Genomic DNA, 226,026 nt, shown 5'->3' with positions numbered 1-226,026 from the left:
GCTCTACGACGAGCTTGACGCCCGGTACAAGAGCGACGACTGAGCACGGGAGCCATCATGAGAACCGCCTTGCTCGTGCTCGACCTGATCAATGACATTGTGGATGCCCAAGGCAAGCTTGCCGGCGGCGGCACCGCAGCCCATGCGCGTTCGCAAGACCTGCTGCGCAACGTCGGTGGAGTCCACCGCGCGCGACGCGCATGACCGGGACTATCAGGTCATCGTCATCCAGGACGCCTGCGGGGCGCGCAGCGACGAAGACCACGGCCACGGGCTGAAGAACCTCGCGGCCATCGCCACGGTGACTTCGGTGGATGGGCTGCGCCACGGGCAGGCCGTGGCGCCGTGAAATCGAAAGACAAGGAGACAGACGATGCGTGTCATGGTGTTGGTGAAAGCGACCGAAGACAGCGAAAGGGGCGACCTGCCCAAAACCGAGATGTTCGAGGCGATGCACAGGTTCAACGAGGAGCTGGCAAAGGCCGGCATCCTGCGCGCGGCCGATGGCCTCAAGCCCTCGTCGCAGGGCAGGCGTGTGGCGTTCGATGGTGCCGGTCGTACGGTCATCGACGGACCGTTCGCCCAGACCCGTGAACTGGTGGCCGGCTTCTGGCTCTGGGAAGTCAAGGACATGGACGAAGCCGTCGCCTGGGTGAAACGCTGCCCCAACCCCATGCCAGGGCCGAGCGAGATCGAAATCCGGCCGCTGTACGAGATGTCGGATTTCGAATGAGGGGCTGAGTGCGGCTGCCTACCAGGCCTGGACGCCCAGCTTCACGCCCAGGCCAACCAGCAACACGCCAACGATCCAGCGCTGGGCGGTGAGCAGGCCCGGACGGCCGGCCATCGCCGTGGCCGCACTTCCCGAAGCAATCGCCACGCAGGCATTCACCGAGGCAAAGGCGGCCGTGAGCGCCAATCCCAGCGTGAGCGATTGCCTCAGCACGTCGCCGGCCTGGTAGTCGATGAATTGCGGCAGCACGGAGATGAAGACCAGGGCGAGCTTGGGGTTGAGCAGGCTGGTCACGGCCCCCATCGCCAGCAGCCTGCGTGTCGGCTGCGCATCCGCCTGCGCCACCTGGAGCGGGGAACGGCCGCCGGGGCGCAGGATCCGCCACGCCATGTAGAGCAAATAGCCGCTGCCGAACAGCGTCAGCAGGCGCGCGGCGCCGGGTATCGCCAGGAACAGCGCGCTGATGCCAAAGGCCGCGCCGAACATGTACGAGAGATAACCGAGCATGACGCCCGCCAGCGAGATCAGGCCCGCCCGGGTGCCTTGCGAAACCGAGCGCGCCATCACATAGACCATGTTCGGCCCCGGGGTCACGGCGAGCAGCCCGCCCACCACCAGGAAATCCACCATTGCTTTCATGTCTGCCACCGTCCGAGAGATGAAGACAGTGTCGGGGGGACCGATCCCTAAGTAAAACGGAATATACTGAAGCGATTCATCAGATTATCTGAATCGCATGCGCAAGCTCGACCTCGATGTGCTGGAAATGATCGTTGCCGTGGCGGATGCGGGCTCCTTCGCTCGCGCGGCGGAGGCGCTGCACCGCTCGCCCTCGGCCGTCAGCATGCAGATCAAGGCGATCGAGGATGTCCTGGGCAAGCCGCTGTTCGTGCGGAATACCCGCAACGTCGCGCTGACCGACGACGGCCGGATGCTCACCGACTACGGCCGGCAGATGCTGGCCCTGCGCGAGGAGGCCTGGTCGGCGGTGGTGCGGCCGGAGATTCGCGGCCGCGTGACGATTGGCGTGCCGGACGACTACGCGTCGTCCCTGCTGCCTTCCGTCCTGCGCAAGTTCGCAGCCGCCCATCCGCGCGTGGAGATCCGCGTCATCGGCATGCCCAGCCACGCGTTGGTTCCCCTCCTGAAGGACAACACGCTCGACCTCGCCTGCATGACCAGGTCGCGTGGCGTGAGCGGCGAGTTCCTCCGATATGAGCCGATGGACTGGGTGGCCGCGCGAGGGGCAACCCAGATCTGGAAGGAGCGGCCATTGCCGATCGCCGTCTTTCCGCAGGGCAGCGCGGGGCGCGCCAGCGCCATCCACGCGCTGCAGCAGGCCGGCATCCCGTTTCGCATGTCCTACGAGAGCCCGAGCCTGCTTGGCCTGATCAGCATGGTCGACGCCGGCCTGGCCGTCGCCCCGCTCGCCCGTTGCAGCATCCCGGCGCAGCTAGATGCCCTCGGGGCGGCGGAAGGGCTGCCGGAACTGCCGCCGCTCGAAGTGATCCTCGCCCGAAGCGCCGGCTCCGCCCGCCCGCCATGCGATTTCCTGGCCGAACAGTTGCTGGCTAATTTGAAGGGGTGAGGGCTCTTGAACGCGTACTCACTCAGCTAAAAGCTATCTATAAGACACGTCGCGTTGACTGTCCGGTTGTCATAAGCGCCGTTTCCGGGTCACATGTTTTCGCTGCATAGCGGGCGTGCCGCCGCGCGGAAACTGTTATGAATCTGCCATGAAGCGCACCACCTCGATTCCGCAACCGGCCGATGCCGGACTCCTGTCCGGCGACGCGGCCCATCCCGCTGACGGCGAGGACCGCAATTTCGTGACGGCGCTGGCGCGCGGGCTGGAGCTGCTGCGCGCGTTCGGCCCGAATGACGATTTCCTCGGCAATGCGGAGCTGTCGCGCCGGACCGGCATTCCGCGCCCCACGGTGTCGCGGCTGACCTACACGCTGGCGAGTCTCGGCTATCTGGTCTATGTGGAGGGACAGGAGAAGTACCGCATCGGGCAGGGCGCGATGCTGCCCGGGCAGCGTTACCTTTCCGGCGCAGGCATCCGTGACATTGCCCAGCCGCTGATGCAGTCGCTGGCCTTCGCGACCGACTGCACCGTGGCGCTGGCGGCCCCGGACCGCCACGACATGCTGTACCTGGAAGTCTGCCAGCCGCGCGGCGCGCTGGTTATGCGCCTGACGCCGGGCTCGCGGCTGCCCATGGCCACGTCCGCCATCGGGCGTGCGTGGCTGGCCGGGCTGGCCCCGGCACGCCGCACGGCGGTGCTGGCGGAACTGGAGCGGCACCACGGCCCGCGCTGGCCGGGTCTGCGCGCCAAGCTGGATCGCGCCTTGCGCGACCACGCGCGGCGCGGCTTCTGCCTGGCCCATGCGGAGTGGGACCGCACGGTCAGCGGCGTGGCCGCGCCGGTGCGCCTGCAGGATGGCGCGGAGGTACTGTCGATCAATATCGGCGGGGCGTCCACGCGTCTTTCGCCCGAAATTCTCGAAACCAATCTCGGCCCGCGCATCCGCGAACTGGCCGATACGCTGGCCGCACGGCTCTGGCAGGCGGCCTGACGACCGAACACGCGAACGCTCGAACATTCGAACACCAAGAGGAGACAAGCATGGAGATTCGTAACAAGACCGTCATCGTGACGGGCGGCGGCACGGGCATCGGCCGGGCGCTGGTGCTGGCGTTCGCACAGGCCGGCGCGCGCGGCGTGGCCGTGGCGGACATCGACCACGCCGGCGCTGCCCAGGTGGCCGCCGAGGCCGCGGCGGCGGCGCCCGACTGCCAGATCTTCGCCCAGCGCGTGGATGTTGCCGATGCGGCCGCCGTGCAGGGGCTTGTCGATACGGCCACGGAGCGCTTTGGTCAGGTAGACATCTTCTGCTCGAACGCCGGCATCATCCTGCGCAAGGGGCTGGACGCCACTGACGCCGAATGGCAGCGCATCTGGGAGATCAACGTCATGGCCCATATCCACGCGGCCAAGGCGGTACTGCCGCAGATGCTCGAGCGCGGCGAGGGCTACTTCGTCAACACGGTGTCGGCGGCGGGTTTGCTGTCGCAGATCGGCTCGGCGCCCTATGCGGTGACCAAGCACGCGGCCATCGGCTTTGCGGAATGGCTGTCGATTACCTATGGAGAGCAGGGCATCCGGGTCAGCTGCATCTGCCCGCAGGGCGTGCAGACCAAAATGCTGTTTGGCGAGGGCGGCGAGCGCAAGGGCTTCCTGCAGGCAGGTTCCGTCACGCCGGAGCATGTTGCCGAGAAGACGCTCGAAGGCGTGGCCAATGAGAGTTTCCTGATTTTGCCGCACCCGGAGGTGCTCGAGTACTACCGCCGCAAGGGCCAGGATTACGACCGCTGGCTGCGCGGCATGCGCCGCCTGCACGACCAGGTGTCTAAGGAATTCGGAAATATCGCCGTATAAGATGACAGGCGGCAGAAGATCGCCGCCCATCCCAAAAAAAGACAAGACAATCAGGAGACAACTTCATGCGAGTACGTGTATACCCGCGCCGCCGCTTTATGGCCGCCATGGCCACGATGGCGGGCGTGGCAGTGACGGCGGCGCTCTCCGCGGTGCCGGGGGCGGCCCAGGCCCAGAACTATCCGAACAAGCCGATCCGCATGGTGGTGGGATTTCCGAGCGGTGGCGCGCCGGACATCCTCGCGCGGATTTTTTCCGAGAAGATCTCCCCGTCGTGGGGCCAGCCCGTGGTGGTGGACAACAAGCCCGGCGCGGGCGGCAACATCGGCGGCGAGGCCGTGGCCCACGCGGCGCCGGACGGCTACACGCTGGCGCTCGGCACTGTCGGCACCCACTCGATCAACGGCGCGCTGTACAGCAAGATGCCGTACGACATGGTCAAGGACTTCGCGCCGGTGATCCTGCTGGCGTCCACGCCCAATGTGCTGGTGGTCAATCCGTCCGTGCCGGCCAAGAACGTGCAGGAGCTGATTGCGCTGGCCAAGTCCAAGCCCGGCGCGCTGCAGTTCGGCACGCCCGGTGTCGGCACGTCACTGCACGTGGCCGGGGAACTGTTCAACACGATGGCGCAAGTCAAGATCACCCACGTGCCGTACAAGGGCCGGGCGATGGCCATCCCGGACCTGCTGGGCGGACACATTCCCATGATGTTTGACAACCTGCCCTCGGCGCTGCCGGTGGTGAAGGAGGGCAAGCTGCGCGCGCTCGGCGTGACCAGCGCCAAGCGCTCGCCGTCCGCGCCGGACATCCCCACCATTGCCGAGCAGGGCCTGCCCGGCTACGAGGCCGAGTCCTGGTTCGCCGTCTTCGCGCCAGCCAACACGCCCAAGGACGTGGTGGCCAAGCTCAACACCGAGCTGAACCGCATCTTCAAGCTGCCCGACGTGCAGGCCAAGCTGAAGACGCTGGGGCTCGATCCCGTGCTCGGAACGCCCGAGGCGCTGGCCACGTACCAGCGTAGCGAAATCGCCAAATGGGCCAAGGTGGTGAAGGACTCGGGCGCCAAGGCGGAGTAAGGCGCGGCGCTACATGGCGGGCGGGCGCGCCCCGCCATACCCCTGCTGGCGGAAGCGGTAGCCCACCTTGGGCACCGCCGCCACGCAGTTGTCGAGGCCGAGCGGGTGCAACGCCCGCCGCAACCGCGACACCAGCTGCGTGAGGCAATTCTCATCGACCATCGCCTCGGCGCCCCACACCGCCTCGATAATCTGCTGCCGCGACATCACGGTGTCGCGGTGCTCGATCAAGGCGGCCAGCAGGCGTAACTCAAAGCGCGTGACCTTGGCGACCACCCCGCCGTAGGAAATGACGCCCTGTGTCTCATCGACATGGAGGTCGTCCTCCGTGGCCGGCAAGGGCTGGGTGGCGGGCGGCATGCCCAGCCGGGCCAGCACATGCGCCAGGCCGCGCGCCTGTTCGAGTTCCGCACGGGCCTGGCCGGCGGGATCGGGCGCCAGCACGGTGTTCGGCACCGGGATGAAACGGTAGCCCTCGCGCGGCACGGTCACGATGTGCCCGTCCAGACCGACGGCGCTCAGTGCCTTGCGCAGCCGGTAGACCAGTTGCACGAGGTAAAGCTCGTCCACCAGTTCGGCACGCTTGCCCCAGACGCCATTCAGTAAATAATCCTTCGGCTTAACCGCTGGTTTTTCCTCTACCAATAACCGCAGCAATCGCTTTTGCTGGCCGGTTATCGTTGTCTCCACGCCGCCGCGAATCACGCGGTCATTGTCCCAGTCAAAAAATACCGAATCGCCATTACGGATCATTTCGCAACCCTCATGTCGTCTGCGATGGACGACAAGCGTACGGGCGCGATTCACCGGCTCCCATGGAAGATATTTTCGCGGCGATGTGCCCCGAGCGGGTGACGCCATCGCACCGGGCACGCGCAATATCACACGGGGTTGAAACAATGCGGCCGGACGCGCAATGGTTGTCGTCATTCTTTTCAGGAATTCACGTTGTCCACGCGGCGTAACCCAGCGCCGCGCGCGAACTCTCTAACATCGCGCGTTCCCGCTTATGGCGGCGATCATAACCCATTCGGGTCCGGCATCCTTGTGCGTCCGCACACTCAAAACTGCCAGTGCATAACCGGATGGATTCCCGGAAATCCACGTCATCCATTTTTTTGGCGTAGAAACATGATTCTTCGCATCGATTTTTTTTATAGCCTGCGATTAATCCTGACACAGAATATTCCATCCCCATTCCATGTCATTAAGTCTGGCCCGAGAGAAAGATGGCATGGCCGCCTGGCGAGGGTTTTGTCAACGCGAAGGGAACCGGCGGCATTCATCCAATTCTGCAAGGACAGATAGTCATGGCAAAAGTATCGGACAACAGCACCCCGGGCCAGCAAGGGCGGACAGGATTCGCATCCACGGGATATCGGAATGGGGCTCCCGATGAGCAGGCGCCGCCGAAAACGCCGCTGTCGCGCTTCAAGGGCCGCAGGCAAGCATTAAAGGGCGGGCGCGCCGGCAGTGCGCTGGTGTACAACGGCGACCCTGGCGATCCCGCCAAGCCGCAATCGGTAGGTGCCACGGAGCGCACTTACCAGCAAAACAAGTTCGATCCGGCCACGGAGACCGAGGACTATTCGTACACGGCGACGCGCGTGGTCAAGCGTGTCTACAACACCTACGGGGCCGTGCCCCAAGGCAGGAAGGTGTTTGGGTATTTCACGGATTGGTCGCAGTACGACGGTCGCCTCGAGGGCAACTTCAACAATGCATCGGCCGGGCGCGGCCTGGACATGATGCTGGTGAACGCGGCCGCCTACGACAAGATCATCATCGGCTTCGCCGGCATCGTCGGCGACAAGGGCGAGAAGCAGTACGTGATCGACAACGCCGCTGTGGACTTCGGCAAGAAGCTGCACGAAGCCACCTTCGTTGATCCCTGGGGCGATGTGGCGTCGTTCCTGAACGTGGGGTTCACCAGCTGGGTCAGCAATGACTACCAGGATCTCTTCATCCAGAGCAAGGCCCAGGGCGTGCTCGGCGGCCTGAAAAAGCTGAAGGACAAGAACCCCAACCTGAAGTTGTCGCTCAGTCTGGGCGGCTGGACGATGAGCGAGGCGTTCCACGCAGTGGCGGCGAATCCGAGCCAGCGCAAGACGCTGATCGACAGCCTGGCGTTCATCGTCCAGCGTTTTCCGATGTTCACCGAGATCGACCTGGACTGGGAGTATCCGGGCAACGCGGGCGCCGGCAATCCGCACGGCCCCGAGGACGCTGGCAACTTCCAGACGCTGGTGCGCGAACTCAAGCAGCGCCTGCCAAGCATCCGGGTCAGCATTGCCGCGGGCGCGTCCATGTCGACGCTGCTGACGTCCGATATCAAGGGGATGATCGCGTCGGGCGTGGAAGGCATCAACCTGATGACCTACGATTACTTCGGCACGCCGTGGGCGCCCAAGCTCGCCCATCATTCGAACTTGTTCGATGTCGATCCGGCGGACCCCGAAGGCCACAGCATTGACCGTGCCGTGAAGTACCTGCTCGGACAGGGCGTGCCGTCGACCAATATCAACATTGGCTTCGCCGCCTACAGCCGTAGCGGGCGCAACGCCGTGATCGACAGCTGGTCGCCGCTGCAGGGTACGTACAACCCGGGCTCCGGCACCACCACCGGCACGTTCGAGTCGGGCACCACGGAATTCTTCGACCTGCTCTACAACTACCTCGACCTGGAGCACCAGACCGGCATCAACGGCTTCAACGTCTATACGGACGAGGTGGCCGACGCGGACTATCTGTACAGCCCGGAGAGCGGCCTGTTCCTCTCCGTCGATACCCCGCGCTCGGTGTACGCCAAGGGCGAGTACGTGCGCAAGCACAACCTCGGCGGCCTGTTCACGTGGACCATCGACATGGACAGCGGCGTGCTGGTCAACGCCGCGCGTGAGGGGTTGGGCGCACCCGTGCAGACGCGCGTCGTCGACATGGACCCGTTCTACTTCTCCGGTATCAACGTGCAGGACGGCGGCAGGGCGCCGGTAGCGGTGATCGACGGCCCCACGGAGGCGTTCGAGGGCGACGACGTGGAATTCACGGCGCTGCGTTCGGTGGGCTCTGACCTGACGTACAGCTGGAGCGCGCCGGGCCTGACCTTCATCGACGACAAGACCACGTCGACGGTGGGTGGCCTGCTGCCCACCGTGGCCCGTTCGTACACCATCACGCTGACCGTGCGTGACGGGAGCAACCGCACCAGCACGGCGACACAGACGCTGAAGGTCAAGGCGCGCACCGCAGCGCCGCCCACGTCGCGCATTTCGGTGGTGCTGGAGGCCGGCACGCCCTTCGCGCTCTCCGGGGAAGCGTCGTTCGATCCCGACAACGATCCGCTGACCTACCTCTGGGACGCGCCGGGCCTGCCGTTCTCCGGGAGTACCGAGGAGCTGGTGGAGGGTACGGCACCGTCGGTGGACGAGCAGACCGACTACTGGGTCAAGCTGACCGTGAACGATGGCACGCAGACCGACCAGAGCGCGATCTTCCTCTCCGTGGTGCCTGGCGAGACGCCGTCCGGCGGGGTGGTGGCCAAGATCACGGGTCGCTTGCAGGTGGAGGCGGGCGCGCCGATTTCGCTGTCGGCCGTCGACTCGACCGGCCCCGCGCCGCTGCTGTATGCGTGGGACGCGAACGGCCTGTCGTTCGATGGCGCCGACACGATCTCCGTGACCGGGAACGCGCCGATCGTCGACCGCGACACCACCATCCAGGTGACGGTGACGGTGACTGGCGCGGGCGGCAGCGGCGACCGGGACTCGGATACCGTGGAACTCCTGGTGCTGGCCGGCGGCAGTAGCGGCGACGAGGGCACGTGGCGTCCCGAGGGCTATCCGGGCGATGCCATCGTGACCAACAACTACCAGGGCCAGGGGCTGCATCAGTACAAGGCCAAGTGGTGGGCGGGCGCCGATCAGGAGCCGGGCGATCCTGACGTGACGACCACCCATGCGGAGGGCGACGCCAAGGTCTGGTACGACATGGGACCGGTCTGACAAACCGGGAAGACGGCCGGGTGAAGACCCGGTAGCGGTTCCGGGTGGCGGGTCATCGGCAGGATGACGCCCACCCGGCTTTTTTGTTTCGGGCTACCTGATGTGGGGCGAGGCGCCATGGCCAGACTGCGGCGGCGGCGGAGGTGGTGGGTGGGATGGAGCCGGTGGGCGTGCGCGGCATGCCTCCTGGCGCTCTCCGGCTGCACGATGATCTGCATCCGTGGCGACCACAACCGCGTGCAGGATGCCGGCGGGCACGGCAAGATCATGCTGCCCGACCTTCGGCACGATGACAGCCCGACCCGCCATCAACCTGACGGTCAGGCGCGCCATCGTGAGGGCGGCCGGGGGCCCTAGGCTATCGCCTACGCGTCGGGTTCCGGCGGTTCCGGGCGGGCAACCGCGGGTCGCGCGTCGTCCTGGCTGCGCAGGCGGCTCAGGCTGATGGCGGCGCCGATGGCGGCGACTGCCGCGGCCACGCACAGCGCGCCGCGCGCGGCGCCGGTCGGATCGAGCCCGAACAGCAGCGCCACCACGGCCGTGCCGGTGGTCTGTCCCAGCAGTCGCGTTGTAGCTTGCGCGCCGCTCGCGCCGCCGCTGCGCTCGGGCGGCGTGGCGGTGATCATCGCGCGATTGTTCGGCGACTGGAAGAACCCGAAGCCGATGCCGCAGAGCGCCGTGCGCCAGGCGATGTCGAGGCTGGAGGCATCCTTGCCGAGCAGGGCCAGTCCGATCAGGCCGCCGGACAGGCAGATCAGGCCGGCACCGGCCAGGATCGACGCCGGATACCGCTCGGAGAGGCGTCCCGATACCAGCGCCATCGCGGCCACCATCAGCGGCCAGGGCGTGATCAGCAGTCCGGTCTCCTGGAGACTGCGTGCAAGCTGGTATTCCAGATAGAACGGCAGCGACACAAACGCCAGCATCTGGGTCATGAACGAGCAGAACGACGTGCCCACCGCCAGCGTGAAGGCCCGGCTGGCGAACAGGTCCACCGGCACGAGCGGCGCGAGGCGCCCGCGCTGGCGCCGCACCAGCAGCCAGCCGAGCCCGATCGCCGCGACCAGGCCCGCCGCGCCGGCCAGCCGCAGCGGGGCATGCCCGAGCGCGTCCACGCCCAGCACAAACATCCCGAACACGATGGCTGACAGCACGGCGCTGGGGTAGTCGAATTCGCGCGGCTGGGCGGGCGTCTCCGGCAGCGCGGTACGCGAGATCGCCAGCGCGGCGAACGCCACGGGAATATTCACGGCGAACAGCCATGGCCAGCTGCCCACGGCGAGGATCAGCGCGCCGAGCGACGGGCCCACCGCAATCGTCACCCCCACGACCAGCGCGTTGAGCCCGATACCGCGCCCGAGCTTGGTCGGCGGGTAGATGAACCGTACCAGCGCGGTGTTCACACTCATGATGCCGGCGCCGCCAATGCCCTGCAGCACCCGCGCCGCCACCAGCATCGGCAGGTTGGTGGCCAGTGCGCAGAGCACCGAGCCGACCAGGAAGGTGGCCAGCCCGACCCGGTACACGCGCTTGTAGCCGAGGATGTCGCCCAGCGACGACAGCGGCAGCAGGCAGACGGTGACCGTGAGCTGGTAGGCGTTGACGACCCAGATGGTCCGGGCGGGATCGGAATCGAGCGCCCGCGAGATGGACGGCAGCGCGATATTGGCGATGGAGCCGTCCAGCACGGCCATGATCAGGCCGCAGAAAACCGTGAGGATGGCCCAGGTGCGCTGGGGCTGGGGAAGACCTTGATCGGGCGGCATGAAAGGGGGGCGACTGGCGTATTCGTGCCGCGCCCCGGCCCCGGGGGAACCGGACCGGCGCGGCCGCGCCATTATCGTCCGGTGCCGCCGTCCCCGCAAATCGCGCTTTTGTGGTAGGCGCGGGTGGCCTCAGACCTGCGGCGCGGTGTCGCCCTCGGCATAGTGCTGCACCACGGTATGGAGCTGGTCGGCGAGGCCAGCCACCTCGGGCGTCCACGTGGCAGCGGCCTCGCACAGGTGTTCGACGTTTCGGCACACGCCCACGATATCGTGGGCCTGGACGATCTGGAACGCGCCCGCCGACCGGTGCGCCCAGTGCCGCAACCCGGCGGGGTCGTGCGCGGCGATGATCCGGGTGAGGTCGGGCAGATCGGTCTGCAGGTGTTCGCGCAGCAGCGACTGGTAGCGCGAGATGTCGGCGGGCGGCAGCACGGGCGGGGCCGGTGGCGCGGCCGGTGCCGAGGGGAGCGGCATCGCGAACGTCCGCAGCACCTGTTCCATCTCCCGCAGCGAGGCAGGTTTGCCGATATGGCCAGCGAAGCCCAGCGTATCCCAATCCACGGCCTGTCCGGTCTGGGTCACGGCGCTGAAGGCGAGCACGGGCAGGGCGGGCCGCGTGCGCCGCAGGGACTCGAGCAGCGCGTAGCCATCCATCACCGGCATGTGGATGTCTGTCAGCACGAGGTCGGGCTCGGCGGACATCTGCTCCAGCATCGCCAGCGCCTGACGCCCGTCGCCCACCACCACCGGATGCCAGCCCAGCGTCTGCAACTGTTCGGCGACCAGCGTCTGGTTCAGCGCGTTGTCCTCCACGACCAGGATCGTCCGGCCCGGGGCGGGGTTGTCATCGTTGGCGAGGGCTGCCGAGGCTTCGTCCTCTGCATTGTCGGCGTCGCCCTCATCCTCGCCGGAATCGCCCAGCGCCGCCTCGATGGCTGCAAAGATCGCGCTGTGGCTGTAAACCATCGCCTCAAGCACGCCCGGTGCACGGCGCGCGGGACGATCAGGACCGTTGCGCGTGAGCCACGCCACGCCGGCAGGGCGGATCTCGCGCAGGGCCGCGAGCTCCGGCAGGCCGTAGTCCCCGGTTGCGACCAGTACATGGGGCCGGTTCCCGCGCAGGTATGCCAGCGCGCCGCCCAGGGTGTACGCGACATGGGTTTGCCATCCGGCCGATTGCAGCCAGGCGTCGATGGCCTCGCCGGACTCGGCTTCCTGGCACAGGACCATGGCGCGGCCGCCCGGCGCGGGCGGGGGCTGGGCGGCCCAGCCGGCGGCCCGTTCGAGCGGAATCGCCACGGTGAACGCCGTGCCGACGCCCTCCACGCTCTCCACGGCGATGCGGCCGTCCATCAGTTCGCAAAGCCGGGCGCAGATGGACAGCCCGAGGCCCGTCCCGCCATGGCGGCTGGTCGCTCCGGCGTCCCCTTGCACGAATGGCTGGAACACCCGCGCGACCAGTTCGGGCGGCATGCCGACGCCGGAATCCAGCACGCGGCACACCAGCGTCGTCCTGCCCCGGGGATCGGTGCCGACCTCGGCGGCCAGCGTGATCTTGCCGCAGGACGTGAACTTGAACGCGTTGCTGAGCAGGTTGTTGGCGATCTGCGCCAGCCGGGTCCGATCGCCCACGAGCACGGTATCGAGCGACGGCATCAGGTTGGCATGGAAGCGGATCGGCCGGTCCGCCGCCAGCGGGGCGAAGGCCAGCGCCACGCTTTCCAGTTCGTCGATGGGCCGGAACGGCGCTGCGGCCAGCGTCATCTCGCCGGCGTCGATCTTGGAGAAATCGAGGATGTCGTTGACGATGCGCCGCAAGCCCTCCGACGCCGCGTTCAGCGCGCGCAGGCGCGGCGCGTGGGCTTCCAGGCCCTCGTCGCGCGCCAGCAGTTCGAGGTTGCCGAGCAGTGCATTCAGCGGCGTGCGGATCTCGTGGCTCATCGACGCGAAGAAGTTCGAGCGGGCCCGCATCATCGCCTCGGAGGTCTGCTGTGCCGCGCGCAGTTCGTGCTCGATCTGCTGTTGCGCCGTCACGTCCTGGATCGCACAGAACAGCACGTCCTCCTCCTGATACCGGGCGCGCGCGTGCGTGATCTGGAGGAACTGCTGTGCTTCGTCGTGCGGCTTGGGGGCGTCGTCCGGCTCCCGGGCGGGTACCACCACCTGCGCGACCGACACGATATCGCCCGGCGTGTCACGGCGTGCGCCATGCCGCAGCGCCTGCACCACGTGCGCGGGCAGCCGGCCGCCCTTGTTCAGGCTCAACAGCGAATCGGCGACCTGATTCGACGTCAGCACCACGTCGTCCTGGAGCCGGACGATGCACAGCCCGATCGGCGTGGCGCTGACCAGGATATGGTTGATCGTCTCGCTCTCCAGCGCACGGGCGGCTTCCGCGTGGCTGCGGCGCAGCAGGTGAACATCCCAATATCGCGCCGTCACGACAATGGCAGCGATCAGCAGCGCCCCGATCAGACCGATCAGCCCCAGCGCCTGCGCCACGGCGCTGAACAGGAGGCCGTACGAGAGCAGATAGACCAGCGCGCCGAAGCCGTGACCCAGCGGCTGGATCAGCACCATACCGGCGCGGGTGAAGGCAAAGGCGTCGGACGAGCGATCGCGCGCGTCAGTCAAGATGCGCCGAACCACCGCCGGCGGGGCGGGCGGGGACGGCGGTGACACGTCGATCTGCGCCTGCGCGTGGTTCACCAGCATCAAGGTGGCGGGGTCGCTGGGCCGCTGCAACTGGGCAAGGAAAGCGCCCACCGGGACGCTCGCGGCGACGAAGGCGACGGGTCGTTCCCCGTCGCTAACGGACATGAGGGCCGTCATCGCTGGCAACTGGAGCATGGGGTCGACGGTCGGGCCGATCCAGCGGGGCTCCCCTCGCGTGCCCGGCGCCGGGCCGGCGGGCAAAGCCCGCAGCGCCTCGGCGAAGCTGTCGCGCAACGTCGTCACAAGCCCCGGTTGCAGCGCAAGGGCCGTGGCCGAGGTACTGCCCGGCGACAGGACGATCGCGTAGGCCGCGTCGGCATCGACGATATAGGCCGGGTGATGGAGATCGAGCGCCTGTTGGGTGGTCAGCGCGGCATTGGCTACCTGCTGCAGTTGCCAGAGTCGATCAGGCAGCGCCGCACCCCAGGCGGCGCGCGTCTCGGGGGGAATCAGCAGGGTGTAGCGGCCGTCGGGCGGCGAGGCAATCCCGCTGGCGTGGACCTGCTGGAGCAGCGCCCGGGGCAGGTCGGCATCGGCGTGCGCCGGGTTGGGGGCCGGCCGGTACCGCTGCACATTCACCACGGTCAGGGCGGTGCGCCGCAGGAAGGTCGCCTCGCCCTGCAATTGCAGCGAGATTGCGCTGACATACTGGGCGACATGCCCGCGACGGTAGTCGATCTCCCGCGCCGCCGCCAGCACGGCAAGCAGCACCGCGGAGACGACGACAATGGCGATCAGCAGGCCGATGGTGGTGTAGTAGAGGTGCTGCTGCCGCCGGGCATTGCGCGCGAGCGAGGCGAAGGCCTGGGCGAGCGACTCTTGCGTGCGGTCGAGAATCTGCTGCATGAAGGATCAGATCAACCCGTGCTCGTAGGCATACCGGATGAGGTCCGTGTTGGTCTGGATGCTGAGCTTGCGCATGGCCACGGTCTTCTGGCTCGAGACCGTGCTGACCGAGCGGCCGAGCTTGCTGGCAATCTCGTTGAGCTGCAGCCCCTGCGCGTAGAGCCGCACGATCTCCAGTTCGCGCACGGTCAGTTCGGTGGATGGCGCGGCGGTGCTCGCGGCCTCCAGCACGGCGCGGATGGAGGGGGAAAAGAAATCGCCGCTGGTGGACGTGACCTGGATGCACGCGCGGATCACCTCGTGCGGATCGTCCTCCTTGCTCACGAAGGCGCGCGCGCCGAGTTTCATCGAGCGATGAATGACACCGGTATTGGTCTGGGCGCTGATCACGACGACCGGCGTCTTCGGATGCAGCCGCACCAGCCGGCGCAGCAGGTTGAAGCCGTCCAGCGAGCGGTCGCCGTGGCCCATGCTGAAATCGGTCACGGCGACGTCCGCCGGGGTGTGGCTCAGGGCGCTGGTCAGCTCGCTGCCATTCGTGCATTCGCACGCAATGACAAAGCCAGGCGTGCGCTGGAAGCAGTCTCGCAGGGCTGCCACCACGAGTGGGTGATCATCGGCCAGTGCAACTCGAATGATTCTTCCGGACATGCCTCGATTTCCTCTCGCTGACTGGCAGCGCATTCGGTATAAAACAGTGAAATGACAGCGCGTTGCGTGAAGTGTAGTGCTTTCGCAATGCTTAGGAAAATGCCTGCTGGATATCGATGATGTCTATCTTGAATTTCCGATGAATTAGGACCAGTCCGATATCGATGACGTATCTGCGAAGTCCATGACAATTGCAACAGTGTTGTTGCAATGCCGCGGCGTGGAACGCGATGATCGACCCTTTGCAGATTGTTGACGCCGGCGATTTCAGATTCGGAAAGATAAGATATTTTCGCAATAAATTCGATACGAAGAGAATCGTAATTTGGCGAAAAATTGATTGCATCATCGATTTCTACTCGACGCTGTTCGCAGTCTGGCGTGGGGCTGGAAAGGGGCTGGGATGGTGCTGGCGAAGGGGGCGGTGCCGGGCGGCGCCCGCCAGGGCCCGCCGGGAATACATCTACCGCCATTGGGGTCATTGGCCCGCCATCACGTGCCGGGCAGATTGGTGGCATGCTGTGGCGGCGCTCGCGCAATCCTGGCGCGACGCTCTTCCACGGTGAGGTGTGCCATGGCAAACCGCCCATTCTCCGAGTTTCCCGCCCATGAACGGCAAGACGTCGAGGCCGTGTTCCGGCAAGTCGGTCTTGCGTCACAAGAGTTCGAGATCTCAGACGTCAATGGCACGTCGGCCCGGCAGGTCACCGTGCGAAGGCAGCGCACCGGGGCCGAAAGCGTCTACGACGCCAGCCCCGGCAACGTATGGGTCGAGGAGTTCGAGAGCGATCTCGAGTGCGGCCTGTTCGGCCAGGTCTCGGTCTGACGGCGCTGGCGGTGCATGATCAGGCACCCAGGAGTGCCAGCCTGCCAGCGTCCTGACCGACGCTAGGACGTGTGCCGCCCGCGTTCCGGCGCGCGGCCGACAATGGCGGCGCCCGCGATCAACTCCTTCAGCAGCGCCAGCGACGACGCGCCGGGCATCCGGCACGGGTCCAGCTCGCCCTGGGCGGAGTAGCGCAGCAGCGTGGCGGCGTTGATCTTGCTCGCGTTGACGCGGCCCATCGACCAGCCCGCGAAGGCCCGCTCGGCGATTTCCTCGTAGTGCAGCAGCACCACGTCGTGGTGGCGCTTGTCCCGGCCAATGCTGAGGTACAGGCGCGAAACCGCCTCGCGGTCGCCTTCGAGCGCCTGCAGGAACACCCCGTTGCCGTGGCAGAGCACCCCGGTAATGCCATGGAGCAGGTTCTGCGCGAGGCTGGTTTCGAGAATATCGTCCAGCATGGCCGGTTCCATCGGCGCGCTGGCGCGGCTGGCGTAGATCAGGCGGACTAGCATCGGCAAATCCTCAGCGGCGATTCAGGTTGAGCAGCGTCAGGAACTCACGGCGCAGCTTGTCGTCCTTGAGGAACGAGCCGCGCATGACGCTGTTGGTCATCTTGGCGTCGGTGTCGCGCACGCCGCGCCAGTGCATGCAGAAATGCTCGGCCTCCATGACGATGGCCAGGCCATCGGGGTTCATCTTCTCCTGGAGCAGATCGGCGATCTGCGCCACCGCTTCCTCCTGGATCTGCGGACGGCACATGATCCATTCGGCCATGCGCGCGTACTTGGACAGGCCGATCAGGTTGGAATGGCGGTTCGGCATCACGCCGACCCAGAGACTGCCGATGATCGGGCACAGGTGGTGCGAGCACGCGCTGCGCACGCGGATCGGGCCCACGATCATCAGTTCGTTGAGCTGCTCGACGTTCGGAAACTCGGTGACCTCCGGCGCCTTGGCGTAGCGGCCCGCGAAAATCTCCTTCAGGTACATCTTGGCCACGCGGCGCGCGGTCTCGCGCGTGTTGTGATCCTGGTCCACGTCGATGACGAGCGTGCGCAGCACCTCTTCCATGCGCGCCTCGACTTCGGCCTGCAACGCGTCCAGCTCGCCGTGCTCGATAAAGCGGGCGATGTTGTCGTTGGCGTGGAAACGCTCGCCGGCGGCTTGCAGGCGGCCCCGGATGCGTTCCGAGACTGGTGTGGAGGCGGGCGCGGGGAGGGAATCCCCGGAATGATCCTTGTGTGGCATGAGCGGGTGCTGGGGCAGTGGTGCGCGGTGCTTCACTATATGGCAGATGGCAGGGCGCCACAACCGGCCCCATCCGCGTGGGCAAACCGGCTAGCGCAGCACGGCCAGTGCCGGCAGCAGCGCCAGCGGCATGACAAGGGCGCCAGTCTTCAGGAATGTGCCGGCGCCCACGGCATGGCCCTCACGCCGTAGGGCGGTCAGCCACAGCAGCGTGGCCAGCGAGCCGGTAACGGAGAGGTTCGGGCCCAGATCCACGCCGATCAGCACCGCTGCCGTCACGGTGTCCGAGGCGTGGCCGGCCGCCAGCGCCGAGGCCGACAGCAGCCCCGCCGGCAGGTTGTTCACGATATTGCTGATTACGCCCACCATCACGCCGGCCAGCCCGGCACCGAGCAGGCCGGCCGGGCCACCCTGCGCGGACATCGTGGAAAGATCGCGCACCCAGTGCGCCAGCGTATCGACCAGCCCGGTGCGTTCCAGGCCCGCCACCAGCACGAACAGCCCCGCCACCAGCGGCAGCACGCCCCAGGAAACCTCTTTCAGCGCCGGCACCAGCAGGCGGGGCCGCGTGGCGCAGACGGCGGCCAGCGTGGCCAGCCCGCCGAGGCAACTCGGCCAACCCAGGTCCTGGCCGCGCAGCGAGGCCACCAGCAGCGCCAGCCCGGTACCGACGATGCCGAGCGTGGTCAGCCATGCCTGCGGCGTCAGCGGCGGCACGGGTACGTCTGAATCGATGCGTTCCGCCAGCGCATGGCGCTGCGTCCAGTACAGGACGACGAAGGTCATGACGATGGCGACCACGGACGGCAGTGTGAAGCGTGCGAGCCAGCCCGCCAGCGGCGGCATCCGCTCGCCGAACAGCACGAGATTGGCCGGATTCGAGATCGGCAGCACGAAGCTCGCCGCGTTGGCGATGAATGCGCAGGCGTAGAGGTAGGGCAGCGGATGCTTGACCCGCGCGGCGCGCGTGGCCGCCAGCACCGCCGGCGTCAGCACCACGGCGGTGGCGTCGTTCGACATGAACACCGTGACCGCCGTGCCGAAGCCGTAGACCAGCAGGAACAGCCGGCGCGCCGAGCCCCTCGCGCCGCGCACGGCCAGCGCGGCCACATGGTCGAACAGGCCGGTCTTGCGGGCCAGTTCCGAGATCAGCATCATCCCGGCCAGGAACAGGTAGACGTCGTTGCCGCGCGCCACGGCGGCCAGCGCCTCGCGCCAGGGCAGCAGGCCCGCCACGCAGAGCAGCAGCGCGCCGGCCATGGCCCAGAAGGCTTCGGGCAGACGGAACGGACGCAGCAGCACGCCGGCGGTGGCCGCCGCGGCCACCGTCCAGATCATCGAGGCATGTTCACCGGGCATGGGAGGGAGCGTGTCGTCGGTTCAGAGCGGCGCGGCGGGGCTGGCCAGGGCAGCGGGCGGCAAACTGGTCGCGGCGGGCGTGGGGCCGGCCGGGCCCGGCGTCACCGGCACGCCGGCATCGGCAGGCAGGTCCGCCACCGCTGGCGGGGGCGGGAAGCCCAGCGCCGCGATGCCGTGCGCGCCGTCCGCGTTCTCGGCATAGGCCCAGTCGCCGTTGAACTTGGCGAGGTCCGCAGGCGGGGGGAAGGGGGCTTCCGGCACGCCGGCCAGCCGGCCTTCCATATAGGCGGCCCAGATCGGCAGCGCCGTGGTGGCGCCGAACTCGTGCCGGCCCAGGCTGTGGTTGTCGTCGAAGCCCATCCACGTCACCGTGACCACGTCGGCCGCATAGCCGGCGAACCAGCCGTCCACGGCATCGTTGGTCGTACCGGTCTTGCCGGCGATGTCGCCGCGCCGCAGGTAGCGCCGCACGCCGTTGCCGGTGCCGGCATCGACCACGCTCTGCAACAGGCTGTCCATCACGAAAGCGTTGCGCGCGGAAATCACTTGCGGCGGTTCCGCACCTGCATCGCCCGTGCCGGCGGTAAACAGCACGTTGCCTTCGCCATCGGTGATCTTGTCGATCAGGTACGGCTCCACGCGATGGCCGTGGTTGGCAAACACGCCATAGGCGGCCGCCAGCCGCAGCGGGGAGGTGCTGCCGGTACCCAGCGCCAGCGGCAGGTAGGGCGGCAGCCGCTTGGTGGCGAAACCGAACTTGCCGGCATGCTCGATGGCGTACGGCACGCCCACGGCCTGCAAGGTGCGGATGGCCGGCAGGTTGCGCGACTCGGCCAGCGCCTGGCGCACCGTGATCGGGCCCACGAAGCGGTTGTCGTCGTTCGACGGCTGCCAGCGCGGATTGTCCAGCGGCGCGTCGTTGATCAGCGTGGCCGGCGAGATGCCGCGCTCCAGCGCCGCGGAATAGATAAAGGGCTTGAAGGTCGAGCCGGGCTGGCGCTGGGCCTGCGTGGCGTGGTTGAAGCGATTGGTGGCGAAGTCCGCGCCGCCGATCATGGCCTCGATGGCGCCGGTGCGGCTGTCCAGCGAGACCAGCGCGGCCTGGGGCAGGGCGGCGTTAGGGGCATCGGCAGGCTTGGCGCCGTGGCGCTTGCCATAGCGCTCCAGGCCGGCCTGCACGGCGTCGTAGGCCAGCGTCTGGCGCATCGACGACACCGTGGTGTAGACATTCAGCCCGCGTGTATAGGCGTCGTCGCCAAAGCGGTCGTGCGCCAGTTGCCGGGCGAGTTCGGCCACGTACTCGGCATGGCCCGCGAAGCGGCCATTGCCGGCGTTGCTGACCACCAGCCGGGCCGCGCGCGCCTCGCGGTATTCATCCTGGTTGATCATGCCGAGCGCCAGCATGCGCCCCAGCACGTACTCCTGCCGCCGCTTGGCGCGCGGGAAGTTGACCACCGGATTCATCGTGGAGGGCGCCTTGGGCAGCCCGGCCAGCATCGCGGACTCCGCCAGCGACAACGCCGCGAGCGGCTTGCCGAAGTAGGTCTGCGCGGCACTGCCAAAGCCGTAGGCGTGCTCGCCCAGGTAGACCTGGTTCATGTACAGCTCGAGGATGCGCGCCTTGGGCAGCGTGCGGTCGATCTGCCAGGCCAGCAGGATCTCGTACCACTTGCGGGACAGCGTTTTCTCGCGCGAGAGGTAGAAATTGCGCGCCACCTGCATGGTGATGGTGGAGGCGCCCTGCGCGTAGCCTTCGCCCAGATTGGCCAGCGCGGCGCGGAACAGGCCCGGCACGTCCACGCCCACATGATGGAAGAACTGGTCGTCCTCGGCGGCGAGCAGTGCATTGGACATGCGCTGCGGCACGTGCTCGATCGGGATGAACTCGCGGTGCTCGGTGCCGAACTCGCCGATCAGCACGTCGTCGCTGGTGTAGACACGCAGCGGCACGTCGGGGCGGTAGTCGCGCAAGGCATCGACATTGGGGAGCTGCCGCAGGCTGATGACCGCGGCAAAACCGGCGAGCAACACGCCGCTCGCTGCCAGCGCCGCGGTGACGGCGGCAGCCTTGACTGCAAATCTTTTCATGGCGCGCATTCTACCGTGCTGCAGGTAGCGGCAACGCCACTCCGGTATCTGAATGATCGGTGGGTGGCACCTTATCCACACGGACGGTCGGTCGTTCGTGTGGATGATGAGGCACTTGTTGCGCGAATTCGCAGAGGGCCTGCCACGTCTCGGGCCGTTCGACGATGGTGAAGTGGTCCACGCCGGGAATGGTCTGGAGCGAAACCGGCCCCGGCCAGGCCGCCATCAGCCGTTCCGAGCACTCGTGCGGGACCACGTCGTCCGTCTCGGCCAGCAGCACCTTGGTGCTCTGCACGACCTTCTTGCAGTGCGAAATCGAGTCGAAATGGTGACGCATGAGCTGGCGCAGCGGCACCAGCGGAAAGCGCTTGCGGACGATTTCCAGCAGCGAGTCGTAGGGGGTGATCAGCTGCAGGCTTTCGAAATCCTGCAGATCGGCGAGCTGGATGGCCACCCCGGTCCCGAGCGAGCGGCCCACCACGTGCACGCGCACGCCGGGAAAGGCGCGGCGGATATGGAGCAGGAACTGGCTGGCATCGGCCACGGCGGCGGCCTCTGAAGGCATGCCGTCAGAATGGCCCAGGCCGCGATAGTCGAATGTGGCGAAGCCCATGCCCGGCGCCAGCCACTTCACGTATTGCAGGGTTTCCAGCACGTCCTCGCCACGGCCCGGCAGGTAGAACAGCAGGTCCCGCACGCCTTCGTGGTCCGCGTGGTAGACGTAGCCCCGGAACAGGCCGCCCGGCACGGTGTGCGAATAGGCGACGATGCCTTCGGGCAGGTCGCGCGGCGGGCGCCGGCGGGCATCGAACAGCAGCTTTTCCTGGTTCACGGCCAGGTAGGTCCAGTAGCAGACAAAGCCGCCGGCGGTCAGCAGCGTGGCGGCGACCGAGCGGCGGAGCAGCGTGGTGAGGCGGGGGGCGTCAAGGTCAGACATGGGGCGATGGGGCAGGCGCGGCGGCAGGTGGCGACGAAGCTACCTGATTTTGAGGGATGAGGGCGTTCGACCGCCAGAGGCGCCGCCGAGTTCTTGTACGATACGCCTCACAAACATGGAAGGAACCTTGGCATGAACGACGAACAGAAGCGCGCGGAAGAAAACGAGGCGATGGAACGCGTGGTCAACGCCACGCGCCAGGTACAGGTGGCGTTTGCCGCGCTGCAGAGCCAGTATCCGCCGCAGGGCAGCGGCAAGCCGTCGAAGATGGCGCTCCAGACCTTCGACGCCGCGCTCCAGGCGCTCGAAGACGCACAGGCCGGCTTCGACGATCTGCTGACCGAACTGCTCGACGGCAACCGCTGACTCCCTGTCACGCGTCATCTACGGTTGCAGCGTGAACCGCTGCTGCCGCACCGAGGCCGAATCCAGGCCGACCTGCACGTTGAAATCGCCCGGCTCGGCCACGTACTCCAGCTTGCCGTTGTAGAAGCGCAGCTTGTCCTCGCCGATCGGGAAGCTCACCACGCGGGACTCGCCCGGCTTGAGCATCACCTTGCGGAAGTCCTTCAGCTCCTTCACCGGCCGCACCACCGAGGCGGTCACGTCCTGAATGTAGAGCTGCACCACGGTCTCGCCTTCGCGCGTGCCGGTGTTCTTCACCGTCACGCTGGCGGTGATCTGGCCGTTGCGCGGCAGCGCCTGGCCCGAGAGCGCCACGTCGGAGAGACTGAACGTGGTGTAGCTCAGGCCATAGCCGAACGGATACAGCGGGCCGGATTCCTCCTCGAAGTACTGGGAGGTGTAGTTCGGCGGCTTGCCCGGCGTGAACGGCCGTCCAATGCGCAGGTGGTTGTAGTACGTGGGAATCTGGCCGAGCGAGCGCGGGAACGAGATCGGCAGCTTGCCGGACGGGTTTTCGTCGCCAAACAGCACATCGGCGATGGCGTGGCCGCCCTCGGTGCCCGGATACCAGGCTTCCAGCAGCGCGTCGGCGTTGTCGCGCTCCCAGTTGATGGTCAGCGGGCGGCCGTTCATCAGCACCACCACCAGCGGCTTGCCGGTGGTGCGCAGCGCCCGCAGCAGCGTCTGCTGGCTGCCCGGCAGGGACAGCGTGGTGCGGCTGGAAGCCTCGTGCGACATCCCGCGCGACTCGCCCACGGCCACCACGATGGTATCGGCCTGCCGCGCCATCTCCACGGCCTCGGCAATCATCTCGCCCGGGGAGCGCTTGTCCTGCACCACCTCGGGGTTATCCCAGTTCAGGAAGTTCAGGTAGCCGACCACGCGTTCGTCGTCGGTCATGTTGGCGCCGCGCGCGTACCTCACCTGGCCGCTTCCGGCCAGCGCGTCGCGCATGCCCTGCAGCAGCGTCACGGACTGGGTGGCCTTGCCTGCCGCCGACCAGCTACCCATGATGTCGATGGGCGCGTCAGCCAGCGGGCCGATCACGGCCACCGTGCCGCCCTTCTTCAGCGGCAGCGTCTGGTTGCGGTTTTCCAGCAGCACGAGCGACTTGCGCGCCGCGGTGCGGGCCTCCGCGCGGTGCAGGCGGCTCTCGGCGTTCACGTCGGCCGGGTCCTGTGCCGCCGTGCCGATGCGGCGATACGGGTCCTGGAACAGGCCCATGTCGTACTTGGCGCCCAGCACCTCGCGCACGGCCTCGTCGATCAGCCGCACCGGCACCTCGCCTGTCTTCACGAGGTCGGGCAACTGCTCCAGGTAGCGCGAATCCGCCATGCTCATGTCCACGCCGGCCTCGATGGCGAGGCGGGCGGCCTGGCGGCCGTTGTCGGCCACGCCGTGGCGCAGCAACTCGTCGATGGCGCCGTGGTCGCTCACGGTCACGCCCTTGAAGCCCCATTCCTTGCGGAGCAGGTCGCGCAGCAGCCATTTGTTCGACGTGGCCGGCACGCCGTTCACCGAGTTCAGCGCGATCATCACCCCGCCGGCACCCGCGTCCAGCCCGGCGCGATAAGGCGGCAGGTAGTCCTGGTACATACGCTGCGGGCTCATGTCCACGGTGTTGTAGTCGCGCCCGCCCTCCACGGCGCCGTACAGCGCGAAGTGCTTGACGAAGGCCATCACGCTGTCCGGGTTGGCCGGCGTGGCGCCCTGGAAGCCGCGCACGCTGGCGCGCGCGCACTGGGAGACCAGATAGGGGTCTTCGCCAAAGCCCTCGGAGGTGCGCCCCCAGCGCGGATCGCGCGAGATATCGACCATCGGCGCGAAGGTGGCATCCAGGCCGTCGGCGCTGGCTTCCTTGCCCGAGATGCGCGCGGCCTGCTCGACCACGGCCATGTCCCAGCTCGACGCCAGGCCGAGGCTGATCGGGAACACCGTGCGATGGCCGTGCACCACGTCATAGGCGAAGAAAATGGGAATCTTCAGGCGGCTCTGCTGCGCGGCGGCGTCCTGGAGCGGGCGGTTGTCGGCGCGGGTCACCGAGTTGAAGGTGCCCCCCACGCGGCCGGCGGCGATTTCCTTGATCAACTGCGGCTGCGGCATGTCCTGGCCGATGCTGATGAGCCGCAGCTGGCCGATCTTCTCCTCCAGGGTCATCTTGCCGATCAGGTCGGCGATGAACGCGTTCTTGTCGCCGGCGGCGACCGGTGCGGCGCCGGCCAGCGCCGGCGTACAAACCAGGCTGGCCGCAAGGGCCAGCGTCGAAAGCAATCGCATGTGGTGAGTCTTCCCCAATGAGCCAGGCCCGCAATCATGCCCCGAAGTGCCCTGAAAGTGTGCACAAGGGTGCAGGAAGCGGCGCCGGCCGGCTGTCGTCCAACGTCTGATCGGCACGTCGGGCGAAATCGGTTATTTTTGTGGACTGCGCCGGCAGTTTACCCAAATAGGACGGCAACTTTGCCTCCCGGGCGCTGTCAGCCTGTTTTCGATTCGATTTTTCTGGAGGGATTCGTGGTTCTTGCCGTCTTTGCCGCGTCATTACGTAACAAGATGCAACTTGCCTTGCCGGCCATCGCGCTCGCGGGCGCGTTCGTGGCCAGCACGCCAGCCGCCGCCTTCTCGCTCGACGACGTGACCACCCGCGCCAGATCGATGGCGGACCAGCCCTATGTGGCCCCGGTCAGCAACCTGCCGCCGGCCTTCTCGAAGATGCAGTTTGCCGACTACATCAAGATCCAGCCGAAGATGGATGCGGTGGAGTGGAAGGACCAGCCCACGCCGTACCGGCTGGGCTTCTACCATCAGGGCATGCACTTCAGCACGCCGGTCAAGATCAACGAGATCGTCGGCAGGAACGTGCAGGAGATCCGCTACTCGCCCACCCGTTTCGATTTCGGCGACCTCAAGCTCGACAAGGCCGCGACCAACAACCTCGGCTACGCAGGCTTCCGCGTGCTCTACCCGCTGAACCGGCCAGACAAGCTCGATGAAGTGATGAGCATCCTGGGCGCGAGCTACTTCCGCGTGATCGGCAAGGGCCAGGTCTACGGGCTCTCCGCGCGCGGGCTGGCGATCGATACCGGCCTGCCCGTGGCCGAGGAGTTCCCGGCCTTCCGCGAATTCTGGATCGAGCGGCCTACGGCGCCGGGCAAGCCGCTGGTGTTCTTCGCGCTGATGGATTCCCAGCGCGCCACGGGCGCCTACCGCTTCGAGCTGATGCCGGGCACGGACGCAACGCTGAAGGTCCAGGCGCGCGTGTTCATGCGCGGCGCGGTGACCAAGCTCGGCATTGCGCCGCTGACCAGCATGTTCCTGTTCGGCCCGAACCAGCAGCGCGACGCCAACAACTTCCGCCCGGCGCTGCATGACTCGAACGGGCTCTCCATCCACACCGGCGACGGCGAATGGCTGTGGCGCCCGCTGAACAACCCCAAGCATCTGGCGATCAGCACCTTCCAGGTGAACAACCCGCGTGGGTTCGGCCTGATGCAGCGCGGCCGCGAGTTCTCGGCCTACGAGGACCTCAAGGACCGCTACGACCTGCGCCCGAGCGCGTGGATCGAGCCGCAGGGCGACTGGGGCCGCGGCAAGGTCGAGCTGGTGGAGATTCCCACGCCGGACGAGACCAACGACAACATCGTCGCGTTCTGGACGCCTGACCAGCTGCCGCCGAAGGGCCAGCCGATCAGGGCCGACTACACCATGCACTGGACCATGGACGAGCGCGCGATGGTCGACAAGGACCTCGCCTGGGTCAAGCAGACGCTGCGCAGCGCGGGCGAGATCATGCAGGCCAACCTGATCCGCCATCTGGATGGCAGTCTGGGCTTCGTGGTCGACTTCGAGGGCGGCGCACTGGCCAAGCTGCCGCCGAACGCGCCGGTGCGCGCGTCGTTCAGCGTCAGCGACAACGCCGAGGTCATCGAGAACATCCTGCAGCCGAACCCGGTGACCAAGGGCTACCGGGTGACGCTGCGGATCAAGGTCAAGGACCCGAAGAAGGTGGTGGAGATGCGCGAGGCGCTGGTTTCCGGCGACAAGGTGCTCAGCGAGACGTGGAGCTACCAACTGCCGCCGGATTCGATGCCGGCCAACTGATCACGGATCGCCGTACGGCGATGCACCCGAGCGGGCCGCCTTAGCGCGGCCCGTTTTTCTTGGGGAGGGGGATGCGCCCGGCGCCTTCCCGCAGCGGCTTGAGCAGGTCCGACAGCCCGTTGTGGTCGAGTTCGTGCATCAGCGCCAGCAGGCGGCCAATCTCGCCGGGCGGGAAGCCCTCGCGCGCGAACCAGTTCAGGTAGTTGCCGGGCAGGTCGGCAATCAGCGTGCCCTTGTGCTTGCCAAACGGCATGGTGCGCGTGACGAGCAGGCGCAGGGCTTCGGCGTCGGGAAGCATGGGCGGCTATCGGTTGGGTCGGGAAAGCGGGCATTGTAGCGCCGCCGCCGGTCACTCGGCGTCGTGGAAGATGATGCCGAGCGTGTGGCGCATGCCCGAGCGCAGGCGGCTCACGCCGTGACGCATGTTCACCCTGTAGGGCCCGCGCGTGCCCTGCACGGGCCGCTGGCTGACCGCGAAGACCACCGCGTCGCCCTGCGCCAGCGCCACCACTTCCGCGCGCGACTGCATGCGCGGGCGCTGCTCCGTCATCACGAACTCGCCGCCGGTGAAGCCGGTGCCGGGCGCCGACAGCAGGATCGCCACCTGGAGCGGGAACACCTGTGCGCCGTACAGGTCCTGGTGCAGGCAGTTGTAGTCCCCCTCGCCATAGGCCAGCAGCAGCGGCGTGGGCCGGCGCTGGCCGGCGCGGTGGCACGCGTCGAGAAAGACGGCGTGCTCGGGCGGAAATTGCCGTTCGATGCCCATGGCCGCGTGCCAGCGGTTGGCCACGGGCACCAGATGCGGATAGAGCGCCGTGCGCAGCCCTTCGACCAGCGGCGGCAGCGGGTAGCGGAAGTACTTGTACTCGCCCCGCCCGAAGCCGTGCCGGCCCATGACGATGTGCGACCGGTACAGGGCGTCTTCGTCGTAGCGCGCCGCCAGGGCGTCGCATTCGGCGGTCGAGAGCAGGCCCGGGATGGTTGCGCAGCCCTGCGCGTCGAGGTCTTGCGTGATGGCGTCCCAGTCGAGCGCGCTCACGCGCTGCGCCGGATCGTGCTGGTAGGAAGATGTCCGCATCCGCATACCTTAAGCCACCGGCGGGCGCCGCGCTCGCCGGATTCGGACCCCCGTTCCAAACTGTTGTTCCAAATGTCACCGATGGTGCGGCCCCGCACGGAGCGTGGGTGTCACGCTGGCTTATCTTTCGTCGGTCAGCAACCTCAAACAGGAATGATTGCCGATGAAAGACGAGCATATGGCGGCCCACGGAGCTGACCAGGCACCTGCATCCATTCGCGAAACCGGGGCCTTCAGCAAGGCCAGTGCCCTCCCGATGAAGCCCTGCGAGATCCAGCCCGGCTGGGTGCGCAGCGGCCAACCCGTGACGCACTACAGCGAGCATTCGACCGCGGCGGATGAACTTGCCTGGACCTCTGTGTGGGACTGCACACAAGGCGCCTTCGAGTGGCACTACGCGCTCGACGAGATCGTCTACATCCTCGAAGGCGAGACCCGCGTGACGGATGCCCACGGGCGCACCCACACGCTGCGGGCTGGCTCGATTGGCTACTTTCCGGCGCATACCACGTGGTACTGGGAGGTAGACCAGTACGTACGCAAGGTGGCGATCTGCCGGCGCGAGGTGCCTGTCGGCCTGCGCCTGGCCACGCGCTTGCTGGCGCGGATCAACCTCGATGGGCGGCTGCTGCGCCGCCTGCGCGCCAGGGGCCAGGTCACCGGCGCCATCACGCGCAAGCGCGCGGCGGCGTTGATGCTGATGCTGGCGGCGGCTGTCGGGGCCATCGCGGCCACGTAAGACGGCTAGGGTTCGCCCGGCGCCAGCTTGTCCAGCAGGCGCAGCAGCGTCTGCCGCTCTGCCTCGGAGAGCTGCGCGCCGATGCGGGCGTCGTGGTCGCAGACCGCCTCGGTCACGGCGGCCAGCGTCTGGCGGCCCGTGGCCGTCAGCGCCAGCGCGTACGCACGCCGGTCCGTGGGCGAAGGCTCGCGCGCGACCAGCTGCATGGCTTCGAGCGCATCGAACAGCATCACCGCCCCGGAGCGGGCGATGCCGAGGATGCGCGCGAGGTCCGTCAGCCGCACGCCGGGATTCCGCGCGATGATCTGCAACGCCGAGAAACGCGGCGGCGTGATCTGCCACGCCGCGAGCGAACGGACGAAATCCTCGTAGATGCGGATCTGCGCGCGGCGGATGGCGTAGCCGGTCAGCGTGTCCAGCACGCCGTAGTCCACGTCGGGCAGATGGGGGTTGAAGTGCCCCTCGCCGTCTGCGCCCTCGCCGAGGGCCGGATCCGGCGCCAGCGGCTCGCGCGTCTTGCGCGTGCTAGACCCCTTACCTGTTGCCGTCATCGTCAGCGCACGACGAAATAGCGCAGCACCACGCGGTCCGGGTAGCGCGCGCCAGTGGCCACGAAGGTGTGGCGCATCAGCCAGAGGTAGGCGGGCGTGGCGGTCTCGAAGCGTGGTGCGGTGCGGAAATAGAGGCGGGACGGGTCCACCGTGCCGCCCGCGTTGAGCTGGGCGATATCGGCCTCCGTGCCGCTGCGCACGCCGGCGTTGACGATATAGATGCGCGCGCCGTCGTCGGTTTCCAGCACATAGCGCGCTTCGATGTCGGCCGTGGTCCAGCCGTCGCCGCTGCCGGGGCGGATCAGCTGGAAGTCCGCGCCGCCGGGCAGGATGCGGCCATTGAGCAACGGCCCGGACGCCGTGCCGGACAGGATCGGGATCACGCGGCGCTGGCCGAGCGGCCCGGCGCCGAGATCCGTGGCGGGTGCCACCGCGATCTCAAAGTCCGCCACCAGTTCCAGCGCCGGCGTGGGCAGGGCGAGCGTCATTTCAGCAGCTTCCAGTTGCCGTTGTCGATGGTCAGCATCACCCGGCCGCGATTGTCGAAGCCGAAATGGTCCTGCGCCGTGTAGTTCAGTACGCCGTGGGAGACGACGATGTCGCGCTCGCTTTCCAGGGCGTCGCGCAGCGCCTTGCGGAACTCGGGCGTGCCCGGCTTGGCGTGCTTGAGCGCCACTGGCACGATGCGCTGCAGCACCAGCCCCGCGTCATACGGATGGGCGCCGAACTGTGTGCGGGTTTCCGGCCCGTACTGCTTCTCGTAGCGCGTGACGTAGTCGAGGCCCGGTTTGCGCGGCGCGCTGTCCGCCGGCAGCTGCTCGGCCACGATCACCGGCCCCGCCGGCAGGATCGCCCCGTTGACAGCCTTGCCGCCAATGCGGATCAGGTCGCGCGTGGCCGCGCCGTGCGTCTGGTAGACCGGGCCGGTGTAGCCGCGCTCGCGCAGCGTGGTGTGCGGCAGCGCCGCGCCGGTGCCGGCGCCGGCAATCAGCATCGCGTCAGGCTTGGCAGCCATCATCTTGAGCACCTGGGCGGTCACGCTGGTGTCGGAGCGCGCGTAGCGCTCGGTGGCCAGGATGCGGATGCCCTTCGCCGACGCGGCGCTGGTGAACTCCTTGAGCCACGTTTCGCCGTAGGCGTCGGCAAAGCCGATAAAGGCGACGCTCTTGACGCCATTGGCCTGCGCCCGGGCGGCCACTGCGTCGGCCATCAGCTTCACTGGCTGGGCCAGCCGGTAGGTCCACGCGCCGCGCCCGGGCTTCAGTTCGATGGGCGAGAAGGCGAGCTGTACGGTCTGGCTCTCGTCCGCGACTTCCGAGATGGCGATGGACGGCGCCACCGACGACGAGCCGAGGATGATGTCGACCTTGTCCTCGGTCACAAAGCGCCGCGCCACCTTGGTGCCCTGCGTGGGGTCCGAGGCGTCGTCCATGAGGATGTAGCGGATCTTCTCGCCGCCGATGGTCTCGGGCAGGAACGGCATGGTGTTCTTCTGCGGAATGCCGAGCGAGGCGGACGGGCCGGTCGAGGAAATGCTGACGCCGACGGTGACCTCGGCATGGGCGAGGCCGGCGGCCAGCAGCAGGGCCGGCAGGGCATTCAGGCTGAGGCGGATGGGGTGCGGCTTCATGTTGTCTCCCTGTTTTGTTGTGATGTCAGGCGCGCGGGGCGTCGGCCTGGAGTTGCTGCTGGCCGAAGCCGGCCAGGTTCTTGTAGCGCTGGGCGATGGCCTCCAGCTCGGCGCGCGGAATCACCGCATCGATCTGGGAAAACCCCTGCGGCGCGCGCTCCTCGGCCATCTGCATGACCTGCTCGGGGCCGTTCATCCGGTTGCGCAGCACGATGCCGGCGGTGCGCGGCAGCCGTTCCGCCTCGTACTCGCGCAGCGCGTAGTCCAGGTCGGCGTGGCCGAGCAGGCAGTCGGTCAGGTAGCGGGCATCGACAATCGCCTGGGCGCTGCCGTTGGAGCCGATCGGGTACATCGGATGCGCCGCATCACCCAGCAGCGTCACGCGGCCGAAGGTCCAGCGCGGCAGGCAGTCCTTGTCCACCATCGGGAACTCGTAGATGGCCGGCGCGCCGTCGATCAGCGCGGGAATGTCGATCCAGTCCCAGCGCCAGTCGGCAAAGGCGTCGCGGAACACGGATTTGTCCACCTCACGGTTCCAGTCGCTGCGCGGCGGCTCGTCCGGGTAGCTGTCCGGCACGCGCAGCTCGGCAATCCAGTTGATCAGCGAGCGGCCCTGCCGGTGCAGCGGTGCGGAGATCGGATAGGCGACGAACTTCTGGTCCTGATGGCCGGCCATGAACATCGAACGCCCATCGAGGTAGGGCGCGGCCTCCGTGGTGGCGCGCCAGAGCAGGCGGCGGGAGAAGCGCGGTGCGTCGCCGGTCGGATAGAAGTGCCGGCGCACGGCCGAGTGGATGCCGTCGGCGCCCACCAGCACGTCGGCGTCGGCCTCGACGGTGGCGCCGTCGCTGCGGCGCCGCAGCACGAAGCGCGCGCGCTCGCCCGCCTTGCCGCCGCCCACCGAGGCGATGGATTCGATCGCATGGCCGGTATGCACCCGGTCCGCGCCCAGCCGCTGCACCGCCGTCTCGTACAGCAACATCTGGAACTGCCCGCGATGCACCGAGAACTGCGGCCAGGCATAGCCAGCGGCCATGCCGCGCGGCTCGTGCCAGATCTGCTGCCCGAGCTTGTTGTAGTAGGAAAGGGAGGATGTCTCGATGGCGATCTCGGCCAGCGCGTCCTGCAGCCCCAGCGCGGCGAGTTCCCGCACCGCATGCGGCAGCAGGTTGATGCCGACGCCAAGCGGGCGGATCTGCTCGCTGGCTTCCCAGACTTCCACATCCATGCCGTGCCGATGGCAGAGCAAGGCGAGCGTCAGCCCGCCAATGCCGCCGCCGGCGATGGCGATCTTCGGGGTCTTCATGGTCTCCTCCGCGGCCTTTTGTCCGGGCGTGGCGCGCCGGTGGCCGTTATCTGCGATGCCGAAATTGTTATGGAGTATAACTAAATGGCTCGCAAGTCCGGGGTGCCAGATCGCCCGTGTTTACCCGGGTGGCGGCGTGGCGGAGGGGTGCGCCTCGGCCTGCGCCCAGCGGCTGCGTTCGAGCCAGTAAACCATCCCCCACGCATACAGCGTGATGCCGATGAACAGCGCCATCCGCACGGCAAAGGCCGTGTAGACGTCCTTGCCGGCGGCGCTGTCCTGGATCGACTGGCCCAGCAGGATGATCAGCGTCACGAGGGTGTTGAGCCAGAACCCGGGCGTCAGCCGCGTGGGGCTGAGCCGGTAGAGTTTGCGCGCCAGCAGCAGCGCGAACAGCAGCATCCACAGGAAGAGCATCCACAGGTGCACGAACAGGCTCAGCGCGCACCAGAACAGGATGGCCAGCACGCCGCCGAGCAGCGTGGAGCCGAGCAGTTCGCGCCCGGCGTCGCGCGCGGTGGTCGTGCAGGTCTGCCGGCCCAGGCTCACGGCCTTCATCAACACCGGGGTATAGCCAGACGGGTCGGTCAGCGCCAGCAGGAACGCGGGCATCACCACCAGCGCGGCGCGCAGGGCAATCCACGTGGCCTGTAGTTCGGGCAGCGCAGCGGGCTTGGGCGCCGCCGCGCCGCCGGCCTCCGGAAACAGCCAGTGGCAGAGCGCCAGCACCGCCACCGCCATCAGCATGCCCTTGGCCAGCGCGCTGACCACCTCCAGCGCCAGGCTGAACTCGAATACGCCGGCGGAGGGAATCAAGGTGAGGCCGACGGCGAGGAAGGTCCCCACGAGGTTGCTCCCGCCGCGCAGGCCATAGCGGAAGGTGACGAACAGCCCCAGCGCGACCACCAGCACGCCGCTGAACGGCGCGTACTGCAACAGGGGAATCAGCAGCAGGCCCACGCCGGTGGTCAGCATGACCAGTAGCGTCAGCGCCACGCCGGCCTTCCAGGACAGCGGCTGGTTGACCATCGCCAGCAGGAAGGCGCACAGCACGGGCGCGAGCATCGGCACGGGCAGCGCCAGCCCGAAGCTGATCGCCATGCACAGCGCCGTGCCGAACGCCAGCCGGATGGGACGTTGCTGCCGGGGTGGGCGGGCGAGAGGCATGGCGGCGCGTGGGCGATCAATAGATATAGGACAGCCAGCTCATCACGTAGAGGAACGCGCGGCCCAGCGGATTGAGCGGATTGCCCTGCGTGGGGAAGGCCATGACTTCGGCCTGGCCGCCGATGCGGATGCCGGTCAGTCCACGCAGCTCCGCCGTATCCAGTTCGATGACCACCGGGAAGCGCTGCGCCGGACGCAGCCAGTCGCGGCTGTTCTGCACCGTGGGCAGGGTGCCGGGCGGGGCGGGCTGCCCGACACTGACGCCATAGCCGACGCTGCGCACGCGGCCTTCGAAGATGCGCCCCGGCAGGGCGTCGAGCACCACCGACACCGGCGTGCCCGGCTGCACATGGCCGAGGTTGTTCTCGGTCATCTCGGCCGTGACCCAGATGTCGTGGATCGTGATCAGCGTCATCACCGGGTTGCCGGCGGCGGCGAACTGGCCGGTATCGGTGCGCAGGTCCGTCACCAGCCCGGCGGAACGCGCGCGCACCTGGGTGTTCGACAGGTCGAGTTCGGCCTTCTCCACCGCGCCCGCCGCGCTGCGCAGCTTGGCGTTGTCTTCCGCGCTGCCGCCTTCCTGCTCGATGGCGCGCTGCACCTCGGCGCGGGACGCCGCCACCTTGCTGGTGGCCTGTTCCAGATCGGCACGGGCGATTTCGAGCCGGCGCAGCGAGATGGTGCCGGCGTCCTCCCGATAGAGCCGTTCGAGCCGGTCGCTGTCCTGCCGCGCCTTGACCTCCAGCGCCTGCGCGGCGCGCAGCGAGGCGCGTGCCGATTCGATGCCGGCCGTGCTGGCCCCGATCTGCCGGCGCGTGGCCTCCAGGTCCGCACGGGCGCGGTCCACGGCAATCCGATATTGCCCCGGGTCCACCTCGAACAGCATGGCGCCGGCCTGCACGTCCTGGTTGTTGCGCACATGCACGCGCGTGACGCGGCCGGACACCTCCGAGGCCACCGGCACGATGAACGCCTGGATCCGCGCCTGCTGGGTGTAGGGAGTGAGCCGGTCGGCGAGCAGGTACCAGACCAGGCTGATCACGATCAGCACGACGACCCAGCGGATGCCCTTGCGCGCCGGATCGGCGGGCGGAGGCGGAGCGGTTGGCGAGGTCGGCGGGGGTGGGGCCTGCGTGGTGTCTGTCATGGGGCGGCACCGGTGGGTACGCGGCGCGGTTCGTCGAGCAGCACGCCCCAGTCGGTGCGCTGCTGCATCTGGGTGCGCGTGGCGGCGTCCACGAGCATCTGGTCCGTGTGCCAGCCGCCGCCGAGCGCCTTGTACAGCGCGATCAGGTTCGACACGGCGCTGCCGCGGTTGACCAGATAGGTGTCCTGCTGGGCCGACAGCGCGCGCTGCGCGTCGAGCACGCGCTGGAAATCGGAATAGCCCTCGCGGTACAGCGCATTGGCCAGCGTCAGCGAGCGCCGCGCCGAAATGGCCGCATCGCGCAGGATCACGTCCCGCTCGAACGCCTTGATCAGCCCGCTCGCCGCGTCGTCGGCCTCGCGCGCGGCCTGCCGCACGCTCTCCTGGTAGGCCACGATCAGCTGCTGGAGCCGCGCGTCCTGCATCCGCACGTTGTTGCGGATGCGTCCGTAGTCGAATACGTTCCAGCGCAGGCTGGGGCCACCCAGCAGCGTGAAGTTGTTGGGCGTGCCGCCGAGCGTGCTGGCGGACCAGCCGATGCTGCCGATCAGCGTCAGCGACGGATAGAGGTCCGCCAGCGCCACGCCAATCAGCGCCGACTGCGCGGCGATCTGCCATTCGGCGGCGCGCACGTCGGGCCGGCGCAGCAGCAGGTTGGCGGGCACGTCCTGCAGCACGGCGCGGCCGATCAGCGGCAGCTCGCCCTCGTGCGCGGCCAGCTCCGGCAGGTTCGGCAGCGTGCCGGGCGGGCGGCCGATCAGCACGGCCAGCGCGTTGCGCGTGCGCAGGATCTGGCCTTCGAATTCGGGGATGGTGCTCAGGGTGCCGAGGTACTGGGTGCGCGCCTGCTGCAGGTCCAGTTCGTCGGTCTGGCCGCTGCGGAACAGCTTCTCGGTGATTTCGAAGCTGCGATGCTGCAGCGCCGCGTTGTCCCGCGCGATGCGCAGGCGCGCTTCGGCCGTGCGCAGCGCGTAGTAGGTCTCGGCCATCTGCGCGTGGAGCAGGACCAGCACATCGTCACGATTGGCCTGCGCGGCGAAGTAGGCGGCATCGGCGGACTCGATGGCGCGCGCGAAGCGTCCCCAGAAGTCCAGTTCCCAGCCGATATCGAAGTTGGCGCTGTACTGCCAGAAGCGGCTGTTGGCGGGATTTCGGCCGCCGGACTGGCGGCGGTCCGTGTACAGCACGTCGGCGCCCACCTGCTGCACCTGCGGAAAGCGGCCAGCCTGCGCGATGCCAAGCTGGGCGCGCGCCTCCAGCACGCGCAGGCCGGCAATCTGAAGCCCGGCATTGTGGGCATCGGCCTCGGCCATAAGCCGTTCGAGCGCCGGGTCGGCAAAGACCTGCCACCACTCGCGGAGGTCAGGCTGCGCGCCGGCTTCCGTGACCGTGTCGATGGCCTCGCTGCGCCAAGTCGCGGTCCAGTCCTCGCGCTGCGGCGTCATGTCGGGGCCCAGCCGCGCGCAGCCGTGCAGGCAACAGACGCCAAGCAGCACCAGATGCCTTGTGCGGAGCGGGCCGGGCATGGACGCGCACGTCCGCGTCAGGCCCGCGGGATCTCTACGGGGGCAACGGTGGGTGTGCCAGGTGCGCCGGGCAGGGGCGCGCCGGACACCACCTCGATGGCCACGGGCTCGCTGGCCACGGGCGGCTCTTCTACCCACAGCCAGAACAGTCGATAGCCCACGGACAGCATCACGGGGCCGATGAACAGGCCGATGACGCCTCCGGTGACCATGCCGCCCAGGGCGCCGATCAGCACCACGGGCATCGGCACATCCACGCCACGCCCGAGCATCAGTGGCTTGAGCACGTTGTCGGCCAGCCCGGCGATGAACTCGTAGATCGCGAAGGTAATGGTCGCCACGTTCGGCCCTTCCTTGTAGAGCACGTAGGCGATCACGGGCAGGGTGATCAGCGTGGCCGGCAGCTGCATGATGCCCAGGAGCAGCACCACCAGCGCCAGCACCCCGGCGCCCGGCACGCCCTTCATGATGAAGCCGATGCCGATCAGCAGCATCTGGATGAAGGCGATGCCCACCACGCCCTGCGCCACGGCGCGGATGGTGGCGGTGCACAGCGCGGCGATGCGCGGCCCACGGTCCAGCCCGAAGATGCGCGAGGCGATCTGCTCCGAGCTGCGGTGTCCTGTCTCGCCATAGGCCATGATCACGCCGGCAATGATCAGCGCGAAGATGAACACCAGCATGGCCACACCCAGCCCGGCCAGCTTGCCCAGCAGCAGCAGGCTCGTGTCGCGCAACTCGGGCAGGAACTTCTGCACCAGGCTGGTCATGTCGGTGGCGGCCTGCATCCAGACATCGTGCAGGCGCTGACCGATCAGCGGCCAGCCGGCCACGAAGTCCGGCGGCTGCGGAATGCGCATGTTGCCGCCGCGCACGGCGTTCATGGCCTCCTCCGCTGACTGGAGCAGCGCGATCCCGAGCAGGTAGGCCGGCACCATGATCAACGCCAGCGAGAGCAGGACGATGAGCGTGGCCGCACGGCCGCTGCGGTTGCCCATGCGGGCGCGTAGCCGGACGTGTAGCGGATAGATCGTGATGGCGAGGATGACCGACCACAGGACGAGGTCGAGGAAGGGGTAGAAGATCCGGAAGCAGAACACCGAGAGCACGGCGATCAGGCCGGCCCGTATCAGCACGTCGAGCATGCCGCGGGAGAGCATCCGTTCCGAGAGGGGCGTAGGCAGCATCGTTGGTCTCCTGACAGGCCGCCGAGTGCAGTCTAGACCAGCGATCCGGCAGGTACAACCAGTGCGTCACCCTCCGCGAAAACAGTCACATCGGCCCGCCAAAGTATTCATTGGCTTTTTACTGCACTTTGGCCGGGACCAGGCTACGGAACCCCGCCCAAGGGGGGCGGGGCCCGCATGCCGCTACCACTGTGGCTGCTATTTGCTACCGCTCTTGCACATCAGAATGTGTGCTTGACCCCCACCATTGCCCCGAGCTGGTTGCCGCCCGCCACCGGGTTGGCCCCGGTAGACGCGCTGTCGACGGACAGCGACAGCGAACCATGATTGTCGATATAGCCGCCGGTGGCATAGACGGACGTGCGCTTGGAGAACGCGTAACTGGCGCGCAGCGCGCCCAGCCAGGCCTTGTCGTTGCTGTGGCGGTACTGGAGATAGTAGCCCTCCGCCGCCAGCGTGACGGCCGGTGCGATGTCGTACGCCACGCCCGCGTAGAACAGGTTGCTGCGCGGGGCGGCCAGCGCCTCGTTGCGGCGGCCGATCCAGCCGAGGCCGGCCTTGGCCTTGCCGACCAGCATGTAGCCGCCCAGCGAGAGGCGGTCGTCCTTGAGGCCGCTCGAGGTCAGCCCGGCAAAGGCGCCGGGGCCGCCGCGCAGGGAATCGTATGCGGCGTGCACCGACCACCAGTTGGTCTCGTACATCAGCAGCGCCGACCATTCGCGGCACGCCTTGCTGTCCGCCGCGTTCTCGCCGGCGCAGTTGGCGCCGGAGGGGCTCGGGCCGGCGTTCACCGTATCGCGCCCGAAACTGTAGGTGGCGCCCACCGTGAAGCCGCCGAACTTGCCCTTGTAGGCGATCGAATTATCGGCGCGCGTATTGGGGAGATAGTTGTCGAGCGAGCTGGAGCCGTAGGCGTTCGGCCCGAGGATGTCCGAGTCCAGCGTGGCCCAGAACAGCATGGTGTACTGGCGGCCGAAGCTGACCTGCCCCCAGTTGCTGGAGAGACCCACCCACGCCTGCCGGCCGAACAGGCGGCCGCCCTGGTTGGAGGTGCCGCTGTCCGGCGCGAAGCCGGACTCCAGCACGAAGTTGGCCTTCATGCCGCTGCCGAGGTCCTCCGTGCCGCGCAGGCCCCAGCGGGACGGCACCGTGCCGCTCAGGTTGGCCATCTTGACGACGGAGTTGCCGGCCGCGCCGACGTGGTTGACGTACTCGACCCCGGTGTCGACCACCCCGTACAAGGTGACGGATTGTGCACTCGTCACCGCCGGCACGCCGGCCGCCAGCGCAAGCGCCGCTGCCGCCGTTCTTCGTTTTCCCAGTTTTCCCAGTTTCATGCTTCTCCTCCTTATGTTTTTTTTAAGGCTCGTGTGAAAGATCGTTCTAGCTGGCCGTGCGCTGCTCCCTGGCCTGCTCTTTGGCCTTGAGTTGGGCATCCAGCCGCCCGTAGACCCGCCGCGCGTTGCCTTCGTAGATCAGCTGGCGCTCGGCGTCGGTCAGCGCGGCCTGGTCGATGTAGCGGCGCGTGTCGTCGTAGTAGTGGCCGGTCTCCGGATCGATGCCGCGCACGGCGCCGATCATCTCGGAGGCAAACAGCACGTTCTCGACCGGCATCACCCGCGTCAGCAGGTCGATGCCGGGCTGGTGGTAGACGCAGGTATCGAAGAACACGTTGTTGAGCAGGTGCTCGCGCAGCGGTGGCAGCTTCATCTCCTGCGCCAGCCCCCGGAAGCGCCCCCAGTGGTAGGGCACCGCGCCGCCGCCGTGCGGAATCACGAACTTCAGGGTCGGGAAGCGCCGGAACAGGTCGCTGGTCAGCACCTGCATGAAGGCCGTGGTGTCGGCGTTGAGGTAGTGCGCGCCGGTGGTGTGGAAGCAGGCGTTGCAGCTCGTGCTGACGTGGATCATCGCCGGCAGGTCGTACTCGACCAGCTTCTCGTAGATCGGGAACCAGTACGGGTCCGACAGCGGCGGCGAGGTCCAGTGGCCGCCCGAGGGATCCGGGTTCAGGTTCACGCCGACGAAGTTGAAGTCGCGCACGCAGCGTTCCAGCTCGGGAATGCAGGTGGCGATGTCCACGCCCGGCGACTGCGGCAGCATGGCCGCGCCGACGAAGTGATCGGGAAACAGCTGGCTGACCCGGTAACAGAGCGTGTTGCAGATGGCCGCCCAGGTGGCGCTGGTCTCGAAGGTGCCGATGTGGTGCGCCATGAACGAGGCGCGCGGGGAGAAGATCGTCAGGTCCAAGCCGCGCTCGCGCATCAGCCGCAGCTGGTTCTGGGCGATGGCCTCGGCCAGTTCGTCGTCGCTGATGTGCAGGGCGTCCGGCGAGGGCGCCAGCGCCGGCGCGGTCAGGCTGGCGATCTGGCGCTGGCGCCAGGCTTCGAGGGCTTTGGGTGCCGTGGTGAAATGGCCGTGGCAGTCGATGATCATGCGTTACAGGTCCAGTCAGGGGAGGGGCCACGCGCTGGCGGGAATCAGCACCTCGCCGCGCATGATGGGACGCGCGGTACGCACCAGCGCGCTTCTGACGATCGACCCCGGGCGTGCCGGGTCGGTCTCGAGTTCTACGGTGAATTCGCCGGTCGGGTGCGCCACGCTGATGGTGTGGACCGGCCCGGCGCCGCGCAGCACGGCTACGCCCGCCGCGACGGTGCCCGGCAGCACGCATGCGGTGCCGACAGTGATCGCGGCCAGCACGCCAATCGCCTCGTGGCAGACGCGGGGGATAAAGCAGCGCGTGGCGATGCTCGCGGCGGCGTCGCGCGGTGGCGCGATCAGGCACATCTTCGGATAGCTCTTGGCCGACACGTCCCCCAGGCCCATCATCTCGCCGGCCACCAGCCGCAGCGCTTCGATCACCGCCTTGAGCGCGCTGTCGGCGTTCAGTTCGGCAACGGACTGGTAGGCGGTGCGCTGGAGATCGGCGGCGCGCAGCAGCACCATCGGCATGCCGTTGTCGATCAGCGTGGCGGCCACGCGAAGCGGCTCGCCGGTCTGCGGGTCGCGGATGGCGAGGGTGTCGATGGCGTTGCCGGTGGGCAGCAGCGCGCTGCACACCGAGCCGGCCGTGTCGAGGAAGTCGATCACGATGGGCGCGGCGGTGCCCGGCACACCATCGAGATGGGCGTCGCCGGCATAGTGCGGCCTGCGGCCGGGCGTCTGCATGGTGATGTCGCACAGCATGCCGGTGTTGCGCGTCAGCACACGCGCGCGGGTCACGTCGCCTTCGGCGACCAGCAGGCCGCTCTCCAGCGCGAACGGGAGCACCGCCGCGAGCATGTTGCCGCAGTTCGGCGTGGTGTCCACGGTGTCGTTGGCCGGCTGCAACTGGGCGAACGTGAAATCGAGGTCGGCCTGGCCGGGCTTGCCGCGCGTGACGATGCCGGCCTTGCTGGTCAGCGGATGTGCGCCGCCCAGGCCGTCGATCTGGCGCGGGTCGGGGCTGCCCATGGCGGCCAGCAGGGCGCGGTTGCGCGCGGCGATGTCGGCCGGCAGGTCGCTGGCGAGGAAGAACGGGCCGCGCGAGGTGCCGCCCCGCATCAGCATGCAGGGCACGGCGCGCAGATCCGAATCCAGGGTGAAAGCGTGCGTCATGGGCGGCGGGTTTCCGGGTACGACAAGGTGCAGCGAGTATCGGCGCGCACCCGGCGGGCTTGGTTGCGATGTCGCATGACAACTGTTCTAATCTGCTTATCGCGCCGGGTGCCAACCGGCCAACCGCCCCAGCCCTCCGCCCCGATCCGCCCCCATGCTCTCCACCGATACCGTCAGCCTGCATCACCTCCACGTCTTCGCCGGAGTCGCGGCGGCAGGGGGCGTGCGCCGTTCGTCGGAATCGCTGCACCGGGCCTCATCGGCCATCGCCCGCTCCGTGGCCGCGCTGGAATCGGCGTTGGGCGTGGCGCTGTTCGAGCGCAAGGGGCGCGGCATGCTGCTGACGCGGGCGGGGGAGATCGTGCTGGTGCGGGCGCAGCATATCGAGGCCGCGCTGCGCGAGGTGCGCGACGACGCCATGCGCATGCGGGGCCGGCAGGGCGCCCCCGTGGCCAGCCTGGAAGCGCTGCACAATGAACGGCGCCTGGAGGTGGCCGCGCTGCTGGCGGAGGTGCATCACATGCCCAGCGTGGCGGCGGCCATCGGGGTGTCGCAGTCGGCGGTGAGCCAGGCGATTGCCCGGCTTGAGGACGCGCTGGGCCAGCAGATCTTCACGCGCACGGCGCGCGGCATGGTGCCGACCGACCACGGCGCGCGCTGGGTGGTGCGCTTCGAGCGCGCGCTGGCCGATCTGCGCCATATCCGCGCGGACATGGCGGCGCTGCAGGGCGTGCTGGAAGGCGCGGTGACCATCGGCGCGCTGCCGCTGGGGCGGACCCAGCTGCTGCCGATGGCGATTGCCGAGGTCCACGGGCGGCATCCGAAGCTGCGCTTCCAGTCGCTGGAAAGCCCCTATGAGGAGTTGACGGCCGGCCTGCTCAGCGGCCGCATCGATTTCATCCTCGGCGCGCTGCGTCCGGACCCGTCGCAGGGGCTGGCCACGGAAGTGCTGTTCGAGGATCGCATCTCGCTGATCGCGCGCGCCGCGCATCCGCTGGCCAGCCGCAAGCGGCTTTCGCTCGACGATCTGGCGCCGTACCCGTGGGTGGTCTCGCGCGGCGGCTCGCCCTCGCGCCAGGCGCTGGACGACGTCTTCGCCGCCCACGGCCACCCCCTGCCGCAGCCGCTGGTGGAAACCGGCGACCTCGCCCTGGTGCGCGGCCTGCTGCTGCGTGGCGACATGGTCACCGCGCTGTCCGCGCTCCAGTTGCACTACGAGATCGAGGCCGGCTGGCTGCGCGTGCTGGACCTGCCGATGCCGGGCACCTCCCGGAACATCGGCATCACCACGCGGATGGGGGCGCGGCTCTCGCCTGGCGCCGACGCGCTGATCGCCCAGCTGCGGGCGTCCAGCGCCGTCTGGCGCTGAGGCGCCCGGCACACCCCTGGCACCTCGCCCGCCAACATCAGGGTTTCCCACACCCCCGTTTTCCCGTCCCGATAAGCAAACGGCAACGCGGCCCAAGTCAGAAAGCAATACTGCCCGGCCGCCCCAAACGTAGACTGCCGTTGCCGTGAGCCGCTGCGTCACGGCGGGCCGCGCCCGCGGCGATTAGACATCTCGATAACAAGAACCGCTGAGCGGTTTGCTGCAGGAGACGGCATGACAACCAGACAACGGCTCGATATCCGGGCCCATATCAACGAGCGAAAAATGTCGGGGTACCAGTGGCTGTTGCTGGTGCTGTGCTTCATGATCGTGGCCACCGATGGCATGGACGTGGCCATCATGGGCTTCCTGGCCCCGGACATCACCCGGGAGTGGGGCATCTCCAAGGCCGCCTTCGGCATGGTGATGAGCGCCGCCCCGATCGGCCTGGCCATCGGCGCGCTGCTGGTGGGGCCGATGTCGGACCGCTTCGGCCGCAAGAAGCTGCTGATTGGCTCCATCGCGCTGTTCGGCACCTTCAACCTGCTGAGCGGCTTTGCCGACAGCGTGGCGATGCTGTCCTTCCTGCGCTTCCTGACCGGCCTGGGCCTGGGTGCTGCCATGCCGAGCACCACCACGCTGCTCTCCGAGTATGTGCCGGAGCGCTCGCGCAGCATGCTGCTGGCCACCATGTTCACGGGCTTCAACCTCGGCTCGGCGCTGGTGGGCTTCGGCGCCGCCGCGCTGCTGCCGCACTACGGCTGGCGCACGGTGCTGATGGTGGGCGGCGCGATTCCGCTGGCCTGCCTGCCGATCTACCTGCTGCTGATTCCGGAGTCGGCGCGCTTCATGGTCGTGAAGAACATGTCGCCGGAGCGGATTGCGCGCACGCTGCGCCGTGTCTGCGGCAGCACCATCGCCCCGGACACGACGTTCACCATCAGCGAGGTCCAGGTCTCGGGCAAGCAGCCGGTGCGCACGCTGCTCTCCAACGCGTTCCGTGGCATGACGCTGTCGCTGTGGATCACCTACTTCATGGGCCTGCTGGTGATCTACCTGCTGAGCGGCTGGCTGCCCACGCTGATCAAGGACGCCGGCCTGCCGATCGACCGTGCCGCCAACCTCACCGCGCTGTTCCAGCTCGGCGGCACCGTTGGCGCGCTGGTGGTGGGCTTCCTGATGGACCGTATCACGCCGAGCCGCGTGATCGGCACCGCCTACGTGCTGGGCGCCGTGTTCATCCTGATGCTGGCCTCCGGCTCTGTGACCTCGGCCATGTTCGCGTTCTACGTGCTGATGGCCGGCTTCTGCATGAGCGGCGCGCAGACCGGCCTGAACGCCTTCGCCCCGTCCTGCTACCCGACCCCGGTGCGGGCAACCGGCGTAAGCTGGATGCTCGGTATCGGCCGCTTCGGCAGCATCACCGGCTCCATGGCGGGCGGCGTGCTGCTGTCCATGGGCTGGGGCTTCAGCGCGGTGATCGCCATCCTGGCGATTCCCGCCACCATGGCGGCGATCTCCATTGTTTCCACCAAGGCGCAGCCTCGCGCCGTGACTGCCTGACAGCTTGATATGGCCACCATCATCGGCGCGATTGCGTCCTCCCATACACCGACCATCGGCTTCGCCCTGGATGCAGGCAAGCAACAGGACCCCGCCTGGGCGCCCATTTTCGCGGCGTACGCGCCGGTGAGCACGTGGCTGGCCGAAGCCAGGCCCGACGTCCTGCTGGTCATCTACAACGACCACGTCACGTCGTTCTTCTTCGATCACTACTCGGCGTTCGCGCTGGGCGTGGGGGAGTCGTGGTCGCCGGCCGACGAGGGCGGCGGGCCGCGCGCGCTGCCGCCGGTCAGCGGGCATCCGGCGCTGGCGCGGCACGTTGGCGCGTCGCTGATGGCGGACGAGTTCGACATGTCGTTCTTCCAGCACAAGGCGCTGGATCACGGCTGCTTCTCGCCGCTGTCCGTGATGGTGCCGCACGACGCGGAGGCCGGCTGGCCGGTCAGCGTGATTCCGCTGCAGGTGGGCGTGCTGCAGGCCCCGGCGCCGTCCGCGCGCCGCTGCTACAAGCTTGGTCAGGCCATCCGCCGGGCGGTGGAGAGCTATCCGGAAGACCTGCGCGTGGCCGTGGTGGCCACCGGCGGGCTGTCGCACCAGGTGCATGGCGAGCGCTGCGGCTTTAACAACACCGCGTGGGACCACAAGTTCCTGGACCTGTTCGAGTCCGACCCGGAGGCGCTGCTTGAGCTGACCCATGCCGACTACGCGCGCCTGGGCGGTTTCGAGAGCGCCGAGGTGGTGATGTGGATGGTGATGCGCGGCGCGATGGCGGCCCGCATCGAATGCAAGCATCGCGACTACTACCTGCCGTCGATGACTGGCATCGCCGTAGCCGTCTACGAAAACCATGCCGCCGACGACCGCGCGATGCAGGAAGCCCGGGCCGAGCGCCAGCGCGAACGCATCGGCCACCAGCTACGCGGCATCGAGCAGCTGGAAGGCACCTACCCGTTCTCGCTGGAAACCAGCGTGCGCGCCTACCGCATCAACCGCTACCTGCACCAGCTGGTGCTGCCGGCGTTCCGCGAGCGTTTCCGGGCCGATCCGGCGGCCACGTTCGACGAAGCCGACCTCACCGCCGAGGAGCGCGACCTCATCACCCGGCGCGACTGGCGCGGCATGATCCACTACGGCGTGATCTTCTTCCTGCTGGAGAAGCTCGGCGCCGTCAGCGGGGTCTCGAACCTCCACATCTACGCGGCGATGCGCGGGCAATCGCTCGAAGACTTTCAGAAGACCCGCAACGCGCCCGGCGCGCTCTACTCGGTGAGCGGCGGGGCAGGCCAGGGCGCCGACTGGGCCGGGCAGGCTGCCGGCGGCCCGACGCCCAGGTAGATCGCCACCTAGCCGGCCCGCCGCGTCGCCCACGACGCGTGCGCGGCCCGTCATCCCTCTTCACGGTTTCCACTGCACTGTGCGCCCCGCGCGCACGGTGTGGCCTGTTGTCGTCCAAAAAGAGATGAGAAGGAGACTTGAGCATGGCGTATTCCCGAAAGGTTTTCTCGGTCGGCGCGTTCTCGCTGGCCACGGCAGTCGCGGCGTCGCTGGCCGCATGTGGCGGCGATGACGCCGCCACCCCCTCCCAGAGCACGACGACCACCGTCCCCAGTACACCCGCCAACGCCAGCGCCGCCGAGAAGTGCAACGCCTTGGCGACGATGAGGATTGGTGCGCCGGACATCGGCCTGAGCACCAGCGGCGCGGTGGTCCAGTCGGCGCAATGGATCGCGGCCGACGCCGCGGGCAACGTCAATGGCGAGTACTGCAAGGTGCTCGGCGCGATCCGCCCCGTCGACGTGACGGCGCCCGACATCAACTTCCAGGTCAACCTGCCCACCAGTTGGAACAGCAAGACGCTGCAGATGGGCGGTGGCGGGCTCGACGGCACTGTCGTCACCGGCGACGGTGCGTTCACGGCGCAGCCGGCCAGCGTGGCCAATGCCATCCGGCAGGGCTACGTCACCTACGGCAGCGACAGCGGCCACGATGCTTCGGGCGGTGGCGCATTTGCGCTCAACGACGAGGCGCTCGCCAACTTCGGGCGCCTGCAGATCAAGAAGACGCACGACGCCGTGGCGGCCATCGTCAAGGCGCGCTATGGCGCTGCCCCTGCACGCAGCTACTTCGTCGGCGGCTCGCAGGGCGGGCATGAGGCGCTGATTGCGGCGCAGTTCTACCCCGAGGACTACGACGGCGTGGTGGCCGGCTATCCCGCCTACAACGTGACGATGATGCACGTGGCCAGCAACGACTTCGCCAAGGCGCTGTATCTCAATGGCGGTGCCGGCTGGATCAGTGCGGCGAAGATGAAGACGCTGTTCACGGCGGCGATGAATGCCTGCGACACGCTGGACGGCGTGGCCGACGGCGTCGTGAGCAACCCCAACGGCGCGGCCTGCACCGCACTCACCAGCAAGTTCGTCCTGACCGATGTCAGCAACCCGCTGCGCTGCGCCGGCGGCACCGACACCGGGGACACCTGCCTCTCCGACGCGCAGATCGCCACGGTGGCGCACCTGAACTCGCGCTTCAACCTCGGCTTCACGCTGCCTGGCGGCATCAGCAGTTACGGCAAGTGGCCGATCCTGGACGGCACGACGTTCACCGAGCAAGGCTTCGGCAGCAAGCCGGCCTATAGCACCCCGCCCAGCGGCGACGCGTTCCAGTACACCATCTCGGACACGACGGTGCGGTACATCATCACCAGGAATCTGTCGATCGATTCGATCCAGGGCTTCGATCCGGCCGACTGGAAGAATCGCATCACACAGGTCAGCGACATGCTGGACGCGAGCTACGTGGACCTCGACGCGTTCCGCGCCAAGGGCGGCAAGGTGCTGATGTTCCACGGCACCAACGATTCGTCGATCACGCCGTATAACTCGATCGACTACTACACGCGGCTCGTGCAGCGCTACACGCAAGCCACGGCGGACACGTTCTCGCGCTTCTACCTGATTCCGGGCTTTGGGCACGGCAGCGGGCAGTTCCAGAGCACGGTGGACTGGCTCGCGGCGCTGGACGGATGGGTGGTCAACGGCGCGGCGCCGGCGGGCCTGGTGGCGACGGACGGCAACAAGGGCGCCAGCACCACGGCGACCAACGGTCGCACGCGGCCGGTGTGCGTCTACGGCAGCTATCCGAAGTACACGGGGCCGGCCAATCCGACGCAGGCGCAGCAGAACGACGCGGCAAACTTCAGCTGTACCGCCACGACGAGCTGAGCGCCGAGGGCCAGCCCGTGCCGCCGCGCGTCGCTCCGCCAATCCTTAGCAGATCGACCCCGGCACGGGCTTGCCCGAGCTGGTCATGCCCTGGCAGGCCTCGCCGGCCGCGAGGCCGTTGTCGGTGCCGGGGGCCAGCTTGAGCTTGCCGGCGACGGTGCAGCACAGGCGCGGGGCAGCGGCGGGCGCGGGGGCAGGGGTGGCGCGGGCGGCGGGCGCGGCGGGTGGTTTGGGCGCGGGCTCGGCGGCCTCCTCGGCATCGGGGGAGACGCACTGCCCCATCTGGCAGATCCGTTCCCCTTTGCACTGCATGTCGTACTGGCATCCGGCGGCCGGGGCGGGCGATGCCCAGGCGAGTCCGATGGAGGCGATGAACAACAGGCTACGCAGCGTCATGACCGCTCCCGCATTCGATGAATCCGGGCTGCCGCCGCTTGGTGCCGCATGGTGCCGCATGGTGCCGGGGGCGCCCGTGAGTTCAGGATAGGTCGCTGCCGTGGGGGGGGGAAGCTCGCGCCGGACACGCGCGCGAGGGGTCTGTGAGCTACCCAACACGGGCGTGCGGCGACGCCCTTGCAGTCATCGGAAACCGGCAGTCGTCAGGGCTGCACGGCGAACTTGTCGGTGGCGGCGATCAGTTGGTCCATGATGGCCGGCTCGGTCCAGGCATGCCCGGCACCCTCGATCAGATGGAACTCCGCCTCGGGCCACGCGGCGTGCAGCGCGAACGCGTAGCGCGCCGGGCACGGCATGTCGTAGCGGCCATGCACGATCACGCCGGGGATGCCGGCCAGCCGATGCGCATCGCGCAACAGTTGGCCGTCCTCGAACCAGCAGCGGTGCGTGAAGTAATGATTCTCGAGCCGGGCGAAGGCCAGCGCGAAATGCGCGTCGGCATGCTTGGCGCTGTTGTCCGGGCTGGGCAGCAGCGTGATGGTTTCTCCTTCCCAGACGCTCCACGCCTGCGCGGCCTCAAGCTGCTTCGCCTCGTCGGCGCCGGTCAGCAGCTTGCGGTAGGCGGCCATCATGTTGCCGCGCTCGGCTTCCGGCACAGGCGCCTGAAAGCGCGCCCACTTGTCCGGGAACATCTCGGAGACCCCGTACTGGTAATACCAGTCCAGCTCCGCCTGCGAGACCGTGTACACGCCGCGCAGCACCAGCGCGCTGGTCCGTTCGGGATGCGTCTCGGCATAGGCCAGCGCCAGCGAGGACCCCCACGAGCCACCAAACACGAGCCAGCGCTCCACGCCGGCCAGTTCGCGCAGCCGTTCGATGTCGTCCACGAGGTGCCAGGTGGTGTTGGCTTCCAGCCCGGCATGCGGGGTGGAGCGCCCGCAGCCGCGCTGGTCGAACAGCAGCACGTCGTAGCGCGCCGGGTCGAACAGGCGGCGATGGTCGGGCGAGATCCCGCCGCCGGGGCCGCCATGGAGGAACACGGCCGGCTTGGCGCCGGGCGTGCCCACGCGTTCGTAATACACCACGTGCCCGTCGCCCACATCCAGCATGCCAGTGGCGTAGGGTTCGATCGGGGGATAGAGCAGGCGCTGTTCGGACATGAGGGGCTCGCGAAGGTGGGCGGTGGCGCCAGTGTAGCGCCACCTTCCTCCGCCCTCAGACCTGCGACGAGTCGTCCAGGTAGTCGTCCAGCCCGGCATCGAGGTTGCCGCTGTCGGCCGTGCCGCTGCCGAAGCCCTGCCCATCGTCGAAGTAATTGTTGACGACGGTTTCCGACGGCTGGCCTCCGAGGAAGCCGTTGCCACTGTTACCGGCGCCGCTGCCACTGCCGTTAAACAGGTGTTCGATCCCCTGGAACAGGAACGCGCCGCCGGCCACGCCGGCCGCGGTGGTGGCGATGCTGCCCAGCGCGCTGCCGAACCCGCCACTGAGGAAACCGCCGCGCGCGGGCGGGGCCGGCTGCATCGGAGCTGCGGGGGCGACGGAAACCGGCTGGACCGGAGCGGCCGGCGCCACGCCGCGCCCGACGCTGTTGCCCCAGGCCACGTCGCCATCGGCAAAGCCGCGCGCGCCGTAGCCCTGCGCGGCCTGCGCCTGCTGGACTTGCTGTTGCAGCCCGGCGATCTGCGCGCGGGCGTCGGCCAGCGCGTGGTCGAGCAGCATGGCGCGCTGTACCAGCAGGTAGGCGGCGTCTGGCTGGCGCGCCACGGCGTCGGCGATCATCGCGGCGGCCTGCGGGTCCTTGGCCTGCAGGCGGGCCTGCGTCAGCTGGGTCAGGAAGTTGTCGAGTGCCTGGGTATCTTGAGGGGTCATCGCGTCACCTGTGTGGTGGTGGGTGGGATGGCCCCACTGTAGGTACGGAAGCTTAAGACAGACTTAAAAGCCGGCCAGGTCGCAATCAGGTCGCAGCCGGATAGCTGGCCACCTCGACCAGATTCCCATCCGGGTCGCGGCAGTAGACCGAGGTCATCGGCCCGAGCGCGCCCGAGCGCTGCACCGGCCCCACCTCCACCGGCACCCGGTGGGCCAGGAAGTGGGCCATGACCTCGGCCGGCGGCATATGCGTGATGAAGCAGAGGTCGTCGCTGCCGGCGGTGGGGTGCACGCCGGTGAACCACGCCACGGTGTCTTCGCCCACCGGGCGCAGGTTGATCTTCTGCTGGCCGAACTTCACCGCCACCCGCGTGCCCGTGCGCGACGCGAAATCCTCGCGCTGCATGCCGAGCACCTGCTCGTACCAGGCGGCGCTGGCTTCCACGTCTTTCACGTTGAGGACGAGATGGTCGAGGCGGTCGATTTGCAGCGTCATGTCCGGTTCCTTGTCGAAGGGGGGGGAGGGGAGGGCAGCCGGCTGGCGGCCTCCCGCACTCTACACCGTGTCCGACCCGGACCGCAGGCTAGGTGCCCAGCGCGGCGGCGGTGTTCTCCAGCCGCAGCGTCTGCGGCACCGACAGGGCGATATCGGCCGCGCGCAGCCGCTTGAGGATCTCGAACAGCAGGTCGCTCTTGGTGTTGGCGGCGATGCGCGGGCTGTTCACGTAGCCCGTCACGCTCAGGGTGATGCCGTTCGGCGCGAGCTGGCTGAACGTGACCGAGGGGGCGGGAATGTCGAGGATGGCCTCGTTCCCGCGGTAGGCGTCCAGCAGCAGGTCGCGTACCTCCTCGGGGTCGATGTTCAGCGGGAAGGTCAGCTGGAGCGTGGCCACCCCCTGCGTGCTGTTGCTCATCGTCACGTTGCGCAGGTTCTGGGAGATCAGCTGCGAGTTGGGCACGATCACCGTCGAGCGGTCGCCCAGCTGGATCTCGGTGGCGCGCACGTTGATGCGGCGGATATCGCCCTCCACGCCGGCCAGGCTGACCATGTCGCCCACCTTTACCGGCCGCTCGGTCAGCAGGATCAGGCCCGAGACGAAGTTCTTCACGATCTCCTGCAGGCCGAAACCGATACCCACCGACAGCGCGCTGACGATCCAGGCCAGGTTCTCCCACTTCACCCCCAGCAGCGACAGCATGAGCAGCACCAGCAGCACGTAGCCGACGTTGCTGAACAGCGTGATCAGGGAGGCGCGCAGGCCCGGCTCGCCACATACCTTGGGCAGCAGTTCCTGGTCCAGCCAGCGGCGCACGGCGCGCATCAGCCAGATCCCCACCACGAGCGCGATCACCGCGTTCAGGATGCGGTCCGGCATGATGTTCAGGCTGCGCAGCTTCTCGCCGCCGAGCACGGTCAGCAGCGTGTTGAGCAGATCCGCCGGTGTGGTGCCAAAGCCACCTGTGAGCAGCGCCAGCACGGCCACCAGCAACAGCAGGCTGGCGCCGATGCCGGAGAGCACCGTCGATACCTGGTCCAGATGGCTGTCATCCACCCCGAACAGCTGCTTGATCACGCGCCCGCTGCGGTGCGCCGACGAGAACATCGTCTCGCAGACATCGCGCGTCAGTTGGGTGAGCAGGTAGAGCGTGCACAGGACGATGTCGAACCAGACCAGTTCGTAGGTCAGGAAGCGGGCCACGCTGATATAGCCGATCAGCAGCGCCACCATCGACACAATCACCACCACGGTCACGGCGGCGTGGATCAGGCCGGCCAGCGTGGCGCGCGCCTCGGGGCGCTCCCCGGCGGCGGCCAGTTCGGTCCGCACGCGGTTGGCGCGCAGCAGCGCGGCGCCGATGGTCAGCACCACCACCAGCGAGACCAGCCCCCGGCCCAGCAGCGTGACCTGCACGCTGGTATCGGCCATGCGGCTCAGCAGTTCGAGCGTGCCCGAGACCAGCAACAGCCCGGCCAGCACGGTCGGGAAGGGCTTCATGGCCAGCGCGACGGGGTCGGCCAGCGCCGGCAGGCGCCAGGACGGATGCTTGGTGCACAGCAGCGCCCGGCCCAGGCCGGCGATCAGCGCGCTGGTCATCATCAGCTTGCCCAGTTGGGCGATCAGTTCCTGGAATTCCGGCGTCAGTTCGTAGCCGCGCGTGAAGGTAGAGAAGACGATCTGCGCCGCGAGCGCCGTCGTCAGCACCGTGGTCAGGGCCGTGGCCAGCGCCAGCGCGCTGCGCCGCAGCCGGGTCTCGGGCAACTGGGTGAGGCAGAACCACGCCGCGCCGCGCTCCAAAAGCCGGCGACCGAGCGACCACACCGCCAGCGCGAACACCAGCCACAGCACCGTGCCCACGCGCTGTGCGGGCTCCCACGCCAGCGCCAGCAGCGGCACCACATCGTCCCGCAGCGCGCCCAGCCGCTCGCGGTCTTCGGCGGAGCGCTTGACCAGCGGCGCCCAGAACTGCGGATTGAGGATGCTGTCCGAGCGCAGCGCGAGCTGGTCGCGCAACTGACTGCGGTGCAGCTTGGCCACCTGATCCTTCAGGTTGGCGATGTTTTCCTGGCTGTCGGCGGTCTGCTTGCGTTCCTCGTCGAGCTGCGCCTTGCGCGCGTTCAGCTCGGCACGCTGCCGCGCCACGGCGGGCGCTTCCTTGGCTGTGCCCACGTCGGGTGGCGGACCGAGCACATCGAGCTGGGCCTGGAGCGCGGCGCGCTGGGCGGTCAGCGTGGCGGTCAGTTTGTCCACATCGGCGGCCAGCTGGCGCAGGGCGTCGTCCAGCCCGTCGAGCTTGGGGTTGTTCGAATTGCCGGAGGCCTGCTGCTTGATCTCGTCCTGCGCAATCTGCAGGCGCTTCAGTTCGGCCATCGCCTCGACGTGGGTCAGGGTGACGGCTGCGGGGGCCTCGGCGGCCGACGCCGATTCGGCGGCGAAGGCTGACGAGTACGAGAACGGGAGTAGCTGGATCAGAGCAACCAGCACAAGGCTGAGGGCGAGCCTGGGAAGTTTGCGCATGTCGGGGGCACGAAGGGGAGCAACAAGGGGAACAACAAGAAGTGACGGCCGCCGGGGGGGCTGATGCACTTCCGCGAAGGTGGGCGGCGCTGCGCGCCGACCGGTATTGAAATGGCCCGGGGCCGGTCCGTGGCGCGTTGGCCACGGAAGCCCGGATTATACGCAAGCGAATGGATCACACGGCTTTTTCGGTCATCTTGCGTCGATCATGCCGCTCCGGCATGGCTCTTGCGATATGCTGACCCGGGGCCGGGTCCGACTGGCCAACACTCTCTGACCATGAAGACATTCCACTGCAATCGCTGCGGCAACCTCGTCTTTTTTGAAAACGTTACCTGCGAGCGCTGCAACGCCACGCTCGGTTTCCTGCCGGATATTTCCCAGATCGCCGCGTTCGAGGGCGATGACGACGCCGGCTGGCGCAGCCTGCAACCGGACACGGCCGGCACGATCTACCGGCGTTGCCATAACTATCGCGTGGAGGCGGTCTGCAACTGGATGGTGCCGGCGAACAACGAGGAGACCCTGTGCCAGTCCTGCGTGCTGACCGATACCATCCCCAACCTCGATGTGCCGGACAACCGGCTCTACTGGTACCGGCTGGAGGTGGCCAAGCGGCGCCTGCTCTATACCCTGCTGGCCCTGAACCTGCCGATCGACTCGCGCGACGATGACCCCGATGGCGGCCTGCAGTTCGACTTCCTCCAGGACGCCGACGACCACAGCAGGGTCCTGACTGGCCACGACAACGGCCGCATCACGATCAACATCGCCGAGGCCGATGACGCCCATCGCGAGCAGACCCGCACCGCCATGCACGAGCCTTATCGCACGCTGCTGGGCCATTTCCGGCACGAGGTGGGGCACTACTACTTCACGCGGCTGGTGGTGGGCACGCGCTGGGTTGAGCCGTTCCGCGCGCGCTTCGGCGACGAGCGGGTGGACTACAACACGGCCCTGCAGCACTACTACGAGGGCAACCTGCCGCCAGACTGGCAGGACGCCTTCATCAGCGCTTACGCCACCATGCATCCGTGGGAGGACTGGGCCGAAACCTGGGCCCACTACCTCCATATCGTCGATACGCTCGATACCGCCGTGTCCTGCGGGCTGGTGCTGCGGCCCGAGGGGGCGCAGGAGCCGACGCTGACCGATCAGACGCCGGTGGAGGATTCGTCCTTCCGCAGCCTGATGAACCGCTGGTTTCCGCTCACCTACGCGCTGAACAGCCTGAACCGGAGCCTGGGCGTGCCGGACAGCTACCCGTTCACGCTGTCCCCGCAGGTGGTGGCCAAGCTGGAATTCGTCCACCGCGTGGTGGAGGACGCCGCTATGCAGCGGCAGTGATGCCCCGGCGGGACGTGCTGCGCAGCGACCACCCGAAGACCAGCAGCCCGCCCAGTGCCAGCAGCAGGCCCACCCAGCCGGTGGAAGTCCAGCCGTAGCCGGCGGCAATCGTCACACCGCCGAGCCATGCGCCCAGCGCGTTGGCCAGGTTGAAGGCAGAGTGATTGAGCGCGGCGGCCAGGGTTTGTGCATCCCCCGCCACATCCATCAGCCGGATCTGCAAGGCCGGTCCCAGCGCGACGCCCGTGCCGATCAGCAGCACGTTGATCGACGCCAGCCACGGATGCGGCGCGGTGAAGACAAAGGCCGCCAGCACCAGCGCCGACCAGACCAGCACGCCGCCGATGGTCGGCATCAGCGCCTTGTCCGCCAGCTTGGCGCCGGCGAGGTTGCCCGCCACCATGCCCACGCCGAACAGCGCCAGTACCACGGGGATGCCGCCGGCGGGCAGGTGGGCGACTTCGAGCATGGTCGGTTTGATATAGCTGAACACGGCGAACAGGCCGCCGAAGCCGATGGCGCCGATGCCGAGCGTCAGCCAGACCTGCTTGCGCGCCAGCGCGCCCAGCTCCCGCAGCGGGCTGGCGTGGCGGTCAGCCGGCACGAAGGGCACCCAGGCCAGCACCAGCAGCACCGTCAGCACGCCGATGGCGCCCACGATCACAAAAGCCGCGCGCCAGCCGAGCCATGTGCCGATGGCGGCGGCAATCGGCACCCCGATCAGTGTGGCGATGGTCAGCCCGAGCATGACCAGCCCCACGGCCTGCGCGCGTTTCTCGCGCGGGACCAGGCCGGCGGCCACTAGCGCGGCCACCCCGAAGTAGGTGCCATGCGGGAAACCGGTCACCAGCCGCGCGACGATCATCGACGCATAGGTCGGCGCCAGCGCGCTGGCGAAGTTGCCGACGGCGAAGAACGCCATCAGCGCGATCAGCAGGTTGCGGCGCGGCCAGCGCGCGCCGAGCACGGCCAGCAGCGGGGCGCCGACGACCACGCCCAGCGCGTAGGCGCTGATCAGGTGGCCGGCTTCGGGAATGGAGATGGCCAGGTCGCGGGCGGCATCGGGCAGCAGGCCCATGATGACGAATTCGCCGGTGCCGATGGCGAAGCTGCCCACGCCCAATGCCAGCAGCGCGCGGCGGTCGGCCGAGCGGTTGCGGGGGGTGGAGGCGTCGGAGTCGGAGGAGAGGTCGGGTAGGGTGTCGAAGTTTCCGGAGGGCGCGGACATAAGGAGAGAGATCGCAAGCATTTATGGATCACCACGCACTGGCGGGCGGGATCTGTGTCCTGCCTCGGGGCTGCCAGCGTGCTCCGGTGTGGCGTCAGGGCGCTATTGTGAAGGAAGTTCGCCCGGCTTGCTGGCGGTGGCTTATCCGCCCTGTTTTGCTCGCTTTGCCGCTTCTCTTGCTGCAATCTCCCGTGCCAGGGCCACGATCCCCTCGGGGGACAGGTCGTCCGCCGTGATCACGGTGCGCGCATCCCACGCATAGAAGTGCTTGCGCTGGGAGCGCGCGTAGGCCGGGTCGTAGTGCCGCGTCGCCAGTTCGGCGAACAACTGGGGCAGGTTGCCGGCGTGGGCCATGGCCTGCCAGGCGGTGATGGTGTCCTTGCCATGCAGCGGCTTGAGATGCGCGAGCTGGTCGGCCAGCCATTGGGGCCGCTCGCCGAGGTAGGCGTAGTCCCGCAGCAGGAAGTCCAGCCGCGCCGGCAGCGCCGCCTGGATCTCCACGCACGGGGCGGCGCGCATCCGGGCCACCAGCGGCACCGGCAGGTTCAGCTGGCCGATCCGCGGGCCTTCGCCCTCTATATATAGAGGGCGCGAAAAATCCAGCCCTTCGACCCCCGCCGCGAGGGCGGTTTCGAAGGCGGTCTGCGAGGGCTGGGGGTGATCCGGCAGGGCGCCCAGCAGCGATCCCTTGTGCCGCGCCATCCCCTCCAGGTCCAGGGTTTGCTCGCCCTGCGCGGCCAGCGCGTGCAGCAGCCGCGTCTTGGCACTGCCCGTGGCGCCGCACACCACCACCAGCGGCAGCAGCGGGGCCTGCACGGCGAGGGTGTCGATGACATGCCGGCGCCAGGACTTGTAGCCGCCGGCCAGTTGCTGGGCATCCCAGCCGACCAGGCGCAGCCACGTCGTCATCGACCCGCTGCGCAGCCCGCCGCGCCAGCAGTAGATCAGCGGCTTCCAGTTCGCCGGGCGATCCGCGAAGGCTTCACGCAGATGGCGGGCGAGGTTGGCCGCCACCATCGCGCCGCCTACCCGCCGGGCCTCGAAGGCGCCGGCCTGCTTGTAGAGCGTGCCGACGATGCGGCGCTCCTCGTTGTCCAGCACCGGGTAGTTCACGGCCCCGGGAATGTGATCGATGGCGAACTCGGCGGGCGAGCGGGCATCGATCAGCGTATCGAAGGCGTGCCGATCTTCCACACGGACGACGGGCTTCATGCGCGGACCGTCAGGCCGGGGGCGCCGGCCTCCATGCGGCCGACCACGGCGGCCTCGCCGAAACCCTGTTCCCGGAAGATGCGCAGCACGGCATCCACCGCCTGCGGCGCGCAACTGACCAGCAGGCCGCCGCTGGTCTGCGGGTCGGTCAGCAGAGCCTGGGCGATGGCAGGCAGGCCGGCATCGAGTTGCACCTCGGCGCCATAGCCCTCCCAGTTCCGGCGCGACGCCCCGGTGACATGGCCTTGCCCGGCCAGCGCCGCCACCTCGGGCAGCAGGGGCAGGGCGGACCAGTCCAGCACCGCGCGCAGCCCGGCGCCGCGCGCCAGCTCCAGCGTGTGGCCGGCGATGCCGAAGCCGGTGACGTCGGTCAGCGCATGCACGCCGTCCAACGCCGCGAGGGCCATGCCGGGGGTGTTCAGGCGCGTGGTGGTGTCGATCAGCCGCGCGTAGCCGTCATCGGCAAGCTGGCCTTTCTTCAGCGCGGCGGACAGCACGCCCACGCCGAGCGGCTTGCCGAGCACGAGCACGTCGCCGGCGCGGGCGTCGCGGTTGCGGCGGATCTTCGACGGATGCGCGAGACCCATCACCACCAGCCCGTAGATCGGCTCGACCGAGTCGATGGTGTGTCCGCCGGCAATCGGAATGCCGGCCGCCCGGCACACCGCCTGCCCACCTTCCATCACCCGGCCGATCACCTCCAACGGCAACTGGTTCACCGGCATCGCCACCAGCGCCAGCGCCATGATCGGCCGCCCGCCCATGGCGTAGACGTCGCTGATGGCATTGGTGGCGGCAATGCGGCCGAAGTCGAACGGGTCGTCGACAATCGGCATGAAGAAATCGGTGGTCGCGATCAGCGCCTGGTCGTCGTTCAACTGGTAGACCGCCGCGTCATCGGCGGTCTCGATGCCGACCAGCAACTCCGGCGGCATCGGCAACCCGCCACTACTCCGCAGGATCTCCGACAGCACCCCCGGCGCGATCTTGCACCCGCACCCGCCCCCATGGGAAAAGCTGGTCAGGCGGATATCGGGGGGCGTGGCGGGCGTGGGGGTGGTCATGGTGGCTGGGGTAGGTGCGGAAGGGACACGCAAGGATACCCCAGCCCCGGGGAGCCGCCGCCCGCGTTACCGCGTGCGAACCCGCAGCGTCTCCACGCCGCGCAGGTTGTTGCGGCGGTGCCAGGACAGTTGATCGAGGTCAACCGGCTGGAGGGCTGGGAAGCGGGCGAGCACGCCGGCAATCGCCGATTCGAGTTCGAGCGTGGCCAGCCGGGTGCCGAGGCAGTAGTGAATGCCGCCGCCGAAGGCGAGCGAGGGCGTGGCGTCGCGGGCGAGGTCGAGGCGGTCGGGGTCGGTGTACACGGCCGGATCGCGGTTGGCGGCGCCGATCAGCATAAAGACGATGCTGCCGCGCGGTACGGTCACGTCTTCGACCGTGACGTCCTCGAACGCCGTGCGCACCACCATCTGCACCGCACCGTCGTAGCGCAGGCATTCCGCCACGGCTTGCGAGACCGCCGTGGCGTCAGACAACTGCGACTTCAGGCGCGCCAGCTCGGCGGGCGCCCGGAACAGCGCAATCATGCTGTTGCCGATCATGTTCGAGGTGGTTTCATGGCCGGCCACGAACAGCAGGATCACGTTCGAGATGATCTCGGCCTCGCTCAGGGTGGCGCCGTCGTCCTCCGCGCCGAGCAGGCTGGAGATCAGATCCTCCCCGGGATGCGCGCGCCGCTGCGCCACCACGGTCTGGAAGTAGGCCTCCAGCTCGAGCGCGGCTTGGTTCGCCGCCGCGAGCTGGGTGGCGTTGAGCGGCGCGAGGTCGAGCGCGGAGGCCAGCCGGCTGGCGGCCGTGCCGAGTGCGACGCCATCGGCGGCAGGGATATTCAGCAGCCGGCAGATGATCTCCACCGGCAGCGGCAAGGCGAAATCCGCAATCAGGTCGAATTCGGGGTTGTCGCCGGGGTTGTCGCCGAGTTTGTCGCCGAGTTTGTCGCCGATACGGTCGAGCAGCGCCTGCGTGGTGGTTTCGACAATCTCTCGCAGCCCCTCCACCTGCTTGCGGTTGAACGCCTGCATGAGCAGCGCGCGCAGCCGGGTATGCGCCGGCGGATTCATCATCAGGAAGGTGCGGCTCAGCGCCTGGAACACCGGGTCCTGCGTGGCGGCTTCGCCGTAGCGCGCCTCCACGCTCTGGAGGTAGGTCTTGCCCATGCGGCGGTCGCGCAGCAGGGCATCGATGACCGCGAAGTGGCCGGTGACAAAGATGTTGCGCCCGAGCGGCAGCAGGGCGCCCGCGCTGCGGATCTGGTCGTACAGCGGATACGGATTCGTGAAAAAGGCGGGGGAGGCGAATGATTCGAAGTTCATCACTTTTTTCTTGGTCTTGAGGAGGGGGACGAAGGGAATACCGGTGCCGAATTTCGGGCCATTTATATCAGCCGGCCGGCGCGCCATCCATCCGACTCTGTATCGCAATGTATCTGGCCGCGTGAGGATACATGGCGAGCCAAAACCGTGCATTGGCGACACGTTGGGCGGGCACTTGGCGGTCACACTGCGTGGGTTCGTACAAGCCCCCTACAAGCCCACTTCTTTGCATTGGGCGAATCAACCAGGAGAAATCTTTATGTCCCGTGCAGTGACCCCATCCGTTTGGCAATTCGCATTGGCCCGCCGGGCCATTTCTGGCGCGGCAGTGCTCGCGGCCTTTGGCTTTGCCGGCGCCATGCAGCCGGCATTTGCCGCGGATTCGGCGCCGAAGGCTGCCGCCGCGCAGCGCGCCAGCACCGACGAGAGTATTCGTCCGTTCAAGGTGCATGTGCCCCAGCGCCAGCTCGACGATTTGCGCAAGCGGATTGCGGCCACGCGCTGGCCCGACAAGGAAATCGTCAGCGATCAATCCCAGGGCATCCAGACGGCGCAGGTTCAGGAACTCGTCAAATATTGGGGATCCCAATATGACTGGCGCAAGGCCGAGAAGGAACTGAATGCGCTGCCCCAATTCGTCACGACGATCGACGGGGTGGATATTCATTTCATCCACGTCCGCTCGCGCAACCCCAAGGCCCTGCCGGTCATCCTGACGCACGGCTGGCCGGGCTCGATTTTCGAGTTCACCAAGACGATTGGCCCGCTGACCGACCCCACCGCCTTTGGCGGCTCGGCGGATGACGCGTTCGATGTCGTGATTCCGTCGATTCCCGGCTACGGCTTTTCGGGCAAGCCCACCGAACTGGGCTGGGGGCCGGACCGCACCGCGCGCGCGTGGGATGTCCTGATGAAGCGGCTTGGTTATACGCACTATGTTTCACAGGGTGGCGACCATGGCTCGGTCATTTCCGATGCCCTCGCGCGGCAGGCGCCGAAAGGCTTGCTGGCCATCCATCTGAATATGCCCGCCACCGTGCCGGGTCCGCTGATGAAGTCGATTCTCAGCGGCGATGCGCCGCCGTCGGAACTGACCGCTCCGGAGCGCGATGCCTACCAGTCGCTGAGCACCTTCTTCGGCCGCAATGCCGCCTACGGCGGAATGATGGTGACCCGGCCGCAGACCATTGGCTACGCGTTGTCTGATTCGCCACTGGGCCTGGCCGCCTGGACCTACGAGAAAATCGTGCAATGGAGCGACAGCGACGGCGTGCCCGAGCGCGTGGTGTCCCGGGACGCGATCCTGAATGACATCACCCTCTATTGGCTGACGAATACGGGCGCCTCGTCCTCGCGTTTCTATTGGGAAAACAATAACAACAACTTCAGCGCCGACGCGCAGAAGACGCGCGAGATCAAGGTGCCGGTGGCGATCAGCGTATTCCCGCACGAGATTTACCGCGCGCCGGAAAGCTGGAGCAAGCAGGCCTACCCCTCGCTGATGTACTACCACCAGGCTGCCAAGGGCGGGCATTTCGCCGCCTGGGAGCAGCCGCAACTGTTTGCCGAGGAACTCCGCGCGGCATTCAAGTCCGTGCGCCAACCCGTGCGCTAACGCTTTCGCCGACCTTCCCGTGGAAGCGATTTCCCGTCCGGCCGCAAGGCTGGGCGGGTTTTTTACGTCCATTCCGCTACACCCCCATTACCCGCAGCCCCAGCAAGACCACCACCGCCACCCCCAGCAGTGCCGCCAGCGCTTGCCAGAACCGCAGCGGGTTTCGCTCCAGCAGCGGGGGCGTGGCGCGTTGCCAGAGCGGCTCGGTGGGCGCCCGCAATGCCTGGACGAATTCCGACAGGGCTTCGTGCCGCTTCAGCGCGTTGGAGTGCAGGGCGCGCCGCAGGGTGTTGTCGACCCAGGCCGGGAGTTCGGGGCGCTGCTCGCGCAGGCTGGTGTAGCGCAGGCGGCGGACGTCGGCGCGGTCGCGGATGCGCGTGACTTGCAGGCCGTAGGGCAGCTTGCCGGTCAGCATCTGGTAGGCGAGGGTGGCCAGCGAGAACAGGTCGGAGGCCGCCGTGCCGTCATCGCCGACGAAGTACTCCGGCGCGGTGTATTGCAGCGTGCCGACCGGCATGGCGGCGTGGGGCGGCCGCGTGGCCTCGGCCAGCCCTGCCACGTGGACCGAGCCGAAATCGATGATCTTGACGGTGCCCGAGCGGTCGATCATGACGTTCTCGGGGCGGAGGTCCTGGTGCAGCATCTCGCGCCGGTGGAACGCCTGCAGGCCGGTGGCCAGTTGGGCGATGATGCCGCGCACGGCGTCCAGGTCGGGCTGGGGATGATCGATCATCCATTGCGCCAGCGTCTGGCCTTCGAGGTACTCCATCGCCACGAACAGGTGCTTGCGGGGCCGGTCCGCCGCGTGGGGGCGCAGCACGTGCTGGTTGTCGATGCGTCGGGCGACCCATTCCTCGAGCAGGAAGCCCTCCAGATGGGCCGCATCGTCGCGTTGATCGACGGCAGGCGTTTTCAGCGCCACGTGTTGTCCGCTGTGGTCGTCCGTCGCCAGATAGACGTGGCTGCGCGCGCTGCCATGCAGCGCCCGGACGATGGTGTAGCCCTCGAACTGCATGCGGGGCGTGAGCGGCGGCGGCAGGGTCAGGTGCCCGGTCTGCGCCATCGCGTTGCGGGCGCCGGGTTCGGGCAGGGCGTCGACACGGGCCAGCAGCAGCGTGACGTTGTCCTCGCTGCCGCGCGTCAGGGCCAGCGCCGTCAGCGTCTGCGCGGCGCGGTCCAGGTCGTCGCCGCTGGCGGTCAGGGCCTGGTGGACATCGGCGGCTTCCAGGTATTCGTAGGCGCCGTCGGTGGCCAGCAGGTAGATCTCGCCGGGCTCCACGCCCCACGTCCGATAGTCGATTTCGACAGACGGGCTCGCACCCAGCGCTCGGCCCAGATAGGCCTCAGAGGCCGACACGCAGACCCGATGATCGACGGTGAGCTGCTCCAGCGTGTGCCGATGCAGCCGATAGACGCGCGCGTCGCCCACGTGCAGCAGGTGGGCCTCCCGCGCCTTGAAGATCAGCGCGCTGAATGTGCAGACGTAGCCGCGGTCGCGGTCGAAGCGGGCTTCGCTGTGACGGCTCTGCGCGTGGAGCCAGGAGTTGACGGCGGCCAGCACGCACTGCGCCGCCCGCCGCACGGTCCAGGCTTCGGAGGTGCAGTAGTAGTCCTCGAGGAAGGTGCGGACGGCGGCGGCGCTGGCGATCTGGCTGACCGCGCTGCTGCTGATGCCGTCCGCCAGCGCCAGCGCGACCCCCTTGGTCACGCGGTGGTGGCCGGCGGGGTGGGTCACGCCATGAAAGTCCTGGTTGACCGCCTTCCGGCCAGCGTCCGAGTGTTGGCCAACGCTGACCTGGAGCCCGCCGGACATGGCGCGGTCGCCTCGATACCGGGTAGTGATCCGATCAGCCCAGCGCGCGCTTGCTGGCCGACTTGTAGTGCGTGCTGTAGAGCGTGATGCCCACGAAGGTCAGGCCACCCACCAGGTTGCCCAGCACAGTCGGGATTTCATTCCAGATCAGGTAGTCCATGAGGGTGAAGTTGCCGCCCAGCATCAGGCCCGACGGGAACAGGAACATGTTCACGATGGAGTGCTCGAAGCCCATGTAGAAGAACACGAGCACGGGCATCCACATGCCGATGACCTTGCCGGACACCGAGGTCGACATCATGGCCGCCACCACGCCGGTGGAGACCATCCAGTTGCACATCACGGCGCGGATGAACAGCGTCAGCATGCCGGCGGCGCCATGCGCGGCGTAGCCCACGGTGCGGCCTTCGCCGATGTGGCCGATCTTCTGGCCGATGGCGTTCGGGGCTTCGGAGAAGCCGAAGGTGAAGATGATGGCCATGAAGAACGCCACGGTGACGGCGCCGGCGAGGTTGCCACAGAACACCAGGCCCCAGTTGCGCAGCACGCCGCTCCAGGTGGCGCCCGGGCGGCGGTCCAGCACGGCCAGCGGCGCGAGCGTGAAGACGCCGGTCAGCAGGTCGAAGCCCATCAGGTACAGCATGCAGAAGCCAACCGGGAACAGCAGCGCGCCAACCAGCGCGTTGCCGGTGTTGACAGTGATGGACACCGCGAAGGCTGCCGCCAGCGCCAGGATGGCGCCGGCCATATAGGACCGGATCAGCGTGTCACGCGTGGACATCAGCAGCTTGGACTCTCCGGCATCGACCATCTTGGTGACGAACTCGGTGGGGGCGAGATAGGCCATGGGGTATTCCTCTCCGTTTCCTTCGTTTGGCTCAGAAAAGACAAACGGCGTCCGTCCGCCCGGCCTATGGCCGGCACGTGACAGGACGCCGTCATCCTTGATGCTTTACAGGGTGATGCACTGCCGGGCCGTCATCAGCCCGATGTCAGTGCTGACGCACGTTCCATGCCCGCCGCCGGGTGGGGCCGGGTTGGGCCGGGTTGGGGCAAGTGACGATCTAGGGGGCGTTGGTAGTGCATGGGCTGCCCGCTTTTGGTGCGCGCGGCCGGGCGGGTTCAATCCTGGTGCTGATCGTCGTCCTGTGGGGGCAGGGCGAGGCCGGTGAGCGAGAGGGTGGCTTCGGCAATGTCCGCCAGCCGGCGGTTGTTGTCCATCGACGCCTTCTGCAAGGCCCGGAACGCGGCGTCCTCGCTGAGCCCCATGCGGGCCATCAGCGCGTTCTTGGCGCGCTCGATCACCTTGCGCTCCTTGAGCGCGCGCCGGGCGGCATCGAGTTCCACTTCGGTCTGGGCCAGTCGCGCCGACTGCTGGCGCAGCAGGCGCTCCAGCGACGTGACGGTGGTGGCGTGCACCTCGGCGGGTCCGTTTCCGGCATCGGGCATGCCCGGCAGCACAGGGGCGGCGGCGGGTTGCTCGGCCACATCGAAAAAGCGCTCGACGGCATGGGTATGGGGCGGTGGGTTGTCCAGTAGCTGGCGCAGCAGCCCGGCCGAATCCTGGAGATCGGCCTGGGAACGCTGGATCTGCGCCTCGCAGGCCTTGCGCAGGTCCTGCACCACCTGCATCTCCAGCGTCCACATGCCCGTGATGACCTCGCTGCAGACTTCGAACCACTTCTCGCTGTCGTCGTGCACCAGCGCCGTGCCCGGCGGCGTGGTCAGCAGCGTGCGGCGCATGCCGTCCTGCGCGGCGACCGCGGCGCTGGCCTGCCGTTGCCGCCATGCGGCGAGCAGCGACGGGTCGGCGAAGCGCTCGAACATCTGGAAGCTGCGCTGCTGGGCTTCCACCAACTGCTGCACGCGCTGCGGCGCGGTGCCCGCACAGGTGCCGGAGGCGAACATCTGCGCCCCGACGGCCCGCTCCTGCCCGGCGGCTTCCTTGCCCTGCACGAGGTAGACGAAGGCCACCAGCGGCCGGGCGATGCCCGGATACATCGCCACATCGGCCAGATGGAAGATCAACTCCAGCAGCGCGGCAATCAGGCGGCTGAACGCCGCCACGGCGTCGTGCGCGGTGGTCTGGCATTGATCGATGGACTGGCGCAGCGCCGGCAGCGTGGCCAGATCGAGCTGGACCCAGGCCATCAACGACACCATCGACGCCGTACCCGTATGGCCCGCTTCCAGCTGGCTGGCGAAGCGCTCGCCCAGCCGGGAGGCGATGTGGACCGCCTCGCCCATCGCCGTCTGGCGCTCCTGCGCCAGCCGTTGCCCACCGGAGGCCAGGAAGATGCTGCTGGCCCCCCGTTCACGCTGCAAGGCGTGGATCAGCTGGCCGATCAGGTCGGCCAACTCCACGCGACTTGCCATCAGGCGGACGGCCTCGATTTCGAGCTGCTTGGCCCGAAGGACGAGGGTTGAGGCGGAAAGGGGCATTGTTCTGGGAATGTGGGCGCGGCCGGGATGGGTACTACGCATTTGCCAGGTACTACGCAAATGTCGTGCCATTTGTATCATCCGCCGTACCTTCCCGGCCCCCCGGACCGGCTACAGCGCCTGCACCTGCACAGGCGCGCCGGGTTTGCCGTTCTCGGACGGGGCGATCACGAGATAGCGGCGCGCGCCGGCCCCCGTATCGTCGCGCACCACCTGCCGGATCGGGCCAATCGCGTTGACGATGGCCGAGCCCGCCGGATTCGACATGAAGGCGGCGAGCGGCTCCAGCGGGCCGCTGCCGTCCGCGCGGGTGGCGAGCGCCAGCACGTAGGCGCGCTTCGGCTGCAACCCGGTCGCCGAAGCCTGCAGGACCTGGAGCAGTCCCTGATCGAACAGCGTGACGCTGGTCGGCGCATGGTCGGTGGCCACAGGCTTGCCGTTCACGACGCCATGCAGCTTCAGCTGCGTGGTCTGCCCGGCCACCCCCAGCGGCTGGAGTCCCTGCGTGCCGTCGCCCTCGGGCACGGCGTTCGGCACATAGGCGATGGCCTGCGGCGCCTGCCCGACCGGCACGTTGGCGACTACCCGATTGGTGGCGGTGTCGATGGCGGCCAGCTGGTCGGCGTTCTCCAGCCCCACGTAGATGCGCGTGCCGTCGCCCGAAGGCCAGATGCCGTGCGGCAGGCTGCCCACCGGAATCGTGGCCACCTGGGAGAAGTCATCGGTCCGGAACACCTTGACCTGATTCAGCCCGCCGACCGTGATGTAGGCGAAGTCGCCCGCCGCCGTGTGGGCGAAGTTCACGTGGTTGGTGATCGGGCCGGTCTCCAGCGTCTTGATCAGGCGGAAGGGCGGGCGGGCCTCGAACACCTGGGCCTTGCCGACGTCCTTGAGCGTGAACCAGACCTGCTTGCCGTCAGGCGTGGCGGCGATGTTCGGGCAGAACGGGCTCTCCTGCTTCACGCGCCCCACGATCTGATGGTCGGCCACGCTGACCACGGCCGTTTCCGGATTGAACGACGAGCAGATGTAGCCGTACTTGCCATCGGGGGAGAAGATCTGCATGCCCGGGCCGTCGGCCACGGTGATGCGGGTCTTTTCCTGGAACGTGGCGGCGTCGATCACCGAGATGTAGTTCTCCCCGCGCACGGTGACCCAGACCTCCTTGCCGTCCGGCGTGTAGAACGCCTCGTGCGGCGACCGTCCCACGTAGGTGACGTGCTTGACGGCGTTGGTAGCCGTGTCGATGAACGATACCGAGTTCGACCCAATCGACACGATGGCAAGCGTGCGGTGATCCGGCGAGAAGCCCATCCCGTGGACCAGCACCTGACCGCGATACAGCGGGCTGAAGTTGCCCGGCGCGGGGTCGCCCAGGCGGATGACGCCCAGCAGCCGGTTGTCCGCCGGGTCCGTCACGGAAACCGTGTTGGAGAACTGCTCGGCGGCATAGAGGCGGTCGCGGTGGCTGATGGGGACGTCCGGGGCCGTCGACGGTCCCGGCGCCTGCCCGGCCAGAACCGCGCTGGCCGCGCCGAGCAGCAGCATGAGGGAGAGGGTGTTCCTGAGGGAATGTCTTGTCATGGTCGTGGGCGCATCAGTGCGCGTGAGCGGAATGGCTGGGGGTGGTGGGTTGGCTGGCCGATTGGGCCGGATCGGGGCGGGTGGGCGCCGGCGCGGATGGGGGCAGGGGCTGTCCGAGCGCGAGCCGCATCGCGGCAATCTCCTGCAACTGGTCGACGATGATTTCCTGCGCGATGCGTCGGAGTTGCTCGTTCTTGCCGTGGCGCAGCTCGGCCATGGCCATGTCGATGGCGCCCTGATGGTGGGGAATCATCATCGCGACGAAGTCCTCGTCGACGTTGCCGCCGGGCTTGACCGCCATGTCGTCCATCATTTTTGTCATGGCGGTATCGCTTTCCGACAGGAACGCAGCGCTGTCAGGGCTGGCGGGCGGGGCGGCGACGGCGGGCAGCGCAAGGGCGGCCAATAACGGCAGGAGGAGCCTAAGCGGTGGTGATGGGGATCGGTGATGACTGGGCACGGGGCTCCTCGTGAAGGGTGGCGGCCTGGTTGCGGCCGCATGCCCCGTAAACGCAGGACACCCTGCTGTTATTCCCTCGCCACCTCAGCGTAAATTTATACCCGGGTAATATTGACTTTAATTTTATCCGGGTATAAATTGTGGACGTCATCACGGGGAGCCACCATGAGCCCAATCGATCATCTTCCGTCCCATACCGCCTTCGAAGGCCATCGTCGCCTCGCCTCCGGCCCGCTCGGCGTGGTTGCGCTCGCGGTCAGGCGGGCGATGGAGGGGGGCACCAGCGACCCGGTGCTGGTGTTCGACAACGCCACCGGGCGCACCATCGACATCGACACACGCGGCAGCGATGCGGACATCGTCGCCCGTTTTAGCCCGGAGGGTGGGCGTGCCGATGCCGCCGATCAGGAAGACGCCCCGGACGCGCCGCGCGGCAGGGGCCGCCCCAAACTAGGCGTCGTGGCGCGCGAGGTCACGCTACTGCCGCGCCACTGGGACTGGCTCGCCCAGCAGCCGGGCGGGGCCTCCGTGGCGCTGCGCAAGCTCGTGGAAGAGGCACGCCGCGCCAATGCCCATGGCGATAACCGCCGCGTAGCGCGGGAGCGCGCGTATCACTTCATGTCCGCCATCGCCGGGGATCTTCCGGGCTTCGAGGAAGCGTCCCGCGCGCTGTTCGCGGATGACCGGCAACGCATGGACGAAATGATCGCCGGCTGGCCGGAGGACGTGCGCGGGCATGTGGTGTGGCTGGGGTTTGGGGGTGGTGCGGAAGCCAGGAGGCAGCCATGAAACCATTGCTCGCTGGCGGATGCCTGTGCGGTGCGGTCCGTTACTCGGTAAATGACGAATTCGCCTACGCGTTGAACTGCCACTGTTCAAATTGTCGGCGCTCGACAGGCTCCGCGTTCAAGCCCTTCGCAGGGATCGAGCGCGAAAAATTGCAGATCACGCAAGGCGAGGACGAGGTATTGATTTTCGGTGACGCAAAGGCGTCTCACGATGTCCGTTGCAAGCGATGCGGAAGCCTGATGTTCTCGGTGGTTCGTGATGGCGCCTTCGTCCACGTCACCTTGGGCACGCTCGCCGACACGCCCAGCATTCGTCCCAGTGCGCATATCTTCGTGGGCTCCAAGGCGCCGTGGTATTCGATTACTGACCAACTGCCACAGTACGATGAATTCGATTAGACGGCCGGCGTCATCTCAGACAAACGCAGCGCAATCGATTACGCTTTACCCTTTCGACAGCGTTGGTGAAGGTGCTCATGACAAGAGACGACAAGCTGCGGCAGATCGCGGCGGAATTCGGATTTGATCCGGACGAGGAAATCAAGATCGGTGGAAAGTACACGCCTGTTTTGGTGGATGGGAACGTAGCCTACGTTGCTGGCCAAATCCCGCGAGTTGGGGAAACGGTGCGCTTCGTTGGCGTAGTGGGCGACTCCATTTCGCTCGACGAAGCGCGTCGTGCAGCAGGGACTTCGACGCTGCGTGCCCTGTCTCTAATCAAGAAAAGCTGCGGAACGCTCGACGCGATACAGGCGGTGCCGCGCATCACCGTATTTGTGCGAAGCGCGCCAGACTTCACGATGCAAAGCGAAGTCGCCGACGGCGCCTCTGACGTCTTGTATGCGGTGCTTGGCGACGTCGGCATACACACTCGCTCGTCTGTTGGTGTATTGCAATTGCCAAAAGGCGCGTCGATAGAAGTGGATTTTATTTTTACGGTGCGGCCTGTGTAGTGGGGCTCTATAGCACCTGCCCCGGCGCAAGCACCCCCGAGGCCGATAGCGCAGAGGCAAGCCAGGCGGGGCTTGTCTCCGCGCCGGATTGGATATTGGCAATCCGTTTGCGTTCTGCTTCCAGCTTATCCGCCGCAAGTTCAAGTATGGTGGCGACTTTCTCGCGTTCGATCACGACCACGCCGTCGGCATCTCCCACAATCAGATCGCCCGGGCGTACGGTCACGCCGCCGCATTGGACCGGGTGATTGATCAGGCCGGGGACAAGCTTGGTCGGGCCATTGGCATTCGTCCCGACGGCGTACATCGGGAAACCCAGTTCGCCAATCTCGTCGCGATCCCGCGCGGCCGCGTCCAGAACGACCCCTGCCACGCCCTTGGCCCGGCACTGGTTCGCCATGATCGCGCCCATCAGGGCGCACGTCTGATCCGCCTTGCCATCGACAACGATGACATCGCCGGGTCTGGCCATCGCAATTGCGGCATGAATCATGAGGTTGTCTCCGGGGCGAACCTCGACGGTCAGCGCCGTCCCGCACAAGCGGGATCGAGGATCCAGCGGCGCCACGCGGCCGTGCATGCCGCCGCGGCGGCCATTGACATCCGCCAGCAGCGAGGAGGCGAATTGCGAAGCACGTGCTACGAGGTCCGGTGATACACGCGCGATATCGGTCACGATGGCGCGGAAGTCCTGGCTGTCTTTCATCGGGATTCTCAGTTTGCGGTAACGTTGGCGGCCTTGATCACGCCCGCCCACTTCTGTCTGTCGGCCTTCAGGAATTCTCGGAACTTCTCCGACGAGTTACCCACGACCTCCATGCCATCCTGTTGCAGTCGCTGCGCGATATCGGGCTGCCGCAGCACCTGCTGCACCTCTTTTTGCAGCCGTGCGACCACCGGAGCCGGCGTCCCCTTCGGCGCACACAGGCCGGTCCAGGCCACGGGCTCGAAGTCCTTCACGCCCGCTTCGGCAAACGTCGGCACATCGGGCAACCCGTCCAGCCGATGGGAGGCGGCGACGCCGAGTACCCGCAACTTGCCCGACTTCGCGTACTGCAAGGAGCTGATCGGCTGGTCAAATATGAGGGATACCTGGCCACCGAGCAGGTCGGCCATGGCCTGGCCGGTGCCCTTGTAAGGCACATGCACGATATCAATCCCGGTACGCAGCTTGAGCATCTCGCCCGCGAGGTGGCCCGCCGTGCCATTGCCAGAAGAGGCGTAGTTGAGCTTGCCGGGGCTCGCCTTGGCATAGGCGATCAGCTCCTTGACGTTGTGGATGTTCAGCGACGCGTTGACCAGGGCCACGTATGGCGTATTGGCAATCAGCGACACCGGCACGATGTCCGCCTGGGCGTCATAGCTCATCTTTTGCAGGCTTGGCTGGATCGACAACATGCCTGTGGTGCAGATCATGAGCGTATGGCCATCGGCGGGGGCCTTGAGCATGGTGTCGGCGGCGATGTTGCCACCCGCTCCCGGCCGGTTGTCGATCAGCACTTGCTTCCCCAGCGCATCGGCAAGTTTCGGCGCGATCAAGCGGGCGACGATATCGTTCGAGCCCCCCGGCGAGAAGCCGATAAGAATGCGGATCGGCCGGGTTGGCCAGGCTTCCTCCGCCGTCGCAACGCTTGTGGCGGCAAGCGAGACACAGACGGCAAGGAGCTTCAGAAAAGCTGGGCGAATCAGGGGGCTGGGCAGGCTGCGCATGATGTTTCGTTTCGTCGTTGTAGAGGAAGTGTTGCGCTGGCGGAACTGTCGGCGGATCTCTGCGGATCTCTGCATGTTTGTAAGGTGTCTTCGTGGCGGCGCTACGCAAGCAGGGTTTCGGCCGCGTGCGCAATGCGCCGGGTGCCTTCTGCCAGCACTTCCATGCTGGTGGCGAACGAGAGCCGGAAATGGGTATCGACCCCATAGGCAGAGCCAGGCAGGAAGGCGATGTTGGCCGCGTCAAGCGACCAGGCTGCCCATTGGTCACTGTTCCGGATGGCGAGGCCTTCGCTGGTCCGGCGTCCGAAAAGGCCGGCACATGACGCGAAGAGATAGAAGGCACCGGCTGGCGGTTTGCACGCGATGCCCTCGATACGGTTCAGCGCTTCCACCACGAAGTCGCGGCGTTGCCGATAGACGTCGCGGTTCGCCGCGATAAAGTCTTGCGGCCCTTCCAGCGCGGCGAGCGCAGCGGCCTGCGCCACGGCATTGGCGCACGAAGTGCTTTGCGATTGCAGCTTGGTCATGGCCTTGATCAACGCTGCCGGCCCGCCGGCATAGCCAATTCGCCAGCCGGTCATGGCATAGGCTTTCGATACGCCATTGATCGTCAGCGTCCGGTCGGCCAGTTGCGGGCACACCTGCGCGATGGTGAAAAACCCCGTGCCGTCGTACATCAGGTGCTCGTAGATGTCGTCGGTCATGATCCACACATGGGGGTGGCGGCTCAGGACTTCGCCGAGCGCGACCAGTTCGTCACGGCTATAGGCCGCGCCGCTCGGATTGTTCGGCGCGTTCAGCATGAGCCAGCGGGTACGCGGCGTGATGGCGCCCTCCAGCGACTGTGGCGTTAGCTTGAAGCCCATTTCCGGCGAGCCGGGAACGAATACGGGCGTACCGCCCGCGAACAGCGTGATGTCAGGATAGGACACCCAGTACGGCGCGGGAATGATGACTTCATCGCCGGCCTGCACCGTGCATAGCATCGCGTTGAAAATCACTTGCTTTGCGCCAGTGCTGACGATGATCTCGCTGGGCCTGTAGTTCAGCGCGTTTTCGCGTGAGAACTTGCGCGCAACCGCCTCTCGCAGTTCGGACGTTCCGCCCACATCGGTGTAACCGGTTTTGCCCGACTGCATCGCCGCCAGGGCGGCCTCGCAGATGTGCGCGGGCGTGGCAAAGTCCGGCTCTCCGGCCGTCAGGCCGATGACATCACGGCCGGCGGCCCGCAGCTCGCGGACGCGCTGCCCTGCCATGGAACTGGGGGATGGTTTGATGCGGTTGAGTCTGTCGGCAAGCTTCAGCATGGGCGGTTCACTGGTGGATCGATGGACACCAGTATGTGAGCCCTCTCCGCATGCCACAAACGAGTAATAAGATTGCTTTGCTATTCTTTAAATTCCTGGATTGCTTCATAGTGGTGCCTAATCCGTCATTCAATGGGTGAAAAAACCGTGAATGTGACATTAAAGCAACTTGAAGCCTTCTATTTCAGCGTCACGAGCGCGTCATTCACCGTCGCGGCCGCCAAGCTGTTTACGACGCAATCAGCCGTCTCGAAGCGCGTGATCGAACTCGAACAGGCACTGGGCGTGCAACTGGTGCACCGCATGCCCAAGGGTCTCGTCCCTACGCAGGCTGGCGCGCGGCTCATGCCGATTGCCGAAGAGTCGATGGTGCTCAAGGACCGAATTGCGCGAGAGGTCGGCCTGGACAACGAAGTGCGCGGCACGTTCCGCATCGGCGTGACCGAACTCGTGGCGCTGACATGGCTGACACGCCTGTTGCGCGAATTGAAGTTGACGCACCCCGCACTCGAGATCGAGCCCGTGGTCGATGCTGGCCTAAGCCTGTTCGCCGCGCTGGAAGCCAATACGATTGATCTGACCATTTTGCCCGGGACGTACTGGGGCGATGCCTACCGGTGTGTCGAAGTTGGCCGGGTGGAGGATCTCTGGATGGCCAGCCCAAAGCTGGACATCCCCGATCGCCCACTCAAGCCCAATGAGCTTGCCGAATATCCGGTGTTGCAACAGGCGGCCGGCTCTGCAAAGAATGCGTTCTATGGTTCCTGGAACCGTGAACACGGATTCCAGTTCAAGAAGGTCTTTTCCACCAACAGCCTCACGGTGTTGCGGGAGTTAACGATCGAGGGACTGGGCGTCAGTCAATTAGCGGTCGACTACTTCGCCTCGGATATCAATGACGGCCTGCTGCGCGTAGTCCGGACCGATCCAATGCCGCCTCCCCTCATCTACTCGGCCGTGTATCGGCAATCCGGTTTCTCGCGGGCCCTGGATGTCATCTCAGAAACGGCTGGCAATGTATGCAATTTCAAGCGGGGACCCTATGACCTTGCGGAAAGGCGGGTACGCATGATGCGGTAAGACAGCGCACGCGAATCGCTCTTATCGGGACGCGATCCACACGCCGTACGCCACAGCAATCCACGCCGCCTCGCGGCTCACGTGTGACAGACTGGTGCTTTCCAACGTCGCCTTGCGAAGACCCCCGTGAACCTCCGAAGCTTCCAACCAGGCGATGAACCAGCGTTGTTCCGCGTGTTCTTCACCGCCATCCACGAAATCGCCGCCAGGGACTATTCCCCCGAGCAAATCGCAGCCTGGGCGCCAGCCGACTTTGACATGGCCCTATGGGCACCGCGGGTCCAAAAGCTCCGGCCCTTCGTCGTCGAACTAGATAATGAGATCGTCGGTTATGCCGACGTTCAGCCCAACGGCTACATCGATCACTTCTATGTGTCGGGTTTCCATCCCCGGCAGGGAATCGGGACCCTGCTGATGACGCGTATTCACGAGGAGGCCGTGAATCTGGGGATAACGGCACTCACCTCAAACGTGAGCAAGACGGCCGAGCCCTTTTTCGCGCGCCACGGTTTTCACGTGGTCGAACGGAATTTCCCAGTCTGTCGGGGCGTGACGCTGGAAAACGCCCTGATGCGGAAGATGCTTTGACCAAAAAAAAGCCCGCGACGAAGCCGTCGCGGGTGCGGGTACAAATGTCGAGGGGTCAATCACGACAAGCACATTGTCCATGAATGTATGAGACATGGCGTCCCCTCGCACGGAGGGCACGCACTCTGAGTGAAGTGACTATTGAGCCGCTTCTCGCAGCGCCTCCACCAGCGACGTCATCAATTCGTTATCTTCCAGCCCCCGTCGCCACATGAGGCCGACGGGCGGCAAGTCCCAGCTCAGCGCAAAGGGCAGGGTGGCGGCACCGCCCAGTTCCACCAGTTCGGCGGCCACCGAGCGCGGCACGATGGTGATGGCGTCCGGCTGGCGGCGCAGCAGGGTGGCCATCGGCTTGATCGAGTAGGTTTCGACCGTGGGCAGCGGCGGCGCCACGCCGGCCACCGCGAACATCGTATTGATGGTGCGGCGCACCGGCGTGTGCGGGGGCGGCAGGATCCAGTCCCGCTCCGACAGGCGTTTCCAGTCCAGCCCCGCCCGGGAGAGCCGCGCGGCGGCGTCCGCCGGCACCACCAGCACCGGTTCCTCCCGATACAGCGGCTGCTGGACGATATCCTCGCCCGCCAGGTAGAACGAGCGCGCGATCACGCAATCGAGTTCGTGCTGGCGCAGCGCGTTGACCAGTTCGTCGGTGGTCCCCTCCCGTACCAGCATCGAGATGCGCGGCGTGTGGCGCAGGCCGAAGTCCAGCGCGGCATCGAGCACGCCGCGCGCCACGTAGGGAATCACGCCGATCCGCAGCCGCCCGCGCAGGCCGGCCTCGATCACCGTCAGCTCGCGCCCCAGCGCCTCGGCATCGGCCAGCGCCGTGCGCGCGTGGGCCAGCACGGCCACGCCGGTCGGTGTCGGCTCCAGGCCCTGCCGGGTGCGGGTGAACAGCGGCGTCAGGAAAATGTCCTCGATCTCGCGCAGCGCCTTGGTCACGGCCGGCTGGGAGAGATTGAGTTCGGCGGCCACGCGCGAGACAGAGCGCTGGCGCTCGAGCGCCAGCAGCAGCGGCAGATGGCGCAGGCGCAGGCGCGAGACCACGTTGTGGAGCAGCTTGTCGGACGAAATGGGCATGATGGCGAAGGAGCGATATAACCAAATGGTAATGCAACAATAATTTTTTCGCCGTTTGCAGTTATTCCGGGCTCCTATACTCAAATGCATTCGATACCAGTCATTAGGCCATGTTCACCACCCGTCCGGAAATCGTTGGCACCTTCGGCGTTGCCGCCTCCACCCACTGGCTTGCCACGCAGACCGCGATGGGCGTGCTCGAGCGGGGCGGCAATGCCTACGATGCGGCCGTCGCCGGGGGCTTTGTGCTCCAGGTCGTGGAACCGCACCTGAACGGCCCGGGCGGCGAAGTGCCGATCCTGTATTGGGATGAAAAGACGCGCGCGATGCGCTCGGTCTGCGGCCAGGGCCCCGCGCCCGCGCTGGCGGACCCCGAGGCGCTGCGCGCCCAGGGTATGGAGCTGATGCCCGGCATCGGCCTGATGCCCGCCACCGTGCCCGGCGCGTTCGGCGCGTGGCTGACCATGTTGCGCGACCACGGCACGTGGTCGCTGGCGGACGTGCTCGCGCCCGCCATCGGCTATGCGCGCGATGGCTTCCCGCTGGTGCCGCGTATCTCGCAGGCCATCCTGGCCGTGCAGTCGCTGTTCCGCGACGAATGGCACAGCTCGGCTGATACGTGGCTGCCGGACGGCAAGGTGCCGCGCCCCGGCGCGCTCCACCGGCTGCCGGTGCTGGCCGACACCTATACCCGCATTATCGAGACGGCCCAGTCCGCGAGCGACTCCCGCACGGGCCAGATCGATGCCGCCATGGACTGCTGGTACCGCGGCTTCGTGGCCGAGGCCATCGACGCCTACTGCCGCGACACCCCGGTGCGCGACACCACCGGCGAGAAGCACACCGGCCTGCTGCGCTACGACGACCTCGCCCAGTGGGCGCCCACGGTAGAAGCCCCGGTGACGCTGGACTTCGGCCGCTATACCGTGGCCAAGTGCGATATCTGGAGCCAGGGTCCGATGTTCCTGCAGCAGCTCGGCATGCTGCGCCACGCCGGGCTGGAAGCCCACGCGCCCACGTCCCCCGAATTCGTCCACAAGATTGCCGAGGCCGCCAAGCTGGCGATGGCCGACCGTACCGCCTGGTACGGCGACCCCCGCTTCACCGAAAGCAAGCTCTGCGCGCTGCTCAATCCGCACTACCTGGCCGCGCGCGCGGCGGGCATCGGCGAGCAGGCCGCGCTGACCATGACGGCGGGCACGCTGAAGGGCGAGGCGCCGCGCATGCCGGACCTCGACGTCGCCACGCGCACGCTGGCCACCGCCGACGTGCGCTTCGGCGTGGGCGAGCCCACCTTTGCCGCGCTGCCGCCCGTGACCGAATGGGCCGAGCGCGAGCTGTTCGTGGGCGATACCTGCCATATCGACGTGATCGACCGCCACGGCAACATGGTGGCGGCCACGCCGTCCGGCGGCTGGCTGTCGTCGAGCCCGACGATTCCGTCGCTCGGCTTCGCGCTGAACACGCGCCTGCAGATGACCTGGCTCGAGCCGGGCCTGCCGAACACGCTGGCACCGGGCAAGCGCCCGTGCACCACGCTGTCGCCGTCGATGGCGCTGCGCGACGGGGAGCCGTACATGGTCTTCGGCACGCCTGGTGGCGACCAGCAGGACCAGTGGTCCCTGGCATTCTTCCTGCGTCATGCCGTGCATGGCATGAACCTCCAGGAGGCCATCGACGCGCCGGCCTGGCATATCGATCATTTCCCGGGTTCGTTCTGGCCGCGCCAGACCGTGCTCAACCGCATCAGCATCGAGTCGCGCTTTCCGGCGGCCACGCTGGAGGCGCTGCGCGCGCGCGGGCACGAGGTGCGCGTGGGCGACGACTGGTCCGAGGGCCGCATGTCGGCCTGCTCGCGCGAGCGCGATGCCCAGGGCCGGCTGGTGCTGCGCGCGGGCGCCAATGCGCGTGGGATGCAAGGCTATGCCGTGGGCCGCTGACGGGGCGGCAGGCATGGAAGGTATCGCGATAGCGGTATCGCACAAACAGTCGGCCCGCACGGGGCGGTCCGCACGAAGACAGAGGGAGTTGCAGTCATGAGGTCCGTAGTCAAGAGCCTGCTGTGCGGCGCCGCCGCGCTGGCAATGTCGTTCGCCGCCATTTCGGGGGCTGGTGCCGCCGATGCCTATCCGACAAAACCGATCACGCTGATCGTGCCCTGGGCCGCCGGCGGCTCCACGGACATCCTGGCGCGCGTGCTGTCCGAACACCTGACCAAGTCGCTCGGCCAGCCGGTCATCGTCGACAACCGCCCCGGCGCCTCGGGCAATATCGGCTCGGCCACGGTCGCCCGGGCCCAGCCGGACGGCTACACGCTGCTGATTGGCTCGATGAGCACCCACGCGATGAACCCCTCGCTGATGCCCAACATGCCGTTCAAGGGCGTGGAGGACTTCACCCCGCTGGGGCTGCTGGCCTACGTGACGAACACCATGGTGGTGCATCCGTCGGTGCCGGCGAAGAACGTCAAGGAACTGATTGCCTACGCCAAGGCCAATCCGGGCAAGCTGGCCTACGCCAGCGCCGGCTCCGGCTCCACCAACCACCTGAGCGCGGTGCTGTTCGCGAAGATGGCCGGCGTGGACATGCTCCACGTGCCGTACAAGGGCGGCGCCCCGGCCGTGGTGGATCTCGTGGCGGGCCAGACGCAACTGCTGTTCTCCGCCGGCACCCAGACGCTGCCGCACGTGAAGGCCGGCAAGCTGCGCCTGCTGGCGGTGACAGAAGCCAAGCGCTCGCCGCTGCTGCCGGACGTGCCCACGGTGGGCGAGACCCTGCCCGGCTATGAGCTGTCCGTGTGGTACGGCGCCTTCGGCCCGAAGAACATGCCGGCCGAGCTGGTGACGCGCCTGAACAGCGAGATCAACCGGATCATGACGCTGCCGGAAGTGAAGGCCAAGATGGACAGCATCGGCGTGGAGACCACCACGTCCACGCCGCAGGCGTTCGGCAAGATCCTGCGCCGTGACGCGGACCGCTACGGCAAGCTGATCCGCGAACTCGGCATCAAGGCGGAGTAAGCGTCGATGGTAGAACTCGCCAACCTGGCGCGGCTGAATACGCTGTGCGACCAGTTGCGCCACGCGGCGACGCCGGTGGCCGTGATGGATGCGGTGGGGCAGGCCACGCTGGACCTGCTCGGCCCCGGCCTGCTGACGATCAACACGTGGCAGGCCGAGACCGGCGAGATCGGGCGGCTGTGGTCGTCCGATCCGGCCGCCTACCCGGTGGGTGGGAAGAAGGTCAAGGGCGACACGTCCTGGACGCGCCAGTTGCTGGTGCGCGGCGAGGTGTTCGTCGGCGAGGGCGACGCGGCGCTGGCCGCCGTCTTCGACGACATCGCCGTGATCCGTGGCCTGGGTCTGAATGGCGTGGTCAACGTGCCGCTCTGCGAGGGCGGCCGGGTGATCGGCACCTTTAACTACCTGACCGCCGTGGAAAGCTGGACCGGTGACCAGATCACCGTGCTGCGGGTGCTCGGCCAGATGGCCCTGCCCGCCGTGGCGGCGCTCGCCGCCAACCGCTAAAGCCGCATAAGCCGTTGAACCCCGGCGCCGGCGCTGCTACTCGGTGGTGCTGGCGCTCCAGAAGGCCTGGCTGACCACGCTCGTGGCGCCCAGCCTGGCCACCATCGCGTCCAGCGCGTCGCCCTCCACCGAGGCGGCTGCCAGCACCGCTTCGATCTCCACATCCTGTTCACCGAACGCCCGCACCTCCAGGTCACGGGTGGGGAAGTCGGCCGCATCCAGCGCTTCCTCCAGCAGCCGCATGGCGAGTTTCTGGTGCTCGCGCGCAGTAATCACGTGCACGGTATGGGTGACTTCCACGGCAGGCGTGTCGATGGGCTGGCGGTTGATGCGGTCCACCACGGGCCGCAGCAGCGTGTTGGCGGCCAGCACGAACAGCGCGCCGATGGCCGCCTCCATGATCAGGTCCGCCCCGGCGCACGCGCCGACCGCCGCCGAGCCCCACAGCGTGGCCGCCGTGTTGAGGCCGCGCACATTGCCTTCCTCGCGCATGATCACGCCGGCGCCCAGGAAACCGATGCCGGACACCACGTAGGCCACCACGCGCACCGCGCCATCGTGGCCGGCGAGATGGTTGGCCATATCGACGAAGATCGCTGCGCCCACGGCCACCAGCACATTGGTGCGCAGCCCGGCCGTGCGCTGGCGGTACTGGCGCTCGTAGCCGATCATGCCGCCGAGCACGAACGCGGCGGCGAGGCTGATCGCCGTATCGAGCAGCGATTGCGGATTGATGTTTTGCAGCGCTTCCAGGGACATGATCGCGGACTCCGGGGCCAGGCGTCGCGCGATTGTGTCACAGGGCTATGACCGGGGCAAAGCGTCCGGGGCGTGCCAGACCAGCGGCAGCGCCGCCTCGCGCCAGACCACGCGGTCCGGTATCACGCGCCAGAGCCGTTCGGCGCCTTCCCAGTTGGCGATCTCCGGGGAGTCGGTCAGCACCTCGGCCCGGCCCGAAAGCTGGAGCAGGTTGCCGGTGGTGTAGTCCACGAAGGCCAGTCCGGCAATCGGGTTGGCGGCCAGATTTCCCAGCGTATTGAAGAAGCGGTTGCCCGAGTAGTCGGGAATCGTCAGCCCGCCGTCCGCATCGAGCCGCACGAAGCCGCGCGGCCCGCCCCGGTGCGACACATCCACCTGCCGGCTGCCATCGGCCAGATCCACGTAGGACGCCACGAAGAAGGTATCCGCGCCGGCGATCAGCGCGCGCGCCCGCTCGTCCAGGGCGGGCAGGACCTGCGGCGGCTGGTCGGACGCCACGCCGGGATCGCGCGTGAAATCGAACGCGCGCTGCTGGATGTACTGCGGGCAGTTGCCGAAGCTCTGGCCCACGGCCAGCCGGAAGCGGTCCGGGCCGGTGCGCTGCACGTGGCCGTTCATGCGATTGCGGCGCCGCGTCATGGGATCGATGCCGAGCAGGCCGAGGGCGTTGCCGTCGTCCATGCCGGCGTCGGCCGGGTCGGCGGGCTCTCGCGCCACTGCCACGTCCAGCACGCGCGGGTCCGGGGAGTGGAGGAAGCCGGGCGCCCCGGCGCGCAGCGTGGCCCAGACGCGCCCATCCGGCGCCACCGTGCCGAGCACGACCAGCGGAAGCTGTTGGAAGAAGTCGCGATGCTGGTCGGGCATGTAGTCCCGCACCACGCGCGGGCCGACCTCTGCCATGCGCGCCTGCACGCCGGCGCGCTCCTGCAGCAGGCGTTCGCCGGTATGCCAGGGCAGATCCGGGAGGAGGGCGGCGTGGGAGGACATGTTGGGCTCCGGTAGGGTGGACGGCGGGGGCAGCAATCAGGCGGCGAGCCCGACGGCGGTTTTCTGGAACGGCACGAAGCCGGGCAGCGCTTCCACGCGCGCCAGCCATTGCCGCACGTGGGCGTAGTCGGCCAGATCCACAAAGCCTTCCGGCGCGCTGGCGGTGTAGCTGTACAGCGCCACATCGGCAATCGTCGGCTGATCGGCGGCAATCCACTGGCGGCCTGTCAGCGCGCGGTTCATGCGGCCCAGCACCAGATGCGCACGGGCAATGACCTGCTCGCTGTTCAGCGGCGCGCCGAACACCGTAATCAGGCGTGCCGAGGCCGGCCCGGCGGCGAGGTCACCGGCCGCCACGGACAGCCAGCGCTGCACGGCGGCGGCGCCGGCGGGGGTCTCGGGCAGCCAGTCGGTCCGGCCCAGCGTTTTGGCCAGATAGACCATGATCGCGTTGGAGTCCGGCAGCACCGTGTCCCCATCCACCAGCACGGGCACCTGGCCGAACGGGTTCAGGGCGAGGAATTCCGGGGCCTTCTGGGCGCCGGCGCGCAGGTCCACGTCGATGAGTTCGACTGGCTGGCCGATCAGGGCGAGGAACAGCCGCACGCGGTGCGAGTGGCCGGAGAGGGGGTAGGCATACAGTTTCATGTCGGATCCTGGTTGGGATGGTCCGACTATAGGTGCCTTTCGGCGCACGAAAAACCGCCGCCGGCAGAAGGCACTCTTGCGCCAACGCGAAGAATGCCCAGTTGCCGCCTGCCGAGCCGCTCTAGCGCAGGGACGGCGCGGCGCGCAACGTCTCGATGGCGAGGTCCAGGAAGGCGCGCACCTTGTGCATCGCGTGGCGGCCCTCGCGATGGATCACGTTGATCGGCAGCGGCGCCGGCTCGAAATCGGCCAGCACGACCTGCAGGCGACCGTCGCGCAATTCATCGGCAATCTGGTACGACAGCACGCGCGCCAGCCCGAAGCCGTCCACGGCCGCCGCGATGGCCGAATCGTTGGTGGTGGTCGCCATGCGCGGGGCGAGCCGCGTGGGCGTCATCTCGCTGCCGGCGAGGAAGCGCCATTCCGGCAAGGTGGAGATGCCGGTGGTCTGGATCACGGTGTGCGCCGGCAGGTCCGCCGGGGAGGCCGGCACCCCCTGCCGCGCCAGGTAGGCGGGCGACGCGCAGACCACGCGCCGCACATGGCCGACCGGCACCGCCTGGAGCGAGGAGGCGGGCAGCTCGCCAATGCGGATGCCGACGTCGATGCCCTCGTCGACGAAATTGACGATGCGGTCGATAAACAGGCAGTGGACGTCCACCTCCGGGTAGCGCCGCAGGTACTCGACCACGATCGGCGTGACGAAGCGGCGGCCGAACAGCACCGAGGCCGTGATCGACAGCTGCCCGCGCGGCGCCGCGTGGGCGCCCGTGGTGGCGAGTTCGGCGTCGTCGATCTCGGCCAGGATGCGCCGGCAGTTCTCGTAGTAGGTGGCGCCGGTGTCCGTCGGGCGCACCAGCCGCGTGGTCCGCGTGAGCAGCCGCACGCCAAGGTGGGCTTCGAGGTCGGTAACGATGCGGCTGACCACCGACAGCGAAATATCGAGCTTGCGCGCGGCCGCGGTGAAGCCACCGCTCTCCACCACGGTGACAAAGGTCTTCATGGCCTGCAATCGATCCACGCGCGCTCTCCCCGAGACGATGCGGGGAGTATATCGGGAGACGCCGGCCTATGGCATCGCCTTACGACGCCACCTTGATCCCCGACTGGCTGACCAGCGCCTGCCACACCTGCTGGTCGCGCTTGAGCAGGGCGCCGAACTCCGGCGCCGTGGTGCCGCGCGGCAGCATGCCGCTATCGGCCAGCATCTTGGCGCCAGCCGGGGATTTGACAATGGTCGCGATCTCGGCGGACAGCCGCTGCACCAGCGGGGCGGGCGTTTTAGCCGGGGCGAGCATGCCGATCCAGCCGATCGACTCGAAGCCCGTGAAGCCGGCTTCGGCGAAGGTCGGCACGTTCGGCATGGACGGCACCCGCGCCGGCCCCAGCGTGGCGAGCACCTTGATCCGGCCGGCGTCGCCATAAGTCTTGGCCATCACCGTGGAGACGAAGCCGGCGGGCAACTGCTTGGCGAGCAGGTCCGCGATGGCGGCGGTGTCGCCCTTGTACGCCGCGTGCACGATGTTGAGGTTGGCGCGGCGCTTGAGCAGCTCGCCGTACAGATGGCCGGTGGAGCCCACGCCCAGGCTGCCGTAGGCCGAGCCGGGGTTCTGGCGCGCGTACTCGACGTACTCCGCCAGCGTCTTGGCGGGGATGGCATCGCTGGCGACGAAGACCTGCGCGGCGTCCGCCACCAGCGTCAGCGGCTCGAAGTCGGTCATCGGGTTGTAGAGCGGCTGCGGCTGGATCAGCGGACTCTGGATCAGCGCGGTGTTGGTGAACAGCAGCGTGCGGCCGTCCGGCGCGGCCGAGGCCACAGCCGCCGCGCCGATCATGCCGGCGGCGCCGGGGCGGTTGTCGACGATCACGCTGGTCTTCAGCGAGGCACCGAGTTTGTCCGCGATAAAGCGCGTGATGGCGTCCGTGGAGCCGCCGGGCGGGTAGGGCAGCACGATCCGGATCGGACCGGAGGGGGTGGGCTGCTGCGCCCAGGCGGGGCGGCCGAGGGCCAGGCCGCCGAGCGTGGCGGCGGACAGTTTGAGCAGGGTGCGTCGCGGCGTGTTCATCAGGTGTCTCCTCTTTGTCTTGTTAGTTCTGCTCGAACTGCGCCTGCAGTTCCACCTTGCGGACCTTGCCGGTGGCCGTCATTGGCAGTTCCGCCACCAGGCGGATCTCCGGCACCTTGTAGCTCGCCATATGCTCGCGGCACCAGTGCAGCAGGTCGTCGCCGGAAACGGCGGCATGCTCGGGGCGCAGCCGGATGAAGGCCACGGGCACCTGCCCGCGCTCCGGGTCTGGCCGCGGCACCACGGCCGAGCCGAGCACGGCCGGATGCCGGCCCAGCAGCACTTCCAGCTCGGACGGAAACACGCTCATGCCGCGCACCTTGATCATCTCCTTGCGGCGACCGAGGAAGTGGAGATAGCCGGCCTCGTCGTAGGCGCCGATGTCGCCGGTATGGAACCAGCCGTTGCGGAACACCTCGGCGTTGGCTTCCGGGCGGCCCCAGTAGCCCTTGAACAGCGAGGGGGTGCTGACCACGATCTCGCCTTCCTCGCCCACCGGCAGCACCGCGCCGGTTTCGAAATCGCAAATCTTGATGCGCGTACCGGGCACGGGCAGGCCCACGAAGATCGGGCGGCCGTGCAGGTCCATGTCGTCGGTCTGCATGCCGGTGGTGAAGGTGTCGCTGGTGTGCGTCTCGGTCATGCCCCAGGCACCCTCGGCCAGGATGCCGCCGGTCAGCGCCTGCCACTGGCGGCGCAGGTCCGGCGTGAGCTTGCGGATAAACGACGCCACGCGCGTGTGTTGCAGCGTGCGCAGGTCGTGGCGGGGGAGGTCCGGGTGCTGGAGCAGTTCGACGATGCTGTCCACCACCATGAAGGTCCGGTTCACGCGGTAGCGGTCCACGGCGGCCATCACGGCCGAGGGGTCCCAGCGCGCCAGCAGCACCAGCGTGGCGCCGCTGAAGATCGGGTAGATCAGGCCGAGGTTCTCACCGGCGATCCAGAACATCGGCAGGAAGTTCAGCATCACGTCCGAAGAGGGCTGGGCCGGGTCGCGGCCCGCCTGCCCGCTGGCCACCGCCAGCGAGGCGGCGGCGGTGTAGAGCATGTCCCGCTGCGTGTGCATGCAGCCCTTCGGCATGCCGGTGGTGCCGCCGGTGTAGTTGAGCGCCGCCAGGGCGTCCAGATCTACCTGCGCGTCGCGCACGTTGCCGGTGCACAGGCGCACGGCGGTCATCAGGTCGATGGTGCCGGCGTGCTCGACGGGCGGCGCATCCAGCCCGGCGGGCACCGGCAGCGTCGGCTGGGCCGGCAGGAACTCGCCCGGCGAGGTGCGGAACACCGTGGCCACGGGCGTCTGCGCCTTCACGGCCATCAGCATCGGCACCAGCGAATCGAGCGCGATGACGGTGGTGGCGCCGGCATCGTTCAGCTCGTAGGCCAGCTCGTGTTCCTTGAACAGCGGGTTGACCGGCACGTAGACCGCGCCAATCTTGAGGATCGCGTAGAACACGATATGGAACTGGGGGCAGTTGCCGAGCAGCACGGCCACGCGCTCGCCCGGCCCGGCGCCGTGGCCGCGCAGCAGCTCCGCGCAGCGTTCGCTGAGGTCGTCGAGTTCGGCATAGGTCAGCGTGGTGCCGTAGTAGACCAGCGCCGGGCGGTCTGGCTGCACGCGCGCCCAGGCGCGCAGGGTGTCACCCAGTCCGATCTCGCCGTGCGGGTAGTGCGGGGCGGTAGGCAGGCCAGCCGGCCAGATGCGGGCGTGGCGGGCGTCCAGGTCGGCAAAGAAGGCGGTCTCTTCCATCGTGTCTCCGGGGCGTTGGACGAACAGGGGGTTACCAGGCGTCTACATAGCGGCGCGGCGGGATGTCGCGCGGGGCGGGTTCCAGCCCTGCCAGCAGCCAGCGGCGTGTCTCGGCGGGATCGATCACGGCGTCGATCTCCAGCCCGGCGGCGGCGTTGATCGCGTGGCCGCGCTCGTACATTTGCGCTACCAGCTGTTGATAGAGCGCGTCGCGCTCGGGGCCTTCGGGCAGCGCCTCCAGTTCCTTGCGGAAGCCTAGCCGCACGGCGCCCTCCAGCCCCATCCCGCCGAACTCGCCGGTGGGCCACGAGATGGTGAAGGCCGGCGCGCGGAAGCCGCCGGCTGCCATCGCCATCGCACCGAGTCCGTAGCCCTTGCGCAGCACCACGGCCATGAACGGCACGCGCAGCTTGGCGCCGAGCACGAACAGGCGGGACACGTGCCGCACCTGCGCGCGCGCCTCGATCTCGGGGCCGACCATGAACCCCGGCGTGTCGATCAGCGAGACGATGGGCAGCCCGTGGGTGTCGCACAGTTGCATGAAGCGCGCGGCCTTGTCGGCGGCGTCCACGTCGATAGCGCCGCCGAGGTGGCGCGGGTTGTTGGCGACGATGCCGACCGGGCGCCCCGCGATGCGCGCGAGCGCCGTATGCACGCCCGTGCCGTAGCCGGCGCGCAGTTCGAGCAGGCTGTCCACGTCCGCAATGCCCTGCATGGCCGCCCGCGTGTCGTAGACGCGCAGGCGGTTCTCGGGCACCACGCCGCGCAGCAGCAGCGGGTCGGGCGCCTGCCAGTCCTGCGTGCGGCCCTGGAACATCGACAGATAGTGCTTGGCGGCCTGCACGGCAGCGGCCTCGTTGTCGACGAGCAGGTCCACCACGCCGTTCTGGAACTGCACGGCAGCGGGGCCGATGTCCTCGGGGCGATACACCCCCAGCCCGCCGCCCTCGATCATCGCCGGGCCGGCCATGCCGATGTTGGCGTCGCGTGTGGCGATGATGACGTCGCAGCAGCCGAGCAGTGCGGCATTGCCGGCAAAGCAGCGGCCCGCCGCGATGCCGATCACCGGCACCTCGCCGCTCAGGCTGGCGAACGCCGCGAACGACGGCTGGTAGAGCCCGGCCACGGTCGGGAAATCGACATCGCCGGGCCGGCCGCCGCCACCTTCGGCAAAGATCACCGTGGGCAGCCTCTGGTCCGCGGCGACTTGCAGGATGCGGTCAGTCTTGATGTGGTTGCGCTTGCCCTGCGTGCCGGCCAGCACGGTGGCGTCATAGGCCAGCACCGCGCAGCGGGCTGCCTCGGGTGCGAAGCGGGCGCCGTTGACGCGCCCCGTGCCGGTGATCAGGCCATCGGCAGGGGTGTTGGCGATCAGGTCCTCGGCGCTGCGCCGGCTGGCCTGCGCCGCCACCGCGTAGGCGCCGTACTCGACGAAGCTGTCGGCATCGCACAGGTCCGCCACGTTCTCGCGCGCGGTGCGCTGGGCACGGGCATGGCGCTTGGCCACGGCGTCCGGGCGGGCGGCGTCGGCGAGGAAGGCGTCGCGGTCGAACACGCGCTGCAGGTCTGGTCGTACGGCGCGCGGATCGGCGCCTGCGGTGCGGTGCTGCGCTGCACCGGTGGTCTCCATCGGCTCCAGCACCAGCAGGATCTGGTTCTCGGTGGTCTGCGCGCCGGCGCCGAGGCGCACGTCGATCACGCGGCCGGCGGCCTCGGCGACGATGGTGTGCTCCATCTTCATGGCGTCGAGGATGGCCACGGTCTGGCCCGGCTGCACGATGGCGTCCTCGTTGACGCGCATCTCGACCACACGGCCGTTCATCGGCGCGCGGATGGCGATGAGGCCTTCGCCGGGCGCTGCTTCACTGCCCGCAGCCAGCGCGCTGGCCGGTACGCCGGCGGGCTGGCCGCTGGTGGCATCGCGGGTGGCAGCCGTGGCAGCGATGCGCCTCGCGTGCTCCAGCAGTTCTGGCAGGATCGCCTCGAAATGGCGCGTATGCACGTGCTGGGTGGCGAAGTCCTCGCGCGCGACCAGCGCCCGCAACAGGTCGATATTGGTCGGCACGCCGTCGATGCGGAACTCGGCCAGCGCGCGGCGCAGTCGGCGCACGGCGTCGTCGAAGCGCGGCGCGGCGGCGGTGACGATGAGCTTGGCCAGCAGTGAGTCATAGCCCGGCGGCGGGGCATAGCCGGTGTAGCCGTGGGTATCCACGCGCACGTCCGGGCCGCTGGGCGGATCGAAGCGCTCGAGCCGGCCCTGCGCGGGCCGCGCGAGACCCTGGGCGTCGGTGGCCTCGGCGTTGATCCGTAGCTGGATGGCATAGCCGCGCGGGGCGGGCGGCGCCTGCGGATCGAGCCCCGCCTCGCGCAGCGAGCGGCCCTGCGCGAGGGCAAGCTGCGTCGCCACCAGATCCACGCCGGTGACCTGCTCGGTAATCGTGTGCTCGACCTGAAGGCGCGGGTTCGCTTCGATAAAGACGAAGCCGCGCGGCTCGCCGGCTTCCGTGGTCTCCACGAGGAACTCGAACGTCCCAAGGCTGCGATAGCCCACCTCGCGCGCCATTACGGTGGCGGCATGGAGGATGCGCTCGCGCAGGCCCGCCGTGAGCACCGGGCTCGGGGCGATCTCGACCAGCTTCTGGAAGCGCCGCTGCAGCGTGCAGTCGCGCTCGCCCAGCGCCACCACGTCTCGCCCATCGCCCACGATCTGCACTTCGATATGGCGCGCGCGCTCGACCAGCCGCTCCGCGTAGATCTCGTCCACGCCGAAGGCGCTGCGCGCTTCCGAGCGGCAGCGCGCGTAGGCTTCCGCGAGCGCCTCCGCCTCGCGCACGATGCGCATGCCGCGCCCGCCACCGCCGCCCACGGCTTTCAGCACGATCCCGTTGCCTTGCTGGGCGTGGAAGAACGCCGTGATGGCGTCAAGCGTGGCACCACCGGGCGTGGCGGGCATGACCGGCACGTCGCAGCGCGCCGCCAGTGCCAGCGCGCGGCCCTTGTCGCCGAACAGCCCAAGCTGCTCGGGCGTGGGGCCGACGAAGACGATGCCCGCATCGGCGCACGCCTGCGCAAAGTCGGCCCGCTCGCTCAGGAAGCCGTAGCCGGGGTGAATCGCATCGGCGCCGGTGGCGCGCGCGGCGCCGAGCATCGCGTCGATATCGAGGTAGGCCGCCGGGCCGCTGCCCGGTAGCGCCACCGATTCGTCGGCCAGCATGCGGTGGCGGCACTGGGCGTCGTCGGCGGCGTAGACGGCCACCGTGGCGATGCCAAGATCCTGGGCCGCCCGTTGGACACGCAGCGCAATCTCGCCGCGATTTGCAATCAGAAGCTTCTTCACTGGCTGGATTCCCGAGGTTGACGACGTGGGATGCAAGCCAGACTGTAAGGGGCGGCGGCCACCGGTCACAACGTGAATCGGACACGCATGGCGCAAGTTTCATTACGGCCATGCACGGCCTGTATGACCGGTGCTGCGCTGCGGAACGGCGCTAGCCGTCCTGCATCATGCCCCGCGCCACGGTGGTGAAGTGCTGCACGTGGCGGTCATCGGCGCCCTCGCGCGTGGCCAGCGCAATGCCGATGCGCGCGGCGGGCCGGGGGCTCGACAGCCGCAGGAAGCGCACGCGCCGATTGGTGTAGCGGGCCGTCACGCCGGGCACCAGCGCCACGCCCAGGCCGCTTTCCACCAGACTGACCATGGTCTGCACCTGCACCGCCTCCTGCGTCACGCGCGGCACGAATCCGGCCTGCTGGCACAGCAGCATCGCCACGGCCTGCTGGTTGGGCACCTCGGCGCTCGGATGCATGATGAAGGGCTCGTCGGCCAGTGCCTTGAGCGCGATGGACTCCTGCGCGGCGAAGCGGCTGTCGGCCGGCACGGCGGCCACGAAGGTGTCTTCCTCCAGTGGCGTCAGCGTGAAGGGGCCGGCGCTCAGGATCGGGAAGCGCACGAGGCCGGCATCCACCTGCCCGCGTTCGAGCCGGTCCAGGATCGAGGCCGATGTCGACTCATGCAGGATCAGTTCGATGCCGGGATGCGCCGCGCGGAAGGCCGGAATCAGCCGGGGCAGCAGCGCGTAGGTAGCCGAGCCGATAAAGCCGACGCGCAGCGCGCCGCGCTCGCCATGTGCGGCGGAGAGCGCAGCCGCCCGGGCCTGATCGGCGTGGAACAGCGCGCGCCGGGCATCGGCCAGCGCCGCCTCGCCGGCCTGCGTGAGGCGCACGCCGCGCGTGGTGCGCACGAACAGCGGCGTGCCCAGATCCGCCTCCAGCTTGCGGATGGAGATCGAGAGCGGCGGCTGCGCCATATGCAGGCGCTCGGCCGCCCGGTGGAAGTTGCCGGTTTCGGCGAGCACGACGAATTGCTGGAGTTGGCGCAGGTCCATGGCGAGATGGCGATATCTAATCGATATCGGTTCCTAAAAAACTAATATTAGACGGAAAGGGTTCGCCAGCGGTAACCTCGTCGCTCAAAGCCAAAAGATATAAGGAGACGCCCATGCTGCCGCTGTCAGGCATTCGCGTGGTAGACCTGTCCACGGTCGTGATGGGCCCGTACGCCAGCCAGTGGCTGGCCGACCTGGGCGCCGAGGTCATCAAGGTGGAGCCGCCCGAGGGGGATTCCACGCGTCGCACCGGCCCCGCCACCGAAGACGGCATGTCGGCCATCTTCCTGGGCGTGAACCGCAGCAAGAAGAGCGTGGTGCTGAACCTGAAGCTGCCCGCAGCGCAGGCCGCGCTGCACCGGCTGCTGGCCACGGCGGACGTCTTCATGCACAGCATGCGGCCGCAGAAGCTGGGCAAGCTCGATCTGGACCCCGCCAGCGTGATGGCGCGGCATCCGCAACTGGTCTATGTGAGCCTGCTGGGCTTTGCGGAGGATGGCCCCTACGGCGGGCGCCCCGCGTACGACGACATCATCCAGGGCCTGTCCGGCAATGCCGCGCTGATGGCCGCGCAGACCGGCACGGTGCGTTACTTCCCGACCATCGCAGCGGACAAGACCAGCGGGCTGGTGGCGGCGCTGTCGATCTCGGCGGCGCTCACCGGGCGCGCGCGGCAGGGCGGCAAGGGCTCGATGGTGGAAGTGCCGATGTTCGAGTCGATGGTGGCCTTCAATATGGTCGAGCACCTCTACGGCCAGCATTTCGAGCCGCCGCGCGGCACCGCCGGCTATCCGCGCGTACTGGCGCCGCTGCGCCGGCCCTACCAGACCGCCGACGGCTACGTCTGCATGATGCCGTACACCGACGCGCACTGGCGCGACTTCTTCCGCAGCGCCGGTCGCGACGATCTGGCCGCCGACGCGCGCTTCACCGACATCGCGGCGCGTACGCGCCATATCGAAACCCTCTACGAAATCACCGGCGAACTGGTGAGGGAACGCTCCACGGACGACTGGATCGAGATCTGCGAGGGCCTCCAGATTCCTGTGGCGCGCGTGAACGACCTCGACGAGCTGATCGATGACCCGCACTTGAAAGCCACCGGCTTCTTCGAGCAGGTTAGCGATCCGTCGATGGGCACGCTGCGCTTTCCGGGCGCGCCGGTGCGCTTCGACGGCGAGCGCGCCCGTGCGGCGCTGCCGCCCCGGCTCGGCGAGCACACGCGCGCTGTGCTCGGCGAGGCTGGGCTGGACGCGCAGGACATCGACGCCCTGACGCGCGACGGCGCGGCGTTCGCAGCCAAGCCGCGCTGATACCCCCATTCCAAAGAAGATCCACAAGGAGACGAACATGACCCAAGCACAGCCCAAGCGCCTCGGGCAGGGCTACTACTGGCAGGACATCGAGGTCGGGCAGGTTTTCGAGACCTTCCGCCGCACCGTGACGGAGACCGATCTGGTCAACTTCATCTCCACCACCGGCATGCTGGAGGCCATCTTCATCGAAGCCGGCTACGAGGGCGGTGCGATCCAGGGCCGCCCGGTGCCGGCCGCGCTGACCTACGCGCTGATCGAAGGCTTCATCCTGCAGACCATGATCCAGGGCACCGGGCTGGCGATGCTGGAACTGACGCAGAAGATCCACGGCCCGGTGGTGGTAGGCGACACGATCCGCGCCACCGTGACCGTGACCGGCATCCGCCCGACGTCGAAGAGCGGCCGCGCGGTGGTGGATTCGAGCATCGAGGTCTTCAACCAGCGCAACGAGCTGGTGATGACCTACACCGCGCGCCGCCTGCTGGCAGGGCGCTAGCCCGCCGGCGGCGGCCCCCACGCATACCCAGGAGGAGACAACATGCCAGTTCAGAGCAAAAATGCCAGGCATCACCCCACGCTGCGACGCGTCTGCGCCGTCGCCGCGCTGGTCTGCGCGCCGGTCGCCATGTCGGCGCACGCGGCGGAATTTCCCGATCATCCGATCAAGCTCGTGGTGCCGTTCCCGCCGGGCGGCCCGACCGACCTCGTCTCGCGCGTGATCGCCAAGAAGATGTCGGAAGACCTTGGCCAGCAGGTGGTGGTGGACAACCGCCCCGGCGCCAACGGCAATATCGGCGGCGAGATGGTCGCCAAGGCGCCCGCCGATGGCTACACGGTGCTGTACAACACCTCGTCCATCGCACTGAGTCCGGCGCTGTACAAGAAGCTGCCCTACGACGTGAAGCGCGACTTCGCGCCGGTGGCGATGACCGCCATGGTGCCGCTGGTGCTGGAGGTGAACGCGAAGGTGCCTGCGAACACCGTGGCCGAGTTCGTCAGCTGGCTCAAGGCCAACCCCGGCAAGATGACCTACGGGTCGGCCGGCAACGGTAATGTCACGCATCTGGCCGCTTTCCTGTTCCTGCAGGCCAACGGGCTGGACGCGGTCCACGCACCCTACAAGGGCAGCGCGCCGGCCCTGACCGACCTTGCCGGCGGGCAGGTGCAGTTCATGACGGACACGATCAACTCGTCGCTGCCGTTCATCCGCGACAAGCGCATGAAGGCGCTGGCGGTGACCAGCCTCACGCGCAGCTCGCAACTGCCGGACGTGCCGACCGTGGCCGAAACCGTCATGCCGGGCTTCGAGGTGGGCGCCTGGCAGGGCATGATGGTCCCGGCCAAGACGCCGCCCGAGATCGTCAAGAAGCTCAATGCCGCCACGCTGAAGGCGCTGGCCGCGCCCGAGGTACGTGCCAGCCTGGCCGCGCAGGGCGCCGAGCCGCGCGGGACCAGCCCCGAGGCCTACGGCAAGTACGTGGCCCAGGAGCTGGATCGCTGGCGCAAGGTGGTCAAGGATTCCGGCGTCACGCTGGACTGAAACAGGAGTTCGATGTGAGTGCGCTGTTCGCAACGTTCCAGCTCACGGCGCTGCCGCCGCAGGCTGCGGCCTTCCGTGCCGAGGTCAAGGCCTTCCTCGCCGAACATCTGCCCGCGCTGCCGCCCGATGTGCGCGCGCGCTCGTGGATGGGCTTCGACGCCAGCTTCAGCCGTGCGTTGGCGCGGCGCGGCTGGGTGGGGATCACGCTGCCGGCGGCCTACGGCGGCGCCGGGCTCGACGCCTTTTCGCGCTTCGTACTCGTGGAGGAGCTGCTGGCATGCGGCGCGCCGGTCTCCGCGCACTGGATCGCAGACCGGCAGAGCGGGCCGCTGATCCTGCGCTACGGCAACGACGCCCAGCGCGCCTTCTACCTGCCGCGTATCTGCCGCGGCGAGGCGTTCTTCTGCATCGGCATGAGCGAGCCGAACGCCGGCTCCGATCTCGCCAGCGTCAGCACGCGCGCGGTGCCGCTGCCGGAAGGCGGCTGGCGGCTGAACGGCCGCAAGATCTGGACGACCAATGCCGACCGCTGCCAGTACATGCTGGCGCTGGTGCGCACCTCGGGCGAGGTGGGCGACCGCCAGAAGGGCCTGTCGCAGGTCATCGTGGACCTTGCCGCGCCGGGCATCACGATCCGGCCGATCCACGACCTGGCTGGCGACGCGCATTTCTCGGAAGTGAGCTTCGAGGATGTGACCCTGCCGCCCGATGCGCTGGTGGGGCAGGAAGGCGCGGGCTGGGAGCAGGTCAACGCGGAGCTGGCTTTCGAGCGTAGTGGCCCGGAGCGGCTCTATTCGAGCGTGGTGCTGCTCGATGCATGGATTGCCGCGCTGCGCCGGCTGCCGTCGATCCGGCGCGACACGGTCACCGTCGGGCGGCTGGTCGGCCGGCTCGCCACGCTGCGCGCGATGTCGCTGGCGGTGACGGCGCGGCTCGCCGCCGGGGAAAGCCCGCTGGTGGAGGCCGCGCTGGTCAAGGACCTCGGCACCGAGCTGGAGCAGTCGGTGGGCGCGCTGGCCGAAGCGGCGCTCGGGGAGGATCCGGAACTGGCCGCCGACACGGCGCTGTATCGCACGGCGGCCTACGTCAGCCAGATTTCGCCGACCTATTCGCTGCGGGGCGGCACCCGCGAGATCCTGCGCGGCATGATCGCGCGCGGGCTTGGCCTGCGCTGAAGGAGTTTCGAGATGGATAACGCCTATTCCGACGCGCTGACGGCCCTGCTGCGCGACCACTGCACGCCGGCGCATGTGCGCGCCGTGGAAGCGGGGCAGGGCGCGGCGTCGCTGTGGAACGTGCTGCGCGACAGCGGCTTTGCGGACTGCCTGCTGCCCGAGGACGCCGGTGGCGCGGGGCTCTCGCTGGCGGACGTCGCCCCGCTGTTCTTTACGATGGGCTGGCACGCGATGCCGTTGCCGCTCGCGCAGACGATGTTCGCGCGGGCCGTGCTGCACCGGGCCGGCATCGAATTGCCGGAAGGGCCGATCGCGCTGGCGACGTTTGACGGCGCGCCGCGTACCCATGCGCCGGGTGGGGCGACTGCCGCGTGGTTCGTCGTGCAGGACGGCGGTCAGGGCGCGCTGGTCGCCCGCGAGGCAGCGGATGTATCCGAGACCGGCGTGCACGGCGACCTGACGGTCTCCATCGGCCGCTCCCCGTCAACAACCTTTCCGCTGGCGCCGGGGCTGCTGCGCACGTTGGGCGCCTGCCTGCACGCCGCGCAGATGGCCGGCGCGATGGCGCGCGTCTTCGACATGACCTTGCAGTACGCCAACGACCGCGCGCAGTTCGGGCGGCCCATTGGCAAGTTCCAGGCGATCCAGCATCAGGTCAGCGTGATGGCCGAGCAGGTGGCGGCGGCGCGCGTGGCAGCGCAGATCGCGTGCGCGTCGGACGACGCCTGGCCGGACCGCATGCGCGCAGCGGTGGGCAAGCTCAATGCCAGCGAGGCGGTGACCCCGGTGACCGGCAGCGCCCACGCCGTGCACGGGGCGATGGGCGTGACCGAGGAATACGACCTGCAACTGTTCACGCGCCGCCTGCACGCGTGGCGGCTGGCCGATGGCTCGGAGCGCTACTGGGGCCGGGAGATCGGCGAAGCGGCGTGCGCGGCGGATGCCGGCACGGTCGACCTGATCCGGTCGTGGAGTACCGACGCGGCTTGACCCCGGACTTCGCTTGAGGTGCCCGCCCTCTCCCCCGGCCCCTCTCCCGGAGGGAGAGGGGAGGAACACCGCCGGTTTGCTCCCCTCGCCCGCTTGCGGGAGAGGGGCCGGGGGAGAGGGGAGGAACACCGCCGGTTTGCTCCCCTCGCCCGCTTGCGGGAGAGGGGCCGGGGGAGAGGGGAGGAACACCGCCGGTTTGCTACCCTCGCCCGCTTGCGGGAGAGGGCCGGAGGGAGAGGGGAGGAACACCGCCGGTTTGCTCCCCTCGCCCGCTTGCGGGAGAGGGGCCGGGGGAGAGGGGCAGCGCGTCAAACTGACGGCACGGTCTCGCGCATCGACGCGCGCTGGTCGAATGTGGCGAACCATTGCGCCAGCGCTGGCGCCTGCGCGCGCCAGTCACGTTCCTGAAAGCGGAAGTCGAGATAGCCCAGCGCGCAGCCGATGGCGACATGCCCGAGCGATACGGCTGACTCGCGCAAGGTGGCCGCTTCGCCGTCGAGCACCGCCAGTGTCGCCGCCAGCTTGGCGGCCCAGGCGTCAAGGATGGGTGCCGATTGCTGCGCCGTCGGGCGTAGCCGCTCGTTGCGCCACAAGACCAGCAGATCGGTCAGCCCATGGCCGACGCCGTGCCAGCGCAGCGCGCGCAGGCGGGCCGCGCGCTCCTGCGGCACCAGCGCCGAGCCGGCCGCGAGGTATTCGCAGATCAGCGTCGATTCGGACAGCACGCCGCCGTCCTCCAGCACCAGCGTCGGGATCTTGTTGAGCGGGTTCACGCCCATCACGTCTGCGTTGCAGGCGGTCATGGCCACCACGGCGTCCGTGCAGCGGATGCGGTCGGCGATGCCCAGTTCGTGCGCGGTCACCATCACGCGCCGCACGAACGGCGAGCGGGGCGACCAGTACAGCGTCATCGTGCCCATGTCATTCTCCGTGGATGTTGTGTTCCTTGACCACGCGGCCCCACTTGGCGGTGTCGTTGCGGATCAGCGTGGTGAACTCGGCGGCGCTGCCAGGGGCGGGGACCAGACCAAGTTGTTCAAGGTTTGTGCGCACGCCGGGGTTGTCCAGCGTGCGGCGCAGGGCCTCGTTCACGCGCTTCACCACATCAGGCGGCGTGCCGGCTGGCCCCATCATCCCGTACCAGTTGCTGGCCTCTACGTTGGCGATGCCCAGCTCGCCGAGCGTCGGCACATCGGGCAGGAAGCCGAGCCGCTTCGGCGCCGCCACGCCAATCGGCCGCAGCCGCTTGCTGGTGATGAACGGCATCAGCCCGGACGCATCGCCAAAGAACGCATCCACCTGACCGCCGAGCGTGTCGGTGATGGCTGGTGCAGCGCCCTTGTACGCCACGTGCAGGAAGTTCACGCGCGTGGCTGCCTTGAACAGCTCGATGGTCATATGCGGCATGCTGCCGACGCCGGTGGACGCCAGGCTCGGCGGCTTGGCCGCCTGCTGCGCCTGCTTGACGAATGCCGCAGCGTTGGCGGCGGGCGCGTCGGGCTTCACGACCAGCACTTCGGGCGTGTTCACCACCAGCGAGATCGGCGCCAGGTCCTTCTGCGGGTTGTAGGGCAGGCTGGCGTAGAGCGACGGGTTGATGACGATGGCCCCGGCGCTGGTCAGGAACAGCACCGAGCCATCGGTGGGCGACTTCGCCACGAAGCTCGCCGCGATGGCGCCGTTGGCGCCGGGGCGGTTGTCGATGACGACGGTCTGCTTGAGTTCGAGTTCCAGCTGGCGCGAGATGGCGCGCGCCAGCGAATCAGCAGGGCCGCCGGCCGGGAATGCGACAACGAGCCGCGTGATGGGCGCCGCGTGGGCGACGGGTGCAGTGGCAAGGGTGGCCAGCGTGGCCAGGGCCGCGAGCGCGAACGCCGGGGCAAGCATGCGGATGCGCATGGGGGTCTCCTCCAGATTGACAGGGTCGGTGGCGCGCGGGTCTAGCCGCCCACGGCGCCTTGCGTGTTGACGTACAGCGAATAGATCGACGTGCAGGACGCCATGAACAGCCGGTTGCGATGCCGCCCGCCGAAGCAGAGGTTGGCGCAGCGCTCGGGCAGCGAGATATGGCCGATGGCCTCGCCCTGTGGCGAGAACACGCGCACGCCGTCCAGTTCCGGCGTGCCCATGCCCCAGCCGCACCAGAGGTTGCCGTCCACGTCCACGCGGAAGCCGTCCGGCGTGCCGGGGCCGGCATCGACCAGCACGCGCGACTCGCCGAGCCGGCTGCCGTCGCCGCTGACCTGGAAGGCGCGGATGCGGCGCGGGCGGGCGCGCGATTCGATCACGTACAGCGTGGATTCGTCGGGCGAGAAGGCCAGGCCGTTCGGCCCGCTGACGTCGTCGGCCATCACGGTGGCGGTGCCGGTAGCGGGATCAAAGCGGTAGATGCGCTCCGGCTGCTCGGCTTGCGCGCGCTCGCCCTGGTAGTAGCCGGCGATGCCGAACGGCGGATCGGTGAACCAGATCGAGCCGTCGGACTTCACCACCACGTCATTGGGCGAGTTGAGCGGCTTGCCGTCGACGCTGTCAATCAGCACCGTGATGCGCCCGTCATACTCGGTGCGCGTGATGCGGCGGCCACCGTGCTCGCAGGTGATCAGGCGGCCCTGGCGGTCACGCGTGTTGCCGTTCGCATGGCCGGAGGGCGCGCGGAACACGCTTACCGCGCCGGTTTCTTCCTCCCACTTCATGATGCGGTTGTTCGGGATATCGCTCCAGAGCAGGTAGCGGCCATCGCCGAACCAGACCGGGCCTTCGTTCCAGCGCCCGCCGGTGGCAATACGCTCCACGGCGGCCAGCACCAGGCGGTAGTGCTCGAAGGCGGGCTGCAGGACCTGGACGGCGGCGTCCGGATAGCGGCCGATCGGCATGCGGTCGTTGTCGTGCATGGGGGTTCCTGTGTCAGGCATAGAGCCGGGCGGGGTTGTGGCGCAGCACGGCGTCGGCGGTGGCGGCGTCGCCGCACAGCGCGCGAATCCAGGCCAGCAGTTGCGCCTCGTCGGGCCGGGGATAGCGGATGTTCGGGTGCGGCCAGTCGGTGCCCCAGATCGCGCGGTCCGGCGCGGTGTCCAGCAGGGCGCGCGCCACGCGCACGGCATCGAGATAGGGCGCGATGCCGTCGGTGATGCGGTCAGGCCCGGAGAGCTTGATCCACAGGTGGGGCAGGGCGAGGGTCTCCTGGAGCCGCGCGAAGCTGGCATAGGCCACGCCGTCGCGCGCCTGCACGCGTGCCATGTGGTCGATCACGAGCGGTACGCCCAGCGGGGCCAGCACCGCGAGCGCGCCCAGTACATCGTCGATCTGGCCGTGTAGCAGCGCGTGCCAGCCGTACGGGCGAATCCGCTCCAGCACGGCGCGCATCTGGCCCATGTCCGGCGCGCCGCCGAGGTGGGACATCAGGCCGAGGCGGATGCCCCGTACACCGCGCGCCGCCATGTCGGCAAGCTGGGCTTCGTCGATATCGGGATCGATGGTCGCAATGCCGCGATAGGCCCCGTCGGTCGTATCCAGCGCGGCAAGCAGCGCGCTGTGATCGTTGCCATAGCAGGCGCCCTGCACGATCACGCCATGGGCGATGCCGAGCGCGGCGTGGATCGCCCGGATCTCGGCAAACGGCGCGGGCGGCGGCGTGTAGATGGGGTTGGGTGGCAGCGGATGGGCGTCGTAGGGGCCAAAGATATGGAAGTGGCAGTCCCAGATGCCCGAGGTGCTGGCGGCAGAAGTCGGCATATTGGTGTCAGTCGGAGCGCGCGCCGGTTTCCTTGACCACGCGGGTCCAGCGCGCATATTCGTTGCGGATCAGCGCGCCGTACTGCTCTGGCGTGCCGCCGGTGGCTTCGGCGCCCTGCGCGTGCAGCGCGGCGAGCGTGTCGGGGTCCTTCAATACGGCGGCCACCTCGCGGTGAATCCGTGTAACGACGGTAGTGGGCAGGCCGCGCGGCGCCACGATGCCCTGCCACGTGCCGGAGTCGAACCCGGGCGCGATGGTTTCGGCCAGCGTGGGCACATCGGGCAGCACGGAGACGCGCCGCGCCGTGGTGGCCGCAATCGCGCGCAGCCTGCCGTCCTGGATGAACGGCAGCGCGGCGTTGAGGCTGCCGGACATCATGAAGTCCAGCCGGCCGGAAAGCAGGTCTGGCAGCGCGGCGGCGTTGCCCTTGTAGGGGATATGGTTGAACTGCGTGCCCGTGCGCGCGGCAAACAGCACGCTGGTCAGGTGGTCGATGGTGCCGTTGCCGGACGAGCCGAAGCTCATCTGCCCGGGCCGCGCCTTCAGTTGTGCGAGGAAGTCCTTGGGCGTGCGGATCGGCGAGGCGGCGTTGACGATCACCACCAGCGGCACCGTGGCCACGTACGCCACCGGCGTGAAGATCTCGGTCGGATTCAGCGCGGGCTTCTGGAACAGCGCCGGCGAGATGGCGATCGACGAGCTGTTGTAGAGCAGCGTGTAGCCGTCCGCGGCGGACTTGGCGACCTGCTCCGCCGCGATATTGCCGCCCGCGCCGGGCCGGTTCTCGACCACGACCTGCTGGCCCAGCCGTTCCCCAAGCTTGCGCGCGATCACGCGGGCGATGATGTCGGTGGGGCCGCCCGGCGAGAACGCCACGACCATGCGGATCGGCTTGTCGGGGTAGGTGTCGGCCTGGGCGGCCTGCGCGAAAGAGGGAAGGCCGAGGCTGGCCGCCAGGAACGTGGCCAGCAGGATGCGTCGCCGGGAAGCGGCGGCGCGCGGTGTCGATGCCATGAGCGGGTGTCTCCTCTATCTGTTTTTATATGCGGCGCGTCTTGTCGCTCAGTCGCAGCGCACGCTCATCCCGCCATCGACAACGATCTCGGTGCCGGTGACGAAGCGTGCTTCGTCCGAGGCGAGGAACAGGGCTGCGTTGGCGGTGTCGCGCCCGTCGCCCATGAAACCGAGCGGGATGCGGGCCTGGCGCTGGGCCAGCAGGGCGTCCACGTTGCCGCCGGCGCGCTGGCCGGCCAGGCGGGCTTCGACCATCGGCGTATGCATCTGGCCGGGAATCACGGTGTTCACGCGTACGCGTTTCGGGGCGTACTGCACGGCCACCACGCGCGAAAACTGGATCACGGCGGCCTTGGCCGAGGCGTAGCCCACCTGCGCGGCGCCAGTCCAGCGGATGCCGGAGGTGGACGCGGTGTTGACGATGGCGCCGCCGCCCTGTGCCTCCATGTGCGGCAGCACGGCCTTGCAGGTCAGGAACACGCTCTTGAGGTTGAAGTCGAGCTGGGCGTCCCAGGTCTCCTCGCTCAGTTCCACGGGGCCGCCCTTGGCCGAGCCGCCCACGTTGTTGACCAGCACGTCCACCCGGCCGAAGCGGGCGATACAGGCATCGACCATGGCGTTGACCGCGGTGGCGTCGGTCACGTCGCAGCAATGGGCTTCCACGTCGCCGTCGATGGCGCGCACGCGCTCCAGGGTTTCGGCCATGGCGTCGGCGCTCTTGTCCACAGCGAAGATGTGCGCGCCTTCCTCGGCAAACCGCACGGCAACGGCGCGGCCGTTGCCCCAGCCCGGGCCGACGCAGCCCGCGCCGGTCACGATGACGACTTTGCCTTCGAGTCTCTTGGACGATGTGGATGACATGTTTCGGGATTCCTGTTCAGAGCGGATCGAGTTCGCTGGGCGTGCCTTCGGGCGGCACCACCTCGAACGCGTTGATGGTCATCGAGATCAGCGTGTAGTAGCCGGCGAGGCCGACGAGGTCCACCACGCCGTCCTGGCCGAGCACGTCGATGGCGTGCTTGTAGAGCGTGTCGGGAATGCGGCGCGTCTGGTCGAGGCTCTGCATCACGGCATGGACCACGGCCTCGTCCTCGTTGGCGAAAGCCGGGGTGCGGCCGGTGCGGATGGCTTCGACCACCTCAGGCGGCACGCCGGCCTTCAGCGCCAACGGCTTGTGGGCGTACCACTCGTACTCGGCGCGCCAGGCGCGGGCCATGCAGAGGATGGCCAGCTCGGACAGGCGCGGCGGCAGGGAGGAGTCGTAGCGGCAGTACTGGCCCAGCGCCTGGGCGGTGGCGGCGAGCTGGGGGCGTTGCAGCCAGACCGCCAGCGGTCCGCGGACGCCACCGCGCGGGCCGCCGGCAATGGTGTCGTGCACGGCGCGCTGGGCAGGGGTCATGGCGTCCAACGCCAGGGTGGGGATGCGGGGCATTGCGCCTGTCTCCGGAATTGTAGGGTTGTCTTGGAATCCGGCCATTGTGCAAATGGCGTTTGGATGCGTCCAATATATTTTTGGGAACAGACTGATTCCAAAATAGAATGACTGGCGCCGCTGTCCGGTGGCGCACGCAAGGGGGCGGGGAAGCATGAAAGCGACGATGGAGATTCGGGACCTGCGCATGTTCATGGCGCTGGCGGAGGAACTGCATTTCGGCCGCGCGGCGGAGCGGCTGCGCATCTCGCAGCCGCCGCTGACCAAGCACATCCAGCAGCTCGAGGAACAGCTTGGCGTGATGCTGTTCGACCGCAACAAGCGCAGTGTGCGGCTGACGCCGGCCGGCGCGGCGCTGGTGCAGGAGGCGCGGCGCATCCTGAATCAGGCCGAGGTGGCCTTGCAGGTGGTGCGGCGCGCACAGCAGGGCGAGACCGGCACGCTGCGCATCGGCTTCGTGGCGGCAGTGGTCTACATCGGCATCGAGGCGCTGTTCGCCCGGCTGCATCGCGAACTGGCGGGCGTGGAAACGGTGTGGGAGGAGATGGGCTCGTCAGAGCAGGTGGAGGCGCTGCGCAAGGACCGCATCGACCTGGGCTTCGCGCAGGTGCCGATGGGAGTGGGCGAGATGGCGGCGCACCTCGTGGCCAGTGTGCCGCTGGCGGCGGCGCTGCCCGCCACGCACCGGCTGGCCGGTCGGGCGAAGATCGACGTGGCGGCGCTGGCCGACGAGCCGTTCATCGTGATTCCCCGGGAGAGCGCGCCGGGCTACTTCGACCTGACGGCGGCCACCTGCCTGGCCGGCGGCTTCAGCCCGAACTTCCGCCACTACGCCAAGCACCTGCTGTCCGTCATCAGCCTGGTGGCGCTGGGCCGGGGCGTGGCGCTGGTGCCGCGCACGCTCGGCACGGCGGCGGTGCCCGGTGTGGTGCTCAAGCCGCTCACCGGGGCGCCGGCGCACGCGCAGTACTCGGCGATCTGGCATCCGGGGAACCCGTCGCCGGTGCTGGCGCGTGCGGTGGATTTGCTGGGGGCGGGCGGCCTCAGATGATCGTATCGACCACGCCGCCATCCACCCGCAGCGCCGCGCCGGTGGTGGCCGATGCCTGCTTCGAGCACGCGTAGACGATGATATTGGCCACTTCCTCCACCGTGGCCGCGCGCTGGATCAGCGACGAGCTGCGGTGCGCCTTGACGAAGTCGGCCGCCACTTCCTCGGCGCTCTTGCCGGTCTTGGCAATCTCGTCCTTGAGCATTGCCTCCACCCCTTCGGACAGCGTCGGCCCCGGCAGCACCGCGTTGACCGTCACGCCGGTGCCCGCCAGCCGCTTGGCCAGCCCACGCGAGATGGCCAGCTGGGCGGTCTTGGTGACCCCATAGTGGATCATTTCCACCGGGATATTGATCCCGGACTCCGACGCGATGAACACGATCCGGCCCCATTTCCGGGTGGCCATGCCTTGGGCGTAGGCGCGCGAGAGCCGCACGCCGGTCAGCACGTTGACGTCGAAGAAGCGCGTCCATTCGCTGTCGGGGATGTCGAAGAAGTCCTGCGGCTGGAAGATGCCGAGGTTGTTCACGAGGATGTCGAGGTCGGGATGGGTGCCGACGAGCTTGTCGCACACCGCCGCATCGACCAGATCGCCGGCAAAGCCTACCGCCTGGGCGTCTGGCACGGCGGCTTTCAGCTTGGCCAGCGCCTGTTCCACGCTGGCGCTGCTGCGGCCGTTGACGATGACGCGCGCGCCGGCCTCGGCGAGCCCCTTGGCCGTGGCAAAGCCGATGCCGGCCGTGGAACCCGTGACGAGGGCGGTCTTGCCCGATAGATCGATCTTCATGGCGACTCCATTCAACTGGGTGGAAAGAAAGGAACGGGCCCCGCGCGGGGCAACCCGACAAGTGTAGGAGGAAATGAAAAGGGCCGCGTTGCCGCGGCCCTTCCGTCACTGAGTCACTGGCTGTCCGGTATTAGTGGAACAGCTTCAGCGCCTGGGTGATGGTGTTGGACACCCCCCAGACCAGCGGCACCAGCACATAGAGCCAGAACACCGCCAGCAGACCCGTATTGGTCGGTTGCGCGTTGAGAGATTGGTTTTCCATGGATGACTCCGTTCTAGATACTTAGTGCGCGCCGCCCGCCACACCGGCCATGCCGGCCACGTCGGCGTCGCTCATGTGGTGCTTCTCGCTGACGCGCGAGACCAGCAGGTTGGCCAGGAAGCCGATAACCAGCAGGGCGGCCATGATGTGCAGCGTCATCGTGTACGCCGCGCCACCGGTCACGCCGTGCGCCACCTGGTATTCGCGGATGTAGTTCACCAGCACCGGACCGGCGATGCCGGCGGCGGCCCAGGCGGTCAGCAGACGGCCATGGATGCCGCCCACGTAGGCCGTGCCGAACATGTCGGCCAGGTAGGCCGGGATGGTGGCGAAGCCGCCGCCGTACATCGACATGATCACGCAGTAGGCCAGCACGAACAGCGCGATGCTGCCGGCGCCACCCAGTTGCGGCACCAGCCAGTACAGCACGGCACCCAGCGCGAAGAACACGAAATAGGTGTTCTTGCGGCCGATCCAGTCCGACGACGAGGCCCAGAAGAAGCGGCCGCCCATGTTGAACAGCGACAGCAGGCCCACGAAGCCCGCGGCGGCAGCCGGGGTGACCGAGCCCTTGAAGCTTTCCTGGATCATCAGCGAAGCCTGGCCGAGCACGCCGATGCCGGCGGTCACGTTCAGGAACAGCACCACCCACAGCAGGTAGAACTGGGGCGTCTTCAGCGCCTGGTCGATGTGCACGTGGTTACGCGTGATCATCTTGTTGGTGGTGACCGGCGGGGTCCAGCCAGCGGGCTTCCAGCCGGGCGGCGGGACGCGGATGGCCAGCGAGCCGATGGTCATCGAGATGAAATAGCCCACGCCCATGACCAGGAAGGTCTGAGTCACGCCGACCGAGGTGGCGCTCTTGAAGGTGTTCATCAGCGCCACGGACAGCGGCGCGGCGATCATCGCGCCGCCGCCGAAGCCCATGATGGCCATGCCGGTGGCCATGCCGCGGCGGTCCGGGAACCAGCGGATCAGCGTGGAGACCGGCGAGACATAGCCGAGGCCGAGCCCGATCCCTCCGAGCACGCCGTAGCCTAGGTAGAGCAGCACGATCTGGTGCGTATAGACCCCGAGGGCCGAAATCAGGAAACCGCCGCCGAAGCAGCAGGCCGCCGTGAACATGGTCTTGCGCGGGCCCACGCGTTCCAGCCATTTGCCGGCGAAGGCGGCGGAAATGCCGAGGAAGAAAATGGCCAGCGAGAAAATCCAACCCAGCGTGGTCAGTTTCCAGTCGTCAGGCGCGGATTCGGAAATACCGATGACCTTGGAAAGGGGGGCATTGAATACCGAGAAAGCATAGGCCTGGCCAATGCAGAGGTGCACCGCCAGCGCGGCGGGCGGGACCATCCAACGGGAAAATCCCGGTTTGGCGTAGGTCGCTTCCTTGGAAAAGAACGGCGCTCGCCCGTAGGACGGGCTGCCACCATCGTTGATCACGCTGCTCATGTTGAACATTCTCCGGGACATGGGAATACCGGGTAGTTCGTCCCCACTGGCCTGGCGCGCCCGGCTGCTCTGGCGGCAGCGCGGTTGACCCCGTCACGCCCTGGACGAATTACCCCCAGAAATGTCGGTGCCCCCGGGCTTTGAGAGGGTTTGTGGCCCCGGGGCGGTCCGACAATTACTACACGGTGGAAACGGGGGCCGCACACACCGGACGTGCGTGCGCAACGGACCTGGGGGGTCCGGCATCGAGGGCGAAGGAAGGCGTGCTGCGTCCCGTTTCGAAATGACTCATTTGGATTTCCAGATTGGGGCGTGCAATATATGTCGCGAATAACATATATCACCGTGGAAAATATTATTCGCCGAACCTTATCCGCCCTTATTCAGGACTTCAATAGGCTAAAGATGACATATTCCCGTTGCGCGTGAATTGCGGGCGTTGATCGGGAATTGGACTGGATGGTGCCCTGGGGGCGTGGGATTTTTGCCACATGACCGGGCCACCCGGCAGTGCGGATGGCCCGGGTACATCAGGACATCAACCCAGCTTGACGCTGGTGGCATCCGCGGTCAGGTAACCGACGGCGGAGCCGAACTTGTCCTTGTAGTTGGCACGCACGAGCGGATCGAGCGTGGTCTTCACGCCGGCGGGCATGGTGCTGATGAATTCACCCGCGTGCTGGAAGTTGCTCATGATGTAGGTCCAGCCGTTGAGTTCGTCCACGGCGTGCAGGCCCGTCGACTCGCCGCCAGACGGCACCGACATCAGGCGGCTCAGCTTCTTCGTATCGATGTTGTACGCCCACAGGAAGTTGTTGGCGTGCTGGCCGCTGTCTTCGCCGATGAACAGCGTGCGCAGCTTTTCCGAGAACTTCAGGTTGTCCGGGTTGCCGATCGTTTCCGGATCCGCCGTGTTGCCCAGCGCGTCAGCGGCGATGTCCTTGCCGGCGATCAGCGCCTTGGTGTGCACCGGCACCCATTCGCTGCTGATGGCAGCGCCGCTGGTGTCAGTCTGGCCACCGGTCAGGTTGTGCTGCATCACCACGCCGGCCTTCAGCGCGGCCGGCACGCTGATGTTGCTGGCGGCGTTCCAGCCCTTGGCGTTGTTCAGCACCATCGAGTCCTGAACGTTCTGCAGGGCGGAATAGGCGATCTTGTCCTTGATGTTGACCGTGGTGCCTTCCATCTTGGTGAAGCCCATGCTGCCGCCGGCCAGGTAGGCGTAGCGGTGGGTTTCCAGGAACGCGGCGACGTGCTCCTTGCCCGGCACGACCTTGACCCATTGGGCAATGCCGTTCGCGAAGATCTTGGTGTAGCTGGCGTCCACCGGGTCCGCCCACTTCACGTCCATGATGTCCTGCGGACGGTGCGACTTGGCCATGGCTTCCACTTCGGCGCTGGTGGCGTGGCCGAGCTTGATCCAGGTCAGCGCGGCGCCAGCGGCGGCCGGATCGACCGAGAAGCCCGAACCCACCTTCGCCACGTACAGCGTGCCGGCGGACAGGTCCTTCTCCTTGTCGGCGATGAACATGAACATGGCGCTGTTGGTGGCGTCATCGCCCATCAACACGGTGCGGTTGTCCGGCATCACCTGCACGAGTTCGTGCGAGATGCGGCCCAGGCAGTAGTGCTTCTTGATCGAGCCCGTGCCGTCCGCGTTCACCGTGACTTCCGGCAGGTGGCCGTACAGGTACGGGTTCAGCGGAATGCTCGCGTTGCCGTACAGGTTGGTGGAGTACTTGGCGTACTGCGCGATCAGGGCGGCGTCCGTGGTCCACGGGTCCGGCTCGTACTCTTCGCTGGAAAGGTGGGTGTTCCACGGCGACAGGCTCGCGCCGCAGGTAATCCACAGGCCGTTGGCGCTGGAGGTGTCGACGTTGTGGTACTTGACCAGCGACAGCTTGCCGGTGGTCGGGTTCTGGTCGAGCGTGAGGATGGCGATCGGCGACGGCAGGCAGCCGTAGGTGCTCACGCCGGCCTGGTCGGCCGTGTTGTATTCGAACTGGACCACGGCGAACACGGTGTTGCCGGTCACGCCGGCCACCTTGGCGCCATCGATCTTCAGCAGCGACGTGCCGTCCGGCGAGTCGGAGAAGAACTGGCGTTCCTTGCCGGCCACCGAGACGTCCGTGATCGGCTGGTTATTGATGTTGACGTAGCCGCCGGCCAGGATCTTGCCGCCGTTGCCGTCAGGCACCTGGTCGCCGGTGATGAAGAACGGCTGGTAGGCCAGCTTGTAGGTCTGGCTGGTGCCGTCGCTCATGGTCACCTTGAGCGACGAGCCCACCGTGGTGGTGGACATCGCGGCCGGATCGGCCAGCGTCGGCGCGGCCATGCCCGTGAATTCGGCGGAGGCGAACGTCGCGGGGGTGGCGCCCGGCGTGGCGGGCGTGTTCGGCGTACCCGGCGTGGCAGCGTCGCTGTCGCCGCCGCAACCGGCCAGCAGGGAAATGGAACCCATGCCCAGCGGCAGCATCGGCGCGCCGGCGAGGAGTTTCAGGGCCTTGCGGCGCGATGCGTTGAGTTTGTCCAGCATTTTCTCGTCCTTTTTTGTGTGGTCGGCAACCCGATGGCAAGGCTCGCCATGTCGCCGAGTGGGAACGACCTCTAATCGTTCAGGCCGGACGCCATGCTATGAACGGAGTGTGACAAGGTGTTGAAAGCGCAATAACCATCACTTGATTGCGCACCCGGGGCGTCGCAAAAGTGCAAAAAAGGTGGGCGATCATGGTCGCCCCAAATGTCTCTCAACCTGGAGTGCCGGGTATGCATTGATGTACAGACATGATGTAACGAAACCGTCATTTGTGATCGCTAGTATCTGCCCCGGCAAGTCGCCGCCGGGACAACAGAAGCCCGGCGGTCTCCCTGACAACTGGAGGTCTCTACTCATGTCGTACATCACCGATAAGTTCCGCGCACCGCGCCGCGAAGCCCAGGGCTCGGTCACCGTGCCTGGCCAGACGCTGGAGGAAATCGTTGCCGCCAACCCCGAGCGCCGCAAGGTGCTGCGTGGCGGGCTGGGCCTGTCGCTGCTGTCGGCATTCGGCAGCGGCAGCCTGCTGGCGGCCTGTGGTGGCGATGATGATCCCGCTCCGGCTCCCGCGCCGGCGCCGGCTCCTGGACCCGGCGCGGCCCCAACGCCGACCCCGGTGCAGCCGCTGGACTACAGCATCAACTTCACGCCGGTGGCCGACAAGGTGACCGCCGACACCGTGACGCTGCCGACCAACTACTCGTATACCGTGCTGTTCTCGGCGGGCGACCCGGTGGAAGCGGGCTCGGTGGGCTACACGGGCGCGTTCCAGTCGTCGGCCGAAACCGAGCGCCAGGCCGGCGGTAACCACGACGGCATGCACTACTTCGTGATCCCGGGCACGGACCCGCAGAAGGGCGGCCTGCTCGTGATGAATCACGAAGCCATGGATAGCGCCATCCTGTTCCCGGGCTCGTACAACGCCGGCACCGCCACGCCCGAGCAGAAGCGCCTGGCGCTGTCGTCGGTTGGCGTGTCCGTGATCGAGGTCGAGTTCGTCGCCAACACCTGGCAGGTCAAGAAGAACTCGACGTACAACAAGCGCTACACCGGCAACTCGCTGTATCGCGTCTCCGGCCCGGCCGCCAGCGTGGTGGGCGGTACCGTGGTCGGTACGCTGAACAACTGCTCCAGCGGCCACACGCCGTGGGGCACCTACCTGACCTGCGAAGAAACCACCGATAACTACCTGGACCCGACGCAAGCCGAGGAAGGCTACGGCTGGGTGGTGGAGATCGATCCGCTGCAGCAGATCTCGGGCATGCCGGTCAAGCGCACCGCCATGGGCCGCTTCGACCATGAGAACACCGCGTTCATGACCGATTCGAGCAATCGCGTGGCGTTCTACATGGGCGACGATGGCACGCCGGGCTGCATCTACAAGTTCATCCCGAGCGCCGCTTTCGACGCGACCAATCGCCTGAACAACGCCAGCCTGCTCGACAACGGCACGCTGTACGTGGCCAAGTTCAATGCCGACGGGTCGGGCGACTGGATCGAACTGACCCAGGGCAAGAATGGCCTCGTGGCGGGTGCCTCGGACCCCGGCAATTTCACGCAGTCGGTCGTGCCGCCGGCGCCGGTGGCAATCGACTTCAATACACAGGCCGACGTGCTGATCAACACCAAGGCCGCCGCGCGCGTGGCCGGCGGCACGCTGATGGACCGCCCGGAGTGGATCACGGTGGGCCTGGACCGGACGATCTACTGCACGCTGACCAACAACGGTGGCCGCCAGGTGACCGACGCGGCCAACCCGCGCGTGACCAACTCGCACGGCCACATCGTCCGCTGGAAGGAAACCGGCGATTCGCCGCTGGCGGTCAAGTTCACGTGGGAAATCCTGCTGCTGGCCGGCGACCCGTCCATCGCGGCGGCGAACCTGAAGGGCAACATGGTGGGCGACACGTTCTCGAGCCCGGACGGCATCCGCGTGGACCCGAAGGGCCGCCTGTGGGTGCAGACCGATGCGGGCACGGGGACCAGCGTGACCAACATCTTCGGCGCCAATTCGATGCACTACGTGGATCAGGCCACGCGCGAGGTGAAGCGCTTCCTGGTCGGCCCGCACGGCTGTGAAATCACCGGTCTCGCGTACACGCCGGATCTGACGACGTTCTTCGTGAACATCCAGCATCCGAACGACAAATGGCCGAGCGCCAGCCTCCCGGCACGCTCGTCCACGGTCGTCATCCGGCACAACGAAGGCAAGCCGATCGGCGCCTGATACAGGCGCACGGGCGGCATAGTGGGTGCCGCCCGATCGGCACATTGACACGCCGCGGTCCGCAGGGATCGCGGCGTTTTTTTAGGTTCGGCACGCTTAGAACTTGTGGCGAACCCCCACACGCGCCACCACCTGTCGCGTCGTGGACGACTGGCTTCCCGTTGCGCCGTCATAGACATCGGCCCGGGCACCACCTGCGGATTGCTGATAGATGCCCATCAGATAGACGTCGGTGCGCTTCGAGAAGTAGTAGTCCAGCAGTGCGTTGAGCTGATGGTACTTAGGGCTCCCGCCCGTGGCGTCGACCTTGGCCCGTGTAAAGGTGTATCCGAGCGTCGTCTGCAGGACTGGCGTGAAATAGTATCGACCCCAGATTTCGTAGTTGTCGAACTTCACGGTATTGCCGGTGACGCCGTTGGCATCGTCAAAGCTGACATGCGAGAAGTCCATGCCGATAAGGCCGGCCTGGCCGAACGAATAGGTGCCGCCGGCCGCGTACGTTTCCATGTTCGAGGGATTGCCGACATAGCCGAACGGCCCACGACCCGATACGCCAGGATTCGTCGTGCTGGGGGCCCAGTTGCCATCGGGAAACTGGGTCGCCGGGTTGCGTGCGTAGAAGTATGCGGCGCCAAGATAGACGGGGCCGCTGCCATAGCTGGCGCCCGCGCCGACCGTGCTGTTGCCGCGATAGTTGCCCGCCTGCTCGCCGAATGCGTAGAGTGCCTCGAAGGTAAGCCCGCCCAGCGGCGCGGTGACGTACTTGACGGCGTTACTGACGCGGAAACCGTTGTTGCTGTTGTCGATGTCACCCGCATGGGAGAAGAAGGCGCCGCTCGAGCCGTTCATCACAGCCGGCTGCACCAGGTCGGCTACGGGATCGTACTGGCGGCCGACAGTGACGGTACCGTATTTGCTGTCGGATAGCCCGACATACGCCTGCCGGCCGAAGATCAGGCCACCTTGTCCAAGCTTGCCGGTATCGACATTGAAGCCGCTTTCGAGTTGAAAGATCGCCCTGACGCCCTGGCCGAGATCTTCCGCGCCCTTTATCCCCCAGCGACTCCCCTGGGCCACGCCGCTCTGTACCTGCCAGAACTGGTGCCCGCCTGCATTGTTGGTAAAGGTGATGCCTGCGTCGATAATGCCATACAACGTCATGGCATTTTGCGCCGACACGGGGCTCGCCGCTGCACTCATTAATCCCAGTGCGATAAGCGACTTCTTCATATTATGGTCCTCCGAGATACTAGTGGAAAGGTATGCGCGCAAGCATCCGGGAGAGATGTACCATTATGGAGTGCTGTTCCATAATGGTGCAGGTGTTGTGGGCGGATGCACCGGATTTGAGCTTCTCTTTTCTCTTGAGCCTTGTCCGGAGAACGGTTATCCAGAAAATCTCGATGCCGTCTTGTGCGTGGCCGGATTTTTCACGTCCCCATATTCGCAGTCCACTCATTTACCTTCTTGATACAGAAGCGGAGCTTATAGGTGTATATCAGGGAAATTGAGGCATTTCGGGCGGTCATCACGTCGGGATCGACCGGCAAAGCGGCCCGGTTGCTTGGGGTGTCCCAGCCGGCCGTGAGCCAGGCCATCCGCAAGCTTGAGGAGTTGGCCGAATTGCGTCTGTTCGACCGGATTGGCGGCCGCCTGCAGCCGACCCAGGAAGCGCACGCGCTGATGACGGAGGTGGACAAGTTTTTCGTCGGCTACGAGGCTATCGAACACCGCATCCGAAGCCTGAGAATGTTCGGCGTCGGGCGGCTATCGGTGGCCTCGTACCCAGCCTTCGGCGTTTCCTTCGTGAGCCGGGCAATCGCCGCCTTCGCGCCGCAAAAGCGAGATGTGCGAATGTCTCTGCAGGTCGGCAGTTCGAAGGAGGTCTTCCAGCTCGTCTCCGCTGGCCTGGTTGATTTCGGGCTCATGAATGATGAGGTGGCGACCCAGAGTGTCGAACATTCGGTGTTTTCGACGTTTTCCGGCGTGGTTGCCATGTCGCCTGAACACCCGCTGCGCGCGCGGCGGGTGATTCAACTGGGCGACCTCGCTTCGGACGCCTTCATCGACATGAACCCGGAGGATCTGGGTAGGACTCGCCTCGAGAGCGCGCTGGTCGAACATGGCGTGACGCTCCGCCGTGTCATCGAGACGCCGCTCTCGGCGACTGCCTGTGAGTTGGCACTGGCGGGAGTTGGCCTGGCGCTGGTCAATCCGATTGCGGCGCTGGACTATATGGCGCGCGGACTTGTGGTCCGCCGCCTGGCAGTGGCGATCGATGCGCGCACGCTGCTCATCATGCGACCGGGGCGGCCGGTTTCCACGAACGGGCAGGAGTTCCTGAGGTACCTGCGCCTGCAACTTCAGTCTGAGACCGACAAAATCAACAGATATCTGGATGCCTAATCCCACCCCGGGCCGGAAAGCTTATCCAATACCCTGATGGGGATTCCACTGATTGCGATATTCCAGATAGCGAATATCTGGATTTTCCCGGGCGCAAGGCAAGGTGATATGGCTCATTGGCCAATAAGCCAGGCTTCTCGATTGAAAAGTCCCGCAGGTGGATGGATTTGAAATCGTGGTGAAAAATGCTGGCACATATTCACTGGCATTGAAAAATGAGCACGCCACCGGCCGACTACCGTAACCAACCTTTTGAGAGTCTTTCTCCTGGTGTATTCAGGGCGTCCACGATCGTATTCGATTCGTATGAAGATTTCGTTGCGCGAAAATCACGCCAGCCAGATGGATTCAGCTACGGGGTGACTGGTACCCCGACCCACCGCGAGCTGGAGGGCAGGATCGCAGCGCTGGAAGGCGCCAGCCACTGCGTCGTTGTTCCGTCTGGGCAGGCCGCGCTGGTCAGCGCGATCATGCCATTCGTCAAAAGCGGCGACCACATCCTGATTTCCGACGCGTGCTATGGCGGCCTGAAGGCCTTCGCGGGCGACTGGCTGGCCCGGCTCGGTGTGGATGTCGATGTCTATCCGGCCGACATCGGCAGCGACATCGCTTCCTACATCCTGCCGTCGACACGGATGATCTGCCTCGAGTCTCCGGGGACGGTGTCGATGGAAATGCCCGATGTACCGAAAATTGCCGCCGAGGCCCGGCGGCGCGGCATCCTCACCATGATGGACAACACCTGGGCGAGTCCGCTTGGGTTCCAGCCGCTCCTGCATGGTGTGGACATGAGTATCGAGGCCGCCACGAAGTTCTTCGGCGGGCATTCCGACCTGCTGATGGGTGCGATCAGCACGAACGACTTCACGCTGTACGAAAAACTGCGCGAGGCGCAAGCCACCCTGGGCCTTGCCGTGAGTGCGGACGACTGCTTTTTGGTGTTGCGCGGTCTGGAGACGTTCCCCTTGCGCTTCGCCGAGCAGGGCAGGCGCGCACTGGAGGTGGCGCAATGGATGCGGCACCACCCAGTTGTCGATCGCGTGCTGTTCGCTGCCTTGCCAGACGACCCCGGGCATACGATCTGGAAGCGGGACTTCACGGCTGCCGGGTGCCTATTCTCATTCGTGCTCAAACCTGCCCCGGAACAGGCGGTCGCAGCGTTCTTCAACGCGCTCAAGGTGTTTTCGATCGGTGCAAGCTGGGGCGGGACGCATAGTCTGATCGCGTTCTACCCGGCAGGGATCCAGAAGGCTCGCAGATTCCCACCCACCGACCAGCCGATCTTCCGCGTGTCCATTGGTCTTGAGGACACGCAGCGACTCATCGCCGACCTTGAGCACGGCTTCGAACAGTATGCTGGCCATCGGCCGGTCTGATTTCTCCCCCCCCCCCCCACACACACTCACAGCAACAGGATAAAAAATGAAACGTTGGCCTCTGACAATGCGACTCAGGCAGGCACTCTTGGTGGGTGTGATGATGGGCCTATGGCCGGCCGCTCACGCTACCGATCTCCTTCCGAAGATCAAGGCAGACAACGTGCTGCGTGTGGCCAACACCCAAAGCAGCCCGCCGTGGAGCATGCTCGACGAGAAGAACCAGCCTGCCGGCTACGACGTCGAGATCGCCAAGGAAGTGGCACGGCGCATGGGTGTACAGAAGGTCGTGTTCATCGCCGACTCGGGAAAGAACTTCATCGAAGGCCTGAAGGCGGGTAAGTACGACGTGGTCATGAACGACCTGACCCCGACGGTCGAGCGCAGCAAGCAAGTGGACTTCGGCACGCCGTACGGTGCGGAGGACTTCCGGATCTTTGTGCGTGCCGACACTACGACCATCAAGGGACGTGGCGATCTCGGCGCGAAACGCGTCGGCGTGACAACGGGCTCCAGCAACGAATCCTGGGCACGCAAGCATCTCACGTCTTCCGAACTGCGCTCCTACGACAACGGCGGACTACTGTTCAGCGATCTCGCCAACGGGCGCATCGATGCGGTGATCGTGTCGCATTTTGGCGGGCTGCGATACGCGACGGTCAACAAGCTTCCCCTGAAGGAGGTCGGCGAACCGCTGACCTACCAGCTCTCGGCGCCTGCGCTCGCGAAGAACCAGCCAGCCCTGGCGGCGGCGATCAACAAGGCAATTGGCGAGATGCTGGCGGATGGCACGGTCGACCGGCTGGCGAAGCGGTGGGTAAGTCATGACTATGACATGCGTGGTGCCATTGCCAGGGCAAACGAAGACAAGGAGTAAGTGATGGGCGAGCTATTCCTCCGTTCGCTGCCACTGCTCAAGGACGCCGTCCTGATGACGCTGTTCCTGGGGCTCGGCGCGTTCACGCTCGGGTCGATCCTCGGCCTGCTGCTGGCCCTCGCCCGGCTCTCCCGCTTCGTTGCACTGCGGGCATTGGCCTTCGCTTACGTGTCGGTTTTCCGGGGCACGCCGCTGCTCGTACAGATCCTGCTGCTCTATTTCGGATTGCCGCACTACGGTGTGACGCTCGACCCGATTCCCGCTGCACTGCTTGCACTCACGCTGTTTGCCGCGGCCTATCTGAGCGAGAACTTCCGGGCGGGTATCGGCGCGGTGGACAAGGGCCAATGGGAAGCCGCGATGTCGCTCGGCATGGGGTACTGGAAGGCCATGTCGCGCGTGATCCTGCCGCAGGGTCTTCGCATTGCCATTCCGCCCGTGGGCAGCCGCATGATCGCCCTGATCAAGGATACCTCGCTGGCGTCGACGATCACGGTGGTGGAGTTGACCCGGGTCGCCGAGCAGGTCGGCGCGACCACCTTCCGGTACATGGAAATGTTCCTGATGGTCGGGCTTATCTATTGGGTAGTGAACCAGATCCTGACGATCCTGCAGACAGTGCTGGAAAGCAGGGCGTCGAAGCGTTATCTATGAACAATACGGAAGCAACAATCTGCGTACGTGGCCTGACCAAATCATTCGGTGGAACGCCGGTACTCCTTGGCGTCGACTTCAGCGTCGCCAAGGGCGAGGTCGTCGTGATCATGGGACCCTCCGGGTCTGGCAAGACCACGCTGTTGCGCTCGCTGAACTTTCTCGAGCAGCCCGACGCCGGATCCATACGGGTCTGCGGCACGGAAGTCGAGTGCTTTCCGAATCGGGAGCTCTCGCGCGAGAACAGGAAGCGGATCGCCGCGATCCGCCAGCGATCCGCGATGGTGTTTCAGTCGTTCAACCTCTTCCCGCATCGCACGGTTATCGAGAACGTGATCGAAGGCCCGGTGAGTGTCAAGAAGGTCGACCGCAAGGTGGCCATGACACGGGGAATGGCGCTGCTGGAGCGTGTAGGGTTGAGTGCCAAGGCCAATGAGTATCCGTCACGCCTGTCCGGTGGCCAGAAGCAGCGCGTGGCCATTGCACGCGGCCTGGCCATGGATCCCGATGTGATCCTGTTCGATGAGCCAACGTCCGCACTCGACCCCGTGCTCCGCGAGGATGTGCTCGTAGTCATGCGCGAACTGGCGCGGGAAGGCATGACGATGCTGGTGGTGACACACGAGGTGCGTTTCGCTCAGGACGTGGCTGACCGCGTCGTATTCATGGAAGGTGGCGTGGTAGTGGAAGATGCGCCTCCGCAGCAGTTCTTCCGCGGCAACGACAATCCTGGCGTGCAACGGTTTCTGAATCTCATTGCGAGTTGAGCCTGCGCTGGCCGCGACACGCGGGAGGAGATCGACCCGCCAGGCGCCGCCAGCTCAGGGCTTTCTCCCCTTGACCGCCCCTGCCTTCACCTTCCACCGCGAAAACACCACATCCAGACACTCCAAAGACGTACACGCATCCCGCTGCTTGCGGAACGCCGCCACATCCGCGTCCGTAATCTTCTGCTCCCGCAGCAACCGCTGCTGGTCCGCGAAGATCCGGCGGTAGCCCATGGATAGCAGCGCGTGGTCGCAGATCAGGCGGTGGGCGGGGAGGGCGGTGGCGGCCAGGGCGGGGTCGCAGTCGAGGTCGATGCCTTCGGCGTGGGCGGCGAGGGTGCCGGTGGCGAGGCTCAGGAAAATGGTCAGCCGGATCAGCGATCTACGGAAAATTCGATGCATATGACGATGGCGGCGCGTGCGTGCGCCGGCGCGCTGCGGGTTCCAAAGCGGCGATCGTAGCACCGCTGCGGGGGATGACCGCGGGCATCGGGGCGACGGTCTTAGGGGAACTACTACCCCGTCTGACCAGTCAATTGTTGCGTTCGGTTACAATGCTGTACCGCAGCAACGCCGGTACTGGTGCGTGTTCTGCAAGAACCCCAGCGCCGTCCCGGTGCGTGCCCCCAATCGCCCCAACGCCCATCGCGCCCCCGTTTTGAGACGTTTCATCCTCTTCGTGCTGACTGCCCTGTGCTTGTCCGCGCTGTCCTTTACGGCAGCGGCGGGTGCGCTCGCGGGCACGCCGAAGGTGGAGGCGGCCATGCCGGACTATGACGCGATGCTGGCAACCGGTGACGACCTCGCCCAGATCGTCCTGCCCGGCGATGCCGCGCTGGAGGCCGAGGCGCTGTTCGACAACGCGCCGCCGCCCGGCTACTGCAATATCTGGTCGGCCGATCTGCTCGACCCGCTGGACCTGCTCGATGAAATCGAGGAATCCAGCGCGCTGTTCGATCTCCCCGACATGAAACTGGCCCAGTCGATCGACGACGTGGCGCCCATCCTGCCGGGACGCTCCGCATCCCAACCGGACGGCCTGTTCCGGCCGCCCAATCTCCTCGCCTGATCTCCCGGGCCACCCCGCGCGCTGTCTCTGACACGGTCGCCTCTGTCTTCATGGCATTGAGCGACTACTCTTAACCAGCCGTCCGTCGTCCCGTCCATTGCCCCTGAGCGCCCCCAAGCGTCCGTGATCCGAGCCGTCACGGCGTGATGCCATGCAGGTCCTCTCGCGCCCGCCGCAGCCGAGGACGCGCCTGGCCATCGTGGCGGCGTCGGGCAGTTGTATCGCTCGATTGATTCCGACATGACTATCAATAAAACGCTGACCTGGGTCGCGTCGCTATCGCTGGTAGCGGCGCCGGCAATGGCCGCGCAGCCTGTGCCCGGTGGCTCCGCCGCCGCGCCCAAGGTGGCGCAGTCCGCCACCACCAAGCCTGCCGCGCCGTCCGGCCCCGTGACGCTGCCGCGCGCCGCCTCACCGGCCACGATGGCCGCTGCCGACAGCTTCGACCTGCCTTACCTGCTCTCGCTGGCCCAGTCCACCAACAAGGGCGTGGAGGCCGCGCAGGCCAATGTCGATGCCGCGTCCGCGGCCATCAGCACCGCGCGGGCCTATCCGAATCCTCAGGTCGAAGTGATGTACGGTCGACTTCACGGCAAGGAGGCCGGTGTCGCCAGCGGCAACGCGCCGTCCTACGCCTTCGTCCAGAAGTTCGACTATCCGCAGCAGCGCAGCCTGCGCCAGGAGATGGCCGGACGCGGGTTCGAAGCCTCGCAGGCCGTGCGCCAGGGGTTCCGCAGCGACCTCTCCGCGCGCGTGAAGACCTCGTACTACCAGGTGCTGCGCCGCGAGACCGAGCTGGCCGCCGCGCAGGAAGACCTGTCCCTGATGCGCCAGATCCATTCCCGCGCCAAGGTGCGTGTGGACGTGGGCGAAGCGCCGCGCTACGAGTTGATCAAGGCCGAGACCGAACTGCTGGCCGCCCAGAAGACGCTCCAGACCACCGAGCTGCGCGTCGAGCAGGCCAAGACCGCGCTGCGCCAGCAGGTGGGCGGGGCGCTGCCGTCGAACTTCCGACTGACCGGCACCCTGGGCAGCGCGCCGGATGTGCCGAACCTGCCCGTGCTGCGCGACACCATGCAGGCCGGCAACGCGGAACTGGCCCAGCGCCGCATGGAGCTGGAGCGCGCCCGGCTGGGTGTGGACTACCAGCGCTCGCTGCGCTGGCCGGAAGTGGCCGTGCGTGCCAGCACGGATCGCCAGCCCGACAACAACGTGTCGCAGATCGGCCTGGTCATGACGATTCCGCTGTGGGACCGCCGCAGCGGCCCGGTGGGCGAGGCGGCGGCGCAGGCCACCCAGGCCCGCACCGCGCTGGAGGCGCGCGAGTTCGAGCTGAACCAGGAGCTGGAAACCGCCTACCGCCAGTACGAGATCACCCAGGCGCAGGTCACGGCGCTGGAGTCCGGCATCGTGCGCGAGGCCGAGTCCGCGCTGGGCGTGGCCGAGGCCGCCTACCGCTTCGGCGAGCGGGGCATTCTCGACTACCTGGACGCGCAGCGCGTGCTGCGCAACGCCCGCAGCGAACTGATTTCCGCGCAGTACGAACTCCAGGTTGCCGCCATCCAGATTGAAAAGCTTATGTCGACCGCCCCCGGCACCGCTGCCGGTGTCGCACCCGGTGCGCCCGGTGCACCCGCTGCGCCGTCGATGTCCGACTCCCCGAATCCGCCGACTCCGAACTGATCATGCGCCCCCATCATCCCTATCGTCCACGTGGCCTGCTTTCCCTGATCGCCGCCGCGGTCATGCTGATGGCCGTGGCCGGCTGCTCCGATAAACCCGAGCCGACCGCCGAGGCGCCCAAGTTGCCGCCCGGCATCGTCAAGCCCGAAGAGAACCTCCAGAAAACGCTGAAGGTGGCGCCCGTCGCCACGTCCCCGTTCAGCGAGATGCTGCGCGTGTCCGGCCGCATCGATTTCGACGAACAGCGCGTGTCCCGCATCGGCGCCAGCGTGACCGGCCGGGTGACCGACCTGTACGGCATCCTCGGCCAGGAGGTCAAGGCCGGCCAGGTGCTCGCCCGCCTGCACAGCAGCGAGCTGGGCGCCGCCCAGATGGCCTTCCTGAAGGCCGAGGCGCAGAGCACGCTGCAGGCCCGCAATGCCGAGCGCGCGCGCCAGCTGTTTGCCGCCGACGTGATCGGCCGCGCCGAACTGCAGCGCCGCGAGAGCGAATACGCCATCGCCGCCGCCGAGATGCGCGCCTACCGCGACCAGCTGCGCGTGCTCGGCATGTCCGCGGCGTCGATTGCCACGCTGGCCAAGAGCGGCAGCATCGACTCGTACTCGCCGGTCTACTCCAGCATCCAGGGCACCGTGGTGGAGCGCAACGTGGCCCAGGGCCAGGTGGTGCAGCCCGCCGACGCGCTCTACACCGTGGCCGACCTCTCGCACGTCTGGGTAGTCGCCGAGGTGCCCGAGCAGCAGGCCGCCCAGGTGGCCGAGGGCCAGAGTGTCGATATCGATGTGCCGTCGGTGGCCAATGGCGCCGGCCGTATCACGGGCAAGCTGATCTACGTCGGCCGCACCGTGAACCCGCAGTCGCGCACGGTGCTGGTGCGCACGGAACTCGAGAACAAGGAAGGGCGCCTGAAGCCCGCCATGCTGGCCAGCATGCTGATTGCAGGCAAGCCGGTGGACCAGCTCGTGGTGCCGGAGTCCGCCGTGGTGCGCGATGGCAACGACGAGCAGGTCTACGTGGAGACCTCCCCGGGCCAGTACCGCATCACCAAGGTCAAGCTCGGCGCCGAGAGCGACGGCATGCGTGTGGTGCAGGGCGGCATCAAGCCGGGCGACCGCGTGGTCGTGGAGGGCGCGTTCCATCTGGACAATGAACGCAAGCGCCTGGAACAGGGGTAAGCGGCCATGATGACATCCCTAGTTGAAGCCGCTATCAAACAGCGGCTGGTGGTGTGCGTGATTGCCGTGGTGTTGTTCTTCTTCGGCCTGCGCGCTGCCAGCAAGCTGTCGGTCGATGCGTTCCCGGACGTGACCAACGTCCAGGTGCAGATCGCCACCGAAGCCACCGGGCGCTCGCCAGAGGAGGTGGAGCGCTTTGTCACGGTGCCCATCGAAATGTCGATGACCGGCCTGCCCGGCCTCGAGGAAATGCGCTCGCTGAACAAGGCGGGCCTGTCGCTGATCACGCTGGTGTTCACGGAGAAGACCGACGTCTACTTCGCGCGCCAGTTGGTGATGGAGCGGCTGATCGAGGTGGGCGGGCGCATGCCGGCGGACGTGACGCCGGTGCTCGGCCCCGTTTCCACGGGCCTGGGCGAGGTCTACCAGTACACGCTGGATCGCGCCGATGACGGCAACCGCGAACTGACGCAGGAAGAGCTGGCCGAGCGCCGCATCGCCCAGGACTGGGTGGTGCGGCCGCTGCTGCGCTCGATCCCCGGCGTGGCGGAAATCAACTCGCAGGGCGGCTACGTGCGGCAGTACCAGGCACTGGTCAACCCGGAGCGGATGCGCCACTACGGGGTCAACATCCAGCAGGTCTACCAGGCGCTGGCGCGTAACAACGCCAACTCGGGCGGCGGCGTGCTGCCGCACTATGCCGAGCAGTACCTGATTCGCGGCGTGGGCCTGGCCAAGGGCGTGGACGACATCGGCAGCATCGTGCTGAAGGAGGTCAACGGCACGCCGGTCTACCTGCGCGACGTGGCGCAGGTGACCATCGGCCACGAGGTGCGACAGGGCGCGCTGGTCAAGAACGGCCAGACCGAGGCCGTGGGCGGCATCGTGATGATGATGCGCGGCGGCAACGCCAAGGAAGTGGTCAGCCGCGTGAAGGCCCGCGTGGCCGAGATCAACGACCGCGGCATGCTGCCCGGCAAGCTGCAGATCGTGCCGTACTACGACCGCAGCGAACTGGTGGACGCCGCGCTCTGGACCGTAACCAAGGTGCTGCTCGAAGGCGTGGTGCTGGTGGTGATCGTGCTGTTCCTGTTCCTTGGGGACGTGCGCTCGTCGGTGATTGTCCTGGCCACGCTGGTGCTCACGCCACTGATGACGTTCATCGTCATGAACAAGGTGGGGCTGTCGGCCAACCTGATGTCGCTCGGGGGGCTGGCCATCGCCATCGGCCTGATGGTGGATGGCTCCGTGGTGGTGGTGGAGAACGCGTTCGAGCGGCTGGGCCACGCCGAGAAATCGGGGCTGACCCGCACCGAGATCCTCGTCAAGGCGGTGCAGGAGGTGGCCACGCCGGTGATCGTGGGGGTAGGCATCATCATCCTGGTGTTCCTGCCGCTGATGACGCTGTCCGGCATGGAAGGCAAGATGTTCGCGCCGCTGGCTTTCACGATCTCGATTGCGCTGGCGATCTCGCTGTTCCTGTCGCTGACGCTGTCGCCGGTGCTGTCCGCCTACCTGCTCAAGGGCGGCGCCGAGCATGACACCAAGCTCATCGCGTTCATGAAGCGCAACTACCTGCGTATGCTGCACTGGGCGCTGCAGAACAGCAAGACCACCGTGCTGTCGGCGGTGGGGCTGTTCGTCGCGACGATCCTGATCGTGCCGCTGCTGGGTACCTCGTTCATCCCCGAGATGAAGGAGGGCTCCATCGTGCCCGCCATCGACCGTGTGCCGAACATCTCGCTGGAGGAGTCGATCAAGCTCGAGAAGATGGCCAACAAGCTGGTGCTGGAGGTGCCGGGCGTGAAGTCCGTGGTGTCCGGCGTGGGTCGGGGCGAGAGCCCGGCGGACCCGCAGGGCCAGAACGAGTCCACCCCCATCGCCAGCCTGAAGCCGCGCGACGAGTGGCCGGACGGCTGGACCCAGGACGACATCGCCAACGCCATTCGCGAGAAGCTCAAGGCCATTCCGGGCGTGCAGGTCGTGATGGCGCAGCCGATCTCGGACCGCGTGGATGAGATGGTCAGCGGCGTGCGTTCCGACGTGGCGGTGAAGATCTTCGGCGACGACCTCGACAAGCTGCGCGAGCTGGCCGGCGAGATCGCGCGCGTGGCGGGCGGCATCCAGGGCTCGCAGGACGTGCGGATCGAGCGGATCTCGGGCCAGCAATACCTGTCGATCGAGATCGACCGGCAGGCGATTGCGCGCTACGGGCTGAACGTGTCGGACATCCACGACATCATCGAGATTGCCATCGGCGGCAAGCGCGCCACGGACATCTTCGAGGGCGAGCGCCGCTTCGCGGCGGCGGTGCGCCTGCCCGAGGACTTCCGTGACAACGTGCAGGCCATTCGCCAGCTATTGGTGCCGGCGCCGGGCGGCGTGCAGGTGCCGCTGGAGTCCGTGGCCAAGATCGAGGTCAGCGACGGCCCGGCGCAGATCAGCCGCGAAATGGCCAAGCGCCGCGTGGTGGTGATGATCAACGTGAAGGACCGCGACCTGGGCGGCTTCGTGGCCGAACTCCAGAGCGCGGCCGAGAGCAAGGTCAAGCTGCCCGAGGGCTACTACTTCGAGTGGGGCGGCCAGTTCCAGAACATGGAGCGCGCCATGGGCCACCTGAAGATCATCGTGCCGATCACCATCGCCGCGATTTTCTTCCTGCTGTTCCTGCTGTTCAACTCGCTGCGCTTTGCCACGCTGATCATCACGGTGCTGCCGTTCGCGTCAATCGGCGGGATCATCGGGCTGTTCGTGACGGGCGAGTACCTGTCCGTGCCGGCGTCCGTGGGCTTTATCGCGCTGTGGGGCATGGCGGTGCTGAACGGGGTGGTGCTGGTGTCGTACATCCGCACGCTGCGCGAGTCGGGCATGTCGCTGCGCAACGCGGTGGTGCGCGGCGCCACGCAGCGTTTCCGCCCGGTGATGATGACCGCGACGATCGCCATGCTGGGCCTGGTGCCGTTCCTGTTCTCGACCGGACCGGGCTCCGAGGTGCAGCGTCCGCTGGCCGTGGTGGTGATTGGCGGCCTGATCACCTCCACGCTGCTGACGCTGGTGATGGTGCCGGTGCTGTACCGCTGGTTCGACGACAGCAAGCCGGAGCCGCGCGACATGTCGGTGTAGGCGCGGTATGACGTTGGCCCTGACGTTGACCCCTGACGTCGCAGTACAATGACGGCCGGCCGGCACGCCACGCGTGTCGGCCGTTTTTCGTTTTTCGGAGGGATTCCATGACGTTGCCGGTTTCACGGCAGGGGCGCCGCATGCTGGTGGCGCTGGCTGCTGCCACGCTCTCGACCTTCGCCTTCGCTACCGAGGCGCCCGTCAATATCGAACTGGGCCAGCGCGGCGGACGCCCCGAGGCACCCGAGGCACCCGTGGCCTGCATGGAGGCCGTCAAGGCCAGGCTGCCGAACCCCGACCGCTTCCGCTGGGTGCGCGGCACCACGCGGCGCGTGGCGGAGGACTTCTACAGCGTGGTCGGCAACGTCGAGTTCGTGAACCAGGCCGGCGAGACGCGCAAGGGCGACGCCCAGTGTGATGTCATGCGCGCGCCCGGCAACCAGTTCATCGTGCCGAAGGTACGGCTGCCCCAGTAAATACAAGGGTTTGCGAGCCGCCAAGATGACAATGCTGTCATCTTGGCGGCTTTTTCATTGGCGCGTCTTTACACGTACGGGACCATCTCCTAAGCTCTTGTGTACGCTGTACACAAATAGGCAGCGACATCATCGACTGAATCAAACCGATCAACAGGAGACCGTTGCAATGCAGACCGAAACGACCAACGAACACCGCTGGCTGCAGAAGCTGGTGGGCAAATGGATGGCCGAAGGCGAGGCGGTGATGGGGCCGGACACCCCGCCGCAGAAGTGGAAGATTCCCGAACAGGTGGGCGCCGTGGGCGACCTCTGGGTGCAGGGCCGCTCCGAGGGCGAGATGCCCGGCTGCGGGCAGGCCGTCACGGTGATGACGCTGGGCTATGACCCCACGCGCAAGCATTTCGTGGGCACCTTCATCGGGTCGATGATGACCCATATGTGGATCTACGAGGGTGACCTCGAGGCCGATGGCCGCACGCTGACGCTGCGCGCCGATGGCCCGACCTTCACGCCGGAAGGCAAGCTGGTGCCGGGCAAGACCTCGAAATTCCGCGACGTGATCGCCTTCCAGGACGATGACAACCGCACGCTGACCTCATTCATGCAGGGCGATGACGGCGAATGGATGCAGATCATGCAGGCGCGGTATCGGCGGGAGAAGTAGGGCGCGGGGAGGGGCGTCGAAGCCGGACGCCTCAGACCCGGTCCAGTTCGTCGCTGTTCCACCAGGCGTCCAGCAGGGGCTGGAAGCGGTTGTCGGGCGCGGGCGGTATGCGCGTGCTCTTGCGCGCGGGCGGCAGTTCGCGCCCCGTCAGCTGGTAGTAGACGGCAGCCGGCAGGGTGCCCGGGCCGTAGGGCACATGGTCGATCACGCTCATCTGCCGCGCGGCCTTCAGCGCCCGGGTGGTCTCCTCCGGGGACAAGCCGCTGGCGTCAGCCAGCGCGTCGCGGCGCAGCGGACCCTCGCGCTGCAAACCGGCGATCAGAAGATGCACACATTGACGTGTATTCCGTTTCATAGGGGCGCATTTTTCCGCACCTGCCCCGCGCTGCACAATCCGGATTGACATTTGTTTGCAATCCGCCACGTCGTTTCGTGGCAGTTGCCCCACTGTAGTGGGAGATGTGGGGCCTTTTGGGCCACTTTTCGCCCAACGAGGCGGCGCGCGTTCCACTTCGGCCATGCCCCTCTTGCGCCAGCGTCGATACTGTATAAACATACAGTAATCGTCAATCTTCCGATGGCGCACGCCCGCCGCGTGTGCCGAATTCATCACCATGACTGCGCCCCCGCACATCCTGCCTGCCGAGGAGGATGGTGCGTCTCCACTGCCTTCGCCTCCCGATCCCGTGCCCGATCACCGGGCCTCGGTGGCCGAACTCGAGCATCGCTACCCCGGCCTGTGGCGCGCCGGGCAACTGGGCCATGCCGGCCGGCTGCCCGTGTGCCCGAGCGGCTATGACGCGCTGGCGCAGGAGCTGCCCGGCGGGGGCTGGCCCGCTGGCGCGGTCACCGAACTGCTGCTCGCCCACGATGGCGTGGGCGAACTGCGCCTGCTGATGCCGGCGTTGCGCACGCTGGCCGCGGCGGGGCGGCGGGTGGCGTTCGTCAATCCGCCTTATCTGCCGAATGCCGCTGGGCTGGCGGGGCTGGCCGGCCTGCCTGCGCGCCAGCTCTACTGGGTGCGGCCGCCGGCGGCCACCCCGCCGGCCTCGCGCCGCACGGACATGCTCTGGGCGGCCGAGCAGATGCTGCGCAGCCAGGCGTTCGGCGCGGTGCTGGTGTGGCTCGGCGCCGCGCGGCCCGAGGCGCTGCGCCGGCTTCAGGTGCTGGCCCAGGCCGGCGATACCGTGGTCTGGGTGCTGCGGCCCCTGCGCGTGCTCCAGGAATCGTCGCCGGCCGTGCTGCGGCTGGCGCTGTCGCCGTTGCCCGGCAACATGCTGTCGATTGCCTTCCACAAGCGCCGTGGCCCCGTGCGGGACGCGCCGCTGCAACTGTCGCTGGGCGGCATGGCGCACGTGCCCGCACGCGTCGCCACGCCCGTCACTCCCACCGCTCCTGTCACTCCCACCGCGCCTTCCGTGGTGCCCCCTCATCATGCTGCCGACGTTCTGGATCGCGGTGCATCTGCCGCGCCTGCCGCTGGACGCGCTGCAACCGAGCTGGCCTGAGGCCGCCGGTGCGCCGTCCGTCCCCGCCTCCGGCACGCTGCAACAGGCGCTGCCCGTGGCGGTGATGGCGCACGAGCGCGTGGTGCTGGCCAACGGCCCGGCCGTGGCCCTCGGCGTGGCGTTCGGCATGCGGCGCGGCGGCGTGCAGGCGCTGTCGGCGGAGGTCGTGCAACTGGAGCGCAGCCTCCCGGCCGAAGAGGCGTTGATGACCGACGTGGCGCTGACGCTGCTCCACTTCACGCCGGCCGTGACGATCGACCCGGATGCCGAATCGGCCACCGTGATGCTCGACGTCACCGCCAGCCTGCGCCTGTTCGGCGGGCACCGCGCGCTGTGCCGTGCCATCCGCGCGCGGGTGCGGCAGCTCGGCACGTTCGCGCAACTGGGCTGCGGCACCACGGCGCAGGGCGCGGCCTGGCTCGCCCGGCAGCCGCTGCGCCGGACGCGGCGCGGGATCGTGCGGCCCGCGCGCCGCGCCATCCAGCCTGCCCGCATGACGCGCCTGCTCGATGCCCTGCCCGTGGCGTGCCTGCAGACGCTGGCCGATCCGGGCTGGCTCGAGGGCGTGGGCTGCCGCACGCTGGGGCAGGTGAGGCAGTTGCCGCGCGCGGGGCTGTCGCGCCGCATCGGCACGGCACTGCTGGCGCGGCTCGATCAGGCTTACGATCAGGCGCCGGCCGGCTTTGCATGGTTCGAGGCGCCGCCTGCCTTCGCGCAGCGGATGGAGCTGCCGGGGCGCATCGAAGCGGCCGACGGGGTGCTGGCCGGCGCGCAGCGGCTGCTGCTGGCGCTGTCCGGCTGGCTGGCGGCGCAGCAGGCCGGCGTTACGCGCTGCGTGCTGGTGCTGGAGCACGAGCGCTACCGGCTGGGCGAGGACATGGACAGCACGCTCGTGCCGCTGGGCCTGGCGCAGCCCAGCCGTGACCCGGTGCACCTGTCGAAGCTGCTGCGCGAGAAGCTCGACAAGGTGCGCTTCCACGCGCCCGTGGGCGGCCTGGCGCTGCGCGTGGAGGCGATGGAGACCTGCTTGCCGCAGAGCGATTCGTTGTTCCCGGAGCCCGGCGCGGCGCCGGCCGAACTGGGCCGGCTGATCGATACGCTGATGGCCCGCCTCGGCCGCGACAACGTGCTGCAGCCTCGCCCGCTGGCCGACCATCGCCCCGAATGCGCCAACCAGTGGGGCCCTGTGGACGAGCCGCCGCCCCGCGCGCCCGCCACCGGCACGCTGCCGCCCGAACGGCCGCTGTGGCTGCTGGAGGCGCCCCGGCCGCTGCGCGTGCAGCGGCACCGGCCCGTCTACGAAGGCCCGCTGGTCATGCTCACCCGCCCCGAGCGCATCGAAGCCGGCTGGTGGGATGGCGGACTGGCCACGCGCGACTATTTCATCGCCGAACGGGCGGACGGGCTGCGCTGCTGGGTCTATCGCGAGCGCCCCGGCCATCCCACCCGCAGCGGGCAGGAAGAGGGCGGCGAATACCGCTGGTTCCTGCACGGGCTGTTCGCCTGATTTCGCCTGAATATTCCTGACGTTTTCCCCATGCTGTCGTCGCTTCCTGGCCTCTCCTCGCTGCTGCCCTCGCTGCCCGATTACGCGGAGCTGCACTGTGTGTCGAACTTCACGTTCCTCACCGGCGCCTCGCATCCGCAGGAACTGATCGCGCGCGCATTCCAGCTCGGCTACAGCGGGCTGGCGCTGACCGACGAGTGCTCGGTGGCGGGCACGGCGCGCGCGCATCACGCCATCAAGGTGCTGCGCGAGGAGATGTGGGAGGCCGTGGCGCGCAGCGCCCGCCGGCTGGCGGCGGGGCAGGCGGACGGCGAGTTCGATGATGCCGAGCTGGTCCATGCCTTCACACCCGATGGAATGGAGGGGATGGACGATGTGGACGACATGGAGGAGGGCGACCCCGACGCCTTGCCGCTCATCGGCGACCACCCGGACGACCACCCGGGCGACCACCCGGACGACGACCCCGATGCCGCCGCGCACCGCCACCGCGTGCTGGAGGCGCGCGCCGCCGCCGCCGATGCGTTCAACGTGATCCTCGGCAGCCGCTTCACGCTGACGGCCTCCCCCGGGCAGCCCCCCGAGCCCTATGCCATGCCCATGCCGCCCCCGCGCCTGCTGCTGCTGGCGCAGAACCGCGAGGGCTTCGGCAATCTCTGCGAGTTCATCACGCTGGGCCGCACGCGCGCGGAGAAGGGCAGCTATCTGCTGTATCCGTCCGACCTCGCCAGCCCCGAGCCGGATCAGGCGCACCTGCGCGGCATGCCCGATTGCCTCGCCATCCTGCTGCCCGACTACTGCGCCGATCCCGATGTGCTGCGCGCGCAGGCGCTGTGGTGCCGGGAGACGTTCGGGGCGCGCGTGTGGATCGCGCTGGAACTGCTGCAGGGCCATGCCGAGGCGCTGCATCGCACCCGGCTCCAGGCCGTGTCGGCGGAAACCGGCGTGCCGCTGGTGGCGGCGGGCGCCGTGACCATGCACGTGCGCTCACGCAAGCCGCTGGCCGACGTGCTGACCGCCATCCGGCTCGGCCAGCCGCTGCCCGCCTGCGGCATGGCGCTGGCGCCCAATGCCGAGGCGCACCTGCGCATGCGGCAGGTGGTGTCGCGGCTCTATCCGCGCGAGGCGCTGGCGCAGACGCTGAAGATCGCCGAGCAGTGCCGGTTCTCGCTGGACACGCTGCGCTACGAATACCCCGAGGAACTGGTGCCCGACGGCGAGACGCCGATCAGCTACCTGCGCAAGGAGGTGGAGCGGGGCAGCCGCGAGCGCTTTCCGCACGGCATGGAGCCCGAGTGGGAGGCGCAGCTTGAGGGCGAACTCGAACTGATCGAGGAAAAGCACTACGAGCCGTTCTTCCTGACCGTGCACGACATCGTGCGCTTCGCGCGCCAGCGCGGCATCCTGTGCCAGGGCCGGGGCTCGGCCGCCAACTCGCTGGTCTGCTACTGCCTGCATATCACCGAGGTGAGCCCGGAGCAGGCCAACCTGCTGTTCGGCCGATTCCTCTCGCGCGAGCGCGACGAGCCGCCCGATATCGACGTCGATTTCGAGCACCAGCGGCGCGAGGAGGTGATCCAGTACATCTACGAGAAGTACGGCCGGCATCGGGCCGCGCTGGCGGCGTCGCTGATCACCTATCGCTCCCGTAGCGCGCTGCGGGACGTGGGGCGCGCGCTCGGCATCGACCCGAGCGTGGTGGAGCAGGTGGTCAAGGGCCAGGCGTGGTGGGATGGCGGCACGGCGTTCCTGGAGCGCATTACGCGCTACGGCCTGGACCCCGACTCCCCGGCCGTGCGGCAATGGGCGAGCCTGACCGAGCAGCTGCGCGGCTTTCCGCGCCATCTGTCGCAGCACGTGGGCGGCTTCGTGATCGCGCGGCACAAGCTGTCGCGGCTGGTGCCGATCGAGAACGCGGCCATGGCCGACCGCAGCGTGATCCAGTGGGACAAGGACGACCTCGAATCGCTGGGGCTGCTCAAGGTGGATGTGCTCGCGCTCGGCATGCTCACCGCCATCCGGCGCGCGCTGGCGATGATCCCGAATCCCGAGCCCGAGCGGGCCGGGCTGCCGTGCCGCATGGAAGACCTGCCCGAGACCGACGACGCCACCTACGACATGATCTGCAAGGCGGATACCGTGGGTGTGTTCCAGATCGAGTCGCGCGCGCAGCAGTCGATGCTGCCGCGCCTGCAGCCGCGCAAATATTACGATCTCGTGGTGGAGGTGGCCATCGTGAGGCCGGGACCGATCCAGGGCGGCATGGTGCACCCCTACCTCAAGCGGCGCGAGGCGCTGCGCCGCACCGGCAAGCTGCCGACCTACTTCAACGACGTGATCCGCCGCGTGCTGGGCCGCACGCTGGGCGTGCCGATCTTCCAGGAGCAGGTGATGCAGCTCGCCATCGACGCGGCCGGTTTCACGCCGGGGCAGGCAGACCAACTGCGCCGCTCGATGGCGGCGTGGCGGCGGCGCGGCGATCTCAAGAAGCACCAGGATGCGCTGGTGCGCGCGCTGACCACGCGCGGCTATCCCGAGTCCTTCGCGCTGGCCATCTGCAAGCAGATCGAGGGGTTTGGCGAGTACGGCTTCCCGGAGAGCCACGCGGCGAGCTTCGCGAAGCTGGTCTACGTGAGCGCGTGGCTCAAGTGCCATCATCCCGATGCCTTCCTGTGCGGCCTGCTGAACAGCCACCCGATGGGCTTCTATTCGCCGTCGCAACTGGTGCAGGACGCGCGCCGGCATGACGTGGTGACGCAGCCCGTGGACGTGACCGTCAGCGGCTGGGAGAGCGCGCTGGAGGCCCGCCGCCCCGGCCAGCGCTACCGCGACGTGCGGCTGGGGCTGGGCCGCGTGCGCGGCATGCGCGAGGATGCCGCGCTGCGCATCGAGGCGGCGCGGGCCGAACGGCCGTTCGAGAGCGTGGAAGACCTGGCACGGCGCGCGGGGCTGGACAAGCACGACATCGACGTCCTGGCGGCGGCCGACGCGCTGGTGTCGCTGGCCGGCCACCGGCGCCAGGCGCGTTGGCTGGCGCGCGGCGCGGCGGTGCAGTCCGTGCACCGCGACCTGCTGCACGAGGCACCCCCGGCCGAAGCCGAGCTGCTGCTGCCCGAGCCGAAGATCGGCGAAGACGTGGCCGCCGACTACGCCAGCCTGGGGCTCTCCCTGAAATGCCACCCGCTGACCCTGCTGCGCCGCCGCCTGACGGCGCTCAAGTTCCTCACGGCGCAGCAGCTATCGCGGCTGGGCAACGGCCGCCGCGTGCGCGCGTGCGGCATCGTCACGGTGCGCCAGCGCCCCTCCACGGCCAACGGCACCATTTTTACCTCCATCGAGGACGAAACCGGGCCGATCAACGTGATCATCTGGCCCGACCTGGTGGAGCGGCAGCGCAAGGAGGTGCTCGGCGCCAAGCTGCTGGGCGTGATCGGCACCTGGCAAAGGCAGGGCGAGGTCAGGCACCTGGTGGCGCAGGAACTGGTCGACCTGAGCCCGCTGCTGGGCAAGCTGATGGCGGAGAGCCGGGATTTTCATTGAGGGATGGCCGGCGAGCATCGTATCCGTCGCCCGTAGCACCTACACTTAGGCAACCGCGCCGCGATCGGCCAGCACGATCTGCCCGGTTTTTCGGCTTTCCCCCACCTCAACGAGGAGATGCGTCATGGCAACATCGCCCAATCCGTTTACCGATTTCACCAAGTTGCTCGAACAGTACAAGCTGCCCGGCGTCGACATGACGGCGGTGATCGAAGCCCGGCGCAAGGATATCGACGCCATCACGGAGGCCAACAAGATTGCCTACGAAGGCATGCAGGCGCTGGTGCAAAAGCAGGCCGAGATCCTGAGCCAGAGCATGCAGGAGATTCAGGCCGCGGCCCAGAAGCTGACCGCAGGCGGCGATCCTGCCGCGGCCATGGCCCGGCAGGGCGAGTTCGTCCAGCAAGGCTTGCAGACGGCGTTCAACAACATGCGCGAACTGGCGGAAATGGCCCAGAAATCGCAAGCGGAAGCGCTGGCCGTGATGACCCAGCGCGCCGAGCAGAACATCGAAGAGGCCAAGCGGCTGATGAAAATGCCCGGGAAGTAAGCGACGGGTAACGACGATCCGGGCCCGGCCGGGGGTGCCCGCCCAGGCCCGCTCAGGCCCGCACCGGCAGCCGGGGCGTGAACCGCAGGTGCTGGATCTCGCCGCCCTTGCCCACCAGGATCGTGGCCTCGGGGATTTCCTCCCAGACGCCTTGCACGTCAATCAGGGGCTCGGACAGCACCAGAAAGGCGTCGTCGCCGGCGGCGATGATGCGCGGGTCTTCCGGATAGAGCGCCCGTAGCTGCCGGAACGAGGTGCTGTGGAACAGCGAGCGCGACGCGTTTTCGCTGGAATAGCGCACGGCCACGATCTGCTGGCCGTCCATGACGCAAACGGTCATGTTCAGCGGGTGCTCCACGTCGTGGCGATGCCCCACCTCCTCGATCAGGCCGGCCATCTGCTCCAGCGCGCCGCGCGGGTCGCGCTCCAGCCCGAACGTCAGCGCCAGGAAGAACATCACCTCGGAGTCGGTCGAACCCTCGATCCAGCGGAACAGATGCGGCGCCACCGCCATCATCAGGTCGCGCCGCACCAGCGGAAAGTCGCGGATCAGCCCGTTGTGGACGAACAGCCAGCGCCCGAAGCGGAACGGGTGACAGTTGGTTTCCTGGGTGGGCGTGCCGGTGGCCGCCCGGATATGAGCGACGAACAGGGGCGCCCGCACCGCCCGGGCGGCCTCGCGCAGGTTGGTGTCGCTCCACGCCGGGTGCAGGCCGCGATAGCGGAACGGCAACTCCGAATGCCGCCCGTACCAGCCCACGCCGAAGCCGTCGCCATTGGTCGTGGTGTGGCCCAGCCGGGAGTTCAGGCTCTGGTCGATCAGGGAGTGCTCGGGCTGGAACAACACAGCCTCGAGCGGGACGGAACGGCCGGAATAGGCCAGCCAGCGGCACATGGGGGCGTCTCCTGTGTGTGGGCTCTCCACTTCAGGATAGCAACTACGCGCGTGTTGTGACGGATGCGACCGATGGTAGTCGTGCTGCGGCGCAATATCGGGCCGCGTTAGGTCTTCTCCGGCATGGCCGACGAATGGTGGCTGGTGATCAGCCACTGCGTGCCGTCCCAGCGGTAGGTGTAGGTGTAGCGCGCCTTCACCGTGGCGCCGGTTCGGGCGAAGGTGAAGGTGTAGAGCCCGGCATCCACGGCGGTGTTGCAGCCGATTTCGATGGTGCGGAAGTCGATCTTGCCGGACGGCCCGCTCTGCAGGAAGTGGGTGAAGTAGTCCTCTTTCTCGGCCGGTGTCACGCGCGGCTTGTTGGACACCGTGGCCAGCAGGATCGATCGTTCCGCGTAGTTGGCCACCACCTTGCGGGGGTCGCCGGTCTGCAGGGAGCGGTTCCAGCGGTCGAACAGGGCCGAGATTTCCTGCTCGGAGGTCGCCTTGCAGTTCTCCGTGCGCGACGCCTGTGTGCTGCCGGGCGTACCCGGGCTCGTGGCGCAGCCGGCAAGCAGCAGGGCCAGCGCAGCAGCAATCTGGTAGCGCGCCATGACGGTCTCCTCAGGCCCGGGATTGAGCCTTGAATACTAGGCGTGGGCGCGGCAGGTAACGGCGCCGGGGCTGGCGAGTCTGTGCGGTAGCGCACGGATGGCGGGGGCGCCGGCCTTGACGTGGCGCGCTACAGCTCCAGCACCAGCTTCCCGCCGCCCACCGCGCGCGAGCAGCAGGCCATCATCCGGCTGTTCGCCTCGCGTTCGCCGCGCGTGAGCACCACGTCGCGATGGTCGATCTGGCCCGCCAGCACGCGCACCTCGCAGGAGCCGCACAGGCCTTCCTCGCAATCGCTCTGCACGTCGATGTTGGCGCAGCGCAGCGCGGTGAGCAGCGTCTGGTGGGCGGGCACCTCCACTGTCAGGCCGGAATCCTTGAGTTCGACGGTGAACGGCTGTTCCCGCGACGGATCGAGCGTGCCGAGTGCCGAGACGAAGTGCTCCACGCGCAGCGCATCCTCCGGCCACGCGGCGCAGTGGTCTTCCAGCGCCGCGATCATGCGCGCCGGGCCGCAGGCGTAGATCTGCGTCTGCGGGTCGGGCGTGCCGAGCAGCGCGGCGAAGTCGGCGCGCTGGCCTTCGTCGCCCGCATGGACGTGCAGCCGGTTGCCATGCAGCGCGGCCAGTTCCTCGCGCAGGGCCATGCTGGCGCGCGAGCGGCCGCAGTAGTGGAACGTATAGTCGATGCCCAGGTCGCGGGCCCGCCGCGCCATCGCGCTGACCGGCGTCACGCCGATGCCGCCGGCGATGAAGATCGCCTTGCGGCAGCCCTCGTCGAGCCGGAAATGATTGCGCGGGCCACGAATGCGGAGCCGGTCTCCCGCGCGCAGCACGTCATGGACCCAGGCCGAGCCGCCCCGGCTATCGACCTCACGCAGCACGGCGATCTCGAAGGCGCCCGCGTCGGCCGGATCGCCGCACAGCGAATACTGGCGCGAAATCCCCGTATGGCCGCACTCCACGTCGATGTGCGCACCCGGCGCCCAGCGCGGCAGCACCTTGCCATCGGGCGCCACCAGCCGCAGCCGCACCACGTTGTCCGCCACGGGGTCGATCCGCTCTACCACCACAGTGCGGGCGATGGCTTGCCCGGAGGGCTCGCCAATCCGCACGGCGTCGCGCCAGTCCAGCACGGACGGATCGGTGCGCTCGGGATTGCGCGCCGGGTCCCATTCGACCCAGAGATGCTCCGGCCCCCGGAACGAGGTGTTCGGCACGTAGCTGAACGACTGCTCGGCCAGCCGCAGATGGGGCAGCCGGCGCGTCAGCTCCTCCAGAAAGACCTGCATCTCCATGCGCGCGAGGTTCTTGCCCATGCACTGGTGCGAGCCGTAGCCGAAGGTCAGCTGGTCGCTGGCATTGTCCCGGCGGATGTCGAACAGGTCCGCATCGGCGAAATGCCGTTCGTCGTGATTGGCGGACGAGGTGACGATCAGCAGCTTGCTGCCGGCCGGCAGGGCGATGCCGCCGACCTGCGCATCCCGCGTGACCAGCCTGCGCCAGGCCGCCACCGAGCCGTTGTGGCGCAGGCATTCCTCCACCGCATTGGGGATCAGCGCCGGGTCCGCGCAGATCTCGCGCCAGGCATCCGGGTGCTGGAGCAGCAGCTTGATCGCGTTGGCGGACGCATTGGCCGTGGTCTCGTGCGCCGCCACGATGCCCGCCATCATCATCGAATGGAGGTAGGAGTCGGTGACCACCTCGGGCAGCTCGCGCTGCTTGCGCAGGCCGTACTGCATCCAGCCGGGCGCGTCCGGGTTCTCGCGCATCTTGTCGAGGATCTTGCCGGCGAGCTGCCAGAAATTGCCTACCGCGTGCGCCACGGCCACCTGCTCCTCGGGCTTGGGGCGGCCCCAGGTGTTCACCGTATGGGCGATCGAATATTGGCGCAGCCGGTCCATGTCCTCTTCGGGCACGCCGAGGAAGTGCAGCGCCACGGTCAGGGGCACTTCCCAGAGCATCTGGTCGACCAGGTCAGCGCGTCCGCTGTCGATGAATCGATCGACGTATTCGCGCGTCAGTTGCCGCACCATCGGCTCATGGTGGGCCAGTTCGGCGGGCGTGAACGGCTCCATCAGCGCGCGGCGGCGCGGCATGTGGGCTGGCTCGTCCTCGTTGACCAGCGTGCGGTTCATCGCATAGCCATAGGAGGCCAGCACCGCGTTGGCCGCGTCGCCCGTGGGTGTAATCTTCTCCAGCGCGATGGACGGGCTGAAGGTCAGGTTGTCCCGGAAGATCGCCTTGATGTCGTCATAGCGCGTAACCACCCAGTAGCCCAGCTTCGGGCTGTAGAACACCGGCTCCTGCTCGCGCGACCAGCGCACGTAGTCGGGCGGGTCCTGCTGGTAGCCGTCCTCGAACGGATCGAACGTGGCCGCGTGGGCGCTCACCGGGCAGCCGTTGGGCGCCCGCAGCGCGGTGTGGTCGATGGGACAACCGCCCGGACGGGCGGCGGCGGACGAGAAAGACGGGGGCGTGGCGGATGACGACATACAGCGAACCTCAGTTATCGAGCGTGATCTTCAGGTCGTGGATCAGCTTGGTCCAGCGCGCAATCTCGCTGCGCAGCAGCTCGCTGTATTGCGCCGGGGTGTTGCCGACCGGCTCCACGCCGAAATCGACCAGCTTCTTATGGATGGCCGGCTCCTTGATGGCCGCCACCACCTGCTTGTTCAGCGTGGCGATCACCTCGGGCGGCGTGGCCGCCGGCACGACCATGCCGACCAGCGCGGCGGCTTCCACGTTCCGGTAGCCGAGTTCGGCGAAGGTCGGCACGTCCGGCAGTTGCGGCAGGCGCGTGGCGTTGGCCACGGCCAGCGGGCGCACCTTGCCGCCCTTGATGAAGCCGGCGCCGGCGGCGTAGTCGACCATCATCGCGGGAATCTGGCCGGCCGCCACGTCGGACAGCGCGGGCGCCGCACCGCGATACGGCGCGTGGGTCATGGTCAGCTGGGCCTCCACCTTGAGCAGTTCCATGGCCAGGTGGTGCGGGCTGCCGGCCCCGGCGGACCCGTAGTTCACGCCGCCCGGCGCGGCCTTGACCTGGGCGATGAACTCCTGCGCGGTCTTGGCGGTGGTGCCCGGCCCAACCACCAGGATCATCGGGAAGCGGCCCAGCAGCGTCACCGGCGCGAGGTCCTTGGCGGGGTTGTACGACAGCGTCTTGTAGAGCGCCGGGTTGAAGACCAGCGTGCCGTTATCGGCCGAGAGCACCGTGTAGCCATCGGCTGCCGCCCGCGCCGTCTCGGACGCGCCAATCGCCGTGTTGCCGCCCGGCTTGTTGTCCACCACCACGGGCTGGCCGACCTTGGCGGAGAGCCCCTGCCCGATGGTGCGGGCGAGGAAGTCCGAGCCGCCGCCAGCGGGGTAGGGCACGATCCAGCGGATCGGCTTGCTCGGATAGGCGTCGGCGGCGTGGGCCGAAGGGAAGGCAGCGGAAAACGCAAAGGTCAGGGATGCCGCGATGAGGCCGGCAGCGCGATGGCGGGGCATGGGTGCTTGTCTCCTTGGTATTTGGCCGGATAGTATGTGGCCTTGTTTTGCGTAAATCATATACGCAATGCGTAATCGTTGAATGGGGGTTAACCCAACGCCATGCCAGCCATACCCGACATTCCCGGGAGTCCTGAGCCCGAAGCCCGCCCCCGCGAACGCCGCCAGCGCGTGCAGGCCGCCGAGACCGGCATGGCCGTGCTCAAGGGGCTGGCGCGCCTGGGCGGCCGTGCCAGCCTGACGGCCATCGCGGCCCATATCGACGAAAGTCCGGCCAAGGTGCATCGCTACCTGGCGAGCCTGATCGAGGAAGGGCTGGTGGCGCAGGAGAGCGGCACGCAGCAGTACCACCTGGGGCTGGAGGCGCTCCAGATCGGGCTGGCCGCGATGCGGCAGTCCGACCCAATTCGGCTGGCCGAGGCGTCGCTGATCCGGCTGCGCGAGCGGCTGGAGATCACCTGTTTCATCTCGGTGATGGGCAACAAGGGGCCGACCATCGTCCGGTTCGAGGAACCGGCTCTGCCGGTGACCGTGAACGTGCGGGTGGGATCGGTGATGCCGCTGCTGTGGTCGGCCACGGGCCGCGTGTTCCTGGGTTTGCTCGACGACCAGCGCGTGCAGGCGCTGGCGGAGGCGGAACTGCGGGCGGCCACGCCGGAGCAGCGCGCGCTGCTTGACGCCCAGGACCCGCTCGGCCCGCTACGCGCGGCGGTGCGCGCCGATGGCTGCGCGGCCGTGCGCGATACCAATCTGAAGGGGATCAGCGCCGTGGCGGCGCCGGTGCGGGACTACACGGGGCGGGTGTGCGCGGTGCTGACCGCGCTGGGTGCCACGGGCGGCTTCGACCCATCGATCGACGGGCCGACCGGCCGCGCGGTGCGCGAGGAAGCGGCGGCGGTGAGCACCTTGCTGGGCTTCGCCGCCTGATTCCTGCCTGATTCCTGCGCCCGGGAAAGGGTCTTACTCGGGACGCTTGGGGATGTTCACCGCGCGCTGCACGGCGGGGCGGGCCAGGAAGGCGTCCAGCACACGGCGCACTTCGGTGAAGTCGTCGAATCCGACGAGGCTGCCGGCCTCGTAGAAACCGACCAGATTGCGCACCCACGGGAAGGTGGTCATGTCGGCAATCGTGTAGTCATCGCCCATGATCCACTGCCGGCCCTTGAGCCGCTCGTTGAGCACGCCCAGCAGCCGGCGCGACTCCGCGACGTAGCGGTCACGCGGCCGCTTGTCCTCGTAGTCCTTGCCGGCGAACTTGTGGAAGAAGCCGATCTGGCCAAACATCGGCCCGATGCCGCCCATCTGGAACATCACCCACTGAATCGTCTCGTAGCGGGCCGCCGGGTCCGTGGACATGAACTTGCCGGTCTTCTCGGCCAGGTAGATCAGGATCGCCCCCGACTCGAACAGCGCCAGCGGCTTGCCGCCCGGCCCATTCGGATCGAGGATCGCCGGGATCTTGTTGTTCGGGTTCAGCGACAGGAACTCGGGCGTGGTCTGGTCATCCTTGTCGAAACGCACCAGATGCGGCTCGTAGGGCAGGCCCAGCTCCTCCAGCATCAGCGAAACCTTGATGCCGTTGGGGGTGTTCAGCGAATACAACTGCAGGCGCTCGGGATGCTGCGCCGGCCACTTGCGGGTGATCGGGAAGGCGGACAAATCTGCTGCGGCCATGCACGGGCTCCTGTCGGAATCTTGGGAAGATCCGCGATGGTAAACCGGATGGCGGAATGCTGCCGGGGCGAATCCAGCGCACTCTAGAAAACAAAACAGGCCGCAAGAGCAGCCCGTCTTGTTACGCATGCATCACAAGCGCGAAGGCTTTCACCCCTTCAACACGTCCCCGATCGCACTCGCCACCACCCCCACATTGCGCTCGTTCAGCCCCGCCACGCACATGCGGCCGGAACGGAGGATGTACACGCCGTGCTCGGCCTTCAGGCGTTCGACCTGATCGGCGGAGAGGCCGGTGTAGGTGAACATGCCGCGCTGGGTGATGTAGCGGGAGAGGGCCTCGCCGCTGACGTGGTCGCGCAGTTTGTCGTGGATGGCCTGGCGCATGTGGGCGATGCGCTCGCACATGGCGGCCAGTTCCTGCTCCCAGCTGGCGCGCAGGGCGGGCGTGGTCAGGACGCGGGCGACGACGCGGGCGCCGTGGGTGGGCGGGTTGCTGTAGTTGGCGCGCACGGCGCCGGTGAGCTGGCCCAGCACGCGGCTGGCTTCGTCGGCGCTCTGGCAGATCACGCTCAGGCCGCCGCAACGCTCGCCGTACAGCGAGAAGTTCTTCGAGAACGAGTTGGCCACCAGCGCCGGCACGTTCTGGCGGGCCAGTTCGCGCACGGCGAAGGCGTCGTCGTCGAGCCCCGCGCCAAAGCCCTGGTAGGCCATGTCCACGAAGGGCAGCAGCTTGCGCGCCTTGAGCACCGCGATGACCTGGCGCCACTGGTCCTGGTTCAGGTCCACGCCGGTCGGGTTGTGGCAGCAGGCGTGCAGCAGCACGATGCCACCTTGCGGAATGGCTTCGATGGCCGCGAGCATGGCGTCGAACTGCAGGCCGCCCGTGGCGGGGTCGTAGTACGGGTACGCATTGACCTGGAAGCCGGCGCGCTCGAAGACCACGCGGTGGTTCTCCCAGCTCGGGTCGCTGATCCACATCTGCGCGGTGGGGAAGTAGCGCTTCAGGAAGTCGGCGCCCACGCGCAGCGCGCCGGAGCCGCCCAGCGTTTGCACCGTGGCGACGCGGCCTTCGGCGCGGGCCGCGCAGTCTTCGCCGAACACCAGCGCCTGCACGGCCTGGCGGTAGCCGGGAATGCCGGCCATCGGCAGGTAGGGGCGCGGGCCCATGTCCGCGAGCAGCGCGGCTTCGGCTTCGGCCACGGCCTGCATCACCGGCAGGCGGCCTTCGCCGTCGAAATAGATGCCGATGCTCAGGTTGACCTTGTTGGTACGCGGGTCCTGCTGGAAGTCCTCGTTGAGCGAGAGGATCGGATCGCCCGGAAAGGCTTCGATGTGTTCGAACATGGGAAAGCTCTGGCTGTGTTTCAGGGGGCGGAGACTCATTGCGCCTGCACGCTCGGGGCGCGCAGCGCGGCGGCGGCGTTCTTTTGCCGGAGGCGATAGCTTACGCCAAGTACGCCAAGCCATACCGGAATCAGGTAGACCGAGATCCGCAGGCCGGGTGTCAGATACATCACATAAAGGATGCCGGCGAGGAAGGCGAGGGTCAGGTAGTTGGTCAGCGGATAGCCCAGGCTCTGGAAGCGCGTGGTCTGGCCGGCCAGGCGCTTGTCGCGGCGGAATTTCAGGTGAATCAGGCTGATCATGGCCCAGTTGATGATCAGGGCCGATACCACCAGGCCCATCAGCAGCTCGAAGGCTTCGCCCGGCATGAAGTAGTTGATCAGCACGCAGGCGCCGGTGGCCAGCGCGGACACGCCCAGCGCGGCCAGCGGAATGCCGCGGCGGTTCACCTTCATCAGCGCCTTCGGCGCGTTGCCCTGCTGCGCCAGGCCCAGCAGCATGCGGCTGTTGCAGTAGACGCCGCTGTTATAGACCGACAGCGCCGCCGTCAGCACCACCAGGTTCAGCACATGGGCCACCGCCGCGCTATCCAGCGCGTGGAAGATCAGCACGAACGGGCTGCCGCCGGTGACGACCTTCTCCCACGGGTAGAGCGACAGCAGCACCGCCAGCGCGCCCACGTAGAAAATCAGGATGCGGTAGATCACCTGATTGGTGGCCTTGGGGATGCTCTTCTCGGGGTTGTCCGCCTCGGCGGCGGTAATGCCCACCAGTTCCAGGCCGCCGAACGAGAACATGATCACGGCCATCGCCATCACCAGGCCGCCCAGGCCGTTCGGGAAGAAGCCGCCGTGCTGCCACAGGTTGGCCACGGAGGCCTCCGGGCCCGCGCCGCCGGACATCAGCAGATAGCCGCCAAAGCCGATCATGCCGACGATGGCCGCCACCTTGATGATCGAGAACCAGAATTCCATCTCGCCGAACGACTTCACGCTCGACAGGTTGATTACGTTGATCAGCACGAAGAACGCCAGCGCGGAGATCCACGTGGGCAGCTCCGGCCACCAGTACTGCACGTAGATGCCCACGGCCGACAGCTCGGCCATGCTCACCAGGATGTAGAGCACCCAGTAATTCCAGCCGGACATGAACCCGGCGAAGTGGCCGCAGTATTTATTGGCGAAGTAGCTGAAGGAGCCGGCGACGGGCTCGTCCACCACCATCTCGCCAAGCTGGCGCATGATGAAAAACGCGACGATGCCGGCCAGCGCGTAGCCGAGCAGCACGGCCGGGCCGGCCATCTTGATGGTCTGGGCGATGCCCAGGAACAGCCCGGTGCCGATGGCGCCACCAAGGGCAATCAGCTGGATGTGACGATTCTTCAGGCCACGCTGAAGCGTGCCGTCCTGTTGGGGGGCGTGCATGGGTTTGTGTCCTCTACCTATCTGGCCACTCTGGTGGAATGGCGATCACGTCTCTTTTGACCCGGGAGGTCGGACGCTATGAAAAGGCCGCCGGCGCGGGTAGCTCCGGCGGCGGGGAGGGGTCAGGCGTCCCGGGAGGACGCCGGACCAGGTGAAACAGGTGAAACGGGAAACGGAGGGAGGGTCAGACCTTGAGCGTGCCGCGCTCGATCTGGTCGCGCTCGAGCGATTCGAAGAGCGCCTTGAAGTTGCCTTCGCCGAAGCCTTCGTCGCCGGCACGCTGGATGTATTCGAAGAACACCGGGCCCAGCGCGGCCTTCGAGAAGATCTGGAGCAGCAGGCGGGGCTTGCCGCCCTCGGTGGTGCCGTCCAGCAGGATGCCGCGCGCCTTGAGCTGGTCCACCGGCTGGCCGTGGTCCGGCAGGCGGTTGGCCAGCGCGTCGTAGTAATAGTCGTTCGGCGCCGTCATCAGCTCCACGCCGGCCAGTTGCAGGTTGTCGATGACCTCGATCAGGTTGTCCGTCAGGAAGGCGATGTGCTGGATGCCCTCGCCATTGAACGCCATCAGGAATTCCTCGATCTGGCCGCTGCCCTTGGACGACTCCTCGTTCAGCGGAATGCGGATCTTGCCGTCCGGCGCCGTCATCGCCTTCGAGGTCAGGCCGGTGTACTCGCCCTGGATGTCGAAGTAGCGGATTTCGCGGAAGTTGAACAGGCGTTCGTAGAAGTTCGCCCAGTAAGCCATGCGGCCACGGTAGACGTTGTGCGTCAGGTGATCGATCAGGCGCAAGCCATGGCCCACCGGGCGGCGGTCCACACCGTCCAGGAATTCGAAGTCGATGTCATAGATCGACTTGCCGTCCTCGAAGCGGTCGATCAGGTACAGCGGTGCGCCGCCGATGCCCTTGATCGCGGGCAGGCGCAGCTCCATCGGGCCCGTGGCGATCTCGATCGGCTGGGCGCCCAGCATCAGCGCGCGGTTGTACGCCTTGTGGGAGTCCTTCACGCGGAAGGCCATGCCGCAGGCGCTCGGGCCGTGCTCGGCGGCGAAATAGGCGGCCTCGCTGTGTGGCTCGTTGTTGATGACGAAATTGATGTCGCCCTGGCGGTACAGCAGCACATCCTTGGAGCGGTGGCGGGCCACCAGCGAGAAGCCCATCTTTTCGAACAGGGGCTCCAGAACGTTCGGCGTCGGCGAAGCGAATTCGACGAACTCGAAGCCCATCAGCTGCATCGGGTTTTCAAAGAGATCGGCCATGGTGTGCTCTACAAGGAAGTGGGGGCAAGGGAGTCCAGCACGGGGCTGGCAATCGTATTTCAGCGACTTTCAAAGCCGTCCGAACTGGAATCGAGTGTATAACCCGCGCCAGTAAATAGGATTTCGTTCGGGACGCAGGGAAACCCTGAAATATGAGATAAGATTTCGCGAAATCGCGTTCTGAGGAAACGGAAATGCAGAATACCGAGCTAGACCGCACGGATCGCCGCTTGCTGGGGGTGCTGCAGGAGAACGGACGGGCCAGCAATCTGGAGCTAGCGGAGGCGATCAGCCTGTCTCCGGCGCAGACGCTGCGGCGTCACCGGCGCCTGGAGGAGAACGGCATCATCAAGCGCTACGAGGCGCGGCTGGACAGCACCGCGCTGGGCTTTGGCGTCACCGCGTTCATCCATGTGACGATGGAGCGCGGCCATATCCGCGACCTGTCGAAGTTCAAGGGGCTGGTGGCGGAGCTCGCCCAGATCCAGGAGTGCTTCTCCGTCACCGGCGATATCGACTACGTGCTGAAGGTGGTGGCCAAGGACCTGAAGTCGCTGTCCGACTTCCTGCTGGACACGCTGATGCGCATTCCCGGCGTGAGCGGGGTCAAGTCCAGCGTCTGCCTGGACGAGATCAAATGCACCAGCGCGATGCCGCTGGAGGCTTGATCGGTGCGATCAGTGCGTCACTGACGCGCCGTCGATCTGCGCCATCGCCTCGGCAATCGCCTGCGCGTCGGCAGGGCGCACCAGCCGGGCCACTTCCTGGCCATCGCGCAGGAACACCAGCGTCGGCCACAGCTTCACGCGGAACGCGCGGCCGAGCGGGCGCCCGCTGCCGTCTTCAACCTTGATATGCCGGATGGACGGATGCTTGCCGAACGCGGCCTCGATCAGCGGCTGGGCGCGCATGCAGAAGCCGCACCACGGCGCGCCGAACTCCAGCAGCGTGGCACCCGGCAGCGCGTCGATCTCCGCGCGGGTGGGCTCGGTGGCGGCAAAGGCCTTGGTCATGCTCATTCTTGGGTCTCCGTCGAGGCTTACCCCTTTCGGGGCAAGTAAGGGCAAGCGAGAACCGCGCCAGAGGCGCTGCCGTCATTCTGCCAGCGGCAGCGCCGCCGCGTGCAGCGTGCCAATACCGGTTTTTGCCATCGGCGCGACAGATTTACGTGCCGGGGTGTCGATTTCCCACCACGTCGGCAGCAACGCCTGCACTTCCGGCCGGCCGAAGCGGTCGTCGATCAGCCACACCACGCCCCGATCCTCACGCGTGCGGATGACCCGCCCGGCGGCCTGCACCACCTTGCGCAGCCCCGGATACAGGTAGGCATAGGCGTAGCCGTCGCCAAACGCGGCTGCCATGCGCTCGCGCAACTGCTCGTTCACATCATTAACCTGCGGCAACCCCAGTGTGGCCACGAAGGCGCCGATCAGACGGTCGCCGGGCAGGTCCACGCCTTCCGAGAACACCCCGCCCAGCACCGCGAAGCCGATGCCGCGCCCGCCCGGCGCGAACTGGCCGAGGAACGCGGCCTGCCCCGCCTCGTCCATGCCGCGCGCCTGGGCCCAGATCGGAATCTCCGGATGCTGCGCGGCCAGCAGATCGGCAGCCTGACGCAGGTAGTCGTGGCTGCTGAAGAAGGCGAGGTAGTTACCGGGTCGCCGCGCGTACTGGTCGGCCATCAACTGCACGATGGCCGGCAGCGAGCGCTGGCGCTGGGTATAGCGCGTGGAGATATGGCGGGCGATGTGCACGTCGAGCTGGTCCGCGTGGAAGGGCGAGGGCACCTCCACCCAGACCGCGCTGGCGGGCAGGCCGAGCATGTCGGTGTAGTAGTCCGCCGGCTGGAGCGTGGCCGAGAACAGCGTGGTGGCATGCGCGCCGGCAAAGCGCGGACGCAGGAACGGCGCGGGCAGCAGGTTGCGCACGCAGAGCTGGGCCTGCACGCCGCCGCGCGGGCCGGGCGTGCGCGTGATCTCGAACAGCGAGTGCTGGCCCCCGTGGTCGGGTAGCTGTTCGGTCAGGCGCAGGAAGTGCAGGGCGTCGAAGTAGAAGCGCTCCAGCGTGGCGTCGTGCTGGCCGGGATGGGCGCTCAGATGTTCGAGGATCGCGCCGCATAGCTGGGCCAGCGCCTCCACCAGCGTGCCGGGGGCAGTCGAGTGGGTTTCGAAGTTCGCGCGGGTTGACGATTCGGCCCGCGCCAGCGCCTGCCATGCCCGATGGACGCGGTTCACCGGCCGCGACAGCGCCTTGGGCGCAGCCAGCCGCGCGCCCCGGAAGGCCGCGGGGTCGAGCGTGGCCGTGTACATGGCGCGACCGCGCTCCACCAGATTGTGGGCCTCGTCCACCAGCACGCTGGCGCGCCAGCCGTTCAGCACGGTCAGCGCGTACAGCATGGCGCTGCGGTCGAAGTAGTAGTTGTAGTCCGCCACGACCAGATCGCTCCAGCGGATCATCTCCTGGGCGAGGTAGTAGGGGCAGACGCTGTGCTGGCGGGCGATCCCGCGCACGGCGTCCCGGTCCAGCAGCGGCACGGCGGCGGCGGCTTCGCGGGCGGCAGGCAGGCGGTCGTAGAAGCCCTGCGCGAGCGGGCAGGATTCGCCGTGGCAGGCCAGATCGGGGTGTTCGCACGCCTTGTCGCGGGCGGTCAGCTCCAGCACGCGCAGGGGCAATGGGTCGCAACCCCGGTCGCCCTCGCTCCGAAGTTGTGCGGCGGCCTGCAATGCCACCGCGCGGCCCGTGGTGCGGGCGGAGAGGAAGAACAGCTTGTCGAGGCGCTGCCCTGGCATCGACTTCAGCGCCGGAAACACCGTGCCGATCGACTTGCCGATGCCCGTGGGCGCCTGCGCCAGCAGCGTGCGCGCCGCCACATTGGCCTTGTAGACCGACTCCGCCAGCACGCGCTGGCCGGGCCGGAAATCGCCATGCGGGAAGGTCAGCGCCGCCAGCCCGGCATCGCGTGCCTGACGGTGGGCGATCTCGCGCTCGGCCCATTGCAGGAAGCGTCGGCAACTGGCCTCGAAGAAGGCACGCAGCGTGGCGGCGTCGTGGCGCTCCTGCTCCACGCGTTCGCGCTGGCTCAGGATGTCGAAATAGACCACGGCGATGTCGATCTCGGCCAGCCCACGCGTCTGGCATAGCAGCCAGCCGTAGACCTTGGCCTGCGCCCAGTGCAGTGCCCGGTGGTTGGCGGGCACCTCGACCCCTTCGCCGCGCACCGTCTTGATTTCCTCGAGGCGATTGGCGGCGGGGTCGTAGCCATCGGCGCGGCCCCGCACGTGCAGCCCTTCGAACGTGCCGGAGAGGGACACCTCGGCCTCATAGCCCGCGCCGCGCCGGCCCGTGACCACGCCGTGGCCGGCCACGCCTTCCTGCGCGGTGGGCGAAGGCGTGAAGCGCAGGTCGAGGTCACCCGCCTTGGCTGTGAACTCGCACAGCGCCCGCACGGCAACCGTGTAGCGGGGCAGAGCACGCGATTCTGGGATGGATGTGGCGGACAAGGCGCAGCAGGCAAGGGCAACGAAAGAACTGTATAAATATACAGTCTTTGCGCCGGAAGGAAAGCACGCGACGCTATCGAAACCTGCTGAAACTTGCCGATGGCGTTGCCACTTCGCACAGGAGAGCCGATGTCCCGCTTCAAGATCGCCACCTTCAATATCAACGGCATTCGCACCCGCCTGCCGGCGCTGCTGGACTGGCTGGCGCGCGAGGCGCCCGACGTGGCCTGTCTCCAGGAACTGAAGACCATCGACACGGCGTTTCCGATCGACGAGATCCGCGCCGCCGGCTACGGCGCCATCTGGCACGGGCAGAAGTCCTGGAACGGCGTGGCCATCCTCGCCCGTGGCACGGACCCGATCGAGGCGCGCCGCGGCCTGCCCGGCGACGAGGCCGACACCCACAGCCGCTACCTGGAAGCCGCCATCAACGGCGTGCTGGTGGCCTGCCTCTACCTGCCGAACGGCAACCCGCAGCCGGGACCGAAGTTCGACTACAAGCTGGCGTGGTTCGAGCGCCTGATCCGTCACGCACAGGGTTTGTATGACAGCGGCCACCCGGTGGTGCTGGCCGGCGACTTCAACGTGGTGCCGACCGACGAAGACATCTACAACCCGCGCTCGTGGCTCAAGGACGCGCTGCTGCAGCCTGAGAGCCGGGAGTGCTACCGCCGCCTGTTGGCGCAAGGCTGGACGGACGCCCTGCGCACGCGCTACCCGGACGAGCGCATCTACACCTTCTGGGATTACTTCCGCCAGCACTGGCAGACCAACTCGGGGCTGCGCATCGACCATCTGTTGCTGAATGCCGAACTGGCGCCGCGCATGGTCGATGCCGGTGTGGACAAATGGGTGCGGGGCGAAGCGCGCGCGAGCGATCACGCGCCGACATGGATCGAACTGGATCTGGGGGAGGTGCCGGCGAAGAAGGTGCCGGCAAAGAAGGTCGCGGCCAAGAAAGCCCCCGCCAAAACGACAAAGGCGCCCGCCGCAAAGCGACGGGCGCCACGCGCCTGATGCCGGAGGTTGGACCTTACACCGCCACGGCCTCTTCGGCCTTTGCCGATACCGGTACCGGGTGCGCCACGGCGCCAAGCAGCATATCCGCCGCCGCGTCCAGGCGGTCACTCGACCCCGACATCCGCGCCGTGATCATCCCGTTCTGGATCGCGCCATACAACACCTTGGCGAAGGCCGACGGCGGCAGCGGGTAGGGCTGGCCACGCTCGGCTTCGGCGCGGCGCAGCAGCTCGGCAATCCACGCCTCGTGCATGCGGAAGTGATCCTGCAGCAGCGCGCCGATGGCCGGCGGCAGCATCATCACCTCGGCGGACAGCATGCCGACCAGACAGACCTGCCCGTTGTCCGAGCCGCCACGCAGCGGCTCGATATAGCGCTGGGCCTGCTCGGCCAGCGGCAGCGTGGTGTCGATGGCCCCGATCCGCGCCGTGGCGGTCTCGCGGTAGCACCGCACCACCTCCAGTACCAGGTCGTCCTTCGACGGAAAGTAGTAATGGATGCTAGACGTCTTGACGCCAACCAGCTCCGCCAGATCGCGGTAGCTAAAACCGTTGTAGCCCCGGCGCCGAATCAGCACTGACGCGTGTTCCAGCAATTGCTCGCGTACGGGTTGCGTTTTCATGGCGACTGTCTCCCTTATGGGAGACCCTCCGGTTCATGCCGCCGCCGATCAGATCGGATCAGATCAGACCGACAGCGACTGCGCGACGAGAGAAAGCAGTGATCCGCTGGCAATGCAGAGCACTACCCATCCGCCCAGGATCAGGGCGCTGTCACGCAAACTCATGATGAAACTCCTTGTTCGATCTAGGCCGTGCGCCCGGTTTCGCTACCAGGCGATTACCGGGCGCGCGGCGCTGCACTAGGCTCAGGCCAGCGCGCCGTCGGTGTACACGTCGAAGGTGCGCGACGGTTCGCTCGACACACCGGTGCGGTCCAGGCCAGCCACGATGCGGGCGCCGTCCGTGTACGGGTCGAACTTGCCGGCACGGGCGCCGTCGGTGAAGGCATCCACCGTGCGGGCCGGGCTGGCCGAGACGCCCTGGGTGTCCAGGCCGGCAACGGTGCGGGCACCATCGGTGTACGGGTCGGTCTTGCCGACGCGGGCGCCGTCGCTGAACGGGCTGCGTTGGTCATTCACGCGGGCACCGTCGACAAACGGGTTGCGGGGTTCGTTCACGCCGCTGGCACGGGCGCCATCGGTGAAGGGGCTGCGCTGGTCGTTGACGCGATAGCTGTAACCGTAGACTTCGCCGGTGCTGTTACCGGGAGCGGCTTGGGCGGCGCCCGTCACGAAAGCGGCGGCGAGGGCGGCGGCGGAGAGGATGGTCTTGGCGTTCATGGTGTTGCTCCTTGTCTTTGGTTTGACCGGGCGATCTCGGTTAGAGGTGGATCGCGGGGCCGATGTCTTGCTGCGTTGTAACGGTCCTTGCTGCTGCTATCTACTGGTAGGTAGAGGGTCAGGGCTAAAAAAAAGACCGTCTTCCGGTACCAACCAACTACATGTACTGCGTGGACTTGGACTGCATCGCGGGGCTTGTTTCTGTTTGCCGGGTGGTGCAGCGCCGTCCATGAGCCAAATATTATCTACTACTAGATAGATAGGCAAGGACTTTTTAAAGAAATTTCGATTGTGGGGCAGAGGGGTGTCTGGTGTGCCGCGCATGTCTACATCGTAAATCGATGATTGATAAAGAAAAACGGCGCCGATCCCCGTGTGGATCGGCGCCGTCTGGCGACCTTGCGAACCCTCGGATCAGCGCTTGCCGATCGTGAAAGCGATCTCGCCGAGGCCGTCTACGCCACCCGTGACCACGTCGCCCGGGTTCAGCGCGCCCACGCCGGCGGGCGTGCCGGTGAAGATCACGTCACCCGGGGCCAGCGTCATGCTCTCCGAGATATAGGCGATCACATCGGCCACGGGCCAGATCAGTTCGTCGAGGTCGCCCTGCTGGCGGGCCTCGCCGTTGACCTTGAGCCAGATCGCGCCCTTGGCCGGATGGCCGACCTTCGACACCGGATGCAGCGGGCCGCAGGGGCCGGAAGCGTCGAACGCCTTCGACCAGTCCCAGGGGCGGCTCATCTTCTTGGCCACGTCCTGCAGGTCGCGGCGGGTGAGGTCGACGCCGACCGCATAGCCCCACACCAGATCCAGTGCCTGCGCCGGGGTGACGTTGGCGCCACCCTTGCCGATGGCCACCACGAGTTCGATCTCATGGTGCAGATTCTCCGTCAGCGGCGGATAGGCCACGGTGCCTCCGGCCGCCACCACGGCATCAGCCGGCTTGGTGAAGAAGAACGGCGGTTCGCGGTCCGGATCCTTGCCCATCTCGCGGGCGTGCGCGGCGTAGTTGCGGCCGACGCAGAACACGCGACGGATCGGGAAGCGGGCCTGGCTGCCGGCCACGGCCACGCTGGCCTGCGGGGCCGGCTGGATAACGAATTCGGTCATGTCTCGCTCTTCTCTTGTGGGTCTGGGTTTGATGGGGACGACTTGGCGATTACTTGGCGAACACCTGGCTCAGGTCGCCGAATGCCTTGAACTCGAGCGCGTTGCCCGACGGGTCCAGGAAGAACATGGTGGCCTGCTCGCCCACCTGGCCCTTGAAGCGCACATGCGGCTCGATCACGAACTTGGTGTTGGCGGCGCGCAGCTTGTCGGCCAGCGCTTCCCACGTCTCCATCGGCAGGATGGCGCCGAAATGGCGTACCGGCACATCGTCGCCATCGACCGCACTGGTGCCGCGATGGCCGCATTCGTCCGGCGAGAGATGCGCCACCACTTGATGGCCGTAGAAGTCGAAATCGACCCAGGCGTCGGAGCTGCGGCCTTCCGGGCAGCCCAGCAGGTCGCCGTAGAACTGGCGCGCGGCGGCAAGGTCGTGCACGGGGAAGGCAAGGTGGAACAGGGGCATCGTGCTCATGGCAATCCTTTCGTGGGCAGGGATGTTTTGATCTGTCGTTGATTGTAATCAGCAGAACTCGTAATATGAAACGAATGATTTCTGGTCTGAGTATCAGAGATTTCGATATGCGACTGCCTACGCTGCGACGCCCGTGATCCGCTACTTCCGCACCTTCCTGATGGCCGCCGAGACGGCGTCGTTTTCCGCCGCCGGCGCGCGGCTCGGCCTGACGCAGTCGGCGGTGAGCACGCAGATCCGCCGGCTGGAGGAGGATCTCGGCTACGCGCTGTTCGACCGCTCGGGCAAGTCCGTCGCGCTGAGCGAGGAGGGCCGGCAACTGCTGCCGGACGCCACGCGCTTCGTGGCGCTCTATGAGTCGATGAAGGGCAGCGCACAGGCGCGGCCGGACACGGCGCCGCTGGATCTGGGCGCGGTCTCCACGGTGCAGTCGACGCTGCTGCCCAAGGCGATGCAGCGCTTCCGCGTCGCCTATCCGGACACCCACGTCAACATCGTGCCCGGCATGTCCACGCAGCTGCTGACCCAGGTCGATGCGCGCGAGCTGGACATCGCCGTGCTGGTGAAGCCCCGTCTGGGGATTCCGCCTGAACTGAAATGGGTGCCGCTGCTGCACGAGCGCTTTGTGGCGATTGCGCCGGTGGGCGGCCCGGCGGACCTGAAGACGCTGCTCGCCACCGTGCCGTTCATCCGCTACAACCGGCATTCCACGGGCGGGCAGCTGGTGGACCGCTACCTCAAGCGGCACCGGCTGTGGGTGCGCGAAGGCATGGAGCTGGACGAGCCGGCCGTGATCCTGCAGATGGTGGGCGAGGGACTCGGCTGCGCGATCATCCCCGCCGATCTGGTGCCGTTGCGGCAGACGCCGAACATCGAGGAAGTGCCGATGCCCGGCCCGCCGCTGTTCCGCGAGATCGGCGTGCTGGTGCGGCAGTCGGCGCTCAAGCGCGCCCCGGCGGCGGCGCTGATCGACGCCTTCGTGGCCGTCGCACCGCCGCCTGCCCAGGCTGGCGAACCTGGCGAGGCCGGTGTTAAGCCTGCGCCGCCGCCTGAGGCGGGGTAGCGGCCGGCGCCTTGCGGCGCACCGCGAGCGCCATCAACGCAGCCACCAGGCAGGCCCCGCCCGCCACGTACAGTGCGGGCGAATAGGTCAGCAGCAGCGTGCGCGAGAGCCCTGCGCCGAACGCCGCCGTGGCCGCGCCGATCTGGTGGGCGGCGAAGATCCAGCCGAACACCATCGGCGCACGCTCGCGGCCAAACGTGGTGGCAGCCAGCTTCACCGTCGGCGGCACCGTGGCAATCCAGTCCAGGCCGTAGAACATCGCGAAGATGGACAGGCCGTAGAGCGTGAACTCCGAATGCGGCAGCCAGAACAGCGAGAGGCCGCGCAGCGCGTAGTACCAGAACAGCAGCTTGCGGCTGTCGTACCGGTCCGAAAGCCAGCCAGACAGGATCGTGCCGACGAAGTCGAATGCGCCCATCATCGCCAGCGCCGAGGCCGCCGGTACCGCCGTCATGCCGAAGTCCGCGCACAGGGCGATGAAGTGGGTCTGGATCAGGCCGTTGGTGGACAATCCGCAGATAAAGAACGTGCCGGCCAGCAGCCAGAAGGTCTGCGTGCGCGCGGCGTCGCGCAGCACGACGAAGGGGCCGCGCAGCGTTAGCGGCATGGGCGGGCCGGACGACGCCGGCGCCGTGCCGGGCAGTTCGCCGAACGCGGGCAGGCCGACATCGCCGGGCCGGTTGCGCATCAGCGCGAAGACGAGCAGTGCCAGCGCGGCGCAGGCCACGAGCACCGGAACCACCGCCGTGCGCCATCCCATATGCTCGATCAGCCATGCCGCAACCGGCAGGAACGCAAGCTGGCCGGTGGCCGAACTCGCCGTGAGGATGCCGATCACCAGCCCGCGCCGCGCGGTGAACCAGCGATTGGCCACCACGGCGGCCAGCACCAGCGCGGTCATGCCGGAGCCGATGCCGAGCATCAGCCCCCAGGCGACGAACAACTGCCACAACTCCGTGGCCACCGTGGCCAGCGCCATGCCGCCCGCGATCAGCGCGAGCGCTGCACAGACCACATTCTTCACGCCGAAGCGTTCCATCAGGATGGCCGAGAACGGCGCCATCAGGCCGAACAGCGCGAAGCGGAAGGCGAGGATCGACGAGATCTGATCGGTGTTCCAGCCCATCTCCTGCGTCAGCGGTTTCAGGAACGCGCCGGGCAGGCCGAGCGCGGCGGAAGTGGTCAGCATCACGCAGAAGGTGATGGAGGCAACGATCCACGCATAGTGGATGCCGCGCCGGTCCAGCCGGCTGGAAAGGGCTTGCGCAAACATGGGGGTCTTGGTTTGGGTGGGTCGGATGTGTGGAGAAAAGGTGTCCGCGCCGGCCTCAGCCGGCAGCGGGTTCGGGGGCAGGCTCGGCGGCCGGTTCGTCAACATCCGCGCCCAGCAGCCACGCACGCGTGGCATCGAGGATTGCCTCGGAGAGCGGGTCGCCGGTCGTGGCACGGGCCAGCATCAGCGCGCCGGCCATGGCCGACACCTCCACCAGCGCCTGCTGGCGGGCGTCGGCTTCGGGCAGGTCGGCCGGGGCAGTCGAGCGCCATTTGTCGATCAGCGCCGAGAGCCCTTCGCGGTACACGGGGCGCACGGGTTTGTCGGCATCCTCGCGCGCCACATCGGCGGCCAGCGCGGCGGCGGCGCAGCCCTCGGCGGCGTGGTCGCGGTGCACGGGGGTGAGGTAGGCCGCCACCAGCGCGCGCCGGGCGGCCTGGCGGTCGCCGTCCGCGCTGGCGATGCGCCGGTCCCAGCGCTGGTCGCCTTCTTCGAACGCGCGCCGGCAGGCCACGGCCACGAGGTCGTCCTTCGACGCGAAATGGCCGTAGAAGCCGCCGTGGGTCAGCCCGGCATTCGCCATGATTTCTGCCACACTGACTGCGTGCGGCCCGCGTTCCCGGAACAACTTTGCCGATGCTTCCTCGATGGCCACCTTGTGCTGGCTGGCCACTGCTCGTGATGCGCGCGCCATCTGACGCCTCCCTCTGGAAATCTGACTGAAACTTGCCTTGACCGCAGTTTAGATGACGTCCATACTTTATTCAATAGATGCTGATCATCATTTAAGATAAGTGGCTGGCATCGTTGTTGTCATGTCGTCCCATCGATCCAAGGAGATTCCTGCTATGTCCAAACTGTTCGACCTGTCCGGCCGCGTCGCGGTGATTACCGGCTCCACCAAAGGCATGGGGCTCGAGATGGCCCGCGCGCTGGGCCAGCAAGGCGCCCGCGTGGTGGTCTCGGGCCGCGATGGCGCGGTGTCCGAGCGCGTGGCGGCCACCTTGAAGGCCGAAGGCATCGACGCCACCGGCATCCCCTGCGATATCGCCGACCTCGTCAGCGTGCGCGCCTTTGCCGACAAGGTGCTGTCCACCTTCGGCCGCGTGGATGCCCTCCTGCTCAACGCCGCCGCCAGCGGCGTGGTCGGCTCGATGCTGGAGCAGGGCGAGAAAGAGTTCGATGACGTGATGGCCGGCAACGTGCGCGGCAATTTTGTGCTGGTCAACGCACTCGCACCGCAGATGATCGAACGCCGCGATGGCTCGATCGTCTTCATGTCGAGCATCGCCGGCCGCCGCGGTTCGGCCTTCCTGCCGCTGTACAGCGTCTCCAAGGGCGCCATCGACGCCGTGATGCGCAACTTCGCGCTGACGCTGGCGCCGCACAACATCAACGTGAACAGCATCAACCCGGGCCCGGTGCGCACCGATTTTTCGCGCGACGCGCTGTGGGGGGATCCCGAGCGCGAGAAGGCCCTGAGCGGTGCCATCCCGATGCGGCGCATCGCTGAGGCGAGTGACGTAGCCGGTCTGGCCGTGCTGCTCGCCTCGCCGGCGGGCCGCTACATCACGGGTCAGGTGATCGGCCTCGACGGCGGCGCCACGGCCTGATTTTCGCCCCGCCGCCGTGCTTTGCGCACCGTGCGCGTGCGGCGGCGGCACCGTGTTTGTGCGGTGCGAAAAATAGCGGGGAAAGTGGCTTTATTCCTTCGAATCGGGACCGATACAGCGTGAAATCAGTCCTCGACATCAAGGAGCCCCGTGACCGCTTTCCTCACCCCTGCAAAGCATCTGATGGCGCGTCTCACGATCACGCGCAAGCTGGTGCTGCTGACCATCCTGTTCCTGATTCCGCTCTGCGGCGCGCTGGTTGCGGTGCTGAATCAGTCGGTACAGTCGATCCGTGCCACGCAGGATGAACAGCGCGGCCTGACGCTGGTCGGCCGCGCGCTCGACTTCATGCGCGAGACGCAGGTGCGCCGGGGCGCCGCCAATGGGCTGCTGCTCGGCAACGCCACCTTCCGGCCGACCTTCGATGCCGCCAACGGCAAGGCCGATGGGCATCTCAGCGCACTGCGCGCCGAGGTGGCGCGCGTGACATCGTTCAACGTCACGCAGGATGCGGCCAAGCTCGACGAAGCCTGGGCGCAGATCCGCAAGCTCGGTCTGGAAACCCCCGCCGCGCCGCTGTTCGAGCGCCATACCGCGCTGGTCAAGCAGACGCGGCTGTTTATTGGCGATGTGGCGGACCGCTCTTCGCTGGCGCTCGACCCGGACGCCGGCTCCTATTACCTGATCAACCTGATGGTCGGCCCGATGCCGAAGCTGGCCGAGCTGAGCGCGCTGGCGCGTGGCCGGGGCGCGGGCATCATCGCGCAGGGCGGCTATTCCGATGCAGCCCAGCAGGCCGATCTCGCCGCGCTGGCCGAGCAGATCCAGGACGGCCTGGAAGCCGTGCGGCGCGACATCGCCCGTGCCGAGCGCGGCGCGCCGGCCTTCAAGGACCGCATGGAAGCCGCCACCGCCAAGCTGGCCGCGATGGACAACTTCTACCGCACGCTCAAGGTGAGCATGCTGGGTTCCAGCGGCATCACGATCGATGCGAAGTCGTATTTTTCCGAAGGCACGGCGGCGATCGAGGCGGTGTCGGCGCTCAATCAGGAGTTCGCCGCGCTGACGGGCGAGATGCTGGCCCAGCGCGTGGCCGCCGAGCAGCGCCAGCTGGTGCTGCTGGTCGTCATCGCGCTGGTCACGGTGGGCGGCGCGCTCTACCTGTTTGCCGGCTTCAGCCAGGGCATGCGCACCGATGTGCAGGACGTGGCGACGCTGGTGGCGCGCATCAACGCCGGCGACCTCACCGTGCGCATCGACGCCCATGGCCGGGACGAGTTGAGCGACGTCAAACGGCACCTGATGTCGATGGTGGAGACGTGGCGCGGCATCATCGGCGAGACCAAGGACGGCGCGCAGAACGTGCTGGTGGCGGCGGGGCAGATCGCGCAGGGCAATGCCGATCTGTCGCAGCGCACGGAGGAGCAGGCGTCGTCGCTGGAGCAGACCGCCGCGAGCATGGAGGAGCTGACCGCCATCGTCCAGCAGAACGCGGGCAACGCCAATGAGGCCAGCGCGCTGGCGGCGGAGGCGTCGGCGATTGCGGTGGCGGGCGGGGAGTCGGTGTCGCGCGTGCGCGAGACCATGGGCGAGATCGAGGCGGATTCGAAGCGGATTGTCGAGATCATCGCCGTGATCGACAGCATCGCCTTCCAGACCAATATCCTGGCGCTGAACGCGGCCGTGGAGGCGGCGCGCGCGGGGGAACTGGGCCGGGGCTTCGCCGTGGTGGCCAGCGAGGTGCGCACGCTGGCCCAGCGCGCCGGCCATTCGGCGAAGGAAATCCGCGCGCTGATCTCGCAGTCGACCAGCCGGGTGACGGCGGGCACGGCGCTGGCCGGGGAGGCCGCCGCGACCATGGGGCGCATCGTCACGGCCGTGCAGCGCGTGACGACGATGATGGACGAGATCAGCCGCGCCTCCCACGAGCAGAGCGGCGGCATCACGCAGGTGAATCAGGCGGTGACGCAGATGGATCAGGTCACGCAGCAGAACGCCGCGCTGGTCGAGGAAGCCGCCGCCGCCGCCGAGGCGCTGCAGGAACAGGCGCTGCGCATGGAGCAGAGCGTCAGCGTGTTCCGGCTGGCGGCTTGATCAGGAGGATGGCGGGGAAGTTGGCACGGGCGGGGCGCGCAGCAACGGATAGGGGTTGATCGCCCCGGTCCCGGTGTAGACGCCGAAATGCAGGTGCGGCGGTGTGCCGCGCGCGTTGCCGGTGGTGCCGACGTAGCCGAGCACTGCGCCCGGCGCCACGCGGTCGCCGATGCTCACATCGGCATAGTCATCCAGATGCGCGTAGTAGTGCATCTGACGACCCGGCCCGAGCACCCAGACCACCTTGCCGCCCAGGCTGTTGGTGCCCACGCGCGAGACGATGCCCTCCGTGGCGGCCAGCACCGGCGTGCCGCGTGCGGCAAAGATGTCGATGCCTTCGTGCTTGCGCCCGCCGGAGCGCGCCCCGTGCCAGGTGTCCCGCAGCCCGCGCTGGGCCACGCCCTGCACCGGCATCGCCAGCGCGGTGGGGGCCGGCATCGATGCCAGCCGCACCGCGTACAGCGCACTATCTATATAGGGTTTGACGTAGGGCCAGCCCAGCGCGCCCGCTGCCAGCAGCGCAGCCAGCCACAGCCAGCCGGCGTAGGAGCGTGGCTGGGGCTGCGGTTGGGGTTGGGGCTGGCCGGCCGGGCGCGTCACCATGGGTGGCTCCGGCCGGTGGGGATGGACTCACCAGCCGTTGGAGCCGGCGCTGGTGCCGCCGGCGGGCGCTTCGCGCTTCTCGACGCGGATGTTGTTTTCGACTTCGGTAACGCCGAACGTGTTATCGGCGATGTCCTCGATGGCATATTTCTGGCTCCGCTGATGGACGGTGCCGGATAGCGTGACCTTGCCCTTGTCCACGTCGACGCTGACTTCGCCCACATCCACGCCGCTGGTAAAGGTCAGCCGTTCGCAGATCTGGTCGCGAATGCGCTCGTCGGTGCGGGTGTAGCCGCGCGGGACGTTGCGCTTGTCGATGTCATCGTCGTCGTGGCCGAAGAAGTTGCTGACGGCTTCGCCGATCCGGTGGCCGAGATTGTAGAGCGCGCCGTGCTCCTCGCCTTGATCGCGGTCATCGTCATCGTCCGACCAGCGCCGTGGCGAGCGGTAGCCGAGTTCCTCGTCGTAGCCGCTGGTGCCGGCGCTGGTGCCAGGGTAGTCGCGCCCGTAGGACTGGGCGTAGGGCTGGCGGCCGGCGTAGCGGTCAGACCCACCCGAGGGGCGGGATTCTCCCCACTCGTCGCGTGGCTCGGTCCAGTAGCGGGTGTCGCTGCGCAGGTCGTTGAAGTAGGCGTCATGCCCGGACCCGCCGGCCTGCCAGGGTTCGCGCTGCTGGGCGCGGCGCAGCCATTGCTGGTCGGCGCTGCCGAAGCCCTGCTGGCCGCGCTGACCTTGCTGCCCTTGCTGATAGTCGCGTTGACCCCGACCCTGTTCCCATCCGCGCTCGCCGCCGTAGCCGCGTGCTTCCTGATTGCCTTGGTAGCCTCGGTTGCCGCGATTGCCTTGCGGGCCGCCGTAGTCCTCGAAGTCCCCATAGTCGCCAAACTCGCTGGCCTGGCGGCGGCTGCGGTACGCCTGCTGGCGGCGCTGGGCGTCGTCTTCCGGCGAGTCGCTGCTGGCGTAGCCGCCGTTGAGCCCGTAGCGCAGGTTGCTGCCCTGCCATTGGCCGCTGTCCCGGTAGGCGCCGGCATAGCCGCTGCGGGGCGGGGCGCCGTCGCTGGTTTGTCCCGGGGTCAGGCGCTGGCGCCGGCGGGCATCGTCCCATTCATCGCTGGCGGACTCGGGCTGCCAGTCCTGATCGCGCGCACGCAGCCCCCGGTTGTCGCTCCATGCATCGTCGCGCCATGGATCGTAAGCGTCGTCGTCGCGGACATTTTCAAAGGCCCGCCAGGTCTGGCCCCGGCGATAACGCTCGGTGTTGTGGTCGCCCATTGCTGATCTCCTGAAGTTGCGGGTGTGCCATTACTGGCAATCCAGAAGAGGGGCAAGATTCGTACCGCGCCGGCTGGCCCTTGTCAGGGCTGGCCTTGCGGGATTTAGGGTGCTGCGGGTGCGCTTCACGCCCATGCAAGCCTTGCGCGGGCGCGTGTAAAGACTGCTCGGCAGCAGGAGGGGAGCAACCGGGACGGGTTAATGGGCCGTCACACGGCGCAGCGAGCCCGGCGGATGGGCCAGCACGGCAGCCGGGATCATTGGCGTGGAAGGTGCTGCCGGTGCGGGATCGGTCCGCTCGGTACGGGTCGCGCGCACCGGGGCGATGCCTTCGACAGCGCCCAGCGCCTGGCCGTTCTCGTAGCCGGTGGACACCGCTTCGAGATAGCCGGGCGAGAACTTCTGCTCGGGCGTGACGGCCGGGGCCGGGGCCAGCGCGGGCTGCGCATACACCGCCGTGTGGGCGCAGAGCGCCAGCACGCGGAGCAGCAGGATGCCGCCACGCATGCGGTAGAGCAGGGCGAGGGGCGTGAGAGGCGAAAGAGGACGAGGCTGGTGGAGGGGCGCGGCGTCGGTGGGGCGCAACTGTGGCGGGATCTTCATGATGGTTCTCCAAAGGAGCTTTCGCTCCGGCTGAAAAGGTGCTGCGGGACGAGCATCGCGGCGCCGCGCTCGTCCTTCCTTTTCGCAGGGAACATGCCACCATCATTTCGGCCCCGGGCGGGCAGGCCGGGCCACTTTCACGGGGAAAATAGGGGGTTGTGGGCCAACACGTCGCGAGGAACGGTTGGGGCCGGGCCAACATCCCACCAACCTCCACCCATCAGATCCAGACGTCGTTTTGCACAGTGCGCTCGCCCACGTCGTCGCCCGTATTGCGCACGCCGCGCGGCTCGATCAGCAGCATGCGCACCTCGCCATCGGCAAACGGTTTGTGCTCGATGCCACGCGGCACCACGTACATCTCGCCGGCGCGCAGGTCCACGTGGCCGTCGCGGAAGTCGATGCGCAGGTGGCCGTCCAGCACGATGAAGGTCTCGTCGGTGTCGGCGTGGCTGTGCCAGACGAAGTCCCCCACGATGCGGACGATCTTGAACTGGTAGTCGTTCATCTCGGCAATCACGCGCGGCTGCCAGTGGTCCGAAAACAGGGCGAGCTTCTCGGCGAAGTTGATGGCGCGATAGGGGGTGCGATAGGGGGTGGGATTGGGAGTGGGGGACATGGGGCGCTCCTTCGGATGGGATGAAGGCCCGAGCATGCGCCGCCGGCGGGCGGGCCGTCTTGTACGATCGTGCAGCTACGGCGTGCGCCCCAGCGTGCGCAGCCAGCGCGCCGGCGTGATGCCGAAGGTGCGCGCGAAGTGCCGCGTCATATGGGCCTGGTCGGTGAAGCCGGCCCACGCGGCGGCGTCGGCCAGGGTCTGGCCGGCCACGATCAACCGGCGGGCCATGTCGAGCCGGCGCATGGTCAGGTAGCGGTACGGGCTGGTGCCGAACAGTCCACGGAAATCGCGCGACAGGCGCCAGCGGTCCCGGCCGGTGGCGGCTTCGAGTTCGTCCAGCGTGACGATGCGCGCCACGTTGTCGAGCAGGAAGGTCCGGGCCGTCTCGGCGGCACGGTAGTCGAGCGCCTGCCGGCGCCCCGGCGTAGTGCCGCCGGCGACGGCCGCCAGCGCGTGGGCCAGGTCGTAGAGCGCGTCGTCTTCCTCGAGCGGGTCGATCGGGCTGTCCATCGCGCGGAGCAGGGTCTCGGTGGCGGCGAACAGCCGGGGGTCGTCCGATCGGCCGCCCGGGATGAACGGCAACGGCCGGCCGCCCAGCGCGCGCTGCACGTGCGCGGGCTCGACATAGATCATCCGGTACTGGAAGCCGGCCTCGGTGCCGGCCTGGCCGTCGTGCGGCTCGTCGGGGTGCAGGACGATGGTGCCACCCGGCAGGCTGTTGCAGACGCCGCGCCGATAGGAAAAGCGCTGCACGCCGGTCAGCGTGCGGCCAATCGCGTAGGTGTCGTGGCGATGCATGTCGTAGCCATGGCCGCCGATAAACGCCTCGATCCGCTCCATGCGCTGGGCGGACGCATCCCGCCGCATCCAGTCGCGCCGGCCCGGCAGTACCCCGTCACCCATGCGTGTGGCCGGGGTGGCTGTGCGAGTGGCTGGGGGCGGCGTGCGTGTGGATGTGGTCCGCCTCCGGGGGCGGGGAAAGATCGGCGCTGCAGCTGGGCGACGACTCATCGTGGCTATGCGGCTCCAGCGCGCCGGGCACGCGGCGGCTCTTCAGGCCATCGGCACGCAGCCAGGCCACGGTGGCTTCGGCGGCGCGGTCGATCAGCTCGCCGCAGCGCGTGTAGTCATAGGGCGAGACATCGAGCGGACAAAGCGGCGGCACCACGGCGATATGCGCGTGGTCGGCCCAGCGCTCCAGGTCATGCACGAGTTGCCGCGCCACCAGCAGGGACAGCGCATTGAGCGCGTGTTCCACGGCGCCGCGCGGCGGGCGGCGCTCGGCGCAGGCGAAGCCGGCCGGCAGCACCACGATGCGCGTGGCGCCCAGCCGCACGGCCGTGGAAACGGGCGTGTTGTTGGCCACGCCGCCATCGATCAGCGCGCGGCCTTCCACCTGCACCGGCGGAAACACGCCCGGAATGGCCGCGCTGGCCAGCACCGCATCGACGATATTGCCCGAGGACAGCACCACTTCGTCGCCGGTATGCATGTCCGTCGCCACCACATAGAGCGGCAGGCTGGCATGTTCGAGCCGGGATTCGCCGAAGTGGCGCGAAAGTAACTTCTGGAGGCCGAACGATTCGACCAGATGCCCGCGCCGCCCGCCCAGCATGCCGAGCATGCTGCGCCAGGACCAGGGCAGCACTTCGGCCCGGCGAATGCCGCGCCAGAGGCTCTCCAGCTTGGCCGTGCCTTCCTCGTGCGGATGGCAGGCGAAATACGCGCCGTTGATGGCGCCGGCCGAGGCGCCGATCACCATGTCGGGCGCCAGGCCCCACTTCACCAGTTCCCGCAACATGCCGACCTCGATGGCACCGAGGCTGCCTCCACCGGCAAAGACGAATGCTGTTTTTTCCATGGCTGGGCGCGCGGGGAGCCATCCTCCCCGGATTCTCGATCTGTTAGTGGCCACAGCATAGGCCACTTCCGGGCGGGAGCGAAAGAGTCTGTTAGTGCGGGAGTGTCGAGCGCTTGTTATGCAATTAACCGCCAGGAATTTAGCGCGACTGCAGAGGCCGGCTGGCAGGGGATGGGGTCGAAGCATGATGCGGACACCGCACGCGGCACGCGAACGCCAAATACGAAAAAGGCGCCAGCAGCGGAATCCCGCTGTCGGCGCCTCGCGGCAGTCCAACCTGGCGCGCTAGAGAAGCAAAAGCCCGATCAGAAGCCGGGAGCCGGCGTTTCCGGAATCTGGTTGCGCAGGCTCAGGTTCATCACGTTCCAGCCTCGGATGGCGGCGATGGTGTACGACAGCTCGGCGATTTCCTGCTCGCTGAACTGCTCGCGCAGGGCCGGCCAGGCGGCGTCGGTCAGGTCCTGGTGGGGCAGTGCGTTGACGGCCTCGGCCCAGCCCAGCGCGGCGTGCTCGCGGGCGTTGAAGAACGAGGCGGGGGCTTCACGCCAGCCGGCGATGGCGTTCACGTGGCGCGGGTCCAGGCCCTGCTTGATCAGGTCGCGCCAGTGCATGTCCACGCAGACGCCGCACTGGTTGATCTGGGACACACGCAACTGCACGATCTCCACCAGACGCGGGCCCAGCGAGCTTTGCTTGACCGAACCCGACAGCGCGATCATGGCCTTCAGGTTGGCCGGGGCGAGCTGGAAGAAGTTAATACGCGATGCACTCATGATGGTTCCTCACGGTAGTTCAAGGGAGTTGGCGTGCGCCCTTTGCGCTTGCCTTTCCCTGTAAGACGTACCGTGAACCCGGCTTGTGACAGCTTTTCCGAAAATTTTTTAACCCAGCCATTCCCGCAAGGTGAGCACGAGCATGGCCGCGTTCATGGCGATGATGATGCCGACCGTCAGCGAGGCCAGGATCACCACGCTGCGCGGGTTGGCGTAGGCGCCCATGCGGGCGCGGCTGCTGGTGAAACGCACCAGCGGAATCGCCGCGAACGGCAGTTGCAGGCTCAGCACCACCTGGCTGGCGATCAGCAGCTGCGCCACGCCTTTGTCGGCATACAGCCACGCCACGATCAGCGCCGGCACGATGGCCACGCCGCGCGTGACCAGCCGCCGCGCCCACGGCGCCAGCCGCGTGCGGATAAAGCCCTCCATGACCACCTGCCCGGCCAGCGTGGCGGTGACGGCCGAGCTTTGCCCCGAGGCCAGCAGCGCCACGGCGAAGATCACACTGGCCCAGGCGGCGCCGGTCAGCGGGGAGAGCAGGTGGAAGGCCTCCTGGATCTCGGCCACCTCCGCATGGCCGCTGCGGTGGAACACGCCGGCCGCCGTGACCAGGATCGCACTATTAATAAAGAAGGCGATGGCGAGTGCCACCAGCGTGTCGATGGCCGTGTAGCGCAGCGCCCGTTGCAGCGCCGGCGCATTGTCCTCGACGGTGCGCGTCTTGACCGCCGCCGAGTGCAGGTAGAGGTTGTGCGGCATCACCGTGGCGCCGATGATGCCCGTGGCGATGACCACGGCGTTGGCGTCGGTGAGCGAGCGCGGCGAAGGCAGCAGCCCCCAGCCCACCTCCGACCAGGACGGCTCGGCGATGATCAGCATCGCCACGAAGCACAGCAGCACCAGCGTAATCATGCTGATGACGAAGGCTTCCAGCCGCCGGAAGCCGCGCTGCTGCAGGATCAGCACCAGCAGCACGTCCAGCACGGTCAGCGCCACGCCAGCCAGCAGGGGGATGTTGAACAGCAGGTTGAGGGCGATGGCCGTGCCGATGACTTCGGCGAGATCGGTGGCGCAGATCGCCAGTTCGGCCAGGACCCATTGCGACCAGGCCGACCAGCGCGAGGCGCCGTGCCGGCACGCCTGCGCCAGATCCATGCCGGTGACCAGCCCGAGCCGGCTGGCCAGCACCTGGAGCAGCATCGCCATCAGGCTGGACATCGCCACGACCCAGAGCAGGGTGTAGCCGTAGGCGGAACCGCCCGCGAGGTCGGTGGCCCAGTTGCCGGGGTCCATGTAGCCCACGGCCACGAGGTAGGCCGGTCCGAGGAAGCGGACGAACTCCCGCCACCTGGCGGCGGGGCGGCTAGGGATGACGACCGACACGTGCCCATCCTACGAGGTGATGACCGCGCATGGCGCTCCCGTTCACGTTGTGTGTGGCTCAGGTCGCTTGCACGACCAAGGCAGCCAATTTAGCCGAATTTTTCGATCGATGCGCTGAGGGGCACATTGCCGGTGCGGTCATCCGGCGCCGGCATCGAGCGGGGCTAGGTGTGCTGCGCCACGGGCTTGGCGCGTGCCGCCTGGGCACGCAGGCAGCGCAGCAGTTCCTCCGCATAAGGCAGCACCACGAACAGGCCGAGCGCAGCGAACAGGCCGATCAGGTAGGACGACGGCAGGGGATCGCGTTTCGGGGTCAGGGTGAGGCGGGGCGGCTCGGCGCCGGCGCCGAACAGCGCCAGGAACTGGTCCCAGTGGGCGGCGGCCAGCATGACCACGGCCGTGATCGGCAGCATCTCCAGCAGGCTGTGCATGTGCTGCTCGTTCGGGGGCACCGTGCGCCGGGTCACCGCGTAGCGGACGTCGACCCAGGCGGTGACCGCGTGGACGACCACAGCGACGATCATGATGGCGAACAGCAGCGCGTTCACCTCGAAGAACAGCACCAGCAGGACCGGGACGCCCACCTGGACCATCATCAGGCTGTGCAGGGCCGATTCCCGGACGCCCGCGTTGATCTCGATGCGCTGGCGCCGATGGAACCACCAGTCGCCCAGCCCCGCGAGGATCCAGAGCGGGATCAGGCCGTACATCAGGATCAGGCGAACCGGTTCTTGCATGGCGTCTCCAGCGGTGGCGGGAGCGCGCCACCTTCCGGCACGGTGCAAGTGCCGTTCCATGCCGAAAAGGGCCCGTGGGAGGCCCGTAGGAGGCAGCCGGCAGCCGGGCGGGATGTAAAAACCGCCCGGTCGTGCAGAAACGTCAGGCCGCCAGCGGCGCGGCTTCGATTGGCTCGAGGGCCGTCGCCCGGGATGCCGGCAGCATGGTGCCGTGCTCGCGATAGTTCAGATGCCACGCAAACGCCTCTTCCAGCAGGTGCGGGGTCTGGCCGCCGCGCGTCTGGGCCCGGCGGAAATAGTCGAGCAGGCCGTCGCGGTAGGCCGGGTCGGCGCAATTGCGGATCACCTGGAGCGCCCGCTCGCGTGGCGCCAGCCCGCGCAGGTCGGCCAGGCCGTGCTCGGTGACGAGGATGTCCACGTCGTGCTCGCTGTTATCCACGTGGGAGACCATCGGCACGATGCTGGAAATCCGCCCGTCCTTGGCCACGGACTTGGTCACGAAGACCGACAGGTAGGCATTGCGCGCGAAGTCCCCCGAGCCGCCGATGCCGTTCATCATGTGCGTGCCGCCCACGTGCGTGGAGTTGACGTTGCCGTAGATATCGCACTCCAGCGCGGTGTTGATGGTGATCAACCCCAGCCGGCGCAGCACCTCGGGATGGTTGCTGATCTCCTGCGGCCGCAGCACCAGCCGCGACTTGTAGCGGTCGATCTCCTCCAGCACGCGGCGATAGACCGGCCCGGACAGCGTCATCGACGACGCCGAGGCAAAGCGCAGCTTGCCGGCGTCGAGCAGCGAGATGGTGCTGTCCTGCAAGACCTCCGAGTACATCGTCAGGTCATGAAATGGCGAATCCACGAGCCCGTGCAGCACCGCGTTGGCAATCGTGCCGATGCCGGCCTGCAAGGGCTGGAGCGACGGGGAGAGCCGCCCGGCGCGCACCTCGCGCTCGAACAGCGCGTTGAGATGGCCGGCGATCAGGCGCGTGTCGCCGTCGGGCGGCAGCGCGTTGGACGGGCTGTCGTCGCGCGCGGTGAGCACGATGGCCGCAATACGTGACGGATCGACGGGGATATAGGGCAGGCCGATGCGCTGCTCGACGGCAATCAGCGGAATCGGCTGGCGATACGGGCGCTGCACCGGGAAGTAGATGTCGTGCAGCCCTTCCAGCGCGGCCGGCATATTGGTGTTGATCTCGACGATGACCTTCTTGGCCATCATCGCGAAACTCGCCGAATTGCCAACCGAGGTGGTCGGCACGATGCCGCCGGTCTCGGTGATGGCGGCGGCTTCGATCACGGCGATGTCCACCGGGGCGAGCTGGCCGCTGCGCAGCTGCTCCACGGTCTCGCCCAGATGCTGGTCGATGAACATGACCTCGCCGTCCTTGATCTTGCGGCGCAGGGTGGCGTCGGACTGGAACGGCAGGCGGCGCGCCAGCACGTTGCTTTCGGCCAGGATCTTGTCGATGTCGTTGCCGAGCGAGGCGCCCGTGATCAGCGTGATCTGGAGCGGGTCGGCGGCGGCGCGGCGGGCCAGGGCGAAGGGCACGGCCTTGCAGTCGCCGGCGCGGGTGAAGCCGCTCATGCCGACCGTCATGCCGTCCTGGATCAGCGCGGCGGCCGCATCGGCCGACATGATCCGGTCCTGCAGGGCGGCCAGGCGAATGCGATCACGGTACATCTCGTCTCCTTGCTTGTTGGCTTCTGTAGCCTGTGGGGGCGTTGTCGGGGCCAGTGTAGCGAGCGCTGAATATTCTCACCATGATTTAAATCGCTAGAAGCCAGTCGGTTTTTTCATGGGTGACGCCGCCGTGCAAAGTGCCGCGCGCCGGGCAATTCGGCAAGCAACGGTGGCCATCGCTTCCTAAAATCTTCATGTGTGTTTCGTAGCCACGCCGGCTACTATCTCAGTCGAGTACGCAGTCGAGTCCTGTCCTACCTAGACCGAAATTGAGGGGAGTCGCATGGAGATGACGCAGGGAGCTTCGCAGCCCGAAGCCAGTCCGGACCCGGTTGCTGATCAGGTCGCCAATCAGGCCGCACATGAGCCGGTGGTAGGGCTGGAGGCGCCGTTTTCGGTGCTGGAAACCCGCAAGCACCAGATGTTTCCGACCCTGACGCCGGCCGAGATCGAGCGCGTGCGGCGCTTTGGCGCGGTGGAATCGTTCAAGGCCGGCCAGACGTTGTTCCGCGTCGGCGACCCGGCGCCGGGCATGCATCTGATCCTGACCGGCAAGCTCCAGATCATCCAGCGCGACGGGCTGGGCAACAGTTTCCCGATCAACGACGAGGGCCCGGGCCAGTTCCTGGCCGAGGTGGGCCAGCTCTCCGGCAAGCCGGCGCTGGTGGATGCCGTGGCGCTGGAGGACTCCACCGCGCTGGTGGTGCCGCCCGAACGGCTGCGCGCGCTGCTGGTGGCCGAGGCGGATCTGGGCGAGCGCATCATGCGCGCGCTGATCCTGCGCCGGGTGGGCCTGATCGAGCGCGGCGGCGGCCCGGTGCTGGTCGGCAAGGGCACCCAGCCGCTGCTGCTGGCGCTGCAAGCCTTCCTGCGCCGCAACGGCTATCCGCACAAGGTGGTCGATATCGACACCGACCCGGATGCCATGGCGCTGCTGGACGTCAGCAACGCGCCCGCGAGCGATTTCCCGATGGTGATTTGCCCCGACGGCGGCATACTGCGCGCGCCGGACGAGGGCCAGCTCGCCTCATGCCTCGGTTTGGTGCCTGAATTCGCGCCGGACCATATCTATGACGTGGTGGTGGTCGGCGCCGGCCCCGCAGGGCTGGCGACGGCGGTCTATGCCGCGTCCGAGGGGCTGTCCGTGGCCGTGATCGACTGCCGGTCCCCGGGCGGGCAGGCCGGCGCGAGCGCCCGGATCGAGAACTACCTGGGCTTTCCCACTGGCATCTCGGGCCAGGCGCTGGCCGGGCGGGCCTTCGTCCAGGCGCTCAAGTTTGGGGCCCACGTGGCGATTCCGCTCGAGGTGAGCGCGCTCCATTGCGGCGAGAACCCGATCCGGATCGAGCTGACCGATGGCCGCATGGTGCCCACGCGCACCGTGGTGATTGCCAGCGGCGCCCAGTACCGGCGCGCGGAGATCGAATCGCTGGATCAGTACGAGGGGCGGGGCGTCTATTACTGGGCGTCGCCGGTGGAGGCCAAGCTCTGCAAGGACGAGCACGCGATGCTGGTCGGCGGCGGCAACTCGGCGGGGCAGGCGGCGGTGTATCTCGCCTCGCACGCGGCCGAGGTGCATATGCTGGTGCGCGGCGAGGGGCTCGAGGCCACCATGTCGCGCTACCTGATCGACCGCCTGAAGAGCCTGCCGAACGTCTTCCTGCACACGCACGCGCAGATCACGGCGATGGAGGGCGAGGGCTGGCTCTCCACGGTGCGCTACAGGGAGCGCTCCTGCGGCCCGGACTGCATCTCCCGGCCGATGCGCCACGTGTTCCTGTTTATCGGCGCCGCGCCGAACACGGAATGGCTGCGGTCCTGCAACGTGACCACGGACCCCAAGGGCTTCGTGCTGACCGGCTATGAAGCCCACCAGTCCTGCACCGAGCGCGCCGACTACACGCTGGAGACCAGCGTGCCAGGCGTGTTCGCGATCGGGGATGTGCGCTCGGGCTCGACCAAGCGCGTGGCCGCCGCGGTAGGCGAGGGCGCTGCGGTCGTGGCGCAGATCCATCGCTACCTGGCGGGCATGCAGGCCGGCCAGACCATGCAGGCGGTGGCCTAGGCGGCGCGGGCGGTACTCAGGCCGCCCACGCCACCGTCCGCCATCATCGAACCGCCGTCAGGCCGCCATCGCCGGAATCGGCACGCCGGCGGCGGGCATCGCGTACATCAGCGGTCCCATGGCGGCCTCGATGCGCGCCATCTGCCCGGCATCGACCATCCCGCCCAGCAGCTTGCTGAAGCGCGGTTCCAGCATGCCCGAGACGATGTAGGTCCAGCGGTACGCCTTGAGCACCACGGCTTCCACCTCGGCGGCGCGCGGGGCGTCCGGCGTGCCACGGATCACGCGCATGACGTAGTGCGCGTCGGCGGTGGCCTGGGCCTGCAGGATCTCGTCCACGGCGCCCACCAGCGCGATCAGGTCGTCGATGGCGGCATCACGCGAGGTGCGGCACATGCGGGCGTCTTCGCGCAGCCATTCCAGCTCGTCGAGGTTGGCGTGCTGGGACTCCTCGCGCCAGTGGTACAGGAACACGTCCTTGAACAGGTCGGACAGGTCCGGCGCGGTGCCGATGCTGCCGCGATAGTGCGCCTGTGACAGCAGTTCGACATGGCAGGTCAGCGCCAGCACCGCCCAGGTGCACTTGGAGAGCACGAAGGCAGCCACGGCGTTGGCGTCCGCCCCGAAGGTGTAGCCCACCGGCATGCCCTGCGCGGCCAGTTGCTCGATGCGGCGGAACAGCTCCTGGTGCTTCAGTTCCTCGTCGGTGAAGCGCACCAGCGCCTCCAGCGCGACCTGATCGCCAAAGCTGTGGGCCTGCGTCAGCTCCACCACCTTGGCCGAGACGAAGCGCTCCACCAGCCCGAACATATTGGCGTAGGTGCGGCCCTGCACCTGGCTCACGAAGCGGCGTTCGGCCGCGCTGAGGAACGGTAGTTCGTCGGCCAGGGACAGCCCGTCGGGCAGGAACTTGTGGGAGAGGTCGAAGGTGCGGTCGCGGATGACGTCACGGTCGATGTCCCAGCGGATGCGCTTGGATGCGGCGATACAGCGGGCGTAGCGGGCGGTGTCGGCTGACAGGGATACGGCTTGCATTGCAAAACTCCTCTGGAATGAACGGCGTCCATGCAGAAGGTGCCTGACAGGACGTAGGCGGATCATTCCAGCGGCACGCGCCGCCAACATGAGACGGGTGTCCCGGGTTTGGCGCGCTTCGAGGGTTTTGGAGTGGGGCGGTTGTCCTGCTTTAGGGCTTACCCTCTAACTGCCGTTTCTCGCCGCTTCATTTCGCTGAAGCCCCCGCGGAAGCGCGCCAGCGCCTCCGCCACCCCCCGGTAATTACCCGCGCCCGGGACCCTTGTCCCACGGAATCCCCCCGCACAGACCCTGACGAATCCCGCAAACCGGGACACCCGCCTCATGTTCGCCCGCACCCCGCTGCCCACAATCGGCCCCTCGAACAAGGAGCAGTGCGGCTCAGGCGATCCCCACACCGTTCCTTCATCCTGAGCTGTGATCGCCTTCCTGACGTTGTAGTTGGAGTTTGCGATGTACACGAATCTTGCCAAGACCCTCTTGACCGCTTCCTCGCTGGCCATCGGCCTGTGCAACCTGGCGTATGCCGGGCTGGGCGGCGATCGTTCCTCTTTCACCACCACCGCGGCGCAGGCCGGCATGTCTGCCTGCAAGGGCGGCAAGTTCGATCCGTACCAGGACGGCCTGCGCACCAGCAAGCCGGATCCCTACACCGACGGCGCCCGGATGGATCAGCGCGACCCCTACACCGATGGCGCCCGCATGGGTCAGCGCGACCCGTTCACCGATGGGGCCCGGATGGGCGCTGCCGGTGGCGGATGTCTGCTGCGCAACGCCTGACCGCGGATAATGCGCCGGGCACGGTATGCACCACGTCTGGCTTTCCGCACTTCGCGGGGCCAGCTGGCCGTGGTTTTGCCTGCACGCTGGGGATCGTTGACTAAGATTAGTCAATCGCCCGTTCCAAGCGGACGTGGTGAGCTATCGCCCCGGCGCCCTGCACCGGCCGTACCCTGTCCCGCGCGCGATCCCACCATGCCGATGCTGAAGCAGCAGATACGCCTTTGCACCAGCCTTGACCGGGTGCGACTGGCGTATGCCATCACGGGCAGCGGACCGCCGCTCGTGAAGGCCGCCAACTGGATGAGCCACCTCGAATTCGACGTGGGGAGTCCGGTCTGGAGCCACATGCTGTGCGCGCTGTCAGAGAACCACACGCTCGTGCGCTACGACGAACGCGGCTGTGGCCTCTCTGATCGCCACGTGGAGGACCTGTCCTTCGAGGCGTGGCTGCGTGATCTCGAAACCATCGTGGACGCCACCGGCGTCGATCATTTCCCCTTGCTGGGCATTTCCCAAGGCGCGTCGATCGCCGTGGCGTACGCGGTGGCGCATCCCGAACGGGTGAGCCACCTCGTGCTGCACGGCGGCTACGCCCGGGGGCGCCTCAAGCGCAACCTCGGGGCCGAGATGCGCGAAGAAGCCGAGCTGATGGCGCGGCTGGCCGAACTGGGCTGGGGGCAGGAGAACCCGGCCTTCCGCCAGTTCTTCACCACCCAGTTCATCCCGGGCGGCACGGCGGAGCAGCACCGCTGGTTCAACGAGCTGGAGCGCGTGTCCACCTCGCCGGCCAACGCGGCGCGCTTCATGCGCATCTTCAACGACATCGATGTGGTGGAACTGCTGCCGCTGGTGACCTGCCCCACGCTGGTGCTCCACGCCGTGCGCGACGCGCGCGTGCCGTTCGACGAAGGCCGGCTGATCGCCAGCATGATCCCGAACGCGCGCTTCGTGCCATTGGAGAGCGGCAACCACCTGCTGCTGGAGACGGAGCCGGCATGGGACCGCTGGCTCGAAGAAGTACGCGCCTTCCTGCCCGCGCCGGTGCCGGTCGACGACCCGGCGTTCCACACCTTGACCCGGCGCGAGCGCGACATTGTCGTGCTGATCGCGCAGGGCCGCGACAACGCACAGATCGCCGCCTACCTCGGGCTGTGCGAGAAAACCGTGCGCAACCACATCACGAGCATCTTCTCGAAGCTCGAGGTGGAAAACCGCTCGCAGGCCATCGTGCTCGCGCGTGAGGCCGGGTTCAACCGGTCCCGCGCGTAAGCCGGCGGACCTGCCGGGCGCACAATCAGGAGACTCCCATCATGACGACTACCCCCGACGCTGCCGCTGCCCCGGCGACTTCGCCCGACCTTGCCGCCCTGAAAGGCCGCCAGCAGGTGGCCTGGGCCAGCGGCGACTATGCCGTGATCGGCACCACGCTCCAGATCGTGGGCGAGCAGCTTGCTGAAGCCTGTGACCTGCGCTGCGACGAGCGCGTGCTCGACGTGGCCGCCGGCAACGGCAACGCCACGCTGGCGGCGGCGCGCCGTGGCTGCATCGTGACGTCCACCGACTATGTCGGCGCACTGCTGGAGCGCGGCGCCGAGCGCGCCAAGGCCGAGCGGCTGGAGGTCTCCTTCCAGCAGGCCGACGCCGAGGCGCTGCCCTTCGACGACGCGAGCTTCGACGCCGTGCTCTCCACCTTCGGCGTGATGTTCGCCCCGGACCAGCCCAAGTGCGCCGCCGAGATGGCGCGCGTGACCCGGCCCGGCGGCCGCATCGGGCTGGCGAACTGGACGCCGCAGGGCTTCGTCGGCCAGATGTTCAAGACGCTGGGCGCCTACGTGCCGCCGCCGGCGGGGGTGTCGCCGCCGTCCAAATGGGGGGTGGAGGAGCACCTGCGCACGCTGTTCGCACCGCATGGGGTCGATGTCCGCGTGACGGCGCGCCAGTTCAACTTCCGCTATCGCTCGGCGGCGCACTTTATCGAGGTGTTCCGCACGTGGTACGGCCCGGTCCACAAGGCGTTCGCCTCGCTGCCGGCCGACAAGGCCAGCGCGCTGGAAGCCGACCTGACCACGTTGCTCAACAGCTTGAACGTGGCCGGCAAGGATTCGATGGTGGTGCCGAGCGAGTACCTGGAGGTGGTGGCGACGAAGCGGTAGGGGGGGGCGGGCGCGGTCGCCCACCTCCCGAAAATCTCCTTGACATACAGATCTGTCTACTCCACGATAGTAGACAGATCTGTATCATTCCGGCGATAGCCAACCCATACTCAAGGAGCTTCGATGTCGACCCAACCCGAATCCCGTCCGCCGTTTCCGCCCTTTACCCGCGAGAGCGCCGCCCAGAAGGTCCGGGGGGCCGAGGATGGGTGGAACAGTCGCGATCCGGCGCGCGTGGCGCTGGCCTATACCGTCGACAGCCAATGGCGCAACCGGGCGGAGTTCGTCACGGGGCGTGCCGCGATCGAGGCCTTTTTGTCGCGCAAGTGGCAGAAGGAGCTCGATTACCGGCTGATCAAGGAGTTGTGGGCGCACGATGGCAACCGCATCGCGGTGCGATTTGCGTACGAATGGCATGACGACTCGGGCAACTGGTACCGGTCGTATGGCAATGAAAACTGGGAATTCGACCAGAACGGTCTGATGCAGCGGCGCTTTGCCTGCATCAACGATGCCCCGATGCGCGAGGCGGACCGCAAGTTCCACTGGCCGCTGGGCCGCCGCCCGGATGACCACCCGAGCCTGAGCGACCTGGGGCTGTAAAGATGTAAAAGCCGGCATGCGGGGGGGGGCGCCGCTGCACCCCCGCCGCGCATGCCGGCGCCGGCTTACTGCATGGTGTCCAGATTGCCGATGCGGACCAGCATCTCGGTGAACATCTGCATGTCCAGGTTCAGGTCGGCCACTTCCTTGTACTCCTTGGCGTTGTGCGCGGTGTACTTCTTGCCGGGCATGGCCGGGCCGAAGTTGATGGCGTTCGGCATCAGCTTGGCCGTGGTGCTGCCGGCCGTGGGCACCGGCTTGGCTTCGAGCCCAGTGGTGTCGCCGTAGATATTCAGCAGGGTAGAGAGCCAGGCGCCCTTGGGGTCACGCGCCATCCAGTTGCCCTGGTCGTGCTGGATCTCGACCGCCGTCTGCGTGGCGCTGGCCCAGGCGTTGATCCTGGTCGCCACCCGGGCGCGCAGTTCGTCCGGCGTGGCGCCGCGCGGCATACGCACGTTGGCGGTGACTTCAAGCTTGCCGTTGCGCTCGCGGATCAGCGTGGGCGACATCGTCAGCGGGCCCATGAAATCGTCCCGGTAACCCACTTCCATCTTCTCGCCCAGATAGCCGGTGCCGTACAGGTCCCCGAGGTAGCGGATGGCGCGCGCGTACTGGTTGTCCGCGAACGGCACGCCGGCGCCTTGCAGGAACAGCGCCAGGCGCGGTACCGGGTTCACGCCTTCTTCGGGCCGGGAGCCATGGGCCGACGAGCCGGTCACCTTGACGTCCACGCCGCCGGCGCCCGGTGTCACGTCGATCGAGAACTTGCCCTGCGCGGCATGCTGGGCGATGAACGGCTCGCGCGCCTTCTCCAGCGCGGCAGCCACGGCGGCCGGATCGCCGCCCGTGATGCGTGCCGTGGCGGTCTGCGGAATCGCGTTGGCGGACGCCGCGCCAGCCATTGCCACGATGGCGGGGGCCTTGCCGTCCGTCGGCCGGTCCGCGAAGCGCACCGTCAGCGCGCCCGAACCCTTCTCGGCCACCACCGCCGGGTACTTGCTGTCCAGCACGATGTTGTACGCCGGCAGCGTGGTGTGCGCCTGGTAGTACTTCATGCCGTCGCCGCCGGTTTCCTCGGTGGTTTCGATCATCAGACGGATCGTGCGGGCCAGCGGCACGCCGCTCTCGCGCACGGTCTTCATCGCGTACATTGCCGCCGCGATCGAACCCTTGTCGTCAATGGTGCCGCGCCCGTACAGGTAGTCGCCCACGCGGGTCACCTTGAACGGGTCGAGCTTGGTGCCATCGTCGAGCACCCATTCGTCGGCCACCACGGGCACTACGTCGGCGTGCGTGAGGATGCCGAAGGTGTCCGCGCCGGTGCCGGGCAGGGTCACCTCGAACACGCGGTTGTCCACGTTGCGATAGGTCAGACCGAAGTCCCGGGCCATGCGCTCCACCACCTTGCCGAACGCGATGATGGCGGGGTTTTCGTGCTGCGGCACCTTTTCGTCGCGCACGGTGCGGATTGCCACCATCTCGGTGATGCTGTCCAGCACGGCGGTTTCGTTGTGGAGCCGGTTATAGACACCGAGCAGCCGGCCGATGTTGACGAGATCGTCGCCCTTGAGCGGCTTCTTCGCCCGGTAGGCCCGCACGGCCGGCGCCAGCTTCGGCTCGGTCTTCACGGCGGCGGTCAGGAAGGCGTTGAAGCTGGCCGGCGGCTTGGCCGACTGGCTGGCGACCAAATGGTCCAGCGCAGGCTTGGCCAGCGTCTCGGCCAGCGCCGCGCCGGGGATCGACACAGCGAGCAGCGGGGCGAGCAAGGCAGCCAGCAAGGCGGCCCGCAGGGGGGAGGTCGGCACGGCAGGCAGGCGGTTCATCGATGTCTCTCGTACGGGTCTTGTGATGGATGCGCATGATAGCAGCGCCTCCATCGCCCGCGTCGACCGCGCCGGGGGTCAGGCGGCGTCGTGCCGGCCCATGATGCGGGTGCCCAGTGCCATGCCCCAGCGCACGAGTTGCGCGCCAGCTGGCAGCTGCGTGCGCTCCCACTGGGACAGCGCGGTGTCGATGCCACCGCGGTTGGCGTGCAGCGCGCGGCCCAGCGCCACCGCATTGCCGGCCGCCTTGCCCGCGCCGGCGCCGGTATGGGGGCGTGCGACGAAGGCCGCGTCGCCGGTCAGCACCACGCGGCCGAACACCATGCGTGGCGCCTCGTAGTCGTGGATCAGTTGCAGGAAGGGATCGGGCGTGCCGGTGACCAGCGCGGCGAGGTCCGGCGCGAGGTCGCGCACCGCCGCGTGGCGCAGGCCATCGATCTCGCCGTCGCGCATGACGCCCGGCGGGAGCGAATGGAGGTGCTGGTGCCCCACGCGGTCCCGCAGCGCCGCGTCGCGCGCCGGGCCGCTTGGTAATGGGCGATACCAGACCCAGTTCTGCCGGCGCTGCCCCGGGGCGGTCTCGCCGTTCTCGCCGGGAATCAGGTAGGTCAGCAACTGGTGGCCGTGCCCTTCCTCGAAGGCGAAGTTGTTGTGCAGGAGCTGGCGCGTGGCGTCTGGCAGGGCCGACTCGGGCAGCACGCCGCGCCAGGCCGCGTAGCCGGCGTAGGCCGGTGCGGCGCCGGGCAGCAGTTGCGCGCGCACGGTGGAGAGCGGCCCGTCCGACGCCACGAGCAGGTCGGCGGTCTCCGTGCGGCCCGACGCGAAGCAGGCGGTCACGCGCGCGCCATGCTGGCGCAGCGCCAGGAAGGTCTCGCCCGCATGCACGGCGCGGGGGCCGAGCGCCTGCCGCATGTGACCGTACAGGCCGTTCCAGGCGATCTGCGTCTGCGGCATGTAGACGCGGCGCACGTCGCCGTCACGCGTGACGAAGATGCGGCCGCCCGAGGGCACCCCGAAGTCCTCGGGCAACGGCACGCCGGCAAAGCCGAGTGCGTCGGCCACATCGGGCTGCAGGACGAGGCCGCCGCCCCGGCTGTCCAGCGCCTGGGGGAGCGTTCGAACACATCCACGTGCCAGCCGATGGCGCGCAGGCAGAGGGCCGTGAACAGGCCGCCGAGAGAGCCGCCGATGATCACGGCGCGAGGGGTGGAGGTTGGATGCATGGTCGTCAGGGAGGTGGAGGCGTCTTCGCATCGTAGGGGCGGGCCCGGATGCCGCCAATCGGCCACAGGTTTGCGGCGTGTGACACGAAGGTATAGGCACCCGCCCTAGCGGCGTTCCAATCGACAAAAAGCCGGCGGACGCGCCATCCTCGCAGCACCGGCGTGCCAACAATTCGCTCCGAGGGGGTCCTGCTCCCGTATTCAAGGAGTTGTCATGAGTATCCAGTCGCGTTCATCGGCGGGACGGCCGCTTGCCGCCGCGTGCGCCGCTGCCTGTGCGATGGCGGGCCTCGCCGCCGTAGTCGGGCACTGGTGGATCGAGGGGCGCCATTTCGAATCCACGGATGACGCTTATGTGGCCGGCAAGATCGTGGATGCCGCGCCGCGCGCTGCCGGCGCAGTGGTGGCGATCGTTGCCCCGGACACGCGGGGCGTGCCATCAGACGCGGTGTGGGTCGATGCGCGGTTCAAGAAGCACCAGCTTGCGCGGCTGCGCGCCGGCCAGCCGGTGACGTTGTACGCCGACGCATATGGCGCGAAGGTGCGCTATCACGGCACGGTGGCCGGATTCTCGGCAAGGAACGGTGCGGCGCTCACGCCGCAACCCGCCCACGGCGCCATCTGCCAATGGATCAAGCCGCCGCAGCGGTTGCCGGTGCGCATCGCGCTGAACCGGGCGGAACTCGCCGCCCATCCGCTGCGTGTGGGGTTGTCGATGTACGTGACGGTAGACGTGCGTACGCGGACCGGGCAGGGCCAGGTGGTATCGAACCAGAGGCCGCTAGCGTAGCGCGCGCTGCCAGATGGCGACGGCAGCGATGCCCAGGCAGATGACGGCGACCACCGCCAGCATGTTCGCCGACGCCACCAGCACGGCCTGCTGGTCGATTAACTGCGACAGCGTGGCCAGCGCGGTGGCGTCGAGCGGGGCGGGCAGCCCGTAGGGCGTGACACGGCCAATGAGGTGCGTGCGCGCCACGGCTTCCCCGGCCTGCAGCCACTGCCCGGCCAGTCCGGTGCCGCCCATCAGCGCCACCTGCCGGAGGATGTTCTTGAACTGGTAGGCGTGGGGGAAGTCCTCGAGCGAGGTCTCCATGAAGGTGAGTTTGGCGACGAGGATCAGCGTGAACGGCAGCGCCACGCTTTGCAGCAGCAGCGCTGGCAGGACGGCGGAGACGGGCAGCCCGTCCGACAGGCGCGTGGCGAACAGCCACGCCGCCGCCGCCGTCATGCCGTAGCCGAGCGCCAGGTAGCGCCGCGCGCCGGGCAGGCGCGATCCCATCAGCATGAAGGCGACGCCGGCCACCAGCCCGCCGAGCGCCGACAGGGTCAGCACCATGCCGGTGGTCTCGAACGTGAAACCGAGGCCGAGCTGCATCACGTTGGAGACCGTAAAGGTCCAGAGTCCACTCAGGCAGGCAAAGATCGAGTAATAGGCCAGCCCCGTGAAGTAGCGGCGGCCGTTCAGGCGGCGCGGGCTGAGCCAGGCGTTCGGCGCGCGGTGCAGCCGGATGAAGGCGAGCACGACGACGACCAGACCGGCCAGCGGCGCGGCGGCCACGCGCAGGGAGTCGCCGGTGGCATAGAGCCGCAGCGAGGCCAGGCCATGCACCAGCACCAGCGCGCCGGCGCCGACCAGCAGCACGGTGAGCCAGTCCATGCCGGCCACGTCGTCGAGGTCCGGCGTGCGTGGCGGGCGGGCGCGGTGCGGGTAGACGCAGAACACGAACAGGGCCGTCAGCGCGGCCAGCAGCGCCTGCACGAGGAAGATCATGCGCCAGCCGGTGTCGAGCATCAGCGTGGCGGTCAGCCAGGGCGCAATCGCCGGCAGGCCAATCGTGCCAATCACGAAGCCCGTCAGCAGCCGTGGGCGCTCCGCCGGCGTGGCAATCAGCTGGATCAACACGCGCGACGCCGAGAACAGCCCGCCGGCGCCCAGCCCCTGCACCGCCAGTGCCGCGGACAGCTCCACGACGTTGGACGACGCGGCGCACAGCAGGCAGCCGACGAAGGCGATGACGAGGCCGAGCAGCGTGAAGCCGCGGTAGCTGAGATCGTCGGCGAGGCGCCGCGTCAGCAGGTTGGCGACGATGGCCGCACCGGCATACGCGGTCAGGCACCACAGGAAGTCGTCGGGCGTGGCGTAGATGCCGGCGCGGATGTGGAGCGTCCCGGTGGCGAGCATCGACGTGGCGACGAAGTCCACGCCCGTTGCGCAGCCCAGCGCGAGGCCCAGCCACTGCACGCGCGCCCGGGACAGCTCGGGGAGCGCCTCCAGCGGTACCGCGTCAGCCGGCATGCTGCGCAAGAGGAAGCGTGAAGGGGAAGGCGATTCGGGACATGCATCTCTCCGGGGATCAGGCCGGCATCCGGCAGGTCTCCAGCTTAGGCGTGTCCCGCCGCCAGCACACTCGTCCCCGCGCATGGGGGCGCCTGTGCATCGGTTTGTGACGACTATCCCCGGGTATGGAATGTCTGGAATGTGCGGCGGCTGGCGCTCCGGTCCCTCACCCGCCCAGCGGCCAACACAGCGGCAGCGTGAACGAGAACTCGGTGCCGTGCGGCGTGCGCGCCGTGGCGCGGAGCCGGCCCTTGTGGGCTTCGACGATGGAGCGGCAGATGGCCAGCCCCATGCCCATGCCGTTCTCCTTGGTCGTGTAGAACGGTTCGAACACCTGGTCGATGGCGCCCTCGTCGAGCCCCGCCCCGGTGTCCGAAACGCTGACTTCCAGCATGTTGTCGCCGGTGATGCGCGTGCCCATCGTCAGCAGGCGGGCGCGGTTGGTGATGTCGCCCATCGCCTCCACGGCATTGACCACGAGGTTCAGCAGCACCTGCTGGAGCTGCACGCCGTCACCGAACACGCAGAAGGCGTCGGCATGCAGCGCCAGTTGCACGGACACCTGCCGGCGTTCGATCTCGCTGCGCGAGATGGCGAGGATATGGCGGATGGACTCGTGCATGTCCACCTCGGCCAGCACGGGCGCGGCGTTGCGCGTAAGCCCCTGCAGGCTGCGGATCATGTCGCCGGCGCGCTGCCCCTCGCTGGCGATGGCCTGGAGGCCCTCGCGCGCGTACTCGATCTCGGGCTTGCTGCGCGCCAGCCAGCGCAGGCTTGCGCCGGCATTCGAGACGATGGACATCAGCGGCTGGTTGATCTCGTGAGCGATGGAGGCCGTGAGCTGGCCCACCGTGGTGGCACGCGCCACCCGCGCGAGGTCGGCCTGCGCGTTGCGCAGCGCGTCGTCGGCATGGCGGCGCGTGGTCACGTCCGTGACCGTGCCGACGTACTCGAGTATCTCGCCGTCCGTCACCAGCGGCTTGCCGATGCCTTCCACATGGCGGACCGCGCCGTCGCCGCGCACGATGCGGTACTCCAGGTGGATGGGCACCTTGTCGGACACGCACTGGATGATGGTGTGCAGCGCGGCGGCGCGGTCGTCGGGATGCATCCGGGCGCCGAAATCCTCCAGCGCGAAGTGGGCGCGCGCCGTGTCGAGTTCGAAGATGCGGCGCATCTCATCGGAGCAAGAGATCGCTTGCAGCCGCAGGTCCCAGCGCCAGCTACCGGTGTGGCTGACGCTCTCGCCCATGCTCAGCGAGGCCTGGCTCGCACGCAGGGCGCGTTCCACCTGCTGCCGGCGGTCGTTCTCGGCCAGCAGGTCTTCGTAGAGCCGTGCCGTGCGCAGCGAAATAGCGGCCTGCGAGGCGATCAGTTCGAGCACCTCGGTCTGCTCGGGCGTGAAGCCGTCGCCGAGCAGGCGATTTTCGAGGTACAGCGCGCCAATCAGCGTGTTGTGCCGCGACATCGGGATGCAGATGGCCGCGCACTGCGTGTGGGCCGCGAAGTAGGGGTCGAGCCCGAACGGGTTGGTGCCGGTCGCGTGGCCCACCATCACCGGTCGGCCGGTGCGGATGACGGTGTGGAACATCGACATCGGCAGGTCATCGGCGGCGGGGGCGCCCTGCGCCAGCTGCACGCGGATACCGGCGGGCGAGGTGTGGGCGCGCGCCTCGATGATGGGCGCCTTGCCCTGGAGGCGGATCAGCAGCCCCCGCTGCGCGGCGGCGTATTCGAGCGTGATGGTCATCAGCGTGTCCACCAGCTTGTCGAGCCGGATCTCGTCGGTCAGCGCGCGCGAGGCGCGGATCACGCTTTCCACGTCGCGGATGCGCTTGCCGTTGGCGAGCACATAGGCCGGGCCACGCGCCGCATCGAACAATTGCGGGTAGGTGGCGGCCATGTGGCGAGCCTTGCCCGTCGCGCCCCATTGCCGATAGCGGTCATGCGCCGCGCGCAGGTGGCCGCGTGCGGCGGTGGTCAGGCCGGCCGCCATGCAATAGTGGCCGGCGCGTTCGTGCGCCAGCGCGGCCGTGTGCACGAAGCCGTGCGCCGTGGCATGGGCGATGGCCTGCTCGTAGCGCGTCATCGCTCCCAGTCCGTCGCCATCGAGCCGCGCCAGCTCCCCTTCCACGAGCAGCGCCTTGTCGGTGAAGGTGATCGGATTGGCGTCGGCCCAGCGGCGCAGCTTGCTGGCGTCCTCGGTAAGCGTGGCGCGCGCCGCCGCGTCGGGCGTGCTGGCGGCCAGCGTCAGCGCGCGATAGAGATGGAAATCGACCTGATGGATATGGGCCGGCGCGGACCACGCGAGCGTCCCGGCCGTCTCCAGGCTCGCGGCGGCTTCGGCGTGCCTGCCAGCCAGGTATTGCAGCGTGGCGCGATAGAGCCAGTACCAGAACTCCAGCGTGGACATGCGCTCCCGCGCCGGCGTGCGGGCGAGGTCGTGGCCGTCGAGCGCGGTGGGCGCGTCGGCGCCGAGCGGGAATTCCGCTTCGCGCAGCCCGTCGACAAAGCGCTGTTGCAGCAGCAGGATGGCTTCCACGTCGAGGAAGCCGGTCTGCCGCACGAAGTTGAGTCCGCTGGTGATTTCGGCGGAAACCTCGTCGAGCGTGTCGCCGCGTGCGAGCCGGTTGCTCACCAGATGGCAGCAGAGGAAACACGCCGTGGTCACGTCGCCGTTGGCGACGCCGGCCGCGAAGCCCGCCCGGGCGCAGTCGGTCGAGTAGCCCAGCGGCTGCGTCCACACGCTGAGCTGGTCGAGCGGCAGCAGCGTGCGGGCTTCATACGCGACGTAGCCATGCCGCGTGACCAGTTCCCGCGCCATCTCGCCGTAGCGGAAGCCGTCCTCGTAGGCCGCGAAGCGGTGGCAGACCAGCACGCCGAGCCAGCCCAGCGCAGCGGTGGACGGGCCGCTGATGCCGTGCGCGAGCGTCAGCCACATCATCTCGCACAGCTCCAGGAACACCAGGTGCTCGTCGACGAAACTGGCGGGCACGGAGAGCGCGGCCAGCAGCGCCATGGCCGCCTTCACATCGGGGTCCGACATCTGCGGAAGGTGCGCCAGCGCCTTGAGTCCAGGGCGATCCAGCCGCGCCGCGATGGCCCGGTAGGCGGCGTCGGCGTCCGCTGCCGATGGATGCGCGGACAGCGAAATGCCGAACATCCGCAGCCCCCGGATGGCCGTTTCCACCGCCAGCGCGTTCTCCGAGCGCCGGGTATGCAGTTCGGTCTTGAGCCGGTAGACCTCGGCAAGCTGGCGGGCGGGCGCGTCCGCATCGAGCAGCGTTTCGGCCAGCGTCAGCGCCTCCGGCAGCCGGCCTTGCTGGAGCAGGCACGCGCAGCGCTCGCGCAGCAGCGCGAATTCCACCTCGCCGGCACCGGCATGGCCTTGCACACGCGCGGTGCGCACGAAGGCGAGGCCGGCGGTGACGGCGTCCAGCGCGGCCGGATAGGCGATGGCGCGGCGTGCGCGCGTGGCGGCGGCCAGGCTCAGCCGCGCGGACTGGATGGCCTCGTCGGCATCGGTGATCAGCTCTACCACCTGCGCCAGCATCTCGGTGGCGCGGAACAGGGTGTCGTCGCGCAGGGTGCCTTCGGCCGTATCGGAGGCATCGCGCAGCAGCCGGCCTACGCGCAGGTGCACGCGGTCGCGCTCCTCGGGCGTCAGCAGCGCGTGGGCGGCCTCCTGCACGCGGTCGTGCGAGAACACGTAGTGGGGCTCCTGCAGGCCGATGGCGTCGGCGGCGCGCGCCGGGGCCAGCAGGGCGTGCAGCGCCCCTTCCTCCACCTCGAACGCGGCGCAGACCAGCGCCACGTCCGACTGCCGGCCCAGGCACGCCATGCCGCCGAGCAGTTGGCGCGTGCGCGGCGGCAGCCGCTCCAGGCGCTGGAGCACCATGTCGGCGACGTTGTCGGTGTAGGCGTGCTGCGCAATGCGCTGGAAGTCGTACTGCCAGCTGCCCTCGTCGGGCGAGTAGGTGACGAGCCGGTCATCGACCATGGTCTTGATGAACTGGCCGACGAAGAACGGGTTGCCGAAGGTCTTGGCGTGGACCAGCCCCGCCAGCGGCTGGAGGTCGCGGCGGCGGGCGCGCAGCGTTTCGGCCAGCAGCGTGCCGACAGCCTCCACGTCGAGTGGTTGCAGCGCGAGATGGTGGTCCTGCGGGCGATCTTGTGGGGGATCTACCGATCGACCGTCTGATTGACCCAGCGCATCGCCCGCCGCTCGCGTGCTGCCCACGAGCAGCAGCGGCAGCGGCGTGGCGCAGTCCAGCAGGCGCGCCAGTAGCTGCCGGGAAGATGGGTCGAGCCACTGGAAATCCTCGATCACCAGCACCAGCGGACGCTCCGGCAGCCCGAACGTGCCGACGAGGTTGCGCATCGCCAGATCGAAATGCACGGCCGTATCGGCGCCGCTCCCCCTCGGCGGGGCGGGCAGCGGGCCGGTCAGCGCCGCGAGCGCGGGCGCGATGCCCACGGCGGTGCGCGCATACGGGCCCAGGCTGTGGCTGACGCGCGCCTGCCAGTGGCGCACGCGCTCCTCGGGCTGGCCGAGGATGTCGATGACCAGCCCGTGGAAGGCTTCCGCGATAGCCGCGTAGGGGGTCTCGTGCCGGAACTGGTCGGCCTTGCCCACCGCGCAGCAGACCTGCTGCTGGCGCAGGCCATCGACAAACGCCCGCATCAGGGCGGACTTGCCGATGCCGGACGGCCCGCTTACCGTCACCAGCGCATGCTGGCCCGTGAGGGCGACGTGCGCGTAGGCTTCGGCGAGTTCGCGCAGCTCGGCGTCGCGGGCGTGGAGCCGGTCCGGCAGTTCGAGTTCGGCGGGCTGGTCGCGGCGGCCCAGTTCGAAGACGTCGATGCGGCCGAGCGTGCTCCACGCGGCCCGGCAGCGCCGGATATCCGCTTCCAGCCCCGCCGCGGACTGGTAGCGCCGGCTCGGGCGCTTGTCGAGCAGCTTCATGATCAGCAGCGACAGCGCTTCCGGCACGCCGGCCGCCAGCCGATGGGGCGGCAGCGGTTCGCTGGCCACGTGGGCGTGGATCCACTCGTTGGCGTCGGCCGGATCGCGCGCGGCGAACGGTAGCTGGCCCGTGGCCAGGCGGTAGAGCACCACGCCGAGCGAATAGAGGTCGCTGCGCGCGTCCAGCCCGTTGCGGGTGCGGCCGGTGTGCTCGGGCGACATATAGGCCAGCCCCTCGCTCCCGGCCAGCGTGTGGGGCGCCAGCGCGTCGGCGATGTCACACTGCTGCGCGGCGGCCAGCCCGAAGCGCGTGAGCCGGCACCGGCCGTGCGCGTCGACGAGCAGGGCCGACGGCATGATCGCCTTGTGGATCAGCCCCGCCTCGTGCGCGGCACGCAGGGCCTGGCTGGCACTCTCGGCAACGGACAGCAGCCGTGTCACCGGCAGGGGCGCGGGCGGCAAGTTCGCCAGCGGCACCGCGCCGGTGTCCTCGTACACCAGTGCCACGCCGCCCTGGTACTGCACGCAGGCGCGCGGCACCATCGCCCAGGCCGGTTGCAGCAGGGCGGCGAGACCGAATTCATTGTGGAACCGGCGCACGGCCTCGCCCTCGGTGAGTACCGACGCCGCGTGCGCCACCAGCAGGGTGCTGCCATCCTCGACGTGGAAGCCGCGCGAGAGCGCGACGATGCCGTTGTGGCAGAGCGGCGTGAGGGCGTACTCGTCCAGCGATACTGCGGCGGCCTGGCTTGTGTCGTACGGCGTCATCGTGAGGCGTCTATTGCTGGCCGCCGCACCGGTGGGGCTGGTGCGGACAACCGGGCGGGGGTGGGGCGTTGCGCCGCGCTAGGCGCCGGGATCTTCCGGGGCGGGCGCCAGCGCGCGCTCGATGCACGCAATGATAGCCGTGTCGAGGAAAGGCTTGTGCAGGAAGCATGCCGCGCCGGCGGCCACGGCGCGGGCTTCGTAGCCCGCCTGTGCGAACGCGGTCATGAAGATCACGGGCATGTGCAGGTCGCGCGCCCGCAGGGCCTCGCACAGCTCGAACCCGTTCATCTCGGGCATCTGTACGTCGGTTATCAGGCAGGAAACCGTATCGAGGGCGGCCGATTGCAGCAGTTCCTCGCCGCTGCCGTACAGCGCGACGGCGAGGTCGAACGAGCGCACGAGCCGTCCCAGGGCGTGTCGGACCGACGCGTCGTCGTCGACGATGGCGATCACCGGGGTGGCAGTCACACGGGATTCCTTGAGTAGTCCGGAGCGATGACGGGGCCGATTCGGGGCCCCCATCGCTTGCTCACAGCATACTGCCAGGCGGGCGCGGCCCATATCATACGGTGGTATTGTCGGCGCCCGTCCCACACGGCAGCCGCGCCGGACCGCGCCGGCGGACTCATACCTAGGTATGTCTTGCAGCGCTTCAGAAATAGTGGCGCATGCCCAGGGCAAAGGTCTGCGGATCGGCCCCCGCGCTGACGCCAAGCTCGTTGATGGCGAAGTCGTAGACCGCGTTCGGGCGGTTGTTGATCCGGCTATACCAGGCGAACAGGGCCGTGCGCTTGGAGAGCGGGTAGTCGTAACCAACCGTCACCTGCGTGGCGCCCGTGCCGGAGCCGCTCCGGAAAAAGCCGACGGTGTCCGTGGACGAGCCCGTGCCATTGGCGGCATAGGCGAAGCCGATCCGCACGCTGCCGGGGCCGAGCTGCTGCACCAGCGAGGCGTAGTAGCCGTTGCGCTGGAGGTCGCCGGTGTCGGTGCGGTAGTGCAGGTGCTCGTAGATGGCGGAGACGCGCGTGCCGGCGAACAGCTGGTAGGCCACGCCGACCTTGATGGCGTCGTCGTTGCGGCCGGCGGCCTGGTAGTGCTGGTGCACCTCGTAGGCCAGGGTGGCGTTCAGCGGGCCGCGCTCGTAGACCGCCGCCGCCGAGTACAGCGCCGGATTGCGCGCCACGGTGGTCTTCTCCTCCGGCAGCCCCCAGCCCAGCCAGACGCTTACGCCACCGAACTGCGGCGAGCGATATTGCACGATGTTCTTCTGGCGGCGATCGAACGAACTGGTGTCCTGCACGTTGTCCGACGAGGACGTGGAGCCGTTGCCGATCAGCGCCATGTAGCCGGCGGTGGTCGGGTAGTACGGGTCGTAGGCCGCCGTCGACTCGGTATAGGGCGTCTGCCAGTGCCCCATGAACAGCAGGCCGTAGTCGCCCTGGAGGCCGACGCGCGAGTTGCGGCTGGCGATCTGGCCCTGGCCGGTATCGAGCGACAGGTTGCTCTCGATCTGCCACAGCGCCTTCAGGCTGCCGCCGAGACCTTCCTCGCCGCGCAGGCCGAACACGGAGCGGTAGTTGGTCTGCCGCACCACGCTGCCCAGCGCGGTGCCGTCGGTGGCCGTGCTGGCGCGGCTATATTCGATGGCCGTGTTGAGGCGGCCGTAGATGGTCACGGAACTCTGCGCTGCGGCAGGCCCGCCGGCCACGCACAGTCCCAACCCCAACCCCAGCGCGGCGACGCGCGGCGATACAAGACGTCGGTACGGCATGGGGTCAGCGCTGGCTCTCGTTGGGGTTGGCGGCCTCGGCCTTGTTGGCGGCGGTGAGCGTGCTGGGCGGCGCGCCGGTGATCTTCGGCACGCATTCGCTGTGGAACCACGCGGCGGTGACCGGCTCGCCGGCCAGCATGCGCTTGATCGGCGGCACGACCTGCTCGCCGATCAGCATGCCCAGCAGGCCGATCAGTGCCACCACGGGCGGCGCCGGGGAGCGCACCTGCATCAGCGCGTAGATGATGCCGACGAGAATGCCGGCGCCCAGGGAGACGAGATAGAGCTTCATGATGGTCTCGATATAAATGGGAGGGGTCAGACAGCCGGCTTGCCCGGGGGCAGGCCAACGCCCAGCAGGTGGCGCACGCGGGGCGGCGTGGCGCCGGTGTGGTAGCGCGTGACATCGCGCTGGAGGTCGGCGTCGGCGTGGTGCACGCGCTCGTGCTGGCGCATGTGTTCGGCCCAGGATTCGACCAGGAACCACTCGGTCAGCAGTTCGGGGTCGGCCGGGTCCTCCATCACGCCCCAGTTGAACGCGCCGTCGCGCAGGCGCTCGTCGGACAGCTTGTGCACGGCGCGCAGGAAGGCGTCGCGGTCCGCGGCGGTGACGCAGTACTCGATCAGGATCATGACCGGGCCACGGTCCTGGGCGATCTCACCCGCCATCTCCGGCTGAGGCCAGTGCCGTGCCGGGACAAGGTCTTCCTCGCCCTGCGGCAGGCGCAGGCGGTGCAGGAGCAGCGCGGCCACGACCAGCCCCGCCGCCGCGATCAGCAGCGCGTTCGGCGTGCCGGTCTCTTGTGCCACGAAGCCCCACAGCAGGCTGCCGCCGGCCATCGCCCCGTTGAACACCATCTGGTAGACCGCCAGCGCACGGCCGCGCACCCAGTTCGGCAGAATCGCCTGCGCCACGCCGCCGAGCGTGGTCAGCGCGGAAATCCATGCCGCACCGAGCAGCAACAGCAGCGGCAGGGCGATCCAGACCGGCGGCGCCACGGACAGCACCGCCATGACGCCCGCCGTGACGAGGGCGGAGAGCAGCACCATGCCATCGGCATCGAGCCGGCGTTGCAGCTTGGGCATGATCAGCGCGCCGAGGATGGCGCCGGCGCCCACGCCGCCCAGCAGCACGCCGTAGAGGCTGGCGCCCCCGTGCAGCAACTGCTTGGCGACCAGCGGCAGCAGCGCCCAGATGCTGCTGCCGAACGCGAAATGGACGGCGGCGCGCGCCAGTACTACGTGGAGTTGGCTGTGGGCGCGCGTGAAGCGCAGGCCGGCGCGGAAGGCGCCGAAGAAATGCTCGCGCAGCGGGTCGGTGGCGCGCTCGGGGCGCTTCCACCAGAGCAGCGCGGCAATCACGAAGATATAGCTGAGCAGGTCCAGCCCGTAGGTGGTGGCCGCGCCGAACGCGGCCAGCAGCAGGCCGCCGGCAGCAGGCCCGATGGCGCGCGCGATGTTCACGCCCAGCGCGTTGAGCGCCACGGCGCGCTTCAGCTCCTGCATCGGCACCAGTTCCGGCACGATCGACTGCCACGTGGGCCCCATCATGGCCGCGCCGATGCCGCCGGCGAAGGCCATCGCGATCAGGATCTCGATGGTCAGCGCCTGATTCCAGGCGAGCAGCATCAGCGTGCCGCTGACCGCCGCCATGCCGAACTGGATGACGATCAGGAAGCGGCGCCGGTCGAGGATGTCCGACAGCACGCCGGCTGGAATGGCCAGCAGGAACACGGGCAGCGTGGCGGCGGCCTGGATCGTGGCCACGGCGGCGGGGGAGGAAGACAGGTCCGTGGCCAGCCATGCGCTGGCCACGTCGCGCATAAAGCTGCCGATGTTGCCGAGAATGGTGGCGGCCCAGAGCACGGCGAACGTGCTCTGGGCGAGCGGGGCGAAGGTGCCGCCGGCAGGGCTGGCGGCGGTGGTGGAGGAGGAGCGGGAATCGGCCATGGAATCAGTGTCTGCGGAGGTCTTCCCACGCCACGAGCACGAAGGCCCCGGCCAGGCCCAGATGCTCGAAGAAGGCGTTGGCGAGCATGAAGCGGGCTTCGGGCGGCGCGCTCCAGAAGCGGTTGGCCATGAACGTGGCGGCGACCGTGAACACGGCCAGCGCCAGCGCGCCCAGCCAGCGCCAGCGGCCGAGCAGAATCAGCGCGGCGGCGCCCAGCTCCAGCACGATCGTGGCGACGGCCATGGGCACGGCCGGCGTGAGGCCGAAGTGCTCCATCTCGGCCACCGCGCCGGGGAAGTCGAACAGCTTGACGAGGCCGCCCTGGATATAGGCGCCGCAGAGCAGCAGTAGGGCGACCCAGCGCACCCAGCGCGGCAGGATGCCCGAGCCGGCCGTGGCCGATCTCATCGAGGAAGTGGTATCAGCCATGGCCGGTCTCCGGTCAGCAATCAAGGAACAGGGGCATCAGAACGCCCAGCACGAGCAGCCCAGCGCGCCCCAGAACGAGCTTTCGTCAGCCGTCGGCACGCTCGACGTCCACGCCTTGGCGTGCGCGTGGCCGTGCACGCCGCAGGAACTGGCGCAGCCGCAGGCGGTGGCCAGCGCGAGAGCCTTCGCTTGCGGGCGCGGCTGGTACTGGCTGCCGTGGCGGGCCGGCGACCAGTCCGGCATGGCTGGCGGAATCTCGGGCGAGAGCTTGTTGAACTCGCTGTCGCCGTAGACCACCTTGCCGCCCAGGATCGTCATCACCGAGGTGATGTCCTGGATGTCGTCGCCCGGCACGCTGAAGTAGTCCTGCGACAGCACGGCCACGTCGGCCAGCTGGCCCACCTTGATCTGGCCCTTCTTGCCGACTTCCGACGAGAACCACGTGTTGGCCTCGGTCCAGAGGCGCAGCGCGGTTTCGCGGTCGAGCAGGTTGGCCTGCGGGTACATCGCCATGCCGCCCACGGTCTTGCCCGTGGTCAGCCAGTACAGCGAGACCCACGGGTTGTAGGACGCCACGCGCGTGGCATCGGTGCCGGCGCCCACCTTGACGCCTTTTTCCAGCATCCGCTTGATCGGCGGCGTGGCCTCGGCGGCCTTGGCACCGTAGCGTTCGACGAAGTACTCGCCCTGGTAGGCCATGCGGTGCTGCACGGCGATGCCGCCGCCCAATGCCGCGATGCGGTCGATATTGCGATCGGTGATGGTCTCGGCGTGGTCGAAGAACCAGTTCAGGCCGTCGAACGGGATGTCCTTGGCCACTTTCTCGTAGACATCCAGCGCGCGCGTGATGGTCTCGTTGTAGGTGGCGTGCAGGCGCCACGGCCAGCGCTTCTCGGCCAGCAGGCGGATCACGGGCTCGAGGTCGCCTTCCATCGACGGGGGCATGTCGGGCCGCTCGACGCGGAAGTCCTCGAAGTCGGCCGCGGTGTAGACCAGCATCTCGCCGGCGCCATTGTGGCGGTAGAGATCATCGCCCTGGCCCGGCTTGACGGTCGAGGTCCAGGTCTTGAAGTCGCTCAGTTCTTCCTTGGGCTTCTGCGTGAACAGGTTATAGGCCAGCCGCACCGTGAGCTGGCCTTCCTTATGCAGTTCCTCGATGATGTTGTAGTCATCGGGATAGTTCTGGTAGCCGCCGCCGGCGTCGATCACGCCGGTCACGCCGAGCCGGTTCACTTCGCGCATGAAGTGGCGCGTGGAGTTCTTCTGGTACTCCGGCGGCAGCTTCGGGCCCTTGGCCAGCGTGGCGTACAGGATGGTAGCGTTGGGCTTGGCCAGCAGCAGGCCCGTGGGGTTGCCAGCCTTGTCGTGCACGATCTCGCCGCCCGGGGGATTCGGGGTGTCTTTGTTGTAGCCCACCGCACGCAGCGCGGCGCCGTTGAGGATGGCGCGGTCGTACAGGTGGAGGATGAAGACCGGGGTGTCCGGCGCGGCGGCGTTCAGTTCCTCGATGGTGGGCAGGCGTTTCTCGGCGAACTGGTGCTCGGTGAAGCCACCCACCACGCGCACCCATTGCGGAGCCGGGGTACGGGCCACCTGGTCCTTGAGCATGCGCATGGCGTCTGCCAGCGAGCGCACGCCGTCCCAGCGCAGTTCCATGTTGTAGTTCAGGCCACCCCGGATGATGTGCATGTGGCTGTCGATCAGCCCGGGAATGGCCCGCCGGCCGTTCAGGTCGACGATCTTCGTCTGCGTGCCGGCCAGTTTCATGATGTCCTGGCGCGCGCCCACGCCGATGAAGCGGCCATTCTGGATGGCGACGGCATCGGCCTGGGGGTTGGCGCGGTCGAGCGTGGCGAACTTGCCGTTGACAAGGATGAGGTCTGGCGTGGCGGATGTCATGGCGAAGAGCTCCGAAGAAGCCGCCGCACCGAGTGCGGCAGCCGAGGCAATGAAATGCCGGCGGGTAACTGACATGGTGCGGCTGGGATCAGGTGTTGAGGAAGGCGAGCAGGTCGGCGTTGATCTGGTCGGCGTGGGTCACGCACATGCCGTGCGGCGCGCCGGGGTAGACCTTCAGTGTGGCGTTCTTCACGATCTTGGCGGACAGCTTGCCGGCGTTGTCGATCGGCACGATCTGGTCGTCGTCGCCGTGCATGACCAGCGTCGGCACGTCGATCTTCTTCAGGTCGTTGGTGTAGTCCACCTCCGAGAATTCCTTGATGCACGCGTACTGGCCCAGGATGCCGCCGGCCATGCCCTGCGCCCAGAAGGCGTCGATGGTGCCTTGCGAGACCTTGGCGCCCGGACGGTTGAAGCCGAAGAACGGCACGGCCAGGTCCTTGTAGAACTGCGAGCGGTTATCCGTTACGCCCTTGCGGATGCCATCGAACACGTCCATCGGCAGGCCGTTGGGGTTGTTGGCGGTCTTGACCATGATAGGCGGCACGGCGCCGATCAGCACGGCCTTGGCGACGCGCTTGGTGCCGTGGCGGCCGATGTAGTGCGTGACTTCGCCGCCACCGGTGGAGTGGCCGACCAGCGTGGCGCCCTTGATGTCGAGCGCGTCGAGCAGCGCGGCGAGATCATCGGCGTAGGTGTCCATGTTGTTGCCCTGCGACGGCTGGCCCGAGCGGCCATGGCCGCGACGGTCATGAGCGATCACGCGGAAGCCCTTCTGCACCAGGAACAGCATTTGCGCGTCCCAAGCGTCCGCGTTGAGCGGCCAGCCGTGCGAGAACACGACCGGGCGACCCGAGCCCCAGTCCTTGTAGAAGATCTGCGTGCCGTCCTTGGTGGTGATGGTGCTCATGGTGTTGCCTCCTGCAGTGTGATGGGTGGCGCCAGCCTGCGGCTTGCCGGCTGCATTGGCCTGGGTGGTGGCGGACAGCGCGGCGACGGCGGCCACGCCGACGGTGCCGGCGCCCGAGACCAGCAGCTTGCGACGCGAGGGATTGAGCGCTTCGATTTGTTCTTGGGGTTGCATGACGGTTCTGGCGAGGAATGTGAAGGATGCGACGGAGGAGCGCCCCGCTCCCGCGGGCGGCAGCGGGGCGGCGGACATCAGCGTGCGGCGACCGGCGCCACGGACTCGTGCGGCGTGGCGGTGCGCTGGGCGGCCTTGTGGACCATCGTGTAGGCGTAGTCCACGCCCATGCCGTAGGCGCCCGAGTGCTCCTTGACGAGCTTCATCACGGCGTCATAGGAGTCGCGGTGGGCCCAGTCGCGCTGCCACTCCAGCAGCACCTGCTGCCAGGTCACCGGCACCACGCCGGCCTGCACCATGCGCTGCATGGCGTAGTCGTGGGCTTCCTTCGAGGTGCCGCCCGAGGCATCGGCGACCATGTAGATCTCGTAGTCGCCTTCCAGCATCGCGCACAGCGCGAAGGTGGTGTTGCAGACTTCGGTCCAGAGACCGGCCACGACCACCTTCTTGCGGCCGTTGGCGGCCAGGGCGTCACGCACCTTCTGGTCGTCCCACGAGTTCATCGAGGTGCGCTCGAGCGTCTTCTGGTTCGGGAACACGTCCAGGATCTCCGGGTACGTGAAGCCCGAGAACGACTCGCTTTCCACCGTCGTGATGGTGGTCGGCACGTTGAAGATCTTGGCCGCCTTGGCCAGACCCACGACGTTGTTCTTCAGCGCCTGGCGGTCCATCGACTGGACGCCGAAGGCCATCTGCGGCTGGTGGTCGATGATGATGAGCTGGCTGTTTTGCGGGGTCAGGACTTCGAGCTTCGGATTGGACATGGTATTGCTCCAGGAAACATTGGCAAGGGATTGGGGCATGCTGGTGGTAACAGCCCGGCGGAAGACTAAGCGCCTGTCCCGCTGACAGCTACTGTTCGATCGTATTAGTTTCTCGTGCGATCGGCTAAGCGGCGGTCGACACCGGGCGGCAGGAAACCCGCCACGCGCGGCCAGTCGTGTTTGCGGATGACATGGTGGCGCCTGCGCCGCGTTTGGCCAACTAACCCGATGGTATGAATGGCATGTCCGCGCTGACTATGTTGAAATGCGGGGCGCTGCGTCCGTGGTGGCCGGCGGGGCATCTCGCTGTCCTCGATATAATTCGCAGCAGATACCCGGGACCACCCCCGCGGACAGGGAGAGAAAACGTGACATCGAATAGCCTGGAGCCCGCTGACGACAGCACGCGCGACAATGCGCTGGTGCTGGTTGTCGACGACGACGCGATGCTGCGCGCGGGCCTGGGCAACCTGTTCCGCTCGGTGGGCATGGAGGTGGCGCTGTTCGCCTCGGCCGCCGAACTGCTCGAGTTCACCATTCCCGACGTGCCGTGCTGCCTCGTGCTCGATGTGCGGCTGCGCGGGCCGAGCGGGCTCGACCTCCAGACCCGGCTGGCCCAGATGGGCGTCAACATCCCCATCATCTTCATGACCGGCTACGGCGACATTGCGATGACCGTGGCGGCGATGAAGGCTGGCGCCGAGGACTTCATGGCCAAGCCGATTCGCGACCAGGATTTGCTCGACGCGGTGTCTGCCGCGCTCGACAAGGATCGTGCACGCCGCCTGGAACTGCGGCAGGCGGCGACGCTGCGCGCCAGCTACGAGGCGCTGACGCCGCGCGAGACCGAGGTCATGACGCTGGCCGTGTCCGGCCTGCTCAACAAGCAGATCGCGAGCCAGATCGGTATCAGCGAGGTCACGGTCAAGATTCATCGCGGGCAGGCCATGCGCAAGATGCGTGCGCGTACGTTCGCCGATCTCGTCCTGATGGCGCAGCAGCTCGGCATCTGCAAGCAGCGCCTCTGAAAGATATTCTCGGAAGGGGACGCGGCTAGCCCGGCCCTTGCGTGGCGGGCGGCGGCAGGCGCAAGGTCGCTTGGAACAGCGGGCGCGGCGACAGCGCGAACGTGGGCGCCGCCGTGGCCTGGGCCACCCGGGCCAGGATGCCGGACATCAGGCGTTTCTGCTGCGCGAGCGCCTCAGGCCGAACATGATTCGTGACGTGCAAAGCCATAGCGTCCTTCCTTCCCGATTGTGCTGCTGATTGTCCTGTCAGCGTCCGGCCGCGTCACGCAGCGGAATCGCGCGCTGCCTGGCGTGCGCGTGAATTGCCGGATCACGCGTTCGCACAAAAAATCCATCTTTCGGGTCTGCGACACGCAGACGTACTGCTGCACCGACGGGTGGGCGTCCACATGGTGGCGCATCGCCTGCAGCAGGGCCTCCGAGAACTGCCAGACCATGTGCGGGCAGGGCAGGCGCCAGAAGTCCGGCAGGAACATCGTGCCGTGGTCGGCCTCCACGCGCACCACCGTGACGAAGCGGGCCGCCTGGCCTGCCGGCTCATCCGCCAAGTCCTCGGGGACATCGGCAAAGAACATCACATAGCGCAAGTCGGCGAAGCCGATGCCGACGACCTCCAGGCCATCATCCACGCGCATCGTTTCCGTCACGTGAATGTCGCCACGTCCGCCTTGCGGCGGTAGCGTGGGAAATACGCGTGTAACCAGTGCGGGGCAAATGAAGTCGTACATCGGGCAACAAAAAATGCATCACAAAAAGCGGCATACCCGCCTTTACAAGCCCGGATGCTAACTGCCGTGCAGCCCGGCGGCCCGCTTCTTTACAACATTTCACGTCAACCGGGCAGCCTTGGAAATTCCGTGCGATAGAGAAAAGCAATCGGAAAACGCCGATTGATAATAGATTGTATCAATCGCCGAGGTAGGAACGATGAATTGTACAAATCACATGGCGATCGTCAGAATCCATCCCATCGCTACGACACGTGGCGCCAATCCAACCCAGAGGAGTCTTACCAATGCTGCAATCCCGCGAAGGCCAACGCGTTCCCCAAGTCACCTTCCGTGTACGTGAGAACAATGAATGGAAGAACGTGACCACGGCCGAACTGTTCGACGGCAAGACCGTCGTGGTCTTCTCGCTGCCCGGCGCCTTCACGCCGACCTGCTCGTCGACCCACCTGCCGCGCTACAACGAACTGGCGTCGGTGTTCGCCAAGCATGGCGTGGACGACATCCTGTGCGTGTCCGTCAACGATACCTTCGTGATGAACGAGTGGTCCAAGGACCAGGAGTCGCAGAACATCACCATGATTCCCGACGGCAACGGTGAGTTCACCGACGGCATGGGCATGCTGGTGGACAAGGCCGACCTGGGCTTTGGCAAGCGCAGCTGGCGCTATTCGATGCTGGTCAAGGACGGCGTCGTGACCAAGATGTTCATCGAGCCGGAAGAGCCGGGCGACCCGTTCAAGGTCTCGGACGCCGACACGATGCTGAACCACATCGCCCCGAACGCGAAGGGCCCGGACCAGGTCGTGGTGTTCTCGAAGGTCGGCTGCTCGTTCTGTGCCAAGGCCAAGCAGCTGCTGTCGGACAACGGTTTCGAGTACATCGACGTGCCGCTGGAAAACAAGGTGCGCGGCAAGGTGCTGGGCGCGGTGTCCGGCAACATGACCGCCCCGCAGGTGTTCATCAACGGCAAGCTGATCGGCGGCGCCGAAGCGCTCGAGCAGTACCTGACGCGCTAAGCGCATCCCCCCACGCCTCCCCTGGCCCGGCTTCCCGCCGGTGTCCGGGGGGGACATTTCCCGAAGCACGACAGTCGTCGGATCCGATGACATCGGGCGCCCAGCCTGGCGCCGGTGTCATGCCGTCCGCTGATTGAGAAAAAAAGCAGCAAACCGCTCATTACCAGGAATCGCATCATGAAGACGACCATCCAGACCGACGTAGCCGTGATTGGCGCAGGCACCGCTGGCCTCGCGGCCTACCGGGCCGCCATCGCGGCTGGCAAACGCGCCGTGATCATCGAAGGCGGCGCCTACGGCACCACCTGTGCCCGCGTGGGATGCATGCCGTCGAAACTGCTGATCGCCGCCGCCGAGGCCGCCCACGAGGCGCGCCACACCAGCGCATTCGGCGTGCATGTGGATGGCTCGGTGCGCGTCGATGGCCGCGAGGTCATGGCCCGTGTGCGCAGCGAACGCGACCGCTTCGTGGGCTTTGTGGTGCGCGGCACGGAGAACATTCCGGCGGCGGACCGCCTGATCGGCCACGCGCGCTTCATCGACAACACGGTGCTGGAGATCGACGACCACACCACGGTGCGCGCCAGCCGCGTGGTGATTGCCACGGGTTCGCGTCCGGCCGTGCCGCCGTCGTTCCAGGTGTTTGGCGACCGGCTGATCGTCAATGACGATGTGTTCGCCTGGGACGACCTGCCCGCCAGCGTGGCGGTGTTCGGCCCCGGCGTGATCGGGCTCGAACTGGGCCAGGCGCTGTCCCGGCTGGGCGTGCGGGTGCGCGTGTTTGGCATGGGCGGCTCAGTCGGCCCGTTCACCGATCCGGCCATCCGCGCCTATGCCGCGCAGGCGTTCAACCAGGAATTCTCGCTGCAGCCCGACGCCCACGTGACCGACATGCGCCGCGAGGGTGACGAAGCGGTGATCACGTTCGAGGATGCCGATGGCCAGCCCGTGACCGAGCGCTTTGCCTACGTGCTGGCAGCCACGGGCCGCCGCCCCAACGTCGACAACCTGGCGATAGAGAATGCCGGGCTGGCGTTCGATGCGCGCGGCGTGCCGGTCTTCGACCCGCTCACGCTCCAGTGCGGCACCGCGCCGGTGTTTATTGCCGGCGATGCCAACAACGTGCTGCCGCTGTTGCACGAGGCCGCCGACGAAGGCAAGGTCGCCGGCGACAACGCCGCGCGCTGGCCCGACGTGCGCCCGCTGGCCCGCCGCGCCATGCTGGCCGTGGTGTTCTCCGATCCGCAACTGGCCATCGTCGGCAACACTTTCGCCAGCCTGGAGCCGGGCAGCTTCGTCACCGGCGAGGTCAGCTTCGAGGATCAGGGCCGCAGCCGCGTGATGCTGAAGAACAAGGGCCTGATGCACGTCTATGCGGACATCGCCACGGGCCGCTTCCTTGGTGCTGAGTGGATGGGCCCGCGTGCCGAGAACATCGCCCACCTGCTGGCGTGGTCGTACCAGCAAGGCCTGACCATCGCCCAGATGCTGGCCATGCCGTTCTACCACCCGGTGGTGGAAGAGGGCCTGCGCACCGCGCTGCGCGACGCGGAAGCCAAGCTGACGGATGTGACGAATACGTAGCAGTAGGCCTGACCAGGAGTCTGGTTGGGAAGGGCCGGCAGCGGTGACGCTGCCGGCCCTTTTTTTCGCCTGCGGGCGCGGCTTACCCGATTATCGATTGTTGTTAATTCGATTTAAGAAAAATTGACTTCCGTCAGAGCAGGAAGTGGGGAACGATCACGCACGAAACCAGATTTCAGGGAGCCTGCCATGAGACGCATTGCGGTATCGAGCGTGCTTGCCGTTTCGCTCTGGGGCTGTAGCCACGCGCCATCGACGCCTCCGGCGGCCCCTCCGCCGACCAGCGCTTCCCAACCGAGTGCCGCGCCGCCCCCGGCGCCGGCTTCCTCCGCACCACCGGCGGCCAACGCCGTGGACCCGGCTGTGGTGCAGGCGCTGCAGAAGATGGGCGCCTATCTCCAGACGCTGCGGACGTTCGAGGCGCAGGTGGACCTCTCCGGCGAGCGGGTGCTCCAGGACGGCCAGAAGCTGCTCCACATGGCCACGGCCAAGGTGGACGTGCAACGCCCGAACATGCTGCGCGCCGAGATGCGCAGTGCACGGTCCGCGCGCGACCTGATCTACGACGGCAAGACGGTCGTGCTCTACCTGCCCGAGCAGAAGTACTACTCGAAGGCGCCGTTCACGGAGAACCTGGACGCGCTGGGGAACCGGCTGCAGGAGCGGTACGGCATCGAGCTGCCGGTGGCGGACCTGTTCCTCTGGGGCACGCCCCAGGCGCCGCTCGACAACATGACCTCGGCGATGAATGCCGGCCAGGACGTGGTGGAGGGCGAGGTTTGCGACCACTATGCCTTCCGCCAGGGCAATGTCGACTGGCAGATCTGGATCGCCACCGGCGCGCGGCCCCTGCCGCGCAAGCTGGTCATCACCAATCGGGCCGATGAGGCACGCCCGCAATCGGTCTCGCTGATCCGGTGGCGCATCAATCCGGGCTTCAAGGAATCCCGCTTCGCCTTCACGCCGCCCCAGGGTGCCACCGAGGCGAAGTTCGTTCCGCTGAAGTCTCAGTAAAGGAGCTGCATCATGCATCACGCTATTGGGAAGGGCTTCTTGCTGTCGATGGCCGTGATCTTCCTCGCCGCAGCCACGGCGTGGGCCCCTCTGGCGGACGCGCGTCCCGGAGGTGGAGGCGGGCACGCAGGTGGAGGCGGGCACGCGGGCGGCGGCAATCGTGCCGCGGCGGCGCCGGCGCGGGGCGGCGGTGGCGCGCAGCACGTCAACAACCAGAACGTGGATGCGCGCGCGAACAACGTGCGCAGCAACAGTGTCAACAGCGTCAATGCCAACCGCGACGTGAACGTCAATTCGAACCGCAACGTAAACGTGAACGTGGAAGGGGGCGGCGGGTGCTGCCACAACGGCTGGGACAATGACTACCACCCCGTGGCGACGGCCGCCGCCGTGACCGCCACGGTGGCCGTGACCTCCGCCGTGATTGGCTCCATGGTTCGCACCGTGCCGCCCGGCTGCGCGCCGGTCAACTATGGCGGCATGGTGTACCAGCAGTGCGGCACCACGTGGTATCAGCCGCAAGGCACGCAATACGTGGTTGTGAATCCACCTTACTGACGGGCATGCGAATTTCCCTTTTTGACCGCCGGCTGGCTGCCGGCCTGATCCTGATCGCCCCGCTGCTGCCTGCCCATGCCGAAGACTCCGCGGAGCTGGCAAAGAAACTCAGCAATCCGGTGGCCGCCCTGATCAGCGTGCCGCTGCAATTCAACTACGACCGGGGCATCGGCCCCGTGCATGACGGCGAGCGGCTGACGATGAACATCCAGCCGGTGGTGCCGATCACGCTCAACGCGGACTGGAACGTGATCTCGCGCACCATCCTGCCCGTGACGCACCAATCGTCCCTCACCCCCGGTTCCGGCACACAGACCGGCCTTGGCGATACGCTGCAAAGCCTGTTCTTTTCGCCGAGGCAGCCTACGGCAGCAGGGCTGGAAGCAGTCGCAATGGAGCGTGCCGATTCACGCGGGCATCAGCAAGCTCGTCAAGTTCAAGGATCGGCCGGTCAGCTTCGCCTTGTTCGCCACGTACTGGGCCGAGGGGCCGGTCAGCGGCCCGCACGGCTGGGGCGGGCGCGCGGTGGTGACCTTCCTGTTTCCCAAGTGATGAAAGGCGGTGCGGCCTAGCGCCAGGCGTAGGCGATGCCGGCGCCGTAGGTCACCTGGTTGCGCGTGCCGCGCTGCGTGACGATCGGGCTGTCGGCGGCGCTGCCGGTGATGCGCTGGTAATAGATCATCGCGCCCGCGTACCAGTGCTGGTCGATCCGATAGATCGCCCCGAGCCAGCCCGTGCCCTGCTGCAGGCCGCCGCCGGGCGTGTAGACGGGCAGGCCGCTGGCAGCGCTGTCTTCCGCAGTCACGCCGAAGTAGGTCCGGTTGAAACTGCCGCTCACCCACGTCAGGCCCACACCGAGCCCGAGCATCATCCGCGTGTGCACGGGCACCCAGAAGGTGCCCGTCGCCGACACGCGGGCCCCGCCATACACGATCCCCGCATTCGTCAGCACATTGATCCCCCCGCGCAGCCGGTACGGAATGCTGCCGGGATGGATGTACTCGTAGCTGATGAAGCCGCCGGCTTCCCCGGTGGTGTCGATCTCGTGGATTTTGGAGACGACAGCGTCATCCACATCGTTCCGTCCCAGGCGAAGGGAGACGGCCGGGCCGTACTGGAAGCCCGTCAGGCTGCCGAAGTTGAACTGGGCGTAGGGGCCATACCATTCCAGCAGCCGGCCGCTTTCCGTGGTGTAGCGCAGGCCCGGCAGCACCCCGATCATGCGTTCGTTGCCGCCGGCGTACTCGGTGGTGGAGCCCACGCCAACCCCAAACATGTTCGGGATGGTGCTCGGCAGGTCGAACGGAGAGGCCGTCGCCGTGGTGGCGGCGCCGGTCATCAGCAGCATGCCGAGGATGCGGCCCAGCGCAGGCGTCCGGCGGCGGGAGCGGCGCGCGCTCATCGTGGGGGTCTCCTTGCGGCGAACCCGCGCAGGCACACGCGGGGGCTGACAATTCGCGGATTGTGCGACGGCCCGCCCGGCAAGGGAATTCAGTCTTTTCGGGCGGCGCGTTAAGTGAATTCGAGTCCTCCCCGGGACATCGCAAAAAAACACGCAGGGCGGCTTCGAAAGGATTCACTTGGATGCATCCGGTGGCTCCACCAAGATGCAGTATCTCGGGGTTCCATCATGCATGTCCGTTACCTCCGCCGCTTGTGTGTGTCGATATGTGTGTCGATTGGCCTGGCAGGCGCCGCCATGCCCGGGCGGGCGGACGAGCCGGTGGAAGTGGTGGAAGCGGTGGGCGCGCCGGCCAGCAAGGAAGAAAAGCAGGGCTGGATCGACCGGATCCTCACCAAGCTCGGCGCATCGGACGCCGTGGACGTGAGCCAGGGCATCGACTGGGGCGTGCTGCCGGGGCCGTTCTACAACCCGGAAATGGGCTTCGGCATCGGCGCGGCGGCCATCGGCCTCTACAAGCCGGGCAACGCCGCAGAGGAGACGCAGCTATCCACGCTGTCGATCCGCGGCTTCGGCACCGTGAAGGGCGCCTACGGCATCTCGATCGAGAACAACACGTTCTTTGCCGACGACAGCTACCGCTTTCTCATCGAGGCGGATCTCATCAACATGCCCACCGCCTACTGGGGCATCGGCTACGGCAGTGCCATCGACAACGCCAACAAGGAAGCCTTCACGCGCAAGGAGGTGGTACTGCAGCCCAAGATCATGATGCGGGTGCGTCCCAACATCTACGTGGGGGCGGGATGGAGCTTGCAGTACGACGATGCGGTGAAGCTGGAGCGCGGCGCCGACAGCAAGCTGGCGACCGACCCGCATGGCCCCCGCGTGCTCAGTTCCGGGGTCAGCGCGCATTTCTCGTACGACACGCGGGACTTCATCCCCAATCCCTACCGGGGCGAATCGCTGCTGGCAAACGTCACCGTCTACCGCCGCGAACTCGGCAGCGACACCGATATGGAGAACGTGGAACTCACGTTCAACAAGTACTTCCGCATGCGCGAGCGCGATGTGCTGGCCTTCGACGCCTACGCCAACATGAACTGGGGCGACGTGCCCTGGGACATGATGGCTACCCTCGGCAACAACAAGCGGATGCGCGGCTACTTCTCGGGCCAGTTCCGGGACAAGGTGATGGCGGGGGTGCAGGCCGAATACCGCTGGCACATCGCGGGGCGGCAGGGCATGGTGTTCTGGCTCGGCACCGGGGCGGTCAGCCCCAATGTGGGGGCGCTGTTCCGGGGGCACTGGCTGCCGAATGGCGGCATCGGCTACCGCTTCGAGTTCAAGCCGCGGGTCAATGTTCGCTTCGATGCCGGCGTGGGGCGCAACACGAAAGGCGTGTATTTCCAGATCAATGAGGCGTTCTGATCTTCACAAAAATGGACCTTCACAAAAATGTCACATTAACGTCACAATAGCGCTTCGGTCCGCCGCCGTGTAGAGCGGGGCCGCCTCCGGAGACAAGACGATGACGTTGTTCGCTGCCCGCCGTGCCCGGCAAGCCCTGGCCGTATTGGCCCTTACCCCGCTGGCCTTCGCGGCCGGCGTTGCCCACGCCGCCTGGCCCGAGAAGCCGATCCGGATGGTGGTGGGATTTCCGCCTGGCGGTCCGGTGGACACGCACGCGCGCATTCTGTCGGAGAAGCTCCAGCCCTTGCTGGGCCAGTCCGTGGTGCTGGACTACAAGGCCGGCGCGGCCGGCAATATCGGTTCGGACAGCGTGGCCAAGGCGGCGCCGGACGGCTATACGCTGTTGATCGCCAATACGGGCCAGATGTCGATCAACAATTCGCTGTATCCCAAGCTGCCGTACAGCATGCCGAAGGACTTCGCGCCCGTGGCGCGCACCGCGCTGATCCCGCTGGTCATGGTGATCAACAACAACGTGCCGGCACGGAATCTCAAGGAATTCATCGCCTATGCCAAGGCGAACCCGGGCAAGCTCAACTTCGCTTCGGGCGGTAACGGCGGGATCTCGCACCTGATGCCGGAGATGTTCAAGCAGGCATCGGGCACCTTCATCGTTCACATCCCGTACAAGGGCAGTGCGCCAGCGCTGACGGACGTCATGGGCGGGCAGGCCCAGATGATGGCCGATTCGATTCCGCTCTTCACCCAGTACATCAAGGCAGGCAAGGTCCGCGCGCTGGCGGTGACGTCCGGCAAGCGCTCGCCGGCGCTGCCCGATGTGCCGACGATGGAGGAGTCCGGCCTGAAGGGCTTCGAGGTGGTGGGCTTCTATGGGGTGCTGGCGCCGGCGGGTACGCCGAAGGAGATCGTCGACAAGCTGTCGGGCGCGCTGCGCACCGTGCTGGCCGACCCGGATACCAAGGCCAAGCTGGAAGCGCAGGGCGCCGAGCCGGCGTGGCAATCGCCGGAAGCGTTCGCGGCGACCATCATCAAAGAGCAACAGCGGTGGGGCCAGACGGTGAAGGTATCGGGCGCGAAGATCGACTGATCCGGGGCGGCGGGAGGCCCTGCCTCCTGCCTTTTCCCGGGTTTACCCTGACAAGAACGTGTCCGCGACGCAACAAAAGCACTGATTCGCATTACGATGTGTTGCAATCCCCACATGCAATGCCGTTACAATCTACACGTTTACTTACAAAGCTAAGTATTCGAGGTATTGCAAAAAAAATAAATATGTTCGGGGTGGGTTGCTATGCGTTTTTCAGTTCCTTTGTTGTTCGTGACAGTTTTGGGCTTGGCGGGCTGCGCCGCGCAGTCGGCAGAAGGGCAGCTGTCGCGCTCGCCCACGGTACGCGTGTGCAACGGCAATGCCTGCACCGAACAAGACCGACGCGTGAGCACATTCCGGGACGCGCCCGTCGATGCCGAGGCCGAGCGCCGCATGCAGGCCCTGACCGAAGTGGCGGAGCGCAATCCGAACGCGGCCTATGACCTGGGCCTGCGCCTCCTGCGCGGCGACGGCGTCGAGCGCAACAGCTATCAAGCCCTCGAGTGGATGCGCAAGGCCGGCGACAACGGCCACGTGCAGGCCCAGCTCGCGCTTGGGCGAATCTATCTGATGGGCTTCGAGGAAATGGGATCGGACCCGGCGGAAGCCGAGGCCTGGCTGACGCGCGCTGCCTCCAAGGGCAACAAGGAAGCCCGCGACCTGATTCCGCAAGCCCAGGCCGCCAAGAAGGACGAACAGAGTCTGTATCAGGTGCGTGAGGCGTATCGCAAGTCTTGGTACGCGTGGTACAGCGGCTACCCGTATTACTGGGTCTGGGGCCCTTCCGGCTGGCATCTGCGCTAAGCCGTCCCACCCTTCCTCTTTCCATCACTTCCAATAACAGGCGATTTCATGCCCAAGAAGACTTCTTTGCGCCTGGCCGCACTGGCCGCGTCCCTGGTTCTGGCTGGCTGTGCCGTCCCGGGCGGCGGCGGTAGCATCTCCACTGGCACGGCACCGACGGCCGCCACCGGCGCCGCGGGCGGCGCAAGCAGCGTGAATGCCAATCCGTCGCTGGAGCGCTGCGACGCGCCCCTGGGCACGCTCGCCGTGGACGATGGCCGTGGCAAGGAGTGGTACGCAAGCTTCGGCGCCACCACCAAGATCACGACCATCGAGCCGCTGATCCGCCTGGCCGTGCAGCAGTCGAACTGCTTCGTGATCACGTCCGTTGGCAATAACCGCACCGAAAGCAAGCTGTCGTCGATCACCGACAAGCAGCGCAATTCGGGCGAGTTCCGGGCCGGTTCGAAGCAGCAGAAGGGCCAGCGCGTGGCCGCCGACTTCTACATGGAGCCGGCCATCATCATCGATAACGACGCCACGGGCCAGTTGGCTGCCGGCGTGGGCAGCCTGTTCGGCGCCGCCGGCGCACTGGTTGGCGGTGCGATGCAAAGCAAGGCATCGGTCGTGACGCTGACCATGTTCGACATCCGCTCGGGCGTGCAGCTCTCCATCTCCGAAGGCAACGCCACGGCCACCAACTTCGGCGCCGCACTGGGCGCCTTTGGCGGCGGCGCGGCCGGCGGGCTTGGCGGTTTCTCCCGCACGCCGGAAGGCAAGGCCACGGTTGCAGCGTTCATGGACGCCTACAACAACATGGTGGTCTCGCTGCGCAACTACAAGGCGCAGGAAGTGAAGGGCGGCCTGGGCCGCGGCGGCCGACTCAAGGTTGGCTCGTAATCGCCTTCGTAATACCTCCGGCCGCCGTGCAACGCGGTGGCTGACCGGCGGGGGTGACGGGCACTAGCCCGTCGCACCCCTGCCGCGTGTGTCGCCTTCGCGCAAGGCGACACGAATCCCCCCTACCGTACCTCCCCAAGCCGCGTCGTTCCGAATCGTGGAACATCCATGCGCTTTGCAGGGGCTCGTCCAGAATCGTTGCAGGCTTGCCGTCAGCGGCAGCCGGCATGACGACTGGAGGAGACAACGATGACTTTGCATAGGGAAAGCGCGGCCACACGCGCATGGCGTGGCGTGCATTGGCTGCTGTGCATGATGGTATGCATCGCGGCCACGGCCGTGCACGCGGAGTATCCGGATCGGCCGATCAAGCTCGTGGTGGGCTTCCCGCCGGGCGGCGGTGGCGACCTGTACGGCCGGCTCATCGCGGATCAGCTCTCGCGCAAGCTTGGCCAGCCCGTGGTCGTCGAGAACAAGGGTGGCGCCGGCGGCATGATGGCGGCCGAGCAGGTGGCGCGCAGCAAGCCTGACGGCTACACGCTGCTGATGGGCATGAGCAGCAACATGTCGCTGGCGGCGGCGATCCGGGGCAGCGAACTGCCCTACAAGGTACCCGAGGACTTTGTCGCCATCGGCATGCTGGTCCAGGCGCCGCATGGCCTGTTCGCCGCCGCGGATCGCTACAAGAACGCCTCCGCCGCGTTCGCCGAAGCCAAGGTGCGGCAGATCAGCTACGGGTCGTCCGGGCCCGGCAGCGTGGGCTATGTGACCATGGAGATGGTCAAGGCGAAGGCCGGCGTCGAGATCGCGCCGATTCCCTACCGTGGCTCCGGCCCCGCCATCACGGACCTGCTGGGCGGGCATACCGACCTGTTCTTCGCCACCGCGCCGCCGATCATGGGGCAGGTCAAGTCCGGCAAGCTCAAGCTGCTGGCGTTGACGGGCGAGCAGCGCACCCCGGCATTTCCCGATGTGCCGACCTTCCGCGAACTGGGCATCGATGTGACAGTGACGCAGTGGTACGGCCTGGTGGCGCCCGCCGGCACGCCGGATGCGATCGTGCAGCGCCTGTCCAAGGCCGTGTCGGAAGGGCTGCGCAATGCCGAACTGCAACGCGTGGTGCGGCAGGATGGTGCCCGTGAAGTCGACATGCCGACCAGCAGGTTCCGCCAGTACATTGTCGATGACATCGCCCGCTACCGCGCCGGCATCAGCGACAAGCTGCTGAAGACGATGGAGGTGAAATGAACGCGCCACATCCTCCATTGCATCCCGTGGGCCTGCCGCAAGGGCTGACGCGGGAACTGGTGGCACACAGCCTGTCCGTGGCATCGGGCGGGCTGCCGACTGACGTGGGGCGTATCGCCCGTCACAGCCTGCTCGACTGGTTCGCCGTGGCGCATGCCGCGTGGCGGGAGGCACCGGTCCAGATCCTGCTGGCCGAAGTGCGGGAGGAGGGCGCCAACCCATGCGCCACCTTGCTCGACGGCTCGCGCGCCAGCGCGGTGCAGGCCGCGCTGGTGAACGGCACGGCGTCCCATGTGCTCGATTTCGACGATGCGCACCTGCAGTCTCGCGTCCATCCGTCGGTGCCGCTGTGGCCGGCGATTCTTGCGCAGGCCGAAGGGGGCCGGCATCACGGTATCGCGGTGCTGGCGGCCTTTGCCACAGGCGTCGAGTTGCAGAGCCGCGTGGCGTCTTGCATGGGCGAAGATCACTACCGGCTGGGCTGGCACAACACCGCCACGCTCGGCGCACTGGGCGCCACGGTGGCTGTGGCCTCACTGCTCGGACTCGATGTCGACCGCACCGCGCATGCGCTGGGTATCGCCGCCACGCAGGCGGGCGGCATGCGCGCGCTGTTCGGCACAATGTGCAAGCCGTTGCACGCCGGGCAGGCTGCCGCGATTGGCCTGCGCGCCGCCCGGCTGGCGGCGCGAGGCTTCCAGGCAGTGCCAGACATCCTTGAGCGCGAGCAGGGCTTCGCGGCGTTGTACGCCGGCGCGTGGGATGCCGACGCAATCTGGTGCGATGCCACCACCTCGCGCGTGCACGGCATCGTCTACAAGTACCACGCGTCCTGCTACGGCACGCAGGCGCCGATCGAGGCCTGCCTGCAATTGCGCCAGCAGCTCGGTGCTGCAGCAGCCGAGATCGGGACGGTGGAGATCGCCATCGAGCCGCAGTATCTGGATGTGTGTTGTATCGCCAATCCCAGCACGCCATCGGAGGCCAAGTTCAGCATCGCCCATATGGCCGCGCTGGCGTTGGCCGGCCACAGCACCGTTGCGGCGGAAAGCTTCACCGCCGCGCTGGACGACCCTGCGCTGGCCGCGCTGCGCCAACGCATTCGTGTGCATGGCGAAGCCGCGATGCCGCGCGCGAACGCCCGGGCGACCGTGACGCTGGAAAACGGCCGCATGCATGCCTGCCATAGCGATGCGAGCCGTCCCGAGACCGATCTCGACCGGCAGGAAGCGCGCATCGCCAGCAAGGCGCGCACGCTGCTGGTGCCGGGGCTGGGCGCCGAGCGCACGGAAGCGTTGATCGCCACGGTCCTGTCCTGCGAGAGCCTTGCCGACGCCGCCGACTGCTTTATCCACTTCCGCCAGTAATCCCTATCCACAAACCGCCGCAATGCAAAGCGGGTGCCGGAAGAATCCCGGCACCCGCTTCTTGCTTGCGCAGCGCGTGTCAGCGCGCTTGCTGTCCCACCACCCGATCCACAAAGAACCCCGCCATGCCGGTATAGCCGTGCGGGTCGAGCATCTTGTCGATGGTTTGCGCATCGATGCCGGCCGCCACCTTCGGATTCGCCAGCAGCGCCTCGCGGAAGTCACCGCCGCGCTCGAACACGTCCATGCAGACCTCGTAGACGATCTCGTGTGCCTCCTGGCGCCCCAGTCGGTCGCTGAGCCCCATCATGACGGCCTCGGACATCAGCAGGCCGCGCTGGATGAACAGGTTCTTCTCCATATTGGCCGGGCGCACAGTCAGGTTGGCACACACGTAGCCGAGCTTCAACGCTGCCGCATCGCTCATGCAGCACAGGCGCGAGATGAACTCGCGTTCCGTCTGCAGCACGATCTTGTCGCGCTCGTGTTCGGCCATGATCGACTCCAGCGCCATCGGCGCGGTGTTGCGCACCAGACGGGCCAGCGCCACCACGGTTTCGCAGGTCGGCGGATTGCGTTTATGCGGCATGGTGCTGCTGCCCACCTTGCCCATCGCGAACGGTTCTTCCAGCTCGGCCGTCTCGGTCTTTTGCAGGCTGTACACCTCATGCGCGATCTTGCCGATGGTGCCGGTGCAGATCGCCAGCACGCAGGCCAGCTCGGCGATGCTATCCCGCGAGACATGCCAGTGGATGCGCGGGCAGCCCAGGCCCAGCTCCTCGAACAGCGCCTCCTGCACCGCGATGCCCTTGTCGCCCAGTGCCGCCAGCGTGCCGACCGCGCCGGAGAACTGCCCCACCAGCACACGCTGCTTCATGGCCGCGAAGCGCTCCTGGTTCCGGCGCATCTCCTCGACCCAGACGGCAGCCTTGAAGCCGAACGTGATCGGCAGCGCCTGCTGGCCATGGCTGCGTGCCACCATGGTCAGGTCGCGGTGCGTCTGCGCCAGCTTCACCAGATGGCCCTCCAGCTCCGCGTAGCGGGTGCCGATGACCTCCAGCGCATCGCGCACCTGCAGCATGGTGCCGGTGTCGATGATGTCCTGCGTGGTGGCGCCCCAGTGGATGTACTCGGCCGCGTCGCCGCTGCACACCTTCTTCATGGCGCGCAGCAGCGGCACGATCGGGTGGCTGGTACGGTCCATCTCGCGCTTCAGGTCGGGCAGGTCGATCAGCTCGACCCGCGCCTTCGCGCAGATTTCGTCGGCGGCGCGCTGGGGAATGATCCCCAGGCGCGCCTGCACTTTGGCCAGCGCGGCTTCCACATCGAGCCACCGCTGCACCGTGGTTTCATCACTGAAAATCTCGCGCATCTGCGCGGTACTGAACTGGTCCCGGAACAGGGCGCTGTCGATGACGTATGCGGCCATGTTTGTCTCCTCCTTATTGGTGCGCGCGATTCGCCGGATCAGGCGGCTTCCTTGAGCTGGCTGACGGCTTCCATCGCGCGCAGCGAATACACATAGGCCGCGCCGGCATTGAGGGCGATGGCGGTACCAAGGGCATCGCTGATCTCCGCCTCCGTGGCACCGGCCTTGACCGCCGCTGCGGCGTGAGACGAGATACAGCCGTCGCAGCGCGTGGTCACGGCCACGGCCAGCGCAATCAGCTCGCGCGTCTTGGCGTCGAGCGCGCCGTTCGATCCTTGCGCTGCTGCCAGGTTCCGATAGGCTTCCAGCATCTTCGGGTTGGAATTGCCGAGACGGTTGTAAGAACGCTTCAGCGTGTTGAGCAGATCGGGCCAGTTCATGAACATCGACATGCGGAATCTCCTTGGATGATGTCGGGGGGTGGGGAAAATCGGGGGGTTACTGAACCTACTGAACCTTCACGTTGCCGGCTTTCACAACCTTGTGCCAGCGGGCGATGTCATCGGCCAGGAAGCGCTTGAAGTAGTCGGGCGACTCCATCATGGTTTCGGCGCCCTCGCTCCGCATGCGTTCGCGGAACGCCGGATCGGACACGGCCTTGTTGATGGCCGCATTGAGCCGATTGATGATCGGCGCCGGCGTGCCGGCCGGGGCCAGTACCCCGTACCACGCGGCCATGGTCATATGCGGCATGCCCGCCTCGACCATGGTGGGCACATCGGGCATCAACGGCGAGCGGCTGGCGCTGGTGATGGCCAGCACGCGCATGCGGTTATTGGACTTCACCGCCATGACCGACGGGATATTGATAAACGTGTACTGGACCTCGCCGCTCAGGATGGCGACGATGGACGGCGCGGAGCCTTTGTACGGCACGTGGCTGGCCTTGATGCCGGTCTCTTGCCGGAACAGCTCGCCGCCAAGATGCTGCGAACTGCCGGCGCCCGACGACGAGAAGTTCACGCCATCGTCATTCTTCTTCTTGGCGTAGGCCACGAACTCGCTGACCGAACTTACCCCGAGCGATGCGGGCACCACCATCAGGTTGGGGCTCTGTCCGAACACCGCGACCGGCGCGAAGCTCTTGATCGGGTCATAGTCGAGCTTGTTGTACAGGCTGATGTTGACGGCCAGCGCGCTGGAACTGAGGAACAGGGTGTAGCCGTCCGCCGGCTGCCGGGCCACATAGCTGGCCGCGATGTTCTGTCCCGCGCCCGGCTTGTTCTCGACAACGACGGGCTGCCCCAGCGCGATACCAATCTGCTGGCCGATCAGGCGCGCCATGATGTCCGTGCCGCCGCCGGGGGCGTAGCCCACCACAAGATGGATCGGCTTGGACGGATAGGGCCCCTCGCCCTGCGCGTGGGCGCCCGTGGCGGCCATCCCCGCCATGGCGACGGCCACGGCCGCTGCAAACCGCTGGATCTTCCCGTTCATCGTCTGTCTCCTTTGTCTTTGTTATCGTGCCTGCCGTGCCTCGGCTTGCCGGTTCACATAGGCTGTCAGCCGCTGCTGCAAGCCGGCGCATGCCGCCGAACGCACGAGCGCGGCAAGGTCGCGCGCGTCGTCGAGTTCGGCATTGCCATCGAGGGCACCGGCGAGCGGGCCGTCTAACGCGTTTGCAACCGGCGCCGTGAACGTGGCCGGGGCCGCTTCCACGCGTGCCGTGGCAAGTCCGGCGGCAAGCGCCTCGGTATCAGCGATGACGCACGCGCGCTCGATCCAGTCCCGCGCGCGATCCGTACCGATGCGCGCGGCCAGCCGCCGGCTGCCAAGCACGAGCCCGAAGCCGCGCCAGCCTGGGAAGGCGAAGCTCGCCCCCGCTACTGCGATGCGTACCGCGCAGGCAGCAAACAGGTCGGCGCCGGCGCCCATGGTGCGGCCGTGGGCGACGGCAATCGTGGGATACGGGGCACGTGCTACGCGCTGGAGCAGCAGTTCGATCCGTGTGAAGCGCGCCAGCAGGCTGTCACCGGTTTCGTCAGCCAACCCGGAGAGATCGAAGCCGGTGCAGAAATGGCGTCCCGCGCCGTCGATCACAAGACAGGCCGGCGGGCGGGCCGCGCAGTCGTCCAGCGCCGCATCGAGTGCATCGAGCAGGTCGCGGGACAAGGCGTTGCCCTGCTGCGGCCGGTTCAGTGTCAGCCGGCACACGTTGTCGTCCCAGCGGAGCAGCAGCGGCGCTTCGCTCATGCGGACGCCTTTTCCACGTTGGCGTAACCGGAGATGAAGGTCTTCATCGCGCCGGTAGCCGCATCGAACACATGCCGGGACTGCTTGCCGATATCGGTGCCGTACACATGGATGCTGATGGACACCTGGTCGTCATAGGCATTGCGCACCACGTGAATGTCGCCGATTGCAGGGGAGACGAAGGCCACGTCGCCCGGATCGAGCCGTTCGGCCTCGCCGGTCTCGACCATGCCGGCCGCGCCCTGCGCGTACGCCTGTCCCACTTCGGCACCGCGCAGCATGCCGATCGCGCCCCAGGTGCAGTGGTCGTGGATCGGCGTCTTCTGGCCCGGCCCCCACACGAAGCTCACCACGCTGTAGCGGTCCTCCGGGTCAGCGTGGAGCAGGTACTGGCGGTAGTACTCGGGATGCGGCACGGCGAATTGCGGGTCCAGCCAGTTGTCCTGCGCCACGAGGTCGCCCAGCGCCTGGCTGACTTGTTCGAGCGTGGCTGCCTCGGGCTGGCTGGTGTCCGCGACGATGGCGTCCATCCGGGCGATGAAGCGCTGCAGTGGCTGGGTGTCTGCTGTGGATGTGTTCTGCATGGTGTTTACCCCTGTTTGTCTTGCGGGTTGCCAATCGTGCGGCGGACTTCCTCCGAATGCTGGCCCAGCGCGGGCGGCGCGCTGCGCACCGGCACCGCATGGCCGTCGATGCGAATCGGCGAGGAGAACGTGCGCGTCTGGGTGCCGCCCGGCAGTTCGATATCGCGAATCCAGCGCATGTGGTCGACCTGCGGGTCTTCCAGTGCGCGCGCATAGTCGTTGATGCGCGAATGCGGCACGCCGGCGCTGCGGAAGACATCGATCCAGTGGTCGACGCCTTGCTGCACGAAGACCTCTTCCAGCAGCGCTTTCAGCGCCACCTGATGGCGGGCGCGCAGCGTGGGCGACAGGAAGCGCGGGTCGTCCGCCAGCGGCTCCATCTGCACCGCGCGCAGCACATCGCGCCACAGGCCATCGTTGCCGGCGGCAATGGCGAAGTAGCCATCGGCGGCGCGAAAGGCCTGGTAGGGCGCATTGCGGGGATGGGCGGAGCCGAGCTTGACGGGGCTGCGGCCCGTGCCGAAGTATTCGCTGGTTTGCAGTGCACCAATCGCCAGCGTGCAGCCGAACATCGGTACATCCAGATGCGCGCCGCGCCCGCGCGCCCTGGCCTGGAGCAGCGCGCTGGCGATCGTGAAGGCGCCGTACAGGCCCGAGGCGAAATCGGAGACCGGCACGCCGCATTTGACTGGGGCATCGGAATCGCCTGTGACGCTCATCACGCCTGCAGCCGCCTGGATCGTCAGGTCGAAGCCGCCCTCGGCGGCGCGCGGGCCTGACTGGCCGAAGGCGGAGATCGAGCAGTAGACGAGTTCGGGGCGCAGCGCACTCAGTCGCGCGTAGCCCAGCCCGAGCCGATCCATCACGCCCGGCCGGTTGTTCTCGATGATCACGTCGGCTTTGGCGCACAGGGCGAGCGCGACGTCGAGATCGGCGGGAAGCTTGAGGTCCAGGACCACGGAGCGCTTGTTTCGGTTCAGCGATGCGAAGTTCTCGCTGAAGCCGGCGCTAATCGGCGGCCAGGTGCGCAGCGTGTCGCCGCCGGGCGGCTCGATCTTGATCACATCGGCGCCCATATCGGCCAGCAACATGGCGCAAAATGGGCCGGCGGCCACGGAGCAGAACTCCAGCACGCGGATGCCGCGCAGCGGCAGGTCTTCGGTTTGGACGTCGGTCATGGATGGGTGTCGTGGGTCGTCATGGCTGGGGTGCATGACGTCAGGACCGAGTCTAGAACCGTTCCTCATTCCGGCACGGGTGTTCTACACTTTGGAACAGTTGCCCGGGCTCCACCGGGCGTCAGATGCTCGGTGCCATGAACAACACGCTGATTAAGGGTCTTCACCTACTCGACATCATGGCGCGCCACGGCAAGCCGATTGGTGTGAGCGAGCTCGCCCAGATGGCGAGCATGCCCAAGAGCGGCGCGCATCGGCTGCTGCAGGCACTGGTGGACGAGCACTATGTGGTGCGGGTGCCGCCGTCGGGCTACACGGTGTCGATCAAGCTATGGGAGTTGGGGTCGGCGGCGCTGTGGAGTTTCGACCTGCGCCGTCACGCGGACGCGCTGATGGAAGCGCTGATGCAATCCACCGGGGAGTCGGTCCACCTGTCCGTGCTGGACGGCCGCGAGGTCGTCTACGTGCACAAGGTGGAATGTCCGAACCCGATTCGCGCCTACAGCCAGATTGGTGGCCGCTCGCAGGCGCATTGCGTGGCCACGGGGAAGGCCATGTTGGCGTTCAGAAATCCGCAGTGGCTGGCCGAGATCGCCGATGACCTCAGCGCCGCCACACCCCGCACGATCACGGAGCCCGAGGCCTTTCTGCATGAGATGCAGCAGGTCCGCCGCATGGGGTACGCCATCAATCGGGGCGAATGGCGCCCGGGCGTGAACGGACTGGCCGCGCCCATTTTCGATGGAACAGGCGCGGTCATCGCGGCGGTTGGTATTTCCGGGCCGGACACACGGCTGCGGCCCACGCGTTTGCGCGATTTGGCCGCAGCCGTGTGCGAGGCAGCCGAGCAACTATCGACAGGGCTCGGCGAATTCGGCCCGCATGCCTCGCTGCTGCGCGTGACCAACCACTGGGGTGGGCTGCGCTAGGGCCTGGACATACCTGCATCCTCAGGCGCCATCGTAGAACGCATTGCGGGGGCGATCAATGCGCGGGATTGCCGGCACGGCGGCCATCGTTGCCACCGGCTTCTGCACCGGCGTGGGCGAGGCGGTGGTCGTGCCGGATACGCGTGCCTCGGCGGCCTCGAGCTTGGCGGGATACGTGCTGCCGACGCGGAACGGGTCATAGCCGGCCTTCTCCACCTTCAGAAGATCTTGCCGGACTTCGGCGCGCGTCTCCGGCTGGATGGCCGGCGTGCCTTGCTGCGCAGCCACCTTGGCTTCCGCTGCCTGGATATCGACGGGATAGTTGGCGTCGTTGCCGAACGGGTTGTAGCCGGCCTTCTCTACACGGATGAGGTCGGCGCGCACTTCCGCGCGGGTCACAGGGCCCGGGGTGCTTTGTGCAAAGGCCAGTGCGGGCAACGCGACAAGGGCCAGGCTGGTGAGTCTTACGAGTGTTTTCATGATGTGCTCCTTGCGAACTAACGGGTGGATCCGGATGAATCCACGACGCATCTCAGCGTCTGGCGTCAGCATGCGCGCGTCCGGCCGGCGCGATTTTCGGGTTCGCATGGATTTCTTGCGGGATCACGATGCAGGAAACTGGTGGGCAGTTGCCGCGCAGCGCAATCCACTTCGGGCGTGCGGATGCCTCGGCAAGCGCGCCATAAAGCGCTTTCAAGGGGGAATCATGACGGATTGCGATCAGGTGTTTGCTGGCTCGATCCCGAAGTTCTACGACACGTTCATGGTCCCGTTGATCTTCGAAGCCTATGCCGTCGATCTGGCCGCGCTGGTGGCAGCCGCCTCGCCCGGCGCGGTGCTGGAGACGGCGGCCGGCAGTGGCGTGGTCACGCGGGCGCTTGCGCCCAGGCTGAGCGCTGGCGCGCGCTATGTGGTGACCGATCTCAACCAGCCCATGCTCGGCTATGCCGCCAGCCGGCAGGGGCCCGACAGCCGTATCGAATGGAAGCAGGCGGACGCGCTCCACCTGCCGTTCGAGGCCGCGTCGTTCGACGTTGTCTGCTGCCAGTTTGGTGCGATGTTCTTTCCCGATCGGGTCGCCGGCTATGCCGAGGCGCGTCGCATGTTGCGGCCGGGCGGTCGCTTCATCTTCAATGTCTGGGACCGCATCGAAGAGAACGTCTTTGCCAGCGACGTCACCGACGCCGTAGCCACGGTGTTCCCGCACGATCCACCGAGATTCCTCGCGCGCACGCCGCACGGCTATCACGATGTGGCGCTGATCCGCGACGAGTTGAACCGCGCAGGGTTCGCCAGCGTCCAGATCGAGACACGCGAGAAGACAAGTCGCGCGAACTCGGCACGCGACGTCGCCACCGCCTATTGCCTGGGCACGCCGCTACGGAACGAGATCGAGGCGCGCGACGCCAGCTTGCTGCAACACGCGACGGACCGGGCGACGGAGACGATTGCCAGCCGCCATGGCGACGGCCCGGTGGGCGGGAAAATCCAGGCGCATGTGATCGTGGCGGCAGGGTAGATGTCGCCTGCCACATCACCAGCGAAGCAGGCGTGGCCCCAGCAGCGCGCCAATCGCGGTTGGCACCAGCATGCCAAGCACGTACCACACCGCCCAGAAGGCGACGCCCATCTCTGGGCAATGCAGGCAGTAGGCGAGCGTTGCCACCGCACCGGACAACAAACCGCCGACGGCGCCGGTCAGGGCCAACCGTGTCGGGGCCAGGCCGCGCAACGCCCAGAATACGGCGATGAACACCGGCACCGACAGCAGCGTGATGTTGAGCGGGCAGACCCGCCACGTCTGCCCCAGGATGGCCGCCGCCCGTTCTCCGGCGGGTGTCTGTGCGACCGCAGTGATCGCGCCCAGCCAGACGGCGCCAAACGGCACGGCGATGCCCAGCCAGCGGAAACCCGTGGTCATTCCGGGCCGTGCCAGCCGGGCTGTCATCCACAGCGCACCCAGCAGCAGCGAGAGCGGCAGCGCTACCTTCGCCCAGAACAGCGGCGTGGCGGCGACGTCGGCCAGATCCGCGCGGACGTGCAGCATCGTGGCCACCAGCAAGGTCGCCAGCGCCGTGCCCACCGCCACGGCGATACCAAAACGGCGGCTGAGCGCGTGCCGGTCCACCGGCGCGGCGCCCGTGGCAAGCATGGAAATCAGGTCGTCCGTTTTCATTTCGTTCCTCGAATCTTCGCCGCGAGCGCCTTCAGCCCGCGATGCACGCCCACCTTTACCGCCGATTCGGACAGGCCGGTCATCCGCGCGGTTTCGCTGACAGACAGTCCCTCCAGCTTGACGTGCACGATCGGCAGGCGTTGCCGGTCGGGCAGCTGGTCGAGCAGGAGGTTCAGATCCCGCCTGGCCTGGGCCGATTCCAGGTCCGGCGTCGCAAGGATGTCCTCCGCGGCATCCAGCGGCATGCTCAGCGCGTCGTGCCGCGCATGGGCGCGAAAGTGGTCCGCAAGCTTGTAGCGGGCGATGGCGTGCACCCAGGCCGTCAGCGGCTGGTCCGGCAGGTAGGTGTGCCGGGCGTTATGCACCGCCAGCAGGACTTCCTGCGTCAGATCCTCGACATCGCCGGCCTGTTGCTGGAGCCGGTGGCGGAAATAGCCGCGCAATAGCGCGGCCAGCTCGGTCAGGAACCGCGCGTAGGCCGCCTGATCCCCTGCCAGCCCGTCCGCAAAAAGTTCGCGCAGGCGCGCCTCCCGCCGCTGCAGCGCTTCCTGTCCTGTAGTTCGCTCCATCGATCGCGTTGGTTACACCGGTCACGTTAGTTTGCGCGAATTCTACGCCGCGCCGGCGGCGATGTGGTGAGCAGCGCACCGTCATTGGGGAGGAAATTTTTTTGCGATGGCTGTAACCGGATGCGCCGCCGGGGCGAATTTCCTTTCAGACGCACACATGCCGTGTGGATCTACCGCCAGCCGTCCCGGCGTGGCGCGAAGTTTCTGATGCCGGGATGCTCCCGGTCCATGTCCAAACTATGAGGTGTGAAGATGAAGAAGATCGCAATCGCCGTGGTTTCCGCCGCCTTCCTGATGAGCGGCACGGCGGCATTCGCCCAGGCCAGCGGGTCGATGGCCAAGGATTCGATGTCGAAGGACAGCATGTCGAAGGACGGCATGCATAAGGACGGCATGCACAAGGACGCCATGTCGAAGGACAGCATGGGCAAGGATGCGATGTCGAAGGACAGCATGTCCAAGGATGGCATGCACAAGGACAAGATGAGCAAGTCGAAGTCGGGGGACAAGATGGGCAAGGATGGCGATGCCATGTCCGGCGGCATGAGCAAGTGATGCCGGGCAAGTGAGCGCGCCCCTGCGCCGCAGGCGGGATGACCGTCCCGCGCGGCGCATGGGTTCTGGAGGCCGAAATGGAAACCACACATGACGCGATGCCGCGCCGCGCTGCGCCACGTGCAATCCAGCCCGTCTGGGTGCGGATATCGCACTGGCTCAATGCCCTGGCAGCGGTGGTGATGATGCTGTCGGGCTGGCGCATCTACAACGCTTCACCAGTCTTCGCCAGCTTCAGCTTTCCGGCCGACATCACCCTCGGCGGCTGGCTGGGTGGCGCGCTGCAATGGCATTTTGCGGCCATGTGGCTGCTGTTCTTCAACGGCCTGTTCTATCTGGCGATGAATGTGATCACAGGCCGGCTTGCCAGGAAGTTCTTTCCACTGGCGCCGCGTGCCGTGCTCCACGATCTGGCCGCCGCGCTGCGCGGCCACCTCTCGCATGCGGATCTCAGTCACTACAACGCCGTGCAGAAGCTCGCGTACCTGTTCGTGATGGCGGTGCTTGTCGTGCTAGTGCTGTCCGGCATCGCGATCTGGAAGCCCGTGCAGTTCCCGCTGCTGCGCGAGTTGATGGGCGGCTATGACTTCGCCCGCGTGGTGCATTTCTGTGCCATGGCGCTGCTTGCCGCCTTCATCGTCGTGCATCTGGTGATGGTGGCGCTGGTGCCGCGCAGCCTGCTGACGATGATTCGCAGGCGCTGACGTCACGAAACTGGAGTAGAGCCGTGAACCCCAAACCTCCCCGACGTCTGGCCGTCGATCGCCAGTCGCTGATCATCGACGTATGTCGAGAACTCGACGCGCCCGCGCGGCGCCTGTTCGGCAAGCGCATCCTCACGCTCGGCGGCCTTGCCATGCTCACGGGATGCAGTCTGCGCGACGAGGCGTCGGTCGAAACCTTCCTGGGTCGCATCTCGCGCATGAACGACAAGGTACAGGCATGGCTGTTCGATCCGAACCGGCTCGCCCCCACCTACACCGCCGCGCAGATCACGCGCCCGTTTCCCTTCAATGCGTTCTACGGCATCGACGAAGTGACCGTGGTGAACGGCGATGACTTCCGGCTCAAGGTGGGGGGGCTGGTGCAGGACAAGCGAAGCTGGACGCTGGATGCCCTCTACGCCTTGCCGCAGGCGGAGCAGATCACCCGGCATATCTGCGTGGAAGGCTGGAGCGCCATCGGGCGCTGGGGCGGCACGCCGTTCGCCGGCTTTCTCCAGCGGATCGGCGCCGATACCACGGCGAAGTACGTGGGATTCAGGTGCGCCGACGACTACTACGAAAGCATCGACATGGCCACCGCGCTACATCCGCAGACCTTGTTGACCTTTACGTACGATGGCGAGCGCCTCCCGCCCAAGTACGGCTTCCCCATGAAACTCCGGATGCCGACCAAGCTGGGCTACAAGAACCCCAAGCACATCATGGAGCTGTTCGTGACGAACACCTACCCGGGTGGCTACTGGGTGGATCAGGGCTACAACTGGTTCGGCGGATCCTGAACGCCGGCTGTCACGGTTCGCCAGCCTGCGTGGGCACCGTGAACTGGATGACGGCGCCGTGCGGCGCGTTCTCGCTGGCCCACAACCGGCCGCCGTGCGCCTCGATGATCGACCGGCAGATGGACAACCCCATGCCTAGCCCCGTGGACTTGGTGGTGTAGAAGGGCGCGAAGATGCTGTCGGGGTTCAGGGAGCCGAAGCCGGGGCCAGAATCCCGCACGGTAACGAGGACGCAGCCATCGGCCGTACAGCGCGTGGCGATCAGCACGTGCCGTTCGCCATCGACACCAAGCATGGCCTCGATCGCGTTGACGATCAGGTTGAGCAGCACCTGCTGCAGCGCCACGCGCTCGCCCTCGATGAGGGGCAAGTCATGTGCGAGCTGCGTCTCCACCCGGGCGCGGCTCTTCCGGGCTTCGCCGCCGGTGAGTTCCACCACCTCGCGGATGGCCGCGTTGATGTCGACCAGTTCCTTGCCGCGCGGCGCCTTCCTGATCAGTTGCCGAATCCGGCCGAGCACGTCCGCCGCGCGATTGGCATCCTTGACGATGCGTGTCAGCGCGAAGCCGACCTCGTCAAGATCGGGGCGCGGCAGGTTCAACCACCGCGTCGCGGCCTGGGCGTTGGTCACGGTCGCGGCAATCGGCTGATTCACTTCATGGGCGATGGAGGCCGCAAGCTGCCCCATGGTGGCCACGCGGTTGGCGTGCGCCAGTTCCGTCTGCACCTCGCGATAGCGGCGTTCGCCCTCGCGCGCCCTGTCTTCCGCCTGCTTCTGCTCGGTCAGGTCGAGCACAAAGGCGACACCATCCCGCCCGCCCGGTTCGAAGGTCGCCAGGCCCACGATGACTGGTATCCGGCTGCCATCCTTGCGGAGGTATTCCGTCTCCAGCGGCGCGACGCGCCCCGTCTGGATCAACGCCGCTGCGGCGCGATCGGTGTCCTGTTGCCTGTCCGGCGGCGTCAGGTCCCGCCAGCCGATGTGGCCCGAGACAAGATCCGCGCGCGCGTATCCCACCATGCGAAGAAACGCGTCGTTGGCTTCGAGGATGCCCCCATCGGCGCGCCAGACGGCAATGCCGATGATATTGGCCTCCACCAGCCGCCGGATCTTGGCCTCGCGCTCCGCCACATCACGGTACAGGCGCGCATTCTCCAGCGAAATCGCGGCCTGGGAGGCCACCAGCCGCAGCACGGCGATGCGGGACGGGCTGAATACCCGCGCCGCCAGATTGTTCTCGAGGTAGAGCGCGCCGGTGAGCTTCGCCTGGGTCATCAGTGGCACGCACAGGATCGAGCGGGCGCGATGCTGATGGATGTACGGGTCGGCGGCATAGAGCGGCTCGGCGACGGCATCGTCCAGAAAGAGAGGCTCCCGCGTGCGCATCACATGGTTGAGCACGGATGCTGGCAACATCGCCGCGCTGACCGGCACGTTGTGCGGATGCAGGCGGGTCGCGTCGCTCGTGGCTTCCGCCGCCATCCGCTGCTCGCCGCCTTCCGACAGGATCAACAGCCCGCGCTCGGCGCCGGCCTGCTCCAGGGCCGTGCGCAGGATCATGTCGATCAGCTTTTCCAGGACGATCTCGCCCGAGGCGGCCTGCGTCACCTTGATCACGGTGGCGAGGTCCAGTTGCTCGACTGACGTGGCCATCGTATTCGTGGCGCCGGGCGTGGAAGCCTCCGACCGCAGGTACGGATGCTGCGCCTCGAGATGCCGGGCCTTCCCATCTGCCCCCCAGCGCAGGTAGCTGTAGCGGGCGTCCCGCAGATACGACCGGGCGATCTTCTGAAAGCCACGCGCCGCGTAGAAGCGGGAGGCGAGTTCGTTCGCCAGCGCTTCGATGTTGACGAAGCCGTCATCCCGTGCCGCGTGGATCGCCTGCTCGTAGCGCAGTTCCGCGTCGATCTCGCGGCCCTCGATGCGGGCGATCTCGGCGCCCACCAGGGCGGCGTGGCTGGCGAAGTTCTGGGGGCAGAGATCGGCCCAGACTTGCAGTTCCCGGTGATGGTCGGCCAGGATGTCCAGATGCGACTGCTGGTCGCCGGCCGGGAGCGCATCGCAGAGGCCCGCCCGGGCCAGCGCGCCATAGAAGTAGTACTCGGCTTCCTCGAGGAACGAGTACGAGGACCAGAGCAGCGCCTTGGCATGGGCGGCGGCATCCATGGCTGCCGCAAGGTCGCCGGCAAAATACCGCGCCTGCAGTTTCCGGATCCAGTACCAGCAGGCGAATACCGGCGACGCGAGCGAAAGGCCCGGTTCGACGAGGCTTTCGCTGAAGTGTTCGCCATCCAGATAGCCGAACGTCGGGGTGATGCCGCGCAGCATGCGGATCAGCGCCAGCTGGTTCTCGCTGAAGCCGATGGCAATCCCGAACCGCACCTGCCGGGCATACGCCACGCCACGTTCCGCTTCGTCCTGTAGTGCGGGCAGCGGCTCGCCGGCGAACAGCAGGTTCGATACCAGGTTGTTGCGCGTGAACGCGCCGGACGGCACATCGCCGACCCGGTGTGCCGCATCGAAGGCACGCTGAAGTTGCTCGCCACACGTGCGCACCGGCTGCGACCAGCGCGCGACAAACACCGAGAACGACAGGTAGGTGCGCGGCTCGTAGCGCTTGAGGCCGCGCCGTTCGGCCAGTTGGCAGCCGAGTTCCCCGAACTGGAATCCCGCCTGGTAGTCCCCGAAAATCCGCCCGGCGACCCGGGCGACATTGGTATAGGCCACGCAAGAGGCATCGGTGTTGCCGTGTTCGAGGCTGAGACTGATCGCCTTGCAGATCGTCAGCCAGGCCAGGTTCCCGTCCTTCCTCGCCGTGTGCAAGGCGGGCGAGGACAGCTTGGCCAGCGCCTGGATCGTGGCGAGGGCGACCGGATCCTCCATCGGCGGGAGATCGATCAGGGTCTCGATCGGCCGGTCCCCGAGCAGCGACCAGATGCGGTCGTATTCGTGGCGTAGCACGCTCTCGTCCGGCTGGGGTGACCATTCGATGCCCACCAGGCGGAGCAGGGCGAGGCAATCCGAGACCGCCCGGTCGCCCTGGCCGAGAATCAGGTACAGATCCATCTGCCAGCAAGCGATGCCCAGACGCTCGACCACGTCCACGGCGCGCTCGGCCAGCGTCATGAAGCGCGCTTCGGCGGCGGCCAGTTGCCCGGTCAGGAATTCGCACTGGGCCCGGTTCGACTCCAGCGCAAACATCAAGTCATAGTGGTCTTGCCAGCCGTTTTCCGGCAACAGGCCGGCGCCGGCGCCGAGATACGTCAGCGCGGAGGCATAGGCGGTGGACGCCTTGGCGCGCTGGCCCGCCAGCAGGTTGAATTCGGCCAACTGCTCGCGCTCGGCCGCGTCCGTGATCAGCGCAGTGCCGCGATTGAGCTGGCCCACGATTTCGAAGATCGCCTCGTCGCGTTGCGCCGGCAGGGTCCGGGCGGCCAGCAGCCGGCCGATCCGCAAGTGCGCCTCGGCGCGCGAGGCCTCGGGGATCAGCGTGTAGGCGGCTTCGTGCACGCGGTCGTGCACGAACGCATAGGTGGTCTCTTGCCGGATGACCAGCTCCTGACGAATCGCCTCCCACAGCGTCGTGTGGACCTGCGCCTCGGGCATGCCCAGCACCGCTGCAAGCGTCGTGATCTCGGCGACGTTGCCGAGGCAGGAGAGCTGCTGCAACGCCTGCTGCGTCGGCAGCGGCAGCTTGGCCAGCTTGCCGACCAACAGATCGACGACGTTATCGGTGTAGCCCTTGGCGTGGATGCGCGCCGGATCCCAGCGCCATTGCCGCGTGGCATGGTCCGGGGTGAGCAGGTCTTCGTCGACCAGCGCGTGCAGGAACCGGATCACGAAGAACGGATTGCCGGCGGTCTTGTCGTGCACCAGTTGCGCCAGGGGCTCGATCCGTGCCGGCTCGCCATGCAGCGCCTCCGCGAGCAACTGCCGGATATGCGCGCTGGCGAGCGGCGCCAACTGGATGTCATCGACCCGCGCCCCCGCATTGCGGATGGCCTGCAGCTTGCCAGTAAGCGGATGGGCGGCGCCGACCTCGTTGTCGCGGTACGCACCCACCAGCAGCAGGTGGCGCATGTCCGCGTGGGTCAGCAGGTCTTCCATCAGGTCCAGCGTGGCTGCGTCCAGCCACTGCAGATCGTCAAGAAACAATGCGAGCGGATGTTCCGGGCGGGCGAATGCCCCGATGAAGGCGCGGAATACGAGCAGGAAGCGGCGTTGCGCCTGCTGCGGCTCAAGCTCGGGCACCGGAGGCGGCTCGCCGATGATGAGCTTCAACTCGGGAATCAGGTCCGTCATCAGCCCCGCGTTGGGCCCCAGCGCTTCCAGCAGGGCGCTGCGCCAACGCTCCAGCTCCGCGTCGGACTTGCCGAGCAGCATCCGCACCAGACCCTGGAAGGCCTGCACCAACGTGGAATACGGGATGTCGCGCTTGTACTGGTCGAACTTGCCAGACGCGAACAACCCGCGCGGCGGCACCAGCACCCGGTGCAATTCGCTGACCACCGAGGACTTGCCGATGCCGGAATAACCCGACACCAGCACCAGTTCCGGCGTGCCGGTCTCGACCACCCGGGTGAAGGCGTCGACCAGGGTGCTGACTTCGCACTCGCGTCCGTAGAGCTTCTCGGGAATCAGCAGGCGGTCGTGCGTGCCGTGCGCGTCGAGCGGGAAGTCGTCGATGCGGCGCTGGCGCTCCCAGTCTTCCAGGCATTGGCGAAGGTCATGCTCAAGCCCGACAGCGGTCTCGTAGCGCTCCTCGGCCATCTTGGCGAGCAGCTTCATGACGATGCGTGAAATCGTCGCCGGCACGGTTTCCTGCCGCGCGCGCGGCGACACTGGCATCTTGGCGATGTGGCAGTGCACCCACTCCATCGGATCCGTGGCCGTGAACGGCAGCGCGCCGGTCAGCATCTGGTAGAGCGTGACGCCGAATGCGTAGAGGTCGCTGCGGGAATCGATCGACCGGTTCATCCGCCCGGTCTGCTCGGGCGCCATGTAGGCCAGCGTGCCGGCGATGGTTTCGGGCGGTTTGGGCGCCTGACGTTCGCGCGGCAGGCGCGAGGCCAGGCCGAAGCCGGTAAGCCGTGCTTGCCCGTCGGCGCAGTTCACGACGATGTGGGTCGGCTTGAGATCCTTGTGGAGTAGCCCGCGCTGGTGGAGCCCGCAGAGCGCGGTGGCGATGCTCACCGCGTGGCGCAGGAACGCCCCGATCTCCATCGGCGCGCCCAGCAGGCGGGAGAGCGGCTCGCCGCCCGGGTCCTCGAGCATCAGCGCAGTCCGGCCGGCCTCTCGCACCAGTTCCAGCGGCCGAATCGCCCAGGCGCTGTCCAGTTCGTCCTTCAGGCGGTATTCGTGGGCCAGGCGGTCCAGACTGGCCGGCAACGGCTGTTCCGCAGCGGGCCGCGCCAGCAGAAAATCGCCGGCGGCCTCGTCCGGGCGCCGTCCCCGGTAGAAGACACGCTCGCCGTCGTCCCACAAGATCTGCAGTCCGTTATGCATTACCCCGAAGCATCCTGTAGGCCTTCCCTGCGGACGCAGGTATCGAGTGAAGATACGCCGACGCCGCTACGGCGCCATTGGGGAATAGTATGAAAATGTGATGATATCGTAATATTTGGCGGATTCCTATAATCATCAGGCTCATCACGCCCAGCCCGGCCGAAGCGCCGGTCTGCGGCATTCTCGTTCTCTCCATGGAGCAACATGATGAAGATCCTGATGGTCCTGACCTCGCACGACCAGCTCGGCAATACCGGCCGCAAGACGGGTTTCTGGCTCGAAGAGCTGGCTGCGCCGTATTACGCCTTCAAGGATGCGGGCGCTGAAATCGTCCTGGCCTCGCCCAAGGGTGGCCAGCCGCCGCTGGACCCCAAGAGCAACGAGCCGGATTTCCAGACGGAACTCACGCATCGATTCGAAGCCGACGCGGCGGCCAAGGCGCAGCTTGCCGCCACCGTGCGGCTGGATTCGGTTTCGCAGGCGGACTTCGACACGGTGTTCTATCCGGGCGGCCATGGTCCGTTGTGGGATCTGGCGGAAGACAAGCACTCGATCGCGCTGATTCAGTCGTTCGTTGCCGCCGGCAAGCCCGTGGCACTGGTCTGCCATGCGCCGGGCGTGCTGCGGCACGTGGTCACGCCGGACGGCAAGCCGCTGGTGCAGGGCAGGAAAGTCACCGGCTTCACCAACACCGAAGAAGCCGCCGTGGAACTGACGAAGGTGGTGCCGTTCCTGGTGGAAGACGAGCTGAAGGCCAAGGGCGGCCTCTATTCCAAAGGGGATGACTGGGCGCCCTACGTGGTGGAGGATGGCCTGCTGATCACGGGCCAGAACCCGGCATCCTCGGCGTCAGCGGCGGCGGCCTTGTTGAAGCGGCTGGCGTGAGTTGACGCCTGCCGCCAGGGCGCGCCGATGACGTTATCGGGCGCTCAGCCGTCGATGCGGCGCGCCCACGCGAGTTCCACGAACACCGCGCACAGCGCTTCCATGCCCGCCTGGTCCGCTTCGTCGAAGCGGGCTTCGCGGGGGCTGTCGACGTCCCACACGCCAATCAGCGTGCCATCGGGCGCGACCAGCGGCACCACGATTTCCGAGCGCGAGGCCGCATCGCAGGCAATGTGGCCGGGGAAGGCGTGGACATCGCGTACCAGCTGCGTGGCGCGCGTCTGCGCGGCCGTGCCGCAGACCCCGCGCCCGATGGCGATGCGCACGCAGGCCGGCTTGCCCTGGAAGGGGCCCACCACCAGCTCGGCGCCATCGTAGAAATAGAAACCGGCCCAGTTCAGGTCGGCCAGCGAGTGGTAGACCAGTGCCGAGAAATTCGCGGCATTGGCGATCAGGTCGCGCTCATCGGCCAGGAGACCGCGCGCCATGTCCACCAGCGTGGCGTACTGGTCGGACTTGGGGGCGGCGGAGAGATCGTCGGAAAGCTGGAACATCGTGAGGAGGCCGGAGATATTGCGGAAGGGCCGATGATATACCGGCCGCCGGCCGCCTACATTCGACCGACTTCAGGCCCCCGGGGCCGGCGCCCCACGCAATGCCAGATTCAACTGGTCCACCATCTCGGCCCAGTCGGCGTCTTCCATGTACTCGTCGCGCAGCAGTGCCGCCTGCGCGGGCGTCCAGAAAGGCGCCTCCCAGATTTCGACGTCCTCGGCGAGCGGGGAATGCGTGGTGATGAAGGCGCGGATGTCGGCCTCTTCGGCGGGCAGGCCGAGTTGTGCGAACAGATCGGAGAAATGGTGGAAGGACAGGTCCATCGCGTGCTCCTGAAGGTTGGCCGGCAGTGTGATGGCCGATTCTCGCTCGCGGAGCGGGGGCCTGCAATCCTCCATCCGCCTACGCGCGCTTTGTGATGCGGCGGTCTCCCGGTGCTGTTCCGGTTAGCGTAAGGATTGGCCCGGTACCTTAATTGATGCCTGCCGCCCGGCGCCGTATTGTGGGATCACAACCAGATCAGCGGCGCGCCGGCGGAATTCTTCCGGTGACGACCCCCACCACCCGGAGACAACTCGTGACCGCCAGCCCCCGCCAACGTTTGCCTTAGCGGCGAATCCTCCCGGCAGTTCTGCCGATGCCATTCCCATGCCTTCCCTACCAAGCGGGGTGCGCCGATGCGTGCCTGCCGCGATGGAGCCGCTATGTCGCAACATTTGATTGCCATCTCAGTCCTGGGACTGATGTTCGTCGTCGCCACGGTCCTGCCGGTCAATATGGGGGCGCTCGCCTTCGTCGGCGCGTTCCTGGTCGGTACCTGGGTGGCCGCCATGCCGGCCAAGGCCATCCTGGCCGGCTTTCCGGCTGACCTGTTCCTGACGCTGGTCGGCATCACCTACCTGTTCGCCGTGGCGCAGAACAACGGCACCATCGACTGGCTGGTGCGGCTGGCAGTACGCGCCGTGGGCGGCCGGATCGCGGCAATTCCGTGGATCATGTTCCTGATCGCGGCGTTGCTGACCTCGGTCGGCGCGGTCAGCCCGGCAGCGGTAGCGATCATCGCGCCGATTGCGCTGGGCTTTGCCGCGCGCTACGGCATCAACCCGCTGCTGATGGGGCTGATGGTGATCCATGGTGCGCAGGGCGGTGGCTTCTCGCCGATCAGCATCTATGGCGGCATCACCAACAAGATCGTGCAGAAGGCCGGGCTGCCGCTGAGCGAGATGGCGACGGCTTTCGCCAGCCTCGGCGTCAATCTCGCCGTGGCGGCGGGGTTGTTCGTGGCGTTCGGCGGGCTGCGCCTGATGCGCCAATCGGCAACATCGGCTGCGGCAGCGCCGCAACCGGCCGGCGACGCGCTGGCCATACCGCATCCCTTCGGCGCCTACACGGTGGCGGCACAGGGCGCACAGATCTATGGCGATGCCGAGGCCGAGGCGGGCATGGAGGAGCAGAAAACCATGACGCGCGACCGGGGATCGATGCTGGAGGGGGGCAACGATGCCGCCAGCAGCACGGAGACGCCGGCCGGCCTCTACCAGTACCTGACCGTGGCCGGCCTCGTGGCGCTGGCCGTGCTGACGCTCTATTTCAAGCTCGATATCGGCTTCGTCTCGCTGACCATCGCGCTGGCGCTCACGCTGATCGCCCCGGACCTGCAGAAGCGGGCGCTGGGCCAGGTGTCCTGGCCGGAGATCATGCTGATCGTCGGCGTGAGCACCTATGTGGGCGTGATGGACAAGATGGGCACGATCGATTTCGTCGGCCACAGCGTGGCGCACCTGACCTCCCCGCTGATGGCCGCGCTGCTGCTGTGCTTCGTGGGCGCCGTGGTGTCCGCGTTCGCATCGTCGACCGCCGTGCTGGGGTCGCTGATCCCGCTCGCGGTGCCGTTCCTGCAGCAGGGTTCCGACGTGAGCGCGATCGGCTTTATCGCCGCGATGGCCGTGTCGTCGACCATCGTCGATGTGAGCCCGTTCTCGACCAACGGCGCGCTGGTGCTGGCCAATGCCCAGGGCGTGGATCGGCAGGCTTTCTTCCGCAAGCTGATGGTCTACGGCGCGCTGGTCACGATCATTGCGCCAGTGGTGCTGTGGTTTGCCTTCGTCGTGCTCTGAGGTTGTAGACAGGTCTGTCTTCTATAATGGTCACCATCCGCACCCGACTTCCGCACCGCCATGGCCACTCCCTCCGCCCGCGACCGCATTCTCGATACCGCCGCGCGGCTGTTCTACCGCGACGGCTATCGCGCCACCGGCATCGACAAGATCATCGCCGAGTCCGGCGTGGCGAAAATGTCGCTATATCGTCACTTTGCATCGAAAAACGATCTGATCTCGGCCTTCCTGGCCCGCCGGCATGACAACTGGATGGCGTGGTTCGAGGCTGCCGTGCGTCGCCGGCTCGCGGAACGGCCGAACCTCGATGTGCTGGCCGATGCCCTCGCCGAGTGGTTCCAGTCGGACGACTACCGGGGCTGCGCCTTCATCAACGTGGTGGCCGAGGCCGGCGGCGGCGCAGGGGATGACCCCCGGCTGGCCGGGCACGCGGTGGAACACAAGAAATCGCTCGCCGAATTTGTCGCGAACGTGGCCCGCGAACTGAAGCTGAGCGACCCCGAGGCGGTGGCCGAGGAAGCCATGGTCTGCATCGAAGGGATGATCGTGCGCTACCAGATGGTGCCAGACGTGGCATCGATCGACGCCGGCCGCCGCCTGCTGGCCCGGCTGCACGCGGCCGGGTAGGCAGCTACCCCGGTCCCACGCCGGTCATTCCCCGCTCTGCCGCATCACCCAGTCCACCGCCCGCAGCAGGTACGGCGACGTATCGCCGGCACGGTAGCTCATGATCACGGGCGAGACGAAGCCGGCCGCATCCACGGGCACGTAGCGCACATCGTCCCGATGCAGCCGCTGCACCGAGGCCGGCACCAGCGTGATGCCGATGCCCGCCGCCACCAGCCCCAGCGCCGTCTGCAACTCGTTGGCTTCCTGCACGACATGGGGCTGGTGCCCCTGCGCGCGGAACAGCGACAGCACGTGGTCCGCATAGCTGGGGCGGGGCCGGGCAGGGTAGAGGATCAGCGGATGGCGGGCCAGGGCGTCCGCCGTCAGTGGGGCGGCCGGCACGGCTGCGCTGGCGGGCAGGGCGGCCACGAGGGCCTCCGCCCGGACCACGCGCTGCGCGATGGCCGGATCGTTGAGCGCGAGCCGGCCGAAGCCGAGGTCGATGCGGCCGGACTTGAGCGCCTCCAGTTGCTGCACCGTGATCATCTCGGTCAGGCCCACTTCGATCTGGCTGGCGTCGTCGCGCAGCACGCGGATCAGTTCGGGCAGCACCCCGTAGAGTACCGAGGGCACGAAGCCGATGCCGAACCAGCGCTTCTCGTTGCGGCCGATGCGCCGCGTGCCTTCCAGCGTCTCTTCCAGCCGCTGGGTCAACTGGAGCGACTGTTCGAGCAGGAAGCGGCCGGCCTCGGTCAGCTTCAGGCCCCGCCCGACGCGATCGAACAGCGCCACGCCCACTTCCTCCTCGAACTGGCGGATCTGGCGCGACAGCGGCGGCTGGGCCATATGCAGCAGGGATGCCGCCCGCGTCACATTGAGTTCCTGGGCAACGGTCTGGAAATAACGCAGGTGCCGGAGTTCCATGGCGCCTCCTTTGTCGGGTCGATGCATACCCACAGGGTATCGATCGAGACATCATCGGTCTTGGACGTCCGTAAAGTCAAGGCGTATGCTCGATTGCAACTGATACCAAGCATCGAGAAAGTATGACTACGACGATTACCGGCATCGAGGCCATCCTGGTCGATCTCCCGACCATCCGGGCCCACCAACTGGCCATGGCGACCATGCAGCAGCAGACGCTGGTGATCGTGCGGCTGCGTTGTAGCGACGGCGTGGAGGGCATCGGCGAGGCCACCACCATTGGCGGGCTGTCCTATGGCGATGAAAGCCCCGAAGGTATCAAGCTGACCATCGACACCTACCTTGGCCCGGCGCTGATCGGCCAGGACGCCACCAATGTCCACGGCGCGATGGCGCGGCTGAACAAGGTGGCGCGCGGCAACCGTTTCGCCAAGAGCGCGCTGGAAACCGCGCTGCTCGATGGGCAGGGCAAGCGCCTGAATGTGCCGCTGGCCACGCTGCTCGGCGGCGCCGTGCGCGACACGCTGCCGGTGCTCTGGACCCTGGCCAGTGGCGACACCGCCCGGGACATCGAGGAAGCCGAGCGCCTGCTGGCCGAGCGCCGCCACAACACCTTCAAGCTCAAGATCGGCCGCCGCGCGGTGCGTGACGACGTGGCGCACGTCTCCGCCATCAAGCGCGCGCTGGGCGACCGTGCCCGCGTGACCGTCGACGTGAACCAGGCGTGGAACGAGGCCGACGCGGCCACCGGCATCGCCATGCTGGAGGCGGCCGGCATCGACCTGATCGAGCAACCCACGCCGCGCGAGCACCGCACGGCGCTGGCGCGGCTGGCGGCGCGCTTCGTGGTGCCGATCATGGCCGACGAGGCCGTGACCGGCCCGGAAGACGCGATGGAGTTGGCCCGCCTGGGTGCCGCCGATGTGTTCGCGCTCAAGATCGCCAAGTCCGGCGGCATCTTCGGCATGCTGCGCACGGCGGCCGTGGGCGACGCGGCTGGCATCGCGCTCTATGGCGGCACGATGCTGGAAGGCAGCGTCGGCACCATCGCCGCTGCGCATGGCTTCTGCACGCTGCCGCAACTCGCCTGGGGCACCGAGCTGTTCGGCCCGCTGCTGCTCAAGGACGACATCGTGGCCGAGCGCCCCACCTACCGCGACTTCGCGCTGCACCTGCCCACCGGCCCCGGCCTGGGGCTGGCGCTGGACGAAGACAAGCTCGCGCACTATCGTCGCCCGGCCGCCTGAGCGGCGACCGCCGCCCCGCATCATCGACATATAAAAGAAGGAATGGAGACTATGAAATCCCTGAACCGGTCATTGCTGTCGGCGCTCTTCGCCGCTGCCGCACTGGTGGCGGGCACCGCCCACGCCGCCTATCCCGACCATCCCATCCGCTGGATCGTGCCGTTCCCGGCCGGCGGCGCGATGGACAACATCGCCCGCACGCTGGGCGAGGACATGTCCAGGACGCTCGGCCAGGCCGTGGTCGTGGAGAACCGCCCCGGCGCGGGCGGCAACATCGGCGCGGAACTGGTGGCGCGTGCCCCGGCCGATGGCTACACGCTGCTGATCGTGGCCAATGGCATGGCGGTCAATCCGGCGCTGTACGGCAAGCTCGGCTACGACCCGGTCAAGGATTTCGCGCCGGTCTCGCTGCTGGCCGTGGTGCCAAACGTGCTGGTCGCCAACAAGGCGAAGACGCCGGCCAAGACCGTGGCGGAGGTGATCGCCAGCGCCAAGGCGCGGCCGGGCAAGTACACCTACGCGTCGGCCGGCAACGGTACGTCGATCCATCTGGCGGGGGAGTTGTTCACGTCGATGGCACAGGTGGATCTGCTCCACATCCCCTACAAGGGGTCGGGCCCGGCCATGACCGACCTGCTTGGCGGGCAGGTGGACTATATGTTCGACAGCATCACCTCGGCCAAGCCCCAGATCGATAGCGGCAAGCTGACGCCCATCGCCGTCACCACCGCCAAGCGTTCCTCGGCGCTGCCCAACGTGCCGACGCTGGCCGAGGCGGGGCTGCCGGGCTACGAGCTGTCGCCGTGGTTCGCCGCCTTCGTGCCGGCCAAGACGCCGCAGCCGGTCATCGACGCGCTGAACAAGGCCATGCTGGAGGCGCTGAAGAAGCCCGCCGTGCAGCAGCGGCTGGCGGGCATCGGCGCGGAGCCCATCGGCAGCACGCCGGCGGCGCTGCGTGACCATCTGGCGAAGGAAACCACCAAGTGGGGCGCCCTGATCAAGGAAAAGGGCATTCGCGCCGATTGAGGATTGCGGACGGGGGCGAGCCCCCGTCAGGGAACGATGGTGAGGAACAGGTAGGCGGCGAAGATCACAAGGTGCACCACGCCCTGCAGGATCGTGGTGCGGCCCGAGCCGAGCGTCAGCGACGCGACGATCACCGTCAGGAACAGCAGCACCATCTCCTTGGCACCCAGCCCCAGTTCGAGCGGGCGGCCAAGGGCGATGAAGACCACCGCCACCGTGGGAATGGTCAGGCCGATACTGGCCAGCGCCGAGCCCAGCGCCAGGTTCATGCTGGTCTGGAGGCGGTCCAGCCGCGCGGCGCGCAGCGCGGCGAGCCCCTCGGGCAGCAGCACCAGCGCCGCGATCACCACGCCCACCACGGCGGGCGGCAG

At 67.6% G+C, this 226,026-nt stretch carries 199 protein-coding genes and 3 pseudogenes (2 of these 202 cut by a window edge); 82 read left to right on the top strand and 120 right to left on the bottom strand.

The genetic code is table 11. The features are described 5' to 3' along the window. From AC1EJR_RS05700 to AC1EJR_RS05690, 3 genes and pseudogenes are all read left to right on the top strand, one after another. Positions 1–43, top strand: the final stretch of a protein-coding gene (locus AC1EJR_RS05700) for an isocitrate lyase/PEP mutase family protein (RefSeq protein ID WP_477113091.1). It extends 842 nt beyond the left edge of the window; the window shows 43 of its 885 coding nt (coding positions 843–885); its start codon lies beyond the left edge, outside the window; its stop codon occupies positions 41–43. 60 nt (positions 44–103) lie between these two features. Further along, a complete protein-coding gene (locus AC1EJR_RS05695; protein WP_477113090.1) occupies positions 104–349 on the top strand; it encodes an isochorismatase family protein in 246 nt (81 codons plus the stop codon). A gap of 24 nt (positions 350–373) precedes the next feature. Continuing rightward, positions 374–727, top strand: a pseudogene (locus tag AC1EJR_RS05690) (YciI family protein); the annotation flags it as partial. A gap of 24 nt (positions 728–751) precedes the next feature. On the opposite strand, the gene AC1EJR_RS05685 reads toward AC1EJR_RS05690, so the two are convergent. Continuing rightward, on the bottom strand, positions 752–1,372 hold the full coding sequence (locus AC1EJR_RS05685; RefSeq protein WP_477107269.1) for a LysE family translocator: 621 nt from the start codon (positions 1,370–1,372) through the stop codon (positions 752–754). 97 nt (positions 1,373–1,469) lie between these two features. On the opposite strand from AC1EJR_RS05685, the gene AC1EJR_RS05680 reads away from it, so the two are divergent. The 4 genes from AC1EJR_RS05680 (at position 1,470) to AC1EJR_RS05665 (ending at position 5,251) form a co-directional block, all read left to right on the top strand. After that, positions 1,470–2,321 (top strand): LysR substrate-binding domain-containing protein, encoded by an 852-nt coding sequence (locus tag AC1EJR_RS05680; protein ID WP_092294550.1) that lies wholly within the window; start codon positions 1,470–1,472, stop codon positions 2,319–2,321. A gap of 148 nt (positions 2,322–2,469) precedes the next feature. Continuing rightward, positions 2,470–3,312, top strand: a complete 843-nt coding sequence (locus tag AC1EJR_RS05675; RefSeq protein ID WP_092294552.1) for an IclR family transcriptional regulator — start codon at positions 2,470–2,472, stop codon at positions 3,310–3,312. A 50-nt stretch (positions 3,313–3,362) separates the two neighbouring features. Beyond that, the gene (locus tag AC1EJR_RS05670) at positions 3,363–4,175 is read left to right on the top strand and encodes an SDR family oxidoreductase (RefSeq protein WP_092294554.1); all 813 of its coding nucleotides are present in this window, start codon (positions 3,363–3,365) and stop codon (positions 4,173–4,175) included. 98 nt (positions 4,176–4,273) lie between these two features. Beyond that, a complete protein-coding gene (locus AC1EJR_RS05665) occupies positions 4,274–5,251 on the top strand; it encodes a Bug family tripartite tricarboxylate transporter substrate binding protein (RefSeq protein WP_477105308.1) in 978 nt (325 codons plus the stop codon). A gap of 9 nt (positions 5,252–5,260) precedes the next feature. Here AC1EJR_RS05665 and AC1EJR_RS05660 read toward each other — a convergent pair whose 3' ends face one another. Beyond that, positions 5,261–6,004, bottom strand: coding sequence for a winged helix-turn-helix domain-containing protein (locus AC1EJR_RS05660; RefSeq protein WP_177219913.1), 744 nt, complete (start codon positions 6,002–6,004; stop codon positions 5,261–5,263). Between the two features lie 557 nt (positions 6,005–6,561). On the opposite strand from AC1EJR_RS05660, the gene AC1EJR_RS05655 reads away from it, so the two are divergent. After that, complete coding sequence (locus tag AC1EJR_RS05655; protein WP_092294560.1) at positions 6,562–9,252, top strand: glycoside hydrolase family 18 protein; 2,691 nt, start codon at positions 6,562–6,564, stop codon at positions 9,250–9,252. A gap of 365 nt (positions 9,253–9,617) precedes the next feature. Here the strand turns inward: AC1EJR_RS05655 and AC1EJR_RS05650 are convergent, their stop codons facing one another. The 3 genes from AC1EJR_RS05650 to AC1EJR_RS05640 form a co-directional block, all read right to left on the bottom strand. Next, positions 9,618–11,018: an MFS transporter gene (locus tag AC1EJR_RS05650; protein WP_092294562.1), complete on the bottom strand. Its 1,401-nt coding sequence runs from the start codon at positions 11,016–11,018 to the stop codon at positions 9,618–9,620. Between the two features lie 129 nt (positions 11,019–11,147). Continuing rightward, positions 11,148–14,579, bottom strand: a complete 3,432-nt coding sequence (locus AC1EJR_RS05645; protein ID WP_477113088.1) for an ATP-binding protein — start codon at positions 14,577–14,579, stop codon at positions 11,148–11,150. Between the two features lie 6 nt (positions 14,580–14,585). Continuing rightward, positions 14,586–15,230: a response regulator gene (locus AC1EJR_RS05640; RefSeq protein WP_092294566.1), complete on the bottom strand. Its 645-nt coding sequence runs from the start codon at positions 15,228–15,230 to the stop codon at positions 14,586–14,588. A 574-nt stretch (positions 15,231–15,804) separates the two neighbouring features. Between AC1EJR_RS05640 and AC1EJR_RS05635 the strand changes: the two genes are divergently transcribed. Continuing rightward, a complete protein-coding gene (locus AC1EJR_RS05635; RefSeq protein ID WP_092294568.1) occupies positions 15,805–16,056 on the top strand; it encodes a hypothetical protein in 252 nt (83 codons plus the stop codon). A 62-nt stretch (positions 16,057–16,118) separates the two neighbouring features. Here the strand turns inward: AC1EJR_RS05635 and AC1EJR_RS05630 are convergent, their stop codons facing one another. The 5 genes from AC1EJR_RS05630 to AC1EJR_RS05610 all read right to left on the bottom strand — a co-directional run bounded on the left by AC1EJR_RS05630 (position 16,119) and on the right by AC1EJR_RS05610 (position 21,688). Beyond that, complete coding sequence (locus tag AC1EJR_RS05630) at positions 16,119–16,568, bottom strand: BLUF domain-containing protein (RefSeq protein WP_477110141.1); 450 nt, start codon at positions 16,566–16,568, stop codon at positions 16,119–16,121. Positions 16,569–16,578: 10 nt separating this feature from the next. After that, positions 16,579–17,304: a GTP cyclohydrolase I gene (gene folE / locus AC1EJR_RS05625; RefSeq protein WP_092294572.1), complete on the bottom strand. Its 726-nt coding sequence runs from the start codon at positions 17,302–17,304 to the stop codon at positions 16,579–16,581. A 90-nt stretch (positions 17,305–17,394) separates the two neighbouring features. Further along, positions 17,395–18,663 (bottom strand): arsenic transporter, encoded by a 1,269-nt coding sequence (locus AC1EJR_RS05620; RefSeq protein WP_092294574.1) that lies wholly within the window; start codon positions 18,661–18,663, stop codon positions 17,395–17,397. 21 nt (positions 18,664–18,684) lie between these two features. Further along, positions 18,685–20,751, bottom strand: a complete 2,067-nt coding sequence (locus tag AC1EJR_RS05615) for a penicillin-binding protein 1A (RefSeq protein ID WP_441592826.1) — start codon at positions 20,749–20,751, stop codon at positions 18,685–18,687. Positions 20,752–20,761: 10 nt separating this feature from the next. Then, positions 20,762–21,688, bottom strand: coding sequence for an alpha/beta hydrolase (locus tag AC1EJR_RS05610; protein ID WP_454757979.1), 927 nt, complete (start codon positions 21,686–21,688; stop codon positions 20,762–20,764). A 132-nt stretch (positions 21,689–21,820) separates the two neighbouring features. Between AC1EJR_RS05610 and AC1EJR_RS05605 the strand changes: the two genes are divergently transcribed. Then, entirely contained in the window at positions 21,821–22,054 is a 234-nt protein-coding gene (locus tag AC1EJR_RS05605) for a hypothetical protein (protein WP_477113086.1), read from the top strand. 18 nt (positions 22,055–22,072) lie between these two features. Here the strand turns inward: AC1EJR_RS05605 and bglX are convergent, their stop codons facing one another. Next, complete coding sequence (gene bglX, locus AC1EJR_RS05600) at positions 22,073–24,370, bottom strand: beta-glucosidase BglX (RefSeq protein ID WP_092294581.1); 2,298 nt, start codon at positions 24,368–24,370, stop codon at positions 22,073–22,075. Between the two features lie 273 nt (positions 24,371–24,643). Here bglX and AC1EJR_RS05595 point away from each other — a divergent pair, with 273 nt between their 5' ends. After that, positions 24,644–26,191 carry a glucan biosynthesis protein G gene (locus tag AC1EJR_RS05595; RefSeq protein ID WP_177219914.1) on the top strand — a complete coding sequence of 516 codons (1,548 nt, stop codon included), beginning with the start codon at positions 24,644–24,646 and terminating at the stop codon, positions 26,189–26,191. 40 nt (positions 26,192–26,231) lie between these two features. Here AC1EJR_RS05595 and AC1EJR_RS05590 read toward each other — a convergent pair whose 3' ends face one another. Continuing rightward, positions 26,232–26,489: a DUF3820 family protein gene (locus AC1EJR_RS05590; RefSeq protein WP_092294585.1), complete on the bottom strand. Its 258-nt coding sequence runs from the start codon at positions 26,487–26,489 to the stop codon at positions 26,232–26,234. Between the two features lie 51 nt (positions 26,490–26,540). Further along, positions 26,541–27,269 (bottom strand): 2OG-Fe(II) oxygenase, encoded by a 729-nt coding sequence (locus AC1EJR_RS05585; RefSeq protein ID WP_441643762.1) that lies wholly within the window; start codon positions 27,267–27,269, stop codon positions 26,541–26,543. A gap of 163 nt (positions 27,270–27,432) precedes the next feature. Between AC1EJR_RS05585 and AC1EJR_RS05580 the strand changes: the two genes are divergently transcribed. Next, positions 27,433–28,008: a cupin domain-containing protein gene (locus AC1EJR_RS05580; RefSeq protein ID WP_255370811.1), complete on the top strand. Its 576-nt coding sequence runs from the start codon at positions 27,433–27,435 to the stop codon at positions 28,006–28,008. A 5-nt stretch (positions 28,009–28,013) separates the two neighbouring features. On the opposite strand, the gene AC1EJR_RS05575 is transcribed toward AC1EJR_RS05580, so the two are convergent. The 11 genes from AC1EJR_RS05575 to AC1EJR_RS05525 form a co-directional block, all read right to left on the bottom strand. After that, positions 28,014–28,559 (bottom strand): MarR family winged helix-turn-helix transcriptional regulator, encoded by a 546-nt coding sequence (locus tag AC1EJR_RS05575; RefSeq protein ID WP_092294587.1) that lies wholly within the window; start codon positions 28,557–28,559, stop codon positions 28,014–28,016. A 2-nt stretch (positions 28,560–28,561) separates the two neighbouring features. Further along, positions 28,562–29,047 (bottom strand): DUF3237 domain-containing protein, encoded by a 486-nt coding sequence (locus AC1EJR_RS05570; protein ID WP_092294589.1) that lies wholly within the window; start codon positions 29,045–29,047, stop codon positions 28,562–28,564. After that, positions 29,044–30,189, bottom strand: a complete 1,146-nt coding sequence (locus tag AC1EJR_RS05565) for an ABC transporter substrate-binding protein (protein ID WP_092294591.1) — start codon at positions 30,187–30,189, stop codon at positions 29,044–29,046. The genes AC1EJR_RS05570 and AC1EJR_RS05565 overlap by 4 nt, the downstream gene beginning before the upstream one ends. Positions 30,190–30,214: 25 nt before the next feature. Continuing rightward, positions 30,215–31,495 (bottom strand): flavin-dependent oxidoreductase, encoded by a 1,281-nt coding sequence (locus AC1EJR_RS05560; RefSeq protein ID WP_441592821.1) that lies wholly within the window; start codon positions 31,493–31,495, stop codon positions 30,215–30,217. A 120-nt stretch (positions 31,496–31,615) separates the two neighbouring features. Next, entirely contained in the window at positions 31,616–32,662 is a 1,047-nt protein-coding gene (locus tag AC1EJR_RS05555; RefSeq protein ID WP_092294595.1) for a DUF2955 domain-containing protein, read from the bottom strand. 16 nt (positions 32,663–32,678) lie between these two features. Next, entirely contained in the window at positions 32,679–33,809 is a 1,131-nt protein-coding gene (locus tag AC1EJR_RS05550) for an HlyD family secretion protein (RefSeq protein WP_092294596.1), read from the bottom strand. Beyond that, entirely contained in the window at positions 33,806–35,335 is a 1,530-nt protein-coding gene (locus AC1EJR_RS05545) for an efflux transporter outer membrane subunit (protein ID WP_477113085.1), read from the bottom strand. The genes AC1EJR_RS05550 and AC1EJR_RS05545 overlap by 4 nt, the downstream gene beginning before the upstream one ends. Positions 35,336–35,352: 17 nt before the next feature. Further along, entirely contained in the window at positions 35,353–36,522 is a 1,170-nt protein-coding gene (locus AC1EJR_RS05540) for an AI-2E family transporter (protein ID WP_092294600.1), read from the bottom strand. A 221-nt stretch (positions 36,523–36,743) separates the two neighbouring features. Then, positions 36,744–37,859 (bottom strand): porin, encoded by a 1,116-nt coding sequence (locus AC1EJR_RS05535; protein WP_454757973.1) that lies wholly within the window; start codon positions 37,857–37,859, stop codon positions 36,744–36,746. Between the two features lie 46 nt (positions 37,860–37,905). Further along, on the bottom strand, positions 37,906–38,955 hold the full coding sequence (locus tag AC1EJR_RS05530; protein WP_250025523.1) for an amidohydrolase family protein: 1,050 nt from the start codon (positions 38,953–38,955) through the stop codon (positions 37,906–37,908). A gap of 15 nt (positions 38,956–38,970) precedes the next feature. After that, complete coding sequence (locus AC1EJR_RS05525) at positions 38,971–40,119, bottom strand: 4-oxalomesaconate tautomerase (protein WP_477113083.1); 1,149 nt, start codon at positions 40,117–40,119, stop codon at positions 38,971–38,973. Positions 40,120–40,273: 154 nt separating this feature from the next. Between AC1EJR_RS05525 and AC1EJR_RS05520 the strand changes: the two genes are divergently transcribed. The 4 genes from AC1EJR_RS05520 to AC1EJR_RS05505 all read left to right on the top strand — a co-directional run bounded on the left by AC1EJR_RS05520 (position 40,274) and on the right by AC1EJR_RS05505 (position 46,275). Then, positions 40,274–41,488 carry a LysR family transcriptional regulator gene (locus AC1EJR_RS05520; protein WP_092294607.1) on the top strand — a complete coding sequence of 405 codons (1,215 nt, stop codon included), beginning with the start codon at positions 40,274–40,276 and terminating at the stop codon, positions 41,486–41,488. Between the two features lie 234 nt (positions 41,489–41,722). Next, positions 41,723–43,051, top strand: coding sequence for an MFS transporter (locus tag AC1EJR_RS05515; RefSeq protein ID WP_092294609.1), 1,329 nt, complete (start codon positions 41,723–41,725; stop codon positions 43,049–43,051). 9 nt (positions 43,052–43,060) lie between these two features. After that, entirely contained in the window at positions 43,061–44,386 is a 1,326-nt protein-coding gene (locus AC1EJR_RS05510; protein ID WP_092294610.1) for a gallate dioxygenase, read from the top strand. 143 nt (positions 44,387–44,529) lie between these two features. Then, positions 44,530–46,275 (top strand): tannase/feruloyl esterase family alpha/beta hydrolase, encoded by a 1,746-nt coding sequence (locus AC1EJR_RS05505; RefSeq protein ID WP_250025521.1) that lies wholly within the window; start codon positions 44,530–44,532, stop codon positions 46,273–46,275. A 45-nt stretch (positions 46,276–46,320) separates the two neighbouring features. On the opposite strand, the gene AC1EJR_RS05500 is transcribed toward AC1EJR_RS05505, so the two are convergent. From AC1EJR_RS05500 to AC1EJR_RS05480, 5 genes are all read right to left on the bottom strand, one after another. Continuing rightward, on the bottom strand, positions 46,321–46,671 hold the full coding sequence (locus tag AC1EJR_RS05500; RefSeq protein ID WP_092294614.1) for a hypothetical protein: 351 nt from the start codon (positions 46,669–46,671) through the stop codon (positions 46,321–46,323). A 203-nt stretch (positions 46,672–46,874) separates the two neighbouring features. After that, positions 46,875–47,831: a prolyl aminopeptidase gene (pip, locus tag AC1EJR_RS05495; protein ID WP_092294616.1), complete on the bottom strand. Its 957-nt coding sequence runs from the start codon at positions 47,829–47,831 to the stop codon at positions 46,875–46,877. A gap of 55 nt (positions 47,832–47,886) precedes the next feature. After that, a complete protein-coding gene (locus AC1EJR_RS05490) occupies positions 47,887–48,543 on the bottom strand; it encodes a DUF2076 family protein (protein WP_477113082.1) in 657 nt (218 codons plus the stop codon). An 85-nt stretch (positions 48,544–48,628) separates the two neighbouring features. Continuing rightward, on the bottom strand, positions 48,629–49,039 hold the full coding sequence (locus AC1EJR_RS05485; protein ID WP_441592815.1) for a VOC family protein: 411 nt from the start codon (positions 49,037–49,039) through the stop codon (positions 48,629–48,631). Between the two features lie 88 nt (positions 49,040–49,127). Then, complete coding sequence (locus tag AC1EJR_RS05480) at positions 49,128–51,560, bottom strand: DUF3772 domain-containing protein (protein ID WP_454757970.1); 2,433 nt, start codon at positions 51,558–51,560, stop codon at positions 49,128–49,130. A 279-nt stretch (positions 51,561–51,839) separates the two neighbouring features. Between AC1EJR_RS05480 and AC1EJR_RS05475 the strand changes: the two genes are divergently transcribed. Beyond that, positions 51,840–52,907: a zinc-binding metallopeptidase family protein gene (locus tag AC1EJR_RS05475; protein ID WP_477113081.1), complete on the top strand. Its 1,068-nt coding sequence runs from the start codon at positions 51,840–51,842 to the stop codon at positions 52,905–52,907. Here the strand turns inward: AC1EJR_RS05475 and AC1EJR_RS05470 are convergent. The 4 genes from AC1EJR_RS05470 to AC1EJR_RS05455 all read right to left on the bottom strand — a co-directional run bounded on the left by AC1EJR_RS05470 (position 52,891) and on the right by AC1EJR_RS05455 (position 57,722). Beyond that, on the bottom strand, positions 52,891–54,135 hold the full coding sequence (locus AC1EJR_RS05470; protein ID WP_477113080.1) for an MFS transporter: 1,245 nt from the start codon (positions 54,133–54,135) through the stop codon (positions 52,891–52,893). The two genes, AC1EJR_RS05475 and AC1EJR_RS05470, sit on opposite strands and share 17 nt — an antisense overlap. Positions 54,136–54,276: 141 nt before the next feature. Next, positions 54,277–55,347 carry a tRNA 2-selenouridine(34) synthase MnmH gene (gene mnmH / locus AC1EJR_RS05465; RefSeq protein WP_441592812.1) on the bottom strand — a complete coding sequence of 357 codons (1,071 nt, stop codon included), beginning with the start codon at positions 55,345–55,347 and terminating at the stop codon, positions 54,277–54,279. Continuing rightward, positions 55,344–56,411, bottom strand: coding sequence for a selenide, water dikinase SelD (gene selD, locus AC1EJR_RS05460; protein ID WP_477113078.1), 1,068 nt, complete (start codon positions 56,409–56,411; stop codon positions 55,344–55,346). Before selD ends, mnmH begins: the two co-directional genes overlap by 4 nt. A gap of 66 nt (positions 56,412–56,477) precedes the next feature. Further along, positions 56,478–57,722, bottom strand: a complete 1,245-nt coding sequence (locus AC1EJR_RS05455) for a cytochrome P450 (protein WP_477113077.1) — start codon at positions 57,720–57,722, stop codon at positions 56,478–56,480. Between the two features lie 358 nt (positions 57,723–58,080). On the opposite strand from AC1EJR_RS05455, the gene AC1EJR_RS05450 reads away from it, so the two are divergent. Further along, on the top strand, positions 58,081–59,337 hold the full coding sequence (locus tag AC1EJR_RS05450; protein WP_092295079.1) for an epoxide hydrolase family protein: 1,257 nt from the start codon (positions 58,081–58,083) through the stop codon (positions 59,335–59,337). Between the two features lie 76 nt (positions 59,338–59,413). Here the strand turns inward: AC1EJR_RS05450 and AC1EJR_RS05445 are convergent, their stop codons facing one another. From AC1EJR_RS05445 to AC1EJR_RS05425, 5 genes are all read right to left on the bottom strand, one after another. Beyond that, complete coding sequence (locus AC1EJR_RS05445) at positions 59,414–61,150, bottom strand: bifunctional protein-serine/threonine kinase/phosphatase (RefSeq protein ID WP_477113076.1); 1,737 nt, start codon at positions 61,148–61,150, stop codon at positions 59,414–59,416. A gap of 34 nt (positions 61,151–61,184) precedes the next feature. Continuing rightward, positions 61,185–61,997 carry a formate/nitrite transporter family protein gene (locus tag AC1EJR_RS05440; protein ID WP_092294636.1) on the bottom strand — a complete coding sequence of 271 codons (813 nt, stop codon included), beginning with the start codon at positions 61,995–61,997 and terminating at the stop codon, positions 61,185–61,187. A 275-nt stretch (positions 61,998–62,272) separates the two neighbouring features. After that, a complete protein-coding gene (locus AC1EJR_RS05435) occupies positions 62,273–63,526 on the bottom strand; it encodes a nitrate- and nitrite sensing domain-containing protein (RefSeq protein WP_441592809.1) in 1,254 nt (417 codons plus the stop codon). Between the two features lie 177 nt (positions 63,527–63,703). Next, positions 63,704–65,176, bottom strand: coding sequence for a YncE family protein (locus tag AC1EJR_RS05430; RefSeq protein WP_477113075.1), 1,473 nt, complete (start codon positions 65,174–65,176; stop codon positions 63,704–63,706). Between the two features lie 13 nt (positions 65,177–65,189). After that, positions 65,190–65,636, bottom strand: coding sequence for a DUF305 domain-containing protein (locus AC1EJR_RS05425; protein WP_092294642.1), 447 nt, complete (start codon positions 65,634–65,636; stop codon positions 65,190–65,192). Between the two features lie 165 nt (positions 65,637–65,801). Between AC1EJR_RS05425 and AC1EJR_RS05420 the strand changes: the two genes are divergently transcribed. The 3 genes from AC1EJR_RS05420 (at position 65,802) to AC1EJR_RS05410 (ending at position 67,377) form a co-directional block, all read left to right on the top strand. After that, positions 65,802–66,425, top strand: coding sequence for a DUF2239 family protein (locus AC1EJR_RS05420; RefSeq protein WP_454757967.1), 624 nt, complete (start codon positions 65,802–65,804; stop codon positions 66,423–66,425). Then, the gene (locus tag AC1EJR_RS05415) at positions 66,422–66,823 is read left to right on the top strand and encodes a GFA family protein (RefSeq protein ID WP_092294646.1); all 402 of its coding nucleotides are present in this window, start codon (positions 66,422–66,424) and stop codon (positions 66,821–66,823) included. The genes AC1EJR_RS05420 and AC1EJR_RS05415 overlap by 4 nt, the downstream gene beginning before the upstream one ends. 77 nt (positions 66,824–66,900) lie before the next feature. Then, the gene (locus tag AC1EJR_RS05410) at positions 66,901–67,377 is read left to right on the top strand and encodes a RidA family protein (RefSeq protein ID WP_441592806.1); all 477 of its coding nucleotides are present in this window, start codon (positions 66,901–66,903) and stop codon (positions 67,375–67,377) included. Positions 67,378–67,384: 7 nt separating this feature from the next. On the opposite strand, the gene AC1EJR_RS05405 is transcribed toward AC1EJR_RS05410, so the two are convergent. The 3 genes from AC1EJR_RS05405 to AC1EJR_RS05395 form a co-directional block, all read right to left on the bottom strand. Then, positions 67,385–68,083, bottom strand: a complete 699-nt coding sequence (locus AC1EJR_RS05405) for an RraA family protein (protein WP_092294648.1) — start codon at positions 68,081–68,083, stop codon at positions 67,385–67,387. Positions 68,084–68,091: 8 nt separating this feature from the next. Further along, positions 68,092–69,087 carry a Bug family tripartite tricarboxylate transporter substrate binding protein gene (locus AC1EJR_RS05400; RefSeq protein WP_454757965.1) on the bottom strand — a complete coding sequence of 332 codons (996 nt, stop codon included), beginning with the start codon at positions 69,085–69,087 and terminating at the stop codon, positions 68,092–68,094. Between the two features lie 101 nt (positions 69,088–69,188). Beyond that, positions 69,189–70,394: a pyridoxal phosphate-dependent aminotransferase gene (locus AC1EJR_RS05395; RefSeq protein WP_477113074.1), complete on the bottom strand. Its 1,206-nt coding sequence runs from the start codon at positions 70,392–70,394 to the stop codon at positions 69,189–69,191. A gap of 132 nt (positions 70,395–70,526) precedes the next feature. Here AC1EJR_RS05395 and AC1EJR_RS05390 point away from each other — a divergent pair, with 132 nt between their 5' ends. Together AC1EJR_RS05390 and AC1EJR_RS05385 are read left to right on the top strand one after the other, a co-directional pair. Next, complete coding sequence (locus AC1EJR_RS05390; protein WP_255370812.1) at positions 70,527–71,474, top strand: LysR family transcriptional regulator; 948 nt, start codon at positions 70,527–70,529, stop codon at positions 71,472–71,474. A 126-nt stretch (positions 71,475–71,600) separates the two neighbouring features. Then, positions 71,601–72,062: a GNAT family N-acetyltransferase gene (locus AC1EJR_RS05385; protein WP_441592804.1), complete on the top strand. Its 462-nt coding sequence runs from the start codon at positions 71,601–71,603 to the stop codon at positions 72,060–72,062. A 138-nt stretch (positions 72,063–72,200) separates the two neighbouring features. Here the strand turns inward: AC1EJR_RS05385 and AC1EJR_RS05380 are convergent, their stop codons facing one another. Then, positions 72,201–73,142: a LysR family transcriptional regulator gene (locus AC1EJR_RS05380; protein WP_092294656.1), complete on the bottom strand. Its 942-nt coding sequence runs from the start codon at positions 73,140–73,142 to the stop codon at positions 72,201–72,203. A gap of 110 nt (positions 73,143–73,252) precedes the next feature. Here AC1EJR_RS05380 and AC1EJR_RS05375 point away from each other — a divergent pair, with 110 nt between their 5' ends. From AC1EJR_RS05375 to AC1EJR_RS05365, 3 genes are all read left to right on the top strand, one after another. Then, a complete protein-coding gene (locus tag AC1EJR_RS05375) occupies positions 73,253–75,082 on the top strand; it encodes a gamma-glutamyltransferase family protein (RefSeq protein WP_441643740.1) in 1,830 nt (609 codons plus the stop codon). A 96-nt stretch (positions 75,083–75,178) separates the two neighbouring features. Continuing rightward, positions 75,179–76,162, top strand: a complete 984-nt coding sequence (locus AC1EJR_RS05370) for a Bug family tripartite tricarboxylate transporter substrate binding protein (RefSeq protein ID WP_092294660.1) — start codon at positions 75,179–75,181, stop codon at positions 76,160–76,162. A gap of 6 nt (positions 76,163–76,168) precedes the next feature. Continuing rightward, positions 76,169–76,669, top strand: a complete 501-nt coding sequence (locus AC1EJR_RS05365; RefSeq protein WP_092294662.1) for a GAF domain-containing protein — start codon at positions 76,169–76,171, stop codon at positions 76,667–76,669. 36 nt (positions 76,670–76,705) lie between these two features. Here AC1EJR_RS05365 and AC1EJR_RS05360 read toward each other — a convergent pair whose 3' ends face one another. From AC1EJR_RS05360 to AC1EJR_RS05325, 8 genes are all read right to left on the bottom strand, one after another. Next, positions 76,706–77,428, bottom strand: coding sequence for an MgtC/SapB family protein (locus tag AC1EJR_RS05360; RefSeq protein WP_092294664.1), 723 nt, complete (start codon positions 77,426–77,428; stop codon positions 76,706–76,708). A 45-nt stretch (positions 77,429–77,473) separates the two neighbouring features. Continuing rightward, positions 77,474–78,415 (bottom strand): pyridoxamine 5'-phosphate oxidase family protein, encoded by a 942-nt coding sequence (locus tag AC1EJR_RS05355; RefSeq protein ID WP_477113073.1) that lies wholly within the window; start codon positions 78,413–78,415, stop codon positions 77,474–77,476. A gap of 36 nt (positions 78,416–78,451) precedes the next feature. Then, positions 78,452–79,063, bottom strand: a complete 612-nt coding sequence (locus AC1EJR_RS05350; protein ID WP_092294666.1) for a glutathione S-transferase family protein — start codon at positions 79,061–79,063, stop codon at positions 78,452–78,454. A 121-nt stretch (positions 79,064–79,184) separates the two neighbouring features. Beyond that, entirely contained in the window at positions 79,185–80,084 is a 900-nt protein-coding gene (locus AC1EJR_RS05345; RefSeq protein ID WP_477105280.1) for a LysR family transcriptional regulator, read from the bottom strand. A gap of 61 nt (positions 80,085–80,145) precedes the next feature. Then, positions 80,146–81,129 (bottom strand): Bug family tripartite tricarboxylate transporter substrate binding protein, encoded by a 984-nt coding sequence (locus AC1EJR_RS05340; RefSeq protein WP_441592800.1) that lies wholly within the window; start codon positions 81,127–81,129, stop codon positions 80,146–80,148. Positions 81,130–81,151: 22 nt separating this feature from the next. Beyond that, complete coding sequence (locus tag AC1EJR_RS05335; protein WP_477113072.1) at positions 81,152–82,876, bottom strand: AMP-binding protein; 1,725 nt, start codon at positions 82,874–82,876, stop codon at positions 81,152–81,154. 31 nt (positions 82,877–82,907) lie between these two features. Continuing rightward, the gene (locus AC1EJR_RS05330; protein ID WP_477146882.1) at positions 82,908–86,213 is read right to left on the bottom strand and encodes an acetyl-CoA carboxylase family protein; all 3,306 of its coding nucleotides are present in this window, start codon (positions 86,211–86,213) and stop codon (positions 82,908–82,910) included. Between the two features lie 151 nt (positions 86,214–86,364). After that, a complete protein-coding gene (locus tag AC1EJR_RS05325) occupies positions 86,365–87,261 on the bottom strand; it encodes a LysR family transcriptional regulator (RefSeq protein WP_092294676.1) in 897 nt (298 codons plus the stop codon). A gap of 113 nt (positions 87,262–87,374) precedes the next feature. On the opposite strand from AC1EJR_RS05325, the gene AC1EJR_RS05320 reads away from it, so the two are divergent. Genes AC1EJR_RS05320 through AC1EJR_RS05300 form a run of 5 tightly spaced genes read left to right on the top strand, consistent with a single transcriptional unit; the run spans position 87,375 to position 92,282 of the window. Further along, positions 87,375–88,574, top strand: coding sequence for a CaiB/BaiF CoA transferase family protein (locus AC1EJR_RS05320; RefSeq protein ID WP_441643735.1), 1,200 nt, complete (start codon positions 87,375–87,377; stop codon positions 88,572–88,574). A gap of 37 nt (positions 88,575–88,611) precedes the next feature. Beyond that, positions 88,612–89,073, top strand: coding sequence for a MaoC family dehydratase (locus AC1EJR_RS05315; RefSeq protein WP_092294680.1), 462 nt, complete (start codon positions 88,612–88,614; stop codon positions 89,071–89,073). A 42-nt stretch (positions 89,074–89,115) separates the two neighbouring features. After that, complete coding sequence (locus tag AC1EJR_RS05310; protein ID WP_441643734.1) at positions 89,116–90,117, top strand: Bug family tripartite tricarboxylate transporter substrate binding protein; 1,002 nt, start codon at positions 89,116–89,118, stop codon at positions 90,115–90,117. 14 nt (positions 90,118–90,131) lie between these two features. Then, positions 90,132–91,292, top strand: coding sequence for an acyl-CoA dehydrogenase family protein (locus tag AC1EJR_RS05305; protein WP_092294684.1), 1,161 nt, complete (start codon positions 90,132–90,134; stop codon positions 91,290–91,292). A 12-nt stretch (positions 91,293–91,304) separates the two neighbouring features. Continuing rightward, positions 91,305–92,282, top strand: a complete 978-nt coding sequence (locus AC1EJR_RS05300) for an acyl-CoA dehydrogenase family protein (RefSeq protein WP_441592796.1) — start codon at positions 91,305–91,307, stop codon at positions 92,280–92,282. A 308-nt stretch (positions 92,283–92,590) separates the two neighbouring features. Here the strand turns inward: AC1EJR_RS05300 and AC1EJR_RS05295 are convergent, their stop codons facing one another. From AC1EJR_RS05295 to AC1EJR_RS05265, 7 genes are read right to left on the bottom strand one after another with little or no spacing between them, the layout of a single operon-like run. Beyond that, positions 92,591–93,202 (bottom strand): glutathione S-transferase family protein, encoded by a 612-nt coding sequence (locus AC1EJR_RS05295; RefSeq protein WP_477113070.1) that lies wholly within the window; start codon positions 93,200–93,202, stop codon positions 92,591–92,593. Position 93,203: 1 nt separating this feature from the next. Beyond that, positions 93,204–94,181, bottom strand: a complete 978-nt coding sequence (locus AC1EJR_RS05290) for a Bug family tripartite tricarboxylate transporter substrate binding protein (protein WP_477113069.1) — start codon at positions 94,179–94,181, stop codon at positions 93,204–93,206. Between the two features lie 41 nt (positions 94,182–94,222). Then, positions 94,223–95,173 (bottom strand): SMP-30/gluconolactonase/LRE family protein, encoded by a 951-nt coding sequence (locus AC1EJR_RS05285; protein ID WP_092294688.1) that lies wholly within the window; start codon positions 95,171–95,173, stop codon positions 94,223–94,225. Positions 95,174–95,186: 13 nt separating this feature from the next. Continuing rightward, positions 95,187–96,014: an amidohydrolase family protein gene (locus AC1EJR_RS05280; protein ID WP_177219916.1), complete on the bottom strand. Its 828-nt coding sequence runs from the start codon at positions 96,012–96,014 to the stop codon at positions 95,187–95,189. Between the two features lie 7 nt (positions 96,015–96,021). Beyond that, complete coding sequence (locus AC1EJR_RS05275; RefSeq protein WP_092294692.1) at positions 96,022–97,029, bottom strand: Bug family tripartite tricarboxylate transporter substrate binding protein; 1,008 nt, start codon at positions 97,027–97,029, stop codon at positions 96,022–96,024. Positions 97,030–97,077: 48 nt separating this feature from the next. Next, complete coding sequence (locus AC1EJR_RS05270) at positions 97,078–97,890, bottom strand: SDR family NAD(P)-dependent oxidoreductase (RefSeq protein ID WP_477113068.1); 813 nt, start codon at positions 97,888–97,890, stop codon at positions 97,078–97,080. A 16-nt stretch (positions 97,891–97,906) separates the two neighbouring features. Then, entirely contained in the window at positions 97,907–98,461 is a 555-nt protein-coding gene (locus AC1EJR_RS05265) for a carboxymuconolactone decarboxylase family protein (RefSeq protein ID WP_441592792.1), read from the bottom strand. Positions 98,462–98,615: 154 nt separating this feature from the next. On the opposite strand from AC1EJR_RS05265, the gene AC1EJR_RS05260 reads away from it, so the two are divergent. Further along, entirely contained in the window at positions 98,616–99,512 is an 897-nt protein-coding gene (locus tag AC1EJR_RS05260; protein ID WP_454757958.1) for a LysR family transcriptional regulator, read from the top strand. Here AC1EJR_RS05260 and AC1EJR_RS05255 read toward each other — a convergent pair. From AC1EJR_RS05255 to AC1EJR_RS05240, 4 genes are all read right to left on the bottom strand, one after another. Beyond that, positions 99,505–100,299, bottom strand: a complete 795-nt coding sequence (locus AC1EJR_RS05255) for an SDR family NAD(P)-dependent oxidoreductase (RefSeq protein ID WP_092294700.1) — start codon at positions 100,297–100,299, stop codon at positions 99,505–99,507. The genes AC1EJR_RS05260 and AC1EJR_RS05255 overlap by 8 nt on opposite strands. 130 nt (positions 100,300–100,429) lie before the next feature. Continuing rightward, positions 100,430–100,561 carry an MFS transporter small subunit gene (locus AC1EJR_RS05250; protein WP_092294702.1) on the bottom strand — a complete coding sequence of 44 codons (132 nt, stop codon included), beginning with the start codon at positions 100,559–100,561 and terminating at the stop codon, positions 100,430–100,432. Between the two features lie 21 nt (positions 100,562–100,582). Beyond that, positions 100,583–102,010, bottom strand: coding sequence for an L-lactate MFS transporter (locus tag AC1EJR_RS05245; RefSeq protein ID WP_477146881.1), 1,428 nt, complete (start codon positions 102,008–102,010; stop codon positions 100,583–100,585). Between the two features lie 538 nt (positions 102,011–102,548). Further along, complete coding sequence (locus AC1EJR_RS05240) at positions 102,549–104,546, bottom strand: PhoX family protein (RefSeq protein ID WP_092294704.1); 1,998 nt, start codon at positions 104,544–104,546, stop codon at positions 102,549–102,551. Between the two features lie 355 nt (positions 104,547–104,901). Between AC1EJR_RS05240 and AC1EJR_RS05235 the strand changes: the two genes are divergently transcribed. Next, positions 104,902–106,773: a PhoX family protein gene (locus AC1EJR_RS05235; RefSeq protein WP_477113065.1), complete on the top strand. Its 1,872-nt coding sequence runs from the start codon at positions 104,902–104,904 to the stop codon at positions 106,771–106,773. A 96-nt stretch (positions 106,774–106,869) separates the two neighbouring features. Here the strand turns inward: AC1EJR_RS05235 and AC1EJR_RS05230 are convergent, their stop codons facing one another. Next, entirely contained in the window at positions 106,870–108,003 is a 1,134-nt protein-coding gene (locus tag AC1EJR_RS05230; RefSeq protein ID WP_092294708.1) for a porin, read from the bottom strand. Between the two features lie 261 nt (positions 108,004–108,264). Here AC1EJR_RS05230 and AC1EJR_RS05225 point away from each other — a divergent pair, with 261 nt between their 5' ends. The 5 genes from AC1EJR_RS05225 to AC1EJR_RS05205 all read left to right on the top strand — a co-directional run bounded on the left by AC1EJR_RS05225 (position 108,265) and on the right by AC1EJR_RS05205 (position 112,853). Beyond that, complete coding sequence (locus AC1EJR_RS05225) at positions 108,265–109,179, top strand: LysR substrate-binding domain-containing protein (RefSeq protein WP_092294710.1); 915 nt, start codon at positions 108,265–108,267, stop codon at positions 109,177–109,179. 215 nt (positions 109,180–109,394) lie between these two features. After that, positions 109,395–110,555 carry a cystathionine beta-lyase gene (gene metC, locus AC1EJR_RS05220; protein WP_092294712.1) on the top strand — a complete coding sequence of 387 codons (1,161 nt, stop codon included), beginning with the start codon at positions 109,395–109,397 and terminating at the stop codon, positions 110,553–110,555. Between the two features lie 46 nt (positions 110,556–110,601). Next, positions 110,602–111,432 carry a transporter substrate-binding domain-containing protein gene (locus tag AC1EJR_RS05215; RefSeq protein ID WP_092294714.1) on the top strand — a complete coding sequence of 277 codons (831 nt, stop codon included), beginning with the start codon at positions 110,602–110,604 and terminating at the stop codon, positions 111,430–111,432. 3 nt (positions 111,433–111,435) lie between these two features. Continuing rightward, the gene (locus tag AC1EJR_RS05210) at positions 111,436–112,086 is read left to right on the top strand and encodes an amino acid ABC transporter permease (RefSeq protein ID WP_092294716.1); all 651 of its coding nucleotides are present in this window, start codon (positions 111,436–111,438) and stop codon (positions 112,084–112,086) included. Beyond that, entirely contained in the window at positions 112,083–112,853 is a 771-nt protein-coding gene (locus AC1EJR_RS05205; RefSeq protein ID WP_092294718.1) for an amino acid ABC transporter ATP-binding protein, read from the top strand. The genes AC1EJR_RS05210 and AC1EJR_RS05205 overlap by 4 nt, the downstream gene beginning before the upstream one ends. 54 nt (positions 112,854–112,907) lie before the next feature. On the opposite strand, the gene AC1EJR_RS05200 is transcribed toward AC1EJR_RS05205, so the two are convergent. Beyond that, positions 112,908–113,255: a hypothetical protein gene (locus tag AC1EJR_RS05200; protein ID WP_441592788.1), complete on the bottom strand. Its 348-nt coding sequence runs from the start codon at positions 113,253–113,255 to the stop codon at positions 112,908–112,910. Between the two features lie 256 nt (positions 113,256–113,511). On the opposite strand from AC1EJR_RS05200, the gene AC1EJR_RS05195 reads away from it, so the two are divergent. From AC1EJR_RS05195 to AC1EJR_RS05170, 6 genes are all read left to right on the top strand, one after another. Continuing rightward, positions 113,512–113,922 carry an auxiliary protein of the heavy metal cation-transporting efflux system HmyCBA gene (locus tag AC1EJR_RS05195; RefSeq protein WP_092294720.1) on the top strand — a complete coding sequence of 137 codons (411 nt, stop codon included), beginning with the start codon at positions 113,512–113,514 and terminating at the stop codon, positions 113,920–113,922. Positions 113,923–114,162: 240 nt separating this feature from the next. After that, on the top strand, positions 114,163–115,605 hold the full coding sequence (locus AC1EJR_RS05190) for a TolC family protein (RefSeq protein ID WP_477125677.1): 1,443 nt from the start codon (positions 114,163–114,165) through the stop codon (positions 115,603–115,605). Between the two features lie 2 nt (positions 115,606–115,607). Continuing rightward, positions 115,608–116,780, top strand: a complete 1,173-nt coding sequence (locus tag AC1EJR_RS05185) for an efflux RND transporter periplasmic adaptor subunit (protein ID WP_092294722.1) — start codon at positions 115,608–115,610, stop codon at positions 116,778–116,780. A gap of 6 nt (positions 116,781–116,786) precedes the next feature. Next, positions 116,787–119,903 (top strand): efflux RND transporter permease subunit, encoded by a 3,117-nt coding sequence (locus AC1EJR_RS05180; RefSeq protein ID WP_092294724.1) that lies wholly within the window; start codon positions 116,787–116,789, stop codon positions 119,901–119,903. 107 nt (positions 119,904–120,010) lie between these two features. Continuing rightward, positions 120,011–120,379: a DUF2880 domain-containing protein gene (locus AC1EJR_RS05175; protein ID WP_143093892.1), complete on the top strand. Its 369-nt coding sequence runs from the start codon at positions 120,011–120,013 to the stop codon at positions 120,377–120,379. A 169-nt stretch (positions 120,380–120,548) separates the two neighbouring features. Then, positions 120,549–121,046 carry a DUF1579 domain-containing protein gene (locus tag AC1EJR_RS05170; protein ID WP_092294728.1) on the top strand — a complete coding sequence of 166 codons (498 nt, stop codon included), beginning with the start codon at positions 120,549–120,551 and terminating at the stop codon, positions 121,044–121,046. Positions 121,047–121,077: 31 nt separating this feature from the next. On the opposite strand, the gene AC1EJR_RS05165 is transcribed toward AC1EJR_RS05170, so the two are convergent. Next, complete coding sequence (locus AC1EJR_RS05165) at positions 121,078–121,377, bottom strand: hypothetical protein (protein ID WP_255370816.1); 300 nt, start codon at positions 121,375–121,377, stop codon at positions 121,078–121,080. A 283-nt stretch (positions 121,378–121,660) separates the two neighbouring features. Here AC1EJR_RS05165 and imuA point away from each other — a divergent pair, with 283 nt between their 5' ends. The 4 genes from imuA to AC1EJR_RS05145 all read left to right on the top strand — a co-directional run bounded on the left by imuA (position 121,661) and on the right by AC1EJR_RS05145 (position 128,151). Further along, positions 121,661–122,554: a translesion DNA synthesis-associated protein ImuA gene (gene imuA, locus AC1EJR_RS05160; protein ID WP_477113062.1), complete on the top strand. Its 894-nt coding sequence runs from the start codon at positions 121,661–121,663 to the stop codon at positions 122,552–122,554. Next, positions 122,481–124,061: a Y-family DNA polymerase gene (locus AC1EJR_RS05155; RefSeq protein ID WP_477105267.1), complete on the top strand. Its 1,581-nt coding sequence runs from the start codon at positions 122,481–122,483 to the stop codon at positions 124,059–124,061. The genes imuA and AC1EJR_RS05155 overlap by 74 nt, the downstream gene beginning before the upstream one ends. A gap of 30 nt (positions 124,062–124,091) precedes the next feature. Beyond that, complete coding sequence (locus AC1EJR_RS05150; protein ID WP_477113061.1) at positions 124,092–127,601, top strand: error-prone DNA polymerase; 3,510 nt, start codon at positions 124,092–124,094, stop codon at positions 127,599–127,601. Between the two features lie 124 nt (positions 127,602–127,725). Beyond that, the gene (locus AC1EJR_RS05145) at positions 127,726–128,151 is read left to right on the top strand and encodes a phasin family protein (protein WP_092294736.1); all 426 of its coding nucleotides are present in this window, start codon (positions 127,726–127,728) and stop codon (positions 128,149–128,151) included. A gap of 52 nt (positions 128,152–128,203) precedes the next feature. On the opposite strand, the gene AC1EJR_RS05140 is transcribed toward AC1EJR_RS05145, so the two are convergent. The 4 genes from AC1EJR_RS05140 to AC1EJR_RS05125 all read right to left on the bottom strand — a co-directional run bounded on the left by AC1EJR_RS05140 (position 128,204) and on the right by AC1EJR_RS05125 (position 133,131). Continuing rightward, on the bottom strand, positions 128,204–129,046 hold the full coding sequence (locus tag AC1EJR_RS05140; protein ID WP_092294738.1) for a class II glutamine amidotransferase: 843 nt from the start codon (positions 129,044–129,046) through the stop codon (positions 128,204–128,206). A gap of 107 nt (positions 129,047–129,153) precedes the next feature. Next, complete coding sequence (locus AC1EJR_RS05135; RefSeq protein WP_092294740.1) at positions 129,154–129,639, bottom strand: DUF4440 domain-containing protein; 486 nt, start codon at positions 129,637–129,639, stop codon at positions 129,154–129,156. Positions 129,640–129,767: 128 nt separating this feature from the next. Further along, entirely contained in the window at positions 129,768–132,131 is a 2,364-nt protein-coding gene (locus AC1EJR_RS05130) for a cytochrome P450 (RefSeq protein ID WP_477113060.1), read from the bottom strand. 10 nt (positions 132,132–132,141) lie between these two features. Beyond that, on the bottom strand, positions 132,142–133,131 hold the full coding sequence (locus tag AC1EJR_RS05125; protein WP_092294743.1) for a Bug family tripartite tricarboxylate transporter substrate binding protein: 990 nt from the start codon (positions 133,129–133,131) through the stop codon (positions 132,142–132,144). 102 nt (positions 133,132–133,233) lie between these two features. Between AC1EJR_RS05125 and AC1EJR_RS05120 the strand changes: the two genes are divergently transcribed. Continuing rightward, positions 133,234–134,058, top strand: coding sequence for an IclR family transcriptional regulator (locus tag AC1EJR_RS05120; protein ID WP_092294745.1), 825 nt, complete (start codon positions 133,234–133,236; stop codon positions 134,056–134,058). Between the two features lie 33 nt (positions 134,059–134,091). On the opposite strand, the gene AC1EJR_RS05115 is transcribed toward AC1EJR_RS05120, so the two are convergent. From AC1EJR_RS05115 to hppD, 4 genes are all read right to left on the bottom strand, one after another. Then, positions 134,092–134,805 carry a glutathione S-transferase N-terminal domain-containing protein gene (locus AC1EJR_RS05115; protein WP_092294747.1) on the bottom strand — a complete coding sequence of 238 codons (714 nt, stop codon included), beginning with the start codon at positions 134,803–134,805 and terminating at the stop codon, positions 134,092–134,094. Positions 134,806–134,955: 150 nt separating this feature from the next. Beyond that, positions 134,956–136,152 carry an amino acid aminotransferase gene (locus AC1EJR_RS05110; RefSeq protein WP_092294749.1) on the bottom strand — a complete coding sequence of 399 codons (1,197 nt, stop codon included), beginning with the start codon at positions 136,150–136,152 and terminating at the stop codon, positions 134,956–134,958. A gap of 35 nt (positions 136,153–136,187) precedes the next feature. Continuing rightward, positions 136,188–137,576 (bottom strand): amino acid permease, encoded by a 1,389-nt coding sequence (locus AC1EJR_RS05105; RefSeq protein ID WP_477113058.1) that lies wholly within the window; start codon positions 137,574–137,576, stop codon positions 136,188–136,190. Between the two features lie 184 nt (positions 137,577–137,760). Beyond that, positions 137,761–138,834, bottom strand: coding sequence for a 4-hydroxyphenylpyruvate dioxygenase (gene hppD, locus AC1EJR_RS05100; protein WP_092294752.1), 1,074 nt, complete (start codon positions 138,832–138,834; stop codon positions 137,761–137,763). A 194-nt stretch (positions 138,835–139,028) separates the two neighbouring features. Between hppD and AC1EJR_RS05095 the strand changes: the two genes are divergently transcribed. Then, the gene (locus AC1EJR_RS05095) at positions 139,029–139,502 is read left to right on the top strand and encodes an Lrp/AsnC family transcriptional regulator (RefSeq protein ID WP_092294753.1); all 474 of its coding nucleotides are present in this window, start codon (positions 139,029–139,031) and stop codon (positions 139,500–139,502) included. A gap of 9 nt (positions 139,503–139,511) precedes the next feature. On the opposite strand, the gene AC1EJR_RS05090 is transcribed toward AC1EJR_RS05095, so the two are convergent. Both AC1EJR_RS05090 and AC1EJR_RS05085 read right to left on the bottom strand, forming a co-directional pair. Next, positions 139,512–139,853: a thioredoxin family protein gene (locus AC1EJR_RS05090; protein ID WP_477113057.1), complete on the bottom strand. Its 342-nt coding sequence runs from the start codon at positions 139,851–139,853 to the stop codon at positions 139,512–139,514. Positions 139,854–139,928: 75 nt separating this feature from the next. Continuing rightward, positions 139,929–142,334, bottom strand: coding sequence for an ATP-dependent DNA helicase (locus AC1EJR_RS05085; RefSeq protein ID WP_477113056.1), 2,406 nt, complete (start codon positions 142,332–142,334; stop codon positions 139,929–139,931). A gap of 129 nt (positions 142,335–142,463) precedes the next feature. Between AC1EJR_RS05085 and xth the strand changes: the two genes are divergently transcribed. Continuing rightward, a complete protein-coding gene (gene xth / locus AC1EJR_RS05080; RefSeq protein WP_477113055.1) occupies positions 142,464–143,351 on the top strand; it encodes an exodeoxyribonuclease III in 888 nt (295 codons plus the stop codon). A gap of 16 nt (positions 143,352–143,367) precedes the next feature. On the opposite strand, the gene AC1EJR_RS05075 is transcribed toward xth, so the two are convergent. The 4 genes from AC1EJR_RS05075 to AC1EJR_RS05060 all read right to left on the bottom strand — a co-directional run bounded on the left by AC1EJR_RS05075 (position 143,368) and on the right by AC1EJR_RS05060 (position 146,278). Beyond that, a complete protein-coding gene (locus AC1EJR_RS05075; protein WP_092294759.1) occupies positions 143,368–143,976 on the bottom strand; it encodes a TetR/AcrR family transcriptional regulator in 609 nt (202 codons plus the stop codon). A 246-nt stretch (positions 143,977–144,222) separates the two neighbouring features. After that, a complete protein-coding gene (locus tag AC1EJR_RS05070; RefSeq protein ID WP_441643713.1) occupies positions 144,223–144,696 on the bottom strand; it encodes a copper resistance protein CopQ in 474 nt (157 codons plus the stop codon). A 414-nt stretch (positions 144,697–145,110) separates the two neighbouring features. Further along, entirely contained in the window at positions 145,111–145,806 is a 696-nt protein-coding gene (locus tag AC1EJR_RS05065; protein WP_477113053.1) for a fumarylacetoacetate hydrolase family protein, read from the bottom strand. A 49-nt stretch (positions 145,807–145,855) separates the two neighbouring features. Beyond that, positions 145,856–146,278 carry a VOC family protein gene (locus tag AC1EJR_RS05060; protein WP_092294765.1) on the bottom strand — a complete coding sequence of 141 codons (423 nt, stop codon included), beginning with the start codon at positions 146,276–146,278 and terminating at the stop codon, positions 145,856–145,858. A 133-nt stretch (positions 146,279–146,411) separates the two neighbouring features. Here AC1EJR_RS05060 and AC1EJR_RS05055 point away from each other — a divergent pair, with 133 nt between their 5' ends. Continuing rightward, positions 146,412–147,341, top strand: a complete 930-nt coding sequence (locus AC1EJR_RS05055) for a LysR family transcriptional regulator (protein ID WP_092294767.1) — start codon at positions 146,412–146,414, stop codon at positions 147,339–147,341. Here the strand turns inward: AC1EJR_RS05055 and AC1EJR_RS05050 are convergent. Beyond that, positions 147,310–148,614: an MFS transporter gene (locus AC1EJR_RS05050; RefSeq protein ID WP_477113052.1), complete on the bottom strand. Its 1,305-nt coding sequence runs from the start codon at positions 148,612–148,614 to the stop codon at positions 147,310–147,312. The genes AC1EJR_RS05055 and AC1EJR_RS05050 overlap by 32 nt on opposite strands. Before the next feature lie 55 nt (positions 148,615–148,669). After that, positions 148,670–149,308, bottom strand: a complete 639-nt coding sequence (locus AC1EJR_RS05045) for a TetR/AcrR family transcriptional regulator (protein ID WP_092294771.1) — start codon at positions 149,306–149,308, stop codon at positions 148,670–148,672. Between the two features lie 154 nt (positions 149,309–149,462). Between AC1EJR_RS05045 and AC1EJR_RS05040 the strand changes: the two genes are divergently transcribed. Both AC1EJR_RS05040 and AC1EJR_RS05035 read left to right on the top strand, forming a co-directional pair. Further along, positions 149,463–150,227, top strand: coding sequence for an SDR family NAD(P)-dependent oxidoreductase (locus tag AC1EJR_RS05040; protein ID WP_092294773.1), 765 nt, complete (start codon positions 149,463–149,465; stop codon positions 150,225–150,227). Positions 150,228–150,410: 183 nt separating this feature from the next. Next, a complete protein-coding gene (locus AC1EJR_RS05035) occupies positions 150,411–152,321 on the top strand; it encodes a methyl-accepting chemotaxis protein (protein WP_477113051.1) in 1,911 nt (636 codons plus the stop codon). Here the strand turns inward: AC1EJR_RS05035 and AC1EJR_RS05030 are convergent, their stop codons facing one another. The 10 genes from AC1EJR_RS05030 to AC1EJR_RS04985 all read right to left on the bottom strand — a co-directional run bounded on the left by AC1EJR_RS05030 (position 152,322) and on the right by AC1EJR_RS04985 (position 161,859). After that, a complete protein-coding gene (locus tag AC1EJR_RS05030) occupies positions 152,322–152,924 on the bottom strand; it encodes a M23 family metallopeptidase (protein ID WP_477113050.1) in 603 nt (200 codons plus the stop codon). A 27-nt stretch (positions 152,925–152,951) separates the two neighbouring features. Then, entirely contained in the window at positions 152,952–154,196 is a 1,245-nt protein-coding gene (locus AC1EJR_RS05025; RefSeq protein WP_477113049.1) for a BON domain-containing protein, read from the bottom strand. A gap of 198 nt (positions 154,197–154,394) precedes the next feature. Continuing rightward, on the bottom strand, positions 154,395–154,799 hold the full coding sequence (locus AC1EJR_RS05020; protein WP_441592774.1) for a hypothetical protein: 405 nt from the start codon (positions 154,797–154,799) through the stop codon (positions 154,395–154,397). Between the two features lie 220 nt (positions 154,800–155,019). Next, positions 155,020–155,418 carry a cupin domain-containing protein gene (locus AC1EJR_RS05015; protein ID WP_477113048.1) on the bottom strand — a complete coding sequence of 133 codons (399 nt, stop codon included), beginning with the start codon at positions 155,416–155,418 and terminating at the stop codon, positions 155,020–155,022. A 75-nt stretch (positions 155,419–155,493) separates the two neighbouring features. Beyond that, positions 155,494–156,321, bottom strand: a complete 828-nt coding sequence (locus tag AC1EJR_RS05010; protein ID WP_092294783.1) for an AraC family transcriptional regulator — start codon at positions 156,319–156,321, stop codon at positions 155,494–155,496. After that, positions 156,314–157,279 (bottom strand): patatin-like phospholipase family protein, encoded by a 966-nt coding sequence (locus AC1EJR_RS05005; protein WP_092294785.1) that lies wholly within the window; start codon positions 157,277–157,279, stop codon positions 156,314–156,316. Before AC1EJR_RS05005 ends, AC1EJR_RS05010 begins: the two co-directional genes overlap by 8 nt. A gap of 305 nt (positions 157,280–157,584) precedes the next feature. After that, positions 157,585–158,052 carry a carboxymuconolactone decarboxylase family protein gene (locus AC1EJR_RS05000; protein WP_477113047.1) on the bottom strand — a complete coding sequence of 156 codons (468 nt, stop codon included), beginning with the start codon at positions 158,050–158,052 and terminating at the stop codon, positions 157,585–157,587. A gap of 108 nt (positions 158,053–158,160) precedes the next feature. Then, complete coding sequence (locus AC1EJR_RS04995; protein WP_454757943.1) at positions 158,161–159,438, bottom strand: Nramp family divalent metal transporter; 1,278 nt, start codon at positions 159,436–159,438, stop codon at positions 158,161–158,163. 164 nt (positions 159,439–159,602) lie between these two features. Then, the gene (locus AC1EJR_RS04990) at positions 159,603–160,175 is read right to left on the bottom strand and encodes a diguanylate cyclase (protein ID WP_441592772.1); all 573 of its coding nucleotides are present in this window, start codon (positions 160,173–160,175) and stop codon (positions 159,603–159,605) included. Between the two features lie 142 nt (positions 160,176–160,317). Further along, entirely contained in the window at positions 160,318–161,859 is a 1,542-nt protein-coding gene (locus AC1EJR_RS04985; protein WP_477113046.1) for an acetyl-CoA hydrolase/transferase family protein, read from the bottom strand. 283 nt (positions 161,860–162,142) lie between these two features. Between AC1EJR_RS04985 and AC1EJR_RS04980 the strand changes: the two genes are divergently transcribed. Beyond that, entirely contained in the window at positions 162,143–163,924 is a 1,782-nt protein-coding gene (locus AC1EJR_RS04980) for an FAD-dependent oxidoreductase (protein WP_092294795.1), read from the top strand. A 57-nt stretch (positions 163,925–163,981) separates the two neighbouring features. On the opposite strand, the gene AC1EJR_RS04975 is transcribed toward AC1EJR_RS04980, so the two are convergent. Next, entirely contained in the window at positions 163,982–164,959 is a 978-nt protein-coding gene (locus tag AC1EJR_RS04975) for a hypothetical protein (protein ID WP_454757940.1), read from the bottom strand. A 453-nt stretch (positions 164,960–165,412) separates the two neighbouring features. On the opposite strand from AC1EJR_RS04975, the gene AC1EJR_RS04970 reads away from it, so the two are divergent. The 4 genes from AC1EJR_RS04970 to AC1EJR_RS04955 all read left to right on the top strand — a co-directional run bounded on the left by AC1EJR_RS04970 (position 165,413) and on the right by AC1EJR_RS04955 (position 168,498). Beyond that, positions 165,413–165,739, top strand: a complete 327-nt coding sequence (locus AC1EJR_RS04970) for a hypothetical protein (protein WP_092294799.1) — start codon at positions 165,413–165,415, stop codon at positions 165,737–165,739. Positions 165,740–165,934: 195 nt separating this feature from the next. Further along, positions 165,935–167,011 (top strand): alpha/beta fold hydrolase, encoded by a 1,077-nt coding sequence (locus AC1EJR_RS04965; protein ID WP_092294801.1) that lies wholly within the window; start codon positions 165,935–165,937, stop codon positions 167,009–167,011. 41 nt (positions 167,012–167,052) lie between these two features. Continuing rightward, a complete protein-coding gene (locus AC1EJR_RS04960) occupies positions 167,053–167,895 on the top strand; it encodes a class I SAM-dependent methyltransferase (RefSeq protein ID WP_092294803.1) in 843 nt (280 codons plus the stop codon). 123 nt (positions 167,896–168,018) lie between these two features. After that, positions 168,019–168,498 carry a nuclear transport factor 2 family protein gene (locus AC1EJR_RS04955; RefSeq protein WP_092294806.1) on the top strand — a complete coding sequence of 160 codons (480 nt, stop codon included), beginning with the start codon at positions 168,019–168,021 and terminating at the stop codon, positions 168,496–168,498. A gap of 65 nt (positions 168,499–168,563) precedes the next feature. Here AC1EJR_RS04955 and AC1EJR_RS04950 read toward each other — a convergent pair whose 3' ends face one another. Next, on the bottom strand, positions 168,564–170,321 hold the full coding sequence (locus AC1EJR_RS04950) for a dipeptidase (protein ID WP_477113045.1): 1,758 nt from the start codon (positions 170,319–170,321) through the stop codon (positions 168,564–168,566). A gap of 78 nt (positions 170,322–170,399) precedes the next feature. Continuing rightward, positions 170,400–171,544 (bottom strand): annotated as a pseudogene (locus AC1EJR_RS04945) (FAD binding domain-containing protein). Positions 171,545–171,758: 214 nt separating this feature from the next. Here AC1EJR_RS04945 and AC1EJR_RS04940 point away from each other — a divergent pair. Beyond that, positions 171,759–172,334, top strand: a complete 576-nt coding sequence (locus AC1EJR_RS04940; RefSeq protein WP_477113044.1) for a hypothetical protein — start codon at positions 171,759–171,761, stop codon at positions 172,332–172,334. Here AC1EJR_RS04940 and AC1EJR_RS04935 read toward each other — a convergent pair. The 10 genes from AC1EJR_RS04935 to AC1EJR_RS04890 form a co-directional block, all read right to left on the bottom strand. Next, positions 172,326–173,843, bottom strand: coding sequence for an MFS transporter (locus AC1EJR_RS04935; protein WP_441592765.1), 1,518 nt, complete (start codon positions 173,841–173,843; stop codon positions 172,326–172,328). The two genes, AC1EJR_RS04940 and AC1EJR_RS04935, sit on opposite strands and share 9 nt — an antisense overlap. A gap of 208 nt (positions 173,844–174,051) precedes the next feature. Continuing rightward, positions 174,052–179,619 (bottom strand): trifunctional serine/threonine-protein kinase/ATP-binding protein/sensor histidine kinase, encoded by a 5,568-nt coding sequence (locus AC1EJR_RS04930; RefSeq protein WP_477113043.1) that lies wholly within the window; start codon positions 179,617–179,619, stop codon positions 174,052–174,054. A 78-nt stretch (positions 179,620–179,697) separates the two neighbouring features. Further along, the gene (locus tag AC1EJR_RS04925; RefSeq protein ID WP_255370819.1) at positions 179,698–180,087 is read right to left on the bottom strand and encodes a response regulator transcription factor; all 390 of its coding nucleotides are present in this window, start codon (positions 180,085–180,087) and stop codon (positions 179,698–179,700) included. Between the two features lie 184 nt (positions 180,088–180,271). Beyond that, entirely contained in the window at positions 180,272–181,390 is a 1,119-nt protein-coding gene (locus tag AC1EJR_RS04920) for a porin (RefSeq protein ID WP_092294820.1), read from the bottom strand. Between the two features lie 4 nt (positions 181,391–181,394). Then, the gene (locus AC1EJR_RS04915) at positions 181,395–181,682 is read right to left on the bottom strand and encodes a XapX domain-containing protein (RefSeq protein WP_092294822.1); all 288 of its coding nucleotides are present in this window, start codon (positions 181,680–181,682) and stop codon (positions 181,395–181,397) included. A 26-nt stretch (positions 181,683–181,708) separates the two neighbouring features. Continuing rightward, positions 181,709–183,340: an MFS transporter gene (locus AC1EJR_RS04910; protein WP_441592761.1), complete on the bottom strand. Its 1,632-nt coding sequence runs from the start codon at positions 183,338–183,340 to the stop codon at positions 181,709–181,711. A 4-nt stretch (positions 183,341–183,344) separates the two neighbouring features. Beyond that, positions 183,345–183,770 (bottom strand): DoxX family protein, encoded by a 426-nt coding sequence (locus tag AC1EJR_RS04905; protein WP_092294826.1) that lies wholly within the window; start codon positions 183,768–183,770, stop codon positions 183,345–183,347. A gap of 36 nt (positions 183,771–183,806) precedes the next feature. Continuing rightward, positions 183,807–185,744: an amidohydrolase gene (locus AC1EJR_RS04900; protein WP_477113042.1), complete on the bottom strand. Its 1,938-nt coding sequence runs from the start codon at positions 185,742–185,744 to the stop codon at positions 183,807–183,809. Positions 185,745–185,757: 13 nt separating this feature from the next. Next, on the bottom strand, positions 185,758–186,579 hold the full coding sequence (locus tag AC1EJR_RS04895) for an alpha/beta fold hydrolase (RefSeq protein ID WP_092295101.1): 822 nt from the start codon (positions 186,577–186,579) through the stop codon (positions 185,758–185,760). A 251-nt stretch (positions 186,580–186,830) separates the two neighbouring features. After that, the gene (locus AC1EJR_RS04890; protein ID WP_092294830.1) at positions 186,831–187,517 is read right to left on the bottom strand and encodes a hydrolase; all 687 of its coding nucleotides are present in this window, start codon (positions 187,515–187,517) and stop codon (positions 186,831–186,833) included. A 368-nt stretch (positions 187,518–187,885) separates the two neighbouring features. On the opposite strand from AC1EJR_RS04890, the gene AC1EJR_RS04885 reads away from it, so the two are divergent. Beyond that, entirely contained in the window at positions 187,886–188,545 is a 660-nt protein-coding gene (locus AC1EJR_RS04885) for a response regulator transcription factor (protein WP_092294832.1), read from the top strand. A gap of 25 nt (positions 188,546–188,570) precedes the next feature. Here the strand turns inward: AC1EJR_RS04885 and AC1EJR_RS04880 are convergent, their stop codons facing one another. Both AC1EJR_RS04880 and AC1EJR_RS04875 read right to left on the bottom strand, forming a co-directional pair. Then, complete coding sequence (locus AC1EJR_RS04880; RefSeq protein WP_255370820.1) at positions 188,571–188,693, bottom strand: hypothetical protein; 123 nt, start codon at positions 188,691–188,693, stop codon at positions 188,571–188,573. A 25-nt stretch (positions 188,694–188,718) separates the two neighbouring features. After that, the gene (locus AC1EJR_RS04875; protein WP_477113041.1) at positions 188,719–189,192 is read right to left on the bottom strand and encodes a hypothetical protein; all 474 of its coding nucleotides are present in this window, start codon (positions 189,190–189,192) and stop codon (positions 188,719–188,721) included. Positions 189,193–189,560: 368 nt separating this feature from the next. Here AC1EJR_RS04875 and AC1EJR_RS04870 point away from each other — a divergent pair, with 368 nt between their 5' ends. The 5 genes from AC1EJR_RS04870 (at position 189,561) to AC1EJR_RS04850 (ending at position 194,020) form a co-directional block, all read left to right on the top strand. Beyond that, positions 189,561–190,292 (top strand): glutathione peroxidase, encoded by a 732-nt coding sequence (locus AC1EJR_RS04870; RefSeq protein ID WP_092294836.1) that lies wholly within the window; start codon positions 189,561–189,563, stop codon positions 190,290–190,292. Positions 190,293–190,469: 177 nt separating this feature from the next. Further along, a complete protein-coding gene (locus tag AC1EJR_RS04865; RefSeq protein ID WP_477113040.1) occupies positions 190,470–191,876 on the top strand; it encodes a dihydrolipoyl dehydrogenase in 1,407 nt (468 codons plus the stop codon). Between the two features lie 189 nt (positions 191,877–192,065). Then, positions 192,066–192,890, top strand: coding sequence for a DUF2092 domain-containing protein (locus AC1EJR_RS04860; protein ID WP_477113039.1), 825 nt, complete (start codon positions 192,066–192,068; stop codon positions 192,888–192,890). A gap of 12 nt (positions 192,891–192,902) precedes the next feature. Beyond that, positions 192,903–193,448: a hypothetical protein gene (locus tag AC1EJR_RS04855; RefSeq protein ID WP_441645561.1), complete on the top strand. Its 546-nt coding sequence runs from the start codon at positions 192,903–192,905 to the stop codon at positions 193,446–193,448. Positions 193,449–193,453: 5 nt separating this feature from the next. Further along, positions 193,454–194,020, top strand: a complete 567-nt coding sequence (locus AC1EJR_RS04850; protein ID WP_441592744.1) for a hypothetical protein — start codon at positions 193,454–193,456, stop codon at positions 194,018–194,020. On the opposite strand, the gene AC1EJR_RS04845 is transcribed toward AC1EJR_RS04850, so the two are convergent. Next, a complete protein-coding gene (locus AC1EJR_RS04845; protein ID WP_441592743.1) occupies positions 194,017–194,850 on the bottom strand; it encodes a MipA/OmpV family protein in 834 nt (277 codons plus the stop codon). The genes AC1EJR_RS04850 and AC1EJR_RS04845 overlap by 4 nt on opposite strands. Before the next feature lie 270 nt (positions 194,851–195,120). Here AC1EJR_RS04845 and AC1EJR_RS04840 point away from each other — a divergent pair, with 270 nt between their 5' ends. From AC1EJR_RS04840 to AC1EJR_RS04815, 6 genes are all read left to right on the top strand, one after another. Beyond that, positions 195,121–196,281 (top strand): BamA/TamA family outer membrane protein, encoded by a 1,161-nt coding sequence (locus AC1EJR_RS04840; protein WP_441645560.1) that lies wholly within the window; start codon positions 195,121–195,123, stop codon positions 196,279–196,281. A gap of 100 nt (positions 196,282–196,381) precedes the next feature. After that, positions 196,382–197,371, top strand: coding sequence for a Bug family tripartite tricarboxylate transporter substrate binding protein (locus tag AC1EJR_RS04835; protein ID WP_092294885.1), 990 nt, complete (start codon positions 196,382–196,384; stop codon positions 197,369–197,371). A 345-nt stretch (positions 197,372–197,716) separates the two neighbouring features. Beyond that, a complete protein-coding gene (locus AC1EJR_RS04830) occupies positions 197,717–198,175 on the top strand; it encodes a tetratricopeptide repeat protein (RefSeq protein ID WP_369823423.1) in 459 nt (152 codons plus the stop codon). Between the two features lie 48 nt (positions 198,176–198,223). Then, complete coding sequence (locus AC1EJR_RS04825; RefSeq protein ID WP_092294889.1) at positions 198,224–199,054, top strand: hypothetical protein; 831 nt, start codon at positions 198,224–198,226, stop codon at positions 199,052–199,054. A gap of 249 nt (positions 199,055–199,303) precedes the next feature. After that, the gene (locus AC1EJR_RS04820; protein WP_454757922.1) at positions 199,304–200,302 is read left to right on the top strand and encodes a Bug family tripartite tricarboxylate transporter substrate binding protein; all 999 of its coding nucleotides are present in this window, start codon (positions 199,304–199,306) and stop codon (positions 200,300–200,302) included. Then, a complete protein-coding gene (locus AC1EJR_RS04815; RefSeq protein ID WP_441592740.1) occupies positions 200,299–201,669 on the top strand; it encodes an MmgE/PrpD family protein in 1,371 nt (456 codons plus the stop codon). Before AC1EJR_RS04820 ends, AC1EJR_RS04815 begins: the two co-directional genes overlap by 4 nt. A gap of 79 nt (positions 201,670–201,748) precedes the next feature. On the opposite strand, the gene purB is transcribed toward AC1EJR_RS04815, so the two are convergent. The 6 genes from purB to AC1EJR_RS04785 form a co-directional block, all read right to left on the bottom strand. Continuing rightward, entirely contained in the window at positions 201,749–203,098 is a 1,350-nt protein-coding gene (purB, locus tag AC1EJR_RS04810; RefSeq protein ID WP_454757920.1) for an adenylosuccinate lyase, read from the bottom strand. Between the two features lie 38 nt (positions 203,099–203,136). Then, positions 203,137–203,484, bottom strand: coding sequence for a carboxymuconolactone decarboxylase family protein (locus AC1EJR_RS04805; RefSeq protein WP_092295109.1), 348 nt, complete (start codon positions 203,482–203,484; stop codon positions 203,137–203,139). Between the two features lie 61 nt (positions 203,485–203,545). Further along, positions 203,546–204,535, bottom strand: coding sequence for a tripartite tricarboxylate transporter substrate binding protein (locus tag AC1EJR_RS04800; RefSeq protein ID WP_092294897.1), 990 nt, complete (start codon positions 204,533–204,535; stop codon positions 203,546–203,548). Between the two features lie 21 nt (positions 204,536–204,556). Further along, positions 204,557–205,291, bottom strand: a complete 735-nt coding sequence (locus AC1EJR_RS04795) for an enoyl-CoA hydratase/isomerase family protein (protein WP_441592737.1) — start codon at positions 205,289–205,291, stop codon at positions 204,557–204,559. Continuing rightward, positions 205,288–205,875 (bottom strand): cysteine dioxygenase family protein, encoded by a 588-nt coding sequence (locus tag AC1EJR_RS04790; protein ID WP_477105250.1) that lies wholly within the window; start codon positions 205,873–205,875, stop codon positions 205,288–205,290. Before AC1EJR_RS04790 ends, AC1EJR_RS04795 begins: the two co-directional genes overlap by 4 nt. Before the next feature lie 5 nt (positions 205,876–205,880). Beyond that, positions 205,881–207,053, bottom strand: coding sequence for a CaiB/BaiF CoA transferase family protein (locus tag AC1EJR_RS04785; RefSeq protein WP_092294903.1), 1,173 nt, complete (start codon positions 207,051–207,053; stop codon positions 205,881–205,883). 137 nt (positions 207,054–207,190) lie between these two features. Here AC1EJR_RS04785 and AC1EJR_RS04780 point away from each other — a divergent pair, with 137 nt between their 5' ends. Then, on the top strand, positions 207,191–207,982 hold the full coding sequence (locus AC1EJR_RS04780; protein ID WP_177219919.1) for an IclR family transcriptional regulator: 792 nt from the start codon (positions 207,191–207,193) through the stop codon (positions 207,980–207,982). 174 nt (positions 207,983–208,156) lie between these two features. Here the strand turns inward: AC1EJR_RS04780 and AC1EJR_RS04775 are convergent. Beyond that, positions 208,157–208,462 (bottom strand): annotated as a pseudogene (locus AC1EJR_RS04775) (DUF4148 domain-containing protein); the annotation flags it as partial. 226 nt (positions 208,463–208,688) lie between these two features. Between AC1EJR_RS04775 and AC1EJR_RS04770 the strand changes: the two are divergent. Beyond that, complete coding sequence (locus AC1EJR_RS04770) at positions 208,689–209,501, top strand: class I SAM-dependent methyltransferase (RefSeq protein ID WP_477113098.1); 813 nt, start codon at positions 208,689–208,691, stop codon at positions 209,499–209,501. Positions 209,502–209,516: 15 nt separating this feature from the next. On the opposite strand, the gene AC1EJR_RS04765 is transcribed toward AC1EJR_RS04770, so the two are convergent. Next, positions 209,517–210,158 carry a DUF1109 domain-containing protein gene (locus tag AC1EJR_RS04765; protein WP_092294911.1) on the bottom strand — a complete coding sequence of 214 codons (642 nt, stop codon included), beginning with the start codon at positions 210,156–210,158 and terminating at the stop codon, positions 209,517–209,519. Further along, positions 210,155–210,727, bottom strand: coding sequence for a sigma-70 family RNA polymerase sigma factor (locus AC1EJR_RS04760; protein ID WP_092294913.1), 573 nt, complete (start codon positions 210,725–210,727; stop codon positions 210,155–210,157). Before AC1EJR_RS04760 ends, AC1EJR_RS04765 begins: the two co-directional genes overlap by 4 nt. 252 nt (positions 210,728–210,979) lie before the next feature. On the opposite strand from AC1EJR_RS04760, the gene AC1EJR_RS04755 reads away from it, so the two are divergent. The 3 genes from AC1EJR_RS04755 to AC1EJR_RS04745 all read left to right on the top strand — a co-directional run bounded on the left by AC1EJR_RS04755 (position 210,980) and on the right by AC1EJR_RS04745 (position 212,786). Continuing rightward, entirely contained in the window at positions 210,980–211,282 is a 303-nt protein-coding gene (locus AC1EJR_RS04755) for a pentapeptide MXKDX repeat protein (protein ID WP_441592736.1), read from the top strand. 77 nt (positions 211,283–211,359) lie between these two features. Then, positions 211,360–211,986 (top strand): cytochrome b/b6 domain-containing protein, encoded by a 627-nt coding sequence (locus AC1EJR_RS04750; RefSeq protein ID WP_092295111.1) that lies wholly within the window; start codon positions 211,360–211,362, stop codon positions 211,984–211,986. A gap of 23 nt (positions 211,987–212,009) precedes the next feature. Beyond that, entirely contained in the window at positions 212,010–212,786 is a 777-nt protein-coding gene (locus tag AC1EJR_RS04745; RefSeq protein ID WP_477110100.1) for a molybdopterin-dependent oxidoreductase, read from the top strand. 10 nt (positions 212,787–212,796) lie between these two features. Here AC1EJR_RS04745 and AC1EJR_RS04740 read toward each other — a convergent pair whose 3' ends face one another. Beyond that, positions 212,797–218,292 (bottom strand): trifunctional serine/threonine-protein kinase/ATP-binding protein/sensor histidine kinase, encoded by a 5,496-nt coding sequence (locus AC1EJR_RS04740; protein ID WP_441592733.1) that lies wholly within the window; start codon positions 218,290–218,292, stop codon positions 212,797–212,799. A gap of 207 nt (positions 218,293–218,499) precedes the next feature. On the opposite strand from AC1EJR_RS04740, the gene AC1EJR_RS04735 reads away from it, so the two are divergent. Beyond that, entirely contained in the window at positions 218,500–219,177 is a 678-nt protein-coding gene (locus tag AC1EJR_RS04735) for a type 1 glutamine amidotransferase domain-containing protein (RefSeq protein WP_441592847.1), read from the top strand. Positions 219,178–219,221: 44 nt separating this feature from the next. On the opposite strand, the gene AC1EJR_RS04730 is transcribed toward AC1EJR_RS04735, so the two are convergent. Together AC1EJR_RS04730 and AC1EJR_RS04725 are read right to left on the bottom strand one after the other, a co-directional pair. After that, on the bottom strand, positions 219,222–219,731 hold the full coding sequence (locus tag AC1EJR_RS04730) for a GAF domain-containing protein (RefSeq protein ID WP_092294921.1): 510 nt from the start codon (positions 219,729–219,731) through the stop codon (positions 219,222–219,224). 72 nt (positions 219,732–219,803) lie between these two features. Next, the gene (locus AC1EJR_RS04725; protein ID WP_092294923.1) at positions 219,804–220,055 is read right to left on the bottom strand and encodes a DUF2789 domain-containing protein; all 252 of its coding nucleotides are present in this window, start codon (positions 220,053–220,055) and stop codon (positions 219,804–219,806) included. 381 nt (positions 220,056–220,436) lie between these two features. Between AC1EJR_RS04725 and AC1EJR_RS04720 the strand changes: the two genes are divergently transcribed. Both AC1EJR_RS04720 and AC1EJR_RS04715 read left to right on the top strand, forming a co-directional pair. Next, the gene (locus tag AC1EJR_RS04720) at positions 220,437–221,849 is read left to right on the top strand and encodes an SLC13 family permease (protein ID WP_441592732.1); all 1,413 of its coding nucleotides are present in this window, start codon (positions 220,437–220,439) and stop codon (positions 221,847–221,849) included. 60 nt (positions 221,850–221,909) lie between these two features. Further along, positions 221,910–222,476, top strand: a complete 567-nt coding sequence (locus AC1EJR_RS04715) for a TetR/AcrR family transcriptional regulator (protein ID WP_092294927.1) — start codon at positions 221,910–221,912, stop codon at positions 222,474–222,476. 24 nt (positions 222,477–222,500) lie between these two features. Here AC1EJR_RS04715 and AC1EJR_RS04710 read toward each other — a convergent pair whose 3' ends face one another. After that, a complete protein-coding gene (locus AC1EJR_RS04710; RefSeq protein WP_477113037.1) occupies positions 222,501–223,382 on the bottom strand; it encodes a LysR family transcriptional regulator in 882 nt (293 codons plus the stop codon). 122 nt (positions 223,383–223,504) lie between these two features. On the opposite strand from AC1EJR_RS04710, the gene AC1EJR_RS04705 reads away from it, so the two are divergent. Both AC1EJR_RS04705 and AC1EJR_RS04700 read left to right on the top strand, forming a co-directional pair. Next, positions 223,505–224,629 carry a muconate/chloromuconate family cycloisomerase gene (locus AC1EJR_RS04705; protein WP_441592730.1) on the top strand — a complete coding sequence of 375 codons (1,125 nt, stop codon included), beginning with the start codon at positions 223,505–223,507 and terminating at the stop codon, positions 224,627–224,629. Positions 224,630–224,680: 51 nt separating this feature from the next. Then, positions 224,681–225,655, top strand: a complete 975-nt coding sequence (locus AC1EJR_RS04700) for a tripartite tricarboxylate transporter substrate binding protein (protein WP_441645550.1) — start codon at positions 224,681–224,683, stop codon at positions 225,653–225,655. A 26-nt stretch (positions 225,656–225,681) separates the two neighbouring features. Here AC1EJR_RS04700 and AC1EJR_RS04695 read toward each other — a convergent pair whose 3' ends face one another. Continuing rightward, positions 225,682–226,026 carry the 3' end of a calcium:cation antiporter gene (locus AC1EJR_RS04695; RefSeq protein WP_441592728.1) on the bottom strand. It continues 735 nt past the right edge of the window, so 345 of the gene's 1,080 nt are visible here — the last part of the coding sequence; the start codon falls outside the window, past its right edge; the stop codon is at positions 225,682–225,684.

Source organism: Cupriavidus sp. 05T42 (assembly GCF_056396345.1).
Note: the sequence above shows the minus strand (reverse complement) of the source record. Positions and strands in the feature narration are given on the sequence as shown.

What these genes read in the sequence shown, in the direction of transcription:
- folE (WP_092294572.1), bottom strand. Translation starts at nt 17,304, where the DNA reads ATGCCACACAAGGATCATTCCGGGGATTCCCTCCCCGCGCCCGCCTCC.
- pip (WP_092294616.1), bottom strand. Translation starts at nt 47,831, where the DNA reads ATGTCCGAACAGCGCCTGCTCTATCCCCCGATCGAACCCTACGCCACT.
- AC1EJR_RS04990 (WP_441592772.1), bottom strand. Translation starts at nt 160,175, where the DNA reads ATGCAAGAACCGGTTCGCCTGATCCTGATGTACGGCCTGATCCCGCTC.
- AC1EJR_RS05290 (WP_477113069.1), bottom strand. Translation starts at nt 94,181, where the DNA reads ATGCGCATCCGCATGCTTGCCCCGGCGTTCGCGCTCGCGGCCCTGGCC.
- AC1EJR_RS04880 (WP_255370820.1), bottom strand. Translation starts at nt 188,693, where the DNA reads ATGTCCGGCATCCTGGCCCGGGTGGCCCAGGCCACGGCGGCGCCCACG.
- AC1EJR_RS04815 (WP_441592740.1), top strand. Translation starts at nt 200,299, where the DNA reads ATGAACGCGCCACATCCTCCATTGCATCCCGTGGGCCTGCCGCAAGGG.
- AC1EJR_RS05350 (WP_092294666.1), bottom strand. Translation starts at nt 79,063, where the DNA reads ATGAAACTGTATGCCTACCCCCTCTCCGGCCACTCGCACCGCGTGCGG.
- AC1EJR_RS04805 (WP_092295109.1), bottom strand. Translation starts at nt 203,484, where the DNA reads ATGTTCATGAACTGGCCCGATCTGCTCAACACGCTGAAGCGTTCTTAC.
- AC1EJR_RS04870 (WP_092294836.1), top strand. Translation starts at nt 189,561, where the DNA reads ATGCTGCAATCCCGCGAAGGCCAACGCGTTCCCCAAGTCACCTTCCGT.
- AC1EJR_RS04940 (WP_477113044.1), top strand. Translation starts at nt 171,759, where the DNA reads ATGAGTATCCAGTCGCGTTCATCGGCGGGACGGCCGCTTGCCGCCGCG.
- AC1EJR_RS05020 (WP_441592774.1), bottom strand. Translation starts at nt 154,799, where the DNA reads ATGAAGATCCCGCCACAGTTGCGCCCCACCGACGCCGCGCCCCTCCAC.
- AC1EJR_RS05645 (WP_477113088.1), bottom strand. Translation starts at nt 14,579, where the DNA reads ATGCAGCAGATTCTCGACCGCACGCAAGAGTCGCTCGCCCAGGCCTTC.
- xth (WP_477113055.1), top strand. Translation starts at nt 142,464, where the DNA reads ATGTCCCGCTTCAAGATCGCCACCTTCAATATCAACGGCATTCGCACC.
- AC1EJR_RS04935 (WP_441592765.1), bottom strand. Translation starts at nt 173,843, where the DNA reads ATGCCGGCTGACGCGGTACCGCTGGAGGCGCTCCCCGAGCTGTCCCGG.
- AC1EJR_RS05005 (WP_092294785.1), bottom strand. Translation starts at nt 157,279, where the DNA reads ATGGAAAAAACAGCATTCGTCTTTGCCGGTGGAGGCAGCCTCGGTGCC.
- AC1EJR_RS04845 (WP_441592743.1), bottom strand. Translation starts at nt 194,850, where the DNA reads ATGAGCGCGCGCCGCTCCCGCCGCCGGACGCCTGCGCTGGGCCGCATC.
- AC1EJR_RS05145 (WP_092294736.1), top strand. Translation starts at nt 127,726, where the DNA reads ATGGCAACATCGCCCAATCCGTTTACCGATTTCACCAAGTTGCTCGAA.
- AC1EJR_RS05260 (WP_454757958.1), top strand. Translation starts at nt 98,616, where the DNA reads ATGAAAGCGACGATGGAGATTCGGGACCTGCGCATGTTCATGGCGCTG.
- AC1EJR_RS05355 (WP_477113073.1), bottom strand. Translation starts at nt 78,415, where the DNA reads ATGTCCTCCCACGCCGCCCTCCTCCCGGATCTGCCCTGGCATACCGGC.
- AC1EJR_RS05520 (WP_092294607.1), top strand. Translation starts at nt 40,274, where the DNA reads ATGCTCTCCACCGATACCGTCAGCCTGCATCACCTCCACGTCTTCGCC.
- AC1EJR_RS04785 (WP_092294903.1), bottom strand. Translation starts at nt 207,053, where the DNA reads ATGACCGACGTCCAAACCGAAGACCTGCCGCTGCGCGGCATCCGCGTG.
- AC1EJR_RS05075 (WP_092294759.1), bottom strand. Translation starts at nt 143,976, where the DNA reads ATGAAAACGCAACCCGTACGCGAGCAATTGCTGGAACACGCGTCAGTG.
- purB (WP_454757920.1), bottom strand. Translation starts at nt 203,098, where the DNA reads ATGGCCGCATACGTCATCGACAGCGCCCTGTTCCGGGACCAGTTCAGT.
- bglX (WP_092294581.1), bottom strand. Translation starts at nt 24,370, where the DNA reads ATGCGATTGCTTTCGACGCTGGCCCTTGCGGCCAGCCTGGTTTGTACG.
- AC1EJR_RS04755 (WP_441592736.1), top strand. Translation starts at nt 210,980, where the DNA reads ATGAAGAAGATCGCAATCGCCGTGGTTTCCGCCGCCTTCCTGATGAGC.
- AC1EJR_RS05030 (WP_477113050.1), bottom strand. Translation starts at nt 152,924, where the DNA reads ATGGTGACGCGCCCGGCCGGCCAGCCCCAACCCCAACCGCAGCCCCAG.
- AC1EJR_RS04725 (WP_092294923.1), bottom strand. Translation starts at nt 220,055, where the DNA reads ATGGACCTGTCCTTCCACCATTTCTCCGATCTGTTCGCACAACTCGGC.
- AC1EJR_RS05480 (WP_454757970.1), bottom strand. Translation starts at nt 51,560, where the DNA reads ATGCGCAAACTTCCCAGGCTCGCCCTCAGCCTTGTGCTGGTTGCTCTG.
- AC1EJR_RS05315 (WP_092294680.1), top strand. Translation starts at nt 88,612, where the DNA reads ATGACCCAAGCACAGCCCAAGCGCCTCGGGCAGGGCTACTACTGGCAG.
- AC1EJR_RS05380 (WP_092294656.1), bottom strand. Translation starts at nt 73,142, where the DNA reads ATGCCCATTTCGTCCGACAAGCTGCTCCACAACGTGGTCTCGCGCCTG.
- AC1EJR_RS05575 (WP_092294587.1), bottom strand. Translation starts at nt 28,559, where the DNA reads ATGACGGCAACAGGTAAGGGGTCTAGCACGCGCAAGACGCGCGAGCCG.
- AC1EJR_RS05580 (WP_255370811.1), top strand. Translation starts at nt 27,433, where the DNA reads ATGAAAGACGAGCATATGGCGGCCCACGGAGCTGACCAGGCACCTGCA.
- AC1EJR_RS05250 (WP_092294702.1), bottom strand. Translation starts at nt 100,561, where the DNA reads ATGGAAAACCAATCTCTCAACGCGCAACCGACCAATACGGGTCTGCTG.
- AC1EJR_RS05505 (WP_250025521.1), top strand. Translation starts at nt 44,530, where the DNA reads ATGGCGTATTCCCGAAAGGTTTTCTCGGTCGGCGCGTTCTCGCTGGCC.
- AC1EJR_RS05655 (WP_092294560.1), top strand. Translation starts at nt 6,562, where the DNA reads ATGGCAAAAGTATCGGACAACAGCACCCCGGGCCAGCAAGGGCGGACA.
- AC1EJR_RS05695 (WP_477113090.1), top strand. Translation starts at nt 104, where the DNA reads ATGCCCAAGGCAAGCTTGCCGGCGGCGGCACCGCAGCCCATGCGCGTT.
- AC1EJR_RS04860 (WP_477113039.1), top strand. Translation starts at nt 192,066, where the DNA reads ATGAGACGCATTGCGGTATCGAGCGTGCTTGCCGTTTCGCTCTGGGGC.
- AC1EJR_RS04710 (WP_477113037.1), bottom strand. Translation starts at nt 223,382, where the DNA reads ATGGAACTCCGGCACCTGCGTTATTTCCAGACCGTTGCCCAGGAACTC.
- AC1EJR_RS05135 (WP_092294740.1), bottom strand. Translation starts at nt 129,639, where the DNA reads ATGGCGCGCTACCAGATTGCTGCTGCGCTGGCCCTGCTGCTTGCCGGC.
- AC1EJR_RS04795 (WP_441592737.1), bottom strand. Translation starts at nt 205,291, where the DNA reads ATGAGCGAAGCGCCGCTGCTGCTCCGCTGGGACGACAACGTGTGCCGG.
- AC1EJR_RS04890 (WP_092294830.1), bottom strand. Translation starts at nt 187,517, where the DNA reads ATGTCCAATCCGAAGCTCGAAGTCCTGACCCCGCAAAACAGCCAGCTC.
- AC1EJR_RS05265 (WP_441592792.1), bottom strand. Translation starts at nt 98,461, where the DNA reads ATGCCCCGCATCCCCACCCTGGCGTTGGACGCCATGACCCCTGCCCAG.
- AC1EJR_RS05155 (WP_477105267.1), top strand. Translation starts at nt 122,481, where the DNA reads ATGCTGCCGACGTTCTGGATCGCGGTGCATCTGCCGCGCCTGCCGCTG.
- AC1EJR_RS05545 (WP_477113085.1), bottom strand. Translation starts at nt 35,335, where the DNA reads ATGCCCGGCCCGCTCCGCACAAGGCATCTGGTGCTGCTTGGCGTCTGT.
- AC1EJR_RS05010 (WP_092294783.1), bottom strand. Translation starts at nt 156,321, where the DNA reads ATGGGTGACGGGGTACTGCCGGGCCGGCGCGACTGGATGCGGCGGGAT.
- AC1EJR_RS04800 (WP_092294897.1), bottom strand. Translation starts at nt 204,535, where the DNA reads ATGAACGGGAAGATCCAGCGGTTTGCAGCGGCCGTGGCCGTCGCCATG.
- AC1EJR_RS04930 (WP_477113043.1), bottom strand. Translation starts at nt 179,619, where the DNA reads ATGACGCCGTACGACACAAGCCAGGCCGCCGCAGTATCGCTGGACGAG.
- AC1EJR_RS05280 (WP_177219916.1), bottom strand. Translation starts at nt 96,014, where the DNA reads ATGCCGACTTCTGCCGCCAGCACCTCGGGCATCTGGGACTGCCACTTC.
- AC1EJR_RS05485 (WP_441592815.1), bottom strand. Translation starts at nt 49,039, where the DNA reads ATGACGCTGCAAATCGACCGCCTCGACCATCTCGTCCTCAACGTGAAA.
- AC1EJR_RS04965 (WP_092294801.1), top strand. Translation starts at nt 165,935, where the DNA reads ATGCCGATGCTGAAGCAGCAGATACGCCTTTGCACCAGCCTTGACCGG.
- AC1EJR_RS05060 (WP_092294765.1), bottom strand. Translation starts at nt 146,278, where the DNA reads ATGAGCACGATGCCCCTGTTCCACCTTGCCTTCCCCGTGCACGACCTT.
- AC1EJR_RS05275 (WP_092294692.1), bottom strand. Translation starts at nt 97,029, where the DNA reads ATGGCATCGACACCGCGCGCCGCCGCTTCCCGGCGACGCATCCTGCTG.
- AC1EJR_RS05140 (WP_092294738.1), bottom strand. Translation starts at nt 129,046, where the DNA reads ATGTGCCGCTGGCTGGCCTATTCCGGCCGTTCCGTCCCGCTCGAGGCT.
- AC1EJR_RS05115 (WP_092294747.1), bottom strand. Translation starts at nt 134,805, where the DNA reads ATGGCCGCAGCAGATTTGTCCGCCTTCCCGATCACCCGCAAGTGGCCG.
- AC1EJR_RS05170 (WP_092294728.1), top strand. Translation starts at nt 120,549, where the DNA reads ATGCAGACCGAAACGACCAACGAACACCGCTGGCTGCAGAAGCTGGTG.
- AC1EJR_RS05390 (WP_255370812.1), top strand. Translation starts at nt 70,527, where the DNA reads ATGGGTGAAAAAACCGTGAATGTGACATTAAAGCAACTTGAAGCCTTC.
- AC1EJR_RS05670 (WP_092294554.1), top strand. Translation starts at nt 3,363, where the DNA reads ATGGAGATTCGTAACAAGACCGTCATCGTGACGGGCGGCGGCACGGGC.
- imuA (WP_477113062.1), top strand. Translation starts at nt 121,661, where the DNA reads ATGACTGCGCCCCCGCACATCCTGCCTGCCGAGGAGGATGGTGCGTCT.
- AC1EJR_RS04780 (WP_177219919.1), top strand. Translation starts at nt 207,191, where the DNA reads ATGAACAACACGCTGATTAAGGGTCTTCACCTACTCGACATCATGGCG.
- AC1EJR_RS05120 (WP_092294745.1), top strand. Translation starts at nt 133,234, where the DNA reads ATGCCAGCCATACCCGACATTCCCGGGAGTCCTGAGCCCGAAGCCCGC.
- hppD (WP_092294752.1), bottom strand. Translation starts at nt 138,834, where the DNA reads ATGGCCGATCTCTTTGAAAACCCGATGCAGCTGATGGGCTTCGAGTTC.
- AC1EJR_RS05245 (WP_477146881.1), bottom strand. Translation starts at nt 102,010, where the DNA reads ATGAGCAGCGTGATCAACGATGGTGGCAGCCCGTCCTACGGGCGAGCG.
- AC1EJR_RS04770 (WP_477113098.1), top strand. Translation starts at nt 208,689, where the DNA reads ATGACGGATTGCGATCAGGTGTTTGCTGGCTCGATCCCGAAGTTCTAC.
- AC1EJR_RS05190 (WP_477125677.1), top strand. Translation starts at nt 114,163, where the DNA reads ATGACTATCAATAAAACGCTGACCTGGGTCGCGTCGCTATCGCTGGTA.
- AC1EJR_RS05240 (WP_092294704.1), bottom strand. Translation starts at nt 104,546, where the DNA reads ATGCTGGACAAACTCAACGCATCGCGCCGCAAGGCCCTGAAACTCCTC.
- AC1EJR_RS05435 (WP_441592809.1), bottom strand. Translation starts at nt 63,526, where the DNA reads ATGGCAAGTCGCGTGGAGTTGGCCGACCTGATCGGCCAGCTGATCCAC.
- AC1EJR_RS04715 (WP_092294927.1), top strand. Translation starts at nt 221,910, where the DNA reads ATGGCCACTCCCTCCGCCCGCGACCGCATTCTCGATACCGCCGCGCGG.
- AC1EJR_RS05130 (WP_477113060.1), bottom strand. Translation starts at nt 132,131, where the DNA reads ATGTCGTCATCCGCCACGCCCCCGTCTTTCTCGTCCGCCGCCGCCCGT.
- AC1EJR_RS05680 (WP_092294550.1), top strand. Translation starts at nt 1,470, where the DNA reads ATGCGCAAGCTCGACCTCGATGTGCTGGAAATGATCGTTGCCGTGGCG.
- AC1EJR_RS04970 (WP_092294799.1), top strand. Translation starts at nt 165,413, where the DNA reads ATGTACACGAATCTTGCCAAGACCCTCTTGACCGCTTCCTCGCTGGCC.
- AC1EJR_RS04950 (WP_477113045.1), bottom strand. Translation starts at nt 170,321, where the DNA reads ATGAACCGCCTGCCTGCCGTGCCGACCTCCCCCCTGCGGGCCGCCTTG.
- AC1EJR_RS05200 (WP_441592788.1), bottom strand. Translation starts at nt 113,255, where the DNA reads ATGCATCGAATTTTCCGTAGATCGCTGATCCGGCTGACCATTTTCCTG.
- AC1EJR_RS04960 (WP_092294803.1), top strand. Translation starts at nt 167,053, where the DNA reads ATGACGACTACCCCCGACGCTGCCGCTGCCCCGGCGACTTCGCCCGAC.
- AC1EJR_RS04855 (WP_441645561.1), top strand. Translation starts at nt 192,903, where the DNA reads ATGCATCACGCTATTGGGAAGGGCTTCTTGCTGTCGATGGCCGTGATC.
- AC1EJR_RS04700 (WP_441645550.1), top strand. Translation starts at nt 224,681, where the DNA reads ATGAAATCCCTGAACCGGTCATTGCTGTCGGCGCTCTTCGCCGCTGCC.
- AC1EJR_RS05000 (WP_477113047.1), bottom strand. Translation starts at nt 158,052, where the DNA reads ATGAGTGCATCGCGTATTAACTTCTTCCAGCTCGCCCCGGCCAACCTG.
- AC1EJR_RS04750 (WP_092295111.1), top strand. Translation starts at nt 211,360, where the DNA reads ATGGAAACCACACATGACGCGATGCCGCGCCGCGCTGCGCCACGTGCA.
- AC1EJR_RS05590 (WP_092294585.1), bottom strand. Translation starts at nt 26,489, where the DNA reads ATGCTTCCCGACGCCGAAGCCCTGCGCCTGCTCGTCACGCGCACCATG.
- AC1EJR_RS05550 (WP_092294596.1), bottom strand. Translation starts at nt 33,809, where the DNA reads ATGACAGACACCACGCAGGCCCCACCCCCGCCGACCTCGCCAACCGCT.
- AC1EJR_RS04760 (WP_092294913.1), bottom strand. Translation starts at nt 210,727, where the DNA reads ATGGAGCGAACTACAGGACAGGAAGCGCTGCAGCGGCGGGAGGCGCGC.
- AC1EJR_RS05525 (WP_477113083.1), bottom strand. Translation starts at nt 40,119, where the DNA reads ATGACGCACGCTTTCACCCTGGATTCGGATCTGCGCGCCGTGCCCTGC.
- AC1EJR_RS05015 (WP_477113048.1), bottom strand. Translation starts at nt 155,418, where the DNA reads ATGTCCCCCACTCCCAATCCCACCCCCTATCGCACCCCCTATCGCGCC.
- AC1EJR_RS05475 (WP_477113081.1), top strand. Translation starts at nt 51,840, where the DNA reads ATGAAGACATTCCACTGCAATCGCTGCGGCAACCTCGTCTTTTTTGAA.
- AC1EJR_RS05535 (WP_454757973.1), bottom strand. Translation starts at nt 37,859, where the DNA reads ATGAAACTGGGAAAACTGGGAAAACGAAGAACGGCGGCAGCGGCGCTT.
- AC1EJR_RS04790 (WP_477105250.1), bottom strand. Translation starts at nt 205,875, where the DNA reads ATGCAGAACACATCCACAGCAGACACCCAGCCACTGCAGCGCTTCATC.
- AC1EJR_RS05510 (WP_092294610.1), top strand. Translation starts at nt 43,061, where the DNA reads ATGGCCACCATCATCGGCGCGATTGCGTCCTCCCATACACCGACCATC.
- AC1EJR_RS04720 (WP_441592732.1), top strand. Translation starts at nt 220,437, where the DNA reads ATGTCGCAACATTTGATTGCCATCTCAGTCCTGGGACTGATGTTCGTC.
- AC1EJR_RS05415 (WP_092294646.1), top strand. Translation starts at nt 66,422, where the DNA reads ATGAAACCATTGCTCGCTGGCGGATGCCTGTGCGGTGCGGTCCGTTAC.
- AC1EJR_RS05660 (WP_177219913.1), bottom strand. Translation starts at nt 6,004, where the DNA reads ATGATCCGTAATGGCGATTCGGTATTTTTTGACTGGGACAATGACCGC.
- AC1EJR_RS05405 (WP_092294648.1), bottom strand. Translation starts at nt 68,083, where the DNA reads ATGAAAGACAGCCAGGACTTCCGCGCCATCGTGACCGATATCGCGCGT.
- AC1EJR_RS05515 (WP_092294609.1), top strand. Translation starts at nt 41,723, where the DNA reads ATGACAACCAGACAACGGCTCGATATCCGGGCCCATATCAACGAGCGA.
- AC1EJR_RS05395 (WP_477113074.1), bottom strand. Translation starts at nt 70,394, where the DNA reads ATGCTGAAGCTTGCCGACAGACTCAACCGCATCAAACCATCCCCCAGT.
- AC1EJR_RS05570 (WP_092294589.1), bottom strand. Translation starts at nt 29,047, where the DNA reads ATGACGCTCGCCCTGCCCACGCCGGCGCTGGAACTGGTGGCGGACTTT.
- AC1EJR_RS05595 (WP_177219914.1), top strand. Translation starts at nt 24,644, where the DNA reads ATGCAACTTGCCTTGCCGGCCATCGCGCTCGCGGGCGCGTTCGTGGCC.
- AC1EJR_RS04980 (WP_092294795.1), top strand. Translation starts at nt 162,143, where the DNA reads ATGGAGATGACGCAGGGAGCTTCGCAGCCCGAAGCCAGTCCGGACCCG.
- AC1EJR_RS05325 (WP_092294676.1), bottom strand. Translation starts at nt 87,261, where the DNA reads ATGGACCTGCGCCAACTCCAGCAATTCGTCGTGCTCGCCGAAACCGGC.
- AC1EJR_RS05605 (WP_477113086.1), top strand. Translation starts at nt 21,821, where the DNA reads ATGAACGACGAACAGAAGCGCGCGGAAGAAAACGAGGCGATGGAACGC.
- AC1EJR_RS05210 (WP_092294716.1), top strand. Translation starts at nt 111,436, where the DNA reads ATGGGCGAGCTATTCCTCCGTTCGCTGCCACTGCTCAAGGACGCCGTC.
- AC1EJR_RS05635 (WP_092294568.1), top strand. Translation starts at nt 15,805, where the DNA reads ATGGCAAACCGCCCATTCTCCGAGTTTCCCGCCCATGAACGGCAAGAC.
- AC1EJR_RS05295 (WP_477113070.1), bottom strand. Translation starts at nt 93,202, where the DNA reads ATGGGCACGATGACGCTGTACTGGTCGCCCCGCTCGCCGTTCGTGCGG.
- AC1EJR_RS05500 (WP_092294614.1), bottom strand. Translation starts at nt 46,671, where the DNA reads ATGACGCTGCGTAGCCTGTTGTTCATCGCCTCCATCGGACTCGCCTGG.
- AC1EJR_RS05630 (WP_477110141.1), bottom strand. Translation starts at nt 16,568, where the DNA reads ATGCTAGTCCGCCTGATCTACGCCAGCCGCGCCAGCGCGCCGATGGAA.
- AC1EJR_RS05400 (WP_454757965.1), bottom strand. Translation starts at nt 69,087, where the DNA reads ATGCGCAGCCTGCCCAGCCCCCTGATTCGCCCAGCTTTTCTGAAGCTC.
- mnmH (WP_441592812.1), bottom strand. Translation starts at nt 55,347, where the DNA reads ATGAAGCCCGTCGTCCGTGTGGAAGATCGGCACGCCTTCGATACGCTG.
- AC1EJR_RS05685 (WP_477107269.1), bottom strand. Translation starts at nt 1,372, where the DNA reads ATGAAAGCAATGGTGGATTTCCTGGTGGTGGGCGGGCTGCTCGCCGTG.
- AC1EJR_RS04765 (WP_092294911.1), bottom strand. Translation starts at nt 210,158, where the DNA reads ATGAAAACGGACGACCTGATTTCCATGCTTGCCACGGGCGCCGCGCCG.
- AC1EJR_RS05185 (WP_092294722.1), top strand. Translation starts at nt 115,608, where the DNA reads ATGCGCCCCCATCATCCCTATCGTCCACGTGGCCTGCTTTCCCTGATC.
- AC1EJR_RS05070 (WP_441643713.1), bottom strand. Translation starts at nt 144,696, where the DNA reads ATGAACGCCAAGACCATCCTCTCCGCCGCCGCCCTCGCCGCCGCTTTC.
- AC1EJR_RS05050 (WP_477113052.1), bottom strand. Translation starts at nt 148,614, where the DNA reads ATGTTTGCGCAAGCCCTTTCCAGCCGGCTGGACCGGCGCGGCATCCAC.
- AC1EJR_RS04820 (WP_454757922.1), top strand. Translation starts at nt 199,304, where the DNA reads ATGACTTTGCATAGGGAAAGCGCGGCCACACGCGCATGGCGTGGCGTG.
- AC1EJR_RS05205 (WP_092294718.1), top strand. Translation starts at nt 112,083, where the DNA reads ATGAACAATACGGAAGCAACAATCTGCGTACGTGGCCTGACCAAATCA.
- AC1EJR_RS05090 (WP_477113057.1), bottom strand. Translation starts at nt 139,853, where the DNA reads ATGAGCATGACCAAGGCCTTTGCCGCCACCGAGCCCACCCGCGCGGAG.
- AC1EJR_RS05255 (WP_092294700.1), bottom strand. Translation starts at nt 100,299, where the DNA reads ATGAAGATCGATCTATCGGGCAAGACCGCCCTCGTCACGGGTTCCACG.
- AC1EJR_RS05335 (WP_477113072.1), bottom strand. Translation starts at nt 82,876, where the DNA reads ATGGAAGAGACCGCCTTCTTTGCCGACCTGGACGCCCGCCACGCCCGC.
- AC1EJR_RS04835 (WP_092294885.1), top strand. Translation starts at nt 196,382, where the DNA reads ATGACGTTGTTCGCTGCCCGCCGTGCCCGGCAAGCCCTGGCCGTATTG.
- AC1EJR_RS04900 (WP_477113042.1), bottom strand. Translation starts at nt 185,744, where the DNA reads ATGTCAGTTACCCGCCGGCATTTCATTGCCTCGGCTGCCGCACTCGGT.
- AC1EJR_RS04905 (WP_092294826.1), bottom strand. Translation starts at nt 183,770, where the DNA reads ATGGCTGATACCACTTCCTCGATGAGATCGGCCACGGCCGGCTCGGGC.
- AC1EJR_RS05665 (WP_477105308.1), top strand. Translation starts at nt 4,274, where the DNA reads ATGGCCGCCATGGCCACGATGGCGGGCGTGGCAGTGACGGCGGCGCTC.
- AC1EJR_RS05585 (WP_441643762.1), bottom strand. Translation starts at nt 27,269, where the DNA reads ATGCGGACATCTTCCTACCAGCACGATCCGGCGCAGCGCGTGAGCGCG.
- AC1EJR_RS05035 (WP_477113051.1), top strand. Translation starts at nt 150,411, where the DNA reads ATGGCGCGTCTCACGATCACGCGCAAGCTGGTGCTGCTGACCATCCTG.
- AC1EJR_RS05175 (WP_143093892.1), top strand. Translation starts at nt 120,011, where the DNA reads ATGACGTTGCCGGTTTCACGGCAGGGGCGCCGCATGCTGGTGGCGCTG.
- AC1EJR_RS05445 (WP_477113076.1), bottom strand. Translation starts at nt 61,150, where the DNA reads ATGTCCGGCGGGCTCCAGGTCAGCGTTGGCCAACACTCGGACGCTGGC.
- AC1EJR_RS05045 (WP_092294771.1), bottom strand. Translation starts at nt 149,308, where the DNA reads ATGGCGCGCGCATCACGAGCAGTGGCCAGCCAGCACAAGGTGGCCATC.
- AC1EJR_RS05555 (WP_092294595.1), bottom strand. Translation starts at nt 32,662, where the DNA reads ATGCCTCTCGCCCGCCCACCCCGGCAGCAACGTCCCATCCGGCTGGCG.
- metC (WP_092294712.1), top strand. Translation starts at nt 109,395, where the DNA reads ATGAGCACGCCACCGGCCGACTACCGTAACCAACCTTTTGAGAGTCTT.
- AC1EJR_RS05455 (WP_477113077.1), bottom strand. Translation starts at nt 57,722, where the DNA reads ATGAACTTCGAATCATTCGCCTCCCCCGCCTTTTTCACGAATCCGTAT.
- AC1EJR_RS05125 (WP_092294743.1), bottom strand. Translation starts at nt 133,131, where the DNA reads ATGCCCCGCCATCGCGCTGCCGGCCTCATCGCGGCATCCCTGACCTTT.
- AC1EJR_RS05640 (WP_092294566.1), bottom strand. Translation starts at nt 15,230, where the DNA reads ATGTCCGGAAGAATCATTCGAGTTGCACTGGCCGATGATCACCCACTC.
- AC1EJR_RS05215 (WP_092294714.1), top strand. Translation starts at nt 110,602, where the DNA reads ATGAAACGTTGGCCTCTGACAATGCGACTCAGGCAGGCACTCTTGGTG.
- AC1EJR_RS05320 (WP_441643735.1), top strand. Translation starts at nt 87,375, where the DNA reads ATGCTGCCGCTGTCAGGCATTCGCGTGGTAGACCTGTCCACGGTCGTG.
- AC1EJR_RS04895 (WP_092295101.1), bottom strand. Translation starts at nt 186,579, where the DNA reads ATGAGCACCATCACCACCAAGGACGGCACGCAGATCTTCTACAAGGAC.
- AC1EJR_RS05420 (WP_454757967.1), top strand. Translation starts at nt 65,802, where the DNA reads ATGAGCCCAATCGATCATCTTCCGTCCCATACCGCCTTCGAAGGCCAT.
- AC1EJR_RS04985 (WP_477113046.1), bottom strand. Translation starts at nt 161,859, where the DNA reads ATGTACCGTGATCGCATTCGCCTGGCCGCCCTGCAGGACCGGATCATG.
- AC1EJR_RS05310 (WP_441643734.1), top strand. Translation starts at nt 89,116, where the DNA reads ATGCCAGTTCAGAGCAAAAATGCCAGGCATCACCCCACGCTGCGACGC.
- AC1EJR_RS05565 (WP_092294591.1), bottom strand. Translation starts at nt 30,189, where the DNA reads ATGAAGCCGCACCCCATCCGCCTCAGCCTGAATGCCCTGCCGGCCCTG.
- AC1EJR_RS05340 (WP_441592800.1), bottom strand. Translation starts at nt 81,129, where the DNA reads ATGAACACGCCGCGACGCACCCTGCTCAAACTGTCCGCCGCCACGCTC.
- AC1EJR_RS05530 (WP_250025523.1), bottom strand. Translation starts at nt 38,955, where the DNA reads ATGATCATCGACTGCCACGGCCATTTCACCACGGCACCCAAAGCCCTC.
- AC1EJR_RS05300 (WP_441592796.1), top strand. Translation starts at nt 91,305, where the DNA reads ATGGATAACGCCTATTCCGACGCGCTGACGGCCCTGCTGCGCGACCAC.
- AC1EJR_RS05375 (WP_441643740.1), top strand. Translation starts at nt 73,253, where the DNA reads ATGTTCACCACCCGTCCGGAAATCGTTGGCACCTTCGGCGTTGCCGCC.
- AC1EJR_RS05105 (WP_477113058.1), bottom strand. Translation starts at nt 137,576, where the DNA reads ATGCACGCCCCCCAACAGGACGGCACGCTTCAGCGTGGCCTGAAGAAT.
- AC1EJR_RS05270 (WP_477113068.1), bottom strand. Translation starts at nt 97,890, where the DNA reads ATGTCATCCACATCGTCCAAGAGACTCGAAGGCAAAGTCGTCATCGTG.
- AC1EJR_RS04865 (WP_477113040.1), top strand. Translation starts at nt 190,470, where the DNA reads ATGAAGACGACCATCCAGACCGACGTAGCCGTGATTGGCGCAGGCACC.
- selD (WP_477113078.1), bottom strand. Translation starts at nt 56,411, where the DNA reads ATGACCACCCCCACGCCCGCCACGCCCCCCGATATCCGCCTGACCAGC.
- AC1EJR_RS04920 (WP_092294820.1), bottom strand. Translation starts at nt 181,390, where the DNA reads ATGCCGTACCGACGTCTTGTATCGCCGCGCGTCGCCGCGCTGGGGTTG.
- AC1EJR_RS04975 (WP_454757940.1), bottom strand. Translation starts at nt 164,959, where the DNA reads ATGCAAGCCGTATCCCTGTCAGCCGACACCGCCCGCTACGCCCGCTGT.
- AC1EJR_RS05285 (WP_092294688.1), bottom strand. Translation starts at nt 95,173, where the DNA reads ATGCACGACAACGACCGCATGCCGATCGGCCGCTATCCGGACGCCGCC.
- AC1EJR_RS04955 (WP_092294806.1), top strand. Translation starts at nt 168,019, where the DNA reads ATGTCGACCCAACCCGAATCCCGTCCGCCGTTTCCGCCCTTTACCCGC.
- AC1EJR_RS05490 (WP_477113082.1), bottom strand. Translation starts at nt 48,543, where the DNA reads ATGACCCCTCAAGATACCCAGGCACTCGACAACTTCCTGACCCAGCTG.
- AC1EJR_RS05360 (WP_092294664.1), bottom strand. Translation starts at nt 77,428, where the DNA reads ATGTCCCTGGAAGCGCTGCAAAACATCAATCCGCAATCGCTGCTCGAT.
- AC1EJR_RS05410 (WP_441592806.1), top strand. Translation starts at nt 66,901, where the DNA reads ATGACAAGAGACGACAAGCTGCGGCAGATCGCGGCGGAATTCGGATTT.
- AC1EJR_RS05110 (WP_092294749.1), bottom strand. Translation starts at nt 136,152, where the DNA reads ATGTTCGAACACATCGAAGCCTTTCCGGGCGATCCGATCCTCTCGCTC.
- AC1EJR_RS04850 (WP_441592744.1), top strand. Translation starts at nt 193,454, where the DNA reads ATGCGAATTTCCCTTTTTGACCGCCGGCTGGCTGCCGGCCTGATCCTG.
- AC1EJR_RS05230 (WP_092294708.1), bottom strand. Translation starts at nt 108,003, where the DNA reads ATGAAGAAGTCGCTTATCGCACTGGGATTAATGAGTGCAGCGGCGAGC.
- AC1EJR_RS05065 (WP_477113053.1), bottom strand. Translation starts at nt 145,806, where the DNA reads ATGACCGAATTCGTTATCCAGCCGGCCCCGCAGGCCAGCGTGGCCGTG.
- AC1EJR_RS05675 (WP_092294552.1), top strand. Translation starts at nt 2,470, where the DNA reads ATGAAGCGCACCACCTCGATTCCGCAACCGGCCGATGCCGGACTCCTG.
- AC1EJR_RS04740 (WP_441592733.1), bottom strand. Translation starts at nt 218,292, where the DNA reads ATGCATAACGGACTGCAGATCTTGTGGGACGACGGCGAGCGTGTCTTC.
- AC1EJR_RS05025 (WP_477113049.1), bottom strand. Translation starts at nt 154,196, where the DNA reads ATGGGCGACCACAACACCGAGCGTTATCGCCGGGGCCAGACCTGGCGG.
- AC1EJR_RS05040 (WP_092294773.1), top strand. Translation starts at nt 149,463, where the DNA reads ATGTCCAAACTGTTCGACCTGTCCGGCCGCGTCGCGGTGATTACCGGC.
- AC1EJR_RS05150 (WP_477113061.1), top strand. Translation starts at nt 124,092, where the DNA reads ATGCTGTCGTCGCTTCCTGGCCTCTCCTCGCTGCTGCCCTCGCTGCCC.
- AC1EJR_RS04825 (WP_092294889.1), top strand. Translation starts at nt 198,224, where the DNA reads ATGCCCAAGAAGACTTCTTTGCGCCTGGCCGCACTGGCCGCGTCCCTG.
- AC1EJR_RS05430 (WP_477113075.1), bottom strand. Translation starts at nt 65,176, where the DNA reads ATGACAAGACATTCCCTCAGGAACACCCTCTCCCTCATGCTGCTGCTC.
- AC1EJR_RS05365 (WP_092294662.1), top strand. Translation starts at nt 76,169, where the DNA reads ATGGTAGAACTCGCCAACCTGGCGCGGCTGAATACGCTGTGCGACCAG.
- AC1EJR_RS04910 (WP_441592761.1), bottom strand. Translation starts at nt 183,340, where the DNA reads ATGGCCGATTCCCGCTCCTCCTCCACCACCGCCGCCAGCCCTGCCGGC.
- AC1EJR_RS05440 (WP_092294636.1), bottom strand. Translation starts at nt 61,997, where the DNA reads ATGGCCTATCTCGCCCCCACCGAGTTCGTCACCAAGATGGTCGATGCC.
- AC1EJR_RS05615 (WP_441592826.1), bottom strand. Translation starts at nt 20,751, where the DNA reads ATGAAAAGATTTGCAGTCAAGGCTGCCGCCGTCACCGCGGCGCTGGCA.
- AC1EJR_RS05370 (WP_092294660.1), top strand. Translation starts at nt 75,179, where the DNA reads ATGAGGTCCGTAGTCAAGAGCCTGCTGTGCGGCGCCGCCGCGCTGGCA.
- AC1EJR_RS05470 (WP_477113080.1), bottom strand. Translation starts at nt 54,135, where the DNA reads ATGTCCGCGCCCTCCGGAAACTTCGACACCCTACCCGACCTCTCCTCC.
- AC1EJR_RS05620 (WP_092294574.1), bottom strand. Translation starts at nt 18,663, where the DNA reads ATGCCCGGTGAACATGCCTCGATGATCTGGACGGTGGCCGCGGCGGCC.
- AC1EJR_RS04915 (WP_092294822.1), bottom strand. Translation starts at nt 181,682, where the DNA reads ATGAAGCTCTATCTCGTCTCCCTGGGCGCCGGCATTCTCGTCGGCATC.
- AC1EJR_RS04730 (WP_092294921.1), bottom strand. Translation starts at nt 219,731, where the DNA reads ATGTTCCAGCTTTCCGACGATCTCTCCGCCGCCCCCAAGTCCGACCAG.
- AC1EJR_RS05650 (WP_092294562.1), bottom strand. Translation starts at nt 11,018, where the DNA reads ATGCCGCCCGATCAAGGTCTTCCCCAGCCCCAGCGCACCTGGGCCATC.
- AC1EJR_RS05235 (WP_477113065.1), top strand. Translation starts at nt 104,902, where the DNA reads ATGTCGTACATCACCGATAAGTTCCGCGCACCGCGCCGCGAAGCCCAG.
- AC1EJR_RS04705 (WP_441592730.1), top strand. Translation starts at nt 223,505, where the DNA reads ATGACTACGACGATTACCGGCATCGAGGCCATCCTGGTCGATCTCCCG.
- AC1EJR_RS05610 (WP_454757979.1), bottom strand. Translation starts at nt 21,688, where the DNA reads ATGTCTGACCTTGACGCCCCCCGCCTCACCACGCTGCTCCGCCGCTCG.
- AC1EJR_RS05540 (WP_092294600.1), bottom strand. Translation starts at nt 36,522, where the DNA reads ATGCTGCCTACGCCCCTCTCGGAACGGATGCTCTCCCGCGGCATGCTC.
- AC1EJR_RS05560 (WP_441592821.1), bottom strand. Translation starts at nt 31,495, where the DNA reads ATGAAGACCCCGAAGATCGCCATCGCCGGCGGCGGCATTGGCGGGCTG.
- AC1EJR_RS04735 (WP_441592847.1), top strand. Translation starts at nt 218,500, where the DNA reads ATGAAGATCCTGATGGTCCTGACCTCGCACGACCAGCTCGGCAATACC.
- AC1EJR_RS05180 (WP_092294724.1), top strand. Translation starts at nt 116,787, where the DNA reads ATGATGACATCCCTAGTTGAAGCCGCTATCAAACAGCGGCTGGTGGTG.
- AC1EJR_RS05450 (WP_092295079.1), top strand. Translation starts at nt 58,081, where the DNA reads ATGCAGCCGGCATTTGCCGCGGATTCGGCGCCGAAGGCTGCCGCCGCG.
- AC1EJR_RS05095 (WP_092294753.1), top strand. Translation starts at nt 139,029, where the DNA reads ATGCAGAATACCGAGCTAGACCGCACGGATCGCCGCTTGCTGGGGGTG.